The 230686-nt window shown below is 44.0% G+C and carries 217 protein-coding genes, 1 tRNA gene, 2 pseudogenes and 1 riboswitch (1 of these 221 cut by a window edge); of the genes and pseudogenes, 56 read left to right on the top strand and 164 right to left on the bottom strand.

Annotated features, from left to right (window positions below):
* Positions 1 to 1232, bottom strand: the 5' portion of a protein-coding gene (cls, locus tag DWZ93_RS06935; protein WP_118452412.1) for a cardiolipin synthase. Its footprint begins 244 nt before the window's first position; the window shows 1232 of its 1476 coding nt (coding positions 1-1232); the start codon lies at positions 1230 to 1232; its stop codon lies off the left edge, out of view.
* A gap of 197 nt (positions 1233 to 1429) precedes the next feature.
* Here cls and DWZ93_RS06930 point away from each other — a divergent pair, with 197 nt between their 5' ends.
* Positions 1430 to 1870 carry a hypothetical protein gene (locus tag DWZ93_RS06930; protein WP_118382979.1) on the top strand — a complete coding sequence of 147 codons (441 nt, stop codon included), beginning with the start codon at positions 1430 to 1432 and terminating at the stop codon, positions 1868 to 1870.
* Between the two features lie 54 nt (positions 1871 to 1924).
* Here the strand turns inward: DWZ93_RS06930 and DWZ93_RS06925 are convergent, their stop codons facing one another.
* From DWZ93_RS06925 to DWZ93_RS06875, 11 genes are read right to left on the bottom strand one after another with little or no spacing between them, the layout of a single operon-like run.
* Positions 1925 to 3679 (bottom strand): zinc ribbon domain-containing protein, encoded by a 1755-nt coding sequence (locus tag DWZ93_RS06925; RefSeq protein WP_118452411.1) that lies wholly within the window; start codon positions 3677 to 3679, stop codon positions 1925 to 1927.
* 15 nt (positions 3680 to 3694) lie between these two features.
* Positions 3695 to 4135 carry a DUF1934 domain-containing protein gene (locus DWZ93_RS06920; protein ID WP_118382977.1) on the bottom strand — a complete coding sequence of 147 codons (441 nt, stop codon included), beginning with the start codon at positions 4133 to 4135 and terminating at the stop codon, positions 3695 to 3697.
* A gap of 22 nt (positions 4136 to 4157) precedes the next feature.
* Entirely contained in the window at positions 4158 to 4979 is an 822-nt protein-coding gene (gene murI, locus DWZ93_RS06915) for a glutamate racemase (protein ID WP_118382976.1), read from the bottom strand.
* Between the two features lie 8 nt (positions 4980 to 4987).
* Positions 4988 to 8458, bottom strand: coding sequence for a DNA polymerase III subunit alpha (locus DWZ93_RS06910; RefSeq protein WP_118452410.1), 3471 nt, complete (start codon positions 8456 to 8458; stop codon positions 4988 to 4990).
* A gap of 36 nt (positions 8459 to 8494) precedes the next feature.
* Complete coding sequence (locus DWZ93_RS06905; RefSeq protein WP_118452409.1) at positions 8495 to 9328, bottom strand: CvfB family protein; 834 nt, start codon at positions 9326 to 9328, stop codon at positions 8495 to 8497.
* 3 nt (positions 9329 to 9331) lie between these two features.
* On the bottom strand, positions 9332 to 10042 hold the full coding sequence (locus DWZ93_RS06900) for an acyl-[acyl-carrier-protein] thioesterase (RefSeq protein ID WP_118452408.1): 711 nt from the start codon (positions 10040 to 10042) through the stop codon (positions 9332 to 9334).
* Position 10043: 1 nt separating this feature from the next.
* Positions 10044 to 10730 carry a stage II sporulation protein R gene (gene spoIIR / locus DWZ93_RS06895; RefSeq protein ID WP_158574293.1) on the bottom strand — a complete coding sequence of 229 codons (687 nt, stop codon included), beginning with the start codon at positions 10728 to 10730 and terminating at the stop codon, positions 10044 to 10046.
* Between the two features lie 48 nt (positions 10731 to 10778).
* Complete coding sequence (locus DWZ93_RS06890; RefSeq protein ID WP_118382971.1) at positions 10779 to 11468, bottom strand: GntR family transcriptional regulator; 690 nt, start codon at positions 11466 to 11468, stop codon at positions 10779 to 10781.
* Positions 11465 to 12343, bottom strand: a complete 879-nt coding sequence (gene ispE / locus DWZ93_RS06885; RefSeq protein WP_118382970.1) for a 4-(cytidine 5'-diphospho)-2-C-methyl-D-erythritol kinase — start codon at positions 12341 to 12343, stop codon at positions 11465 to 11467. The genes DWZ93_RS06890 and ispE overlap by 4 nt, the downstream gene beginning before the upstream one ends.
* Before the next feature lie 36 nt (positions 12344 to 12379).
* Positions 12380 to 13939 carry a DUF3794 and LysM peptidoglycan-binding domain-containing protein gene (locus tag DWZ93_RS06880; RefSeq protein WP_118452406.1) on the bottom strand — a complete coding sequence of 520 codons (1560 nt, stop codon included), beginning with the start codon at positions 13937 to 13939 and terminating at the stop codon, positions 12380 to 12382.
* 49 nt (positions 13940 to 13988) lie between these two features.
* Positions 13989 to 14423: a protease complex subunit PrcB family protein gene (locus DWZ93_RS06875; RefSeq protein ID WP_147364661.1), complete on the bottom strand. Its 435-nt coding sequence runs from the start codon at positions 14421 to 14423 to the stop codon at positions 13989 to 13991.
* A 235-nt stretch (positions 14424 to 14658) separates the two neighbouring features.
* On the opposite strand from DWZ93_RS06875, the gene malQ reads away from it, so the two are divergent.
* From malQ to DWZ93_RS06850, 5 genes are all read left to right on the top strand, one after another.
* On the top strand, positions 14659 to 16167 hold the full coding sequence (malQ, locus tag DWZ93_RS06870) for a 4-alpha-glucanotransferase (protein WP_118452404.1): 1509 nt from the start codon (positions 14659 to 14661) through the stop codon (positions 16165 to 16167).
* An 11-nt stretch (positions 16168 to 16178) separates the two neighbouring features.
* Positions 16179 to 16913 (top strand): lysophospholipid acyltransferase family protein, encoded by a 735-nt coding sequence (locus DWZ93_RS06865; RefSeq protein WP_118452403.1) that lies wholly within the window; start codon positions 16179 to 16181, stop codon positions 16911 to 16913.
* A 125-nt stretch (positions 16914 to 17038) separates the two neighbouring features.
* Positions 17039 to 18490, top strand: coding sequence for a nicotinate phosphoribosyltransferase (locus DWZ93_RS06860; RefSeq protein WP_118452402.1), 1452 nt, complete (start codon positions 17039 to 17041; stop codon positions 18488 to 18490).
* A 21-nt stretch (positions 18491 to 18511) separates the two neighbouring features.
* Complete coding sequence (locus tag DWZ93_RS06855; protein ID WP_118382965.1) at positions 18512 to 19576, top strand: D-alanine--D-alanine ligase family protein; 1065 nt, start codon at positions 18512 to 18514, stop codon at positions 19574 to 19576.
* A 10-nt stretch (positions 19577 to 19586) separates the two neighbouring features.
* Positions 19587 to 20948 carry a UDP-N-acetylmuramoyl-tripeptide--D-alanyl-D-alanine ligase gene (locus DWZ93_RS06850; protein ID WP_118452401.1) on the top strand — a complete coding sequence of 454 codons (1362 nt, stop codon included), beginning with the start codon at positions 19587 to 19589 and terminating at the stop codon, positions 20946 to 20948.
* Between the two features lie 336 nt (positions 20949 to 21284).
* On the opposite strand, the gene DWZ93_RS06845 is transcribed toward DWZ93_RS06850, so the two are convergent.
* From DWZ93_RS06845 to DWZ93_RS06820, 6 genes and pseudogenes are all read right to left on the bottom strand, one after another.
* Positions 21285 to 22604: an MATE family efflux transporter gene (locus tag DWZ93_RS06845; protein ID WP_118452400.1), complete on the bottom strand. Its 1320-nt coding sequence runs from the start codon at positions 22602 to 22604 to the stop codon at positions 21285 to 21287.
* A 223-nt stretch (positions 22605 to 22827) separates the two neighbouring features.
* Positions 22828 to 23019: pseudogene (locus DWZ93_RS06840) on the bottom strand (MATE family efflux transporter); the annotation flags it as partial.
* Positions 23020 to 23180: 161 nt separating this feature from the next.
* Positions 23181 to 25679 (bottom strand): cation-translocating P-type ATPase, encoded by a 2499-nt coding sequence (locus DWZ93_RS06835; RefSeq protein ID WP_118452398.1) that lies wholly within the window; start codon positions 25677 to 25679, stop codon positions 23181 to 23183.
* Positions 25680 to 25803: 124 nt separating this feature from the next.
* Complete coding sequence (locus tag DWZ93_RS06830; RefSeq protein WP_118452397.1) at positions 25804 to 26583, bottom strand: ZIP family metal transporter; 780 nt, start codon at positions 26581 to 26583, stop codon at positions 25804 to 25806.
* A gap of 56 nt (positions 26584 to 26639) precedes the next feature.
* Positions 26640 to 27599 carry a TIGR03943 family putative permease subunit gene (locus tag DWZ93_RS06825; RefSeq protein ID WP_243061170.1) on the bottom strand — a complete coding sequence of 320 codons (960 nt, stop codon included), beginning with the start codon at positions 27597 to 27599 and terminating at the stop codon, positions 26640 to 26642.
* A gap of 10 nt (positions 27600 to 27609) precedes the next feature.
* Positions 27610 to 28917 (bottom strand): CobW family GTP-binding protein, encoded by a 1308-nt coding sequence (locus DWZ93_RS06820; RefSeq protein ID WP_118452396.1) that lies wholly within the window; start codon positions 28915 to 28917, stop codon positions 27610 to 27612.
* Positions 28918 to 29104: 187 nt separating this feature from the next.
* On the opposite strand from DWZ93_RS06820, the gene DWZ93_RS06815 reads away from it, so the two are divergent.
* Complete coding sequence (locus tag DWZ93_RS06815) at positions 29105 to 29947, top strand: putative manganese transporter (RefSeq protein WP_118452395.1); 843 nt, start codon at positions 29105 to 29107, stop codon at positions 29945 to 29947.
* Here the strand turns inward: DWZ93_RS06815 and DWZ93_RS06810 are convergent.
* From DWZ93_RS06810 to rpoN, 3 genes are all read right to left on the bottom strand, one after another.
* A complete protein-coding gene (locus DWZ93_RS06810) occupies positions 29937 to 30332 on the bottom strand; it encodes a DUF3783 domain-containing protein (RefSeq protein WP_118452394.1) in 396 nt (131 codons plus the stop codon). The two genes, DWZ93_RS06815 and DWZ93_RS06810, sit on opposite strands and share 11 nt — an antisense overlap.
* Complete coding sequence (gene deoD, locus DWZ93_RS06805; protein ID WP_118452393.1) at positions 30323 to 31030, bottom strand: purine-nucleoside phosphorylase; 708 nt, start codon at positions 31028 to 31030, stop codon at positions 30323 to 30325. The genes DWZ93_RS06810 and deoD overlap by 10 nt, the downstream gene beginning before the upstream one ends.
* Positions 31031 to 31116: 86 nt before the next feature.
* Entirely contained in the window at positions 31117 to 32463 is a 1347-nt protein-coding gene (gene rpoN / locus DWZ93_RS06800) for an RNA polymerase factor sigma-54 (RefSeq protein WP_158574292.1), read from the bottom strand.
* Positions 32464 to 32573: 110 nt separating this feature from the next.
* Here rpoN and DWZ93_RS06795 point away from each other — a divergent pair, with 110 nt between their 5' ends.
* The gene (locus DWZ93_RS06795; protein WP_118452391.1) at positions 32574 to 32774 is read left to right on the top strand and encodes a hypothetical protein; all 201 of its coding nucleotides are present in this window, start codon (positions 32574 to 32576) and stop codon (positions 32772 to 32774) included.
* A 67-nt stretch (positions 32775 to 32841) separates the two neighbouring features.
* Here the strand turns inward: DWZ93_RS06795 and DWZ93_RS06790 are convergent, their stop codons facing one another.
* From DWZ93_RS06790 to DWZ93_RS06755, 8 genes are all read right to left on the bottom strand, one after another.
* The gene (locus DWZ93_RS06790) at positions 32842 to 33669 is read right to left on the bottom strand and encodes a Cof-type HAD-IIB family hydrolase (protein WP_118452390.1); all 828 of its coding nucleotides are present in this window, start codon (positions 33667 to 33669) and stop codon (positions 32842 to 32844) included.
* Position 33670: 1 nt separating this feature from the next.
* Positions 33671 to 34708, bottom strand: a complete 1038-nt coding sequence (locus DWZ93_RS06785) for an alcohol dehydrogenase catalytic domain-containing protein (protein ID WP_243061169.1) — start codon at positions 34706 to 34708, stop codon at positions 33671 to 33673.
* Positions 34709 to 34734: 26 nt separating this feature from the next.
* Positions 34735 to 35382: a dihydroxyacetone kinase subunit DhaL gene (gene dhaL / locus DWZ93_RS06780; protein ID WP_118452388.1), complete on the bottom strand. Its 648-nt coding sequence runs from the start codon at positions 35380 to 35382 to the stop codon at positions 34735 to 34737.
* A 2-nt stretch (positions 35383 to 35384) separates the two neighbouring features.
* Positions 35385 to 36374, bottom strand: coding sequence for a dihydroxyacetone kinase subunit DhaK (gene dhaK / locus DWZ93_RS06775; RefSeq protein WP_118452387.1), 990 nt, complete (start codon positions 36372 to 36374; stop codon positions 35385 to 35387).
* A complete protein-coding gene (locus tag DWZ93_RS06770) occupies positions 36346 to 36588 on the bottom strand; it encodes a hypothetical protein (RefSeq protein ID WP_147364660.1) in 243 nt (80 codons plus the stop codon). The genes dhaK and DWZ93_RS06770 overlap by 29 nt, the downstream gene beginning before the upstream one ends.
* A gap of 88 nt (positions 36589 to 36676) precedes the next feature.
* Positions 36677 to 37324: a class II aldolase/adducin family protein gene (locus tag DWZ93_RS06765; protein WP_118452385.1), complete on the bottom strand. Its 648-nt coding sequence runs from the start codon at positions 37322 to 37324 to the stop codon at positions 36677 to 36679.
* 50 nt (positions 37325 to 37374) lie between these two features.
* The gene (locus DWZ93_RS06760) at positions 37375 to 38736 is read right to left on the bottom strand and encodes a PTS galactitol transporter subunit IIC (RefSeq protein ID WP_118452384.1); all 1362 of its coding nucleotides are present in this window, start codon (positions 38734 to 38736) and stop codon (positions 37375 to 37377) included.
* Between the two features lie 46 nt (positions 38737 to 38782).
* Positions 38783 to 39079, bottom strand: a complete 297-nt coding sequence (locus tag DWZ93_RS06755) for a PTS sugar transporter subunit IIB (protein ID WP_118452383.1) — start codon at positions 39077 to 39079, stop codon at positions 38783 to 38785.
* Between the two features lie 348 nt (positions 39080 to 39427).
* On the opposite strand from DWZ93_RS06755, the gene DWZ93_RS06750 reads away from it, so the two are divergent.
* Together DWZ93_RS06750 and DWZ93_RS06745 are read left to right on the top strand one after the other, a co-directional pair.
* Positions 39428 to 39907 carry a PTS sugar transporter subunit IIA gene (locus tag DWZ93_RS06750; protein ID WP_118452382.1) on the top strand — a complete coding sequence of 160 codons (480 nt, stop codon included), beginning with the start codon at positions 39428 to 39430 and terminating at the stop codon, positions 39905 to 39907.
* Between the two features lie 16 nt (positions 39908 to 39923).
* Complete coding sequence (locus tag DWZ93_RS06745; RefSeq protein ID WP_158574291.1) at positions 39924 to 42740, top strand: sigma-54-dependent transcriptional regulator; 2817 nt, start codon at positions 39924 to 39926, stop codon at positions 42738 to 42740.
* An 83-nt stretch (positions 42741 to 42823) separates the two neighbouring features.
* On the opposite strand, the gene DWZ93_RS06740 is transcribed toward DWZ93_RS06745, so the two are convergent.
* Complete coding sequence (locus DWZ93_RS06740; RefSeq protein ID WP_243061167.1) at positions 42824 to 43723, bottom strand: Rpn family recombination-promoting nuclease/putative transposase; 900 nt, start codon at positions 43721 to 43723, stop codon at positions 42824 to 42826.
* Between the two features lie 277 nt (positions 43724 to 44000).
* On the opposite strand from DWZ93_RS06740, the gene DWZ93_RS06735 reads away from it, so the two are divergent.
* From DWZ93_RS06735 to DWZ93_RS06725, 3 genes are read left to right on the top strand one after another with little or no spacing between them, the layout of a single operon-like run.
* Complete coding sequence (locus DWZ93_RS06735) at positions 44001 to 44507, top strand: GNAT family N-acetyltransferase (protein WP_118452380.1); 507 nt, start codon at positions 44001 to 44003, stop codon at positions 44505 to 44507.
* Positions 44508 to 44537: 30 nt separating this feature from the next.
* Entirely contained in the window at positions 44538 to 45389 is an 852-nt protein-coding gene (locus tag DWZ93_RS06730) for an LD-carboxypeptidase (protein WP_118452379.1), read from the top strand.
* Between the two features lie 46 nt (positions 45390 to 45435).
* Positions 45436 to 46236, top strand: coding sequence for an MBL fold metallo-hydrolase (locus DWZ93_RS06725; protein WP_118452378.1), 801 nt, complete (start codon positions 45436 to 45438; stop codon positions 46234 to 46236).
* A 150-nt stretch (positions 46237 to 46386) separates the two neighbouring features.
* On the opposite strand, the gene DWZ93_RS15145 is transcribed toward DWZ93_RS06725, so the two are convergent.
* On the bottom strand, positions 46387 to 46575 hold the full coding sequence (locus tag DWZ93_RS15145) for a hypothetical protein (RefSeq protein WP_330421736.1): 189 nt from the start codon (positions 46573 to 46575) through the stop codon (positions 46387 to 46389).
* A gap of 222 nt (positions 46576 to 46797) precedes the next feature.
* Between DWZ93_RS15145 and DWZ93_RS06715 the strand changes: the two genes are divergently transcribed.
* Positions 46798 to 47874 carry an iron-containing alcohol dehydrogenase family protein gene (locus DWZ93_RS06715; RefSeq protein WP_118452377.1) on the top strand — a complete coding sequence of 359 codons (1077 nt, stop codon included), beginning with the start codon at positions 46798 to 46800 and terminating at the stop codon, positions 47872 to 47874.
* A gap of 66 nt (positions 47875 to 47940) precedes the next feature.
* Here DWZ93_RS06715 and lepB (DWZ93_RS06710) read toward each other — a convergent pair whose 3' ends face one another.
* From lepB (DWZ93_RS06710) to DWZ93_RS06695, 4 genes are all read right to left on the bottom strand, one after another.
* The gene (gene lepB, locus DWZ93_RS06710) at positions 47941 to 48501 is read right to left on the bottom strand and encodes a signal peptidase I (protein WP_118452376.1); all 561 of its coding nucleotides are present in this window, start codon (positions 48499 to 48501) and stop codon (positions 47941 to 47943) included.
* Positions 48502 to 48691: 190 nt separating this feature from the next.
* A complete protein-coding gene (locus DWZ93_RS06705) occupies positions 48692 to 48883 on the bottom strand; it encodes a hypothetical protein (RefSeq protein ID WP_118382948.1) in 192 nt (63 codons plus the stop codon).
* Between the two features lie 18 nt (positions 48884 to 48901).
* Positions 48902 to 49105, bottom strand: coding sequence for a hypothetical protein (locus tag DWZ93_RS06700; protein WP_118382947.1), 204 nt, complete (start codon positions 49103 to 49105; stop codon positions 48902 to 48904).
* Between the two features lie 32 nt (positions 49106 to 49137).
* Positions 49138 to 59691 carry a DUF7507 domain-containing protein gene (locus DWZ93_RS06695; protein ID WP_158574290.1) on the bottom strand — a complete coding sequence of 3518 codons (10554 nt, stop codon included), beginning with the start codon at positions 59689 to 59691 and terminating at the stop codon, positions 49138 to 49140.
* A gap of 330 nt (positions 59692 to 60021) precedes the next feature.
* Between DWZ93_RS06695 and DWZ93_RS06690 the strand changes: the two genes are divergently transcribed.
* The 10 genes from DWZ93_RS06690 (at position 60022) to DWZ93_RS06645 (ending at position 67086) form a co-directional block, all read left to right on the top strand.
* Positions 60022 to 60723: a GGDEF domain-containing protein gene (locus DWZ93_RS06690; protein ID WP_118452374.1), complete on the top strand. Its 702-nt coding sequence runs from the start codon at positions 60022 to 60024 to the stop codon at positions 60721 to 60723.
* 4 nt (positions 60724 to 60727) lie between these two features.
* Positions 60728 to 61330, top strand: a complete 603-nt coding sequence (locus DWZ93_RS06685; protein WP_118452373.1) for an RNA polymerase sigma factor — start codon at positions 60728 to 60730, stop codon at positions 61328 to 61330.
* On the top strand, positions 61323 to 62057 hold the full coding sequence (locus DWZ93_RS06680) for a hypothetical protein (protein ID WP_118452372.1): 735 nt from the start codon (positions 61323 to 61325) through the stop codon (positions 62055 to 62057). The genes DWZ93_RS06685 and DWZ93_RS06680 overlap by 8 nt, the downstream gene beginning before the upstream one ends.
* A 33-nt stretch (positions 62058 to 62090) precedes the next feature.
* Positions 62091 to 63014 (top strand): transglutaminase-like domain-containing protein, encoded by a 924-nt coding sequence (locus tag DWZ93_RS06675; RefSeq protein ID WP_118452371.1) that lies wholly within the window; start codon positions 62091 to 62093, stop codon positions 63012 to 63014.
* 28 nt (positions 63015 to 63042) lie between these two features.
* Positions 63043 to 64092: a type II secretion system F family protein gene (locus tag DWZ93_RS06670; protein ID WP_118452370.1), complete on the top strand. Its 1050-nt coding sequence runs from the start codon at positions 63043 to 63045 to the stop codon at positions 64090 to 64092.
* Between the two features lie 172 nt (positions 64093 to 64264).
* On the top strand, positions 64265 to 64477 hold the full coding sequence (locus tag DWZ93_RS14965) for a hypothetical protein (RefSeq protein ID WP_243061165.1): 213 nt from the start codon (positions 64265 to 64267) through the stop codon (positions 64475 to 64477).
* A 3-nt stretch (positions 64478 to 64480) separates the two neighbouring features.
* Entirely contained in the window at positions 64481 to 64966 is a 486-nt protein-coding gene (locus DWZ93_RS06660) for a DUF4860 domain-containing protein (protein WP_118452368.1), read from the top strand.
* Positions 64963 to 65424 (top strand): type IV pilus modification PilV family protein, encoded by a 462-nt coding sequence (locus tag DWZ93_RS06655; protein WP_118452367.1) that lies wholly within the window; start codon positions 64963 to 64965, stop codon positions 65422 to 65424. The genes DWZ93_RS06660 and DWZ93_RS06655 overlap by 4 nt, the downstream gene beginning before the upstream one ends.
* Before the next feature lie 11 nt (positions 65425 to 65435).
* Positions 65436 to 65978, top strand: a complete 543-nt coding sequence (locus DWZ93_RS06650) for a hypothetical protein (RefSeq protein ID WP_118452366.1) — start codon at positions 65436 to 65438, stop codon at positions 65976 to 65978.
* Positions 65979 to 66021: 43 nt separating this feature from the next.
* On the top strand, positions 66022 to 67086 hold the full coding sequence (locus DWZ93_RS06645; protein WP_118452365.1) for a type IV pilus twitching motility protein PilT: 1065 nt from the start codon (positions 66022 to 66024) through the stop codon (positions 67084 to 67086).
* Between the two features lie 80 nt (positions 67087 to 67166).
* On the opposite strand, the gene DWZ93_RS06640 is transcribed toward DWZ93_RS06645, so the two are convergent.
* The 9 genes from DWZ93_RS06640 to DWZ93_RS06600 all read right to left on the bottom strand — a co-directional run bounded on the left by DWZ93_RS06640 (position 67167) and on the right by DWZ93_RS06600 (position 78505).
* A complete protein-coding gene (locus tag DWZ93_RS06640; protein WP_118452364.1) occupies positions 67167 to 69131 on the bottom strand; it encodes a hypothetical protein in 1965 nt (654 codons plus the stop codon).
* Positions 69132 to 69149: 18 nt separating this feature from the next.
* A complete protein-coding gene (locus DWZ93_RS06635) occupies positions 69150 to 71243 on the bottom strand; it encodes an efflux RND transporter permease subunit (RefSeq protein ID WP_118452363.1) in 2094 nt (697 codons plus the stop codon).
* A 282-nt stretch (positions 71244 to 71525) separates the two neighbouring features.
* A complete protein-coding gene (gene pckA, locus DWZ93_RS06630) occupies positions 71526 to 73130 on the bottom strand; it encodes a phosphoenolpyruvate carboxykinase (ATP) (protein WP_118452362.1) in 1605 nt (534 codons plus the stop codon).
* A gap of 213 nt (positions 73131 to 73343) precedes the next feature.
* Positions 73344 to 74216: a phosphatidylserine decarboxylase gene (locus DWZ93_RS06625; RefSeq protein WP_118452361.1), complete on the bottom strand. Its 873-nt coding sequence runs from the start codon at positions 74214 to 74216 to the stop codon at positions 73344 to 73346.
* 15 nt (positions 74217 to 74231) lie between these two features.
* Positions 74232 to 74849 (bottom strand): CDP-alcohol phosphatidyltransferase family protein, encoded by a 618-nt coding sequence (locus DWZ93_RS06620; protein ID WP_118382939.1) that lies wholly within the window; start codon positions 74847 to 74849, stop codon positions 74232 to 74234.
* A 1-nt stretch (position 74850) separates the two neighbouring features.
* On the bottom strand, positions 74851 to 75879 hold the full coding sequence (locus DWZ93_RS06615; RefSeq protein WP_118452360.1) for a lysylphosphatidylglycerol synthase transmembrane domain-containing protein: 1029 nt from the start codon (positions 75877 to 75879) through the stop codon (positions 74851 to 74853).
* Complete coding sequence (locus DWZ93_RS06610; protein WP_118452359.1) at positions 75869 to 76579, bottom strand: phosphatase PAP2 family protein; 711 nt, start codon at positions 76577 to 76579, stop codon at positions 75869 to 75871. Before DWZ93_RS06610 ends, DWZ93_RS06615 begins: the two co-directional genes overlap by 11 nt.
* A gap of 116 nt (positions 76580 to 76695) precedes the next feature.
* The gene (locus DWZ93_RS06605) at positions 76696 to 77826 is read right to left on the bottom strand and encodes a glycerate kinase family protein (RefSeq protein WP_118382936.1); all 1131 of its coding nucleotides are present in this window, start codon (positions 77824 to 77826) and stop codon (positions 76696 to 76698) included.
* A gap of 19 nt (positions 77827 to 77845) precedes the next feature.
* Positions 77846 to 78505, bottom strand: a complete 660-nt coding sequence (locus tag DWZ93_RS06600) for a YczE/YyaS/YitT family protein (protein WP_243061163.1) — start codon at positions 78503 to 78505, stop codon at positions 77846 to 77848.
* A gap of 328 nt (positions 78506 to 78833) precedes the next feature.
* On the opposite strand from DWZ93_RS06600, the gene DWZ93_RS06595 reads away from it, so the two are divergent.
* The 3 genes from DWZ93_RS06595 to DWZ93_RS06585 are packed head-to-tail and all read left to right on the top strand — an operon-like array spanning position 78834 to position 80704.
* The gene (locus DWZ93_RS06595; protein WP_118452358.1) at positions 78834 to 79205 is read left to right on the top strand and encodes a GntR family transcriptional regulator; all 372 of its coding nucleotides are present in this window, start codon (positions 78834 to 78836) and stop codon (positions 79203 to 79205) included.
* A gap of 15 nt (positions 79206 to 79220) precedes the next feature.
* Positions 79221 to 80084 (top strand): ABC transporter ATP-binding protein, encoded by an 864-nt coding sequence (locus tag DWZ93_RS06590; protein WP_118452357.1) that lies wholly within the window; start codon positions 79221 to 79223, stop codon positions 80082 to 80084.
* Positions 80072 to 80704, top strand: a complete 633-nt coding sequence (locus DWZ93_RS06585) for an ABC-2 transporter permease (RefSeq protein ID WP_118452356.1) — start codon at positions 80072 to 80074, stop codon at positions 80702 to 80704. Before DWZ93_RS06590 ends, DWZ93_RS06585 begins: the two co-directional genes overlap by 13 nt.
* Positions 80705 to 80772: 68 nt before the next feature.
* Here the strand turns inward: DWZ93_RS06585 and DWZ93_RS06580 are convergent, their stop codons facing one another.
* Genes DWZ93_RS06580 through DWZ93_RS06565 form a run of 4 tightly spaced genes read right to left on the bottom strand, consistent with a single transcriptional unit; the run spans position 80773 to position 84837 of the window.
* The gene (locus DWZ93_RS06580) at positions 80773 to 81090 is read right to left on the bottom strand and encodes a TnpV protein (protein ID WP_118452355.1); all 318 of its coding nucleotides are present in this window, start codon (positions 81088 to 81090) and stop codon (positions 80773 to 80775) included.
* 17 nt (positions 81091 to 81107) lie between these two features.
* Positions 81108 to 82499, bottom strand: coding sequence for a 23S rRNA (uracil(1939)-C(5))-methyltransferase RlmD (gene rlmD, locus DWZ93_RS06575; RefSeq protein WP_118452438.1), 1392 nt, complete (start codon positions 82497 to 82499; stop codon positions 81108 to 81110).
* Between the two features lie 31 nt (positions 82500 to 82530).
* Positions 82531 to 83487, bottom strand: coding sequence for a 3'-5' exoribonuclease YhaM family protein (locus tag DWZ93_RS06570; protein WP_118382931.1), 957 nt, complete (start codon positions 83485 to 83487; stop codon positions 82531 to 82533).
* A 57-nt stretch (positions 83488 to 83544) separates the two neighbouring features.
* On the bottom strand, positions 83545 to 84837 hold the full coding sequence (locus DWZ93_RS06565; RefSeq protein WP_118452354.1) for a S1C family serine protease: 1293 nt from the start codon (positions 84835 to 84837) through the stop codon (positions 83545 to 83547).
* A gap of 124 nt (positions 84838 to 84961) precedes the next feature.
* Here DWZ93_RS06565 and DWZ93_RS06560 point away from each other — a divergent pair, with 124 nt between their 5' ends.
* The 4 genes from DWZ93_RS06560 (at position 84962) to DWZ93_RS06545 (ending at position 90081) form a co-directional block, all read left to right on the top strand.
* A complete protein-coding gene (locus tag DWZ93_RS06560) occupies positions 84962 to 87337 on the top strand; it encodes an endonuclease MutS2 (protein WP_118452353.1) in 2376 nt (791 codons plus the stop codon).
* A gap of 53 nt (positions 87338 to 87390) precedes the next feature.
* Positions 87391 to 88092 (top strand): response regulator transcription factor, encoded by a 702-nt coding sequence (locus tag DWZ93_RS06555; protein WP_118452352.1) that lies wholly within the window; start codon positions 87391 to 87393, stop codon positions 88090 to 88092.
* Positions 88093 to 88103: 11 nt separating this feature from the next.
* A complete protein-coding gene (locus DWZ93_RS06550; RefSeq protein ID WP_118452351.1) occupies positions 88104 to 89552 on the top strand; it encodes a sensor histidine kinase in 1449 nt (482 codons plus the stop codon).
* 100 nt (positions 89553 to 89652) lie between these two features.
* Positions 89653 to 90081: a sugar transporter gene (locus DWZ93_RS06545; protein ID WP_118452350.1), complete on the top strand. Its 429-nt coding sequence runs from the start codon at positions 89653 to 89655 to the stop codon at positions 90079 to 90081.
* 112 nt (positions 90082 to 90193) lie between these two features.
* On the opposite strand, the gene DWZ93_RS06540 is transcribed toward DWZ93_RS06545, so the two are convergent.
* Positions 90194 to 91420: a substrate-binding domain-containing protein gene (locus tag DWZ93_RS06540; RefSeq protein ID WP_118452349.1), complete on the bottom strand. Its 1227-nt coding sequence runs from the start codon at positions 91418 to 91420 to the stop codon at positions 90194 to 90196.
* 272 nt (positions 91421 to 91692) lie between these two features.
* On the opposite strand from DWZ93_RS06540, the gene DWZ93_RS06535 reads away from it, so the two are divergent.
* Entirely contained in the window at positions 91693 to 91863 is a 171-nt protein-coding gene (locus DWZ93_RS06535) for a DUF362 domain-containing protein (RefSeq protein WP_118452348.1), read from the top strand.
* Between the two features lie 182 nt (positions 91864 to 92045).
* Positions 92046 to 92411 (top strand): hypothetical protein, encoded by a 366-nt coding sequence (locus tag DWZ93_RS06530; RefSeq protein WP_118382923.1) that lies wholly within the window; start codon positions 92046 to 92048, stop codon positions 92409 to 92411.
* A gap of 109 nt (positions 92412 to 92520) precedes the next feature.
* Here DWZ93_RS06530 and dnaB read toward each other — a convergent pair whose 3' ends face one another.
* The 7 genes from dnaB to DWZ93_RS06495 all read right to left on the bottom strand — a co-directional run bounded on the left by dnaB (position 92521) and on the right by DWZ93_RS06495 (position 102212).
* Positions 92521 to 93864 (bottom strand): replicative DNA helicase, encoded by a 1344-nt coding sequence (gene dnaB, locus DWZ93_RS06525; protein ID WP_118382922.1) that lies wholly within the window; start codon positions 93862 to 93864, stop codon positions 92521 to 92523.
* 10 nt (positions 93865 to 93874) lie between these two features.
* A complete protein-coding gene (rplI, locus tag DWZ93_RS06520) occupies positions 93875 to 94321 on the bottom strand; it encodes a 50S ribosomal protein L9 (protein ID WP_118452347.1) in 447 nt (148 codons plus the stop codon).
* A gap of 1 nt (position 94322) precedes the next feature.
* Complete coding sequence (locus tag DWZ93_RS06515; protein ID WP_118382920.1) at positions 94323 to 96377, bottom strand: DHH family phosphoesterase; 2055 nt, start codon at positions 96375 to 96377, stop codon at positions 94323 to 94325.
* Between the two features lie 240 nt (positions 96378 to 96617).
* Entirely contained in the window at positions 96618 to 98222 is a 1605-nt protein-coding gene (ptsP, locus tag DWZ93_RS06510; RefSeq protein WP_118452346.1) for a phosphoenolpyruvate--protein phosphotransferase, read from the bottom strand.
* A gap of 3 nt (positions 98223 to 98225) precedes the next feature.
* Positions 98226 to 98489: an HPr family phosphocarrier protein gene (locus DWZ93_RS06505; RefSeq protein ID WP_118382917.1), complete on the bottom strand. Its 264-nt coding sequence runs from the start codon at positions 98487 to 98489 to the stop codon at positions 98226 to 98228.
* A 131-nt stretch (positions 98490 to 98620) separates the two neighbouring features.
* Entirely contained in the window at positions 98621 to 100459 is a 1839-nt protein-coding gene (locus DWZ93_RS06500) for an ABC transporter ATP-binding protein (RefSeq protein WP_243061161.1), read from the bottom strand.
* Positions 100431 to 102212 carry an ABC transporter ATP-binding protein gene (locus tag DWZ93_RS06495; RefSeq protein WP_118452345.1) on the bottom strand — a complete coding sequence of 594 codons (1782 nt, stop codon included), beginning with the start codon at positions 102210 to 102212 and terminating at the stop codon, positions 100431 to 100433. Before DWZ93_RS06495 ends, DWZ93_RS06500 begins: the two co-directional genes overlap by 29 nt.
* A gap of 168 nt (positions 102213 to 102380) precedes the next feature.
* Between DWZ93_RS06495 and DWZ93_RS06490 the strand changes: the two genes are divergently transcribed.
* A complete protein-coding gene (locus tag DWZ93_RS06490) occupies positions 102381 to 103256 on the top strand; it encodes a damage-control phosphatase ARMT1 family protein (RefSeq protein ID WP_118452344.1) in 876 nt (291 codons plus the stop codon).
* Here DWZ93_RS06490 and DWZ93_RS06485 read toward each other — a convergent pair.
* The 3 genes from DWZ93_RS06485 to DWZ93_RS06475 form a co-directional block, all read right to left on the bottom strand.
* Entirely contained in the window at positions 103234 to 104589 is a 1356-nt protein-coding gene (locus DWZ93_RS06485; RefSeq protein ID WP_118452436.1) for an MATE family efflux transporter, read from the bottom strand. The genes DWZ93_RS06490 and DWZ93_RS06485 overlap by 23 nt on opposite strands.
* A gap of 143 nt (positions 104590 to 104732) precedes the next feature.
* Entirely contained in the window at positions 104733 to 105371 is a 639-nt protein-coding gene (locus tag DWZ93_RS06480) for an SGNH/GDSL hydrolase family protein (RefSeq protein WP_118452343.1), read from the bottom strand.
* Positions 105371 to 106024 carry a Crp/Fnr family transcriptional regulator gene (locus tag DWZ93_RS06475; RefSeq protein WP_118382912.1) on the bottom strand — a complete coding sequence of 218 codons (654 nt, stop codon included), beginning with the start codon at positions 106022 to 106024 and terminating at the stop codon, positions 105371 to 105373. Before DWZ93_RS06475 ends, DWZ93_RS06480 begins: the two co-directional genes overlap by 1 nt.
* A gap of 97 nt (positions 106025 to 106121) precedes the next feature.
* On the opposite strand from DWZ93_RS06475, the gene DWZ93_RS06470 reads away from it, so the two are divergent.
* Positions 106122 to 106892: an ATP-binding protein gene (locus DWZ93_RS06470; protein ID WP_118452342.1), complete on the top strand. Its 771-nt coding sequence runs from the start codon at positions 106122 to 106124 to the stop codon at positions 106890 to 106892.
* A gap of 247 nt (positions 106893 to 107139) precedes the next feature.
* Positions 107140 to 107304, top strand: a complete 165-nt coding sequence (rd, locus tag DWZ93_RS06465) for a rubredoxin (RefSeq protein ID WP_118382910.1) — start codon at positions 107140 to 107142, stop codon at positions 107302 to 107304.
* On the opposite strand, the gene DWZ93_RS06460 is transcribed toward rd, so the two are convergent.
* Entirely contained in the window at positions 107305 to 107976 is a 672-nt protein-coding gene (locus DWZ93_RS06460; protein ID WP_118382909.1) for a Crp/Fnr family transcriptional regulator, read from the bottom strand. It lies immediately after the preceding gene.
* An 83-nt stretch (positions 107977 to 108059) separates the two neighbouring features.
* Here DWZ93_RS06460 and DWZ93_RS06455 point away from each other — a divergent pair, with 83 nt between their 5' ends.
* Both DWZ93_RS06455 and DWZ93_RS06450 read left to right on the top strand, forming a co-directional pair.
* Positions 108060 to 108659, top strand: a complete 600-nt coding sequence (locus DWZ93_RS06455; protein WP_118452341.1) for a flavin reductase — start codon at positions 108060 to 108062, stop codon at positions 108657 to 108659.
* 36 nt (positions 108660 to 108695) lie between these two features.
* Positions 108696 to 109121, top strand: coding sequence for a bacteriohemerythrin (locus DWZ93_RS06450; RefSeq protein WP_118452340.1), 426 nt, complete (start codon positions 108696 to 108698; stop codon positions 109119 to 109121).
* Positions 109122 to 109200: 79 nt separating this feature from the next.
* Here the strand turns inward: DWZ93_RS06450 and DWZ93_RS06445 are convergent.
* From DWZ93_RS06445 to DWZ93_RS06420, 7 genes and pseudogenes are all read right to left on the bottom strand, one after another.
* Positions 109201 to 109593 (bottom strand): annotated as a pseudogene (locus DWZ93_RS06445) (alpha/beta hydrolase); the annotation flags it as partial.
* Positions 109594 to 110084: 491 nt separating this feature from the next.
* Complete coding sequence (locus DWZ93_RS06440; protein ID WP_118452339.1) at positions 110085 to 110672, bottom strand: GNAT family N-acetyltransferase; 588 nt, start codon at positions 110670 to 110672, stop codon at positions 110085 to 110087.
* Positions 110673 to 110951: 279 nt separating this feature from the next.
* Positions 110952 to 111650 carry an RNA polymerase sigma factor region1.1 domain-containing protein gene (locus DWZ93_RS06435; RefSeq protein WP_118452338.1) on the bottom strand — a complete coding sequence of 233 codons (699 nt, stop codon included), beginning with the start codon at positions 111648 to 111650 and terminating at the stop codon, positions 110952 to 110954.
* Positions 111651 to 111760: 110 nt separating this feature from the next.
* On the bottom strand, positions 111761 to 112387 hold the full coding sequence (locus tag DWZ93_RS06430) for a 4Fe-4S binding protein (protein ID WP_118452337.1): 627 nt from the start codon (positions 112385 to 112387) through the stop codon (positions 111761 to 111763).
* 4 nt (positions 112388 to 112391) lie between these two features.
* On the bottom strand, positions 112392 to 113033 hold the full coding sequence (locus DWZ93_RS06425; protein WP_118382904.1) for an ECF transporter S component: 642 nt from the start codon (positions 113031 to 113033) through the stop codon (positions 112392 to 112394).
* A complete protein-coding gene (locus DWZ93_RS14710) occupies positions 113026 to 113217 on the bottom strand; it encodes a hypothetical protein (protein WP_147590762.1) in 192 nt (63 codons plus the stop codon). Before DWZ93_RS14710 ends, DWZ93_RS06425 begins: the two co-directional genes overlap by 8 nt.
* A riboswitch (FMN riboswitch) is annotated at positions 113202 to 113326 on the bottom strand. (Overlaps the previous gene by 16 nt.)
* Positions 113327 to 113384: 58 nt before the next feature.
* Positions 113385 to 114617, bottom strand: a complete 1233-nt coding sequence (locus DWZ93_RS06420) for a threonine/serine ThrE exporter family protein (protein ID WP_118382903.1) — start codon at positions 114615 to 114617, stop codon at positions 113385 to 113387.
* A gap of 292 nt (positions 114618 to 114909) precedes the next feature.
* On the opposite strand from DWZ93_RS06420, the gene DWZ93_RS06415 reads away from it, so the two are divergent.
* A complete protein-coding gene (locus tag DWZ93_RS06415; protein ID WP_118452336.1) occupies positions 114910 to 115149 on the top strand; it encodes a hypothetical protein in 240 nt (79 codons plus the stop codon).
* Positions 115150 to 115225: 76 nt separating this feature from the next.
* Here the strand turns inward: DWZ93_RS06415 and DWZ93_RS06410 are convergent, their stop codons facing one another.
* Together DWZ93_RS06410 and moeB are read right to left on the bottom strand one after the other, a co-directional pair.
* A complete protein-coding gene (locus DWZ93_RS06410; RefSeq protein WP_118452435.1) occupies positions 115226 to 115753 on the bottom strand; it encodes a phosphatase PAP2 family protein in 528 nt (175 codons plus the stop codon).
* Positions 115754 to 115778: 25 nt separating this feature from the next.
* Entirely contained in the window at positions 115779 to 116906 is a 1128-nt protein-coding gene (gene moeB / locus DWZ93_RS06405; protein ID WP_330421732.1) for a molybdopterin-synthase adenylyltransferase MoeB, read from the bottom strand.
* 252 nt (positions 116907 to 117158) lie between these two features.
* On the opposite strand from moeB, the gene DWZ93_RS06400 reads away from it, so the two are divergent.
* Positions 117159 to 117683, top strand: a complete 525-nt coding sequence (locus tag DWZ93_RS06400; protein ID WP_118382900.1) for a nitroreductase family protein — start codon at positions 117159 to 117161, stop codon at positions 117681 to 117683.
* Between the two features lie 3 nt (positions 117684 to 117686).
* On the opposite strand, the gene DWZ93_RS06395 is transcribed toward DWZ93_RS06400, so the two are convergent.
* The 10 genes from DWZ93_RS06395 to DWZ93_RS06350 form a co-directional block, all read right to left on the bottom strand.
* The gene (locus DWZ93_RS06395) at positions 117687 to 118190 is read right to left on the bottom strand and encodes a cysteine hydrolase family protein (protein WP_118452334.1); all 504 of its coding nucleotides are present in this window, start codon (positions 118188 to 118190) and stop codon (positions 117687 to 117689) included.
* A gap of 13 nt (positions 118191 to 118203) precedes the next feature.
* Complete coding sequence (locus DWZ93_RS06390) at positions 118204 to 119319, bottom strand: uroporphyrinogen decarboxylase family protein (protein ID WP_118452333.1); 1116 nt, start codon at positions 119317 to 119319, stop codon at positions 118204 to 118206.
* Positions 119320 to 119365: 46 nt separating this feature from the next.
* Entirely contained in the window at positions 119366 to 121675 is a 2310-nt protein-coding gene (locus DWZ93_RS06385; protein WP_118452332.1) for a pyruvate formate lyase family protein, read from the bottom strand.
* A gap of 39 nt (positions 121676 to 121714) precedes the next feature.
* A complete protein-coding gene (locus DWZ93_RS06380) occupies positions 121715 to 122476 on the bottom strand; it encodes a pseudouridine-5'-phosphate glycosidase (RefSeq protein WP_118452331.1) in 762 nt (253 codons plus the stop codon).
* Positions 122458 to 123507: an ADP-ribosylglycohydrolase family protein gene (locus DWZ93_RS06375; protein WP_118452330.1), complete on the bottom strand. Its 1050-nt coding sequence runs from the start codon at positions 123505 to 123507 to the stop codon at positions 122458 to 122460. Before DWZ93_RS06375 ends, DWZ93_RS06380 begins: the two co-directional genes overlap by 19 nt.
* Entirely contained in the window at positions 123497 to 124552 is a 1056-nt protein-coding gene (locus DWZ93_RS06370; protein ID WP_118452329.1) for an ADP-ribosylglycohydrolase family protein, read from the bottom strand. The genes DWZ93_RS06375 and DWZ93_RS06370 overlap by 11 nt, the downstream gene beginning before the upstream one ends.
* Positions 124553 to 124678: 126 nt before the next feature.
* Positions 124679 to 125785 carry a sugar ABC transporter substrate-binding protein gene (locus tag DWZ93_RS06365; protein ID WP_118382890.1) on the bottom strand — a complete coding sequence of 369 codons (1107 nt, stop codon included), beginning with the start codon at positions 125783 to 125785 and terminating at the stop codon, positions 124679 to 124681.
* Positions 125786 to 125820: 35 nt separating this feature from the next.
* Entirely contained in the window at positions 125821 to 126765 is a 945-nt protein-coding gene (locus tag DWZ93_RS06360) for a carbohydrate kinase family protein (RefSeq protein ID WP_118452328.1), read from the bottom strand.
* Positions 126765 to 127712, bottom strand: a complete 948-nt coding sequence (locus tag DWZ93_RS06355; RefSeq protein ID WP_118452327.1) for an ABC transporter permease — start codon at positions 127710 to 127712, stop codon at positions 126765 to 126767. The genes DWZ93_RS06360 and DWZ93_RS06355 overlap by 1 nt, the downstream gene beginning before the upstream one ends.
* A 1-nt stretch (position 127713) precedes the next feature.
* On the bottom strand, positions 127714 to 128466 hold the full coding sequence (locus tag DWZ93_RS06350; protein ID WP_118382889.1) for an ATP-binding cassette domain-containing protein: 753 nt from the start codon (positions 128464 to 128466) through the stop codon (positions 127714 to 127716).
* A gap of 293 nt (positions 128467 to 128759) precedes the next feature.
* Here DWZ93_RS06350 and DWZ93_RS06345 point away from each other — a divergent pair, with 293 nt between their 5' ends.
* The gene (locus tag DWZ93_RS06345) at positions 128760 to 129431 is read left to right on the top strand and encodes an RluA family pseudouridine synthase (protein WP_118452326.1); all 672 of its coding nucleotides are present in this window, start codon (positions 128760 to 128762) and stop codon (positions 129429 to 129431) included.
* Positions 129432 to 129505: 74 nt separating this feature from the next.
* On the opposite strand, the gene DWZ93_RS06340 is transcribed toward DWZ93_RS06345, so the two are convergent.
* The 4 genes from DWZ93_RS06340 to murC form a co-directional block, all read right to left on the bottom strand.
* Entirely contained in the window at positions 129506 to 130696 is a 1191-nt protein-coding gene (locus tag DWZ93_RS06340; protein ID WP_118382888.1) for a ribose-phosphate pyrophosphokinase, read from the bottom strand.
* A gap of 19 nt (positions 130697 to 130715) precedes the next feature.
* Positions 130716 to 131705, bottom strand: coding sequence for an ATP-binding protein (locus DWZ93_RS06335; protein WP_118382887.1), 990 nt, complete (start codon positions 131703 to 131705; stop codon positions 130716 to 130718).
* A 45-nt stretch (positions 131706 to 131750) separates the two neighbouring features.
* A complete protein-coding gene (locus DWZ93_RS06330) occupies positions 131751 to 132797 on the bottom strand; it encodes a DnaD domain protein (protein ID WP_118452325.1) in 1047 nt (348 codons plus the stop codon).
* 126 nt (positions 132798 to 132923) lie between these two features.
* Positions 132924 to 134303, bottom strand: coding sequence for a UDP-N-acetylmuramate--L-alanine ligase (gene murC / locus DWZ93_RS06325; protein WP_118382885.1), 1380 nt, complete (start codon positions 134301 to 134303; stop codon positions 132924 to 132926).
* A 312-nt stretch (positions 134304 to 134615) separates the two neighbouring features.
* Here murC and spoVG point away from each other — a divergent pair, with 312 nt between their 5' ends.
* Positions 134616 to 134894: a septation regulator SpoVG gene (gene spoVG / locus DWZ93_RS06320; RefSeq protein ID WP_118382884.1), complete on the top strand. Its 279-nt coding sequence runs from the start codon at positions 134616 to 134618 to the stop codon at positions 134892 to 134894.
* Between the two features lie 102 nt (positions 134895 to 134996).
* Here spoVG and DWZ93_RS06315 read toward each other — a convergent pair whose 3' ends face one another.
* The 17 genes from DWZ93_RS06315 to DWZ93_RS14630 all read right to left on the bottom strand — a co-directional run bounded on the left by DWZ93_RS06315 (position 134997) and on the right by DWZ93_RS14630 (position 151184).
* Positions 134997 to 136523 (bottom strand): ATP-binding protein, encoded by a 1527-nt coding sequence (locus DWZ93_RS06315; protein WP_118452324.1) that lies wholly within the window; start codon positions 136521 to 136523, stop codon positions 134997 to 134999.
* A complete protein-coding gene (locus tag DWZ93_RS06310; protein ID WP_118452323.1) occupies positions 136520 to 137581 on the bottom strand; it encodes a metallophosphoesterase family protein in 1062 nt (353 codons plus the stop codon). Before DWZ93_RS06310 ends, DWZ93_RS06315 begins: the two co-directional genes overlap by 4 nt.
* Positions 137499 to 138725, bottom strand: a complete 1227-nt coding sequence (locus tag DWZ93_RS06305) for a sensor histidine kinase (RefSeq protein WP_118452322.1) — start codon at positions 138723 to 138725, stop codon at positions 137499 to 137501. The genes DWZ93_RS06310 and DWZ93_RS06305 overlap by 83 nt, the downstream gene beginning before the upstream one ends.
* Positions 138715 to 139404: a VanR-ABDEGLN family response regulator transcription factor gene (gene vanR, locus DWZ93_RS06300; RefSeq protein ID WP_118382880.1), complete on the bottom strand. Its 690-nt coding sequence runs from the start codon at positions 139402 to 139404 to the stop codon at positions 138715 to 138717. The genes DWZ93_RS06305 and vanR overlap by 11 nt, the downstream gene beginning before the upstream one ends.
* A gap of 43 nt (positions 139405 to 139447) precedes the next feature.
* Positions 139448 to 140839 (bottom strand): asparagine--tRNA ligase, encoded by a 1392-nt coding sequence (asnS, locus tag DWZ93_RS06295; protein ID WP_118452321.1) that lies wholly within the window; start codon positions 140837 to 140839, stop codon positions 139448 to 139450.
* A gap of 86 nt (positions 140840 to 140925) precedes the next feature.
* The gene (locus DWZ93_RS06290) at positions 140926 to 142260 is read right to left on the bottom strand and encodes an ATP-binding protein (RefSeq protein WP_118382878.1); all 1335 of its coding nucleotides are present in this window, start codon (positions 142258 to 142260) and stop codon (positions 140926 to 140928) included.
* 133 nt (positions 142261 to 142393) lie between these two features.
* Positions 142394 to 143449, bottom strand: coding sequence for a sulfate/molybdate ABC transporter ATP-binding protein (locus DWZ93_RS06285; protein ID WP_118452320.1), 1056 nt, complete (start codon positions 143447 to 143449; stop codon positions 142394 to 142396).
* The gene (gene moaC, locus DWZ93_RS06280) at positions 143446 to 143922 is read right to left on the bottom strand and encodes a cyclic pyranopterin monophosphate synthase MoaC (RefSeq protein ID WP_118452319.1); all 477 of its coding nucleotides are present in this window, start codon (positions 143920 to 143922) and stop codon (positions 143446 to 143448) included. Before moaC ends, DWZ93_RS06285 begins: the two co-directional genes overlap by 4 nt.
* A gap of 15 nt (positions 143923 to 143937) precedes the next feature.
* A complete protein-coding gene (modB, locus tag DWZ93_RS06275; protein ID WP_118382875.1) occupies positions 143938 to 144642 on the bottom strand; it encodes a molybdate ABC transporter permease subunit in 705 nt (234 codons plus the stop codon).
* Positions 144643 to 144675: 33 nt separating this feature from the next.
* On the bottom strand, positions 144676 to 145581 hold the full coding sequence (gene modA, locus DWZ93_RS06270) for a molybdate ABC transporter substrate-binding protein (protein ID WP_118452318.1): 906 nt from the start codon (positions 145579 to 145581) through the stop codon (positions 144676 to 144678).
* Positions 145582 to 145685: 104 nt separating this feature from the next.
* The gene (locus DWZ93_RS06265) at positions 145686 to 146618 is read right to left on the bottom strand and encodes an MOSC domain-containing protein (RefSeq protein WP_118452317.1); all 933 of its coding nucleotides are present in this window, start codon (positions 146616 to 146618) and stop codon (positions 145686 to 145688) included.
* 3 nt (positions 146619 to 146621) lie between these two features.
* On the bottom strand, positions 146622 to 147587 hold the full coding sequence (moaA, locus tag DWZ93_RS06260; RefSeq protein WP_118452316.1) for a GTP 3',8-cyclase MoaA: 966 nt from the start codon (positions 147585 to 147587) through the stop codon (positions 146622 to 146624).
* Positions 147588 to 147612: 25 nt separating this feature from the next.
* Entirely contained in the window at positions 147613 to 148644 is a 1032-nt protein-coding gene (locus DWZ93_RS06255) for an XdhC family protein (protein ID WP_118452315.1), read from the bottom strand.
* Positions 148645 to 148704: 60 nt separating this feature from the next.
* Positions 148705 to 149736: a molybdopterin-binding protein gene (locus DWZ93_RS06250; protein ID WP_118452314.1), complete on the bottom strand. Its 1032-nt coding sequence runs from the start codon at positions 149734 to 149736 to the stop codon at positions 148705 to 148707.
* Positions 149737 to 149756: 20 nt separating this feature from the next.
* Positions 149757 to 150104: a winged helix-turn-helix domain-containing protein gene (locus tag DWZ93_RS06245; RefSeq protein WP_118452313.1), complete on the bottom strand. Its 348-nt coding sequence runs from the start codon at positions 150102 to 150104 to the stop codon at positions 149757 to 149759.
* Between the two features lie 206 nt (positions 150105 to 150310).
* Positions 150311 to 150931, bottom strand: coding sequence for a DUF1847 domain-containing protein (locus tag DWZ93_RS06240; RefSeq protein ID WP_330421731.1), 621 nt, complete (start codon positions 150929 to 150931; stop codon positions 150311 to 150313).
* A gap of 61 nt (positions 150932 to 150992) precedes the next feature.
* Positions 150993 to 151184: a DUF6472 family protein gene (locus tag DWZ93_RS14630; RefSeq protein ID WP_147345571.1), complete on the bottom strand. Its 192-nt coding sequence runs from the start codon at positions 151182 to 151184 to the stop codon at positions 150993 to 150995.
* Between the two features lie 84 nt (positions 151185 to 151268).
* On the opposite strand from DWZ93_RS14630, the gene DWZ93_RS06235 reads away from it, so the two are divergent.
* Positions 151269 to 151949 (top strand): TIGR00266 family protein, encoded by a 681-nt coding sequence (locus DWZ93_RS06235; RefSeq protein WP_118382869.1) that lies wholly within the window; start codon positions 151269 to 151271, stop codon positions 151947 to 151949.
* A 72-nt stretch (positions 151950 to 152021) separates the two neighbouring features.
* On the opposite strand, the gene DWZ93_RS06230 is transcribed toward DWZ93_RS06235, so the two are convergent.
* The 4 genes from DWZ93_RS06230 to DWZ93_RS15235 all read right to left on the bottom strand — a co-directional run bounded on the left by DWZ93_RS06230 (position 152022) and on the right by DWZ93_RS15235 (position 154729).
* The gene (locus tag DWZ93_RS06230; RefSeq protein WP_118452312.1) at positions 152022 to 152744 is read right to left on the bottom strand and encodes a zinc ribbon domain-containing protein; all 723 of its coding nucleotides are present in this window, start codon (positions 152742 to 152744) and stop codon (positions 152022 to 152024) included.
* Between the two features lie 171 nt (positions 152745 to 152915).
* Positions 152916 to 153812, bottom strand: coding sequence for an RtcB family protein (locus tag DWZ93_RS06225; protein WP_118452311.1), 897 nt, complete (start codon positions 153810 to 153812; stop codon positions 152916 to 152918).
* A gap of 303 nt (positions 153813 to 154115) precedes the next feature.
* Positions 154116 to 154505, bottom strand: a complete 390-nt coding sequence (locus DWZ93_RS06220) for a thioesterase family protein (RefSeq protein ID WP_118452310.1) — start codon at positions 154503 to 154505, stop codon at positions 154116 to 154118.
* A 131-nt stretch (positions 154506 to 154636) separates the two neighbouring features.
* Positions 154637 to 154729: a putative holin-like toxin gene (locus tag DWZ93_RS15235; RefSeq protein WP_243061159.1), complete on the bottom strand. Its 93-nt coding sequence runs from the start codon at positions 154727 to 154729 to the stop codon at positions 154637 to 154639.
* Between the two features lie 641 nt (positions 154730 to 155370).
* On the opposite strand from DWZ93_RS15235, the gene DWZ93_RS06215 reads away from it, so the two are divergent.
* Complete coding sequence (locus DWZ93_RS06215; protein ID WP_118452309.1) at positions 155371 to 155862, top strand: QueT transporter family protein; 492 nt, start codon at positions 155371 to 155373, stop codon at positions 155860 to 155862.
* Between the two features lie 54 nt (positions 155863 to 155916).
* Here the strand turns inward: DWZ93_RS06215 and DWZ93_RS06210 are convergent, their stop codons facing one another.
* From DWZ93_RS06210 to DWZ93_RS06190, 5 genes are all read right to left on the bottom strand, one after another.
* Positions 155917 to 158364 carry a hypothetical protein gene (locus DWZ93_RS06210; RefSeq protein WP_118452308.1) on the bottom strand — a complete coding sequence of 816 codons (2448 nt, stop codon included), beginning with the start codon at positions 158362 to 158364 and terminating at the stop codon, positions 155917 to 155919.
* A 4-nt stretch (positions 158365 to 158368) separates the two neighbouring features.
* Positions 158369 to 159523, bottom strand: coding sequence for a class I SAM-dependent methyltransferase (locus tag DWZ93_RS06205; protein ID WP_118452433.1), 1155 nt, complete (start codon positions 159521 to 159523; stop codon positions 158369 to 158371).
* 81 nt (positions 159524 to 159604) lie between these two features.
* On the bottom strand, positions 159605 to 162169 hold the full coding sequence (locus DWZ93_RS06200) for a histidine kinase dimerization/phospho-acceptor domain-containing protein (RefSeq protein ID WP_118452307.1): 2565 nt from the start codon (positions 162167 to 162169) through the stop codon (positions 159605 to 159607).
* A 36-nt stretch (positions 162170 to 162205) separates the two neighbouring features.
* Positions 162206 to 162904, bottom strand: a complete 699-nt coding sequence (locus tag DWZ93_RS06195; RefSeq protein ID WP_118382861.1) for a response regulator transcription factor — start codon at positions 162902 to 162904, stop codon at positions 162206 to 162208.
* Between the two features lie 129 nt (positions 162905 to 163033).
* Positions 163034 to 163324 carry a hypothetical protein gene (locus DWZ93_RS06190; protein WP_118452306.1) on the bottom strand — a complete coding sequence of 97 codons (291 nt, stop codon included), beginning with the start codon at positions 163322 to 163324 and terminating at the stop codon, positions 163034 to 163036.
* Positions 163325 to 163528: 204 nt separating this feature from the next.
* Between DWZ93_RS06190 and DWZ93_RS15230 the strand changes: the two genes are divergently transcribed.
* Positions 163529 to 163861, top strand: coding sequence for a sporulation initiation factor Spo0A C-terminal domain-containing protein (locus DWZ93_RS15230; RefSeq protein ID WP_118382859.1), 333 nt, complete (start codon positions 163529 to 163531; stop codon positions 163859 to 163861).
* Between the two features lie 361 nt (positions 163862 to 164222).
* Here the strand turns inward: DWZ93_RS15230 and DWZ93_RS06180 are convergent, their stop codons facing one another.
* The 16 genes from DWZ93_RS06180 to DWZ93_RS06105 form a co-directional block, all read right to left on the bottom strand.
* Positions 164223 to 165956 carry a [FeFe] hydrogenase, group A gene (locus tag DWZ93_RS06180; RefSeq protein ID WP_118452305.1) on the bottom strand — a complete coding sequence of 578 codons (1734 nt, stop codon included), beginning with the start codon at positions 165954 to 165956 and terminating at the stop codon, positions 164223 to 164225.
* Complete coding sequence (locus tag DWZ93_RS06175) at positions 165950 to 167782, bottom strand: NAD(P)-binding protein (RefSeq protein WP_118452304.1); 1833 nt, start codon at positions 167780 to 167782, stop codon at positions 165950 to 165952. Before DWZ93_RS06175 ends, DWZ93_RS06180 begins: the two co-directional genes overlap by 7 nt.
* A gap of 372 nt (positions 167783 to 168154) precedes the next feature.
* Entirely contained in the window at positions 168155 to 168757 is a 603-nt protein-coding gene (locus DWZ93_RS06170) for a Spy0128 family protein (protein ID WP_118382856.1), read from the bottom strand.
* Entirely contained in the window at positions 168754 to 169488 is a 735-nt protein-coding gene (srtB, locus tag DWZ93_RS06165; RefSeq protein ID WP_199665900.1) for a class B sortase, read from the bottom strand. Before srtB ends, DWZ93_RS06170 begins: the two co-directional genes overlap by 4 nt.
* Positions 169489 to 169550: 62 nt before the next feature.
* Complete coding sequence (locus tag DWZ93_RS06160) at positions 169551 to 170618, bottom strand: Spy0128 family protein (protein ID WP_118382854.1); 1068 nt, start codon at positions 170616 to 170618, stop codon at positions 169551 to 169553.
* Between the two features lie 65 nt (positions 170619 to 170683).
* Positions 170684 to 171193, bottom strand: a complete 510-nt coding sequence (gene lepB, locus DWZ93_RS06155) for a signal peptidase I (protein ID WP_243061158.1) — start codon at positions 171191 to 171193, stop codon at positions 170684 to 170686.
* A gap of 1 nt (position 171194) precedes the next feature.
* Complete coding sequence (locus tag DWZ93_RS06150) at positions 171195 to 173456, bottom strand: DUF7604 domain-containing protein (protein ID WP_158574289.1); 2262 nt, start codon at positions 173454 to 173456, stop codon at positions 171195 to 171197.
* Positions 173457 to 173661: 205 nt separating this feature from the next.
* Positions 173662 to 174333 (bottom strand): hydrogenase nickel incorporation protein HypB, encoded by a 672-nt coding sequence (gene hypB, locus DWZ93_RS06145; RefSeq protein ID WP_118382851.1) that lies wholly within the window; start codon positions 174331 to 174333, stop codon positions 173662 to 173664.
* Positions 174330 to 174680 (bottom strand): hydrogenase maturation nickel metallochaperone HypA, encoded by a 351-nt coding sequence (locus DWZ93_RS06140; protein ID WP_118452300.1) that lies wholly within the window; start codon positions 174678 to 174680, stop codon positions 174330 to 174332. Before DWZ93_RS06140 ends, hypB begins: the two co-directional genes overlap by 4 nt.
* 11 nt (positions 174681 to 174691) lie before the next feature.
* The gene (locus DWZ93_RS06135; RefSeq protein WP_243061156.1) at positions 174692 to 177610 is read right to left on the bottom strand and encodes an FAD-dependent oxidoreductase; all 2919 of its coding nucleotides are present in this window, start codon (positions 177608 to 177610) and stop codon (positions 174692 to 174694) included.
* Positions 177611 to 177664: 54 nt separating this feature from the next.
* A complete protein-coding gene (locus tag DWZ93_RS06130) occupies positions 177665 to 178387 on the bottom strand; it encodes a carbon monoxide dehydrogenase (protein ID WP_243061154.1) in 723 nt (240 codons plus the stop codon).
* Positions 178387 to 178566: a hypothetical protein gene (locus tag DWZ93_RS06125; RefSeq protein WP_118452298.1), complete on the bottom strand. Its 180-nt coding sequence runs from the start codon at positions 178564 to 178566 to the stop codon at positions 178387 to 178389. The genes DWZ93_RS06130 and DWZ93_RS06125 overlap by 1 nt, the downstream gene beginning before the upstream one ends.
* Positions 178563 to 179357, bottom strand: coding sequence for an acyl-CoA dehydratase activase (locus DWZ93_RS06120; RefSeq protein ID WP_118452297.1), 795 nt, complete (start codon positions 179355 to 179357; stop codon positions 178563 to 178565). The genes DWZ93_RS06125 and DWZ93_RS06120 overlap by 4 nt, the downstream gene beginning before the upstream one ends.
* 12 nt (positions 179358 to 179369) lie before the next feature.
* Positions 179370 to 180923, bottom strand: coding sequence for a 2-hydroxyacyl-CoA dehydratase family protein (locus tag DWZ93_RS06115; RefSeq protein ID WP_118452296.1), 1554 nt, complete (start codon positions 180921 to 180923; stop codon positions 179370 to 179372).
* A complete protein-coding gene (locus tag DWZ93_RS06110) occupies positions 180923 to 182122 on the bottom strand; it encodes a 2-hydroxyacyl-CoA dehydratase family protein (RefSeq protein WP_118452295.1) in 1200 nt (399 codons plus the stop codon). Before DWZ93_RS06110 ends, DWZ93_RS06115 begins: the two co-directional genes overlap by 1 nt.
* A gap of 39 nt (positions 182123 to 182161) precedes the next feature.
* Positions 182162 to 182920, bottom strand: a complete 759-nt coding sequence (locus DWZ93_RS06105; protein WP_118382844.1) for an ATP-binding protein — start codon at positions 182918 to 182920, stop codon at positions 182162 to 182164.
* 251 nt (positions 182921 to 183171) lie between these two features.
* On the opposite strand from DWZ93_RS06105, the gene DWZ93_RS06100 reads away from it, so the two are divergent.
* Positions 183172 to 183921: a FadR/GntR family transcriptional regulator gene (locus DWZ93_RS06100; RefSeq protein WP_158574288.1), complete on the top strand. Its 750-nt coding sequence runs from the start codon at positions 183172 to 183174 to the stop codon at positions 183919 to 183921.
* Between the two features lie 135 nt (positions 183922 to 184056).
* On the opposite strand, the gene DWZ93_RS06095 is transcribed toward DWZ93_RS06100, so the two are convergent.
* Positions 184057 to 184980, bottom strand: a complete 924-nt coding sequence (locus DWZ93_RS06095; RefSeq protein ID WP_118452293.1) for a hypothetical protein — start codon at positions 184978 to 184980, stop codon at positions 184057 to 184059.
* A 234-nt stretch (positions 184981 to 185214) separates the two neighbouring features.
* Here DWZ93_RS06095 and DWZ93_RS14705 point away from each other — a divergent pair, with 234 nt between their 5' ends.
* Positions 185215 to 185364, top strand: a complete 150-nt coding sequence (locus DWZ93_RS14705; RefSeq protein ID WP_158574287.1) for a hypothetical protein — start codon at positions 185215 to 185217, stop codon at positions 185362 to 185364.
* Positions 185365 to 185459: 95 nt separating this feature from the next.
* Here the strand turns inward: DWZ93_RS14705 and DWZ93_RS06090 are convergent, their stop codons facing one another.
* Positions 185460 to 187142: a phospho-sugar mutase gene (locus DWZ93_RS06090; protein ID WP_118452292.1), complete on the bottom strand. Its 1683-nt coding sequence runs from the start codon at positions 187140 to 187142 to the stop codon at positions 185460 to 185462.
* Between the two features lie 206 nt (positions 187143 to 187348).
* Between DWZ93_RS06090 and DWZ93_RS06085 the strand changes: the two genes are divergently transcribed.
* The 6 genes from DWZ93_RS06085 (at position 187349) to DWZ93_RS06060 (ending at position 194547) form a co-directional block, all read left to right on the top strand.
* On the top strand, positions 187349 to 188068 hold the full coding sequence (locus DWZ93_RS06085) for an L-2-amino-thiazoline-4-carboxylic acid hydrolase (RefSeq protein ID WP_118452291.1): 720 nt from the start codon (positions 187349 to 187351) through the stop codon (positions 188066 to 188068).
* 51 nt (positions 188069 to 188119) lie between these two features.
* A complete protein-coding gene (locus DWZ93_RS06080) occupies positions 188120 to 189370 on the top strand; it encodes an amidohydrolase (protein WP_118452290.1) in 1251 nt (416 codons plus the stop codon).
* A 239-nt stretch (positions 189371 to 189609) separates the two neighbouring features.
* The gene (gene proC, locus DWZ93_RS06075) at positions 189610 to 190407 is read left to right on the top strand and encodes a pyrroline-5-carboxylate reductase (protein ID WP_118384254.1); all 798 of its coding nucleotides are present in this window, start codon (positions 189610 to 189612) and stop codon (positions 190405 to 190407) included.
* Positions 190408 to 190638: 231 nt separating this feature from the next.
* On the top strand, positions 190639 to 192189 hold the full coding sequence (locus DWZ93_RS06070) for a Na+/H+ antiporter NhaC family protein (RefSeq protein ID WP_243061152.1): 1551 nt from the start codon (positions 190639 to 190641) through the stop codon (positions 192187 to 192189).
* 81 nt (positions 192190 to 192270) lie between these two features.
* Positions 192271 to 193695 (top strand): amidohydrolase family protein, encoded by a 1425-nt coding sequence (locus DWZ93_RS06065; protein ID WP_118452288.1) that lies wholly within the window; start codon positions 192271 to 192273, stop codon positions 193693 to 193695.
* Between the two features lie 18 nt (positions 193696 to 193713).
* The gene (locus DWZ93_RS06060) at positions 193714 to 194547 is read left to right on the top strand and encodes a DMT family transporter (RefSeq protein ID WP_118452287.1); all 834 of its coding nucleotides are present in this window, start codon (positions 193714 to 193716) and stop codon (positions 194545 to 194547) included.
* Positions 194548 to 194559: 12 nt separating this feature from the next.
* On the opposite strand, the gene DWZ93_RS06055 is transcribed toward DWZ93_RS06060, so the two are convergent.
* A complete protein-coding gene (locus DWZ93_RS06055) occupies positions 194560 to 195312 on the bottom strand; it encodes a DeoR/GlpR family DNA-binding transcription regulator (protein ID WP_118452286.1) in 753 nt (250 codons plus the stop codon).
* 182 nt (positions 195313 to 195494) lie between these two features.
* Here DWZ93_RS06055 and DWZ93_RS06050 point away from each other — a divergent pair, with 182 nt between their 5' ends.
* Entirely contained in the window at positions 195495 to 196211 is a 717-nt protein-coding gene (locus DWZ93_RS06050) for a class II fructose-bisphosphate aldolase (RefSeq protein ID WP_118452285.1), read from the top strand.
* Positions 196212 to 196659: 448 nt separating this feature from the next.
* On the opposite strand, the gene DWZ93_RS06040 is transcribed toward DWZ93_RS06050, so the two are convergent.
* From DWZ93_RS06040 to DWZ93_RS06015, 6 genes are all read right to left on the bottom strand, one after another.
* Positions 196660 to 197586 carry an alpha/beta fold hydrolase gene (locus tag DWZ93_RS06040; RefSeq protein ID WP_118452283.1) on the bottom strand — a complete coding sequence of 309 codons (927 nt, stop codon included), beginning with the start codon at positions 197584 to 197586 and terminating at the stop codon, positions 196660 to 196662.
* Complete coding sequence (locus DWZ93_RS06035) at positions 197580 to 198965, bottom strand: citrate/2-methylcitrate synthase (protein WP_118452282.1); 1386 nt, start codon at positions 198963 to 198965, stop codon at positions 197580 to 197582. Before DWZ93_RS06035 ends, DWZ93_RS06040 begins: the two co-directional genes overlap by 7 nt.
* An 80-nt stretch (positions 198966 to 199045) precedes the next feature.
* Complete coding sequence (rsmA, locus tag DWZ93_RS06030) at positions 199046 to 199918, bottom strand: 16S rRNA (adenine(1518)-N(6)/adenine(1519)-N(6))-dimethyltransferase RsmA (RefSeq protein WP_118384261.1); 873 nt, start codon at positions 199916 to 199918, stop codon at positions 199046 to 199048.
* 238 nt (positions 199919 to 200156) lie between these two features.
* Positions 200157 to 200921: a TatD family hydrolase gene (locus DWZ93_RS06025; protein WP_118452281.1), complete on the bottom strand. Its 765-nt coding sequence runs from the start codon at positions 200919 to 200921 to the stop codon at positions 200157 to 200159.
* A gap of 20 nt (positions 200922 to 200941) precedes the next feature.
* Complete coding sequence (gene metG / locus DWZ93_RS06020; protein ID WP_118452280.1) at positions 200942 to 202861, bottom strand: methionine--tRNA ligase; 1920 nt, start codon at positions 202859 to 202861, stop codon at positions 200942 to 200944.
* A gap of 444 nt (positions 202862 to 203305) precedes the next feature.
* Positions 203306 to 204826, bottom strand: a complete 1521-nt coding sequence (locus DWZ93_RS06015) for an alanine/glycine:cation symporter family protein (protein WP_158574286.1) — start codon at positions 204824 to 204826, stop codon at positions 203306 to 203308.
* Positions 204827 to 205110: 284 nt separating this feature from the next.
* Here DWZ93_RS06015 and DWZ93_RS06010 point away from each other — a divergent pair, with 284 nt between their 5' ends.
* Together DWZ93_RS06010 and DWZ93_RS15080 are read left to right on the top strand one after the other, a co-directional pair.
* Positions 205111 to 206811: a DUF885 domain-containing protein gene (locus DWZ93_RS06010; protein WP_243061151.1), complete on the top strand. Its 1701-nt coding sequence runs from the start codon at positions 205111 to 205113 to the stop codon at positions 206809 to 206811.
* Positions 206812 to 206966: 155 nt separating this feature from the next.
* Positions 206967 to 207095: a hypothetical protein gene (locus DWZ93_RS15080; RefSeq protein ID WP_278337076.1), complete on the top strand. Its 129-nt coding sequence runs from the start codon at positions 206967 to 206969 to the stop codon at positions 207093 to 207095.
* A gap of 133 nt (positions 207096 to 207228) precedes the next feature.
* Here DWZ93_RS15080 and hydE read toward each other — a convergent pair whose 3' ends face one another.
* From hydE to DWZ93_RS05865, 30 genes are all read right to left on the bottom strand, one after another.
* On the bottom strand, positions 207229 to 208269 hold the full coding sequence (gene hydE / locus DWZ93_RS06005) for a [FeFe] hydrogenase H-cluster radical SAM maturase HydE (protein WP_118452431.1): 1041 nt from the start codon (positions 208267 to 208269) through the stop codon (positions 207229 to 207231).
* 448 nt (positions 208270 to 208717) lie between these two features.
* Complete coding sequence (locus tag DWZ93_RS06000; protein WP_118384266.1) at positions 208718 to 209953, bottom strand: MFS transporter; 1236 nt, start codon at positions 209951 to 209953, stop codon at positions 208718 to 208720.
* Positions 209950 to 210651 (bottom strand): HAD family hydrolase, encoded by a 702-nt coding sequence (locus DWZ93_RS05995; protein WP_118452277.1) that lies wholly within the window; start codon positions 210649 to 210651, stop codon positions 209950 to 209952. Before DWZ93_RS05995 ends, DWZ93_RS06000 begins: the two co-directional genes overlap by 4 nt.
* Positions 210632 to 210760, bottom strand: coding sequence for a YgjP-like metallopeptidase domain-containing protein (locus DWZ93_RS15225; protein ID WP_118384268.1), 129 nt, complete (start codon positions 210758 to 210760; stop codon positions 210632 to 210634). Before DWZ93_RS15225 ends, DWZ93_RS05995 begins: the two co-directional genes overlap by 20 nt.
* 19 nt (positions 210761 to 210779) lie before the next feature.
* Positions 210780 to 211562, bottom strand: coding sequence for a Uma2 family endonuclease (locus tag DWZ93_RS05985; RefSeq protein WP_118384269.1), 783 nt, complete (start codon positions 211560 to 211562; stop codon positions 210780 to 210782).
* Positions 211563 to 212156: 594 nt separating this feature from the next.
* A complete protein-coding gene (locus tag DWZ93_RS05980; protein WP_118452276.1) occupies positions 212157 to 213803 on the bottom strand; it encodes a SulP family inorganic anion transporter in 1647 nt (548 codons plus the stop codon).
* Between the two features lie 94 nt (positions 213804 to 213897).
* Positions 213898 to 214374 (bottom strand): HD domain-containing protein, encoded by a 477-nt coding sequence (locus DWZ93_RS05975; RefSeq protein ID WP_118452275.1) that lies wholly within the window; start codon positions 214372 to 214374, stop codon positions 213898 to 213900.
* A 52-nt stretch (positions 214375 to 214426) separates the two neighbouring features.
* Positions 214427 to 214702 (bottom strand): acylphosphatase, encoded by a 276-nt coding sequence (locus tag DWZ93_RS05970; protein WP_118384271.1) that lies wholly within the window; start codon positions 214700 to 214702, stop codon positions 214427 to 214429.
* 50 nt (positions 214703 to 214752) lie between these two features.
* Positions 214753 to 215775: a DUF2804 domain-containing protein gene (locus tag DWZ93_RS05965; protein WP_118452274.1), complete on the bottom strand. Its 1023-nt coding sequence runs from the start codon at positions 215773 to 215775 to the stop codon at positions 214753 to 214755.
* Positions 215776 to 215807: 32 nt separating this feature from the next.
* Positions 215808 to 216395, bottom strand: a complete 588-nt coding sequence (locus DWZ93_RS05960) for an HD domain-containing protein (RefSeq protein WP_118384274.1) — start codon at positions 216393 to 216395, stop codon at positions 215808 to 215810.
* Between the two features lie 142 nt (positions 216396 to 216537).
* Positions 216538 to 217062: a spore maturation protein gene (locus tag DWZ93_RS05955; protein WP_118452273.1), complete on the bottom strand. Its 525-nt coding sequence runs from the start codon at positions 217060 to 217062 to the stop codon at positions 216538 to 216540.
* Between the two features lies 1 nt (position 217063).
* The gene (locus tag DWZ93_RS05950) at positions 217064 to 217651 is read right to left on the bottom strand and encodes a nucleoside recognition domain-containing protein (RefSeq protein ID WP_118384281.1); all 588 of its coding nucleotides are present in this window, start codon (positions 217649 to 217651) and stop codon (positions 217064 to 217066) included.
* A 40-nt stretch (positions 217652 to 217691) separates the two neighbouring features.
* A complete protein-coding gene (ftsH, locus tag DWZ93_RS05945) occupies positions 217692 to 219530 on the bottom strand; it encodes an ATP-dependent zinc metalloprotease FtsH (RefSeq protein WP_118452272.1) in 1839 nt (612 codons plus the stop codon).
* A 6-nt stretch (positions 219531 to 219536) separates the two neighbouring features.
* Positions 219537 to 219959 (bottom strand): hypothetical protein, encoded by a 423-nt coding sequence (locus DWZ93_RS05940; RefSeq protein ID WP_118384276.1) that lies wholly within the window; start codon positions 219957 to 219959, stop codon positions 219537 to 219539.
* Positions 219960 to 220116: 157 nt separating this feature from the next.
* Positions 220117 to 220647, bottom strand: a complete 531-nt coding sequence (locus DWZ93_RS05935; RefSeq protein WP_118384277.1) for a TetR/AcrR family transcriptional regulator — start codon at positions 220645 to 220647, stop codon at positions 220117 to 220119.
* A gap of 80 nt (positions 220648 to 220727) precedes the next feature.
* Positions 220728 to 221873, bottom strand: coding sequence for an AI-2E family transporter (locus DWZ93_RS05930; RefSeq protein WP_118452271.1), 1146 nt, complete (start codon positions 221871 to 221873; stop codon positions 220728 to 220730).
* Positions 221874 to 221945: 72 nt separating this feature from the next.
* On the bottom strand, positions 221946 to 223889 hold the full coding sequence (locus DWZ93_RS05925; RefSeq protein WP_118452270.1) for an acyltransferase family protein: 1944 nt from the start codon (positions 223887 to 223889) through the stop codon (positions 221946 to 221948).
* A 133-nt stretch (positions 223890 to 224022) separates the two neighbouring features.
* A tRNA-Ser gene (locus DWZ93_RS05920) sits at positions 224023 to 224083 on the bottom strand.
* Between the two features lie 120 nt (positions 224084 to 224203).
* Positions 224204 to 224386, bottom strand: a complete 183-nt coding sequence (locus tag DWZ93_RS05915; protein ID WP_118452269.1) for an AbrB/MazE/SpoVT family DNA-binding domain-containing protein — start codon at positions 224384 to 224386, stop codon at positions 224204 to 224206.
* Positions 224373 to 224693, bottom strand: a complete 321-nt coding sequence (locus tag DWZ93_RS05910) for a hypothetical protein (protein WP_118452268.1) — start codon at positions 224691 to 224693, stop codon at positions 224373 to 224375. Before DWZ93_RS05910 ends, DWZ93_RS05915 begins: the two co-directional genes overlap by 14 nt.
* Positions 224675 to 225169: a hypothetical protein gene (locus tag DWZ93_RS05905; RefSeq protein ID WP_118452267.1), complete on the bottom strand. Its 495-nt coding sequence runs from the start codon at positions 225167 to 225169 to the stop codon at positions 224675 to 224677. The genes DWZ93_RS05910 and DWZ93_RS05905 overlap by 19 nt, the downstream gene beginning before the upstream one ends.
* Before the next feature lies 1 nt (position 225170).
* Positions 225171 to 225383: a hypothetical protein gene (locus DWZ93_RS05900; RefSeq protein WP_118452266.1), complete on the bottom strand. Its 213-nt coding sequence runs from the start codon at positions 225381 to 225383 to the stop codon at positions 225171 to 225173.
* A gap of 10 nt (positions 225384 to 225393) precedes the next feature.
* Complete coding sequence (locus DWZ93_RS05895) at positions 225394 to 225870, bottom strand: hypothetical protein (RefSeq protein WP_118452265.1); 477 nt, start codon at positions 225868 to 225870, stop codon at positions 225394 to 225396.
* A 147-nt stretch (positions 225871 to 226017) separates the two neighbouring features.
* Positions 226018 to 226830, bottom strand: a complete 813-nt coding sequence (locus DWZ93_RS05890; RefSeq protein ID WP_147364657.1) for a peptidoglycan-binding domain-containing protein — start codon at positions 226828 to 226830, stop codon at positions 226018 to 226020.
* A 70-nt stretch (positions 226831 to 226900) separates the two neighbouring features.
* Positions 226901 to 227107, bottom strand: a complete 207-nt coding sequence (locus DWZ93_RS05885; protein ID WP_118452263.1) for a holin — start codon at positions 227105 to 227107, stop codon at positions 226901 to 226903.
* Positions 227107 to 227334 (bottom strand): hypothetical protein, encoded by a 228-nt coding sequence (locus tag DWZ93_RS05880; RefSeq protein WP_118452262.1) that lies wholly within the window; start codon positions 227332 to 227334, stop codon positions 227107 to 227109. Before DWZ93_RS05880 ends, DWZ93_RS05885 begins: the two co-directional genes overlap by 1 nt.
* A gap of 98 nt (positions 227335 to 227432) precedes the next feature.
* The gene (locus tag DWZ93_RS14840) at positions 227433 to 227582 is read right to left on the bottom strand and encodes a hypothetical protein (protein WP_199665902.1); all 150 of its coding nucleotides are present in this window, start codon (positions 227580 to 227582) and stop codon (positions 227433 to 227435) included.
* Between the two features lie 2 nt (positions 227583 to 227584).
* The gene (locus tag DWZ93_RS05875) at positions 227585 to 229942 is read right to left on the bottom strand and encodes a hypothetical protein (RefSeq protein WP_158574285.1); all 2358 of its coding nucleotides are present in this window, start codon (positions 229940 to 229942) and stop codon (positions 227585 to 227587) included.
* A gap of 115 nt (positions 229943 to 230057) precedes the next feature.
* On the bottom strand, positions 230058 to 230195 hold the full coding sequence (locus DWZ93_RS05870; protein WP_243061149.1) for a CD1375 family protein: 138 nt from the start codon (positions 230193 to 230195) through the stop codon (positions 230058 to 230060).
* A 56-nt stretch (positions 230196 to 230251) separates the two neighbouring features.
* Complete coding sequence (locus DWZ93_RS05865; protein ID WP_118452259.1) at positions 230252 to 230623, bottom strand: hypothetical protein; 372 nt, start codon at positions 230621 to 230623, stop codon at positions 230252 to 230254.
* Positions 230624 to 230686: the final 63 nt, after the last annotated feature.

The following is a 230686-nucleotide window of genomic DNA, read 5'->3' as shown; positions in this document are numbered from 1 at the left end:
TTGGCGTGCAGGAATCCATTATCATAAGTATAGCATTTGGCACCTGCTTCTATCATCTCCCCAAGATAAGAGTACGTTGCCCAGTATACAAATGGATGATCCGGCTTGCATGGTATCATGATTCTCACATCTACACCTGACTTGGCCGCGATCTTAAGTGCATCCAGAATATCGGTATCCGGTATAAAATATGGTGTCTGAATACAGATGCTTTTCTTTGCCAGGTGGATCAGATGCAGGTAATTATCGCGGATCTCCTGGCTGTGAGAGTCCGGTCCACTGGATATGATCTGCACCGGCTCCCTGCCGTTGCGTTCAAAGTGCGGTGTCTCAAACAGGCGGTCATCCAGGAAAAGGTTCTCTGATGCCGCATAGTTCCAGTCCAGAATAAAACGAATGGCAAGCGACAGTACTGCGGAGCCTTCCAGGCAGATATGTGTATCTCTCCAATAACCGAATTTCGGATCTCTGCCCAGATATTCCCTGCCGATATTGAATCCTCCAACAAAACCAATCCGCCCATCAATCACTGCAATTTTACGATGATTACGATAATTTACACGGAGCTGCAATTTACCAAGTACTGCCGGAAAGAACTCTGCCACATGGATGCCTTCTGCTTCCAGCCGTTCCCAGTCCTTATTATGCATGGTGCGACACCCCATACTGTCAAACAGCACACGTACCTCTACGCCCTGTCTCGCCTTACGGATCAGCACTTCCTCAATCTGCTTCCACAATTCATCCCTCTTGATAATATAATATTGCAGATGAATATAACTTCTGGCGTGTTCCATTTCCCAGAGAAGTGCTTTGAACTTCTCCTTACCATCTGTGTAAATACGAATGTCATTATTATCTGTAAGCACCGCCTCACAGGCATTCAAGTTGTATAGCATCAACTGCCTGTACCTGTCAAGCTCGGGATCTCTGAACCTGAGTTCCCGCCGATAGATGGATTCTCCCTGCTTGCGGACGGCATATTTAACCTGACCTTCAATCTCCTTCATTCGAAACATTCGATCTTTATGAAAATTCTGTCCCAACACCAGGTACAGGATAAATCCGAGACCCGGAATAAAATAAAGCACCAGAAGCCACGTCCATACAGTCGTCGGATTGCGCCTCTGGAAGAAAATAATCAATATAGACAGTATAATATTAATAATCAGCAGATGATCCATAATCCACCAGAATGACAGGTGGATTCCATCCATCAAAAGCTCTATCATATCTTCACCTCTGCACTCTCAGAACTTATTCCTCTGATAATGCTTCATTATACAATGGTTCTTTTATAAAAGTAACCCCCTAATCATGTAAATTGCTTGCGTTAAGAGAAAAACGATGTTAGAATATGTATTGATTCAGTCGAGACAGGTATATTCTGTTTCACCACAGATCAGAATACATATTTAGGAGGGTTCCCGTGAGTAAAGGTACAATCATTTTATTAATCATATTAGCAATCGTTCTCGTTGCATTGGGTCTTCTGTACTACTTCGGCAATCGTATGCAGAAAAAGCAAGAAGCACAACAGGAGCAGTTAGCCGCAGCAGCACAGCAGGTCAGTCTTCTGGTCATTGATAAGAAGAAGATGAAGCTGAAAGATGCCGGTTTCCCACAGATCATCGTTGACAACACACCAAAGTACCTGAGACGTTCCAAGGTGCCGGTTGTTAAGGCTAAGATCGGTCCGAGAATCATGACCATGATGTGCGACACACAGATCTATGATCTGATCCCGGTTAAGAAGGAAGTCAAAGCTACTGTAAGCGGTATCTATATCACAGGCGTAAGAGGTATCCGTGGTTCACTTGAGACGCCACAGAAGAAAAAAGGCTTCTTCGCAAGACTTCGTAACAAATAATTTCATAATGACATTTAAAAAGAGAAGGTTTTTGCGAACCTTCTCTTTTATATTTTAATTCAGATATGACTTATCCGTCACACTGGATCCCGGAAGCGGAAAACCATTGTCGAAATACTCATCATTTTCGCCCAGTTCTCTCTCAGATAACAGTTCCGTAGATACCTTACCATTATTTAATGTGATACGGCTGATCATCTCATATCCCATATGACCCTGAAGCTGCAGAATGGAATTGCCACTTCCTCCTTTCGCATCTTCATAGAACATGGTGTGTCCACCTGGTATCGTATCCAGATACACGGCAGCTCCGTTCTCGATTGTATAGATATAATACTGATAATCTGCCTCACAGGTTCCTTCCTGCAGCAGAAGTTCTTTTACACCGTCATTGTCAATATCATAGATATAATAATAATTGTATTCTCCATATGCGGCATTCACCTCATCCAGCAGTCCGCCATACAACGTATAGTAATCCGGCGCACTGTTCTGTGACGGTGTCTGCGCTGTAGATGAATCATCCTCTAACGTGTCATCAGATATGTACTGTGGCTGCATATCACCGTATTTAATCTCCAGCTTTACCTTGCCAAGAGCTGACACATCTCCGGTGTCAAAATATGCATAAGGATCTCCACCTTCATTTTCTCCGTGAATACGGAGTAATGTATGGTCTGCCTGATCCATAAAGCGAAACACCGGCATATTATCGCTTCGTATCCAGTCTGCATCCTTAGGAAGTCCGATCTGTTCCAACAGATCTGCCATCTGATTTGCCACATCCGCTTCACCGGACCACTCTGAGCCTGCAATCGGATTCTCCTGTCCGGCCTGTACCTGGAACGCTCCATCTGTATAGGTAAGTACAAACGACTTGATCAGCGTTCCATTTGCATACATATAGACATCATTGACACAACTGCCACAGATATAGATCGTGTCGTTACTCTTCTTCAGGAAAATGCCATCATCCTCCTTGTCTCCATACCCAAGCACCGGAATAAGTCCTTCATAGGTTGCCTGAAGCTTCAGTTCCCCATCTTCCATCTCGTACATCTGCAGGTCAACTTCATTGCGCACAATGCTGTCATCATAGTCCTGAGAGAACTCCTTTGCATTATCCAGCGTTAATACCAGCAGTTCTTCCTCGCCGTCATTATCATAGTCTGCTATATACCAGTTCAGTACACCCTTCAGATCATGCAGTGATTCTACCCAGATCACACCAGCTGCATTCTTCTTATACTCACAGGTAAGATCATCCGAAGCATCGCAGCTGCCTTCCTCTTTCTTCAACGTCTTTTCCGGATATGTATAGATCTGGTAACGGGTCTCTACCGCCTTAATCTCACTTTTCTCCACATATTTGACCGCTTTTTCCAGTACCTTCTGTGCCTCTTCCGGCTTATCCTGTATAATATACAGATCAGCAAGTCCCAGATACGGCTTACTCTTCTCCGGTTTCAGCTTGATCGCATCCAGATATTCCTTTTTTGCCTTGGAATAATCAAGATCCTTCATGCTTTTTTCAGCCTTAACAAGCTTACCTTCGTACTCTTTCTTATCGGACTGTTTTTTCACCACTACAATCGCCACAACAGCAATGATAAATAAAATCAGAATAATTAACACAATCCATGGCCATTTTTTCTTTTTCTTCTTCGGGGGATGCTTCACATCCGATGGCTTCTTTTCTTTTCCTGATGGTGGTGTCACCGGAATCTCATCCTCCACCACCGATGTACCGCATTTGGGGCAGAACTTTCCGTCATCCGGAATCTGCTCCCCACATTTCGTACAAAACATAGCTTCACCTTCTTTCTATCCCACACTTCGGATATTCACCTTTAACTGACATTCCGATACCGCTTCTTCATTTACATCCAGTCCATAGGAAATCTCGACATCTATGTTCTCTTCTTCCACATGAACCTGAATATCTCTCGTATGGATACCTACCAGCACCTCACCGTATGGTGTCTGGTAATTCGTCATATTCATCTTGTCCTTCTCGAATACCATCCTGCTTCCGCTGCGACCGTTTTTTGTAACCTCAAACATGCTGTCACCGGTAATCTTTACCGTATTACGGATAGACCCCGGCATCCCCTCTACGATCTCATCATAAATCACATAATGTTTGCCATTCTTCAGATAATACGTAGCCGGAGTGATGACTTCGATCGGTTCTGCTTCTTCTCCATCGGCATTCCAGTCTCCATAGTGCAGACCTGTAATACTGATCAGTACATCCTTTTTCATACCTGTTCACCTGATACTTTCTCTAATAGTCCTCGATATTAATCTGCCGGATCGTTCCCACATCATATGGTAATACGGAATTGGCAAATTGCTTGAATTTCTCTGCCGCATCACTGACATAGAACTCGTACTTGTTAAATTCGTTTACGCCGCGACTGATACCGCATTCTTCCAGAATCTTCTTCAGATCCATAGCTGTCTCATACGCCGGATTCACAATGTGTACCCGATCTCCCATATAACGCATGATTGCAGAACGCAGTAACGGGTAATGGGTACATCCAAGAATCATGGTATCCACTTCCGAATCGCGGATCTCACGCAGATAAATATCAATTACTTCTTCAGTAACATGATGCTTGGCAAATCCTTCTTCCACTAATGGCACGAATAGCGGACATGCTTTACCGACTACTTCTGCCTCCGGATCCATTTCCTTAATAATTCTTGTGTACATATTACTGCGGATCGTGCCCTCTGTTCCGATTACACCGATCTTTTTATTTCTCGTCTCTTTGACCGCTGCCCGTGCTCCCGGCTCGATCACGCCAATGATCGGGGTATCGCATTCCTTCTGCACGGCTTCCAATGCCTGTGCTGTCGCCGTATTACATGCGATGACGATTGCTTTTACTTTTTTCGTCTGCAGGAAACGAATGATCTGCTTTGCAAAACGGATGATCGACTCCTTTGACTTACTTCCATAAGGCAGCCTTGCCGTATCTCCAAAATACACGATATTCTCATCCGGAAGCTGACGCATGATCTCCCTCGCTACCGTCAGTCCTCCGACGCCGGAATCAAAGACTCCGATCGGTGCTTTTCTTAATTCTTCTGTATTCACAGTACCCCCTACCTTTCAATAGACTTTTCCACAACTCTGATCCGGTCTTCTCCATAATAGTTCTTCAGCTTCACGATCAGTGCCGGTTCCGCGCACACATTACGTCCTGCCGAAAGCCGCTTGATCGCACGCTCTTTCTTACAGTAAATAACCACTGTATCATTGCCCTCACTCTCTCCAAGCATATCAAAGAGATGTGGTTCATCTTCCCCATATTCCAACTTGTCTCCGTACTGGATCCACAACTCTCTCTTTGTCTGTTCAAACGGAATGATCGTCTCGCAGATCAATTTGCTCGGCGCATCATCTTCTTCTGACACACGACCTTTTACAAAGACCTTGCTGTCCTCGTTCAGATAATTCTGATTGCGCTCATAGTCTCTCGGAAATACCACAACTTCTACCGTTCCCATCAGATCTTCGATGGTCAGGAACGCCATGGTCTTGTTATTCCTTGTATATTTGATCGTCTTATTGGTAATCATACCACCAACGATTTCCTTCGCTCCGTCACGAACCCTTGACCTTCCGGTCTCGTCATCAATCTGGAAGTCCAGCGTTGTTCTGGAAATGCTCTTTTTCCACTTCTCTTCGTAATCCTCTAACGGATGTCCGGTCAGATAAACTCCAAGTACTTCTTTCTCGAACGCAAGCTTATTCTCTTTCTCGTACTCTCCCACTTTCGGAAGCGGAATCTCGAATTCTTTCTTCTGCTCATCATCCACCAGATCAAACAGTGACATCTGCCCGGTCATGGAATATTTCCGCTCCTGATTGACCTGATCCATGATCTGAATGTAGATCATCATGAACTGCTTACGGGTGCCACCCAGGCTGTCAAATACGCCCGCCTTGATAAAGTTCTCAATCGTACGCTTATTGACTTCCCTGCCACCCATGCGCTCGATAAAGTCCTTCAGGTGCTTAAACTCACCGCGCTCTTTCCGCTCTTCAATGATTGCCTGGATCACCGGTCGTCCCACGCTCTTAATTGCAGTCAGACCAAAACGGATATTGCCGTTCTCTACCGAAAATGTTCCCACACTTTTATTAATATCCGGCGGCAGGATCTGGATGCCCATCTGGCGGCAGCTGTAGATATACTCAGCCACCTTACCGGAATTATCAATGACTGAAGTCAGCAGTGCTGCCATAAATTCTACCGGATAGTAGTATTTCAGATATGCAGTCTGATAAGATACCACTGCATACGCCGCTGCATGTGACTTGTTAAATGCGTACTTTGCAAAGTCGATCATCTCATCATAGATTTTATTCGCTGTTGCTTCATCGATACCATTCTTAATGCAGCCCGGTACGCCTTCTTCCTCATTGCCGTATACAAAGTTCTGACGCTCCCGCTGCATAACCTCGCCCTTTTTCTTGGACATAGCACGGCGCAGCAGATCGCTTCGTCCCAGTGTATAGCCCGCCAGATCACGCACGATCTGCATAACCTGTTCCTGGTAGACGATACATCCGTAAGTCGGTTCCAGGATCGGTTCCAGCTGCGGGCAATCGTAGATGATATCATCTCTGTTATTCTTACCTTTAATATACTGCGGGATAAAGTCCATCGGTCCCGGACGATACAACGCGATACCCGCGATAATATCCTCCAGGCTGTAAGGCTTCAGTTCCTTCATGAAACTCTTCATGCCCGCACTTTCAAGCTGGAAGATACCGTCTGTCTTACCTGTTCCGATATAATCCAGTACCTTTTTATCATCATAATCGATCTGGTTCAGATCCAGTGCCTTTCCTGTATCCTTCCCGATCATCTCCACTGCATCACGGATCACCGTCAGGTTGCGGAGTCCCAGAAAGTCCATTTTCAGAAGTCCCAGTTCCTCCAGTGTCGTCATGGTAAACTGCGTTACCACTGCACCGTCTGATCCCAAAGACAACGGCACGTATTCATCCACCGACTTCTGACTGATCACGACGCCCGCCGCATGCATGGACGTATGTCTCGGAAGACCTTCCAGACGTTTGGACATATCCACAAGTTCCTGGACCTGCTCGTCTTCCTGATACAGCTTGCGGAACTCCCCATTGGCCGCAAGTGCCTTATCCAGTGTGATATTTAACTCCTGTGGCACCATTTTCGCAATACTGTCCACGAACGCATATGGAAGATCCATCACACGTCCCACATCACGGATCACGCCACGTGCTGCCAGCGTACCAAAGGTTACGATCTGCACCACACAGTCGGCACCGTATTTGCGGCTGACATACTCGATCATTGCCTGTCTGCCCTCTGGTTCAAAGTCCACGTCAATATCAGGCATGGATACACGCTCCGGATTCAGGAACCGCTCAAAGAGCAACTGATACCGGATCGGATCGATGGTCGTGATCCCCAGACAGTAAGAGACAAGACTTCCGGCAGCGGAGCCACGCCCCGGTCCTACCATGATGCCATGATCCTTTGCATATTTGATAAAATCCCACACGATCAGGAAATAATCCACATATCCCATGGTCTTAATAACCGATAATTCATAATCCAGCCTTGTCGTCAGTTCTTCTGACACCGGCTGATAGCGCTCCGCCAGTCCTTCATGGCAGAGCTTATTCAGGTACTCCCAGGATGTCCAGCCGTCCGGCACGTCATATTTCGGAAGCTTTGTCACACCGAATTCAATCTCCACCTGACAACGGTCTGCGATCTTCTGAGTATTTTCGAGTGCTTCCAGCGCATATGGAAACAGCGCCTTCATCTCTTCTTCGGACTTAATGTAATACTGTCCGCCCTCGTAACGCATACGGTCTTCGTCTGCCAGTTTCTTACCGGTCTGCAGACACAGCAGAATGTCGTGCGGCTTCACATCATCCGCATACGTATAATGCACGTCATTCGTTGCAACCAGCGGAATCCCTGTCTCCCTGCTCATGCGCAGCAAACCCTGATTCACCAGTTGCTGCTCCGCAATTCCATGATCCTGAAGCTCCAGAAAGAAATTCCCCTTTCCGAAAATGTGCTCGTATCTCAGTGCTGCTTCTTTACCCTCTTCGTAGAGTCCGCGCGCCACGTATCTCTGCACTTCTCCTGCCAGACACGCACTCAGCGCAATAATGCCCTCGTGAAACTCTTCCAGCACCTCCAGGTCTACTCTTGGCTTGTAATAATAGCCCTCGGTAAATCCCCGGGACACGATTTTCATCAGATTGTGATAGCCTGTGTCATTCTCTGCCAGCAGCACCAGGTGATAATAGCGATCTTCATTGCCCTGTCCCGGCTCTTTGCTGAATCTGGAGCCCGGTGCCACATAGACCTCGCTTCCAAGAACCGGATGAATCCCTGCTGCCTTCGCCGCACGGTAGAAATCAATCACTCCATACATCACCCCATGGTCTGTGATCGCCACACTGTTCATGCCAAGTTCTTTTACTCGTGCTACACATTCTTTAATTTTATTGGAACCGTCCAGCAGACTGTACTCTGTATGGACATGTAAATGTGCAAATGCCATTCCATTTTCCTGCTTTCTTCTGTGTCGGCTTGTGCCTTATTTTGCCCGGATGCCATCCGGTGTAATCTCGATCTTACCTGCCTTCAGCAGTCTTCCTACTGCGCGCTTAAACGCATTTCTGCTGAGTCCGGTCTCACGCTTGATCGTCTCCGCATCCGCCTTATCCGTAAATGGATATCCACCTCCACGGCTGTTCATATCCTTCAGGATCTTCTCCGCATCAACATCCATCTGGATAAATGCTTTCTCACGGACACTGAGATCCAGCTTACCATCTGCCTTCACACCTGCCACTCTCGCTTCTACACGCTCACCCACATGGAATTTACCATAAGCTTCACGCTTCGGGATCAGTGCGCAATACTGGTCATCTACTGCTACAAACCATCCGAAATTATCACTATGTTCGTAAATGATGCCCTGCACCTTGTCATCTTTCTTATAAGGAGAGTCCTTGCGCAGCATCTCATATACCTTCATAGTTGCACAGAGTCTGCCGGACTTGTCCACATAGAGTCCGACCAGACACTCCTCTCCCTTTTTCAGCTTTGCCGTCTGCTCGCGGAATGGGAGCAGCAGGTCCTTCTCCAGTCCCCAGTCTAAGAACGCACCGATGCGTCCGGTATCTGCTACCGTAAGTGCTTTCACTTCACCTAATGTGATCTTCGGCTCTGCTGTCGTCGCGATCAGTCTGTCCTGTGAATCCTTATAGATAAATACTTCTATCGGATCACCGATCTCGATGCCTTCCGGCACCTGTTTGCCCGGAAGCAACACCTTATCATCATCGGTTCCCAGATATACACCAAATTCTACTTTTTTTACTACCATTAAGGTAACTCGTTTTCCAAGATTCTGTTCTATCGTCATTCTTTATTCTCCTGTAAATTCTACTACGGCATAGATGTGTCCTTCCGGATCACACAGTTCTACTACTGTACGGTTATCTTCTTCTGCCACCCTCGGCAGGATACTGTCATTATACACTGCTGAGTGCTTATACTCCACACGAACCTGATGAACGTTCAGTTCTTTCTCTACAGCTTCCAGCGCCATCTGTACATACTGACAGTTATTCACATGTTCATTCGTATCAATGTGATACTTGCGCACTTTGAATGTCTCTCCGTCTGTCATCTTTTCCGGCAGACGAATCTTGCGTGGCTCATAATGCATCTCAAGCGGCGCTTCCATCCCATATGCATCAATCTCATCCTGTCCCGGCTTAACCGGGCGACCTTTCTGCATATCCATAAATGTCCATACCGAATTGGCATAGGCCACAGCCTGACCAGACTCATCCACCATCTGGAAATTACGCTCTGCCAGAATTCCTTTGAAACTGGTGGCCCATGTGCTCACCTTTACCCGTTCTCCGATCTTTGGGTAACGCTCGACTACGACCTGCCAGTAAGACAGTACCCATGCCTTTCCTTCTGTCTGAAAACGTTCTACTCCATAACCGATGTCTTCTGACTGAAAGGTACTGCAATCCTGAAAATAATTGATAATTCCCGGCAGTGTGATCGTCCGGTGATGATCGATCTCGCTGTATCTGATCCTGCTGTCAAATGTATAATACACGTTATCTGTCTCCTTCGTATCCTCCGAAAAAGAACCATTTGATCCGAAAGTCGGATGTACAGGTTACCATCTCATAGGCATCCTCATCAACCAGTATCCTGAGTTCCTGCATGTCCTTCTTATCCGCTTCCACATGCACCGCATCCGTAAAGCAGAGCCCCGGATACAGGCAACACCACCAGTTGTGACCTTCCCCGCTACCAATCCGTATGCGCAGTGCTTCGTATTCACCTTCCGGAAATGTAAGTATTCCGTAGGTTTTCTCCGGGAATTCATCTCTCGTAAGCTCTGCCGTAACCGTATCTGAACTTCCTGCCCGTCGTACTGTCTCCTGTGCCAGCTTCTTAATCTCCGTAAGATGCTCCCTGATAAATACTTCCATTTCTTTCCTGTCTGCATCCTCCGGCCGGTTCTCATGCAGCCATGCCACAACTTCTTCCTTTACCTGCATCTTGATCTGCTGGTCTCGCAGACTGTCGCTGTCTGCCAGTACATGAAGTCTCAGAACCTGTCCCGCCAGGCTTTCTGTGGCGGCTTCTGTCCTCGCTTCCACCAGCATACCGCGCTGCCACACAAGCCATGCAGTCAGCATCATAGCCATGAAAACTGCAAAGATCAGACAACCTCTCTGCATGATTCTTTCTCGCTCTTTCTGTTGTTTTCTATAATTGTTATAATAGTGTTCCATTATGTACACACTCCCTTCTGTCAGGAGTATATACATATTGTTCCGTCTTTAATCGCGCCCGCTCTTTTTATTGCGGATAAATTCTGCAATCGCCTTTTCCTGATTATCAATGTGCCTGCAAATAATGTCCTTTGCCTGTGCCTTGTCATGTTTTATTACTGCCTGGATCAGGAACTCATGCTCTTCAAGGAGCTGCTCGTACACTTCGTTATTCTTCAGATATTCTACCCGGTAACGGTACATCTGCTCCCGCAGATTATTCAGAATCTGGATCAGTTTCTGATTATCTGTCGCCATATTAATCGCATCATGAAATGCCACATCTGCCTCTGCAATTCTTGTTACATCATCTCCGCTCAGACTCTCTTTAAATACCTGTGCCGCCTGTTTCATCTCCTCAATCTGCGCCTGTGTAGCATGTTCACATGCAAGCTTCACAGACAGTTCTTCCAGTGCCTCTCTCACTTCCAGCACATCCCGCAGATTCTGTTCTGTAATCTCTGCCACCTCAGCTCCCCTTCTCGGGATCATCAGCACCAGACCTTCCAGCTCAAGCTTACGGATTGCCTCCCGGATCGGTGTCCGGCTGACTCCAAGCTTATTCGCAAGCTGGATCTCCATCAGCCTCTCGCCGGGCTTCAGTTCGCCTCTTAAAATCGCCTGCCGCAGTGTATTAAACACTACGTCGCGAAGTGGCAGATATTCGTTCATAGTCACTTCAAAATTGGGTTCTTTCATGGCTTCCTCCTTACATTGTGAACATTGGTCACATACACCTGTCTTGCCAGACCTCTGCTCTTTATCTTGCGGGCACCTTCCTTAGCTGCACCTCTTGTCTTATAAATGCCAAATACCGTCGGACCACTGCCGCTCATCATAGCTCCGAGTGCTCCCGTCTCCAGCATCATTTCCTTAATCTCTCCGATCACCGGATACTCCGGTATCATAACCTGCTCCAGTACATTACCCATACCTGCTGCCACTTCTCTGATATCGCTCTGCTCCAGTCCGCGGATCACACGTTCGAGATCCGGATGATCGACATGCTCCAGCGCATCATACCTGGCATATACTTTTTCTGTGGACGCAGACAGCGGTGGCTTTGCAATCAGGATATAGCATCTCGGGCATGGCGGAAGTGGTGTCAGCACTTCTCCGATCCCCTCTGCCAGTACGCTTCCACGCATAATGCAGTATGGCACATCAGCTCCCAGCTTCACGCCCCGCTCCTTTAACGCTTCTTCCGACAGGCGTAAGTGATACATCCGATTCATACCAAAGAGCACCGCTGCCGCATCAGCACTTCCGCCGGCCATACCTGCTGCCACCGGAATATGCTTCTCCAGCGTAATGCGGATACCTCCTTTGATATGAAATTCTTCCTTTAAAATTGCTGCTGCCTTATATGCAATGTTATTTTCATTATTCGGAAGATAAGCCAGATTACTCCGAATCTGAATCTCATCCCCCTCCGTCTTTTCCAAGAGCACCCGATCATAGAGATACACGGTCTGCATCACCATCCGCACCTCGTGATATCCATTCTCCATCTGTCCCAGAATATCCAGACCGAGATTTAGCTTTCCCAGTGCTTTCAACTCTAATTTATCCATTGTATTCTCCTTGTATCTTGTATACAAAATTCCTTCCTACAGTATACCCAGATTTTCCTTGAAAATCAATATTTTTTCGCCTGTTTTCGGCTCTCCCTCGCCAATTTCATTTACCTCTCGGATACGCTTCTCCGTCGTATGATATTTTCTGGCAAGATCCCACAATTTATCCCCATTTTTCATTACATAACCAACAATCCCCGGCGCCTCCGAAAGTGCTTTTTTATCCAACGGTTCTGTGTGGATCTCACAGATGTTCGACACCATTTCTCTGCGTTTCAAAAAAATCTGAAACTCCAGCACGGCTTTGATCTCAGCCTCACCATTTCCCAGCAGACTGACCACCGGCTGTCCGCAAGTGCTCTGGAGCTCATATTCCATTCCCGCCTCTGCACTTCTGCATTCTGCCACATAGGTAAATGGCACCATACCCTGCCAGATTTCAAATGGCTCTGCATCATCTGCCCGAATGTACAGGAAACCGATCTGCAAAATCCCTTCGCACATAATCCCATCTGCCACGATCTCCGTGTGCTCGATTCTGACTTTTCCGGATGTATGACAGATCTGCAGCACCTGGTCATCAAGCTCCGGAACCTGGATCTGCTCTGTCATTGAATACTCACATGCTTTCTGCATCACAAGCTCTGACAGTTCTATCTCTTCTTTTTCCAGTGTGACCTGCTCTTTTAACGAATACATATCTTCCAACACATTCGCCTGTTCCTCGCCATACACAACCGCACATACTTCCATGACTGCTTCTATTTCAAAGATCCGCAGTTCTCCATCCTCATCCAGTTTCACATCCGCCATCGCATCCACGATTTTTGGTTCTGCCTGATAATACATTGTCTCATCCGCACCATAACAGTCGATTTTTCCTTCATAAGGCACCGCCTGTTCTGTCCAGCCAAGCTTTCCCTCCGTCGATTCATACAGTACAAAGATTGACAGTTCTCCACGCATCTGCAATGCATCGGATATCAGTCGAATCTCAGTCCGTTTCTGTGTAATATCGGTAAACAGCACCTTCCCCACAGGATCCGATTGTTTTGGAAGAGCACACTTTTCTTTAATCCGGAATGATTCACGGCAGCTCTTATGAAGCGTCAGGATTTCTACATTCTCCCAGCGTCTGCACAACCCTTCCTCTTCTTCTACATCCAGCGTCAGATACTGTTCTTCCTCTCCCTGGGAAATAATCTCAAGTTCTGCCATAGCACGAAGCCTGAGTTTTCTTGCGTGTACGATCGTTACTGTTAATTCTGCACTGCTCTCTTTCATCCACAGCATTCCGAGCACTTCTTCCTCTGCATACACCATTTCCTCAAATGGGAGTTTTCCCTGGAGCACACTGATGCTACCATCATCCCCACCGGCAAGATAAAGGATCTGGTATTGAATGCGCCCGGACACCCGCACATAACTGCCGGACTGTTTCATATCTTCCACCCGGAGCATCCCCTGACTGTACACGATTCGTCCCACGTCACCTTTGTCATCCGGCACATTTACATCACCGTCCACATAGAACTGATCCGATATCTTCCGCCCTGTTACACTTTTTCTGACTGCTTTTTTTAGCTGTTCCATCCGAATCCTCCTGTTTTGCTATTCTGCTTATTATATTTTTCTGATATTTCTACTTTGTTATGACATGTTTGGGATTATAATCTGTCTGAATCACCAGATATGGGCAAGTCGTTCCTTGCTCTGTATCGGTATCTGGTTCCGGCCCCAGAAGCGTAGTTGCAAACACCAGTACATTACTGCTCTCGTAAAATGCATCCACCTGAATCTGATAACCTGCCGTATCCTGCTTCCCATACCCCCGTGCAATATAAAGCCTGCCTTCATTTGCCCAGGTATATAGAAATGGTTCCTGCTCCTGATCTGCAATCGCCTGCCGCATTTCTTTCGGCACATCATATTCATCTACAACAGTATATGGCAGATCTCTTACTTTTCGGATATCTATACGTATTACGCTGCATCCGCACAACAGTGCTGCACAGATTGCACCCACAAAGAATATTTTCCTTATATTTTTATATGTTCGTCCTTTTCCCTCCCTCATTACACAATCCCCCAGACCTGCTCTCGACTGTTCAAGAATGCCTCCCAGCTGATATACATATCTACGCGGAATCACTAGGAAAAATGCGTAATTTATGATAAAATAATATGATACCAGAGTCCAAAAGTCTAAATCCACATGAGCTTGCTCATAAGTGGATGAAAAACCTTGGGACAATCTGCAGGCATCATCAGAATTTTATCATTCTATAACAAACTAAGGAGACAAGTAACACATGAATGGAACATCTTTGCCGCGTACATCCGGCATTCTATTACATCCCACTTCACTTCCTTCCCCATATGGGATCGGTGATCTGGGCCGCAGTGCTTATGAATTCATAGATTTTCTGGCACAGGCAGGTCAGCATCTCTGGCAGGTGCTTCCTCTGACACACACAGGATTCGGAGATTCCCCATATCAGAGTTTCTCCGCTTTTGCAGGACAGCCTCTGTTGATCAGTCCGGCTTATTTGCAGGAACTTCAACTGGTCAGCCAGGATGACCTGAATTCCTGTCCACAAGGCGATCCGACACAGGTAGATTACGGTGCAGTGATCCCTTGGAAAAATGGTCTTCTCCGCAAGGCCTTTCAGTCTTTTCAGGAGGGACGTGTTTCTCACCTGAACTGGGATTTTGAGAATTTCTGCCGGGAGCAGGATGCATGGCTCTCAGATTATTCGTTATTTATGGCCATGAAAGATTGTCACGAGGGACGCTGCTGGCTGGACTGGCCAGAGGACTGCCGGAGACCGGATCCAGACAAAAAGGCAGCCCTCCGAGCAGAACTTACGAATGAATCACGTTTCTATGCATTCGTTCAGTTCCTCTTCTTTCGTGAATGGATGGATCTGAAACGTTATGCTAATGAAAAGGGCGTACGTATCATCGGAGACATTCCGATCTTTGTATCCATGGACAGTGCCGATGTGTGGGGCAACCAGCATCTGTTCCAGCTAGACACCAAGGGGTTCCCAACTGCAGTTGCAGGAGTACCGCCGGACTATTTCTCTGCTACCGGCCAGCTCTGGGGCAATCCACTTTACGACTGGGATGCTCATGACTGCGAAGGCTACCAGTGGTGGATCTCTCGTGTAAAGAATCAATTACAGATCCTGGACATTCTCCGGATCGATCATTTCCGGGGATTTGAAGCATACTGGGCCGTCCCATATGGTGAGCCGACTGCAGTAAACGGTCAATGGCAGAAAGGTCCGGAAGGAAAATTATTCTCAGCTATCCAGAATGCACTGGGGGAGAATCTTCCGATCATCGCAGAGGATCTCGGTGTGATCACACCTGAAGTAGAAGCACTCCGTGACAGCTTCGCATTTCCGGGCATGAAAGTGCTGCAGTTTGCCTTTGAAGACACAGGAGAAAGCAGCTTCCTGCCACATCAGTTCACGACTCCGAACTGTGTCTGCTACACCGGAACTCACGATAATGACACCACACGCGGATGGTATGAGACGCTCCGCGATGACTGCAAGCACAAGCTCCGCCGTTACCTGCACGCAGTCGACACCGATACCATCAGCCTCCAGCTGATCCGTCTGTGTCTGTCAAGCACAGCTGCCTATGCGATCTTTCCATTGCAGGATGTACTGGACATCGGCAAAGAAGGACGCATGAACATGCCTGGCCGTGCTGCCGGTAACTGGAGCTGGCGTTTTCGTTCCGGCCTCCTCACCGAAGATCTGGCCAGAGAACTGCGCGATATGTCACAGCTCTACGGCAGATATTAAGGAGGGCAGTTATGATTCGATTTATATTTGTTGCATTATTTTTGTTTTTATATCTGATCCTGGGCATCCCGGTCTATCTGATCCTGCGTCTCATATGTAAGATCAACAAAAAAGCCGGGGACTATGCTTCCCTGCGATTGGTGCAGTGGGCATTCCGCGTAATCCTGAAGATCAGCGGCACCGAGATCACTGTGATCGGAGAGGAAAATGTACCTGACGAAGCGGTTCTCTTTGTAGGTAATCACAGAAGCTACTTTGACATTCTGCTGACCTATTCTCGCTGCAAACATCTGACCGGATACGTAGCAAAAAAAGAGATGTTAAAGTATCCTCTGCTCCGCGACTGGATGAAGGCACTCTACTGCCTGTTTCTGGATCGCGACAATGTACGTGAAGGGCTGAAGACGATTCTGCAGGCTATCGACTATGTCAAAGAAGGCATATCCATCTGCATTTTCCCAGAGGGAACCCGGAATACAGGCGAAGAATTAAGTCTGCTGCCATTCAAAGGCGGTGCGCTGAAGATTGCCGAGAAATCCGGCTGTGCCATTATTCCGCTTTCCCTGAATAATACCATCGAAATCTTTGAAGCACATCTCCCGCGGATCAAGAAGACACACGTAATCATTGAATACGGCACTCCAATCTATCCGAAAGATCTGGATCGTGAGACACGCAAGCATCTGGATACCTATGTGAGTGATATTATCCGGGAGACAATTCGCAAAAATGCCGCTCTGGTGTAAAGCAATCTTTTAATTTGCGATTCAGGATGATATAATAAGGTATTAAGATGTACAGTACGGAGCAATTCGTCGGCATCTGTTTAGATTTAAATGAAACAAAAAATATATAAAGGAGTTAAATCAAGATGAATCAAAGAGATTTAACCTTGCTGACTGATTTTTATGAATTAACCATGATGCAGGGCTATTATGAAAAGGGCCAGAATGAGATCGTTATTTTTGATGTATTTTATCGTCAGAATCCCTGCAATGGAGGTTACGCAATCTGCGCCGGACTGGAACAGGTCATTGAATACGTAAAAGGACTGAATTTCACATATGAGGATGTTGACTATCTCAGAAGCCTCGGCATCTTTGACGAGGAATTTCTGCACTACTTAAGTGGATTCCACTTCAGTGGTGACATCTATGCGATCCCGGAAGGAAGCGTCATTTTCCCAAAGGAACCACTACTTAAAGTTGTCGCTCCGATCATGGAAGCTCAGCTTGTAGAGACTGCGATCCTGAATATTATCAATCACCAGTCTCTAATCGCCACCAAGGCTTCCCGCGTTGTATTTGCAGCAGCCGGCGATGGAATTATGGAATTTGGGCTGCGCCGTGCCCAGGGACCGGATGCAGGTCTTTACGGTGCAAGAGCAGCTGTGATCGGCGGATGTGTAGGTACTTCCAATGTACTTGCAGGTAAGCTTTTTGATGTACCGGTACTCGGAACTCACGCACACAGCTGGATCATGAGCTTCCCGGATGAATACACTGCATTTAAGGCTTACGCTGATCTCTATCCGGATAACTGCACTCTGCTCGTTGATACATATGACACTCTGAAATCCGGTGTGCCGAACGCAATCCGCGTATTTCAGGAAATGCGTGACGCAGGTGTGAAGCTGACCCGCTACGGCATCCGTCTGGACAGCGGTGACTTGGCTTACCTGTCTAAAAAAGCACGTAAGATGCTGGATGAAGCCGGATTCGAAGATGCTACGATTGCAGCATCCAATGACCTGGATGAATATCTGCTTCATGACCTGAAGATCCAGGGCGCAGCAATCACTTCCTGGGGTGTAGGTACCAACCTGATCACCTCCAAGGATTGTCCTTCATTCGGAGGCGTATATAAACTTGCTGCTATCAAGACAGAGGATGGCGAATTCGTACCGAAGATTAAGCTGTCTGAGAATACAGAAAAGATTACCAATCCTGGTAACAAGACCATTTACCGAATCTATGATAAGGCAACCGGTAAGATCCGTGCTGATCTGATCTGCTTTGTAGGCGAAGCATTTAACCCGGATGAAGATCTTGTGATCTTCGATCCACTGGAGACATGGAAAAAAACCAAGCTCAAAGGCGGCTCTTACAGCATGCGAGAACTGATGGTGCCAGTCTTCCACAACGGCGAGTGCATTTACCAGTCACCATCTGTAAAAGAGATCGCAGCATACTGTACCCAGGAAAAAGCAACTCTGTGGGATGAGACCAAGCGTCTGTTCTATCCACACCGTGTATACGTAGACTTATCTGATAAGCTGTACGCAGTAAAGAAAGAGCTGCTGAATCAGCTTGGAAGAGAATAATTATAAGGGAGTATTAATATTATGAAGATTATTGTATTAGCAGGAGGCTACAGCAACGAACGCGACGTCTCCCTGAATTCCGGTGCCAGTGTCTGCAAGGCACTGCGTGAACGTGGACACCAGGCTTATCTGCTGGACGCATTCATGGGACTTGACTGGGATTCCGACAAATTAGAAGAAGTATTTAACCAGGAAGACGGCGGTCTTGGCATCGCTGCCGATATCCAGATCAAAGAGCCGGATCTGGATGCTCTGTGGGCATCCCGCCCGGGTGATTCTTTAAGTTATCTGGGACCAAATGTATTAGAGCTCTGCTCCATGGCAGATATTACATTTATGGCTCTGCATGGAAGTCTGGGAGAAAATGGCAAACTGCAGGCTGCCTTTGATATCCTCGGCATCCGTTACACCGGACCGAATTCTCTTGGATGTGCCCTGTCTATGGATAAGGGTGTTACCAAAGAAATCTTTCAGGCACAGGGCGTTCCAACACCAGCCGGTACACATCTGTTCCGCAAGGACAAAGACTGCACGCTGGATGAACTGGGATTCCATCTTCCGGTAGTTGTAAAACCTTGTTCCGGCGGATCCAGCATCGGCGTACACATCGTACATACAGATGCGGAATATCGTGATGCCATCGAAACATCATTTAAAAAAGAAGACGAAGTAGTCATCGAGCCATTTATCGACGGACGTGAGTACGCCTGCGGTATCGTAGACGGCAAAGCTCTTCCGTTGGTTGAGATCATTCCAAAGGACGGCGTATTTGACTACGTAAATAAATATCAGATTGGAGGAGCAAGCGAGATCTGTCCTGCACAGTCACTGAATGCTGAGCAGACTGCACAGATTCAGGCTGCCGGCGAAAAAGCATTCGAGGCACTGCGTCTGGATGTATATTCCCGTGCAGACTTTATCGTAGATAACCACACCGGAGAATTCTACTGTCTGGAAGTCAACTCTCTTCCTGGTATGACAGGCGCAAGTCTTCTCCCGAAAGCTGCAAAAGCTGCCGGATACGAATACGGAGAATTCTGCGAACTGATCATCCGCAAATCATTAGAAACCAGATACCAGAATTAGGAGCGAACACATGAAGAATCTTACTTTAAGAAACATCACCCGCGCCTGCCAGGGTACCTATCACGGTGACGAAAGTCTCTTAGACCGGGAAGTTGCCGGCGTTACCATTGACAGCCGCAAGGTAGAAAAGGACTTTCTCTTTGTAGCGATCAACGGAGAGCGTTTTAATGCACACCAATTCATCCCGGATACCATCGAGAAGGGCGCACTCTGCGTTGTATCCCACGAAGATCTGGGTGATACCGATTATCCTTACATACTGGTAGAGGCTACCGGACAGGCTCTGCTTGACATCGCCAAACTCTACCGTGACTCTTTCGACGTAAAGGTCGTAGGTATTACCGGAAGCGTCGGCAAGACCAGTACCAAGGAAATGATCGCATCCGTACTGGCTCAGAAATACAACGTTCACAAAACACAGGGAAACTTCAATAATGAATGTGGGCTTCCACTGACTATTTTCGAAATGAACGAAGAACATCAGGTATCCGTGCTGGAAATGGGTATCAATCACTTTGGAGAAATGCGCAAGCTTTCCACCGTTGCAAGTCCTGATATCTGCGTAATCACTAATATCGGCGTAGCACATCTGGAATTCCTGAAGACACGCGAAGGCATCATGCAGGAAAAGACACAGATGTTCCAGGATATGAAGCCGGGTGGTTCCGTTGTATTGAATGGAGACGATCCGCTCCTTTCCACTATCGGACCTGTAAAAGGTTCTGATCCGATCTTCTACGGACTGGATCAGGATAAGAACGCGGTATACGCTACAGATATAGAACCATTAGGACTGAAAGGAACTTCCTGCACCATTCATCTGCCGGAAGGAAGCTTCTCCTGCGTTGTACCAATTCCTGGTATCCATATGGTATCCAACGCACTGGCAGGATCCGCAGTCGGTTCCAAACTCGGACTTACTACCGAAGAGATTAAACGCGGCATCGAATCTCTGCCATCCATTCCGGGACGCAACCATATCATCCAGACTGATCGCCTGATCCTGCTGGATGACTGCTACAATGCCAACCCTGTATCCATGAAGGCCTCCCTGGATGTACTGAATATGGGTATCGGACGTAAGGTCGCTGTACTCGGCGATATGGGTGAGCTGGGACCGGATTATGCAGCACTTCATCGTTCTGTCGGTGAATATGCTGCAGAGATTGGTATTGATTTGGTATGTGCCATCGGTCCAATGTCAAAGGAGATTGCCGAAGGTGCTGCTTCAGATGGCACAAAGGCACTCTGGTTCGAGACAAAAGCAGACTTCCTTGCACAGACAAAAGATATTCTGAAAGATGGAGATAATGTGCTGATCAAGGCATCTCACGGAATGGAATTCCCGGAGATTGTAGAAGCATTGAGATGATTTTTAAATATGCCGATGAATATTTTCACAATGTCTGTATATACTTGATTTTAGCTTTCGCATATGTTATACTAGCGTCAGCTAAAGGATATCGTGCCACAGGTGCACAAAGCGAAAGCCCCAGAGACGTCACCTCTGAGGCTTTCTTTTTAGGCTAGTTGTCACTGTCATTTCCGTCTAACCATTTACAAATATAGTAGCTAACTATACCCGCCCCAACGGAAACCAAAAAGGATACCATGCTATTCACAAATGCACCCCCTTTCTGTTGCCAGATTGGGTGCGACAACATAGCTATTATATCACATTAACATAATTTTATCAATTATTATTCATTCATTTTAAATAAGTTCTTTTCATCTTCTTATATAATCCGCAAGCCACAACACATACCACCAACTCCGTCAGCGGAAATGTCATCCATACACCTGTAAGCCCTGCCACATTTGCCATGATAAATGCCAGCGGTACGATCACGATCAGCCCGCGAAGCAATGAGATCATCTGTGCCGGAGCCGCCTGATCTGTTGCCGCGAAGTATATCGCAAGCAGGATATTCGCTCCTACGAATGGACAGGCTGTAAAATAAATCTTAAGTCCTTCTACTGCTATTCTCTGCAGATCCATATCCCGACCGCTGTTAAAAATCATTGCAATCACATCTGCATTCCAGTAAATCCCCACGTAGATCACCATCGCAAGTATAACCGTAAGCATCATTGCCCAACCAAGGAATCTATGCACATTCTTTTCCTGGCTGCGCCCGTATTCACGGCTCAAAAGCGGCTGTACACCCTGTGCAATACCATTATAAATAGCAATTACGACAATGGATATATTAGCTACCACACCATATGCCGCCACGCCTACATTTCCCGCCAGACCAAGGATCAGCAGATTAAATACTGCAATTACCAGTCCGGATGACACTTCTGTTACCAGGGATGGCACACCGAGCCCTGCTGCCGATGCCACGAGTCTCACATCAGGTCGGACACGTATCAATCGGAACTGATTCTTCTTTTTCACAAAATGCTGCAACAATATTAATATACTGATGATCGGAGCAACTGCCGTTGCAAGTACTGCACCGAAGAGTCCCAGTCCCATCGGGAATACAAAGATATAGTCAAATACAATATTAAACAGACATCCACTCAGCATCGCAGTCATTGCCAGAGACGTGTTGCCGTCATTCCGGATCATAGCACCAAGCAGATTGTTAATCATAAACATTGGAGAAAATAATAAAATCACCTGCAGATACGTTCTTGTCATATCATATACTTCTGCATTGGCTCCCACAAGCGCCGTGATTGGATCTGCTGCCAGCAGACCGATCAACATAAAGATTACAGCCAGCACCGTCACCACACACAAACTGCTGGTAAACAGCACATCGCCACGTTTTTCATTTCCCGTGCCCTTCATAATGCCGTATTTTGTTCCGCTTCCGATACCCAGCATAAAGCCACAGCCGTTCATCACGCTGAATACCGGTATTGCCAGATTCAGCGCCGTCAGGCCATCTGCCCCAACACCTTTCGATATAAAATACGTATCAGCCAGAATATAGCAGGATACACCAAGCTGACTGAGCACGCTCTGTGACACGTATTTTCCAAATTCCTGCAAAGTATTCTCTTTTCCTGCCATGCCTCATCCCCCTGTATTCAGCTAAGTAAAGCGGACATTCGCAATCCGCTTCGCTACTTGCTCATGAACGCAGTCGCTTCGCGATCTGTCAGTGGGAGCTTTCAACTCCCACTGACATAAGCATCCCCCCTCACCCGCCGCTTAGTACTCCGCGCCTTGAAGCGGGGGAATGCTTATCTGCGTTCATTTTCACTGATTTGTGGTAAATTCTCCATGCAATCAATGCCGTGATCGTCTCGCTATTCGTCGTAAAGAATCCAATCAGCTGACCAGATGCCAGCAGACAGAGTATCGTACCAAGAATCATAATACTTCCTGTCATATAGAGTGTCAATCGATAAATCTTCTTTACACGCTCTTTCTCGCCCGCTCCGTAATTATAACCGATTACAGGGCGCATTCCCTGAATGATTCCATAAAAGTATCGTTCATCATATCCTCCCTCATAACTTTTAATATCTCGTCACAATACAAAAAACGCCATACAACCACTATCATAGTGATCGTATGGCGAAAAATGGTTACACCAGAAAAATCCATACAGGTTTTAGCTTCCCTAACATAACAGAATCTGTCTTATCTGTCAAGTTCCTCCCCTTCCAGCTTATGGATCAGTTCCTCTTTGGAAATATCACCGCGTATCCTTTTAACCAGAAGCCTTACGTCTTCTACCAGAATACCCAGGTAACGGAAGAAGGATTCTGCTGCAAACGAGAACATGACAAACAGCAAAATACAAATTGTGGACATACCACTCATAGCAAACAGCTGATTCAGGAATACTCCACAGAAAATCATCCCCACAATACATCCGATGAATACCGCCAGGCGGACACTGTTCATCGGCTGACAGATCTTATACAGGATCATGAATCCAACAATCGCCAGAAGCATCGTAGCTGCCGTTGCGATATCCTCTGACGGGAGTCCGAATACATGTCCGCATACAACCAGTGCTCCCACTGCAAACACATCCGTAAGTCCCGCCGGAAGTGCTTTCAGAAGGACATTGGTCATAAAATGTCCCTTGATACGAGTCTTATTTGGTTCCAACGCCAGGAAGAATCCCGGAATACCAATCGTAAACATGCTGATCAGAGATACCTGCGACGGTTCCAGTGGATAGCTGATCATAAATACCGCAGACAGGATTGACAGCAGTAACGAGAATATATTCTTAACCAGGAACAAACTCGCTGACCGCTGGATATTATTAACTACACGTCGTCCTTCTAATACTACGGAAGGCATACAGGAGAAATCCGACTCCAACAGCACTACCTGCGCAGCCTGGGTAGCTGCCTCGCTTCCGGATGCCATCGCGATACTACAATCCGCATCCTTTAGCGCAAGCACGTCATTGACACCATCACCGGTCATGGCAACCGTGTTGCCTGCTTTCTGCAGTGCATGTACAAACTGTCTCTTCTGATTCGGCGTTACACGGCCGAATACGGTGTATTTCTCCATAGCTCTTGCCACCTGTTCATCCGTCTTCAGAGTAGACGCATCTACATAGTGCTCAGCTCCGGCAATCCCCGCCTGAGCTGCGACCTCAGATACGGTCATCGGATTATCACCGGAAATGACCTTGATCTGCACATCCTGCTCCGCAAAATATTCAAACGTCTCTTTTGCCTTGTCACGGATTGGATTGGCAAGCGTGACATATCCTAACGGCACTACTTTTTCAGTCAGTTTCTTACCGTCAATCTCACCTTCATATTTACCAAATACCAGCACACGATATCCTTTTTTCGCATACTGTTCTATCTCTGCTTCATAGAGAATGTAGTCATCCCGAAGCACCATCTCCGGAGCACCGAGTACATAGGCCCCATCCTCAAATGTAACACTGCTATACTTCACCGCTGAAGAGAATGAAGTCATGCTCACTGCTTTCTTCCCTGTATTCTCTGTGAAGAAAGCTTTTAACGCTTCCATAGTGATATTATCAGCCGTCATCGCTGCCGCAAAATCACCAATCATCTGATCCAGAGGTGGGTACTTCTCCTTTTCCTTCCCGCTGGAATAATCTAACGTCTCGACTGCTTCATGGACCGCCATGGTGTTCTCGGTAATCGTTCCCGTCTTATCCACACACAGCACATTGACTCTGGCAAGTGTTTCGATGCTCTTCATATCGTGAAGCAGTACCTGCTGCTTGGCAAGACGCATGGCACTGACCGCCAATGCAACAGTTGCCAGCAGATACAGTCCCTCCGGGATCATACCGATCACTGCCGCTACCATCGAAGTCACACTGCTCTGGAACGGATCGTGGTTAAAGAAAAAGCTCTGCACTACCAGAATAATACCAATCGGAATGATCGCAATACCGACCCATTTGACCAGCTTATCCAGTGCACGGATCATCTCTGACTGCTCGCCCTCGCCCATCTTCTTCGCTTCCAGTGTCAGCTTGGAAATATAGGAATCCTCTCCAACCTTGTCAAGTCTGGCATGACACTTGCCGGATATTACAAAGCTTCCAGACATGAGCTGATCTCCTCTGCGCTTCGTGATCTCATCTGATTCACCGGTCAGCAGTGATTCATTCACCTGCACCTCTCCGGCAGACACGATTGCATCTGCACAGATCTGATTGCCTGCACTGAAAATCACGATATCATCCAGCACCAGATCCTCCGAAGCCACCTGCTGCACCTTACCGTCTCGCACTACCTTGGCATGAGGCGCATTCAACATACTCATCTTATCCAATATGTTCTTCGCCCGAATCTCCTGATAAATACCGATTAACGTATTACCAATAATAACCGGCAGAAATGTCAGGTTACGAAATGATCCTACAATGATCAGCAACACCGCCAGCACGAAAAAGATCAGGTTGAAGTAAGTAAATGTATTCTCCCTGACAATATCTTTGGTCGTCTTAGACGGAGCCTCCACAGACAGATTCCGCCACCCCTGCAGCCGATGCTCCATAACCTGATTCGTCGTCAGTCCTTCATGATAATCCGGATCATACCTCTCCGGCGTAATCCGTTCTCTGCGTCTCGGCTGCTCCTCCGCAGTTCGTCTTTTTACTGGTTTCTTACCTTTATGTGCCATAATTATCTATCTTCACTTCCTGTACTTTATCCGACGTTATTTCTCAACATCTTTTTCCATTATACGCCAATTTTCTTTCATGTCTATGAAGAAAGTATGAAACTTTCCTTAATGAATTGTTCAATCATCCTAACGCTACGTCAAGTACCATCATAACCACAAAGCCAAGTGCAAATCCCACCGTTCCTATATTGCTGTGTTCTCCTTCGCTTGTCTCCGGTATCAGTTCCTCCACAACTACGTAGATCATGGCACCTGCTGCAAATGCAAGCAGATAGGGAAGTACCTGTATCAACACATCTTTCAATAATATCGTAATTCCAGCTGCAATCGGTTCTACGATCCCTGATCCCGCTCCGTACAGAAATGCTTTGCCTTTGTTCATGTTCTCTTCACTTCGAAGCGGCATGGATACGATGGCTCCCTCCGGAAAATTCTGGATCGCAATTCCGACTGCCAATGCAAATGCTCCCGCCAGCGTGATATCTGTATGCTCAGCCGCGATTCCTGCAAATACAACTCCCACAGCCATTCCTTCCGGGATATTATGGATTGTCACAGCCATGACCATCTTCATGCTCCGGCTCCAGTTCTTCTTTACGCCTTCCGCTTCTTCCTGTCCGAGGTGCTGATGTGGCACATAACTGTCCATCAGCAGAAGTGTAAGTATTCCAACCATAAATCCGAGTGCCGCCGGGATAAAGCGAAGCTTACCCATGGGCTCAGACATTTCCATAGCAGGAATTAAAAGTGACCACACAGAGGCGGCCACCATAATGCCGGACGCGAAACCCAGAAGTGCTTTCTGGACTCCCGCCCGAATATCATTTTTTAATAAGAACACACATGCAGCACCCAGTGCTGTACCGGCAAACGGTATCATAATACCTAAAAATATATTCATATACTCTCCTGTATTCTCATCTTACATTGTCATCTTATGCCAGATAACAATATCGGTTAATTAAAATATACCAGCTCGTCTTCCGGCTCCTGAATCGGTTCCAAGGATTCCAGTGTGATCACCGGTCCTCTGCCACGGTAAGCACGCTTAAATTCAAAGCCTACTTTACCTCTGGCTCTTACCCAGGTATTGGCTTTCATATCTTCGATTGCCATATGCTTGCAGATAAAGCCAAGGAATGTAATATCATCTGCGCAGCAGGTCATAGCACTTCTTCCAAGTACAAATTCACCCTTCGGAAATCCTTTGGCCTTTCTTGCTCTTCCCTGAATCTCCACAACCTTGCCTTTATACTTTTCCGGGTTGTCCATCATATCTACATACCAGATACCGTAATCCATATCCTCAATCTTAATAACCGGTGCATCCAGATCATAAGGCATCTGATCGCTGAAGATATCTTCAATCTCGCCTTCTGCACCCTCAAAGATAATCTGTGCTCCCTGATTCACTACTTTTACACTTCTGCGGTAACCGGCTAACGGCATATCCTCCGTACAACGGTTAAACAGTACCATATCTGCATTACGCACCATTTCTACAAAAAGCGACTTCATATTGGCAATATACACATCAAATGTACTTGCATCTACGGTTGTGATCTCCTGGATCAGCCCCCAGCCATCCGGCACATCCAGCGCCTCCATCTTGCTGACCGGATACATACCATTGCATTCAAAGATCACACGCTCCGGATGGTACTTATCTTCTACTTCCTGAAGAAATTCCTTTGTCAGTTCTTCCGGATCTTCTACGGTAACAATCTTCGCTTTTGCACGTGCAAGAAGGTCTTCTTCATATTCCTCTTCGCCTTCCTCACACAGAATAATAACCGTCGTTCCGTCTATTTTAAAATACTGTTTATCAATCGTCTGTTTCAGGAAAGAAGTCTTACCACTCTCCAAAAATCCAGTCATCAGATAAACTACTACTCTTGCGTCATCTACCATCTGCATAATCAGTCACCTATACCTCAAATAATTCTGCCAGTGCGTCCTCTTTCAGTTCAGAACCGATTACACAGATGCGTCCTGTGAATTCAGGCTCTCCTGTTCTGACTTCCTGCTCACCCGGAACCATGTCAAAGTAAATCCATTGTCCGTCATCACCTGCAACCATACCTTTTGCTCTCAATACTACACCATAAGTATCGGCTGCATCCAGTGCTGCAAGTTTCACTTTTAATTCTTCTTTATTGAATTTCTTCACAGTCTCTTTGCCCCAGCTTGAGAATACATCGTCTGCATGATGATGTCCATGGTGGTGATGATCATGTTCATGGTCATGGCAGCCACAGGTACAGTTTTCATCATGTTCATGGTGGTGCTCATGGTCATGATGATGTTCGTGTTCATCGTGATCATGGTGGTGCTCATGGTCGTGATGATGTTCGTGTTCATCGTGATCATGGTGGTGCTCATGGTCGTGATGATGTTCGTGTTCATCGTGATCATGGTGGTGCTCATGGTCGTGATGATGTTCGTGTTCATCGTGATCATGGTGGTGCTCATGGTCGTGATGATGTTCGTGTTCTTCATGGTCATGATGGTGTTCGTGCTCGTCGTGGTCATGATCATGGCAGCCACAGGTGCAGTCCTCGCCATGCTCGTGATGATGTTCATGCTCATGGTCATGCTGATGGCGCAGTTCCTCTTCTAACATCTGCTTTTCCAGAGAATCCACATGTTCCATCGTCTCCAGAATCTTAGCACCATCCAACTGTTCGATCGGAGTTGTGATAATTGCCGCATTTGCATTCATCTCACGAAGCATCTTAACAGCCTCTTCAGCCTTGCCTTCCTTAGCCACATCCGTACGGCTCAGGATAATAGCTCCTGCTGTTTCTACCTGATTGCTGTAGAACTCACCGAAGTTCTTCAGATACAGTTTGCACTTATTCACATCTACAACTGTTGTGTAGCTGTTCAATACGATATCTACACTGTCTTTTACATTCTCTACTGCTTTGATCACATCAGACAGCTTGCCAACTCCGGATGGCTCGATCAGAATACGATCCGGATGGTATGTCTCAATTACTTCCTTTAAAGAAGTACCGAAATCACCTACCAATGAACAGCAGATACATCCGGAATTCATCTCTCGGATCTCTACTCCGGCTTCCTTCAGAAACCCTCCATCAATACCGATCTCACCGAATTCGTTCTCGATCAGTACTACCTGCTCGTTCTGAAATGCTTCTTTCAAAAGCTTTTTAATCAACGTAGTCTTGCCGGCTCCAAGAAAGCCGCTGATAATATCTATCTTTGTCATCTTAATACACTCTCCTTTTTTAGTCCTAAACTTTGTTTTAGCACAAATATCACAAAAAGTAAAGCCGCCATCCGTATTCTTTCCTATTATAGAGAAATCGTATCATTCATTTGACATTTCCTCTGAAACTTGGTAGTATAAAAAAGATATTCCTAAACCAGTTTAATAATAAGAAAGAAGGTTACTTATGAATATATTTCTGGATGTTCTCCAGGATACCGTATCAGACAGCCTGCATATGCTGCCTTTTTTATTTGCGGCATTTCTGCTGATCGAGACTCTGGAACATTACTCAACAACATTTATCAATCAGACACTGATAAAGATTAATAAAGCGGGTCCGTTAGTCGGTGCTATCCTTGGCTGTATCCCACAGTGCGGATTCTCCGTTATGTCTGCGAATCTGTATTCCAGCGGTGTCGTATCCCTGGGTACGATGCTTGCTGTCTTTCTGGCGACTTCCGATGAAGCGATCCTGCTTCTGCTCGGTCACCCGGAAAGCGCAGAAAGTATCTGGACACTGTTGACAGCTAAACTGCTCATTGCTGTAATTGCCGGTTATATCACAGATTTATTTCTGGCGAAGCGAATCTCCACACCAAAGCACTTCGGTGATCTCTGCGACCACTGTGGCTGCCATGAACATCACGGCATTGTACTTCCGGCATTCAAGCATACACTGAAGCTTTTTGCATACATTTTTGTATTCTCAGGCTTATTGAATCTGATCATTGCTTATGCAGATCTGCATACACTTTCAACCATTCTGTTAAGCGGGAGCCTGTTGCAGCCATTTCTGGCCGCACTGATCGGATTTATTCCAAACTGTGCAGCATCCGTAGTACTGACAGAATTATACCTTAGTGGAACACTGTCTTTTGCTTCTGTCGTTGCTGGTCTCTGCACCAATGCAGGTGTCGGACTCGTTGTCCTGTTCGAAGTCGATAAAAATCGTAAAGAAGACCTTAAAATCGTAGGTCTCCTTTACTTCTTTGCAGTAGCAGCCGGACTGATCCTCTCTATTTTTTAAGAGGCTGTCCGGTCATCTGCTCATGTTCACTTTTAATCTCATGATATAATCTTACAGAATCCCATTCCTGATTCACCGGTGTCAGCACCGCTTTTAACGGTATATGCACTCTTTCTTTGCGCAGATAATTAAGCAGCAGATCCATCTGCCTGCCAAGCTGGCACATCACCAGCATCTCATCGTCAAAACTTTCCAGAACTTCCTGTTTACAATCGCCATCCGGTACTTCCAACGATGCCTCAAAAAGAGTACGGATTGCTCTTCCGTAGTCTTCTTTAGCAACCATCTTTACTCTTATCCCATGCATTCCGCAAAATGCCTGGATCTTATTCTTTCTCTTTCTATCCGTAAAATTATAAATCAATATCGTAGGTTTTACTGACATACCGCTGTCTCCAATGCAATCTCCATCATCTGTCTGAATCCATTCTGTCGTTCTTCGGCGCTGAGCGATTCTCCATTTACGATCGAATCCGATACGGTAAATATTCCCAGTGCTTTCACCCCAGCCCGTGCTGCCTCACAGTATAATGCATAGCTCTCCATCTCTATGCCAAGCACGCCAAGCTCTGCCCAACGTTTCCATTCCGGAGTCTCTGTATAAAACAGATCTGAAGACAATACATTGCCCACATGACTGACTGCATGCAATCGGTCAGCAGCTTCTTTTGCTGTACTTAAAAGACTGAAATCCGCGATCGCACTGAATGTGCCCGGCAGCTGATACTGATGTGCATAATTACTGTCTGTGCAGGATGCCTGCGCCATAATAATATCTCCCAACAGAATATCTCCCCGTATTGCTCCACAGGAACCAATCCGAATCAGATTCTTCACTCCATATACGTGGATCAACTCATGACTGTATATTCCCATTGAAGGCATTCCCATGCCCGTCCCCATAACAGAAATGCGCTTTCCTTTATATGTTCCGGTATATCCAAACATATTCCGTACTGAATTAAACTGAACCAAGTCTTCCAGATAGGTTTCTGCAATGAACTTCGCCCGGAGCGGATCTCCCGGAAGCAGAATTGTCTCCGCAATATCGCCTGGATTTGCTGTATTATGTGGTGTAGCCATAATTATACCTCCCTGTGTTCAAATTAACTATAGTATACCACAGAGGGATTAATCCAGTCCTGCTCTTTTCGATAGTTTTATCCCCACTAATCTTCTTTTCGCTCACTCGTCCCCAGAATACCCAATTCCGACCGGTATTTGGCAACCGTTCTTCTGGATATCTGAAATCCTTTTTCCACCAGCATATTTGCAATTTTCTGATCACTGAGCGGCTTCTTTTTATTTTCCTGCTCAATGATTTTCCTTAAATTTTCTTTGACATCATCGGGCGTGTCCTCCCCCTCTCCAATTGTTTTGGAGAAAAAATAACTTAGCGGAAACAGACCATAATCACACTGTACATATTTGTTCTTTATCGCCCGGCTCACCGTAGACACATGCATATCTACTTTAGGCGCAATATCAGCCAGACGCATTGGAACCACCCGGCCACTGCCAAATCGGAAGAATAATTCCTGCCATTCCACGATTGCACTGGCAACCTGCTGAAGTGTACTGTTTCTCTGATCCACGCATTTAACCGCCCATTTCACCTGTTCCACTTTATTTTTAATATAGCTGATGGTTTCTTTCGATATCTTTTCCGTTTCGAGTATCTTCAGATAATAAGGATTGATCGTCATTCTCGCAGATGCAGATTCATTCACCATAATTTCCGGCTTGTCATCATGCCAGACCACAAATACATCCGGATGTACATATTGCAGATTTTCCATTTCCGCAAATCCATTTGCCGGCTTAGGATTCAGGCTGTATATGATATCGGCTGCAGACTGTACTTCCTCTACCGTACATCCAAGCATATTTGCGATAGAGCTGAAACGCCGTTTGGCAAACAACTCGATACATTCTTTAATAATCCGTATAGCAATTGTCTCTTCAGGACACATTCTAATGATTTGTATAATCAGACACTCTTCTATATTTCTTGCCGCTATTCCTGCCGGTTCACATGCCTGCAATATCTCTATATATTCTTTCAGTTCATCTGTTGTCAGCTTTAATTCTCCGGCTAAATCGCTCAAGTCAACATCAAGATATCCCTTGCGGTTTAATGATTTAACCAGATAGTAAAATACATCTTTTTTATACTTTCCTTTACACAATGGTACCAGTTGCATCATAAGATAATCTTCCAGCGTATCTTCTGTTATCAGATACGGTGCTTCGTCTTTCTCATCCTGCTGATCCTCGCCCGCATATGTTCCTGCGATCTGATAATTATGTTCTCTTTCCCACTGCCATTGTTCTTTTAGTTCTTTTTGCCGGCTCAGATAATCTTCATCCAAATCAACCATCGGATTATTTTCAATAATCTCTTTCAAAAAATCTTCTGTTTCCTCCATGCTCATTTCTAATACATGAACTGATTGGAGCATTTTTTTGGATAAATTCTGTTTCTGTTGTAAGCCATGTTGCATCTCCAGTTCCATATCACACCTCATATTTTTTCATATCTCTTCCAAACTAATCATAGTAATTTCAAATAGTTTATGATATAATACTTTACAGTAAAACATATAGACAGAAAGGAGTAACTCTTATGAGCAATAAAAACTCTAAATTACTTATTGTTATGTGGTTTCTCTTGATTCTGATCTTTCTCGCAAGGAAGTTCCACCTCGCATCATTTGCCGCCTTGTTTTCGATTGCATTCTTCATTACTTTACTTCTTGCGATCAACAACCGCAACAAAACTTCCATGGATCAGGACAACAAGAAGTCTGACAAAGATCATAAATAAAATGTAGAAAAGAGATTTACAGTCACGCTCTGCAAATCTCTTTTCCGGAAAGTATGTGTTAACAAGTTTAGGATTGTAATAGATACTTTTCAATTGCTTCTGCAATACCATCCTCTGTATTCTTTTTAGCAATATGTTTAGCGCTTTCTAAAGCTGCTTGCTCTCCATTCTCCATAGCATATGATTCTCCTGCGTATTTTAACATACTCACATCATTTTCGCTATCACCAAAAGCCATTACTTCGAATGATTCAACTCCTAATAAGGTACACAGTCCTTTTAGCGCTTCGCCCTTTGTTGCCAATCGATTATTGATTTCCATATTGTCATAACACTCAATGTATTGAATTGCCAGTTCATCGCGGATCGGCTGCAACTGCTCCATGATCTCATCAAACATAACTCTTGGCATTCCATCCACATTAAACTTTTCTACTGTTTTCCCTGATACTTCCTTGTACAAATCATTGCAATGACGATTATACTCGTTTCTCATCTGTAAAAACTGTTGTGGCATTTTTTCAAATCTTTCTACTGTCCAGTTATGATCAACCCACGCTCTGCCTTCACAATACACTTCTAACGCAATCGGATATTTAAGCACTACACTTAATATCTTCTCAGCGATATCCGGCGATATTTCCCGACTTACAATTCGTTCATGGCTGTGCCTGTCCCATACTGCACTTCCATTTGCAGATATGGCATATTTCACATATCCTAATTCTTTCGCCACTGGTTCGATCAGTGCCATTGGGCGTCCGCTCGCCAGTACAATTTCAATTCCCTGCTCTGCGCATCTACGCAGAGCAAGTTTATTACGTTCAGATATGTATATATGACTGCTGTCAACTAGTGTACCATCAACATCTAACGCGATTAATTTAATATTCATCCTAGTCCTCTGGATATACAATTGCGTTCTTGATTACTGCACCTGAAGCATGCTCCAGAATTGCTTTCTCAATATCCTCAATCTGATATTCATTCTGTACAAAATCATCAGCAGAAATTGCATTCATCTTCAGCATCTCAAATGCTGCATTAACATGAACTGGTGTTGTATGGAATACACCCTTAATCGTAATCTGTTCATAGTGAAGTTTTGTTGTATCAACCGGTACTGTAAGGCCTTTCTTTGTTCCGCCGAAGCAAAGTACGAATCCACCAGGTCTTGCCATATTCATTGCGATTGACCAAACTTCCGGAATACCAGCAGCTTCGATTGCCGCATCTACGCCTCTTCCATCTTCTGTCAGATCTTTAACTGCCTGTGCCTGATCTTCCACATCTTTGATATTGATAACTTCCTGTGCTCCCAGTTTTTTAGCCAGGTTCAGACGCACATCAGAAAGGTCACATGCGATTACTCTTGCTCCTCTGAGGTAGCACATACGGATAAACATCAATCCGATCGGTCCACATCCGTTAACACAAACTGTATCTCCCAGTTCGATCGGCACGTTTGCTGTTCCATACAGTGCACATGACAATGGCTCAAGAAGTGCTGCCTGTTTGTAGCTCATTGAATCAGGCATATGGAACATGTTCTGTTCAACGATCGGCTTCGGAATCAGCTGATACTGCGCATATGCACCATTCTTAAACTGATTCTGGATCAGATCTGGACACATAGACTGAAGACCTTTCTTACAGTAGTAACATTTTCCACAAGGAGCACTATTATGTGCAACTACTCTGTCACCTTTTTTAAATTTTGTTACTCCTTCACCAACTGCCTCTACGATACCTGATGCTTCATGTCCCATTGAGAATGGTGGCTCATAGCGGTATCCTCTTTTATATGTTTTTACGTCAGTTCCACAAGTCAGTGTTACTTTGTTCTTAACAACAACTTCGCCCGGTCCCGGTACTGGTACTGGTGCCTCTTCAACACGAATGTCCTCTGGTGCATAAAAACTTACTTTTTTCATGATTTTTCTCCTTTTCTGTGATGCTTTTATAATGCTTTATTAATAACGTAATCACTCAGGCATTCCAGCTGAATGCACATAGTCACTGCTCCCGGATCAAGTTCTCCAACCCCCTTATTGGTCTGATAACTTGCACGTCCCTTTACAGCTTCCATCTCTTTTGTATGATCTCTTCCCTGCTGAGCACCCAACTTTAACGCTTCCATTACGCCCTTTTCATCCTCGCCTTCATCAACTGCTTTCTTATAGCTTTCCAATCCTTCGTATAAGCTGTCGATCATTGTCTTCCAACCCGGCTGTGCTTTGCCGCGATCCATGATCGCATCAAGTTCTGCCTTCAGCATCGTATACAAGCTTTCAATATCCAACACATCTACATCCTTCAATGCTTTCGATGCAGCAATATAGCCGCTTCCATACAGCACTCCTGAAGATCCGCCGATTCCGGACATTAAAGTCATTCCAATCTTACGCAACATCGATGATAATTCCATTGTCTTCAATTCCTCTTTGATAGACATCACTTTTTGGAATCCTGAATTAAGATTAACCCAATGATCGCCGTCACCAGTCTTTGCATCCAATGCAGTTACGTAGTCACCGCTTTTTTCGATTTCTACCGCAGTTATCTCAAGATATTCCACGTAATCTGCAGCAGTCAGTTTAAATGCCATTTCTACACACCTTCCTTCCAGGCTGCTGTATCACACGGTGCCAGAAGATATTCTTTCAATTCATCATCTAATCGAAGCATTGACACTGATGCACCAGCCATTTCTAACGCTGTCATATAGTTACCTACCATATATTTTACAGGCGTAATTCCTTTCGCCCGAACTCTCTTATCTATTTCACCAGCAAGAATATACAGTTCCATGAGTGGTGTTCCACCCAGACCGTTTACCATGATCGCTGCTTCTTTTCCTGTGTAATCCAGATCAGAAGTGATCTTTTCAACCATGATATCTGCAATTTCTGCTGCACTCTTCATTGTTATCTTTTCAATTCCAGGTTCTCCATGGATACCCATACCAAGTTCCATCATACCTTCTTCGATTACGAAGCCCGGAGCTCCTACTCCCGGTAAGATACAACTGGATAATGACACTCCAAAGGATCTCACATTATCTGCTACTCTCTGCGCAATCTCAGCTACTTCGTCTAACGAACCGCCAGCCTCTGCCGTTGCACCTGCGATCTTATGTACAAAAACAGTTCCTGAGATTCCTCTTCTACCAGTTGAAAATGTACTTTCCTGAACAGCTACATCATCTCTGACAATGACTTTCTTTACTTCTACATCAAAATCCGCTGCCAGATCAGCAGCCATCTCAAAGTTCATAATATCACCGGAATAATTCTTTATAATTAACAGTACGCCTTTTCCACTATTCGCATGTTCAATTCCATTTAATATTCTCGCCGGATCCGGTGATGCAAATACATTGCCTGCTACCGCCGCATCAAGCATTCCTTTACCAACATATCCGGCATGTGCTGGTTCATGACCACTTCCACCGCCTGATACAAGTCCTACTTTTTCTGTTTTATTTTTTCTATAAATTACTTCCCCTTCGCTGTCATATGCAACATTCGGATTAACAGCTGCAATTCCGGTAAGCATATCACTGACAACATTATCTGCCTGATTCATTATTTTTTTCATAACTCTGCCTTGCCTTTCCCTCAAAAACCTCATTATCAATCCCCATCTCCCTGTAAATTTTAGGAAGCGGTACGTACTTATTTGTCGTCTTTAACAGTAACGCAACAGCAAATCCGGCCAGACTAAGCAACCAGCTTTTTGAAAAAATTCCAAATCCCAGCATCACTGCTGCTATAATAATTCCCAAATACCATATAGTATATTTTGCTTTCATCGTCTGCCCCTTTCTGCTCTGGTGGATGCTTGCGGTCAGCATATTAATGAGCCCTTACTGACCGCAATATCCTGTATTGTATTTTCGATTAAGCCTTTAATCCTAATACGTCTCTGAAATATACGATCTGTTCATCACTGAGGCAATCCAGATTTTCATATCCCACAACGGAAGCAGCCCGGATATTTACATCGCATACATCTTCTACATATACTGTCTTCAAATAAGCATCATAGATACTCTCTCCTATTGAGATCAATCCATGTTTTCCAAGGATCGTAGCATATGTTCCTTTCAGTCCTTCAACTGCTGACTGTCCAAGCTCAATGCTTCCCGGCTCCTCAAACGGAACAACTTTACAATATCCACCATACATCATAGATTCAAAGATAACTGGTTTTACCGGTACTCCCAGGCAAGCAAATGCTGCTGCATTGTGTGCATGAGTATGGCAAATTGCTGTTGCATCTTCTCTCTCTTTGTAAATAAGTAAGTGCATTGGAGTCTCACTACTTGGAGTAAAATTCTTTCTGTTTTCAATAATATTTCCGTCCAAGTCTACTACAAGCATATCTTCTGCATTAAAGTTATATCTTGACTCTGCATGTGGTGTGATTACTACCAGTCCGCTCTCTCTGTCAATCTGGCTGAAATTTCCACCACCATGATGACAAAGCCCTGTCTCTTCTGCTAACCGAGATACGCGGAGCACCTCTTTTTTTAATTCTTCCAGCATAGTGCATTCTCCTTAATTCTTAATACTTAATCTATTTACCTTTACTATGATTACTCTTCAATCCATCCCATACGAACTGCTGCTACATGCTCTTCTTTCTTCTGAGCCTTGAAGTAATATACAGCCAGTGCGATGAAGATTGCCAGTACACCAAATCCCACAATATTTCCTCTGAGAACTTCAACAATCATCCAACGGATCTCTGCGATATCCATTCCCCACCAAGCAAGCTGCTGTCCATCTACCAGAATGTTTGATGATCCTGTTGAAATAGCAAGATCAGTCAACATTGGTGCGAAGTCAGAAGCTGACCAGCAAAGGATCGGAACCATTACATATGAAGTCGCGAGCATCTTTAACAGGTTACCTTTGCATGCTACGAATGCTGCTGCACATACACATACGTTCATCAAGTTACCAAATGGAAGAACTGTATTGCCTGGCAGAACCATAGCAACGATCAATGCTACTGGAATTGTAAAGATAATTGCAACCCAGATCTCCGGGTTGCCTGCAAGGATAGGCCAGTCCAAACCGATTGCCATTTCTCTTCCAGGGAATTTCTTTTTAATAAACTCATTCGCTGCATCAGAAATAGGTGTCAATGCTGTCATAAATAATTTAGATACCATCGGGAACAGCGTCAGTGCTGTACCAGCTTGAACACCTGTAAGCAGAGCGCCTACTCCCTGTCCACCAATCAGACCTACGATAGTCCCTACGATAAATCCTAATACATGGTTCTCTCCGAAGATACCAATTTTCTGTTTTAATGTCTGAGCATTCAGTTCATAACGGAAAAATGGAATCTTATCCAGCAGTTTTGCAAATGGATAAAAGAAAATATTACTCAAAAACATCGGGTGCGGCATTGAAACGCCCGGAACACCTGTAAGTTCTGTAATCTGATTCTTTGTTGCATCACCATTCTTCAGTTCGAGAATAATCTGTGCAATAGCTACTACGAAACCAGCAGCTGCACTTCCCGTTACAGAAGACACGATAAATGCTGTAAAGATCTTATTCGCTACGTTCCACATATCTACATTCAATGTCTTAGTCCAGCCAAGAATCAACATAATTACATTAATACCGATCTGCACCGGGAACATTACGAATGCGTATTTCCACGACCAGCAAAGTCCGAGTGCCGGTGCCCAGCCCATATCAAGTGCTGTCAACTGTACGCCTGTATTTTCCACAAAACTCTGAGCAGCCACACCAACTGTATCGCTCATGTAACTAATTACGAGGTTAATACCTGTAAGTGCAACACCAAGTGTCAGACCCGCTGAAATAGCTTTTCCCGGTTTCAAACCTACGATTAAACCGATGATAAAAATAATGATTGGTAAAAATACCGCTGCACCCATATCCAGGATGCTCTGAAATACTACTTGTAAAGTTTGCATGATTCCCTCTTCCTTTCTTTTCCTTTGTTCTTCGCTGTTCTCATCACTACTTAAGTTTTAACAACTCAACAATCTGCTGCATCGCCTGATCCGCTCCAATACCAGTCAGAAATGGAATTCCGCTCACTGTCGGAATCGGGTATTCTTGCTGCCCTCTTGCCATTGGTGTAACAGATACATACAGATCAGCTGTGTTCATAAACATATCCAGTGATTTGATATCAACCGCTTCTGCTTTTGCTTTTCCAGATAACCCCATGTCATCCAATCGTCCATTAATCTTGGTAGCTGTTGTCGCTGACGTTGCAATCCCTCCACCACATGCTACAATAATAGTTTTCATACAACATTCTCCTTTCTACTATAATCTTGACTGATTCGCATTTGCGTTCCCGTCCATCTGCCCTTATTAATAGCAAAATGCGTGCCAACTTTTCCAACACCCCGAAAACCCTTTAATTTCCACCCATTTCAGATCACTTATACACTATAGTCAATTTATTCAACGCATTTCGTCTTACTGTTTAATTAGTGTATAAACAAGACTTTATTTTTATTAAATTCGTGCTATAATATAGGAAATTTTGTGTTTTTCGACACTTCTCACTTTTTGGCACGTTTTTTGCTGTATATTTGTTATGAAAATACATGTCAAAGGCGCATTACAATCAACCAAATAAAGGAGTGTATTATGGACGAATTTAGAATTGAAGACCTATTGGATGAAAACCTGATTTTTATGAATGAAGAAGCTCCAGATTACGAAACGCTTCTTCATAACTTATCAGACAAACTCGAAGAGAAGGGCTATGTAAAAGAGGGATATGCTGATGCTGTCATTAGAAGAGAACAGATATATCCGACCGGACTTCCTACTAATATTATGAAAGTAGCTGTACCGCATGCAATCGAAAGAGACTATGTATTAGAACCACGTGTACTTGTTGCTACATTAAAAGAGCCTGTTGCGTTCAAAGAAATGGGTGATGGTGTAAGAGACGTTATGGTAGATATTGTGTTCCTTCTTGCTGTCTGCGGTTCCAACGACCAGCTTACTATTCTGCAGAAGATCGTAGGACTGTTCTCAGAAAGCGATGCAATGGCTGAACTCAAGCAAGCCTCAACAACATCCGAGCTTTATAAAGTACTTACACATTATTTATCAAACTGAAAGATTGGTGATTCTTATGAATGAAACCAAAATATTTGAATATGTTCTTCAAACAGTTAATAAAGAAAAATTAGCTGAAATACTAACCCACCACACTCTTGGCGGCGTGACTGCATCAGATATCGAGGAACATTTTCACATTAGCCGTGCTAATGCCAGTGCCTATCTGAATAAATTGGTGACACAAAAGCTGCTTATAAAGGTTGACAGCCGACCGGTTCACTTTTTTCCTGCCGACCTGATCAATCTGTATGTATCGGACAATTCATTACAATATACATATACCGTAGATGAGTTTTTCAAAAATGTGACCAGCAAACAGGATGTCTCTGCTCATTCCAGTGCTTTCGATGCACTGATCGGACACGATGGTAGTCTGGCTACCCAGATTGAAACAGCCAAAGCTGCTATTGTGTATCCTCCGAACGGGCTTCACTCCCTGCTAATTGGAGAAAGCGGAACAGGTAAAACTCTGTTCGCGCGAACGATGTACAATTATGGGCGGGAAGTGTTGAATAAGAGTAAAAAAGATTTTCCATTTGTTGAGTTCAACTGTTCGGATTACTATCATAATCCACAGCTCCTTATGTCCCATCTGTTTGGTCATATCAAAGGAGCATTCACGGGCGCAGTATCAGAAAGTCCCGGATTGGTTGAACAGGCAGATGGCGGAATCCTGTTTCTTGACGAAATACACCGGCTACCTCCGGAAGGACAGGAATTGCTTTTTTACCTGATAGATACCGGCTGTTATCGGAAGCTTGGAGAAACTTCGAGTATGCGCAAAGCTTCTTTGCGTATTATCGGTGCCACTACAGAGGATCCAAAAAATGTTCTGTTAAAAACATTTACCCGAAGAATCCCTCTTACGATTCAGCTACCTTCCTATCGTGAAAAAAGTATTTCTGAAAAGCTGGAAATCATAGAGCATATTTTTGTACGCGAATCAAATATCACGTTAAAATCATATGTAGTCAATACCAATATCATAAAGGCACTCTGTGCTTATCCGTTCACAGAGAATATTGGTCAGCTTTCTTCTGAAATTAAAGTATTATGCGCAAGATCCTATCTGAACAATACAAGCAATCAGGAAGAATTGATGGTTTCGTTCGATTTGCTGTCTCCAGCCATCAGAGATTATTACAATCAGGCAGATACGGAATCTCTATCTTTCCCAAGTCGATATGAGACACAATATACTGTATTTTCTGCTAACAAAGAACCACGACAATACAATAAGCTTTATGACGAAAAAGCTTATTATACTCTGATGAAACGCATTGATCAATGTACTTCTGAAGGATATACTACGCAGCAGATTAATAACGAATTATCTTCTGATATTCAGAATTACTGCGACTCTATTTTAAAACAGTTTTATAACCAGAATCTTCACAAAGAAGAATTGTACAAAATTGTTGGACAAGAACTAGTAGATTTTACATCTGATCTGGCTCAAAACACTTTTTCTGAGCTCAATCTGGAGATTAACCAGAAAAATATTCTGGTTCTGTCATTTCATTTTAGATTTTTATTGGAACGAATGGCATCCAGGAAAGAAATCTCAGAAAAAGAGATTTCTGTATTAAAGAAAACGGCTTCCAAAGAAATCGAAATTGCCCAGAAGTTTGTCACAAACTTCGAACAGCATTTTCAGATTCAGATTCCGAAAAACGAAGAATATCTTGTTGCTTTAATTTTCGCTAATATGAGAGATACTTCCTACGAAGACAGACCAGGACTTATCATTATTGCGCATGGTTCCAGTACTGCATCGAGCATTGCAAATGTATGCAATCGTTTGATGGAATGTTCCTTTGTAAAAGCAATTGATGTTCCTTTAGAACAAAAACTACCTGATACTTACCAAAATGTTCTTCGGGAAGTTCGTAGTGTCAATCCTACAAAAGGTGCTTTATTATTAGTTGATATGGGATCCCTGACAACCTTCGATGAAAAACTGACGTTGGAAACCGGAATTCCTGTACGTGCAATTCCAAATGTAACTACACTGATGGCGTTGGATATCACGCGAACTCTTTTAGGATGTGACGCTAATATCAACACCATTTACAACAATTATATGGTAAATAAGCCAACGGAACCTCCTAGAAACAAACATGTTGCAAAAGAACCCGCAATCATCACCATGTGTGCATCCGGTCTAGGAACCAGTGTTGCCTTTCAAGCTATGATTGAACAGGAATTAAATCATTATAACCTTAACAACATACAAGTTTTAGCGGTGTCACTCTCTGATATACAAACAAACTCCACACAATATCAGGGGATTTGCTCAGAATTCAATCTATTAGCATGTGTAAGTAATCTGGAAATTCCAATGGATATACCGTTTTTCCATATATCCAGTTTGATTTCTGCGACGGGGAAAGAATATTTTATTGATTTTTTGCGTTCTGCGCTTACCGAAATCCAAGCACCTGTTACTCAGAAAAAACAAGTTGAAACAGTTCAGGAAGAATGTGAAAAATTTCTGACCAAAAGTGTAATGTATTTAAATCCTTCTGCTGCGGTTCAGTATTCCGAAGAATTTTTGAACACTTTAGAACTACCGCAGATAAAAAACAACAGATCCTGCCATCTTGCATTATTACTCCATCTTGGATTTATGCTGGAACGCTGTATCTGCAAACAGGCAATTGTCTTCGACAATGAAACCAAATATATTCAGCAAAACAAATCTCTCTTTGATCTTCTCAAAAAGAACATTTCTTTGCTGAGCACCCCTTTTGATATATCAGTCAATGACGCTGAATTATGCTATATAATAGTAACCCTTATTCAATACTCAGATTCCGGTAATTCATAATTCCTACATAATTCAGCTATCCTGATATAGTGTCTCCATAACATGAGCCGATCGTATATTCTACGGTCGGCTCATGTTGTTCATCAAAGAAGTCCTGCTCTTTCCCGAAATTCTTCGATTGAAGATGCTTTTGCAGCGATTAAAAGCCATTTTTTCAGCACTTCTATATCCTCTTCTGTCTTTACCCGATTCCATATTTCATCTGGAATTTCTCCAAGTTCTAAAAGAATCATAACTATATCTTCTTTTCTTCCTGCCGCTTTCGCATCTGCTATTTTCTCCCTCTCTCTCGTAATCCCTTTCATATACTGTGCCTCCATTTCCGCATTTGATCGTATTGATTCGATAATCTCATGGAGTCTTTTAAGACGCGGATCACTGTTTTCTTCCAATACTTCTTCAGAGCTGTTCTCTACGTAATGCAAAAAATTAATCAGCGTCGAGTCTTCTTCCTCATCATTCATGCCTTTTGTATTTAATATAATCTTAGAAGTCTCATCACCTAATTCCAGATCATCAACTTCCAGACAACGATTGCTGAAAGAATATCGATATTGACCATAGCCATACAGATCAAAGCCACATATAACAACTATCACCGATGGTTTTAACTTATCAAAACTCTCTTCCCCACTTTTCAACATCGGTGCATCAATCAAGCTCTGATAAAATCTGGTACGTTTCGGAATATTGCCGCGTTTTCTCTTTTGCATTTCCACATCATAAACGGTACCCTCTTCAGTCTCCACATAGAAATCCAGTCTGGCGCCACGCTTTCCCGGCAGGTTATGTATTACTTTCTGGTTCTCCCGCCATCTTATCTCCTTAATGTGAATCCCCATTGCCAGTTCCAGAATAAGCTTACAGCTTTCCAAATCTTCCGTTACTACATCAAACATATAATCATCCACAAGATCTAACTCTCCGAATGATTTTTCCTGCTCATAATTCTCCATCAGATTATCATTCATTCTTTTGTCCATTCATTTCCTCCTCATTATATAATAGTTTCATTTATATTGCAATATCCATGGATTATCCAATGCAAAAATGTTTCAAATACGATTTTACCGTTTCTCGGTAATTTCATATTTTCTATGTATTTTTAATGGTTTTCGCCTTTTCTATTAGATTACATATATACTACATGTACATATTCTATTCGTCAACTATTATTTTCAACTTTTTCTTGTTTTTCGATTGAATCCATGTCGGCTACATGCTAAAATCTATTCAGAACATTTTGGAGGTCACAACATTATGAATGCAAATCATTTTATAATAAAGCATGCTTCCCAGGAAGATATCCCAGCTCTTGCAGCCGTTGAAAGGGAATGCTTCCCGGCTGCAGAAGCAGCATCCGAAGAAGAGATCGCCGCCAGAGTACATGCATATGGAAAGCATTTCTGGCTTCTCTTCGAAAGCGAAAAGCTGATTGCTTTTGTGGACGGTATGACGACGGATCAGGCTGATCTGACCGATGACATGTACGAGAACGCGAGCCTGCATGACGAGAACGGCGCTTGGCAGATGATCTTCGGTGTGAATACGATCCCTTCCTATCGCAGACAGGGACACGCAGGTCTTCTGATCCGCCAGGCAATCGAAGATGCCAGAACCCAGAGACGTAAAGGTCTCGTTCTCACATGCAAAGAAGCATTGATTCATTATTACGCCAGCTTTGGATTTGAAAATGAAGGTATCTCTGAATCAGTACACGGTAATGTCACCTGGTATCAGATGCGTCTGACATTTCCTGAAAAATAACCGCTATCAGTTTTCACACGGAGGTCTCTCATGAAAGAAAAAATCGGCATCACAGCCTGCTCTGATCCCATGAAGCCTGAATTTCAGTCCAATATGGATCGGCTGTGCGCTATTTTAAGTGATGTTGGATATGAACCAGTCATCAGTAATTGTATATATCCTAAAATATATCCCGAAGCATATGGTCTTCATGGCACAGGAGCAGAACGCGCTGCGGAATTAATGAAACTATATACAGATCCTGCGATCACATCGATCTTCGACATATCCGGCGGAGATATGTCCAATGAACTGCTGCCTTATCTGGACTTTGAAGTAATCCGAAGCTCTGAAAAAAAGTTTTACGGATACAGTGATCTGACTACGATTTTAAATGCTATTTATACAAAAGCAGGCAAAGAAGCAGTTCTTTATCAAATCCGCAACCTTCTTTATCGACACAGTGAGGTGCAGCGCCGCGATTTTATCAACACACTGCAAAAGAATGGTAATGATCTCTATAATCTGGATTATCATTTCATCCAGGGTACTGCTATGGAAGGTGTTATGATCGGCGGTAATATCCGCTGCTTTCTGAAGCTTGCCGGAACCGAATATATGCCGGATCTTCACAATAAGATTCTTCTTCTGGAAGCACTGAATACGAGCGTCCAACAGCTCATCACCTTCTTAAGCCAACTAAAGCAGCTTCATGCATTTGATCAGGTGAACGGCATTCTGCTCGGTACATTCACTAAGATAGAAAAAGAGCAGGTACAGCCGGATGCAGTCACGCTGGTCAAAGAATTTGCCGGATCAGAGCTTCCGATTGCTAAGACTGCTTACATTGGGCACGGTTCAGATTCCAAAGGAGCCGTCATTGGCAGATACTATTGCTTTTAAAAATCTGTAAAACTAAAAAATACTTATACCACAAGGAGACTACACTATGAAGATTACCATGTTAGGAACAGGCAATGCCCTGGTAACAGAGTGTTACAACACCTGTTTTGTATTAGAAGATGAAGGAAAATATTTTATGATAGACGGAGGCGGCGGCAACGAAGTGCTCAAGCAGTTGAAGCGTGCCGGGCTAAACTGGATGGATATGCGTGATATCTTTGTCACGCACAAGCATATCGACCACATTCTCGGCATCGTCTGGATGATGCGCCTGATCTGCCAGAATATGAATAAAGGAACGTACGAAGGTGATGCATTTATTTATGGGCACGATGAAGTGATCGCACTTCTAAAAGATATGGCAGAGAAATTATTACAGCCAAAGCAGATAAAAATGATTGGGGATCGTCTGCATCTGATCACAGTTCATGACGGTGAGACCAGAAAAATCATGGACAGAGATGTTACATTTTTCGATATTCATTCTACCAAAGCGAAGCAATATGGCTTCACCCTTAATATGGGCAACGGAGACAAATTCACCTGCTGCGGTGATGAGCCTTATAATAATGCGGAGCGCCCATACGCTGAGAACAGCAAGTGGCTGCTGCACGAAGCATTCTGTCTCTACAGTCAGGCAGACCGTTTTTCGCCTTATGAGAAACACCATTCTACGGTAAAGGATGCCTGTGAGCTTGCCGAAGAATTACATGTACCAAACCTCCTCCTTTACCATACAGAGGATAAAAATATTACCCGTAGAAAAGAATTATATACCGCGGAAGGAACCGAGTATTACCACGGTAATCTCTACATTCCGGAAGATCTGGAAACAATAGAATTATAAGAAATTATAAGATCTGATGAAATCCCCTGATATACCAAATCTACTTCTATGTATACCAGGGCAGGATCACACTCCTGCCCCGGTACGGGATGGTATATCAAGCTATGCGAAACGTCACTTTATAATGCCAGGGTCAAAAGGTCTAAATCCTTATGCAGTTGCCGGAAGTACACGTGACAGGAATGTCTGTGTTCTTCTCTCTTTTGGTGCAGTGAAGATCAGTTCCGGCTTTCCTTCTTCTACCACACAACCATCTCCCATGGCCGCCAATTCCTTTTTCTTCGGAATGATCTTCTCCACAACTTGTTCAATGCGGCGGCTGCACACAACACATTTCATACCTATCTATCCTCTTTACCTTTTTGCTCTTAGTATATCCAGCCTGATTCTTCCTATCTATCTTCCTCTCGTTAAACAAGGTCAAATCCATGTAAAGTGCAAGCACGATTGCTGCCCGACGTTCGACATGAATTTATCTTGTACTCTGCCTTTTCGCAGCCAAATGTGATAGAATAATAGAAATAAATTCATCATCCCACAAAGGAAAGGAGCATAATATACATGAAATTTCATATGCCAGTAAAAGTATATTGCGAACACGACTGCGTGAAAACTTACAGCGACGAATGGACCTCTCTCGGACGCAAAGCCCTGATCGTAACCGGACGCAGTTCCGCGAAAAATGGAGCTCTTGCTGATGTGACTGATTCATTAAATGCACATCAGATCTCCTACTGTATCTTCGACCATACCGAGGAGAATCCTTCAATAGAAATGGTTATGCAGGTACGCGACATGGGTATCCGCGAAAATGTCGACTTCGTCATCGGTATCGGCGGAGGGTCTCCAATGGATGCAGCCAAAGCAATTGCCCTTATGATCTATCACAAAGATAAGGATGCCGACTATCTCTATCAGCAGGGAGACAGCACCGCGCTTCCAATCGTAGAAGTTCCTACAACCTGCGGAACCGGTTCTGAGGTGACACCGATTTCCGTGCTAACAATCCACGCCAAACGCACCAAGTCCAGCATCCCACACCGTATCTTTCCACAGTATGCATTAGTGGATGGCAAATATCTGGCAAGCGCGCCTAAGAAGATCCTGGTAAATACATCTGTAGATTCACTTGGTCATCTTATCGAAAGCTATATCAATCTTGGTGCAAGCCCGTTCAGCCGTATGATCTCAGAATATGGTATGGCACTCTGGAAAGATGTAAAACCTGCCCTTCTGAGCGATCATGTAACAGATGAAGACCGTGACCGCATGATGCTCACCTCCACACTTGCAGGTATGGCAATCACCCATGCCGGCACAACCCTGCCACATGGTTTAAGCTATTTTCTCACTTACGAGATGCATATTCCACACGGACAGGCTGTGGGATATTTCCAGCCGGGCTATGTAGCCGCTGCCGCTCCTGAGACACAGGCAAAAGTTCTGGAATTGATTGGCTGCAAAGATATCGCTGAATTCACCACTCTGATCCACACTCTGCTCGGACCACTCGAAATAGCACCGGATATGGTCGATACCGCCATTAAAGGTATCATGGCAAACGAACGCAAATTAAAACCAGTACCATACGAAGTAACCGAAGAAACGCTTCGCAAATTCTTCGAGATGGCAATGTAACACAACAACAGGGCAGATCAAAAGATCTGCCCTGCCATAATATCTATATACCTTATAGACTCACCATTATTTTACCTTACCCATATACCAGACAATCCGGCCTTTGATATCATCGATCTTCACCGTACCTATCTCACGCGAATCTCTGGATATCTCCCGGTTATCACCAAGCACAAAGACCTGCTTATCATCTACCACCAATGGATAGGTAATATCATCTGACTTTGCATTAGTCTCACCGATTGCCTGTTCTGTCACCAGTTCTTCTCCATTGACGTAGATCTTGCCATTCTGGATATTCACTGTATCACCGGCCACTGCCACAATACGTTTCACATATTCTTCGCCATTCGGTCGTTTGATCGCGACAACATCTCCCACACGATATTCGGTATTCTTCCTTTTATATATCACCACATCCTGGTCATGCAATGTCGGATACATTGAATTCCCCTGTACGGTCGATATGCCCATCAACATATAAAATATCAGAAGAACTACAATAATTACTGCAATTGACTGCAGTGCAATAACGAAACGTTGAACCCGCCTCTCGTGCGCTCTTTTCCGCTTCGTCTCCGGATCCACATCTTCCAGAATCTTCTTCTTGATATCATCTATGTCCATTCCAACGCCTTCTTTCTAACGCACGAGTTTCCCCATTGCTTATCATAACGGTAAACGACCGCAGCAGAAACACCTGCCACGGTCATTTATAACTCCGGATCTCTCAGCTTTCACTGAACATGCAGTCAAGCTTGCTCCGCCGTCTGATCCCACCTAACAATAATATACTCTTCCTGATGTACCCACATCATTAAAGTTCCTTATCTGCCTCAACTGAATCTTCCGCATACAGTTCAGATAACTGATCTTCCAGTTCATCCTGTTCGTCTTTTAACTTGCTGCGCTTTACCGCAAATGCAACAACCACGATTACCAGAATAACCAATGCAAGAAGGTCCCACCAGCAAAAGCCGAGTCTTGTATGTTCAAAAATATATGACATATATGTTCCCTCCTTTTATTATACTTCCTGTGCAGGTTTTTTGTCCAGTTCTTCTCGGAGGTCCTGGATCTTTTGATCCAGTTCCTCCTCAAAATCTTTTTCACGTTTCTTCTGATTATGGCGATGAACCAATATCATAACAACCAGAATCACTGCAACAATCAATGCCGGTATATCCCAGGAATGTATTCCCAAATTATGCACGAATTCAAAATAACGCATATGCTTACCTCCTTTTCATCATTTGCTGTTCCTTAGCTATTCTTCTGCTCCTTTGAAGTTGGAAGTCCTCTCTTTACCAGTTCGGTATCCAGTTCTTCGCGAAGTTCGAAATTCTTCTTCTGTCTCTTCTTCATGTTGTGTGTGAAGAATCCGTAAAGAATTGCTGTCAGCAACATGATCAGGAAATGAAGGATACAGCACTTATGCTCATCCAAATTCTGGTTAGCCAACGGCACATCTCCATCATCTGAGCTGAATACTTCCTGTACGTCTGCTGCTACATCTTTGATTGTATCTACAACCCTATCCAGTACGCCCGGGTTATCTGACGGTGTTGCCGGCGGATTCGGTGTAGCCGGTGGGGTTGGTGTGTTTGGCGTATTTGGAACTGCCGGTGTTGCCGTAAATGTTGCTGTAAATGTCATTTCATCGGTAATATCGTATGATGACGTCGGTGTAGCCGGTGACCAGCTTAAGCTTGACTGATCGTATCCGGTATTAGCTGTTGCTGCTGCAATCTGCTCTGCTGACAGATGTCCAACACCATTCTTCGCCGGTTTGCCATCTTCGCCATATAATGTTACAACTGCATGATCGATAGATACGGTACCATTCACTGCTGCGAATCTTACAACTCTCTGGAACTCATCCGGTACTCCATCCGGCTGATCCGGATTCTTTGGATCTGTTCCGATTTCATCCTTATAGTATAAGAATGTAACGGTAATATCTCCATCAATAATAGTCGCATTCTGTGTGCCCGGATATGCTACATATCCTGTTACAGCTTCTGCGATCAGATCTTTCGTTGTTCCAGGCTTCAGATTCTCAATAGTGTAATCTGCCGGTAATGTCACATCACCTTCGTTACCCGACGCAAATGCATGTACTACATGGATATCGTATACATCTTCAACATCTACAGGTACATCCGGTGTCTTCGGAATTTCCCCTTCGCCCTTAGCAACGGCTGCATTCGTGATTGTATTTCCGCGATCTGCTTTCACAACTGTGTACTCTGCAGTAATTGTTGCTGCCTTGCCAGGTGCCAGTGTATCCAATGTTACCTTTGCTCCATCAATCGTTCCGTTCGCTCCGTCAACCTTCGTGATCACTGCCTGTCCGGCTGCGCTCATCTGGTCTTCTACCAGAATGTTGTTCTGAGTTGTGTTACCAGTATTCGTCACTGTGATCTCGTATTTGACAGTATCACCGATTTCATATTTCTCTTTCTGATCGATGACTTTCTTCTCAATGCTCATCGCCGGTTTCTTCTGATCTGTAGGATCCTCTGTCTTGCCAGGATCTACGCCCGGTTTCGGTTTATTTGAATCAGGTGTCTTTCCTGTTGCTGTTGCCACATTGACAACTGTCTTTCCAAGATCTGCTTCTGTTACTGTGTAGCTTGTCTCAAACGTCTCTTCATCACCCGGTTTGAACTCGCCCTTGATTGTCTTTTCAAGACCTGTCAGCTCATCGATGACTTTCACATCTTTTAATGTAAGGTTACCTGTGTTCTTAGCCGTAATCTTATAAGTGATTTCTTCGCCAAGTGCGTATGTCTCACCGTTCTTCGGTCTACTTGTAGTTTCTTTTGTTACTGTAATGTGTGGATTACTTTCTTCTGTAGTAACTGTCTTTTCACCTTTGCCTGTCACATCATTACCGCTTGGATCTTTACCTGTTGCTGTTGCATGGTTCACGATCTGTCCTTCGATAATATCTGCTTCGGTTACGGTGTATGTTGCTTTCTTAGTTACTGTCTCGCCCGGTTTGATGTTGCCAAGTGTCCAGTTATCTCCTGTTAAGGAATCATTAAGTTTTACTCCGCTGATTGTTACATTTCCATTATTTGTTACGGTAATGGTGTATGTAATCTCATCGCCAAGTTTCACTTGACCAGTCTTATCAGATGTTTTAACGACTGTTAAGCTTGGATTCGGTGTTTCAACCGAATCTTCTTTTTCACCAGGTGTTACCGGTGTCTTAGGCTCATCTGGATTTGTAGGATCTTTTGCTGTACCAGTTACGTTATTGATAACTTTTCCAGCCAGCACATCTTCTTCTGTTACTACATAACTTGTTTCAAATGTCTGTGTCGCGCCAGGTGCAAATGTATCAATTGTCCATGCATTCTGTCCGGCGTTGCCTGTCAGTGCATCTTCAACCTTAACATTTGTAAGTGTGAGGTTTCCGTCATTTGTAACTGTAATTACATATTTGATTGTCTCACCGAGCTTGTAAATGTGATTCTCCTCCACATCCTTCGTTGTCTTTGTGATTGTCATATGTGGATTTGGATTTTCAAACTCATCTACAGTATCTGTTCCTGTATATTCCTTATCTACTCCACTAAATCTTGCAGTTACATTATTTGTAAATGTTCGATTTACGATGTCAGCTTCGGTTACTGTATAAGTAGCTGTCGCTGTAATCTCTTTTCCTGGTTCTACATTTTCAAATACTTCTGAATCAAGTGTTACACCTTCCTGCTCTGCAAGAGTAATCGTCTTCACTTCATCATAGATATTCTTAACTGTAATTGTAAATGTGATAACGTCTCCTGCCTTGTATGTCTGGTTCTCATCATGTGTCTTATTAACAACTACGGATGGATCAACTGGAGTCTCCGGTGCTCCGTCTGTAATTGTAAGCAGACCAGGTTCAAGCTTAATGTTGTAGTTATTTGTTACATCCTTTTCCTGACCATCTTTGTCAGCCTTAATTGTTACTGAAGTAATGATATTATCACTGGAACCTACCAGCGTCTGGCTTCCTGCGATTGTTGCAGTATAGTTGTCTCCTGTCGCAAGTTTTCCTGCTGTGATCTGAGATGTATTACATATCAATGCTGTGCCTGTATAAATAGCCTGTGCACTTCCTGCTGTAATTGTAATATCTCTCTTGGCAATCTTCAGCAAGCCGCTGACTGTCTTCACCTCAAACTGTGATGTCACATCATTTCCGGATGTATCTTTTACAACCGGTGTTCCGGTGATTGTTGTCTGATAGTTGCCCTGATCAGTTCCTTTTGCTTCAGCACTTATTCCACTGACTGTGTATGTATTGCCATCCACCACAAATGTTGTCTGCTCAAATCCGACAACTGTCTGTTCAGTTCCATCATAAGTTGTATCTTTGCTGTTCGCTCTTACTGTGATATCGTATTTCGTTTCTCTGTCTGTAATCGTTAAAGTTCCTGTATTCTTTGTAATATTGTAGTTCTTTGCATTTGTATTACTGTTCAGAGTATACTCATATGTATTATCACTCTTTCCTGCAAGAGTACGGCTTCCAGTTACGTTAAAGCTTGCACCTTCTCCTTCTGCGAAACCATCGCCTGTAACTGTAACTTCGTGGTTTGTAAGTGGTTTACCATCATATGGTTTGCTATCTGTTGCAGATGTGAAAATTACAGTTCTCTTGGTAATTGTAAGTTTTCCGTTCTTTGTATGAACTTCAAACTGAGCTGTTACATCATTACCTGCCACATCTTTTACAACTGCTGTTCCTGTTACAGTATTTGCATATTCATCTGCATCAGTTGCAGTCACTTCTGCTGCCAGTCCGCTGACGGTATAGGTTTCTCCGTTTACAACAAATGTGTCCGTCTTAAGTCCTGTTGCACTGTGTGGCTGACCATCATATGGTGCTGTTGCACTGTTTGCCTCTACCGTAATCTCGTATTTTGCATCACGGTTAGTAACTGTTAAGGTTCCCTTATGAGTTGTAATGTTGTAGTTCTTCGCTTTTGTATTAGCATTCAGTGTATAAGTAAACTCATTATCACTACTTCCTACAATCGTCTGGCTTCCGGTCACATCATAAGATGCACCTTCACCCGTCGCAAAACCATCTCCACCAACTGTAATTTCACCGTTGGTAAGTGGCTTGCCATCGTATTTCTTTTCATCTGATGCAGAGGTCAGTGTTACTTTTCTCTGATTGATGATAAGCTTGCCATCTGTCTTGTGTACGATGAACTGTTTTGTTACATCATTGCCAGCCTCGTCTGTCACAACAGCTGTTCCCTTGATTTCGCTCGTATACTCATCAACATCTGTTCCAGTTGCCTTTGCTGTCAGTCCACTGACTGTATATTTCACGCCATCCAGTGTAAATGTGTTTTCCTTAAGTCCTTCTACAGTATGCTCGTTACCATCATATAGTACTGTATCACTGTTTGCTGCTACCGTGATCTCATATTTCACTGCACGGTCATTAACCGTTAAGGTTCCCAGTTCTTCCTTTATCTCGTAGTTATCAGCCTTTGTATTATCATTTAATTTATAACTGAATGTATTCTTGCTGCTTCCTACGGCTGTCTGTGATCCGGTTACATTGTATGTAGCACCTTCTCCTGTTGCAAAGCCATCACCGGTAACTGTAACTTCTTTTTTCGTAAGCGGTGTTCCATCATACTGCTTACTGTCTGTTGCAGATGTTAATGTAACTTTACGTTTTGCAATCTCAAGCTTTCCATTCTGTGTTGCTACTGCAAACTGATCTGTTACATCATTTCCTTCCGGATCCATAACCTTGTAAGTTCCGGTAATCACATTGTCATATGTTCCGGCATCTGTTGCTGTAGGATCAGATGTCTGATATCCGCTGACTTTATATTTTACTCCGTCAATCTCGAATTCATCTGTCTGGATACCCGTTGCGCTCTTCTCGCTGCCATCGTAAATATTACCAGTATTGCTGTTGGCAACAAGTGTTACATTATACTTCGCATCACGATTGGTAACTGTTAAGGTTCCCTCATGCGTTGTAATGTTGTAGTTATCGGCATTTGTATTTTTGTTTAACACATAGATAAATGTATTATTGCTGCTTCCTACTTTTGTCTGACTTCCGGTCACATCATAGGTTGCACCTTCCATACCTGCAAATCCATCACCACCAACTGTTACCTCTTTTTTAGCCAACGGCTTTCCATCATACTGCTTACTGTCTGTTGCAGATGTTAATGTAACATTACGTTTGTCGATTGCAACTTTACCATCAATGACTACGAATTTGACATTCGTGAAGTTCTTGCTGGCATTAGCAAAGTTACTCTCCTTCAGTCCCATCATTGTAGTTCCGGCATTGGTTCTCTTTGCTATCGCTTCACCATCGAAACTGAAATCTTGTTTCGTATACAGTTCATTGTCAATAGATACTTCATAACCTTTAGCTGTCTTCTCTGTTCCATCGTATGTATCTGTTTTTATATTACCCGTAATTGTTACTGTAACTTCTGTAGTAACTGATGTAATCTCCAACTTACCTGTGTTCTTGGTGATTTCGTAGTTGTCTTTGTTTGTCCCTTCATTCAGATTGTAAGTAAATGTATTATCAACCTTACCTACATTTGTGATTGTTCCGGTTACATCATATTTTGCACCTTCGCCGTTTGCAAAGCCTTCGCCGCTAACTGTTACTGTATTGTTCGTAAGTGCTTTGCCATTGTATGGTCTGCTTGCAGATGCACTCGTCAGTGTCACTGATCTCTTGGAAATATTCAGCTTACCATCAACAATTACAAATTTTACATTGCTGAACTGCTCATTCTTATTCTGGAAATCAGATGCCTTTAAATTCATATCATATGTTCCGGCATTGGTTCCTTTCACTTCCTTCGCTGTATCAGCTCCAACGAATTCGAAATCATTTTCTGTATACAGTGTGCTGCTGATGTTTGTTACCGTATAGCCTGTAACTGTATGCTCTTCTCCGTCATATGTTACGGTTTCACTATTCTCTTTAATAGTTACAACAACCTGATCTGCATTCGGTGTAATTACAAGTTTGCCAAACACAGTTGTAATCTCGTAGTTGTCCTTGTTTGTGCCTTCATTCAATGTATAAGTGAATTCATTAACCTTTTCACCTACATCTGTGATAGTTCCGGTCACATTATATGTTGCGCCGTCATTTCCCACAAAACCTTCTGCGGTAACTTTATCATTTGTAAGTGCATTGCCATCATATGGTTTTGAATCGCTTGCAGAGGTCAGGGTTACAGTTTTCTTCGCAATTACAAGTGTTCCATCTTCAATCACAAATTCTACGTTTGTAAAATTAGCACTCTTATTTGTGAAGTCTTCCGGTTTCAGTTCCATGTTATAAGTTCCGGCATCTGTACCTTTGACTGTTGCCTCACCGCTAAATGTAAAATCATTTTCGGTATATAATGGATTACTGATGCTTACAATGTCATAACCTGCAACTGTCTTTTCAGTTCCATCATAAGTACCGCTTCCACTGTGCTCTTTGACTGTTACGGTTACTTTATCTGTAACCGGTGTAACCTTCAGCTTTCCGGCTGCAGTTGTGATCGTATAATTATCTGCAAGTGTGTTTTCATTCAAAGTATATCCTTCAAATGTATTATCGCTCTCGCCTGCAACAGTCTGACTTCCAGTTACATTATAAGATGCTGCGCCTTCACCAGTTGCAAATCCATCTCCGCCAACTGTTACTTTGTGATTCTCAAGCGGCTGTCCGTCATATGGCTTCTCAGCGGTTGCAGATGTCAGGGTTACAGCTCTCTTCGCAATTACAAGTGTTCCATCTTCAATCACGAACTTAACATTCGTAAAGTTGTCACTGGTGTTAGCAAAATCGCCAGCTACCAGATTCATATCATATGTTCCGGCATTGGTTCCGCTTACAGTCTTATGTGCTTCGTCACCTGTAAACGCAAAATCACTTTCGGTATACGCCGGATTGCTGATGCTTGTCACCTTATAACCTGTAACATTCTTTTCAGTTCCATCATATTTTGCTGTGTCACTATTTTCAGTGATGGTTACTGTCACTTCATCATTAACTGGTGTAACTTTCAGCTTTCCATACTCAGTTGTGATCCTGTAGTTTTTAGCCTTTGTGCCATCCTTTAACTTATAGGTAAATGTATTCTCACTCTCACCAACATTAGTCTGACTTCCGGTTACTTCATAAGTTGCTCCATCATTTCCTACAAATCCGTTGTCGCTTTCAGCCACATTCTTATTTGTAAGTGCAGTTCCGTTATATACTCTCTCACTTCTTCCAGATGTTAAAGTCACTTCTTTAGGATCAATCGTAAGTTCTCCATCCGTAACTTCAAACTCTACATTTTTAAAGTTCTTGTTCGTGTTCTTAAAGTCAGAAGCCTTTAATCCCATCTTATACGTTCCGGCATCTGTACCCTTTGCGATAGCTTTTCCAGTGAATTCAAAGTCTTTTTCTTTATACTTTGCATTGGAAATAGATACCTCGTAGTCTTTTACATTCTGCTCTTTTCCATTGTATGTCGTACGGTCTTTCTTACCTGTGATAGTTACTACGACTTTATCGATCGGAGCTACTGTTAATGTACCCTCTTCCTTAGTAATGGCATAGTTTTCTTTCACTACACCCTCAGCAAATGTATAGGTAAATGTATTGTCTACTGTTCCGGCATCTGTAATCGTTCCAGTTACATTGTAAGTTGGCTCCTCACCCTTTACAAAGCCATCACCACTTACTGCGACTCCATCTTTTGTAAGCGGTTTGCCGTCATAAGTCTTACTGTCTGTTCCAGATGTCAGTGTCACTTTTCTCTGTGCGATATCAAGCTTTCCATCAACAATCTTGAATTCCACATTAGCGAAATTATCATTATTGTTCGTGAAATCGGTAGATACCAGTCCCATATCATATGAACCTGCATTCGTTCCACTTACTGTCTTGTGTGCTTCAACACCGGTAAAGGAGAAATCACTCTCTTTGTATAACTTATTGCTGATACTTGTTACAGTATAACCTGTAACTGTCTTTTCTGTTCCGTCATACTTCTCGCTGCCACTGTTTTCTGTAATTGTTACAGTGATCTTTGTTGTACACGGTGTGATCTTGAGTTTTCCAGGAACTGTTGTAATTTCATAGTTACTTCCTTTTGTTCCCGTTTTCAGCTTATAAGTAAATGTATTATCTTTCTCACCTACATTTGTGATGGTTCCGGTCACAGCATATGTTGCTCCGTCATCTCTTACGAATCCATCGCCACCTACTGTAACTCCATCTTTTGTAAGTGCTGTTCCATCGTATTCCTTCTTGTCACTTCCAGATGTCAGAGTAACGTTTCTTGGAGTAATCGTTAATTTACCATCTGTTGTATTCGTAACAATATACTTTCCTGTAGCATCAATTGTTCCAACTACATTTTTTGCAAATTTCGCATCATATTCTCCGGCATCTGTTCCTTTTGCACTTACTGTAATATTGCTAAAGTCTGCATCTTCCGGTGCTCCGCTATAACCTGATACCTGATACTCTGTTCCATTATATTTCTGAGATGCATTATTCGCTGTCAGCTCTACATTCTTATAATAGTAGAAAATGATTTCATTTGTTCCGTTTTCCTGAACTCTAATACTCTTTGAATCTGTAGACACTGCTGTATATCCAGCAATACTAATTGGATTCTCAGTTACTGTTGCACCATCTCGTTTTGCTGTTCCAGTCTTATCTGTTGCAACCGGTGTCTCAGTTCCATTCAGGTAATATTTTACAGTGTATCCAAGATTTGCGCGAACATATTTTGCATAATAATTTATATTTTCACTTACCGTATCTGGATAATTGATTTTTTCACCTGAACCATAGCTTCCTGCATACCAACCATCAAATACATAATCTTTTCCATCTACGGTCTTAGTATCCGGGCAATTCGTTGTCGGTGCCGCAACAGCTATTTCACCATTTTCAAGTCGATACTGCTTTGCTTCCAACCATGTAAATCCGGTAGCATCATTACCAGCATCATAGAGATAATATGTAGCTGTGATAATTCCTTTTACTTTTACTTCTACCGTACAGTCCACATGCATACCATCATTATTATTTGATATCTTATATGGGTGAATAATAATAGCTTCTACATCATCTTCAGTAATATTTCTTCCCACTTCAGCACTTGTGGCTGCCTTAAATGCATTGAAAATCGCATTCCAATGTGTACCACCGTCATATGACTTCGTAATTTCCCAACTACTGCCGGTTGAACCATCTGGCCACTTCAATACTCGGCTCGCCACATTATCAAAACTGTTCTTACCTGCTGAGTCCCATGCAAGGCCATTCGTAGAAATCTCACATGTTCCTGCCTGTGATCCCCACTGATCTGTATCATTAGATTTAGGATCAGATGTCGGTGTCTTCAGATAGTAAAGAAGTGCCGTGTGCGTCTTTTTTGCTTCTGTAACAGTTACTTTCTTTGTCGCACTGAGTTTTTTGCCATCTACATCAGTTGTTGCTGTAATTGTTACCTCGCCTGCTGTAACGCCCTTTACTGTACCATCATCGACTTCTGCAATCTCTTCATTAGAAGACGTCCAAATAATATCAGCATTGGCACCAGCTGGTTCTAATGTTGCTTTGAGGTCAATAGATTTGAATCGTTCAACGCTACTATTTCCACTAATTGAAATTCCAGTTGGCTTTGGAGCTGCTACAACCGTAACTTCATATTTTTCTGTTTCGGTATCATGTTTTCGATTATATACATGACTAGCTGTGCAATATTTATGACTAATTGTAACTTTTCCCGCACTTACGCCCGTTACTGTACCGTCATTACTTACAGTTGCAATGTTCGTATCTTTTGACTTCCACTCTTGGCTGTAATTGCAATACCATGAACTATTACTTGTACCATTAAGTTTAATCGTCTGTCCAACTGTTACAGTGTTTTGTTCGCTAACAGTCTTTGTAGATTCACCTGCAAACCAGCCTTTGAACTTATCCAATAAGCTGCTATCTTCTTTCGTATCCTCTACCGGCTCTGCTTCAACAACATTCTCATCTGACTTCTTTTCAGCTTCTTCTTTAACGGATGTTGATTCATTGTTGTCTTCACCAGTTTTCTCTTCTGGAACAACTGTAACTTCTGCATCCTTAGAAGCTGACGAATCGTCACCATTTTTCTCACCATTCTTCTCTTCTGTCTGAGTTTCTACCTTATTATAAGTAACAGAAAAAACTTTTTCAGACCGGATATCTGTTACATTATATGTAGAAACATTTCCGTTTACAGATGCAGGCTGAATTGCTGCTCCATTCTGATCTGTTACCTGCTCTACCTGATATCCATCTTTGGCAGTAACTTCGAAGCCAAAGCTTTCTCCTTCTGTTACTTCTTTTGCATACTGATTATTACCATCATAGGTTACATCAGTTTTACTGCCATCTGCATTCACTACCTTGACAGTACCGCCGTCCACATCACTTTTCTGGATTTTCACGGCTATTGTCTTTGCGACATCTGCCTGTGCTTTCTCTGTCTGCTGCGGATCAGTTGCCTGCTGTGCATCAGGTGCCTGCTGTGTGGTAGCTGTCGCGCTCTGCTCAGGAGTTACCTCTTGAACAGATGCCTGCCCGCTATCCGTGTGCTCTGTAGTGTCCTGCGTCTGGCTGTCCACAGCCTGCTCTTCCTGCTGTGGTTGTTCTTCAGACACGCTGGTATCCTGGCTGCTCTCGCTGGCACTCATATGTGTGCCTAACTGATATATCGCATTGGTGCTTACTAATGCGATTGCAAGAACTAACGCCAGCCACCGTTTCATCTTTTTCATATGCGTTTCCCCCTTCTTTTCTTGTTTGTACATTCTATCTATAGTCGAATTTTTCCTTTCATAATATAAAGACGCTTTTTTCTACTAAAAAGGTTCATTTTTTCCATTTTTTTCCATTTTTTTTTACATTTTTTCTCCTTTTTTTATTTTTGTGATATACTTGCATTATAAAATGCCAAAGGTAAAAGGTCTGAATCCATATGAACTTGCTCATAAGTGGATGAAAGATATTTGGCCCGCCCTAATATGAGCATAAAAGTGGGATGGCAATCCTACAATATGCGAATAATTGGGTGGTTATACCTTTAGATACATTTAAGGAGAGGTTCTATGAAGAAATTTAACACATTCAAAATCGTCCAATTAATCTTGCTGATCATATTGACTGCTGTCAGTCTGTATATGCTGATGCAGCCGGAAGTGAAGCAGTATATTTTTGACTCTACCCCTGCCACCGTACTTTTTATCATTGTATGGGCAGTGTTATTAGTCACTTTTGTATTTCTTTTAATCGATTTTAGTTTAATATCTTCCATGAAAATGAATTACCACAATCTTTACGATGTGGCGTACTCCGATCCACTGTCCGGCATTCCGAACCGTTTCAGCTGTGACACGATTATTGAAAAGTATTATGACAAGAAGCTTCCGGATGACATCGCCTGTGTCATGATCGACCTGTCGAATCTTCCGGAGATCAATACATTATACGATCACCGAACCGGTAATAAAGTTTTAAAAGATTTTTCCGGCATTTTATCAACAGCAGCTGTTTCACTCTGTTTTGTAGGTCGTAATGGCGGCAATAAGTTTCTTGCCATTTTTGAGAATTGTACTGACGAAAAGCTGAATACATTTCTCGATCGCGTAACCGACCGGGTAGATCAGTATAATCAGGCTTCTGACTCCATTTCCATGGAATATAGGATTGGTAAAGCTATGAACCGTGACGAGCATCTGGAACAGATCACCAAACTGATTTCCCTTGCTAATTCCCGCATTCCGAAGTCAGCCACCGTTGAAAGGAGCTGATTCTATGGCTATGGAATTAGATTATGACTATCTGGCTAAACTTGTAGAACGTACGCAGATGGGCGACAGTGACGCATTTGCAGAATTGTATACTGCCACCTATCAGAAGCAGTATCGTTTTGCCTATCAGTATACCAAGGATTCCTATCTGGCTCAGGATATTCTTCAGGATGTTTACATTCTGGTACTGAAAAATATTCATACACTGAAGAATCCACGACTTTTCGTGTCATGGCTCCACCAGATTACATTCCGCATCTGTTTCGACACCACTCAGAAGATGAAGCGGCAGGAACAGGATATTCAGTTCGATACATCTGATGAAAAAATTCCCTATCATCGTTGTGTCGATTACAGCACAGAGTCCAATCCGGAAAAATACGCACTTACCAAAGACACACAACAGCAATTGATCAACTCTATTTACTCGCTGCCACAGCAGTTTGCACAACCAATCATCATGCGCTATTACAACAACATGGCGATTGATGAGATCGCAGATGCCATGGACTGCAGCCGCAGCACGATCAAGCGAAGACTCCACAAAGGACAGAAACTCCTGGAAGCCAAGCTCGGCAAGGAGAAAGGAGGGATTAGTTTTGTCTAAAGATAACATACCAACATTTCAGTCAGAAGAATTATCTTTGAATAACGCAGAGATCCCTACACTGGATACTCAGACTGCCAATCAGTTATTGAACAATGTATTCAATGCCTGTGACATGGATCCGAGTTCCATTCCCGTCGAAGTGCTGGAATCGTGGGGCAATTACAAGAAGCCTTCCTTCAGTCTGGGACGTTTTTTGGCGTATATATTTACGATACTTCTGGTACTTTTACCACTGATGTTTATACATCCGACCATTATTGCAGAACGCAAGAACGTTAAATCTGCCACCAATGCAGTCTACGATATTGAATTAAAGACTCTGCTTCCGATCCGCGATGCCAGCGCTGATCTGGACGGGCGTCCGATCGCGCTTACCAAAACCGGCTCTCACAGTTATTCTGCCGAAATCACGCAGAATGGCACGCTGACAATCACCGCCGCATCTGTAAATGGGCAGACTGTCACCAGAACCTATCAGGTAAGCCATCTGGATACAGACAAGCCGGAACTGGTTAATTCTTACTCGCAGGACGGTATCGTGTATCTGGAAATACTGGATACGTTTTCAGGAATCGATTACGATCACATCACCGGTATCACTCCGGAATCAGTTAACACCGACACTGGCGTAATCGCATTCCGCATTCCGGACAATCCGACTACTGTGACTATTCCGGACAATGCCGGCAATGAGCTTACTTTGCTCTTATCTCCGGTCAACTAAATCATTTACAACAACTAAAGGGAGGATCTTGACATGAAGAAAATGACCAGCTTAGCATGTATCATTGTCATTCTGTCAGGCATCCTCCTTTCAGGATGTGGTGGTTCCGGCTCCTCTGAAGCGGATCATTCCGGTCCTAAGCGGGACTCCACACCGCAGGTACTGACACCCGCCGCAGACGGTGCTGTAGTGTACCAGAATGACGTTGCAGCCGTTGATGCCAGCAATACTTCTCAGGGCTATGTGATGGTCAATTACAACGGTTCCTGCGAAAAGGTCAAGCTGCAGATTACAGGACCTGATCAGAACTGTTATACCTACCTGATCACAGAACACGGGAATTATACTGCATTTCCACTTACTGCAGGCAATGGCAGCTATTCCATACAGGTGATGGAAAATATCGGCGGCGATTCGTACGTATTATCGTTAGAGCAAACCGTTGATGTCCAGATTGAAAATGAATTCCTGCCATTTCTTTACCCGAACCAATACGTAGACTTCAAGGCTGATTCTAATGCCGTAAAAAAAGGAAGCGAGCTCGCAGAAGACACCTGGACAGACCTGGAAGTAGTGCAAAATATTTATAACTTTGTAATCAAAAATATTTCTTATGATGAAGAAAAAGCGCAAAATGTATCTTACGGATATCTGCCAAATGTGGATGACACACTGGCTTCCGGAACTGGTATCTGCTTTGATTATGCTGCGTTAATGACTGCCATGCTTCGGTCACAGAACATTCCGACCAAGCTGGAAGTCGGTTATTCCGGAGACACCTATCACGCCTGGATCAGCACCTATGTGGATGACAAGGGCTGGGTAGATAATATTATAGAATTTGACGGGGATTCCTGGCAGATTATGGATCCCACTTTAGGCGCTAATAACGACAGCAAGTCCGTCAAGAAATATGTTGGTGACGGAAGCCACTATGTCGTAAAATATACTTACTGATACTCACTGATATTGGAAAGGAGCAGTTATGTCAGACAAATACATAAAACCACTGTCTAATACAGAAACAGCCGCTTTCTGTTCCCAGATGGCGATGATCTTAAAATCCGGAATTTCTTCCGTAGAAGGTATTTCCATTCTCCTGGAAGATGTCGATGATCCTGACGAGAAGAATCTTCTCACAGCATTGAACGATACATTGATTCAGACAGGTGACTTTTCTCAGTCACTGAAAAGCACAGGTGCATTTCCGGACTATATGGTACATATGGTGACACTTGGCGAACAGGCCGGACGTCTGGACGAAGTCATGGCTTCTCTTTCCGATTACTATGATAAGGAAGCTGCTTTAAATCAGACGATCCGCAGTGCTGTCACTTATCCGCTGATCATGATCCTGATGATGCTTTTAGTTATCCTCGTTCTGATCACCAAAATCATGCCAATCTTTAATCAGGTATTTAAACAGCTTGGCAGTGAAATGAGCGGATTATCCCTCGCTATCTTACAGGCGGGCGAATTTCTTAATTCTCATGCGATCGCCTGTGCCATTGTATGTGCGGTATTGATCATTCTGTTCTTTTACCTGTTCCGCACGGAACGCGGACATCGTACACTTCGTACCTGGGCAAGACATCTGCCGGGCATGCGCACCTTATCAGAACGCATTTCTTCCAGTCGTTTTGCCAATGGCATGGCGCTGACACTTAGCAGCGGACTCACTCCTCAAGAATGTCTGCAGCTCACCTATGATCTGATTGAAGATGATAATTTTCATCAGCGTCTGAAACTCTGTACCGAAGACGTAGCTGATGGCGAAGACCTCTGTGAAGTACTTCAAAAGCGCGGTGTTTTCTCCGGATTGTATGCAAAAATGGCATCACTCGGCTCACGGACCGGTATGCTGGACGAAGTGATGCGCAAGATTGCCGATCAGTACGAGGAAGAAATCAACACCAGACTTTCCGGCGTTATCGCAGCTATCGAGCCTACGTTGGTAATCATCCTGTCGCTGATCGTAGGTCTGATCCTGCTCTCTGTAATGCTTCCACTGATCAGTATTATGGCAGGATTATAAAATCAGAAACGGATAACCCTATATTTCTGAAAGAAAGGATGCGCATACTATGTCTCATCGTTTTACGACAAAATCGCAAACTTCATACATTAGAAATATAATCATTTCTTTAGTTGTTTTTCTCGTTATTTTTCTGTTTTTTTGGATGGGGCTCACATCCATACAGAAAAAAGTGGACGCAGAAGGCATCCAGACTCTGCAGACAGCCGTTACCAGAAGCGTAACCCGCTGCTATGCGGAAGAAGGTTCTTACCCGGAGAGTCTGGATTACCTGAAAGAACACTACGGTCTCCACTACGACGAGAGCAAATATTTTGTAGATTATCAGCCAATCGGCTCCAATATCATGCCTGATATCACCATCATGCGGAAAGGAGGCAACTAGGTCATGAGATTTCATCGTAACAGATCCCATGTGATCGACCTGATCTTCCCTCTGGCTGTACTCTTTGTATTCGCCGCCTCCTCGCTGGTTGTACTGATCCTGTCCGTACACATTTACACCGGACAGACGGAGCAGGCAGAAGCCCATTACCGCACCGATACACCTCTTTCCTACGTTGAAGAAAAGATACGTCAGAACGATGTAGCGGGCAACATCGCTGTCATGACCTTAGACGGTACCGAGTGCCTGGCTTTGAAAAATTCATCCGACGGCATCAATTCTACCACTTACATCTATGTATCCGATGGATGGCTCAAAGAGCTCTTCGTACGTGATGATACCGATGTATCCCTGAATGCGGGCAAGAATATTATCGAAGCTTCGGATTTCAAAGTCGCTGAGCTTAATAACGGCTTATATCGCATTACTATTACCGACACTGAAGGCGTTACAAACAGCCGTATCCTGTCAGAAAGGAGTCACTCATGAATCGAACATCCAATAATCGTTCCGGACTCTTTCTGTTGGAGATTATGATTGCCATCCTGTTCTTCGCTATGGTAAGTGCCGTATGTTTACGCTCCTTTGCCAAGGCGCACACATTAAGCCAGGAGGCTTCGGATATGAACCAGGCTATGTCACATATAGAAAACGTAGCAGAACTCCTGAAATCGGCTGATAGCGCTGTTCTCGACGATTCCGAGCAGACGGTCAATCTCTTAAACACAGAGTATGCTCTGGTATCAGTGGATCAAAAACAGTACACGCTCTACTTCAACAATGACTGGGAGAACTGTTCCGAACAAGAAGCTGCCTATACACTTCTGATTCAAGGCAGTGACCTGAACAGCAAAAATATTCGAACTTACACAATTACCACATCCCGGACAAAGGATGATACTACAATTGATCAGCTTACTTTAGAACTTTATACAAAGAAAGGATAAAAGAAGATCGTATGGACGCTTCGAACCGACGCAAATTTCCAATCACAAATATTGGCTCCGTCACATTGATGATGATTCTGATCGTGCTATGCATGGTTACATTTGCCGCGCTTTCATTATCAACTGCCGTATCCGATCATCAGGCTGCGAAAAAATCCGCCACTCATGTCCACGATTATTATGAAGCATCGAATCAAGCCGAGGAGCAGCTTGCTTCCATTGACGAAGTCCTACAGACTGCATGGCGAGACGCGCCCGACCAGGCATCTTATTATGATATAATCCGTGCTCATTATGCAGATGCTACAGGAGTCTCTTTATCAGAAACAGACTCCGGAATGACTTTGTCCTGGAAAAATGATCTCAGTGACTCACAGGCATTACAGGTCAGTCTCGATGTGCTCTATCCGGCTAATGCGACCGGAGATGCAGCAGATACATCACAAGATACATCTGAAATTTCACAGCCGGTGCTGTACCAGATCTCATCCTGGCAGGTCATTGCAACCCGCGAATGGAACGGTGATAATTCCCTTAATCTCATGAACAAATAGCAAATGCTTATATCTTATAATACACACATATAAGGAGGACTTTATGGATCTCACTACTCAGCAATTACTGAAAAAAGCAGTTGCCCTGCATGCATCCGATATCTTTATCGTAGCCGGACGCCCGGCTTCGATCCGACTGAACGGAAGTATCATCATGGAAAATACCGAACGCCTGATGCCAGACGATACACACCTTCTTCTGAAGCAGATTTATCAGCTGGCCGATGATCGTGATATGGACACTCTGATCCGCACCGGAGACGATGACTTTTCATTCTCTGTTCAGAATCTGTCTCGCTTCCGTGTCAGTGCTTTCAAACAGCGCGGATCACTTTCTGCCGTTATCCGTGTCATTTCTTTTGAACTTCCGGATCGCCGCGAAAGACACATTCCAGAACGCATCATTAATCTTGCCAATTATTCCAAGGGACTTGTTCTGGTAACCGGACCGGCCGGCAATGGTAAATCCACTACACTGGCGTGTATTATTGACCATATTAATCACACACAGGAAAAACATATCATTACATTGGAAGATCCGTTGGAATACCTGCACCGGCATGATAAGAGCATCGTCAGCCAGCGAGAGATTAATGCCGACACTGAGAGTTACGTTACTGCTCTTCGCGCATCTCTGCGACAGAGCCCAGATGTCATTCTCCTCGGAGAAATGCGTGACTATGAGACTACACAGGTAGCCATGACTGCTGCCGAGACCGGTCACCTGATCTTCTCTACACTGCATACCATCGGTGCGGCCAATACCATTGACCGAATCATTGACGTATTCCCACCGAACCAGCAGCGTCAGATCGCAGTCCAGTTATCCATGGTACTTCAGGCAGTCGTTTCTCAGCAATTAGTACCTTCCACCGATGGCAGACAGGTACCTGCATTTGAAATCATGACCGTTACCCCGGCAATTCGCAATATGATCCGCGATAACAAAATCCCACAGATTGACGGATTGATCTATTCCTCTGCGAATAATGACCTGATTTCTATGGACACAAGTCTTCTTGGATTATATAAAGACGGTAAAATTACCGAAGAAACAGCTCTGACCTATGCAACCAATCCAGAGATGTTAAAACGAAGATTACGATAAATCATCAGTAATGCAGAAAGGAGAAGCCGTGCACGAATCACTTCATGCACGACTTCTCCTTTTATTATTGTAATTAGCAATTATTTACTTACAGCTTCTGTTTCGATGATAAACTTCGTACTACCATTCATTCCGTCTTTGATTCCGGCATATGATTTGTAGTTTTCACTGAGCTCTTTCATTGCATCAATTCTTGATGTCACCTTACTGATATCGCCACCAAAAGCATCTGCCAGTTTGTCAATTGCCTCTGACTTATACTCTGCAATTCCACTTGCCAATGTATCTGCTCCGGATGCCAACACACCAACACCGCTCACAAGCTGTTCACCGCCATTCTTCAATGTAGACATACCGGAATTCAGTGTACTGCTCTTCTGATTTAATTCATTAGCTCCGTCTGCAAGCTGACTCACTCCAGATGCTAATGCTTCAACTCCCGTTGTAAGTCCCGGCTGGTCTGCTGTTCCGGTTCCAAGCTTTGTCTGTAATTCATCAATACCTGCACTAACTGCTGCAACTCCACCAGCAACTGTAGCTGTCGGATTAGCCGGATCTACCATTGTCAAAGCTGAAGATGCGGCACTTAACTGAGATGCGGCACCTGACATTCCTTCACTGTACTTGTTTGCTGCATATGCCACTTTTTTGTTCGTCTTATCTGAAGCCGCATTTACCGCACTAGCTATCGCGGTATTTACAGCATCTTTCTGCTCCTCACTCAGTCCAGCCTGGTCAAGACCGGCAGATACCTTACTCTCACTGACAATCTGTTGTTTTTCTTCATTCGTTAATGCTGTCTGATTTGCCAGTCCCTTAATATTTTCACTGGACTTATTCAAGTTGTCTATAGCCGTATTAATGCCTGATGCCACTGTATTAAGTCCACTCTGCACACCAGAAACACCTGTTGCCAACTTGCCAGTTCCTTCTACCGCTGCACTTACGCCATTCTTAACCAGTGCCATATTAGAATTTATAGCATTTGCTCCATCCGCTACGCCTGCGACTCCATCCGTATATGCTGTCACTCCATCTGCCAGCTTATCCACACCGCTGATCAATTCTCCACTCTTGCCGTTCAGTGTGTTTGTACCCTCTGCCAGTTCTTTTGATCCATCTACCAGCTGATTGGTTGCATCTTCCAGTTTATTAATGGAATCATCCAGATCATCGAAGCTGTCTACATCGTCCAGACCGATGCTGTCTAACAAGTTCGCAGATGCCATGGTATAAGTTGCTCCTACACTCACATCCGTTACATCAGCAGTGATCGTTACACTACTTGGAATATCAACATCCAGATTTGAACTATCTAATCCAAGATCCTCACTTAATCCCGGAAATGCAACACCTACAACGATATTTTTATCTCCGTCAGATACGATTTTCCCATTATCGATTGTGACATTCGTATACTCATCTGTCGGAAGCATCATTGCTGTTGCTAAGGTAAATGGAGTATACATCTCTGTCTGTTGTCCATCTACATCTACATTCTGTTTGGATTTGTTCTCATAGTTGATTGTCATCTCCAGTTTTCCGCTCTTGCCGGCCAGATCCTTCGGAGAGATTTCTTTGCCGTCCAGTTTGTAGGTGATGCTCATATTTACCGGAAGCTCTTCGTCTGTAGTTCCCTGATAATAAATGTCTTTTCCTTTTGATTCCCAGACAATCGAATCATCTGATCCTTCTTTATATTTTTCATTACCTTTTACATTCTCTACATCTTCCAGGACTGTTTCGTCATCTACAGAACCTTTTTCGGTATTTTTCAACCACTCTGTAACCGTTGTTTTTTTCACCTTACCGGATGCATCTGCATTTACATACACAGATTCATCTTTGTAAGTTTCTCCGTTACTTTCTGTTGTTGTATCGCCAAGGACAGTTTCCGCTGCCTCTTTCAAAGTCTCTGTATCTTCCTCTTCTGCCTTCACTTCTGACATGGACTTCTGTTCAAATCCATAAGTTCCTGCTCCAACCGCAGCAAGCACTGCTGCCATTGATCCTGCCATGACACGTTTACTCAATTTATTTTTCATGATGACTATCCCCTTTCTTTATGATGCACTCGGTGTACTTTCTAATTGTTCTTGCTTAAATCCCTTCGTTGTCTTGATGATCACTTTATCAAATATCATGAACATTGCCGGCAATATAAGCAGAACGACAACCGTACTGATGACTGCTCCTCGTGCTAACAATGTACAGATAGATCCGATCATCTCTACCTTTGAGTAGCAGGCCACACCAAATGTTGCTGCGAAGAAACTCAGCCCACTGCTGATGATAGACGGCATACTTGTTCTATGTGCAATGCCAATTGCTTCCATCTTATCTTTTCCTTTCATACGCTCTTTCTGATAACGTGTGGTCATCAGAATCGCATAGTCTACGGTAGCTCCCAACTGGATCGCTCCGATAACAATGCTTGCTACGAACGGAAGACTGATCCCCTGATAATACGGGATTGCCATATTTACAAATATCGCAAACTCAATAACTGCTACCAATATGATCGGTAAGGATATTGATTTGAATACCAGTAAGATAATGATAAATATTGCTATGATTGATATCGCATTGACTCTTACCAGGTCTACATTAGTTACATCCTCCAGGTCTTTCATCAATGGTGCTTCACCGATGACCATTCCGGTATCATCGTATTTCTTTACAATCTTATCAATCTGTGCAATCTGTGCATTCACTTCGTCTGTCGCTGACTCATACTTGGAGCATACAAATGCCAGTTCATGATCATCACTCTCGAGCATGCTCTTGACATCATCCGGGATCATAGAATCAGGAACTCCGGCACCTACCAGAGAGTTCATTCCCAATGTCCATTTCACACCATCGACATCGTCAATCTTCTTGAACATTTCCTCTTTATCTTTTACACTCATACCTTTATCCAGCATGATGATATGCATATTGCTGAGGTTAAAATCTTTTTTCAATTCATCATTTGCAATGTTACAATCCAATGTACTCGGAAGCGACTGTGCAATATTATAATAAATCTTTGTATGGTTATTACCGTAAATTGCCGGGAACAACAATACCAGGAAAATAACGATCCAGGCTTTATAATGTTTTGTAATAAATGCAGATGGCTTATCGAGATTGCTAAGTAACAACTTATGTCTGGTCTTTTCAATCGGTCCATCAAATACCAGTACCAGTGCCGGAAGAATTGTTACGCAACAGATAACTCCGACTAATACACCTTTTGCCATTACGATACCGAGATCTCGTCCCAGTGCAAATGTCATAACACACAGTGCCAGGAATCCTGCGACGGTTGTTACAGAACTTCCTGCAACAGACTTGAACGTGTTGGATATCGCATGTCCCATGGCTCTTTCTTTATCACCCGGGAATCTTAGTTTATTTTCCTCATAACTGTTCAGCAGGAAAATGGAATAATCCATTGTAACACCAAGCTGTAATACCGCGGTCAACGCTTTTGTAATGTATGATGTCTCGCCAAGAAAAATATTACTTCCTAAGTTATACAAAATTGCGAGACCGATACTTAATAAGAACAGAAACGGAACTATGAAAGATCCAGATGTAAGTTCCAATATGATCAGACTTAATACCGCTGCAATCACGACATATATAGGCAACTCCTGCATTGCTACGTTCTTAATATCGGTTACAACACCGGTCATACCGGCGATAAAACACTGCTTACTTGCAATCGATCTGAGTTCTGTGACTGCATTCATTGCATCATCGGAAGATGTTGTATTATCGAATAACACCAACATCATCGTAGCGTCTCCCTCGAAGAATGATTCTCTCAAATCCTTTGGAATCATTTCTACCGGAAGGCTGATGTCTGCTACATCGTCGTACCAGAGAACATCTTTGACATGATCGACTTTTTCAAATTTCTCTTCCAGTTTCTGTACATCTTTCAGATCCGTATCTTCTACTACGACCATGGAGAATGCTCCCATGCCATATTCATCTACCAGAATATCCTGTCCCTTAACCGTCTCAAGATGCTCCGGCAGATAGCTTAACAGATCATAATTTACTCTTGTCTTAGCCATTCCGATGATTGATGGGATTATTAACAGGAATCCGATAAGCAGAATTAAGACCCTCTGCTTGGCTATCCATTTACCTACCTTAACCATGATGTCCACTCCTTTATTTATGACCGGTAGTCATTTTTATTACACTGGAACTATACTCCCACAAAAAGCAATAGTCAACACTATTTTTGACCTTTTTTGACTTTTGGTCATTTTTTAAACATTCGCCGTTCTGAAGTGCTCTTAATTGTTCAATTTTTCATCTGGGACAACTAATATATCATTTGATTTTATACGCAACAAAGCTGCCGCACTAATCGAATAGTGCGACAGCCTTGTTACTAATTTATCACATTTTTATAAAAGGGTATCTGATATCTTTGATTATGCTTCCGGTCCTGCTGATACCAGTGCCTTACCAGCTTCATTACCTTCATATTTTGCGAAATTCTTTACGAATCTTGAAGCAAGATCCTTTGCCTTTGCTTCCCACTCAGAAGCATCTGCATAAGTATCTCTTGGATCCAGAATTGCAGGATCTACACCTGAAAGTTCTGTCGGTACTTCGAAGTTGAAGTATGGGATCTTCTTAGTCGGTGCATTCTTAATGTCTCCGTTCAGGATTGCATCGATGATTCCACGGGTATCCTTGATAGAGATACGTTTACCTGTTCCATTCCATCCTGTATTAACAAGGTAAGCCTTTGCTCCACTCTTCTCCATCTTCTTAACAAGCTCTTCTGCGTACTTGGTTGGATGCAGTTCCAGGAATGCCTGACCGAAGCAAGCTGAGAATGTAGGTGTAGGCTCTGTGATTCCACGCTCCGTACCTGCAAGCTTAGCTGTGAATCCTGACAGGAAGTAGTACTGAGTCTGCTCCGGTGTCAGTACAGATACCGGCGGAAGTACACCAAATGCATCTGCTGACAGGAAGATTACGTTCTTAGCTGCCGGTGCAGAAGAAATCGGACGTACGATATTCTGAATATGGTCGATTGGGTAAGATACACGAGTATTCTCTGTCACACTCTTATCAGCAAAGTCAATCTTACCATTCTCGTCCAGAGTTACATTTTCAAGCAATGCATTTCTCTTGATCGCATTGTAGATATCCGGCTCAGATTCCTTATCGAGGTTGATAACTTTCGCGTAGCATCCACCCTCGAAGTTGAATACACCGTTGTCATCCCAGCCGTGCTCATCATCACCGATCAGCAGACGCTTAGGATCTGTAGACAATGTCGTCTTACCTGTTCCTGACAGACCAAAGAAGATAGCTGTGTTCTCACCGTTCAGGTCTGTGTTAGCTGAGCAGTGCATTGCAGCCATGCCCTTCAGCGGCAGGAAATAGTTCATCATAGAGAACATACCTTTCTTCATCTCTCCGCCGTACCATGTGTTCACGATTACCTGCTCACGGCTTGTAATATTGAACATAACAGCTGTCTCAGAGTTCAGTCCGAGTTCTTTATAATTCGTTACTTTTGCTTTAGAAGCATTGTATACAACGAAGTCTGGTTCAAAGTCCTTCAGTTCTTCTTCCGTCGGCTTAATGAACATATTAGTTACGAAATGAGCCTGCCATGCTACTTCTACGATAAAGCGGATTGCCATACGAGTGTCCTTATTTGCTCCACAGAATGCATCTACAACATAGAGTTTCTTATTAGAAAGCTCCTTCACTGCTAACTCTTTTACAGAATTCCATGCTTCCTGTGTAGCCGGATGGTTATCGTTCTTGTATTCCTCAGATGTCCACCATACGGTGTCCTTAGAATTCTCATCCATTACGATAAATTTATCTTTTGGAGAACGACCTGTGTAAATACCAGTCATAACATCGACTGCACCAAGTTCACTGACCTGTCCTTTCTCATATCCTGTAAGTTCCGGTTTCGTTTCTTCCTCAAACAGAGTCTCGTAGGAAGGATTATACACGATCTCGGTTGTTCCTGTAATGCCATATTTGCTCAAATCAATCTTCGCCATGTCCAATACCCCTTTTCTTTCGATATTATTAGTGTCATACCAATGTGGAAAATGTTTCCTGCTTTTCCCTTATCCTAATTATATGGATATTTTTTATAAAATCAAGTCAAAAATGAATTTTCAGACATCTTTTCTTGCGTTTTTTGCTATTTCAATAGATATTTAATGATATTCCGGTCTGTTTTTGAAAGTTTTCACATGCATCCATAGCAATTATTGTTCTATTTGTGCCCCAATATGTTCTCCCATCTTCACCAGAGTCTCTGCATGTTCTCTGGTATTGGTGCGCAGATCCTGATCTGGTATCACCTTCCCAGGCTCCGTCATTACGATGATCGTTGAACCGCCGAATTCAAATCTTCCTTTTTCTTCACCTCTGTGCACATCACATGGCTGTTTCACATAATTGCAGATCTTCCCCACCATCAGTGCACCGACTTCCATCGTAAGTACCGTTCCGAGTTTTCTCGTCTTCAGCAGACAGTATTCTCTGGTATTCATCTTATAGATCGGATAGCAGTCATTTGCCACCGGATTCACCGTATGAAGCACTCCCTCAATCCTTCTCCCGGAAGATCTGTAGCCATCTGACACATAACAATAACGGTGATAATCATCCACTGTCAGACGGATCACATAGATCCAGCCGCCCATATACCGGTCAGCCAACTTGTCATCCTGGAGAAGCTGACGCACCGTATAAGGCGTATGTTTAATCCGAAATATGCCATTTTCCTCAATCGGATACACACTCACTTTACCGTCACTCGGACTAATCAGCACATTCTCCCGCATATCAGCCGGACGCTCTGCTGCCCGTATTCTTCTGGTAAAGAATTCATTATAAGACGCAAATTCCTGCTTCTCATAGATGGACAGGTCGATTCCATTACTTTTCACAAATGGACGAATCCCCAGCTTCGATATCCGGGTATTCAAAAATGCCCCGCCTATGCGGGACACTATTGGTGACAGAAGCGGACGGATCAACAGTCTGGTCACAGCATGTCCATAGACAAATGCAAGCAGTCTGTCCTGTCCATTCTCTCCATTATATTCATTTCCTTTACGATCTCTGTATCTCATACTGACCCCCATCATTTACCAGACATGTAGTCCACGAAGCACTGCCAGTGCCACAATGATAACCATGATAGTCTGTCCCAGCTTTTTCGGCTTACGGAGTCTGAAATTCGTAATAAATAAAAGTCCAATAACCAATACCAGTGCATGCAGCGCAATAATAAATTCTCGCTCCAACAGCGGACGGAATACAACCAAAATCGGGAGTGCAATTGCCATAGAAGTGATTGGCAGGCCCTGATAACATTCTCTGTTTTCCTCTGTTTCATTCTGGCGGATCTCTTCGGACACGTTAAACCATGCCAGACGGATCAGTCCTGCCAACACATAGAACATAAGAATCGCTATGCCTACAATGTGATTCATTCCCATGCGATATGCGATCAACGACGGAGCCACACCAAAGCAGATGATGTCTGCCAGCGAATCAATCTGAATACCAAAACGTTTCTCCACTTCTGTGCGGTTCTTTTTTGTCCGGGCAATCTTGCCATCAAACATATCACAGAATCCAGATACTGCCAGACAGACGACTGCCATTTTCGGACAGCCATTCAAGGAGAACAGCATTCCTCCCATAGATATCAACACACTCACATAAGTCAACACTACTGTGTAATCATAAACTCCTAACATATTAATCCTCTTCTCTTCTTCCTATTGTAAAGTTTGCCACGATCGTAAATATCGCACTGATAAACAACTCCGTGTAATAGCCAAGTCCCCGGCTTAAGATCATACCCGGAAGTAATAACTGGCTTCCGAATATCGGTAAGAATATTCGAAGGAACAACTGCTCGCTGATTCCCATGCCTCCCGGAAGCGGCAGCATATCCACTGCTACTGCGATCGTTCCCTGCAAGATCACAATAACCACCGCTGACGTTCCCGACAAACCAAATGCACGATATACAAACCATGTTGCTGCAAATAACGCAAATCTCTGGAATACTGTAATTCCAAATACTTCTATCAATACTTTTACATGTTCTTTCAGATATACCGCTGTTGCCCGGTACTGGTCCATCGATGCCTCCAGCTTCTCAAGTCTTGATCTGCGCGGCTTCATCAAATGCATTTTCTCTATAAGGGCAAGTCCCTTTACCACAATGTCTCTTGCAAGCACTGGATGAAATACCAGAATCAGCATCGCCGTCACACAGAATACGTTCAATGCCGTGCCCAGATAAAATACATGACGTACATTCCACAGATATGCGTGAATAAATCCCTGCCCGAATATCGTCAGCGCCACACCAATCACAACGAGTACCAACTTATATGTAATCGTCACGATCATCAGCACCAGTGTAGACACCGGAATGGGGATCTTCTCTTTCTTCATATAATAAATCTGCGCCGGCTGTCCCCCCGAAGCAGACGGTGTGATGCAGCTAAAGAAAAATCCCACCGATGAAAACAAAAAACAGGTTCTCTTTTTCAGACGTATCCCAAGTGTATGCATCATATAATAAATGATAATGGATTCTCCCCAGATAAATACCACAACGCAGACAACGCCCGGTATCAGCCACAGGGGATTGACCGTTTTTATAATCTGTGCAATCTCTCCCAGGTCTTCTCCATGGAATACTCCATAGATTGTTCCAACAAAAACCACAAGCAGAAATACCACATTAAATATTGTTTTCTTTTTATTTTCCATTCTTCTTCCCACTCAATCTTCCGGCAATCCAACCGGCTACGGTCTCCGTAACTTTCTGCAGGAGCTTATATCCGTCCCTCCGGTTGCTGATATAGCAGACAAGTTCTGCCAGCAGGATTCCGCCGGCTACATCGATCAGCACATGCTGTCTGAGCGCCAGCGTCGATACAAATACCAATACAGCGATAAACTTCGATATCCATTTATACCACTTCGGAATGCGGTCACATCCACGCAGACCAATGCAGCACATCCAGCTCACCAGACAATGGATCGACGGGAACAGATTCTGCGGTGCATCCCATTGATATAGCGCTCTTACAGCCTGCGTCCAGATATCATGACCGATCAGTTCCGGTCTGGTATTGGTCGTCGGAAATACCACAAATATCACCAGACAGACCAGTCTGGAACAGATATCCGCTGTAAAGAAACGATACCTGTGCTCGTCTCCCTGTGCCGAAATAAGCAGATAATTAATCACCCAAAAAATATAACACCCTAAATACACAACAATAAACGGTGGTAAAAATGGCACCAGATCATCCAGATTTCCCGAAAGATTATATGCCGTTCTTCCCACCGTAAATAACGGTGCTCCCCAGTATACCATACAATTTACTGTAAATGCCATAACTGGTGGCAGCAACGTACAGAATATTCTTTTTGTATCGATCTCTTTTATATTTATTTTTTTCATATCTGCTATTGTAACAGGTATGAAAGAAATAACAATGCTTTTTTGAATATCTTAATAAAACTTGAGAGATTCCTTAAGAATTTTCATCTATTTTGTTATCCGCAATCAAAAATTGATTATAAGATGCGAAAAACCTGTTCCACTGTATCTGAAAGATTTCTTCTCGCATTCTGTGTATTCATTGCCTCTTTTTTAGTAGTGATGTTTCTGATAATCGGAAAAAAAGCATCAATTCCTTTGTCATTACACTCTCGGGCACCATCAGATACTACGCCCGCGAACGCTAATACTTTTAACTCCTGATATTTATGTGCAAATCGCGCAACTCCGATCGGAGCTTTTCCCATTGCTGTTTGAGAATCAAGACAACCTTCCCCTGTGATTAATACATCCGCATCTTTCAGATCTTCTTTAAATTTTATGATATCCAGAATCAATTCAATTCCCGGTATAAGCTCAGCATGCAGAAAACTCAAAACTGCAAATCCTAATCCTCCAGCTGCTCCCGCACCCCTGAACTTTGAAAAATCTTCACCGATATGCCTTGACGTGATTTGTGCATAATGCTCCATATCACGATCAATTTTATTCATAAGTTCATCAGGGATTCCTTTTTGTGCCCCATATACATAAGTAGCACCCGTTAATCCACACAACGGATTTTCCACATCACAAGCCACCCGAAACCTGCACGATTTTAATATTTGGAGAATTTTGTCATCAGAAATTGAAGCGATAGCTCCTAATCCCTCTGCACCTCTGCTTACTTCGCAACCTTTTGAATCTCTAAATTCCCATCCCAGAGCCTGAAGCATTCCTACTCCTCCATCATTTGTGGCACTTCCTCCCAGCCCTAATATAAAATCACGGCAGCCACGAGTAACTGCATCTTTTATCATTTCACCCAGGCCATACGTAGTTGCTGTTAAAGGATTCCTGTTATCTGGCTCAACAAGAACCAGCCCGGCTACGGCAGCCGTTTCTATTACAGCCATATTTTTTTCTTTTATATACCCATAATATGATTCTATCTTTTCATTATTCGGTCCTGTCACGGTTATATTAACTTTTTCTCCTCCCAGCCCCTCCATGAGTGCCTCAACAGTGCCTTCTCCTCCGTCCGCCAAAGCTCTTACCACAACTTCCGCATCCGGATACACTCTCAATACCCCTTCTTTGACCGCATTCCCAGCTTCTCGTGAGCTCATACTACCTTTAAACGAATCAACAGCAACGACCACTTTCATATCGATTACCTCCACTTTATCAAATCATTGTAAATTGCTGTAAGTACGCCTTCGCCGCTTTGTTAAAAAAATATATCACACGTCCTACACCCAGCATCGAGAGAACCGTACCCAGACCGATTCCCATCAGTGGATTACCAAACGCCAACCCAATTGCCAACGAACAAACCACACAAAAGGCATCAAAGCAATTCTTACAGAATCCCAGTTCCCTGTTAAATCGTTCTGCCAGACTGCTTACGATACCATCGCCAGGATTGGGAATCAGATTCATATCCACAGTCATAGCTGCACCGATACCTGTAAACAGAATCCCCAACAGCAACACTACCAGATCTTTTATAAAAACTCCGCTTTCATAACCGATCACATATTGGAATAACGCCATAAAACGAGTGAACACAATGCTTACCACTACCTGAAGCGCATCAATCCATCTCCGGTTTTTCCCCTTGATAAAAAACTGTGCCACAACCAGCACACAATAAGCAATCAGTGTCAGGTTCGCAAAATTCATCCCGGTTCCCTGACTGATCGTGTATGGCACAGACACGATTGCTGATGCTCCAAGACCTGCCTGCGTATTCAATGTAATCCCTAATGCTAACAACACCATTCCGAATAAATATATTACAACACGCATACTCATCTGTTTCTTTTTCGTTGAATCCAAATTCAAATTAATCATCTCCCAGTATTAAAGTTTTCTGAATAATCATAGCTTTATATCTGATCATTTGTCAACTTTGCATTTCTTTTATGCTTTGCCGCATGATTCTCTCTAAAATGCTTACCCTTTGCAATATTGAGCAATTCCGGTAGCAGTTAAAGGTCTTTGATAAGAACAGCGTGTAGGCATTTTGTTTGATTAACAACGATTTAATTAAAATATTTTCCAACCTCTAAAACATCAAAAAATCCTATTGACATTACTACATAAAACGCCTACACTGTACTTATCGAATAAGTACACTTATTACGATAAGTACACGCAGTGAGGTGAGCAAGTGGAGATTATCATAAGTAATAGCAGTGATAAGCCTATCTACGAACAAATCTGTATGCAAGTAAAAAGTTTTATTATGGACGGCACATTATCCGCTGGCGAAGCGCTACCTTCTATGAGAGCTTTAGCAAAAGATTTGCATATAAGTGTTATTACCGTTCAGAGAGCATACGAGGATTTAACAAGAGATGGATTTATAGAAACTGTATCTGGAAAAGGCAGTTTTGTAGCATCACAGAATAGGGAATTTATTCAAGAGGAACAGTTACGAATTGCTGAAGAACTTTTACAAAAAGTCGCAGAAATTGGTCGATCACATGGCATTAGTCTTGAGCAAATGACGAATATCCTAAAACTATTTTACGAGGAATAACGAGAGGTGACAGGTATGGATAACAACATTTGGGTGCAGAATTTATGCAAGCAATTCGAAGATTTTTCTTTGGACAATGTTTCGTTCAAAGTCCCTAAAGGCAGAATTGTAGGCTTTATTGGCGAGAATGGTGCAGGAAAAAGCACTACTATCAATCTGATATTAAATGAACTAAACAAAGATAGCGGACAGATACAAGTCTTTGGAATAGACCATACAATTCCAACTATCAAAGAAAATATTGGCGTTGTTTTTGATGAATGTAATTTTCATGATGTGTTTACAACCGCAGATATTGAAAAAATCTTGAAAGGAGTTTATAAGACATGGGATAGTGACCTTTTTTCACAATACTTGAAAAAATTCAAAATCCCGACCAAGAAAACGATTGGCACATTTTCTAAAGGCATGAAAATGAAGTTGTCTATCATTTGTGCTATGGCACATAGACCTAAACTGTTGATTTTGGACGAAGCAACAACAGGTCTTGACCCCGTTGTGCGTGATGAAATATTAGACCTATTTTTGGAATTTATCCAAGATGAAGATTGCTCTATCTTCTTTTCGTCGCATATTACTTCGGACATACAAAAAATTGCAGACTATGTGATTTTAATTCATCAGGGAAAAATCATTTTCGAGGAACAGAAAGATAATCTTGTTTATAATTATGGCGTGGCAAAGTGCGGAAAAGAAAAATTTGCACAGCTTTCCTCTGATGATTATATCATACACCGAACTACAAATATGAGCGTGGAGTGTCTTGTTCATGACAAGGAAGCATTCAAACGAAAATACAAAAACATCATTGTAGATAATGCCACATTAGAAGATATTATGCTTTTCTATGTGAAAGGAGGTACATCATGCGAGGATTGATTTATAAAGATACATCCATTTTCTTCAAAAGCATTGACAAGAAACTTATTCTGATTGCAGTAGCGGCTATTGTTCTGCTTATCTTCAACACAGGAATTTATGCTGGCTTATTTGCTTCTGTTATGTTTGCAATGACAATCGGTATGCAAAATATTATGGGTTTCGCAAGTGATGAAAAGGCGGGCTGGAAAAAATATCAATTAACTATGCCGATAAGCAGTTTTACTGTTGTTGCGAGTAAATATGTTTCCGTACTATATACTGTTGCAATCAGCATTTTAGGCAGTATTACGTTCAACGGTTTATCCAGTGTGATTTTTCAAAACTTTGATATGCTTATCTGGCTATTTTCGATTGTTGCAGCAGTTATTATCCCATTGATATGGACAGGAATTTGCTTGCCATTAACTTATTGGTTTGGTTTTCGTTCTGCACAAACTATGGGATTGATTGTGGTAATCCCCATGTTTTACTTTGTAAAATATTTTGAAGATGGACCGGGAATATCTGCAATGTTGAACTCTACTTACTCATATATGATAGTTGCCGCTATTGTTTCAGTAATAATTTTCGGAATTTCATTAGTAGTAAGTACCATTGGATATAGCCAAAAGAATTGAAGAGAATTAGAAAAGAAATATCCATAAATAACCAAAGGGCGACAGTCAAAATGCTGCCGCCCTCTTTTTTAAGTATAAATCAATTCTTTTAACACAATCTCTTCTGCTGCATTTTGGATATTATTTACAGCTCCAACCCACACCATCTGATCACGAGCTTTCAATTCTTCCGTAACGCCTTGCTTCTCCATCATCTGACGCACCAGAATACCCATCCTCTCCTGTGCTTCATCGTCCACAGCATTCAGATGTTCTGTTAATCTGTCTTCCAACATATACAGTGAATACATTGCCGGACGATGCTCTTTCAGATACGTTTTCCGCATCATTCCATATTTCCCATAATGCGGTTCTTCATCTGTACTGACAAGATTCGGATAGTAAATTCCGTGTCATCTGGTTTTTATTGGGACAAAAGAACTACCGTCTCCACATGGACCGACATCGGAAACATATCTGTCGCCTTCACTTTCCTGATCTCATACCCGTTCTCCCGCAGATACTTCACATCTCGTGCCAGTGTTGCAGAATCGCAGCTCACATATACAATCCTCTCCGGCTCCATCTGAACCATGGTATCAAGTACACTCTGTTCGCATCCTTTTCGCGGCGGATCGACTACGATCACATCTGCGTGCGCATGTTCTCCCGGATGCTCTTTGGTATAATCCGCATAGTATCCCGGCAGCACTTCTTCTGCCTTACCCACGAAAAATTCAGCATTAGTCAGCGCATTGATCTCTGCATTCTTTTTCGCATCGTCAATTGCCTGCGGAACGATCTCTACACCATAGACCTGTTCCGCTTTCTGTGCAAGGAAGAGAGAAATGGTTCCGATTCCACAGTACAAATCCCACACAGTCTCGTGACCGGTAAGTCCTGCATATTCTAACGCAGTTCCATACAGCACCTCGGTCTGCACCGGATTCACCTGATAAAAAGAAAGCGGTGATATCTGGAACTTTACTTCTCCGATATAATCTGTAATATACATCTGTCCCCACAGAAGCTGGATCTTCGTTCCCATGATGACATTCGTCTTCTCGCGGTTGATGCTGCAGGTAATACTCGTCATCCCCGGTATTTTTGTAAGTCTCTCCACCAGCTTCTCGCTATGTGGAAGTGTCTTTCCATTGATAACGAGGCAGACCATGATCTCGCCTGTACGGAATCCATAACGGATCAGTACATGGCGCACCAGTCCACTGTGATTTTCTTCATTATATGGTTCGATATGTTCCACCTGCATAAATTCCAGAATTGCGTCCAGGATTTCTTTATTCTCTTTTACCCCCAGTACGCAGTCACGCTCCGGCACCGGAATGATCTGGTGTGTCCTGCCTGCATAGAATCCGGCAGTCAGCTTTCCATCACGGTCTCTGCCAATCGGAAACTGTGCTTTATTGCGATAACGGAACGGCTCTTTCATTCCTGCTGCCGGTTCCATAATCTCATCCAAAAGTTCCTCTGGAATACCGCCCAGTCGGATCAGATTGTTGCGCACCTTGTTATGCTTAAATTCCAGCTGTTTCTCATAGTTCAATGCCTGTATCTGACAGCCTCCACATTGTCTCGCCACCGGACAGACAGGCTCTACTCTGTCTTTTGATGGCTGCAGTATCTTCATCAGGCGTGCATAACCATAATGCTTCTTCGCCTTCATGACCTTCACTTCTGCCACATCACCAATAACCGCATCCTTCACAAACAGCGTATAGCCGTCTACCTTACCGATGCCTTCGCCGCCGACACCCATATCTTCAATTGTAACTGTTGTCAGATCATTTTTCTTCATACTCATCGTCTATTTATATACTCTTATCCGTCTACTTTTCCAGACTGCTCTTTCTGAGATTTGTCTCAAACAGTCGGTTATATCCAGTCCATTCTTTATCTTTCATATTCTTGCTGTCTTTGAAGATCTCAGTCAGCGTCTCCATCTTGGCATCTGCACAGTCTGCAAAGTTTAGGGCAAATGCTTCCGGCAATGCCGGTTTCTTCGGCGAGCCATACTCCAATTCTCCATGATGTGAGATGATGCAGTGCTTCAGTTCATTGGCCAGCTTCTCCGGAAAATCCGGGATCTCACGAATCGCATCATTTACCATCTCCACGCCAATCACAATATGTCCTAATAACTGTCCTTCATCCGTATAATCATTCTTTGGAAATGCGGACAGCTCTTTCACTTTGCCGATATCATGACACATTGCTGCGGTATACAGCAGATCACGATTCAGGATTGGATATGCGCCAACCATGTATTCACACATCTTCACAACACTTAATGTATGTTCCAGAAGTCCTCCTGCGAATCCGTGATGCACACTCTTCGCTGCGGAATGTCCCTTAAACACCTTTACAAATTCCTGATTATTTACGAAATAATACTCCACCACCTGTTTCAGATAAGTGTTGCCGATCTGTTTCCCGTAATTCAGAAGTTCCTGGTACATGGTGTCTTCATTCTTCTCAGTCGTCGGCATGTAATCTGCCGGATTATATTCATCCTCATATGCCTTGCGGATCTGACGGATATTCAACTGAAGGGCATTATTATAGCTGGTCACTTCACCGAACACCTCGATAAAGTCCAGCTCATCATAATCTGCAATCCCACTTGAATTCGGATCCCACACCTTACCATCCAGCGTGCCGGTCTTATCCTGCAAGATCAGATTGTCATATGGCTTGCCATTTCTCGTCTCCGCCGAACGCTTCCCTTTACACAAATACACATTACGAATTGTCTCGCCCTCACAGAGGGTATTGATATATCTCATGATAAATTCTCTCTTTCTATTATGTTCTTCTGATTTTATAAATGCTCATAACAGGTCTCATCTGAAGCTTCCTACAGTCACATTATACTGCACATCCACATAACCATCGGTTCCCTTCCGCATTCCCTTCACACGAATGCTGTCACCGGTCTTCTGCTTCATCAGCACTGTATGATATGCCGACAATGTTGTCACCGCTGTCTTAGCAACTTCCGTGATCACATCGCCGCTCTGGATACCTGCTTCCATAGCCGGTGAATCTGCTTCCACTTTCTGCACATACACACCTCGTGGTATTCCCTGGTCACTGGCAATTTCCTCCGTAACAGACACGCCGGTAATTCCAAGATACGGTACCGTCTCACCATTTGACAGACATTCGATCATCGCTTTCAGATCCGAAATCCCATACGCTGTTACCGTTGCCATATCTTCATCTCTGGCTGCTGCATCGATCATGCCAACGACCTCGCCGTTTACGTTAAATAATGCACCTGTTCCATCCGATGTACCGGAAATGTCAGTGCCGATTACCTGGTATTCCCCATCGGTACGGTTCTTTTCTGTACCGGATGACGCAATAACTCCATAACCGATAGAATCTCCATAACCAAACGGATCACCCATAGCAATAACCGTATTCCCCTGTTCCGCAGTTCCTGTACGTCCAAGAGTAGCCACCTGTATCTTCTCCGCCGTAGACGCCGCAAGACTGCTCTTATGCACTGCATACACAGCATATCCAAGTGTTCCGTCGCTCTGCTTCACACCTGCCTCATAACTTCTGCCGTCTGCAAATGTCACTTCTACAGCTTCTTCCCCCTGACATACTCTGTTGCTTCCAAAGACCAGGTATTCCTGACCATTATCCGCTATGATCACGCCAGTTACGCTATCCGTACCCGCCGCATCTGTCTCATCTGCTCCTGTTATATTCTCCGCATCAACGGTGTCATCTGCAGCTACCGATATTCTGGCCATACTGTATTTTGCCTTGTCAGCGATCTCTGTCAGGGCTGCACTCATCTCCCGGTAATGATCCATGCTCACTACAAGTGACTGTTCCTCCTCAGTTGTGGCTGTATTCCCTTCATCTTCCTCTTCTTCCGGAATTGTTATCTCATTAGGATCTCCAAGCATCAGATCTTCTGCCCATGGTTTTAGCGCAAAAAAACCAAGACTGGCCGCCATACCAAATACCAGTCCCAGAGCTGCACACTTTATGATCGTACTTTTTCCGATTCTGCCCCGCTTCTTCTCGTCCTTCAAGGTCTCCTGCAGAAACTCATATTCTTCATGTTCTGTCCCGGATTCACCCTCTCTGTCTCGCGGATCACCGTGGTTCTCCATGCTGTTCGTCTCCTTTAACAATTCTGCTATCAGTATACAATATTGCAGAATAATGTTCAATATTTATCCTTTTCTTTAAACCTCAAATACGTTAGAATAAAAAGGAATTAACAGGAGATGTAATATGAATAAGAAAACACTTACCAAACTGGAATTTTATAAAATCACAGAGCTTCTCATGAATGAAGCCACCACACCGGGTGGGCAGCGCAAATGCCGCAATCTCAAGCCTTCTACAGATCTGACGAAGATTGAGTCCATGCAGGAAGAGACCGCCGCTGCATTTACCCGTATTGTTAAAAAAGGACATCTGTCTTTCAGTGGATGCTATCCGATCGAAGAATCTATGAAACGCCTGGAAGTCGGGGCTGCATTAAATGCTGCCGAGCTTCTACGTATCGCCAAGGTGCTTACCGCAGCCGGAAGAGCCAAAGCCTATGGACGTCATGAGACCATCGAAGAACTTGCCGACTGCCTGGACAGTTATTTTGATATGCTGGAACCGGTATCTCTTCTTTCTACCGAGATTGACCGTTGTATCATCAGCGAAGACGAGATCAGTGACGATGCCAGCAGCACACTGAAGCAGATCCGCCGTCAGATCAGCGCAATGAATGACCGCGTACACTCTACATTGACCGGTATGGTCAATGGTCCACTCCGCACTTATCTGCAGGACGCTATTATTACCATGCGTGGTGACCGTTACTGTATCCCGGTCAAGGCCGAATACAGATCTAAGGTGTCCGGCATGATTCATGATCAGTCTGCTACCGGTTCTACACTTTTTATCGAACCTATGGCAGTTGTAAAGCTGAATAATGATCTGAAAGAATTATATGGCAAAGAACAGGAAGAGATCCAGGTGATACTTGCCCGGCTTAGTTCTGATGCCGCTGATTATATGGAAGAGATCCGCACCGACTATAAGGTCATGACCGAACTGGATTTCATTTTTGCAAGAGGAAGCCTGGCACTTTCCATGAATGCCAGCCGACCGGTCTTTAATAACGAACGACGCATTCTGATCCGGGAAGGTCGCCATCCATTGATCGACCGCAAAAAGGTTGTGCCGATCACCATTTCTCTGGGTGACACATTCGACCTGCTGATCGTAACAGGACCAAACACAGGTGGTAAAACGGTTTCGCTGAAAACGGTCGGACTTTTTACCCTGATGGGACAGGCTGGACTCCACATTCCGGCACTTGATCGCTCAGAACTCGGTATCTTTGAAGATGTCTACGCAGACATCGGTGACGAGCAGAGTATTGAACAGAGCCTCAGTACCTTCTCTTCTCACATGACGAATATTGTTTCATTTTTAAAGAAGATTAAAGACGATTCTCTGGTACTCTTCGACGAACTTGGTGCCGGAACCGATCCTACCGAAGGCGCTGCTCTTGCCATCGCGATTCTGAGTCATTTGCATGCTCAGGGCATCCGCACCATGGCGACCACTCACTACAGTGAACTGAAGATTTTTGCGCTCGAGACACCGGGCGTAGAAAATGCGAGCTGCGAGTTCGACGTTGCAACGCTCCGGCCAACTTACCGTCTGCTGATCGGTATTCCGGGAAAGAGTAATGCATTTGCCATTTCCAAAAAGCTGGGACTTCCGGACTATATTATCGAAGATGCCAGAGCGCATCTGTCCAGCGAAGCAGAATCCTTTGAGGATGTCTTGACAGACCTCGAAGCCAACCGCCGATTAATCGAAAAAGAAAAAGAAGAAATTGCATCTTACAAGCGGGAGCTGGAACGCCTGAAGAACGAGACCGCATCCCGCCAGAAGAAATTAGATGACCAGCGTGACCGCATCATCCGCGAGGCCAACGAAAAGGCCCACGCTATCCTGTTGGATGCCAAAGAGACTGCCGACGAAACCATGAAGAATTTCCGCAAATTCGGCAAGGAGAACATCTCTGCTGCTGAGATGGAAAAAGAACGGGAACGTCTCCGCAAAAAGCTGAAATCTACCAGCAGCAAGGTAACATTGGAAACTGCCAAACCAAGAAAGAAGCATAAACCTTCTGATTTCAAGCTTGGCGAATCTGTACGGGTTCTCAGCATGAACCTGAACGGTATTATCACTTCTCTTCCGGATGCAAGAGGCAATCTTCATGTTCAGATGGGTATCCTGAATTCGCAGGTACACATGTCCGATCTGGAGATCATCGAAGAACAGCCTTCTTACTCTGCCAAGGGTCTGCAGCGCACTTCCAAGGGCAAGATGAAAATGAGCAAATCCTTCTCCGTCAGTCCTGAGATCAACCTGTTAGGCAAGACAGTGGATGAAGCAGTCGCAGAGCTTGACAAATACCTGGACGATGCCTATATTGCGCACCTAAACCCGGTACGCATCGTACATGGCAAAGGTACCGGCGCACTCCGCAACGGTATCCATGCTTATCTCCGCCGCCAGAAGCATATCAAAGAATTCCATCTGGCTGCATTTGGTGAGGGTGACGCAGGTGTAACAATTGTCGAGTTCAAATAGCGAAGCACTCTGACAACATTTATCATAAACTCAAATAGTGGGGAGAAATAATTATGGTTAGCAAACAGAAAATACTGATCGTTGACGACGATGAAAATATCGCAGAACTGATCTCACTTTATTTAGCGAAAGAATGTTTCGACACCAAGATCGTTCACGACGGAGAAAGTGCTCTGCTCGCATTTGATGCGTGGAATCCGGATCTGATACTTCTGGATCTGATGCTTCCGGGCATTGACGGTTATCAGGTATGCCGTGAGATCCGTGCCCATTCGCAAACACCGATCATCATGCTTTCCGCCAAGGGCGAGGTCTTTGACAAAGTGCTCGGTCTGGAACTGGGAGCCGATGACTATATCATGAAACCATTTGATTCGAAAGAAATGGTCGCCAGAGTCAAGGCCGTACTCCGCAGATATCATCCTGTAAAGCCGGAAATTCCTGCTGACAGCAACAGCAAATGTGTGGAATATCCGGGACTTGTGATTAACCTGACCAACTATTCGGTCCAGGTAGACGGAGAGACCGTAGACATGCCTCCAAAAGAACTGGAGCTTCTCTACTTCCTGGCTTCCTCACCAAATCAGGTATTTACCAGAGAACAGCTCCTGGACCACATCTGGGGTTATGAATATGTCGGTGACACTCGTACCGTAGACGTACATATCAAACGTCTCCGCAAAAAGATCAGTGATCACCCATCCTGGAATCTGGGAACCGTATGGGGCATTGGATATAAGTTTGAAGTCAAATAAGGACGCGCGTTATGAATAAAACACCTTCACACACCGGCAGTACGCTACGATTAAAAATATTGGCAATTTATATCATATTTGGATTTCTGGCAATATTCACTACATCCATTCTGGTATCCGGTTATGCCCTTGATAAGCTCACGGACTATACCGCATCCCGGTTATATAAAAGTGCTAATGTTACCGCATCACAGTATCTGCCCAAATATTTTAATGAAACAATTTCCTTATCGGAAGTCCGCACACAGCTCAGTGGTATCGAATCCTACACGGATGCTGCCGTCTGGCTGGTAGACGCAGAAGGGGATCTGATCTGCAGCAAATCTCCGGATGACTACCCGGATGCGCCAACCGTCATTCCTGACTTTGACCCCACGGAAAATGTCGGAAGTATCTGGCAAAAGGGTGATTATCACGGTTGTTTTACCGAAGATGTTATTACAGTTATTGCTCCTGTCACTCAGGACTTTACAACCAAAGGCTATCTTCTGATCCATCAGAATCTGGACGAGATCAACGCTCTGCAGAATGCGCTGCTCCAGCGTGTATATATTGCCCTGATCATCATCTATCTGTTGTCATTTATGATCTTCCTGGCATTTGAACTGCTGGTACACCGACCACTGGTTGAGATCACCCAGGCGGCTACACAGTATGCATCCGGCAATCTGAACTACGAGATTCCGATCCGCACCAGTGATGAAATGGGATATCTGTCGGCATCACTCAACTATATGTCTTCACAGCTTCGGGATATGGAGAACTATCAGAAGAAGTTCGTGGCCAATGTCTCCCACGATTTCCGTTCCCCTCTCACCTCGATCAAGGGCTACATAGAAGCCATGGCTGATGGTACGATTCCTCTGGAAATGCAGAGCAAGTACCTGAATATTATTTTATTTGAAACAGAACGACTGACAGATCTGACGAGAGATCTTCTGGAGTTAAATGCATTTGACACACAGGAACTTCTGTTGAACCGGGAATCTTTCGACATTCATGATGTGATCCGTTCCACTGCTGCCTCTTTTGAAGGCACATGCACACAGAAGAAGATATCGATCGAACTGGTTCTTGCCACCAGACATTTGTCCGTATTTGCTGACAAACACAAAATCCAGCAGGTGCTCTACAATTTGATCGACAATGCGATTAAATTCAGCGATCCGGACTCTATTATTACAGTTGAAACCACCGAACGCGGCGAGAAAGTCTTCGTATCTGTCAAGGATAACGGAGTCGGTATTCCGCGTGATTCGCTGAATAAGATATGGGAACGTTTTTACAAGACAGATTCTTCCCGTGGCAAAGATAAAAAAGGAACCGGACTTGGTCTTTCCATCGTAAAGGAATCCATTCAGGCTCACGGTGAGAATATTAATGTAATCAGTACGGAAGGTGTCGGAAGTGAATTTACTTTCACCCTTCCAAAGAGTAAAGATAGCGCACACTGGTCATAGAAATTATCAATAATTAAGCTTTTAGTATGATAAAAATCAATTGGCTTTTATCCCTCCTAAGAACTATACTAATAATAGTATGAATAAGGAGGTATGTAATATGTCTATTACAGCTGAAACCGCGCAGGCTCATGCAAAGGATCCTGCCGTATTATGTTGCCGTGCAGAGGCTGGTATTACAATCGAGCCAGCCAACCTCGAAGATCCGGCTATTTTTGATGAACTGGTTGATTCAGGTCTTCTGAACCTTGATGGAGTACTTACAATCGGACAGGTACTCGGAGCAACTCTGACTAAGACAAGTGATTCTCTTAGTGCTCTGACTCCTGATAATGTAAAAGGCTACAAAGAAGCCGGCGCAGTAGAAGAAGCTACTGAAGAAGCACCGGCTGAAGAGTCTGCTCCTGCTGAAGCAGATACTCCTTCCGTAAGTGGAAGCGTTCAGGGAATGGTTACTACCATCAAAGGTGGAAAAGTAGTCATCTCTATCAAAGAAGGAAAAGATATCTATCTGGAACTTCCTATTTAGTATTATATTAGCTCATTTTAGTTTATTTCACATGTGTAGCAAAAAAGGTGCGGGCAAATGCCGCACCTTTTTCATATCACGCTCTATCTTCATTCTGACCGGTTATATCCGGCTATTTCTCTGCATACAGAATATCTTGTACTGTCCTATCTTCTATATTATCCGGCGTTACCCAGGTATACCCCGTGTTAACATTCGCTTCATTTCCCATATTCAGAACACATCTTGCTTCTGCCACAACCGTTGCATACCCCATACCATATGGATTCTGAACGATCATCCCTGCGATTCTGCCATCTTTCATCGCATCGATCTCTTCCTGATCCGCATCATATCCCATGATTACAACATCCTTCATGTCTTTTCCTTCACATGCTGTCAAAGCCTGCATGGTAGTGTCTCCATTGGTTGCAAAGATACCTTTCACATCCGGATTCATCTCCAGAATATAATTATAAATGTCTTCATCCGTAATCTGTGCGATTGCATCATCGAGTGCCGTCTGCTGTTCCTCATCTAATTCCTGACCTTCCACTGGCACAATATCAAGCTGCTGTTCTGCGATCGTCTTCTTTATATCATCGATCTGATCCATGTAATATGGACCTGCCACCGACATATTCGGATGATTATTCTGAATCTCTGCAATAAAATTATTTACTCTTTCCTGCGAAGTCAGGGACTTGCTGTCATGAGCGATCACAACAACCTGTCCGGCATCTCCAAGGCTCTCCACCATATGTGTCGCTACTTCTGTGGATGCTTTCGCATTATCCGTCATTACACTGGCCATGATTCCCTGATAATTACCCACAGAGTCAAATGTTATCAGCGGGATTCCGTTCATAGTCGCCAGATCAAACTGCACTTCACAGGACTTGGAATCTACTATTGCGATTGCCAGTGCCGCCGGATATCTGTCCAACTCTTCATCCAGAATACTGACCTGCTCATCCACATCGTCTGACTTACCAGGTCCACTGTATACTACCTTGATCTTATCCGAACCTTCATACCCAAGTTCTTTATTCAGATCAGCAACTGCGTCCTCGGCACCTGCTTTGATCGTTTTCCAATAGGTCTCAGAACTGCCTTTACCAATGATCGACAAATATGTACCTTTTTCCAGCTCTAATCCATCCACATTACCATATGCTGTCGGATCGATCAGATCCAGTTTCGCCTGCTTTGCCTTTTCAGCCTTCTCTTCAGCAGTCTCTTTCTTCTCTCCATTCTGCTGGGTCGAAGATGTATCCGCTTTCTCTGTCTGCGTACTGCATGCACATGTAAGCATTGCCATGCATATACCAAGCGCCGCTACTCTCCATCTCTTTTTCATGCTATCTCTCCCAATAACTGTTTCTTCTTAATCTGCCGATGTCGTATAGGTAACTCCTTATTACGTGTATCCTCTGACATCACATAATATGTTATACACCAAAACTGTGAAAAAGTCTTGAAAAATTTCTTAAAAAATTTATTAACATTGACTTTGTATCTGTTTTTAAGCAGGATTTAGCTTGTATATTTCCCTCATTTGTATTATGATTAACTAAAGCTGAGGTATTCAGCCATAATGATTATCACATATTATATAAGGAGGTACTTATCATGGCATACGTAATTAGTGACGAATGTGTTTCTTGTGGTGCTTGTGCAGCTCAGTGTCCTGCAGAAGCTATCAGCGAAGGAGATTCTCATTTCGAAATCAACCCAGATGCATGTCTTGACTGTGGTGCTTGTGCAGATACATGCCCAATGTCAGCTATCTCTGCTGAGTAATTTCGCAAGAATAATAAAGAGTAAAAGCAGCCTGTTCGCAATTGGACAGGCTGTTCTTTTTTGCCGCAAACCTTCCATTGTCACTTCCTGTCAGCCAAATCTATTATCTTCCCGACTCTCTTTGACAAATGCTTCCGTTTGGACATGTTATACTCTGTCTACATGAACTAAGGGGGGATTATATGGGCAACGTATTAAATACATTAAGCAGCGCAACGAAAGAAGATGCAAAGCTTTATAACTGCATCAAAGAACTATATGACCAGGGTGTGCCGTTTGAAGAGCTGAAAGCTCTGATTCCGGATATGAAGCGCACCCGAGAACAACTCCGCATCAAGCGTATGCTGGAAAACAATAATGAAATGCTGGTGTCTATGATTACCAAAGAAATGTCTTTTCTTCTGGATGCCAAAGAACGCCAGCAGGAAGAAGAATTCCGTAAGCTTGACCAATTGATCCGCCAGCAGCAGAATTACCGCAAAAATGCTGCTCACAGCAGTGCTGTAACAAGACTTCGCAGGCTTCTGCTTCCCGGTACATCAATATAGATCATCATTCTTTTACTCGATACAGTACGCAAACGGGGCCATGATTAATCAAACAGTTTTGATTACTAATAAAATCTGTTTGATTAATCATGGCCCGAAAACATATCTGTTAATTCTTTTCCCAGGTAAGATTGGCAAATTTTGTGTAATCCGGCAGCCATGCCAGATTCACTGTACCAATCGGACCATTTCTCTGTTTAGCGATGATGATCTCCGCCTGATTCGGTGTCTCTGTATCCTTATTATAATAATCATCACGATAAATAAACATTACCACATCGGCATCCTGCTCGATGGCTCCTGACTCTCTAAGGTCAGAAAGCATCGGCCGGTGATCCGGTCTCTGCTCCACTGCCCGGCTCAACTGCGACAATGCAATGACCGGCACATTCAACTCTCTCGCCACTGCTTTCAGTGAACGAGAAATATCCGAGATCTCCTGCTGTCTGGAATCACTTCTACCGCCAATACTGCCACTCATCAACTGCAAGTAGTCGATAATGATCAGGTCAAGGCCGTGCTCCAGCTTGAACTTACGACATTTGGAACGAAGTTCTGTAACTGAAATACTTGGTGTGTCATCGATGATCAGATGCGACTTACCGATGATTCCGGCACTCTCGATCAATTTCTCCCAATCGGCATCTTTCAGATTACCCGTTCTGAGACTCTGAGAATCCACCTGTGATTCCAATGAAAACAGACGGTTCACCAACTGTTCCTTTGACATCTCAAGACTGAATACAGCTACATATCTATCGCTCTTGAATGCCACATGCTGGGCGATATTCAGAACGAACGCAGTCTTACCCATAGATGGACGCGCCGCCACAAGAATCAGGTCTGACGGCTGCAATCCGGATAATTTGTAATCCAGATCCAGGAAACCTGTTGGAATACCCGTTACTGTTCCTTTATTTTTAGATGCTTTTTCAATCTTCTCTAATGCATTAAGTACAACGTCCTTAATCGGGACAAAATCGCCTGCATTACGATTCTGCAACAGTTCAAACACCTTTTTCTCAGTCATTTCCAAAATCTCTTCCATCGGCTGAGAAGACACATAACAAGTATTAGCTATCTCTTCATTTAACTTGATCAGCTTACGCAGGACCGATTTCTCATATACGATCTGCGCATAGTATCTTACATTGGCAGAAGTCGGCACAGCTGCCACCAGCTCGCGGACAAATTCCAGACTGGATATCTCTTCCGGTACATCCTTTTCTTTCAGGCGTTCCTGAAGTGTGATCAGATCTGCCGGCTTGCCTTCATTAAAAAGTTCTACCATGGATTCAAAGATCACACCATATGAAGTTTGATAAAAATCCTGCCCTGTAATGATCTCTGACGCTGTCAGAATAGCCTCTTTGTCCATCAGCATGGCTCCGACTACTGACTGCTCTGCCTCAATACTGTGAGGCAGCACCCGCTTAATCAGCGCTTCCTCCATGGCAACCTCCCTACTCTTCTACAACGTGTACTTTCAGTTCTGTAGTTACCTTTGGATGAAGCTTAATCGGTACATTGTGTACGCCAAGGCTCTTGATCTGTTCTTTTAACTGAATCTTCTTCTTATCGATCTTCAGACCGAGCTGCTCCTCAGCCGCCTGCGCAATCTCTTTGGAAGACACGGAACCAAATACCTTACCGCCCTCACCGGTCTTAATAGACACTTCAATCTTGCCTTTAGCAATCTGTTCTCCCAGTTCTTTTGCTGCTTCCAGATTCTCCTGTGCCACTTTATCTGCATTAGCCTTCTGAAGCTTCAGATCATTCATATTCTTGCCATTAGCTTCAATGCCTTTCTTCGTTTTCAGAAGAAAATTCCTCGCATATCCATCATTTACATTTACTACATCTCCCTTTTTGCCAAGAGACTTTACATCCTCTAATAAGATTACTTTCATTTTATATATCTCCTTCCTCGATCATTCTGTCAATCTGCGCTTTCACACAGTTCACCGCCTCTTCCATATTCGTGTGGTCAAACTGTGTACCGGAGGCATTCATGTGACCTCCACCGCCCAGACGTTCCATAATGATCTGTACATTTACTTCATCAATGGAACGTGCACTCACATAGATACGTCCCTGGTATACCGTCAATACAAATGAAGCGCGGATACCTTCAATATCCAGCAGTTCATTAGCCGCCTGTGCCCCAATAATCGTCGGGCTGTCCACCCGCAGATTCTGACCCCTGGCGATTGCAAACTGCTGACGATATACTTCTGCATTACTGATAATCGATGCCTTAGCCCGATAAGAATCCATATCATCCCGGAATATCTTACGGACATATGGAATATCTGCCCCACATCTTCTCAAAAATGCTGCCGCCTCAAAGGTTCGTACACCGGTACGGTTCGTGAAATTATTCGTATCGATCATCATACCCGCATACATACTACTTGCTTCCAGCGGCGGGATCTTTACATCCTCATCGATATACTGCAGGATCTCAGATACCATCTCACATGCAGATGATGCATATGGCTCAATATATGACAGCATGGCATTATCAATATTATCACTGCTCTGTCTGTGATGATCCAGCACTACAATGGTCTTCGTCATCTGCAGCAGTTCCGGGCACTCCGTCATCTGCGGACGATTCGTATCTACGACGATGACCATCGAATTATTATTCATCAGATCCTTTGCTTCCGATGAACTGATAAACATATCTTCCGGATAATCCGGGTTGTTAATATAGTCTTCATACACGGAACGAATTGAATTCGTCGGCTTATTCAATACGATATGTGCTTTCTTACCGATTGCCTCTGCTGCACGATAAATACCAATCGCTGCTCCCAGCGAATCTACATCTGTCATCGTATGTCCCATAACCAGAACATTTCCACTGGTCATCATATACTCACGAAGAGCTTCCGCCTTAACACGCGCCTTAACACGCGTGTTCTTATAGCTCATTTCCCGCTTGCCACCATAATAGGTAATACCGTTACAATCCTTGATAACTGCCTGATCGCCACCTCTGGCAAGTGCCTGATCGATAGCCACACGGGCGTAGTTATAACTCTGTGAATAAGAGTCGCTGCTGAGTCCCAGACCCATACTGAGTGTAGCCGGAATCTTGTTGCCCACACTGACCGACTTCACATCTTCCAGCAATGAGAAACGATCTTCTTCCAGTTTCTTGAAATCTTTCTTCTTCACTACAACAAAATACTTATCTGTCTCGACCTTTTTGACAATACCATTAACCTTCATGAAATACTGGTTAATCTTTCGATCGATCAGTGCCAGCAACAGACTCTGACGAACCTCTTCCACACTCTCGATCACTTCGTCATAATTGTCAATATAAAGCATACCGGCAACCAGTCTCTGTTCTTCATTGGCACGGATATATTCATTACGTTCCGTTACATCCTGCATATGCACTGCAATAAAGTACTCCTGCTCTTTCGGCATCTCCATCAACTGCTCAGAATCGCTAAATCCTTTTACAGATATCTTTCTTAGCTCTGCAAGATATTCTCTGTCCTCATAGCGCACCTCGCGCTGTACTTTCTGGTCTTCTTTTTTTGGAAACAGACTGCGGTTGATCTCTGGAATATACTTTGCAAGGCTTCCAGACACTTTACCTTCTCCCTCAAAGATCGCATTAAACTCATCATTCACCCACAGGATCCTGCCATCTTCCATCAGCAGCGCATATGGTACTGACAATTCCTTCAGCAACGTATTCTGTACAACACCATACTGTGCCGAGAACTCTACCAGATCTCGAAGGATCACCGCCCGGTTAAAAAAATACAATGCTCCTACGATCAACATATAAATCAGAACAAAGATCAGCATGATAAATCCCGCTCTGTGATCAATCTTATAGATCCATACATTCATTGCCAGAAGAAGTACCGACATGATTGCCGGCCACTGCATATATAACTTCAACTGTCCTTTCAGCTGTATGTCCCGTTTGTCCTTCATGATGACTCCTCCATCGGCACACAATCGCATACGCGCGCCCTTTCTGGGCATGTGACTCCACTATGCGTACATTATACTACCTTTTTCAGGGAATGGAAACTATATATTTACGCAAAAAAGTCATTTATACAATATTGTCAACACATCTCGTAAGCCTTGAATAATCCTGGTGATGCAAGAAAGCCCTCAGGCTCAACCGTACCTGAAGGCTTTCCATAATCCTTTTAAACTTACTCTTTCTTACTCTCTGTTAAGTATCTGCTCTCTTACGTAATCGATACTTCCAGCGGACATACTAAACTCATCCAGACCAAGATCCAGAAGGAGTTCGACTGCTTTCTGATCACCAGCCATCTCACCACACATACCGACTTTGATGCCTTCTTTGTGTCCTGCCTCAATTACCTGCTTAATTGCACGTACAACAGCCGGATTGAAGTAATCGTACATCTTGGCAATCTTCTTATTACCGCGGTCAACAACCAGAATGTACTGTGTCAGATCGTTCGTTCCGATACTGAAGAAATCAGCCTCTTTTGCGAATTCATCTGCAAGCATTACACTGGCAGGTGTCTCGATCATCATACCCATCTCGATATTCTTATCGTAAGCCTGTCCTCTTTCGTCAAGCTCTTTCATACATTCTTTCACAAGTGCCTTAGCATTCTTAAGCTCTTCCATAGCAATGATCATTGGGAACATGATTCTCACATGACCAAATGCACTTGCGCGCAGGATAGCTCTCAGCTGTTCTTTGAACATATCCTTCATGTCCAGAGAAATACGGATTGCTCTCCATCCAAGGAATGGATTCTCCTCTTTTTCAAATTCATAATAAGACAGTTCTTTGTCTCCACCGATATCCAGTGTACGGATTGTCAGTTCCTGAGACGCAAGCTCTGCTGCCTCTTTGTATACCACAAACTGCTCTTCCTCTGTCGGGAAGTGTGTATTCTGCATGTAAAGGAACTCACTACGGAACAGACCTACACCATCAATATTCATCGGAAGTGCATTTCTGATATCCTGTACATTACCAACGTTAGCACACAGATAGATTCTCTTGCCGTCCTTGGTAACTGCCGGAGTACTTCTCAGGCCTTCCAGACGTGCTCTTTCCTGCTCATAAGCAGCTTTCTTGTCCAGATATTCCTTCTCTGTATCCTCGTCAGGTTTCACAACAATAATACCCTCTCCGGCATCCATACAGATGTACTCTCCATCGTCTACCTTAGAAAGGATACCCTTTACACCTACCAGTGTCGGGATTCCAAGACTCTTGGCAATGATAGATACGTGGCTTGTAACACCGCCTTCTTCTGTGACGATACCTTTAACCAGCGCCGGATTGATCTTAACTGTATCAGACGGATACATATCTTTCGCCATAACGACTACAGGCTCAGTCAAAACTCCCAGATCCGGAAGCTTAACGCCCTTAACTACTGCCATCATACGCTTACCAATATCACGTACGTCTGCAGCTCTTTCTTTCATGTACTCGTCATCCATAGATGCAAAAATCATAGCAAACTCATCAATTGTGTTGCTGATCGCCTGCTCTACATTAGACTTGCTGTCCTTGATCTTGCTCTCAACGCCATCCTGAAGCATGAAGTCATTCGCAATTTCCAGATGTGCCGCAAAGATCTCATTCTTTTCAGCAAGCTGACCAAGTTCTTCTACAACAGCATTCTTAGCTGCCTCGAACTTCTCAATCTCAGCCTGAACCTGATCATCGGCGATCGTACCGGTTGCCGGAGTCAGATCTGGCTCAAGATACATATATACTTTTTCAACAACGATGCCTCTGGACGCTGTCTTCTCAACACGAATCTGTTCCATATATTACTCTCCCAGTCCACTTTCAATAGCTTCTACTACAGTCTTAAGTGCTTCTGCTTCATCTTCACCATCACACTCAACTGTGATTTCTGTTCCACATTTGATAGCTGCAGACATAAGGTTCAGAACGCTCTTAGCCTGAAGTCTCTTCTCACCTGCCACAAGAATAATGCTACTCTTGAACGGAGCTGCTGTCTTTGCTAATGTTGCTGCTGGTCTAGCGTGGATTCCTGTTGGATTTGAAACTGTTACTTTCTGAGATACCATAATATCTTCCTCCCTTATTGCTTGTTATATTTAATAAATAATAGTGTATACTTCCAGTCATAACTATACACATTGCTAATTGTTAGTATAACCTTTTCACGAATACTTGTCAAATTATTCTAGGCAAAATATTAGTCAAATATCTCCATCATACACTCTTCCTCAAACTGTCTGGAATAAAGGTTATAATAATGTCCTTTTCTGCCAATTAATTCCCGATGTTTTCCCTGTTCTATGATCTTTCCATCCTTCATCACCAGAATCAGGTCTGCATTGCGCACCGTTGACAGTCTGTGTGCGATCATAAATGATGTATGCCCTGCCAGCAGTTCATCCGTTGCCTTCTGAATCAGCTGTTCTGTCCAGGTATCAATCGAAGACGTCGCCTCGTCCAGGACAAAGATCGCAGGCTTTGCAAGAATCGCTCTGGCAAATGAGATCAGCTGCTTTTCTCCGGTAGAAAGACGGTCGCCACCTTCGCCAACATCCGTATCATAGCCCTGCTCCATACGGTCAATCACCTGATCTGCTGATACCCGTCTTGCGGCTTCTTCGACTTCCGCATCCGTAGCATCCAGTCTCCCATATCGTATATTTTCCCGTATCGTGCCAGAGAACAGGTGCGGATTCTGCAACACATATCCGATCTGACTGTGCAGCCAGAGCTGGGAACGTTTCCGATAATCCACGCCATCAATTAAAATCTCTCCGGATGTAGGCTCAAAGAATCTGCCTGCCAGGTTCACAATTGTCGACTTACCAGCTCCCGTATCCCCTACGATTGCCACCGTTGTTCCGACCGGTATCTTCAGATTCAGATGTTCCAGTACATATTCTTTACCATCCGGATACCGGAAACTCACATCCCGGAACTCGATATCCCCGCGGATCGGTTCCCAGTTTTCCCGCTTCGGCTCTGCCGAATCACCATACCTTTCCAGCACCTCCGGTGTATCGGTAATATTCGGTTCCTGCTCCAGCAGATCCGCCACTCGTTCTATATTGGCCTGGCAAGAAATCATATCCGACAGGAGTCTTGCCAGCTGCTGGATCGGTTCAAAGATTCCCACTGCGTAAGACAGAAATACCGACAACGTACCCAGTGCAATGATCTGATGCTCCACAAAATATCCGCCACGCGCCAGCACGAATGCTGTCACCACGGAACTAAAGAACAAAATCATCGGCATATAGATTGCCGTAAGTCTGGCGAGTGTCATGGAGTGCGACTTCATCCGTCCGGTCACATTACAAAATGTATGATCATTTAACTCCTCCATCGCCAGCGTCTTACTGGTTTCCACTCCGGTGATCCCTTCATTAAACGCTCCTGTTATTTCTGAATTGACCTCCCGGATATCCCGGTTCCAGAACAACATCTTTTTCTGAAAAACAAAAGTCAATCCTGCAATAAACGGAACTACCAGCATAATGATCGCTGCCAGCTTCCAGTTCAATGCAAACATGATGGCAAATACACCAAGCACATACCCGAACGCCCAGAACATATCTACCAGCCCCCAGGCAATCACCGATGCGATCTTTGAAGTGTCACTCATCACCCTCGCGTGGATATATCCCACCGGAGTTGTATTATAATAAGAAAACGAAAGCTTCTGCAAATGTACAAACTGGGCTCTCTTCATATCTCTTCCCACGTTCATTTCAATCGTAATTGCCGCCCGGACACTGAAAAACACACAGACCATCTGCATAATGATAATCCCCGCATATGCGATTACAAACAACTGGATTCCGTGCAGTGTATCCGGCACGATAAAATGATCGATCGCATAGCTCTGGAATAGCGGAACTGCCACATCCACAAGAATCAGCAATATATTCAGACTAAATGTGGTCGCAAATTCCTTACGATATGGACGGAAGAACGGAAACATCTGTTTCCAGATTCCGATACTGAGGCTCTTCGGTTCTTTTTTATTACTCTGCATCAGAATCACCTCCCTCATTCAGAAGTCTCCTGTCATCCTGATTCAACTGGATCTCATAGATTTTCTGATAAATACCTCCGTGGTGGATCAGTTGTTGATGTGTGCCACACTCCTCAATCACGCCATGATTCAGCACCAGAATCTGATCTGCTTCCATCAATGTCGTAATCCGGTGTGAGATCAGAATTACGGTAGCATCTTTCATTTTCGACCGGAGTGCACGTCGGATCCGCACATCCGTATCCGCATCCACTGCGGAAAGTGAATCATCAAAGATCATGATCGGTGCCTTTGCGATCAGCATCCGCGCGATTGCAACTCGCTGCCGCTGTCCGCCGGACAAGGTCACACCGCGCTCACCCACGATCGTATCATATCCATCTGGGAATGCCATGATCGTATCATCCACGCAGGCAATCCTTGCAGCCTCACGGATTTCATTCATCGTCGCATCAGGATTAGCAGCTGCGATATTGTCCCGAATGGTTCTGGAAAATAAAAAAGGCTCCTGCAACACCATTCCTACATGACTGCGTATCCAGCTTCTCGGAATATCACGGATATCCACACCCCCGATCTGTACCGTTCCCTTCTTCAACTCATAAAGGCGATCCAGCAAATGTACGATCGTTGTCTTACCGCTTCCCGTTCCACCAAGAACACCGCAGGTTGTCCCTTCTTTTATATGAAAGCTCACATCTTCCAGTACAGACTGATTCTCTTCATAGCCAAAGCTTACGTGATCAAACACAATGTCCGTACGCTCCGGAACCACGCCACTCTCAGCCATTTCTTCTTCTGCCGAATCCAGAATGTAATTCACCCGGTCAAATGACACGCCCGTCTTACTCATTTCCGACAGGATCCTTCCCAGACTTCGCACAGGCCATACCAACGTCGTATTATAAGATGCAAATGCAATAAATTCTCCGGCTGTAATAGATCCATGCACCGCTTCGATCGCACCAAGCGTCACGATCACAAGCACCTGTAATCCGGTAATCAGATCACCCACTGCCCAGTACAATCCCGACAATGTACCAAGCCGGATCCAGAGTCTGGCAAATATCTCATTTTTCTCATCAAACTGATCAATTTCAAACCTTTCTCTTCCAAATGCCCGCACTACTCGCACACCCGTCGCATTCTCCTGCACCACCGTTGACAGATCTCCTTCTGCCTCATCCGCTGCCGTATAATTCTTCGCGATCAGATGATAAAATATGCCGGAATACAGTACAACAACCGGTGTAAAGGCAAGTGCCACCACTGTCAGCTTCATATTCATTGTAAGCATCATTGCCAGCGACACCACCAACAGGAACACCGTACGAAACACTTCCAACACCTGGGTAACTACAAAGTTTCTTATTGTCTCTACATCTGCAGTGCAACGCTGTATAATATCGCCTGTCTGCACACCATCATGCCACTTCATCGGCAGTCTCTGCACATGTGTAAACAGAATATCACGCATATTCTTTGCAAAGGTCTCTCCCGCCTTTGCCGTCTGACTTCGATACAGATAGATCATAATTCCATTCACAAGAGCAATGCCGATCACCTCTAGCGAAATCAGCCAGATATGCTCTTTCAGGTACGGAATTCCATCTTCCACAAGCACACGGTCAATAGTAAATCCAAAAATTCTCGGAATCAGCGAATTCAGAAGCGTAGACGCAAGTGATGCCAGCAGAATAATGATAAAACACCCTCTGGTGCCCTTTGAAAATCTGAGGATCAGTTGTATTTTTCCATTCTTGTCTCCCATACACACTCCCTGTAACTTCCTGTATAGTCTTATACGATTTTTGTTATTGAGTTTATTATACATGAAGCAGTATACTATGTATATAACGTAACGCCGATTGTAAAAGTACACCTTACAAAATACTTTACAGGCATTTTCACACAATCAAATGAAAGGATTTTATCAATTATGAAATCAAGATGGAATTCACACTGTACTCAGTGTCTGCTGAAAAAGCACCTGACAAATTACCCGGATACAGCCACGGAAGAAGAACGGCTCACCTACATCCGCCGACTGTTCTCCATTCTGACAGACATAGCTCCCGGTGAAAGCTCCCCGGTCATCGTCAACCGCATCCTTACCCTTCAGAAAGAAATGTTTGATCAGTTCGTCGATTATACCGATATCAAGAAACATTTCAATCAGCTTATGCTGGAACAGGAAGACTGGATCTATGCCGATATCTCTTCTGCCGCTGATCCGATCCGCCGTGCTTTACAATATGTCATGAAGGGAAATTATATTGACTTTGGTGTGCTGTCTGATGTAAACAGCGAAAAATTAATGGAACTCTTGTCGCAGGCGAAAGACCAGACAATCGATGAGCAGATATTTGATGAACTGATGCAAGATCTTACATCAGCGAAAAATATGGTACTACTGACCGACAACTGTGGCGAGATCGTATTAGACAAGCTTCTCATCCGCACGATCAAGTCTCAGTTTCCGGATCTGCAGGTCCACGTCATCGTCCGCGGCGGTCATGCACTGAACGATGCCACCATGGAAGATGCCTGTCAGGTCGGGCTCCCGGATCTGGTTAAGGTCATCGGCAATGGTACCTGCCTGCAGGGAACTTATCTCCCGGACATATCAAAAGAAGCCCGTGACCTTCTGGAACAGGCGGATGTAATCCTTTCCAAAGGCCAGGGCAACTTTGAAAGTCTGCAATACTGCGGACTGAATATTTATTATCTTTTCCTGTGTAAATGCGATTTATTTACCAAACGCTTCCACACACATTTATACAACGGCATTCTTACGAACGACCGTTATGTGTAATCCTGTGAAATACTATCGTAAAGATGATGCCTTTGACCACTGAAGTCAGAGACATTGCCCACCAGATTCCATCCAATCCCAGCGGTGTGATCGCAAGTGCCATTGCAAATGGGATTCTGGATCCAGTAAACACGATACTGATGATGCTGCACAGTCTGGTTCTTCCAAGACCGGACAGTGCACCTATCGTCATCAGTTCCACGCTCATAAATGCTTCACTGATTCCAATGATCAGAAAATAACTCACTGAGATCTGTATCGCTTCCGCTTCATGGAAGAATATCTCTGACAACGGTTCCGGAAAGATGAAAAAGAGTGCCATGATCAGGCATCCCCATGCTGCGATTGTGCGGAATGCGATCCAATATCCATTACGGATTCTGTCCATCTTCCCTGCCCCGTAATTCTGCGCAGAAAATGCATTGATCGACGCCGCGAATCCATCTGCCGTATTCCAGGACAATGCTTCTACCTGTCCCCCTACCCTCTGGACAGCCACCGCCGCCGGGCCAAAATCTGCCACCATACGGGTGAGTACCATGGAAATCGCACAGTATGCAGTACTTTGAAGTGCCGTAGGCACACCAATCCGAAAGATCCCCTGATAATATTTCTTTTCCGAAGGGCGAAACAGATAACATTCTGACAATACATTTTTCTTGCCGTCTCTGATCACACCAAGTACCAACACCGTCATTACAATAAACTGTGCCAATACCGTTGCGATCGCCGCACCGACTACTTCCAGTCTTGGAAATGGACCAACCCCCAGTATCAACAGCGGATCCAATACTACATTTACAAAAAGTCCCAGAAAATTCGCCACGAGCGGTGTCTTCGAATCTCCCTGTGCCGTATAAATCCCCGTAAGCACGAACGTCAGATAGGAAAATATCACCAGTCCGCAGGTAATCCGTGTATATACCACCGCATATCGTACCGTCTCAGCATCTCCCACATGAAAAAGTGCGATCAGTTCATCCGTAAAAAGGGTACAGACTGCCGCAAATATAACAGCAAATAGAACCGTAAGCTGGACAGCTGAACAGGCATACTGTCCTGCTTCATCACGCCTTCCACGTCCCAGCGCCTGGGCTACATTCACCTGTCCTCCCATTTTCGCCAGAGCAGACAATCCCTGCGACAGCCACACGTACATACCGCCTACACCGACACCGGCCACTGCGCGTGAACCAAGCATTCCAATCCACGCCATGTCCGTAATGCTGTAAAATGTATTTAAAAAGGACGTTGCCATGATCGGCAGCGCCAAAGCAATCAATGCTTTCAAAATCGGTCCTTCCGTCAGAACCACCTGTCTGTTTTTACTCATATTCTTCTCCAATCTATGCTCTACCATAGACATGATAGCATAATCATCCCTTGTCGTAAATCGGATATCCGGCTTTAAAAGACTTCCGATATCATAAACCGGTTCCTGCCTTTCACGAAGCACAAACCGGTCATCATCGAACTTTAAATCTGATTCTTCTTAATGCAGGCATAAACTGATTCTGCTAAGCTTTTATGTTCTTCCGGCATCAGATGCAGCGCATCCTCTTCGGATGGCTTGGCTGCCTGTGCCGCATCCAGGAAAATACATCCATTCCGGTCAGCTACTGCCTTGTAGCAGGCCGGAAATTCTTTAGATCTTGTTATCGCGCTGTCATCAAAATGATCTCCGAATGTCAGCTTGCTGATATTTTCCCCAATCTCCGGCGGTGACATCAATATGATCTTCGGGCAGAACTTCTGCTTCTCTGCTGCAAAATCACAGATCTCCTTCACCAGTCTCTCCGCACCTGCTGCGATCTCTTCCGTACAAAGTCCAAAGTCCATCTTCAGGTCATTGGTTCCAAGCATCATCACCACTGCATCGACCGGCTTGTGGGAATTCAGGCATGGCTTGAGATATTCCAGGCCGCTCTTCCATCCCTCTCCCGGCGCCTTATACATCGTAGTTCTTCCGTTACATCCTTCTTCGATTACTTTATACTCGTCTCCCAAAAGTTGCTGTAACCGTCCTGTCCAGCGAATGTCCTCCGGCCATCTGCCGCCAGTCACAGGATTATAACCATACGTATTAGAATCACCATAACAAAGAATTGTTTTCATCACTCCACCGATCCTTTCTTCAAAATCCGGAACATATTCTTATGAAAATCCAAGATACCTTCCTGTTTCATTTTTCCAAGTTCTTTTGACAGGGCGCTTCGATCCAGATTCAGATATTCTGCCATCTGCTGCCTGTTAAACGGAATCTCGAAAATCTCACCGTCCGCTTTCAATGACTGCGCCGTCAGATACGTAAGCACACGCTCTCTGATCGTCTTCGGCGTCGTACAGAAAATGCGCTGGGATAAGATCAGATTCTTCCGCAGCGAAATCTGCAGCATATTCTTCTGAATCTTCTCCTGCCAACCGCTTCCTGTATTTGTTAGAATCCAGCGGACATCCAGCCAGAGTACATTCGTATCATCAGCCGCAGACACTTCCACCATCATCGGTTCCTCACAGAACGCATACGTCTCCGCAAACACTTCGCCTTCTCCCACTTCACTCAGGATACTTTTATTCCCCCATGGATCTACGGTCTCAATATGGACACGACCTTTCGTCACGACCCCCAGTTCGTGTATCACATTTCCCATCTGACAGATTCGCTCATTCTTCCGATACTCTGTCTCCCACAGACAATTCATCTCTTCCATTTCTTTCCATTCTGCATCGCTCACGCCCCGGAATAACGGATTCGCAATATCATTCATATTCCGTCCCCTTTCGTGGTTATAACCACCGATTTTTCATTTTCATTATAATAAACTAAGTCCAGTAACACAAGATTAATATTAGGAGGAATCACTTATGATCAGAAGAATTATTCATATAGACGAAGAGAAATGCAATGGATGCGGAGCCTGCGCAGATGCCTGTCACGAAAGCGCTATTGGCATGGTTGATGGAAAGGCAAAACTCCTGCGAGATGATTACTGCGACGGGCTGGGCGACTGTCTGCCGACCTGTCCGACCGGCGCCATCACATTTGTAGAACGAGAAGCCGCGGCATATGATGAAGCTGCCGTGCTCGCCAACCAGAAAGCAAAGCAGGAAAAGGCTACCGTCCAGACAAACACGCAGTCAGCACCTGCTACCAAGCCTGTATTCTCCGGATGTCCCGGCTCCAGAATGCGTACCCTGCACACGGAAGTCTCTGCCAGTGAGACATCCACAGAAACTGACAATGGGACATCCACACCGGCTGCTCCGCTGACCTCTCAGCTTGGCCAGTGGCCATGCCAGATCAAACTGGTCCCGACACACGCACCTTACTTCGACGGAGCTAAACTCCTGATCGCGGCAGACTGCACCGCATACGCTTACGCCAATGTGCATCAGGAATTCATGAAGGGCAAGATCACGATCATCGGATGTCCGAAGCTGGATGCCGTTGATTACAGCGAAAAACTGACAGAGATCATTGCCGGAAATGATATTAAGAGTGTCACCGTGCTCCGCATGGAAGTGCCATGCTGCGGCGGACTGGAGCAGGCTGCTATCACCGCATTGAAGAATAGTGGCAAATTCATCCCGTGGCAGGTTGTGACATTCTCAATCGATGGAAAGATATTAGAATAAATCCATAAAAAATCACTCAAGCGACCAGAGCCTGAGTGATTTTCCTTTTTTATCGCCATAAGATTACCCACTTCACGGTCAGAATCCTGTGGAAGCTGCACGCATACCTAAACGTATATTTTTTCTAATTCAAATTATTTTTAAATATTTTTAGATTCGTAACATTTGTTACATACTTTATCCACATTTCCGGTTATCCTATAGACACAACAAAGAAAACAAATCAAACAACAAAGGAGTGTCAGTTATGAAAAAATATATTTGTGAACCATGTGGCTATGAATACGATCCGGCAATCGGTGACCCAGACGGCGGTATTGCACCGGGCACGGCATTTGAAGATATCCCGGACGACTGGGTATGTCCAGTCTGCGGATTAGGAAAAGACGTATTCGTTCCTGCCGAAGATTAATTACCCATTTTCGCCAGACACCTTATCGTAGTCCAGAATCTGTATTTTATTTCTGGAAGACAGACGAATCAATCCCTCGTCCTGGAGCGCAACCAACATCCGGGACAGGGATGGTCTCGTCGCATTCAGATACGAAGCCAGTTCTTCCCGATTCATATGCAGCGTCACGTTGTAATCGGAATTACAGTTTTCCAGCAGAAATGCACAGATTCTCTGACGGAGATTACCGCTTGTAAGCACTTCAATCTGATGATTATTCTTATCCACTTTTTCAGCGAAAAGCTGAAGCATATTAAAGATCACCTTACTGTGATGCACACAGTTACGCTCGCATCTTCCTCCAAAGAAGTTCTGTGAGACTTCCAACAGTGTCGCTTTCTTCCTTGCTCTGGCATAACAGGAATATCCCGGCTGACGTAAGAACAGTTCAACCTCACCAAAATATTCCCCTTCAGCCAGCATGGACATCCGCGTGATCTTTCCATTCAGATTAATACTTCCAACTTCCACTTCTCCCTCAAGAATAAAATACAGCTTCTGCGGACGATCTTCCTGTCTGAAAATGTATTCATTTTTCTGATATGTACGAGTCACTGCCTGAGAGCAGACCAGACTTTTCTGCATCTCTTCTTCAGTCAGATCTCGAAATATCTGTAGCTTTTGTAACGTCATAATACCAGCCAACCTTTTCTCTGATGATATGGTTTCATTATAGATCAGTGAAAAAAGTGATTCAATAACGCGAGGTGATTTTCATGAACAACAAGGCAATGTACAACTTATCTTACGGACTCTTTGTATTAACCGCACGGGAAAATGAGAAAGACAACGGCTGTATCGTAAATACAGTGGCACAGGTCACCACTTCTCCTAACCGCATTCTCGTTGCAGTCAATAAAAATAATTATACCCATGGCATGATTCTTCGGACGGGTGAATTTAATGTTTCCATCCTGACGGAACGTGCTGCATTCAACACATTTAAGCACTGGGGATTCCAGAGTGGTTCCGATGTAGATAAAGCTGTCGGCATTACCTTTCGGCGTGCAGACAATCAGCTTATTTATCTCGCTGAAGAAACCAATGCCTATATCAGCGCCAAAGTCATCTCCACCACGGATCTCGGAACACATACCTTATTCCTTGCCGATGTAACAGACGCAGAAGTATTGTCCGATGATCCATCCGTAACCTACAGCTATTACCAGCAGCATATCAAGCCGGCACCGGCGAAGACTGCAAAAAAAGGCTATATCTGTACCGTATGTGGTTATATCTACGAAGGAGAGCCATTACCGGAGGATTTCATTTGCCCGATCTGCAAACATCCGGCATCCGATTTCAAACCGTTGTAAAAATAAAACGATTGTATTCATAAAGGAGAACCGCTTATGACAAACATTACATTTGACGATAATTTAATCACTGGAAACGATACCATTGATACCCAACACGAAGAACTGATCAACCGCATTCAACAATTCGTAGCAGTCTGCGAATCCGGCGATGGCAAAGTCAAAGCCATTAAAATGCTGGATTATCTGGACGAATACACCAACTTCCATTTCCAGGCCGAAGAAGAATTGCAGAAAAAAGTATCCTACCCAGAGCTTGCAAATCATCAGGAAAAGCATGATGAATTTAAGAAATCTATCCAGGAATTATATGATTTTCTGAATGAGAACGAAGGTCCGAACGAGCAATTTATAGAACAGGTGAAAATCAACGTCGTAGACTGGCTCTTCAAACACATCAAAACTTTCGACCGGTCAGTTGCAGAATATATACACCTTAATAACAATGCGGAAAGATTATAAACACTTAAAGAAGAGGAGCCAATCAATTTGATATGCTCCTCTTCTTGCCATGACGCACTAATCTACTCCATTTTCCTTTAAGAATTGCTACATTAAGTGCCATTCCACCCCAACTATAGATACCGATGATACTGATTTTTTCAGCATCTACATTGTTCTTTACACTTAAGAAATCAACTGCTGCCATAAAATCTTCTGTATTAATATTCGGAGATGCCATATATCTCGGCTGTCCACCGCTTTCTCCCGTATAAGATGGATCAAATGCAATCGCAAAATATCCCCTCTCTGCCATTGTCTGTGCATACAATCCGAAACACTGCTCCTTTACTGCTCCAAATGGTCCGCTTACAGCTATTGCCGGAAGTTTCTCTTTCGCATCCTTCGGACTATACATATCAGCCGCAAGAGTAATACCATATCGGTTCACAAATGTAACCTTCTTATGTTCTACATAATCACTCTTTAGAATTGCAAAACTGCTTTATATAATATATGATAAGCTCATCTTATATCCTAAACCTAACTTTAGGTCAAGATTTTTCAACCCAGATTCGTAAAATTTACGAAAGAAGATATTCAGAAATTGTACGATGCCGGTCATAAGTAAACTTCTTGAACATATATATTCTTCATGTTATACTTTAATTGTGTAATCCATTTGAAAGCAGGATGCGATTTTCTGATTACGATATACCCTCTAGTTTACAAAGGAGGGATGCCCCATGAACACAATGGAAGTTCTTACTTTATTGCTAGTAATTTTCGCGGCACTATCTTACATAGATAATCATAGTAAAAAGAAATAGCATCCCTCGCCCAAGGTAGATGCTATTTCAAAAATATAACTCACTGAGGGCATATCGGATTCGCATCCGATTACCTTTCTAAGTAGATTATACACTGGGGTACTTGAAGTTTCAAGTACCCCTTTTCATAAAATTCAAATCCGTATCATTTTGATTATTTCCCACCAAACACTCCCGCTATCTTATCCGTGTATTTTTTCACATATATTACAAATGTCCAGATTCCAAAATAATGCTTCATCAGTTCATCGCATTCTTTCCTGGTAATCTCCGGCTCTCTGTCTGCCACACACATGGCATCATACATAACGATGCCTTCCTTCACCTGGAACGGCAGCATCTTGAATCCGTTACTTTCATAGAATGCCTTACGTCTCACACGCTGCTCATAATTCTCTGCATTCGAATCCATCTCTTCGATACACAGGAAAATACGACTGTCACTGTACTTTTTCTGAATGGTCTGTAAAATTCTGCCTCCGTATCCGGCTCCACGCTTCGTATCATCTATCGCGAGATAGGATATATAGATGATATCTTTATAATACACATTATATACCAGCCCTATCAGCTCCTCATGATCATATACTCCGTAGAATTCTCCTCTGCCGTCACGCGTCAGCATCTTGAGCATCCAGAATGGTATCTTTTCTTCTCTTGGAAAGGCCTCTTTATATATATCCTTCAGTCCTTTCCGATTCAATTTGTTATTCCTGTATCCGACAAATCTAAGTCCTGACATTCTTTAACACCTCTCGCTTATCATTAGTTTCCAAACATCATAGCACACTTAGAATTGCTTTTCAATCTCTATACACATTCTATATAATCTCGGTAATCTGCCTCGCTGGCAAATAACATATATTCGTCTTCCACGTATCCCATATAACCTTCTGCCGTTGCATATCCTTTCATATTTACACCTCCGCCATTGCCTTGTTTTCAGGCTTTTTTCTCATTTATGGCTTCAGTATAATAAATAAGGTGTCCATTAATACGGACACCTCAAATCTTTTTTCATTTATTCTTCGTCTTTGATTTCTTCTCCGGCAAGCTTCATAATATCTGCCACATCATCCTCGGATATCTGCATCCGGTCTGCAACTTCATCTACAGATACTTTCCTTCCGTACTCTTCTTTCATATTGCGAATGGTCTCGTCAAGATCAGATACCTTTTGCACCATCTTGTCTTCCTGACGCTTCGTCTCACTCTGCGACTCCAGTGTCATCTGCATATCCATACGGACTTTCTCAAGAATCTCTTCTTCCACGGGCTCGCCTTCTGCTTCACTCATTACCATCATCAGACTCAGGCTTCCCTCCTGGATCAGATCTCCAATAAATGCACCTGTTGTATGCACCTTGATTGCTTCCTCTACAACTTTCGGAAGATAATAATCCAGCATTGCCTCCTGCTCATTCGTCACATCCATGTTACTGATGTCCTGCAAGTACTCTGCCACATACGCCTTTTCCTGCTCGGTAAGGCTGGCTCTCGGATCTTCCTCCCCAGCTTTCTCGCTGGCATGACCTGTATATCCTGCCACCTCGATCTTCTGTGCCATCAGGAATTCTACCACCAGCTCCATCTGTTCTTCCGTAAGATTCTCGTCACGGAAAAATGCTGCCAGCTCTTCCTGTGTCATACGGTTACCCTGCGCTGCTGCTTTCGCAAGAAGCTCCGCTAATTTTTTCTGAAATTCTTCTCTGTCCGCCATATCTATAACCTCTCGTATTTGTCCATGTAAATATAATTACCTCAGAACCATATGCTCAATCATGCTCTGAGCGCTAAACCTATTGTAATATGACGCAGACAAACTTTCAACTACATTTCCCCGGCAGTAATTGCTCCGACCGGACAGACCTTTTTGCAATTGCCGCAACAGATACAGGTCACAGGATCGATCACCGCATGCCCGCCATCCATCCGGATGCAGGCGCGCGGACAGGCATTCTGGCAGGCTCCGCAGCCGATACAGCCTTCCTCTACTTTATACGTTTCGCCCTTTACCTGTTCTCCGCCAAATGCGAAATTCTTCTTCTCAATCCGCTCTGTCTGCAACGAGAACCATTCGCCCTGACCACGGAAGATCTGAAATACCGTCAGCACGCCTCGGGATTCTTCCGTCGGGTAAATATCATACATGTACGGATTCTTTTCAAAAAGTTTCGGCAGTAACTCCGGTCCAAGTTCTCTCACCTCCCCGGCAACAGATACCGCCACACTGTGCATGGTATCCGTTCCCTTCAGAGCTGTCAGCGCAATGTGTGGCGAACGGCTCAGTCTTTTATAAAATCCCTTTCCCGTGGCAGTCAGAAAATATATACTGTCATCTTCACAATCCATCAGGTCAATGGCGCAGGTCACAGGATGCCCATCCTCGTCTGTTGTCGCCATGATAGATGTATGTATTTCTTCTACCACATATCGGAAAATATCTTTAACTTCCATTGAATTACCTCATTCCTTTCATTGCCGGAGATACACGCTTATACACCAGCATCGTAATCACTGATACGATCAGACCTTTAAGAATATTGCCCGGCAGCGCACTGTACAACACTACATCCAGTTTGGTATGGATAAATGGAATCACCTCAGCAAATGATGCAATTACCTGATCAATCGGCATGAAGATCTGATACATCGGAAGCAGCACAAAGTAATTCATAATTGCCGCCATAATACCCATTGCCACACTTCCTGCCACACCGGATACTACTGCCATCTTTCTGGTCTTTTTCTGCTTATAGATCAGTCCTGCGGTAAATACCAGGCTTGCACCCATCAGGAAATTCGCCAGCTCACCGATTCCACCGGTTGAAGTAGACAGTGCCTGCAGTACATTCTTAATCAGTTCTACAACGGTGCCTGCCACCGGTCCTAATGCAAATGTAGTCAACAATGCAGGTACATCCGATGCATCCATTCTGGCAAATGACGGTGCTAACGGCATCGGCACTTCCAGAAATGCAAGAATATAGGAAATTGCCGCCATCAACGCAATTACCGTAAGATAACGTGCCTTTCCTGTGGTCTGTGTACCGACTTGTATTGCCGCTGTTTTTGATGTGTTCTTTTCTGTTGTGTTACTCATGATGTTCTTCCTCCCATTCTTTCAGGGGAGCTCTGTACATAGTTGTGTAATCAATGTCATCTCGTTTGTTGCACAAATAAAGGCAGTCCCATTCGGGGACTGCCTGATCTACATCTTTATACGGATATCGGAATCTCCTGATTCCTTCATCGATATCTGCTCTTCTATGTACATCCTCTTTCATCCGGACTATAACCGTCGGTACTGGAATCTCACCAGTTCGGCTCTGACTGTGTTCAGAGTTCGCAGACTTTACTGCCGGTGGGGAATTGCGCCCCGCCCCGAAGATATTGTTATTTTCAAGAAAAGGTTAGCACTTTCTAATCCATGTGTCAACCCTGGATTCTCCCATTACATCCTCCTGAGATGATATTCCCTCTTCATTCCATACATAATGCTTCTGGATACTACATCTACAATAATAAATCCAAACGCGATTGCCAGACAGGTTGCAAATAAAACCACGGTCTCGCCAAATGCCTGTGAAATGTCTCCTGCCACACATGCATACATCAGATAATACAGGTTCGGTCCTGGGATCAGCGGAAACACCGATGCTGTCAGGAATATGGTCGATGGCGCCTTATTAACACGCGACATGACAAATGCATAAAATGCCACAAAAATCGCCCCCATCAACGTCGCCAGGAAATTACTTGGTTTTATCGCATATACCACCACATAAATCCCCCATGTAAAAAATGCCCCAATACCACTATACACTACCTGTATTCCTCGTATCTTAAACCACCATGCAAATCCGGTACATGCAATCGTACAGGAAATAAGCTGGATCAGTATACTGTGATTCAGGATGAATGTATCTGTTGTGCCCTCATGGAACATCAGCAGTGCTATCGCGATTCCAAATGCGATACCCGCAGCGCCAAGCATCGAACTCATAATATGTAAAAATCCTGATATAAAGTCACTCTGAAGGATATCCCGGATACCATTTGTCGTACTGAGTCCACTGATCAACAGCATGACGATACCGATCATAATCCGATCCGGATGATCCGCAAGTCCAACCCTGCTTGCCAGAATAATGATGAGTTCCCCCATAAATGCCATCAGCGTATTGTATACCATCAGGTTATCTTCTCTCTTCGACAGCAAGTCACCCACATATACGATCAGAATTGACACAACCGCTGCTACCAGCGCATCCTTCGTATTACTTCCAAAGAATACTGCGAATCCTGTACCACCCATAATGCCCGCCAGATAACGGGTGATCCGCTTCTGCTTCGGTCGGTTCATAACTTCCAGATACTTCTCATGCAGCTCCTTTTCATCCGGTGTATTCTGACAGACATACCGGCAAAGATTGTTCAGATAATCCAGTCTGTCAAAATTCGGTTCTCCTCCATTGACATGACGGATCTGTGTGATAATCTCACCTTCCGGAGTCTCTACCGTCACCTGTATATTACTCGGAATAACAAATACATCCGATTTTACAAACCCATAGCTTCTGCACATCCGATAAAAGCTGTCTTCCAGACGGAAGTTCTCTGCTCCGCTCCTGAGCATCCCCTCTCCAATGTCCAGAATTCCCTGTACGATCTTATAATAATTCATTCCAATTCATCCTTTTCCCAAGTTCTATAACAATTCCATTCAGCCCCTCCATACAAGAAAAACTGTTACTTGCATGCAAGCATGCTATAACAGCCTTTCTTGTGCGAAGGAGCTGAACAGTAACCTTTTATTCCAGATTGTATCATGATTTTTTCAATGCGTAAAATGTATTTATTGGTTTTTTCTATAACTATTTTAAATAACATTATTATTTTTTCTAATATTACTTTCTTTTCCTGTACAGTTATAATGGAAATAGGTATAATAACGCGTTCTGAAAGGAGTTCGACATATGAGAGCATTGATCGTAATTAAAAAAATTGGAAAAAGCTTTACCGAGTTTCTCTGCCGAGACTGGACACCAGCCGAGAAGATTCTCGTAGCCACCTGTTGTGTACTGTACGGAATGATCCACGGCTTTCTGATCTCACCGATAAAAAAAGGTGTATCGATTGGCTGTAATAACGGCAATAACAGTGATAACTGTTACGGCGGTCTGGATGATGATTTCATGTTTGACGACGAGGATTAATCCATTATATCCCCTTATGAATCAGGAGACTGTTCTGCTTATATTACAGACAGTCTCCTGATTTAGGTTCTTATCTTCACCGCTTCCATTTCAAACGTGGGAGCACGCCTTCTTCCAATCGATATCCGATATAGGCCGCAATGCATCCAGTTATAATTCCTCCCAAAATGTCTGTCGGATAATGTACGTACAGGTATAATCTGGAAAATGCGATCAGCACGGCAAGTACCAGTGCCGGTTTCCACATCTTGTTCTCTCCAGCAAGGTAGAGTGCCATCGCTGCCGTAAAGGACGCCGCTGTGTGTCCGGATGGAAACGAATAATCATGTGGTCTTGCAACCAGAAGCTGTATCGATGTATTCACATCAAACGGTCTGATTCGACCAACCAGATTCTTCAGGATTCCATTGCAAAGCACGACATCCACGCACAGCGCCAGCATCAGGATCACTCCGGTCCGTCTGGTCTTCGGAATAATCAGCAAGATTACCGTCAACAGGATCCATATCATCCCTGCATTCCCCAGTTTTGTAATCACGCACATGATTGTATCCAGGATTGGTGTACGCATATGTTGTATTGCATTTAAGATACTAATTTCCACATCGTTCACTTCTTTCTTTGATAAACTACATCGACTGGATTGCACATCCTTTTCTCCGGTATTCTGCCGCATTGCCCTTCACGCTCTTGATGTCCGCGTCCTTTCCACACACACGGCATCTTTCATTACGATTCGGGAATCTGACAATACGGTTCTCCATCGTCAGTCCGTCAAATACATACATTTTATTGGTCAGCAATTCACCTGCACCGGTAAAATATTTCACCGCCTCCAATGCCTGCACGCTTCCGATGATTCCCGCCATCGCACCGATCACGCCCGCCTGCGAACAGTTCTGGACACTGGACGGCTCCGGTATCTCTTCAAAGATGCATCTGTAGCAGGTACACTTGCCATCCGGCACATAGGTCATTACCTGCCCCTGAAATCTCAGGATACCCGCATGGCAGAACGGCTTGCCCGCCAATACACACGCATCATTGATCAGGAACTTTGCTTCAAAATTATCCACTGCATCGATAACAAAATCATACTCCGATATGATCTCTTCAGCATTCTGCGGCGTGATGAATTCCTTATATGCTTTCACCTGAATTCCGCTGTTGAGATGTTCCAACACCTGTTTTGCAGATTCTGCCTTATTCTGATCCACCATCGATTCACTGAAGATGATCTGTCTCTGCAGGTTCGACATACTCACGGCATCCGCATCCATCAGCCCGATCGTGCCAACTCCTGCACCCGCAAGATACAATGCTGCCGGTGCACCTAATCCACCTGCACCTATGATCAGCACTTTCGCATTCTTTAATTTCAATTGTCCATCCATTCCGATCTGCGGCAGAATGATCTGACGGTCATAACGGAGTAATTCTTCTCTGCTATATCCAGAGGTATGTTTCAGAAGCCATGAACGATATCCACCCTTCAAGTTATAAGCATCATATCCCATTTCCCGGAGTTCCTGCGCAATCTCGTAACTGGTCTCACCATATGTACAGTATACAATATACTTCTTGTCCTTCTGTAACGGTATCTGTTCTTTCACTACATCCATATTTTCAAACACTTGCGCATTTTCTATATGACCATGCTGATACGCAATCGCTCCGCGTGTATCTATGTAGACAACATTTTCCTTTTTCCAATCTGTGATCTGCTCCAGCGTCACTTCTATCTCTTTTGTATTCAAAATATTTGGCTCCTTTTCGTTCATTTTTAGCTATTTATTGCCCCAAATGGATTGGCAAGATACGATACTCGATTGTCCCATTCAATGATGAACACACGGGTTATCTCTCAACCGGCTCATGCACTCATATCAACAATTATAGGCGAATTTTTCTCGTATTTCAACAGATATGGTACTATGTCAACAGCCCACTTGTTTCACAACTTTCTCTGTGCTACTATGAGCTTATCAAATCGTAAAGGAGATTGTATTATGAGTTTATTAGAAATGCTTCAGAAAAGACACAGCATCCGCAAATACACAGACGCCAACATCAGCGATCAGGATCTGCAAACCATCCTTCAGGCAGGACTTCTGTCTGCATCCGGCCGTGCTGCACGCCCTTGGGAATTTATCGTAGTACGTAACAAAGAAACTCTTCAGAAAATGTCAGAAAGCCGTGTCGGTGCTGCCAAAATGCTTGCCAATGCTAACGCCGCGATCGTCGTTATTGCTGACGAAAGTAAGACTGATGTATGGGTAGAGGATTGTTCCATTGCCATGTCTAACATGCACCTCGCTGCCTCTACACTCGGCATCGGAAGCTGTTGGATCCAGGGACGTCTCCGCATGACACCAAATGACACCACAACCGAAGATTATCTGCGTGACCTGCTCGGCTACCCGGCTGACTACCGCCTGGAGGCAACACTTTCTCTGGGTATGCCTGCAGAAGAAAAAGCGCAGACCGAACTGTCCGCGCTTTCTGCCGATAAGATTCATTATGAAAAATACTAAAGATTATTCATGTATCACATCAATCTGACACATTTTCATAGTTAAAAGAGCCGCCTCATGGCTCTCAGGCGTAACACCTGCACAGCAGGATGCATCTACGGTGATCTTCACTTCCGGGAACTCGGCTTTCAGGATCAATGCGTTCGATACCACACAGATGTCAGTACATAGACCAACCATCTCAATCTCATCAAATGTCCACTCATTCCAATGTGACCATCCAAAATTCGGTTTGTCTATGTACTCTGCGCCGTCCACTTCCAGACCATCCGCGATCATCCATCCCTTCGTTCCCTTGATGCAATGCTCCACCGGAAGCTTCTTGCCCTCCGGCGTCTCGAGATAATCCTCACCATGCGTATCCCTCGTGAAAATGATCTGATCTCCTGCTTCCTGATATTCTCTGATCTTGGCTGCTACTTTCGGCACAATGTCCTGCGCTTCCTTTGTGCCAAGCGAACCGTCAATAAAATCATTCTGCATATCAACTACGATTAATGTTTTCATGTTATAACTCCTCCTACTTTAAAATTCCTTTCGGCATCTGTCCGATCTGTGCCCCGGCACCGTATTTCCGTGCTGCATAGAAAAACGCATCCATATTCTCAAGAGGTACTCCCATCGATACCTGACACCCTGTGTTCAGCATGAACCCTTTTGGGTTCTCTGCTCCGGTACGTAAGGACCCTTTCACAGCCTCGATCACATCATCAATGGTTCCGTTCCGCATCACGTCCACCGGCGGTACATTGCCGGTCAGGAACATCCGATTACCGACAATTCGCTGAAAATCCAACATATTTTCACAGTTATCCACGCTTAGCATTGTAAATCCACAATCTGCAAGATCTTCCCAGATTAGCCTACTGTGTCCGCAGATATGAATCGTAGGTTCCGATCCTGTAATATAAACAATGCCATCGTGAAGCTTCTTCAGATATGGACTGGAAAATTCTCTGAAATACCGCACGCCCAGAATATCTGTAGTAGTAACAGGATCTGAAATCGACCAGGATGTAATTCCCAGCTTTTCATACCCAGCCCGTACATATTTTAGATTACACACAACAATTAATTCTAACAGCCGATGTAACTCCTTCGGTGCCTTCCGCATGTCCCGCAACACATATTCAATCGGTCGCATAGCAATCGCTGTCGTAATCGGTCCTGCCATACCACCACTGTATTTCAACTCTGGAAGTCTCTGTTTCATTTCCTGCACAGTCTCAATCTTCTTCTGCATCCATGGATTGCTTTCCACCTCAAATTCTTCCAAAATGTATAATTTATCATATGTATCTAAAAAACGTCTGCCAATATCATTTTCTCCGCGATCTGATACAATTTCCTCTGAGCCAAGGGCGATTCCCATTCCACGAAGTCCCAATTTGAACGGAATCGATGCATCACCGTATAATTCCTGCTTCTTCCTGAGCTGCGCTGCACGAACATCCAGGTTGTTATACAGATCATGCTTGGAATATCCCCATGCCACACCCAGGGCATCATCCGCTGACAATAACCTGTGCGGAATGCAGTCCACTTCTTCTCCTGCCATGTATGCTTTCATCCGTTCGCCAGGTGTCATTTCCATTTTCTGCTTCACCAATTCTCGGTAAAGTTCTTCCTTTGTCATCCCATAGCCTCTTTCCAAACCTGTAATATCTTTCAACCAAATGCACTTACATCACATGTTCTGTCCGCTTGATGATCTCATCCTGCGTTGCCTTTCTGAGCGAGCAGAAATATGCACTGAATCCCGACACCCGCACGATCAGATCCGCGTAATTCTCCGGGTGCTCCTGTGCTGCCCTAAGTGTCTCCACTGACACTATACTGATCTGTATTTCCATGCCACCCTTATGAAAATACGTCTCAATCAAACTCCGCAATGCCCGTTTCCCGGTCTCTTCTTCTAATAAAGATGGCGTAAATTTCACATCTAATACCATGCCATTGCCAGCTTCTTCCATCGGAAAATTCGTAACCGAATTAATCAGTGCAGTTGGTCCATGGGTATCCTTTCCCTGGGATGCTCCAGACGAGTTAGACAAGGATTCTCCACTCTTTCTTCCGTCTGCTGTTGCGCCTGTGTGCATGCCCATAATAGCATGATCTTCTACTGTATATAATCCCAACCGGTATGGACCACCCCAGTAATTCCGGTATTCCTTCAAAATGTCTGATACCATTCTTTCCATCTTGACCGCGATCCGATCGGCATCCTGTTTTCTACACTGATCGTTACCGTATTTCGGTGCACGCGCTGACATATACTGCAGCATATAACCGGCATTTTCAAAATCATGATCTGTAATCTCCACACATTCCTCCAACGTAAGCATGTTCTTATCATAGATCACATCCTGGATTGCCGCCAATGCATCTACTGCTGTCCCAATGCCTCCCAGATTAAATCCCACGCCGGTATATCTCGCACCGCCTGCCATAACATCCTTTCTGCTGCCTATACAATCTTCCGTCAGCACAGACAGATACGGAAGGGGATATTTCTCTGCATACAGATGCTCGATGCGGTTCAGATTGCGGATAATCTTTCGTACCCAGTATTCCAATTCGTTCAGATACGCTTGTTCAAGTTCTTCATAAGTTTCAAATTCAACTAGGCTTTTCTGATTCTTCATCCGGAATGTTTTGTCACTACAGGTATCTTTCCCCTGATGTAGAAGCAGGTTCAGAAGCTTTGGCAGATTCAGCCTTGCCAGCTCCGTCATCGCATTTTCCTTCCCCGGAATCGCCATTTCCACGCAGCCTACAAATCCATAATTCCACACATCTTCTTTCAACACACCATTTTTCATCTGCGCTTTCATGCAGCACGGATCATAAAAGAGCGCCGGAAATCCCATGCCCGTTCGGATCAATGCAAGCACTGCCTGCCATGCCTCTTCCGGCATATCATCTGTCCACCGGAAATTCACCGACGGCTGATCCACACGAAGATTTGCTGCAGACTCCAGACACAGGTAAGTCAGATCATTCACCGCGCATCTGCCATCCGCATCACATCCACCAAGAGTCATATTCTGATAAGCTTTTTTCTGACAGCTGCATTTGAGCCAGAAAGCCTCTATCAATTCACCCGTTTCTTCATAATTAAGTCTTCCTGCATCCACATCCTTTTGGTAAAACGGATACAGATAATAATCAATCCTGCCAAGAGAAATGCCCGATGGAATATTCTCGCAGTACATCATCTCATTGGCAAGCGTCAGTAACTGCAACGCCTCATAAAATGTCTCCGGTGCCTTTGTCTCTATATTCATCAATGCGTCCCTCATTCGTTCCAAACATTCCCTCCTGGTTCCGAATCCGTCGTCATAATCATTATTGTCAATTTTATTATTTCTTTTTAACTTATTTAATTGCCTTTCTGTTTCTTCCAGATAGCGGTGCATGTAACTCATACATGCTTTTAATACAATACAGAACGCATGTGCCGTCTGCTTTTCTTTTTCACTCTGCGCTTTTCCAAGCTGTTCTTCCACCCGCGAGAGCAATGCTCCCCATCCAGTGTTAAGAAGCATCTCATATCCGGCAAGCGTATGTCCCGAATGCCAGTGTTTCACAAGCCAGGTCTCCACAGCATCCGCAAATTCATCCAGCTCATCTGATGCAGATTCTGATTGCAATTCTTTTGTTTCTTCTATTTCTCGCTCCATGTCCATCTGGAACTTCGCACGCTCTGCCGGATCAAAGTCTTCTGATACCTTCATTGGGAAATTCACATTATATGCATACTGAAACAAATACCCTGCCAAAAGATCATCCTCTGGTATAAGAATCTCCTTTTTCGCCAGTGTATTTGCAAATCCATATGCATACTGTTCTTCCACAGATGCCTCCGGGTGTTCCCGGACCGCCTCCCGGTATGCATCATCACGCACCGGAATCTCGGATGTTCTGGCATATTTCTTTCGATTTTCTTTTAATACCTGTATCCGTCTGGTGACGGTCCGTTTTGTTCTCATGTCTTTATCCTTCCTACTATCAATTTACATCCATTATACTCATATATCTTCTGCAAAGTGCGCATTGGCAATCAATGACTCCAGTTGGATCTCTGACGATCTTCCACCTGTCAATTCATCAATCTTTGCATTCACCGCCGGATGAAAATAGCACCCTTGCTTTTCCTGTTTTTTTCCGTAAATAACTGCTTCTTCCAATATACCGCGATCCTGAATCCGTTTCTCTGCCGGGATAGGGTTCAGGCACAGCATATGAGGTGTGGCAGTCTTTCCCTCAGCCAGTCTTGTCCCGGACGCTTCCTGAGGCAGAAACACATATCCTCCCGGCAATGTTTCATCAGACACACATACCCGGACACCTGATTTTTCTGCCTGTTCAACCGAATATAAAAAATCAAACATATCTTTAAATGACGTTGCCAGCATCGACACTTTCGACTGCATCAACGCCCGCAGATCATTGCATTTCTCTGCACATTGATCTGGCACTAATCCTCCGATTCCACAAGTCACCACAAGCGGAATCTTTCTGTCTTCACACACCCGCATGGCTCCCGATGCGGTCAATGCGCCTGATCTCCCTGCACGAACTGCCTGATCGTAATTAAAATAATTCACGCGCCCATAGTCTGCTGCCCGCTCCCGAAACTCACAGAACTCGTCCACATTTCCTACAATCGTCTGCCCGTGATCCAGCCATGCAATCTTCCATTTTTTATCCAATTCTTGTTTCAAACGCTCACTGCCGATACTTTTCAGACCATGTGTCAGCAGTGCCGACTCTATGATAAATTCTCGCATGCTGATAACACTGCTCCTGCCTGCAGTTCCAGATCAAATCCATTCTGCTCATTTAAGAAATCCAGATAGTCTTCCGGAAAACTCCTGCTTCCGCGGAACGTACCGCACAGCGCTCCCACAATACTTGCGATCGCACTGGTCTCATCTCCGATATTTACTCCATCGCAGATGCATTTCATGCTATCACCGCGCTCCGCGATAAAAATACCGATTGCTGTCGGTACCGTCTCTGCGATCGCCGGTCCGCTTCCGATGCGGTCACGCAGCTCATCAACCGGATTCTTATCGTCCGAAGTATGGAGTGCAATGTCAATTGCCATATCCAATCGTTTTGCAACCGATGGTCCCGGATACACATGAATATCTGTCCGTTTTCTGGCAAGTGCTTCGCCCTCTCTGCATCCATATTTTGCTGCCTGCACAATGTTGTATACAGTTGCATCATACTTCATAGCCTCGCAGATTGCTGCCGCGATCGCGCATGCTCCTGACACTGACCATGGATCATCGTGGGAAGATATCGCAATCTCCACTGCATTTTCAATTGCTTTATCCACATTTCCATTGCTGAACAAGCCCGCCGGATACGCTTTTACCGCAGCTCCATTAGAGGACAGTGCATAATAATGTCCCTTAAACAGCTTATTGCCCAAATGTCCGATATAATCCCAGGTATTCATTTTCTTCTGCCGGTTCATCTCAATAATTGCTTTTCTGGTGGTCATGCCCGCAAATGGTTCAAAATACTCGGTATCTCCCCACTCCAACAGGGATTCCATTGCGATCTCTCTGGTAATCTTACCATCTGCCTGCACGATTGCATTTGTCAACATATACGGTATACTGAATGCATCCGTCACCTGACCCGGCTTTCGTCCTCTCGCCTGTACGTCTCTTGGCGGTTCCTGAAAAGATTCCACACGTCCGCCAAAGATCTCCTTGATCTGTCCGGTAGACTTGGCCTCTGTAGCTGCTCCCATCGCATCTCCCGTCGCTGCGCCCAGCAGGCACCCCAATATCTTATCGTACATTCTGCTCACCCCGTTTCTGTCTGATACCTGCAATCCGCTCTACATCGTCTGCCATTTTACGGATCTCAAATCCATTGATTTTTTCCATTGTCGGTAAGAAATGCTCCGGAAATGCTGCTGATCCCGACAGTGCTCCTGCAATTGCTCCCGCCATGGTCGCTACTGTGTCTGTATCGTATCCCGCATTTACCGCACCGATAATTGCATCCATCGGATTCCCGCTGCCTGCAGCGAAGAAGCCAAATGCACTCGGAATTGCCTCTGCTACATGAAGTCCCATGCCGATCCGCTCTGCAATCTCGACCATTTTCTCTTCCTGTGTCCCCTTGCCAAGTCCGATATCTACCGCCATCTCAATTCGTTTTACTACCGATGGGCCAGCTACATCTCTGCCCATTTCTCTGCCGATGCGTGCTCCCTCTTTCGCACCGTAGATCCCTGCCTGAATAATACTGTACACATCTGCATCCGGTGTTACCGCTTCCGCAACCGCTGCTGCCACTGCACTTCCGCCGGAAATCGCCAGATAATTATCATGCGTTACCATGGTTACTACCGCTGCATCATAGATCGCCTGATCTACATTACCAGGATTAAACAGACCGATTGGTGCAATCTTCATGGCCGCACCGTTGGTTGCCTGTCTCGGAAGCAGTTGGATCGTATCAGATTCCGGTATCTCCTCTCCCTTATAACGGCGGATTGCCATACGAGTTGTCGGTCCCGCAAAACGGTCAAAAAATATCGGGTGTTCTGACCAGTCAATTAATGCCTCTTTTACCACTTCGGACGTGATCTCACCATCGTGGTCGATAATATGTCTGGTAATAAAATACGCCGAACTAAAATCATCTGTTGCCTGCCCCGGTTGGTTGCCTTTGGCAAATGTATCCATTGGCGTCACTTCAAAATCTGTCACCTTGTGTCCGAAATACTGAAGGATCTGTTCGGTCGTCCGGCTCTCAGTTGCTGCTCCCATGGCATCGCCGGCTCCTGCTCCGATCAGACATCCCAGGATTCTGTCATTTAAGCTATACACATTCATCACCTCGCCTCTATTATAGCACGCGGGCAGCCACTGTTCCTGCCCATATGCACGAAAGGGGAGATGTATTACACATCTCCCCCTTATGATCAAGCGGATATTTCCGCCTCATTACTTTCCTAACGCTTAGTGCCAGTCAGACATCTCAGCTACGTTGTCAGCATTAACCAGTGCCATTGGTGTGCTGTCGCCAATGCTTGTTACTTCCTGTCCTTCCAGGGCTTTCAGCATCATGATAACAGCTTCTCTACCCATAAGGTATGGAGACATAGCTACTGTTGCATCATATGTTCCGTCTTCGATTGCTGCTTTAGCTTCTTCTGTGAAGTCAACACCAACTACCATAACCTGATCTTTCATGTCTTTTTCCTGAAGAGCCTTTACAACACCAAGTGCCATATCATCGTTACCACAAGCGATACCTGCAAGATCCGGGTTAGCTTCGATAATAGCTGTAGCTGCATCATATGCTTTCTGTACGTCGAAATCACACTGCTCAACTGCTACTACATCATAACCGGCTGCCTCAAATGTCTCTTTTGCTCCATCTCTACGAGCGTCTGCCTGTGTACCACCTTCGTTACCAGCGATAACAGCTACCTTCTTGCTGTCGCTCTTGTTATTATCAATGATGTACTGAGCTCCCATTTCTCCCTGAGACTTGAAGTCTACCGTGATCATACCTGTCAGAGATCCGCCGGCTTCTTTCAATGCATCAGCATCCACTTCGTTACCTGTTGTGATGATCGGTACTTCATCCTGATTAGCTTTTACAATACCGGAAATCAGGCAGTCACCTGTCAGTGGAGATACAGCGATTGCTGCGTAATCTTTAACGAGCATATTTTCCAGAATATTCAGCTGTCCAGCTGTATCTGTATCAGAATCCGTTGCCTGCACGTCAATATCTACGCCATACTCTTTGGCTGTGTCTTCGTAACCTTCCTGCATAGTTACCCAGAAAGAATTAGCCAGTGTACTTTCGATAGCTGCAAGCTTCACTCCGCTGTCTTTCTTCGGCAGTGGTGCAAAGTCTTCGTCTACCTGTGCCATCGCCTGAGTAAACAATGTGTCTTCTCCTGACGCAGCATCTTCCTTTGCGTCATCTTTCTTTTCTGTGTCTTCTGTCTTAGTATCCTCTTTCTTCTCGTCTGAAGAACTGCTTCCGCATCCTGCTACCATTGCGGATACCATTGATACACACAATAAAATGCTTACTAATTTCTTTTTCATTTTGCTCCTCCTTGTTTAACTCTTAGTAAGATTTATTATTCAATGAGGTTCTCCCCCATTAAATGCAATACATCCTGTACGGTTGCACGGCTTCTTGGTCCCGCGATCGTACATTTGACAGCTGCCGTTGCATTAGCGAACTTCAATGCATAAGCTTCGTCTTTTTCTTCTCCAAAATATGAATACAGCAATCCACCGATAAAGCAGTCTCCTGCACCTGTCGTATCTACCGGTTCTACTTCATATGCCGGAGCATGATACTCGTGTTCTCCATCATACCAGTAAGCGCCCTCGCCTCCTGCTGTCAGGATTACTCCTTTTTCTACATGATATTTATCCTGAATCATGCGCATCGCTTTGTAAGGATCTGTCTCTCCGGTCATCTCCTCGTATCCGGCACGTCCACTGATAAATACAGTACACAATTCCATCATCTTCTCAATCTCTTCACGGCTTGTCCCACAAGTTTCCATGAAACTTGGCACACACTGCATATTGTAAATGACAGGCTTACCCTGCTCCAGTGCTTTCTCTGCCAGCCAGATGGCTGCTTTCGGCGAGAACATATCATTGTAGAAAATATCCATGCCATCCATAATATCAGCCGGAAGCTCCTCCGGAGTCAGTGTGCATACCGCATCTCCCGCATTTGCAAAAATACAGTGTTTACCGCCCGGTGCCGTAATAATATAAGTATGCAAGGTAGTTCCTTTTTCTTTTGTTACCACATATCGGTCATCCACATGATCTGCTACCAGTGTCTTACGAAACTGGCTTCCTACCTCGTCATCACCGATCTTACCGGTCTGATATGCTTCCATGCCAAGGCTCGCACACGCTACTGATACATTGGATGCGCTGCCGCCCGGAAGCATTTCTTCATGATGAATCAAGGCAAATCCGTCATCCTTTGGAAGCTCATAGCTGTTCAGCACTACATCCATGGCGATCGCGCCCAGTGATAATACTTTTTTGTCCATTATACTTCACTCCTTTTTCTGCGATTGCTCTCCGAAATGAGTACCGCTATTACTAATATCACACCAGTCAGCACTTCCTGATAATGAGAAGATACTGAGAGAAGTACAAGTCCGTTCTTCAGAATATTCAGGATCAGGCAGGCAACCACGGTACCTGCTACATTGCCCTTGCCGCCCTGCATACTGGTTCCTCCGAGAACCGCTGCCGCAATGGCATCCATCTCATATCCCTGCCCAGCCAGCGGCTCTGCCGAATTCAGTCTGGCTGTTACAATCATGCCTGCGATACCTGCGCACAGTCCACAGATCGCATAAATCACTATTTTTAACTTCTTAACATCTACGCCGGAACGATTCAATGCCAGTGCACTGGTTCCACAGAACAGACAATAATTACCAAGCACTGTCTTATGCAGGATCACTGCTCCGATCACTGCGATCAGCAATGACAATACGATCGGCACATTGATCGGCCCGATCTTACCTGAACCCAGGAATGTAAAAATATCCGAAAATCCGTAAATCGGCTTGGAATTGGTCCATACCAGAATCACTCCCCGAAGCACTGTCATACTTGCAAGCGTCACAATAAATGAACTGATCTTACCATACGCTACCAGCGCGCCATTGACCACACCGATCAGGGCTGATACTGCAAGTCCTAAAAGTGCAGCCGCCAGTGACGGCACGCCTGCCACACATAGCATACCCATGATCATACCGGAGAATCCAATGATCGCACCTACCGACAGATCAATCTCTCCCATACAGATCACGAATGTCATTCCCACAGACAGCACCAGATAAATAGCTGACTGATTCAGAATATTCCTGCAATTCTTCCAGGAAAGGAAAAATGGCGATGCAATAGATAATACCATGATCAATACGACCAGTATTGTGATCAGAAAAATCATATATGAATGTCCCTGTAATTTCTTTTTCACGCTAAGCACCTGCCTGTCCCTGTTTTTCTTTTGCGCCTGTAATCATAGACACCACCTCGTCCATGGTCGTCTCACAGGTCTTCATCTCGCCGATCACCCTGCCCTGCCGCATAATACAGATCCGATCCGAAATATCAAATACCTGCGGCATATTGTGGCTGATCACAATTACCACATATCCATCCGATGCCAGTCTGCGGATCAGCTTCAGTACTGCATTCGTCTCATTCAGTCCCATCGCTGCTGTCGGTTCATCAAAGATAAACACCTTACCACCGCGATTCACCAGACGCGCTACTGCTACGCCCTGTCTCTGACCACCACTCAGATTCCCAACCGGAATCGTCACATCCGGAATTCTGATATCCAGATTCCGAAGCAGTTCTTCTGCTTTCTTATTCATTGCCTTCTTTTTCAAAAATCCGAATCTGGAATGCTCATTTCCCAGGAACAGGTTCGATGTCACATCCATCGTATTACCCAGTGCCAGATCCTGATATACGGTGGACACACCTGCCTCGATTGCCCCTCTGGTAGTCAGACCTGTGTATTCCTGATCACCTACTTTGATCTTGCCCTGATCTGGTCTCAATACTCCGGACAGGATTTTGATCAGCGTGGACTTACCTGCGCCGTTATCACCAACGATTGCAAGTACCTCTCCTTCATACGCTGCTACAGACACCCCTCGGAGTGCCTGTACATGTCCGAAATCCTTATGCAATTCGATTGCTTTTAAATATGCCTCACTCATAAAAACCTCGTATATATTGATATTTTCTATAACCCATCTTTTTAATTGGTTTATAACTTTTATATTTTAAAATACAAATCCCTTTGTATTTCTTTTTACTTCGCACAACTATTATATCACTCGTTTTATAGTCTGACAAATCGGCTTTATCTATAAGTGAGTCGTATTTATTTGTGTTATCTATAAATTTATAGGATTTTTTTATAACCACTCTATCACTTGCACATTTTTTGCTACTGTGTTTAAATTAGGTTGGGGCAAAAACACTATCATCATAATAAGGGGAGATATTTATGAGACAGGAATTACAGATATTATATGAAGATCCAGACATTATCGTCTGTTTCAAGCCGCATGGTCTTGCCACCCAAAGCCATCGTATCAGCACTCCTGATCTGGAGCACATGATCCTGAACCATCTGGCTGAGACAGAACACCGTTCTTCTTCACACAAACATAGATCTGCACCGTATCTGGCCGTAGTCCACAGACTGGATCAGCCCGTATCCGGTATTCTGGTATTTGCCAAGAATCCAAAGGCTGCCCGGAATCTGAACCATCAGTTAACAAATGAAGGCTTCGGCAAACACTATATGGCGCTGGTCGACGGCTGTCCGTCCAAAGAGACCGATACACTCGTCAATTACCTTGTCAAAGACAGCAAGAGCAATACTTCCAGAGTATGTGACCACCACACCCATGGTGCCAAAGAGGCACGCTTAAGTTATCGCATTCATTCCAGAGAAGCCGAACAGACTCTCCTGGAAGTCACCCTGGACACCGGACGCCACCATCAGATCCGTGTACAATTAGCCCATATGGGCTGTCCAATCGTCGGCGACACCAAATACAATCCAAATGCGCAAAAAAAAGGATGGCAGGAAATCAAACTCTGTGCATACAAACTCGCGTTCCACCATCCGATCACCGGAACTCCGCTGGAATTTCAGGTGCCATTTTCATAAACTATTAACTTAAAATCGGCGATTCCGTAATGGAACCGCCGATTTATATTTTCACTTTATTAACCTGCTTTCATTTATGGAAGCACTTCCTCACCATTGTTATACATGTTTACTACATGCTGGATACGATCTGCCGGATCCAGAATGCTTCCGATAGAGCTGTCATGGTTCAGTGTATCGATCAGAAGCGCAAGATACTTGCTCATATCACAGTTAATGTAGTACGGCTTAGACAGAAGCTCCGGTGTCTGATAGATCAGGTTCGTTGTCAGCACACCATTCAGAATGCCTTCTTCATATGCTTCATCAAATTTGTCCAGTCCGCTTGTGAACAGACCGAATGTAGCTGCTGCATAGATTCTCTTAGCCTTGCGCTGCTTTAACTGTTTTGCCACATCCAGGATGCTGTCTCCTGATGAAATCATATCATCCAGAATTATCACATCCTTGCCTTCTACAGAAGATCCCAGGAACTCGTGTGCAATAATCGGATTACGTCCATTTACTACACGACTGCAGTCTCTTCTCTTATAGAACATACCCATATCCAGGTTCAGCACATTTGCAAGGTATACGGCTCTCTCTGTAGCTCCCTCGTCCGGGCTGATTGACATCATATGCTGACTGTCAATCTTCAGATCTTTAACTGTTCCCAGAAGTCCTTTTACAAACTGATAAGTCGGACGTACCGTCTCGAATCCGCTGAGCGGGATTGCATTCTGTACACGCGGATCGTGCGCATCGAATGTAATGATATTGTCTACGCCCATGCGTACCAGCTCCTGCAGTGCCAGTGCACAGTCCAGAGACTCTCTTCCGCCTCTCTTGTGCTGACGGCTCTCGTACAGGAATGGCATAATGACATTGATACGTCTTGCCTTACCACCAATGGCAGCAATAATTCTCTTCAGGTTCTGATAATGGTCATCCGGTGACATGTGGTTCACGTGACCACTCATAGAATAAGTGCAACTGTAATTACATACATCTACCAGAATATAGATGTCTTTGCCTCGTACAGACTCATTGATAATACCCTTCGCTTCTCCGGAACCGAATCTAGGCACCTTTGCGCTGAGCAGATATGAGTCCTTCTCATATCCGGAAAATGCGATATTATCCTTATACTCAGATCCATCCTCATGACGCCATTTGGCAAGGTATTCATCCACCCTGTTTCCCATCTCCTGACATCCGTCAAGTGCGATAATTCCCAAAGCTCCTACCGGGATATTGTCCAAGTTACGTTCGTTACGGCGCATCATCTGTAAGTACCTCCTAAAATTATTTTCTGCCCATAAGTTTCTTTTGAATTCGTATATCGTCTCCGGTAATCCGAAGAACAGTGTATGCACTGGTAATACGGGAAAACACCCTTTCCGAGTACATATTATTAAGATCATCCAGTGAAAGATTCGTGGATATCATCGTAGACTTGCCACGCAGTAATCTTTCATTCAGACAGACAAACATCTGTGAGATAGTAAATCCATTTGCAAATTCTGTCCCCAGATCATCTATGAGCAGCAGATCACAGTCATATATATGTTCATAATCCCGCGCTGCATCCTCATCCTTTTCAAACTGCTTCTTTGCAAAGATATCAAATAACTGGCTTGCTGTAAAGTATATTACGGAAAATGTCTGATCTAAAAGCTCCTTCGCCACACAGTGCGTCAAAAATGTCTTGCCCACACCAGTGTCTCCGTAAAGCAGTAGATTGCCTCCATCCTTTGCAAAGTTCTGCGTAAATTCCTGACATGCCCTGACCGCCGTCTGGATCGCTTCTCTGGAAGATCTGCCTGTCAGCGGGTCGATATGGCTGTCCGAATAGTAGTCCATAGAAAATGTATTGAAATTCTCTTTTTGTAATATTTCCTGCAGATTGGACTGTGTATACATGTAATCTATAATTGCCTTTTTAAAACAATGGCACTTTTCTTTTCCTATATAACCGGTGTCCTTGCAATCCGGACAGGTATAGGATAATTCAAGATAATCGGCGCGATATCCAGCCTGGGTCAACAGCAGTTTCTTTTCTTCAAAAAGAAGATGGAGATCTTCTTTTAATGCAGTAAGCGCACTCTCATCTCCATCCAGCATCCGGCGTGCCTGTCGAACACTAAGCTCCGAAATAGACTGATCCAGCTCACGAAGTCTCGGGATCCGATCATATACCTCTTCATAGCGTCCCCGCAGTCGGTTTTCATTATCCAATTGTCTCTTTTCATATATACGCATGAAATGATCATACTGCGAATTGGTAAGTGCCACTGCTCTCTCCTTGTCAATGTAAGAATTAATATATGAATCAATATGCTACCGGGTCTCGATCAGCTTTCTGGTAAGCTCATCCATATCCTGATACTTGCGTCCTTCAAAATTATTAAACTTGCTCTTCGCGGTACGGCTTGATGTTCTCGGTACTGCTGTCTTCTTGGCTTCTTTTTCTTTCATATGTACCAGATCCAGTGCCTTCACATCAGTAATGTCTCTGACTCCCTTATCCATCCAGCTCTTCAGGATCGATTCCGTATAATCAAAACTCGGCTGATGGATCGTATTCATAGTACGATTACACGCTTCCACGATCAGTTCCGGCGAAAATCCATACTCATCATTCCATCTGGAAATATATGCCATCTCAGGCTCTGCCGGTGCCCGGCCTTTGATGCCGTATGCGTTCAACACCGCATAGCTGTTCTTATTATACTTACCGGATGCATCCTTAGCTTCCTTTACAGTCGTCACATGCTGGTCATTCCAGGACAGTGCAACTTTCTTAATATAATGTATGCTCTTATGCCCATTCTCTACGCAATATTCAATCAGATACTCGATCAGATCCGCTGACATTCCAAGTACATCGTAAAAATACACCAGTTCTTCTACTTCTGTCTTGGTCAGTGTCTTACCCAGATACAACTCTGTCACATGCGTAATCTCGCGGAATTCCTTGCGGTTCTTCTCACTCGGTGTCTGTGCAGACTTAGGTTCCGGTGTCGCCGGACTCTCTGGCTTCTTCACCATAGAAATCATTGTCTGCGCTGCCTTCTTCGCCGGTGTCGCAGCCGCTTCTCTCTCCTGCGCCTGCGGTGCAGACTGAGCTCCGCTCTTGGCAACATCAAGCAGACCTTTCTTCGTCCAGTAATCCAGTGCACGATTGACATCCTTCTCTGTACAGTCCAGAATATCGGCAATTTCCGACACACCAAGGTTCACAGATGGATCGCACTTATAGCGCAATAATAAAAGGTATACCTTTACATACTCGCCATTCGCTTCTGCCATGTATTTATCTATAAATTCATTCTCAACCAGGGTTGCATAACCCTGTACGCAATTTGTCAAAGTTAATTTCGTCATCTCGATCTTCCTCGTCTCTCATCTCATAGCATACACATTATAGCATCGAGGAATAAACCGAAAAAGTTTTTTTTCACGCAAAATCTGTCTTTTTTGTTGATAAATTCATGTGGATAATGTGGATAACTAGTCCTGAAGGAGCTTTTCTCCTATATTTACAACATCTCCGGCTCCCATAGTTATCAACACATCCCCCTTCTGACATCTTTCCAGAACGAATTCTTCGATCTTCTCAAAAGACGGCAGATAATATGCGTCACAGCCTTTTTTCTTCAATGCTTCTGCGATCTGTTCTGAGGATACCCCCAGTGTATCCGTCTCTCTTGCAGCATAGATATCTGCCAGAATCACATGGTCTGTTGTAGAAAGTGCATCAACAAACTCATCAAATAATGCCTTGGTTCTGGTGTAGGTATGTGGCTGGAAAATACACCACACTTCTTTATGCGGGTAATTCTCTGCTGCTGTCAGTGTTGCCCGGATCTCGGTCGGATGATGTGCATAATCATCTATGATCGTGAATCCATTTTTTGTACCTTTATATTCAAATCTACGATTCGTTCCACGGAACTCCTTCAGACCTTTCTGCATAGACACAAATGGAATACCCAGAATATCTGCTGCCGCAATGGCTGACAATGCATTCAGCACATTGTGCTCACCTGTCACAGAAAGTGCCATGCGTCCCATCTTCTGTCCGTCATGCATCACATTGAAGGAAGAATCTCCCACTTCGTCATGTGCAATGTCTGCTGCGCTGTAATCTGCGGACGGATCCGTGCCAAAGGTTACCACCTTACATGCCAGACCATCTGTAATCTCTTCCACATTCGGAATCTGCTGATTGATTACCAGCACACCATCTTCCGGAAGTAATTCAGCAAACTTGCGGAACGAATTACGGATATCCTGAAGGTCCTTAAAGAAGTCCAGATGATCCGCATCAATATTCAGGATAATCGCAAGCTTCGGAAACAGATGCAGGAAACTGTTGGTATACTCACATGCCTCCGCCACAAAGAGTTCTGAATCTCCAACACGGATATTACCGCCAATTGCCTTCAGGATACCTCCTACCGATAATGTCGGATCCTGATCATCTGCCAACAGAATCTGTGACAGCATAGATGTCGTAGTTGTCTTACCATGGGTACCTGATACTGCGATCGGCATATCATAATTACGCATCAACTGACCCAGAAGTTCTGCACGACTGAGCATTGGAAGCTTCTGTCTCTTTGCCTCCATAAATTCTTCGTTATCTTCATGGATTGCAGCTGTATATACTACTACATCAATTCCGTCTATAATATTGGACGCTTTCTGTCCATAAAACACTTTTGCTCCCATCTGTTCAAGATGGTCTGTCAGAGCTGACTCTTTGGCATCAGATCCCGATACTGCAAATCCCTCTTTTAACAATACCTCTGCAAGTCCGCTCATGCTTATTCCGCCAATGCCAATAAAATGCACATGGATTGGCTCTCCAAAATTAATCTTATACATTAATCAAAGCCTCCTAGCCTATTCTATCTATCTTATTATAAACATATATTTAAAAAAATCCAAGCTGTAAACGTCATAAAACATCATGTTTCTCTTTGCAAAAATAAACTGCACTTACTCTTGTAAATTTTAAACAATTTTCTTTGCTATTTTATATTTTTTTTGTAATATTTGTTCACACGCAGAGCAATCTATGCTATACTTGACATATATCATTATTAACAGTCATTGATGTGCTGTAACAATAGTGGGATAAAAAGAATAGAGGAATGCCGGCTAGAACTATTGCCGGAGAAAGGAGCTGAATACGCCATGCAGATTACAGATGTACGTGTGCGCAAAGTTGCAAAGGAGGGAAAGCTCAAAGCTGTGGTATCTATTACTATGGATGAAGAGTTCGTAGTACATGATATCAAAGTGATTGAGGGGGAAAAGGGGCTTTTCATTGCAATGCCTAGCAAGAAGACAGCGGACGGTGAATATCGGGATGTTGCGCATCCAATCAACTCTGGCACAAGAGAGCGGATTCAGAGCATAATTCTCAGAAAATACGAAGAAGCTATGCAGGAAGATTCCCAGGAGACAGCATAGGTTTTGATATCAGAGAGAGGCACAATACTCGGGGTCAGCCAACCAAAGAAAGAGAGTCACTACTTCATGAACATCGTTTCAAGAAGTGATGACTCCCTTTCTTTATAGTCTTATATCTGTATAAGCAATATTCATTTTTTTCAACAGTTCTCCTTCTCTGTGATGACAGGTAAATAAAAGCACCTGTCTTCCCGATTCTGCAAGCCACGCCATTGCCCGTTCCAGTCTGGTATCATCATAATATGCAAAGGTATCGTCCAGAATAATCGGATAATCTTCCGCATACAGAAGATCTGCTACTGCCATCCGCAACGCAAAATAAATCTGTTCCAACGTTCCCTGGCTGAGCTGTTCTACCGCGATCTGCTGATTCTCATGCCATACATGCATGTGCAGAGAATCATTAATCACCAGACGGCTGTATCTTCCATCCGTCAGCTTCTCCATGACCGCAGATGCTTTACGGTTCAGCACCTGTTCCATCTGCTTCTGCATTTCCGAAGTCAGCATGTCAAGACGACTGATTGCCAGCATAAGTGCTTCTCTCTTACGGTCCACTTCCCTGTAATCCATACTCATATGATCCAGTTCCCGGAGACTTTCCTGAAGATTCTCATATTCAATCTGCTTTTCCTTACGCATATTGGTCAGTTGTTCTTTCTTCCACCGAAGCTTCTCTGTCGATATCAGCTCTTCCCCGACATCCAGTTCTTCTGCCACTTCTTCTGTCTTCGCTTTCCGCTTGCCGACCTTCATCCTGTTCCAGATATAGATGATTCCAAGCACGATAACTACAGTCGTGACCAGCGAATTCCACGGACCAGGCAACACACACAAAAGCAGGATACAGGCACCTATAATTGCCACAATTTCCAGTGGATGCACTCTCCACCTGGATGTCGGCACTTCTTCTGCCGGTTCTTCTTCCACTTCATCCACATCCCGGTACTGTAATTCCAGTTCTACTTCCTTTAACTCGCTGTCCATATAATGAATGTCTCTCCATATATGTGCCGCTTCCTGTTCTAACGCCTCCCTCTTACGCTCTTTGCGCTGCAGCATCTCCCTTGCTTCCCGGTCAGCTTCCTTCTTCTTCTCAAATAATTCCGCTCGCGCTGCTGACACATCAATATCACTGTCTCCGGTCATATAATAACCAGTCGCATAATTCTTAAGTTCCGCAGCCAGTGCCTGGTTCGTCGCTGCATGGAGCTGCCCGATACACAGTGTGTTCTCATAAGACGACGCTGTCAGTCCATCCAACACCATCTCCAGGTCTCCATCCTCGGGAGATAATTCTTCGCCATCCGTTTCACAATATAACTTAACGCTCTTGGAATATTTATCAAAATTTCTTTGCAAACAAAAATCTTTCTCATTGCTTTGAAACTTCAGTTCCCCCGAATAATAATTACCGTATTCCCAGGGTTCATATCTGGAAAATGTATCCTTCGCCGACGCCCGTCCGCGTCCGCGCTCCAGTCCAAACAACATTGCCTTAATAAAAGTATGCATTGTAGTCTTGCCGGATTCATTCTCCCCACAGATTACATTGATCCCATCCTGAAGCTGAATGCTCTTATCATGAAATTTGCCGAAATTCTTCAGTTTCAGTTCCCTAAGCTTCATGTCTGTTCTCTCCTTGTATCAAGCAGCGCCTGCACTCCCTCGCATAAAGCTGCGTATTCCGTGCTGTCGGCTTCTGCGCCTTCAAAGCTTGCGATATAGCGCCCCAACAGATTCTCCTGATTGCGTCCCAGAAGTTTCTCATAGTCATATGCCGGTCTGGTATGATCCATGATCTCCAGCACATTTCCAAAAGTATCCATCTGACTCAGATCAAATGCCACATCCGGATCACGCCTGCCTTCCAGGCTCAGACAATACATATTCTGTACACCCCTCTGACCAATCAGTTCGTCAATCCTGGTATGCAGATCATAGCCAGTCATCTTTTCATCCACCGGTACATCCAGATGTACATATTCGCGTTCCGCATGTTCCACGAAAGAAATGCGGCATCCACTCGGATCCAGAATTCCCCGCACAAATCCATGCGCGCCGATATCATTGCGATCGATCGGCTCCAACGCGCCAGCATATGCCATACGGTTTGGAATCAGCACTTCTGGCTTGTGGATATGTCCCAACGCCACATAGTCGAATCCAATCTCATCTACAACCGTTTTGCGGAATGGCAAATGAGATGCATCCCCGCCATGTGCCAGCAGAATATGATATCTGCAGATATCCTTTAACTCTATCTGCTCATATAACGACTCCTGATTCTCTTTTTCATAATAGCTGCATCCATACACAGCCAGATTCATGGTCGGTAACTGAATACACGACACTTCATCCGATAAGATCATGTGCACATTCTGATTCCACGCATAATTACGGTAATATGACTGCTTTTTAATATAGTCATGATTGCCCGCCACAAGCACCACCTGTGTATGCGGAATGCTTCCAAACATGGCATCCACTTCCTTCAGTTCCCGAAGCAGCGGCTGTCTGTGAAAAAGATCTCCTGCAATCAGCAGCAGATCTGTCTCCTCTCTGCGGCACACCTCGATCACTTTGCGAAAGCTGTCCCAGATCTCATTTTTTCTTTTTTCGCTGTACTTTTTTCCTGCGTCCGGACTTGCGCCTAGATGCACGTCCGCTATGTGTATGAACCTCATCGCTGTCTCCTTCTTCCTGCTTGCTCTTCGATGGCAGCGTTACTATAAATTGCGTCTTATTATCATCACTCTTGGCTATGATACGACCTCCGTGAAGCTCTACGATCTCACGGGCAATGGCAAGTCCCAGTCCCGCACCGCCCGTCTCAGTAGAACGGGAATCATCCAGGCGATAGAATTTTTCAAAAATCGTCTGCAGCTTGGCGCCGGGAATCTTCTTACCCTCATTCTGAAATATAATCTCTACATCGCCACGCTTTCTATGCGCATCAATGCGAATCGTTGTGTTCTCATAACAGTATGCCACAGCATTCCTGAGAATATTGTCAAATACACGAGCCAGCTTGTCAGGATCTCCCTCCACTTCCAGATCATCCTCTGCTTCCACCTCACAAGTCAGATGCTTCTTCTGAAGCACTCCATATAACTCGTCGGCAATCTGCTCCAGCATCATAGACAGATTCAGATCTACCGGCTCCAGTTCAAATTCCTGCAAACTGAACTTGGTAATATCAAAAAACTCGTTGATCAGATCACCCAGACGAATCGCTTTTTCCAGAGAAATGTGTGTGTACTTGGCACGTTCCTCTACCGACATATCCGGATGGCTGTCAAGCATGGTCAGATACGCCACCACCGATGTCAGCGGCGTCTTCAGATCATGCGCCAGAAAGAGCACCATATCATTCTTACGCTTTTCGCTCTCCACTGCTTCCAGCTCCTGCCGTTTCAGCGTTGCCTTGATCTCATTCAGACGGATCTCGATCGGCTTCAGCTCTGTGATCAGATGAATCGGCTCAGACGATTCCGACAGAATATTCTCTATGCCATCTCCTACCTGATCCAGATATCTCGTCATCTGCGTCAGTGCAATGTAGAAAAACAGCGCAAAAAGCAGAAGGAATCCCATGATCAAAAAGAAGATCTTGTTATTCCCAATCAGTCTCCAATATAAATGAATGGCGGTCTGTTCTTCCATATGAAAGGTTTCCATGAACTTGACAAACCCCTTTGCAAAGGAGTCGTTGTAAATTCCGTCCACCACATAATTAAGAAGAAAGCCGCCAACCAATACAGTCAGTGCCGTGATCAGCACCGTCTCCAGCAGAATACTGAACTTTAACTTACGATAATTATTCTTCAACTTTGTATCCTACTCCCCATACGGTCTTAATGAAATCCGAGTTACCGGTCGGCGCACTCAGCTTCTCACGGAGATGCCGGATATGCACCATTACCGTATTATTACTGTTCTTATAGTACTTTTCATTCCATACTTTTTCAAATAATTCTTCCGAACTGATCACCTTGCCCCGGTTCTCACAGAGCAGCCACAGAATATCAAATTCAATCGGTGTCAGTGTCAGCGGTACCTCATTGTAAATACACTCGTGCGAGGTACGGTTCAAGGACAGACCACCCACATCGAGCACATCCCCGGCATCCTTACCCACTTCATTGTACTGCGTATACCGGCGGAGCTGCGCCTTGACTCTCGCAGCCAGCTCCAATGGGTTAAATGGCTTCGGCATATAATCATCCGCTCCCAACGTAAGTCCCGTGATCTTATCCATATATTCGGTCTTCGCCGTCAGCATGATAACCGGAAATGTATACTTCTCACGGATCTTCTTCAGAATCTGGAAGCCATCAATATCCGGAAGCATCACATCCAGAATCGCCAGATCAATCTTCTTATCCCGGATGCAGTCCAATGCGTCCTGTCCCGTATAAAACTTAAATACCGAATACTGATCATTCTGAAGATACAGTTCGATAACATCTGCTATTTCTCTTTCGTCATCTACTACTAATATATTCATACTATCCCTCCTGTCAGTCTGCGGCATCATCATCTGTAATTGCTTATAACTCGCAATTGTTTACTGTTCTTGGGAATGGGATTACGTCACGGATATTGCTCATACCGGTCAGGTACATGATGCATCTTTCAAATCCCAGTCCGAATCCGGCATGGCGGGTAGAACCGTATTTACGAAGATCCATGTAGAACTGATAATCCTCTGTCTTCATACCCAGTTCTTCCATACGCGCTGCCAGCTTCTCGTAATCGTCTTCTCTCTGGCTTCCTCCGATGATCTCACCGATGCCAGGTACCAGACAGTCTACTGCTGCCACAGTCTTATTATCATCATTCATCTTCATATAGAATGCTTTGATATCCTTCGGATAATCTGTTACAAATACCGGACGCTTAAATACCTGCTCTGTCAGATAACGCTCATGCTCTGTCTGCAGGTCAACGCCCCAGGATACCTTGTAATCGAATTTGTCATTGTGCTTCTCCAGCATCTCAACAGCTTCTGTATAAGTCACTCTTGCGAAGTCAGAAGATACCACATTCTCCAGACGGTCGATCAGTCCCTTGTCTACAAATGAATTAAAGAACTTCATCTCTTCCGGTGCATTCTCCATTACGTAAGTAATGACATATTTCAGCATAGCTTCTGCTAATTCCATATCGTCTTCCAGATCTGCAAATGCGATCTCCGGCTCAATCATCCAGAACTCTGCCGCATGACGTGTCGTATTAGAATTCTCTGCACGGAATGTCGGTCCAAATGTATAAATGTTACGGAATGCCTGTGCATAAGTCTCGCCATTCAGCTGTCCACTTACGGTAAGGCTTGTCTGCTTGCCGAAGAAATCCTGTGCGTAATCTACTTTGCCGTCATCTGTCTTAGGCACATTATCCATATCCAGTGTAGTTACCTGGAACATCTCACCTGCGCCCTCACAGTCACTTGCAGTGATCAGTGGTGTGTGAACATATACAAATCCTCTCTCCTGGAAGAACTTGTGAATTGCATATGCTGTCAGTGAACGTACGCGGAACACTGCCTGGAATGTATTTGTACGTGGTCTCAGGTGGCTGATGGTACGCAGATACTCAAAGCTGTGACGCTTCTTCTGCAACGGATAATCCGGTGCGGATGCTCCCTCGATCTGTACTTCTTCTGCCTGGATCTCAAATGGCTGCTTTGCCTGTGGAGTTGCTACCAGTGTACCCTTCACAATGATTGCTGCTCCGACATTCATCTTAGAGATCTCAGCAAAGTTGTCCAGCTTGTCGCTGTACACTACCTGTAACGGCTGAAAATATGTTCCGTCATTTACTACGATAAATCCAAAAGTCTTGGAATCACGGATACTTCTTACCCATCCCCCAATGGTAATCTCCTGATTCAGATACTTCTCCTGGTCTTTATATAATTCTCTGATTGTTAACAAATCCATACCAAATAACTCCTTCTAAAATAGTATCATTATAAATGCTTTCTTATTATAGCACATAACGCAGGGTTTATGAACCGGAATTTCTGTCATTTATGTATTTCCCAATATCCATACTTTTTCCCGCCCACACGCTCTACAAGACCTTCTTCTCGCAATTTCTTCAATGCTCGTTGAATCGTTCTTACAGGAGTATTAAGTTTTTCTGACATTTTTTTCTGAGTAATTCCAGGTTCTTCCGTTAGCGTCTGTATAATTTCATTTTCTAAACCGCCATTTAAACCGCCATGTTGACGGATTAAAACTTTTTTTATTTCTTCTTGAGAAATCGCAGATAATTTCACCATGATATCTTCAGTATGAATAAAATATTCCGGCTGTGCCGTTCCATGATTCCTACAGCTTTCACATATCTTTTGAATTCCTCGTCCCCAGCTTTCTACATAACCTGCTCTGAAAAAGGCGTTTGCAATACTCGGATTATATGGTTTTGACCTATGTCTGTGCATCAATGTTTCCGCAGTCCAGCCTAATGGGAACACACAATCATTACTAATATACATTGCCTCTTCTTCTATTCTAATCTGAATTGGAGTTCCGCTAAACCAACAGGAATGAATCAGTGCATTATAATAAGCTTCTCTTACCGCATCTTTAGGATATGGATATGTTTCTATTCTGGTCATATTATCGTATGTAATCGGTGCCTTTAAATACTTTAAATATATCAGTTCAATCACTCGATCTGCCTGCAAAAACAACGAACCATGTACTTCATCTTGATATTGCAGATCCGAAGCACTTCTAAACTTTCCTATTTTGGTATAACATCCAGGAATCCATTTTTCGGGATTTCTGTGAAACATCATAATTGCTGCTCGCTTCATTCCAATTTCTGTTTGTAAACCCAAACTGTCTATCAACTCCTCATTACTTATCCGTAGGTCTGCTTGTGTCATCCTTTTACTCCGAAGTGCTTCTCTTCTAAAAATGTCAAAACTATCCTTATCTAAATCTTCAACTTCAATTCCGGGAACTGGAACATCTTCCCATCTAACTCCTGTTTTTTCTACCAAGAAATCCGCAAGCGCAATTCCTTTTAACTGCTGTTTAGTACTGCCAGATCTATAATGATATTCCCCTTTATAATTAACAGGAAAATTACTAGGTTTCACTATAATTTCAATATACTCTTTATCATTTGACGACAACAAATTTACATCTGCCACAATTCCAAGCATTGTTTGTATTTTATTAGGAATATCTTCCAGCAATACTTTACTATTTTGCACACCAACAATTGTCCCATCGTCTGCTGTTCCTATGTAGATTTTCCCACCCTGTGCATTTGCAAACCCACATATCCATTTTAAATATTCATCGCGCCACTTCGTTTTCCATTCAACATTTTGATTCTCTTCCATATTTGTCTTCCTTGTTCGTTTACATATTTCTATATTTTTAGTTATAGTATCATATATTTTTATATTTGTCACCGTTTTTAGCAAAAAAAGACTTCGAAACATATTATTCTCAAAGTCTTCTCTACTTAACACCTTATTTTAATAACAGTAATTTTTCTTCCGGTATCTTAAGCCACCCCGGCATGCCTTTCTCTTCCAGCACTTCCCACAGCTCTCTCTGCACAAACCAGCAGACATCTTCCTGTTTCTCTAATTCTTTCAGAAAATACTTATGTTCAAACGGCAGCTTTGCAACGCTGTCCACTTTTACTTTTATCCATCCTTCCTCTGGCTGCTCTCCGTCAGCAAGCCAGATTGGTTCAAAATCATGCGCACGGATTCCCACATAACGGATCTCCTCATCGATCTGCTGTTCCAGGGTAAACCGGATACCCCAGCCCGGCACCTGCAGATGATGCTCGTCTTCTCTGATGGCTTCCGTGATATTCTTACATCCGGTCAGCCTTGCTGCTTCTTTCCATCCCGGGCAGTCAAACGTCTCTTCCGTGTTTCCGTGACACACCACTTTCCCCTGATCCATAACGATCAGTTCATCGCTGAAACGGTAGATCTCATCCCGACTATGCGACACCAGAATAACGGTTCCCGGATAGTCCTCCAGCATCTGAATCAGTTCCTGCTGCAGTCTGTCTTTTAGAAATTCATCCAGTGCGGAAAATGGCTCATCCAGCAGGATCACCTCTGGTTCATAAGCCATGATCCTTGCCAGTGCTGCTCTCTGTTGCTGCCCGCCGGAAAGCTCTCCCGGCAGCCGGTCTCCCAGTCCGTCCAGCTGGAACTTGGTAATCATCTTATCTGCGATCTGCTCCTGCTCTGCCTTGCCGCATTTCAGCCCCGCCATAATATTCTTACGCACAGACATGGTCGGGAATAATGCATAATTCTGGAACAGATAGCCGATCTTCCTCTTCTGTGGCTTCACATTGATCTTCTGATCTCTGTCATACAGCGTGCGTCCTTCCAGCACGATCCGCCCCCGATCCGGTGACTCAATTCCGGCAATGCATCCTAGCGTCATGCTCTTGCCACAGCCACTTGCCCCCAGGATGCCGATCCGCCTGCTGTCACTCTTCACTTCCATATTCAGATGGAATCTTCCCAGTGTCCTGCTGATATTTATCTCAATCATACTCTCTCCCACAGTCCGCTCTTGCCGCCGGATTTCCGGAGCAGATGGACTTCATTGATTTCCATACCTTTATCTACTGCCTTGCACATATCATAAATGGTAAGCAGTGTTACATTTACACCAGTCAATGCTTCCATTTCTACGCCCGTCTTACCTGTCGTTTTTGCCGTACATCTGACCTCAATCTCACAGGTCTCATCGTGACAGATAAATTCCACTTCTACTTTACTGAGATTCAGGATATGGCACAGCGGAATCAGCTCTGAGGTCTTCTTGGTTCCCATGATGCCTGCGATCCGCGCCACGCCCAGCACATCCCCCTTCTTCATGTCACCGGCTTTCACCTTTGCATAGCATTCCTCCGACATACGGATACGCCCAGACGCTGTTGCTTCTCTTACCGTATCCTGCTTCTCACTGACATCCACCATAATCGCTTCGCCCTGTCCATTAAAATGTGTAAACTCACCCATAACCTGTCCTCTTTCTTACCAACGTTTAATATTTTTCATTTTCCTGCCGGAGATCAGATTCATCAATACAATCACACCAAATGCAATCAGCATGACGATGATGACCCACACACCCGCCGTCATATAGTCGCCATCCTGCACGACCATGGCTATCCTCTGGGAAATGGTTGCCGTCTTTTTTGGAATATTGCCTGCAAGCATGGACGTTGCCCCATACTCACCCAGCGCTCTTGCAAATGTCAGGATCGTTCCGGATATGATTCCCGGTCCTGCCGTTGGCACCACCACTTTCCAGAAAATGGCCATTTCACTCATACCAAGTGTTCTTCCTGCATAGATCAGATTCACGTCCACCTGCTCAAATGCCGCTCTGGCATTCCGGTACATTAATGGAAATGCAATTACCGTTGCTGCGATAATACAGCCAAGCCAGGTCTGTACGACCTTAATGTCAAATGTCTCATACAAAAAGATTCCCACCGGTCTTCTTCTGCTGAATAACAGCAGCAGGAAAAATCCGGCTACCGTAGGCGGCAGCACCATAGGAAGTGTCAGGATTCCGTCTGCCACTGCCTTTACCCATGGTTTTGCCTTGATCACCTTACGTGCCGCATAGATGCCGAGAAAGAAAGAGATGATGGTCGCCACGATACCCGTCTTGATTGATATAAACAGCGGACTCCAGTCCAAGTTATTCAAAATCTCCATAATCTCTTTCATCTCGATCGTCTCCTTACTTTAATCATTCGTTTATTACTCTACATCTGTATCGAATAAATATTTCTCATATACTTCTTTTGCCTTATCTGATGTCAGGAAATGCAGGAAATCCAGTGCTGCTTCACTTTCCAGATCATCGGCTTCGTCATTCTTGATCTGAGCGACCGGATAGATAACGTCTCCTGTCAGGTCATAGCCTACTATCTGCAAAATCTCAAGCTTGTCTTCCAGTCCGTATGTGTCTGATTTATATACGGTCCCCACTTCGTTAGATCCTTCTGATACAGCTGCTGTTACCGCACCAACATTGGCACACTCATTGATCTCGATTCCGCCGAGTGCATCCGATACTTCCCGTGTTGTGATCGCAGATACATCATCAACCTTATCCAGCATACCTGCATTTACCATAGCCTGGCGTGTGTATTTACCAACCGGAACACTTCCATCAGCCAGCGCAAAGCTTTCAGCCTTGTCAATGTCTTCCAGTCCGGTTACCTTCGTGTCGTTTCCTTTGTATGTTACCACACATACCTGATTGTTGACTACATTTGCACGGGTTCCGTCTACTACAAGCTCATCTCCTTCGAGCTGATCCATCTGCTTCTGTGCTGCTGAGAAAAACAGGTCACACGCTGCACCCTGCTCAATCTGCTCCATCAGAGTTCCTGAACTGTCATAGCTTGCTACAACCTCTACATTCGGCTGCTCCTCATTATACATAGCAATCAGCTCATCGACTACGCCGTTCAGACTCTTTGCTGCAAAGATCGTAATCGTGGTGTCTTCAAACTGCTCTCCGTCACTTTCCTTGTCTTCGTCCTTTGCTGTGTCCTCTGTCTTAGCGTCTTCTTTCTTATCATCGGAACTTCCGCCACATCCGGCAAGTCCCAATACCATCACGCCTGCTAACATTGCTGCTAATACTCGTTTCTTCATGATTGTCCTCTTTATTATGGTTTTCTATTCTTAAATCGTTCCATTTTCAAAAAGCTAACGTTCGTAAGCCAATGTATTATTTATCTTTCTCGAGAAAGAGGTGCCTATCTGGCACACTCCCCTTCACTGCCTCTTAATATTCCAATCCCGTGATCCAGATGCGGAAGCAGAAATTCCAATGCCTCCTGCACTGCCTTCGGACTTCCCGGCAGATTAATGATTAATGTCCTTTTCCGGATACCCGATACTGCTCTGCTGAACATTGCTCTCGGCGTAATCGTCATCGAATAATTGCGGATCGCATCGGCAATGCCATTTGCCATCCGGTCACAGACCGCAATGGTTGCTTCCGGTGTCATGTCGCGCTCAGCAAATCCCGTACCGCCCGTGGTAAATATCACATTGATCTGGCGCTGGTCTGCAAGCTGGATTAACTGTTTCTCCAGTGCAGTCCGTCCGTCAGGAAGAAGTAATGTCTCCTTCACATCATAACCTGCCTCTTTAATCATCTCTACGATCTTCGGTCCACTCTTGTCTTCTCTCTCTCCGGCAGCACCTTTATCGCTCAGCGTGATGACTGCTGCGGTAAATGGACGATCTTTCTTCGGTGGAATCATGGTAATCTCATCTCCAATTTTGATATGTCCAGGCTTGACTACTTCGGTAAATACGCCTTCTCTCGGCATAATGCAGTCACCCATCCGCTTGTAGATCTGACAGTGGCTGTGGCATTCCTTTCCGATCTGCGTCAGCTCCAGCACCGCATCTCCGATCTGGAATCTGGTTCCCACCGGAAGCGCCCGAAGATCGTATCCTTCTACGATCAGATTCTCGCCAAATGCGCCAAAATCTACCTCTGCACCTTTTGCTCGGAAATCCTCAATCTTCTCAAACGACAGCAGACTCACCTGTCTGTGCCATTTGCCACCATGAGCGTCTCCTTCGATTCCCCAATCCTTAACCAGATTAGCCTCTGGTATCTCGTGCTTCTCTGTACCGCGCTTTTCGCTGATACAGATGCCTAATATCTTTCCCATCTGTTATCCTCCTATCTGAACCATCTTGTGCTGTTCGGTAATATCCTCTTTCATATCAAAACAATGCTGCTTCGGCTTCATCTCTACGGCTTCCTGCAATTTCTCCCGAATCTCCGAATCCGTTCCATACCTGGCTGCATCTCTCACAGATACGGTATCTCGATAGCAAAGGCACGGCTTCAGATCACCGGTTGCTGTCATGCGGATCCGATTGCAACTGCTACAGAATACTCCATGGATTGCACTGATGAATCCCACACTTCCAACGAATCCGGGAATGTGATAATATACCGCCGGTCCATTGCCATGCACACGATCGTCCTTACAGACTCCAGGATACTGTTCCTGAATTTTCTTTAACAATTCATCATTGGAAACGCCTGTACACTCTCTGCCTCTTCCGATTGGCATCATCTCGATAAATCGCACATCAATCGGCCGCCTCTCTGCGATCTCCAGAATCTTCTGCCATTCATCTGCATTTTTATCCTGTTGCAGCACTACGTTTACTTTCACTCTGAGTCCGCTATCAACCGCTGCATCTATCGACTTCAATACCTCCGGTAACTGATCAAATCCTGTGATCTCCTCAAACCGTCCGCGATTCATCGTATCCAGACTGATATTCACCGCATCCAGTCCTGCATCCAGAAGTTCGTCCAGATATTCGGAAAGCAGTATTCCGTTCGTCGTCATAGTCACCCGCTCTACTCCCGGCAGTTTCTTAATCTTGCGGATCAGGTCTGCACATCCGCGTCTTACTAACGGTTCTCCGCCTGTAATCTTAAATCTGGTAATCCCAAATCCCACCGCCTGTTCGCACACCCGCAGGATTTCTTCAAATGTAAGAATCTCATTCATCGGAAGTAATTCAATGCCATCTGGCATACAGTATTTACACCGCAGATTACAGCGGTCGGTAATAGATATTCTCATGTAATTAATATCTCGTCCCTGCAAATCCTTCATAATCTTCCTCTTCCCAACGCCATTGTTACTCAATCACTTCCAACAACACATCTACCATGCCACCACATACCATGCCTTCGTCTTCTGCATCATTACCGGTCAAATCTGCCTGACAGATTCTTGCCTGTGTATCATCACTTCTCAGCAGAAGCAATGCTTTCTGCAGTACCGCTGACTCCATACAGCCACCGCCAATGGTTCCGATACAGTTGCCATCTGCGAGCACCAGCATCTTCACACCGATTCCCTGCGGTGCCGATCCCTTTCTCGTAATAATCGTTGTCATGACCTTTCTGCCCGGATATTTTTCGGTATCCATAATGGCTCTAACCATTTCTTTAGAATATCCAAAGGTACGTTTTTTCTTATTTTTCACTTCAATAATCTCTGCCATGATCGCGACGCCAATCTCTTCCGGTGTCTCAGCGCCGATATCCAGACCGATTGGTGTATAGACTGCATCTAATACTGCCTTATCCGTACCTTGTTCTTCCAGAAGCTTTTTGACCAGTGTTGTTCTTCTCCGACTTCCGATCATACCGATATAGGCATGTTCTTTCTCTGCGATCTTCTCCAGGCACACCTGATCATACCGGTGTCCACGAGTCACAATTACAAAATATGTATCGGAACTTCCCGACACTTTGTCAAGTCCCTCTTCAAAAGGTTCACAGATTACATGACTTGCCCCGGCTCTTCTGGCATTGTCTGCAAATTTGGGTCTGTCTTCCAGTACGGTTACTTCCCAGCCCATCATTATACCAATTTTGATCACGGGCATTGACACATGACCGCCTCCACAGATGACCAGCTGTTTTTCCTGTCCCAATGTGTCACAAAACACCCGGCTGTCTCCTATTGTAACCACGCCGCTGTCCTGCATCTGACAGACTGCTTCTTCATACTTTGAAAAGAAGCCTTCTTCATTACTCTCCCAAATCAGCTTTCCGTCTGATACCAGTGCCTTCTCTCCCAGATATTCTCCATCCAGCACAGTCAGCACCATATTCACACTGCCGGCTTCGCAGTTATCTATTGCTTCAAATAATTCTCTCATTGATTCATTCCTCAACTTTTGCTGAACATTTATTGATACCCGTTCCAGTTTCCGCTATATCTATCTGCTGCCACATTTGCCAAATCCACAATTCGGGAATGTACATGTCGGACAATTCAAACACAAACCACCTTCGCCCAACAGATCCAGATCTTCCTTTGTCAGAATCTCTCCTGCCATAATTCTCGGCAGCACTAAGTCAAACACGGTTCTCTTGGCATACATGACACAACCAGGCAATCCCATCACAGGCAGATCTCCTCCGTAATATGCCAGCAAGAACATCGCTCCCGGAAGCACCGGTGCGCCATAGCTTACCACATTGCCGGTTACATTCTTAATTGCAAGCGGCGTTCTGTCATCAGGATCTACGCTCATACCGCCGGTACAAAGTATCATGTTGCATCCCCTTCGCAACAGATCATGAATCGCATCCTCGATCATCTCCGGATTATCATCACAGATCTCATGCCCCTCGATCTCTGCTCCATATTCAGTAACCTTATCAACGATCACCGGCGTAAATGTATCCTGAATCCGTCCGTGATACACCTCGCTTCCGGTCGTCACGATTCCGACTTTCTTATGTTCATAAGGAAGGATCTGAAAAATAGGCTCCTTACCTGCCACTTCCTTTGCACGGTTCATCTTCTCCTCTTCAATGACCAGCGGAATGACTCTGGTTCCGGCGATCTTATCTCCCTTCTTTACCGGGAAATTACCATGTCGGCTGGCAATCATCATCTCACCCAGCGCATTCACTGCGCGAAGTTTCTCGCCATTGATCTTCAATACACCATCACAATCCGCGATCAGTTCAATCTTACCTTCCTTAACATCAGACGGATGCATATGCTCGCCCTGACAGATCTCCCGCAAAATCTCCGCCGCCTCATTTTCATGAAGCATACCTTCCTGCTTTTCCCATACATAGAGGTTCTCTTTACCCACAGACAAGAGTAGCGGAATATCTTCTTCCGTCACGATATGACCTTTGCGAAATACCGCATCCTTCGTCACGCCTTTGATAATCTGTGTAATATCGTGGCACAATACATGTCCCACTGCATCTTCTGTCCTGATCAATTTCATTATCGAATCCTCCCGTACTGCTATTCTCTGTTCAACCAGTCTCCGCCAAAATATTTATCAAATGCTGTTTCCGTATATTTCTCAATCTCAGCTGTCATATGACGGTAATTCTCTATCAAAAGTTTACCTTCTCTCGTCAATTCAGCCCCGCCGCCACCGGCTCCACCGGTCCATCTGTGCACTGCCGACACTCCAAGCTGCCGCTCAATGCCTCTCAGCATCCTGCTGCCCTTACTATATGAAAGTCCCATCTCCGTGCACGCCGATTGCAGGGAACCTGTCTGCTCGATCAATTCCAGCAATTCACACACGCCGGGGCCAAAAAATTTGTCTTCTGCCCGTAATTCTACCTTAATATGTGGAAACATTTGCTCTCCTTATCCGTTCGTCATTTAAAAACCGAACGCTTTTCTAAGCATTTATTATGCTATATTTTCTTTTCAGTTGCAAGAAGGAAATTAAGCAGCTTAAATTAAACTATACTAACACAGGCTATGATTAATCAAACAACTTTTATTAGTAATCAAAACGTTTGATTAATCACAGCCTGCGATTCTTACATTATTTTTTCAATTTATTTTTTCAATTTATCTTTGTAATACGTCTCTGCGGTATACAATGCCGCTACCGGATTATGACCTAACACACGATCCTTTGTCACTGCTGTCGTACACAGCGCATCCGAATATTTGTAGAACAGACTATCATGTCCAACGCACAATCCCACGACCACATTCAATTCCGTGCCAGCTTCATTCAGCATCTTCGCCTGCAGAATCGGATTGCACATATTCGCTCCCACTGCATTACATTCCTCCGGGATTCCCACCGACGTCTTCTTCTGTGCACCTGCCTTACAGGCAATGCCATACACTTCGAATCCATTGTCCCGAAAAATACGTGCCAGCGTCCGACTCTCATTCAACAGACCTACGCATGTTGCAATACCAAGCTTCTTCATATGCATATTTTCCGCAAATGCCATGATCTCCTGCACTCTGGTGTACTGACAATAATGCTCGTACTCCACTCTCGCTGCCGCAACGGACACTTCCCGGTTCTCTTTCTCTTCATAACAGGCCATTGCATCCGCAAGTACCTCATCCGGCATATGCTCTGTTGCACAGAACTCCGGATACTTTCCTTTTCCTGTGTTACATTTCTTTATAGCACAGTCCACACATGAATGTTCCATCCTGATCCCCATCCTCTCTCATTTCACATTCTTACATCTGCCCGCATCTGCAATCATCGGATCACATCTGGTGTCTCACGATCTTATAGTCATCATTTGACCGATAATACGGACATTCTTTATAATTACTGTTCACGAACCGGTAATACTCATCCTCGTCCAGATTCACATCACAGTAATATTCTTCCTCGTCGTCATCATATACATAATTTGAACAAAACTCACAGCTTGCCGCCATATTATACTCCTCCATTTACTGATCTTCTTTTCTCGATATTGGTAGACCATATGCCTTAACTATACTATAATAAAAGAAAAAGCGAAAGAGGTGGCTACTATGAAATATGAAATCCAAGGTGAAACATTACCGGTTGTTATCTGTCAGCTGGCTGATGGAGAACGCATGATTACAGAGGGCGGTGCCATGTCATGGATGTCTCCGAATATGAAAATGGAAACAACCAGCAACGGCGGCATCGGCAAAGCATTCGGGCGCGCAGTCAGCGGTGAGAAGCTGTTCCAGAATGTCTACACTGCAACGAACGGTAACGGCATGATCGCATTTGCATCCTGCTTCCCGGGATCTATCCGCGCATTCCAGATTACACCAGGTAATGAGATGATCTTCCAGAAGAAATCATTCCTCGCCAGCGAAGCAGGCGTTACACTCTCCATGCATTTCCGTAAGAAGATCGGATCCGGTCTCTTCGGCGGTGAAGGCTTCATCATGCAGAAGGTCAGCGGTCAGGGCATTGTATTTGCCGAATTCGACGGACACGTAGTGGAATACAATCTTCAGCCTGGTCAGCAGATCATCGTCGACACCGGACACCTTGCAGCCATGGATGCCACCTGTAATATGGATGTACAGGCTGTGCCTGGCATGAAAAATATGCTTTTCGGCGGTGAAGGCATCTTTAACACTGTCATAACCGGACCGGGACGCATATGGCTCCAGACCATGCCGATCAGCAATGTAGCCGGAGCAATCCGTCCATACATTCCAACCGGCAAATAATATATAACATTAAAAATGACTTCTTTCCTGTTCTCTCAGGTAAAGAAGTCATTTTCATAACATTATTATTTTCTATAACATTCCCAGCGATTCTACATCCAGATACCAGGAGCCTCTTATCTTAATCAGCGGTATGTTCTCTACCGTATCCTGGCTGAATCCAAGTGCAGTGATGGTAAATTTAACACTAACGTTCTTGGCAGCCGATACTCTGACACCAGCCTCCTTGTACTCTTCTTTCAGACTCTTTAACTCATCACCTTTGACATCTTGTGCATCCTGAATCTCATAGTCTACATCTACTGCCGTACTGATCAGATTACTTCCCAATGAATCGTTCCATTCATTCTGCAACAATTCATGTGCCTGCTCCAGAAGTTCCTTCTTAGATCCGGTATATCCTTCCTGCTCCAATGCATATACGACTACTTCCTTTGGAATCAGATCAAAGAATTCTTCGATATCAGCATCATTCATTGCATCCACCATATCTTCGATCGTGTCTTCGTAACTTCTGCCACCAATTCCAATTACCCGGGTAAAGAATACTGCTGAAGCAATCAATGCTACCACAACCACTGCTACAATCGCAATCATCGCACCGTTGCGTTTGCCCTTAGGCTTACGCGGCATCGCTCCCGGCTGTCCCATCGGCGGCGGTGTCGGATTCCCATTCTGTCCACCATTCACGGAACCACCAACGTTCACAGATGGTCCACTGCTCATCGGTGTGCCGCAGTTACGACAGAATCTCGCATCATCTGGATTTTTCGTACCACACTTTCTACAAAACACTCTCTCGTCCTCCTCTTCTCACGTACTTCAACTCTCATCCTGTCATGAATACCATTTGTTCAAATGATATTGCATGTATTATTCTATAATTACATAATACGTGGTTAAGAAGGATTTTTCAAGGTTTTTCCCATCCTACATACGGATTTCACTTTATCCAATTTACGTTCTTTATCTCTTTCGCTTAAATCCCTCGCCTTCATATACTCTGACCGGATTTCCCTTTCCGATTCCCAGCAAAATGCCATCCCTCATATTGATTGGGATTACCACTTTTTCACCTTCTCTGGCTGAAATTGCACCTTTTCTCAAGATACCCTCTTTATCGATATAGTTATGACACACGGATATGCTCTCCTGCATTTTCCACTTCATGCCTTTTGCCAGCTCTTCCAAGATCACCTGGCGGTTGAGTTCCGCATATTCCTGCACAACCTGAAGATCATGCAGATAATCTTCCTTCAACTTGCCAGTAAGCCATGTGAGTTCATAAGGAACCTCTACGCCCTGCTCTTTCAGTTCCCTTTGACCGCATTTCAGATAATATTCCGTCACTTCTTTTCCAAGATGTCTGCTCCCACTGTGAACCGCGACATACATCGATCCATCGTCATCCTGATCTAACTCAATGAAATGATTGCCGCCGCCCAGTGTGCCGAGACTTCTTCCTGCCCGATCCGCATGGATATTCCGAAAACACAGTAAGGCTTCACAGTTAAATTCTGCACTCCGGCGGTGTGCTTTTCCGCGGATATTACCGCCTAACGGTACATTTTCCCGGATTACTGTATCCAATTTCTGGAACTCTGTTTTCTTCTGTTTTAATTTCGTTAATGTGATTCCGCATCCAATATCAATTCCCACAAGGTTTGGTAATACGCGTTCTCCCACCGTCATCGTAAGTCCGATAGTTCCAACTTTACCCGGGTGCACATCCGGCATCACCCGGATTACACTCCCCTCCGAAGCTTTGTTATCACAGATCATCTGGATCTGCGCCACTGCGTATTCTTCTACCTGTTCTGAAAATATTTCTGCTGATGCATAGACTCCGTTTATTATTCCCATATGTCCTCTTCCTCTGAGGTGCTTAATATACAAATCATCAGATGTGCCATAAGGCACATTCTGAGATTGTATGCAGTCGTCAAGGTTCCTGGCAAGCTCGGACTTTGACTCGTCGCAATACAAAAAAAGCACCTCTGAAACACAGAGATACAGACATGAAATCCTAACCGGATATAGATATATTAGGAATAGAAAAACCCCCGGAGTCCGAGGGTTTTTCGTTGCTGTTCACTATGGAATAGCACTATCTTTTTGCCTATTGGCATTATAGCATATGTGCTTCCGCAATACAATATGCAATGTCTATGAATCTTTTTTCATATTCGCTTTTTTCTGGAACTTCTCATTCTGGATAATAAAACGCTCATGAGTTCCCTCCCCGATAACGCCTTTTTCATCATACGCCTTTACATAAAAAGTAAGTTTCCTTCCGTCTATTCCCGTAAGTTCACTCTCACATGTTACTTTCATACCAAGCGGAGTCGGTGCGCTATGTGCTACATTCAAGCTGATTCCTACTGTACCGCAGCCTTCATCCAGTTCGTCAGAAACGCTCGTCCATGCAGTCTTTTCCATCAATGCGATCATTGCCGGAGTCGCAAATACATCCAGCGTACCACTTCCCATTGTCTTGGCAGAATTTGTTTCATCTGCTATTACTTCCTGTTTCCCTTTCATTCCAATCTCTAACATTATTTTTCTCCTTGAACTCTGTTATCAAATATGCTATATTGTAACTACGAAGAGGGAAACCACTAGCGGTTACCCGATTATAAGTTAAAGCTATTTATTGCAACAGCCGTCATTATTCGCAGTAATGGCGGCTATTTACGTTTACCCTTGAGCATCTCATAACAGAGACCTACAAGGGCAACAATGAATATACAAAACTGAATTAAGTCAGAATATGTAATCATCGTATCGCCCTCCTTTCTTTCGTCTGGAGGGTGTCTTATCCCTCCGCAAAGAAGGGTAGCCGCCTGGCTTTGATTTCCCTGCAGATATTCTATCACACTTCTAATCTGCGTTCAATATTTTGTAATCTAATTGTATTTTTTTTATTTCTCTTCATCTTTTATATCCCTATTGCATCCCGCTGCCGGATATGCTATATTTGAGATACAAAAAGAGCAACCGCCCACAAGGTGGGTTGACCTCGAAGTATATGGAATATAGAAACTCCACCCTTTCGCTCGCCAAAGTTCCGGGGTGGTTTTCTATGCCTTAATACATTATCTGATAAACGTAAATACGAATGTCAGCAATGCAAGAATGAACATACCAAAAGCCATAAGGTCTTTGAAATCAAAATGATTATTGTTCTCGTGTCCCGTCTACTAGCATTCCGCAACAACTCCCCTGACTGCTGCCATCACTTTTCCCATTTTGGACAAAATTTGAACAACCCTTGAATTTCTCTATCACCCATGTTATACTATCACCCGTTACAAAGCCCTAAAAAACAAGGTCTAATAAGGGTTTCGCCGATTCCCGGCGTAAAATGAATCGTGTGTTCGTGACCTTCCACACGTAAAACAAAACTAAAGGAGAACTGAATATGAAGAACAAGAATGTAACATTTCTGACCCAGGCAGCGATGATCGCTGCAATCTACGTGGTGCTCACTTATGTATTTGCACCATTTTCATTTGGAGAAGTACAGATCCGTATTTCTGAGGCACTGACTATCCTGCCATTATTTACACCGGCTGCAATTCCGGGATTATTTGTAGGATGTCTGGTTGGTAATATCCTTGGCGGAGCAATCCTTCCTGATATTATCTTTGGAAGTATTGCGACTCTGATTGGTGCGATCGGCACTTATATGCTGAGACAGCAGAAACCGGTATTCGGTACATTACCGCCGATCATTGCTAATATCGTGATCGTGCCATTTGTACTGCGTTACGGATATGGCGTGGCTCTTCCGATTCCATTTATGATGCTGACCGTCGGCATTGGTGAAGTAGCTTCCTGCCTTGTACTGGGTCTGGTATTATACACTGCTTTAAGCCGTTATCGGAATACATTATTCCATCCGGCAGTTTAACTCGGAACAAAAAATCTCCCCAGCGAACACTTTATCGCTGAGGAGATTTTTATTTTACTCTTCTGCCTTCTTCAGATATCCCACATATGCATTGCCGCTGCTCTGCATGATCTGATCCATCTCTTCCTGCGTCACGGTCTTGCTCTCGCCGTTCTCCGAATCCACATAAGTCACATGACTTTCATCGTATCCTGTCAGAATGATTGCAGAAGCTCCGTTACGCACACCGATGACCGGTGTATCCTTGTTGATCAGATACAACATTTCTTCAACTGTGCATCCTGTGAGTTCCAGCACTTTCTGATCTGACATATTACCAGCTGCCTCCAGCGCCGATGTACCGGATGCAAGTGCATTCTGCAGTTCACTGACCGCTGACGCCTGACTGGTGGACAGATCATAGACCAGATAACGGTTGCCACGCTCCCATACGTACTGTCCTTTTGCGTCAATGACGACTCCGCTGACACTGTCCGCTTTGCGGATGGCTTCTCCAGCTGTTTTGTAGATACCCTGGAGCTGTCCGGTTCCATATACATAATAACCGTTTTCTTTTACTTCTTTACCAAAAGACGGTAATGCTGGATCGTCCTGTACAACCTGTTTCGGCTTCAATACTTTCGCAGATTTGTCCTTGATGCCATCCGCATAAGTCAGACGCATCTGTGTCTCCTTCAGATCTGTCACATAAGATTCCAGCATGATATTGCTTTCTTTCTTTTCCTGATTGCTGGAAATATAATCTGCTGCCGCCGATGTATAGGTATCGCCATTCTTCTGGACACGGTTCAGCGTGATCATTCCGTCGTCAATCTCCGTGCTTAAAATGTAATAACCATCACTGCTATAAGTCTTAATGACCTTGTCTGCATCACTGCGGATCTCGATCTGATACATTACAATAGCCTGTTCACCGCTGATGGTCTTACCGATATCATCAAGTTTCGCCAGACCTGACACGAAATCATTGCCCACAAATCCAAGTGGAATCATACACTCATCGTCTGCACTCTTTACCTGATATTCACTGCCATCCGACAGATTCATGACCGTCACTTCTGTCGAAGATGTCACATCATCACCTGTCTGATATGCCAGCCATTTTCCATTATCTGACACCACATACTGACCATCTTTCAATCCATCAAGCAACACTTCATCATAATCCTTCTTAATACTGATCTCATGAAGTGCCCCGTCTGCCAGCATGTATAGCTTATTCGTCTTGGTATTGTAATATTTCAACGTATCCAGTTCACTTCCCGCGATTGCAGCTGACTTGTTGCTGGATACGAATGCCTTTTCTTCAATACTGTTGGTCTCGATATTATAGTAATAAACGGCAACTCCCACATATCCTTCGTGTTCGCCGCGGTTCATATATCCGGATACCGAAAATGTTGTATTGCCTTTTTTGTCCATATTCAGAATCTGGATCTTATGATCCGATACCTTATTACGGACATCCGCATTTTCCGCATCACGAAAACTGAACAACAGCGAAAGCTGATCCTGCTCTTTGTCATAATTCCACAGCTCATCCGCCTGCACAAATGCTACAATCTTGCCGTCAGAACTAACCACATACGGAACATCCGGATCAGTAATTCCAAGCAGGATTCCTTTTTCACTCAATACATTCTTACTTCCGTCAAAGATCTGTTCCATTGTACGGTCATAATTCAACAGATACATCTGTCCGTTATTCTTGCGCACGCGGAAAAATTCTCTGACCGTATACATATCCGTCTCATTCTCTTCTCCGGTACAGCTTACATCGTATTCCAGAAGCACGGATGTATAAGAACTGTTGGTCTCTGTAATCTTCCAGCGTTCACCGCCTGTCACCTGTGGTGCAAGATTCCCCCAGGTCACCTGATCGTATGATGAATGAATGGTCACATGGGAAAATGTAGAATTGGCATCCTCATCATCCTGCTCCAGTGCTGCTCCTACGCCTGCATTCTCCACCTTTTTCAAGGCATTCTCATGAAAATTATATACGTAATCCAGGCAATCCGTCAGATTAAAGTCCGTCGGATTCACAATTCTTGTATAGTAATAAACAGACTTGCCGTCTGCATGCAGGGTAAGCACCAGCATCCGCTCTTCTGACAGCAGATTCTGATCAAAGCTCAGATCCATCTGATCTTTTACCTTACTGATCTTATCCTCGCTCAGCTTCTTTTTACCGTCCAATGTATAAACCGCATAATCAACAGCGGTTACTTTTGTCTCGTCCGCTTCCAGATTCATCGTCAGCTTCTTACCACTGATCGGCGTGACAGAATCCCGCATTGTGGTAATATCCATCTCTTCCGAATAAGCATTTAACGCATTGACTCCATATCCATCTACGGTAAAATACACCCGAGGTAGTACGGCATTGCCGAGATCTTCCATCATATCATCGTTACCACGAGTGGTCATATATTCAAATACGACGACTGCGATGATAAATATCGCCGCCAGTACGCCGACGTGTATCGCTTTTTTCTTCATTTATCTATTCAGCTCCTCTAAGTTCATCCAGCAACTGCCCCAGTGTCGGTGTAATGTGAAGCGCATTCTCACAGGATTCGATTGCTTCCTGGTTATCCTTTCTCTTACCGGTCTTGACCGCCCGGATCAGGATATTCTTCGGAGTATGTTCCATATCAATAAATTCCAGGATCTGGGTACGGTATCCTTCCCGCTCCAAATACTGCGCCCGTATGGCATCCGTGATCAACGCTGCCATACGCTCTTTGATCAGTCCATATTCAAAAACCGGTGCCAGCACATCATTCTTTATCTGGCGGTTCAGCTCATGCTGACAGCATGGCACAGACAGGATCACTTTTGCATTCCATCCTACTGCTTTCGCCAGCGCAAAGTCTGTCGCCGTATCACACGCATTCAGTGTCACTACCATATCTACCGCATCTACTCCTGTATAGTCTGCGATATTTCCTTCCAGAAAATGCAATTTTTTATAACCATATTTTTCACTTAATTCATTACAGTGACGGATCACATCCTTCTTCAGATCCAGACCGATAATGCGGATATCATATCCTTTTAATTCATGCAAATAGTAATACATGGCAAATGTAAGATATGACTTGCCACATCCAAAGTCAAGAATCGTAACCTCCCGATCCTTTGGAAGTTCCGGAAGAATGTCCTCAACGAATTCCAGAAATCGGTTGATCTGGCGGAACTTGTCGAATCTGGCATGCACCACTTTTCCTTCCTGCGTCATCACGCCAAGATCTGTGAGAAATGGCACTGCAGTTCCCTCTTCCAACACATACTGCTTCTTGCGGTTATGGGACATGCTCACCATCTTCACCGGTTCCTTGCGCATTTTCTTCTTAATTGTTACTTTTCCTTTCTTGCTGACAAGTACGGTGTAAGACGCTGCTCTGGTGTCCATCTGCATCTGACGCATCTCCTGCATGAACCGAAGCACTTCTTCTGCTGCCGCCTCCGGTTCCAGATTCTTGTGAAATGCCTGATTACCACGGAAAATCTCTAACTGAAAGAAAAGTGTGTCCTTCTTCATAAGTGGACGCACTTTCACTTTTGCTGTTCCGTCTTTGGTACGGGGTCCGCTCAATACTGCAGACATAAAATCTATATTCATCTGTTCTTTTAATAATGTTCTTAAATTCTCCATGCTGACATTATATCTGATTTTCACCTTTCCGTAAACACAAAAGATTGCGGGCATCTGCTCCTGCAGACACCCACAATCATTCTAATCATTTATCCTTGCAAATGTAATGGTTACACGGAACAGATCTCCGTCCAGATACAGTTCAAATTTGGCGTTCATGAGTTTCGCAAGATCTCTTGCAATGGAAAGTCCCAGTCCGCTTCCTTCGGTGCTTCTGGATACATCGCCCCGGATAAAACGCTCCGTCAGCTCATCTGCACTGATATTTAACGGCTGCTCGGATACATTTTTCAGTGAGAATACTACTTCTGTCTCAGTCAGTTTCAGATCTGCATAGATCCGGCTTCCTTCCAACGCATATTTGGCCGCATTGTTATAAATATTTTCCAAAATACGCCAGGTCCTTCTTCCATCTGCCCAGACATATGCCGGCTCTTCCGGCAGATTCAGAATTTCTTTCAGATCACGCTTCTCAAATTTCTCTACAAATTCGCCGCTGGTCTGCTGAATCATTTCCGTCAGGTTCAGCTTCATACAGTTCAGCACTACGTTACCGCTGCTGACCTTGGATGCCTCCACCACATCTTCTGTCAGCGTCTTAAGTCGCTGTGCTTTTGCCTCCAGCACTTCGAGATAACTCTGGATCTTCGGATCCTGAATATTTTCCCGCTTCATCAGATCAATGTAATTGATGATTGACGTGAGCGGCGTCTTGATATCATGAGACACATTCGTGATCAGATCCGTCTTCAACCGTTCATTCTTCATGCCGGCCTCTACCGCTGCATCCAAACCATCACCGATACGATTAATACTCTCTGCTATATCCTTCTGCTCACCTTTCAGCCCTTTCAGCGGAATCTTATAATCCACCTGACCTTCTGCAATCCTGTGAATGCCTTTAACGATCTGTTTTCTTCCTGCCACCTGCGACACCACATAGATAAATGCCGCCACATCTGCTGCAATAGCAATCAGCAAAAATATTCCATCTCCGCTTGCCCATAAAAACTGCGTTATGATAAATGCGATCATGATAAGGCACTGTCGTCCTACCGCCGGTATCATGCAGAAGAATGCATATGCATGAATACCCAACCACCGGAGAACGCTCCTCTTCCATAGGCTTCTGGCTTTGATCCTGCGAATCAGACTCAGGTATCCGAACATAAAAAACGCACAGGTTCCAAATCCAAGGATTCCTATTCCAATCAGCATCGGCACACTTGCCCCCGGCGACCATCCCAGATAATAGATCTCATCTGACCATACAATACTGCTCAGATAATTCGCTACATTCAACATGATCGCTGCGAAGATTCCCCACAGTCCCACTACAATGATTGCTCCAACCTCAGTCGGCAGCTTATCAAAGCCTATCAAATATAATTCTGTATCTTCCGGCTTTCTTCCCACCACGATCGTCAGCCAGATTATACATACCATCAACAATATACCTGATAATATTGCTCCTGCTAATGCAACTCCGATACCGGACTGATAATAACTATAGCTGTGGCTTTCATAATAGAATGCATCCTGTACCGGATACTTCGTATCCACCCCCATCACAAATACAAAATCCTGAGGTTCTGTCACCAGACGATTATGATAATTGCAATCGCTGTATAGTACACCCGTCACATTACAGTTAAACTGCGACGCCCTCGCGCCAACCAGCACATATTTATCCAGCATTTCGATTTTCTTCACACTGTCATCCAGATTATCAAAATCCGCATACTCTTTCCGGTTTGTATAAATCGTCTTTTTATCCCGATCCGCATACAAATACGTTACATTACTGCTATTCTCTTCATATCCGGAAAGCATACTGTCATATGCCTGTTTTTCCACATTAATAATACTAAGTACATTCCAGATCTGGGTAAATGCCTGATCGAGATTACCATTCCACTCCGGATTATGATTCACAATGTCCAGTACATTCTCTGCATCGATTGGCGAACAGGTCTCTTCTACCCATGTACCATCATAATCCCAGCAATCCACATATCGTACTGCATTGTCCTGATCTACTACCGTCAGCTTAGAATCTCTATTTTCTTCATAGTATTCTCCGTCCTGCAGTTCCTGCAGAATACTGGAGGAACTATTGTCTTCCGTTTCGTTAATAAATTTCAATTCGCCGCTGTCGATCTTAGACTGAAAATCACTAAAATAATAATACTCATACGTAGAATCCGGCTTCTTACATACTAAAATCTCATTCTCTCCCGAACTTCCATATTGATCCGAATTGATATCTCCATCATATATTTTTTCTTCCCAATCAATCAGATCGGATAATCTATATGCAAGACCATGTTCATTTTTACCATCAATCGGTTGGCTGTTACTGACATTCTGGATATCTACGATTTTGTCACCATCAAATTCACCATCCGTCTCGAACTGTTCTTTTGCCTCCAATCCTGCGAGGATGTCTGCATACTGATTCATAAATGTCTCTGCAAACCCCTGTGTATCTTCGTATTGTACATTGTCCCCTTTTAATACATTTGCCGCAGCCCTGGGACATGAAATAATCCAAACCATGCTGATGATCAGAATAACTGCTATCACCTGTGTAAAGCCTATAAGGATCCCTTTTATCCAGCTGCTCTTATACCATTCTTTCTTCATATTGACTCCGTTCTGCTGACAAACGTCAGCTTATAATCAGAGCTTTTCCACCTTATAGCCTACTCCCCAGACTACTTTCAGATATCTTGGATCCTTTGGATTAATCTCAATCTTTTCACGGATATGACGGATATGTACCGCGACCGTATTATCCGCACCCAAAGCCTCCTCATTCCAGATACTTTCATATATCTGTTCGATTGAAAAAACTCGTCCCTGATTCTTCACTAATAGTAATAATATGTTATATTCTATCGGCGTTAGTTTTATCGGTTCGCCGTCTACTGTGACCATTTTCTGATCATCATTGATCACTAGCCCACCGGTGCTGTATACCGCTTCGTTCTCTTTGACTCCGGCTGTACTGCCAAGTTTCGTGAATCTGCGAATCTGTGACTTCACTCTCGCAACCAGTTCCAGTGGGTTAAATGGTTTCGTCACATAATCATCAGCCCCGATATTCAGTCCCAGAATCTTATCTGCATCCTCTGATTTTGCGGAAAGGATAATAATCGGCATATTATTCTTCTCGCGGATCTTCAATGTTGCCCGGATTCCATCAAGTTTCGGCATCATCACATCCATAATAAGCAGATCAAACTGTTCCTTTTCCAGCATCTGGATTGCCTCCGCTCCATCATAAGCCTTTTTGATCTCATATCCCTCCTGGGACAGATATATCTCAATCGCATCTACGATTGCTTTATCATCATCACATACTAATATTTTAGACATTTTTATCACCTCACTCTCACTATAAAGCATCCTCTTAAGAAGTTCAATCAGGAAGAACTGTCAAGAAGTTGTATTCGCCTTACAACGACAGCATAACAATAATTTTTTAATATCCATAAATGGAATTTCTTAAGGATTTTTAAAAATTCTTACAGGTCCTTCGATGTGATATCCTTCGATCATACCTTTAAGCTCTCTCTTCTCTGCCTCAGCATCTCTTCCCGTTACGGCATAAGATGTCCAATATACACCAAACGGAATCCCCAATTTCTCACAGCAGTCCGCATTTGCCCGAAAGAGCCGGTCCACTTCACCACCATGACCTGCACATAACATAACGCCATGTATGTCTGCTTTTTTCACCATTTCCCAGCTAACCTCTCCCATGTTTTCGTTAACAAACACCGTATATTTTCCCATAATTTAACTCCATTTTTCTGCTTACTGTTATTATATGAACTATTTTTGGTAATGTGATACAAATTTCATTCAATAATATGTGCTTTTTTGACTCATATGCACGAAAATTATTTACAAATGGCGATAAAATGAATTATCATATAGTTACGGTACTTGTATTACGGCTACGAATATTCAGATGGCTCGGTGAAATGAGTCGATGATATGAGAGATATACAAAAACTGGTTCGTTCCTTGGGTATTGGTGGAAATTATCAGGGATACCGGTATTTATTGTATGCCCTCTCCCTCTGCCTCCAGAATGAAGATTACCTGTTAAGCGTGAGCAAGCTGTTATATCCGGAGATTGCTCATACTTACCAGACCTCTGCAAGCAGTGTAGAGCGAAATCTACGTACCGTTGTATCCGTCTGTTGGGAACGTGGAAACCGTCCCCTATTGGAATCCATCTCTCTTTGTCCCCTCTCCTCGAAACCAACTATCGGCGAATTTCTGGACATACTCACTGAATACCTAAAGGATTCTGCAAAAAATTAATCGCTTCCAACTCTATGTATCTTTTTTTTGTGGCACTAACAGACTGTATTTATGCCATATTTTTTATTTTGTTAAGAGGTTTTTAAGACTTTTTCGATTTCTTTTAGAGAATCAACATATTTCTGACATATTTGGCTATTATAATAAATGTCAGATAGTTGATAAAACATCAGCTATCTCCCCCTCATAAAGTACTAACCAATGATTTTGGTGACGCACTTTACTCTCATTCCTTTAGATAACTATAACAACGACGAAGGGCGTGAATTTTACAATTCACGCCCTTTCGCTGTAGATCAGGAAATCATTCGTTTTGATTACTAATAAAATCTGTTTGATTAATCACAGCTCTGTGTATTACTTATTTATTCTTCATATGCTCTGTATGCAACAGCATATGTGACTTGTGCGAATTCGGCTTCTCAAAATATTCTTCGTACAGCTTCTGCACATCCGGATTCTCATGAGAATATCGGATATCTGCATTCATATCCAGATAATACAGATTCTTGCCACGCTCAAACGCCAGCTCTTCGCCTTCATGGATCGGCTGTCCGCCACCTCCTACGCATCCGCCCGGACACGCCATGACTTCTACAAAATCATACTGCGCCTCGCCACGCTCAATCTTATCGATCAGTGCACGCGCATTGCCAAGTCCGCTGACTGCCGCTGTACGAACTGTCACATCATCCACCTGGAAGACGGCTTCCTGTACACCCCGATGCTCGTTAAATCCGGTGCTTCTGACTGCTTGAAATGCGTCTGCCGGTGGATTCTCGCCCTTCAGCAGATAATATGCCGTACGAAGTGCTGCCTCCATTACACCGCCGGTTGCTCCGAAGATCACGCCTGCTCCGGTGCCTTCCTGCATCGGGCGGTCGCTTTCCTGATCCACCAATGTAGACGGCTCAATGTGTGCCGCACGGATCATACGTAACAGCTCTCTGGTCGTCACTACCGCGTCCACATCATGTCCCGCATATTCTCCATAGTACAGATCCATCTCACGCTCGCTCTTTTTCGCTACACATGGCATCACGGATACCGTATAGATCTTCTCCGGCGATACGCCAAGCTTCTCTGCAAAATATGTCTTCATTACCGCGCCAAACATCTGCTGTGGTGACTTCGCTGATGACAGATATTTGACCAGATGCGGATACTGTGATTTGATGAAACGGATCCATCCCGGACAGCATGATGTAAACATCGGTCTGTCTTTCAGCTCACCGGATGTAAATCTCTGCAGAAATTCCGTTCCCTCTTCCATAATGGTCAGATCCGCTGAAAATGAGGTATCGAATACATAGTCCGCACCCAGTCTCCTCCATACATCGATGATCTTGCCAACCGTTGCTTCTTCTCTTGACAGTCCCAGCTCTTCGCCCCAGGCTGCACGTACAGCCGGTGCGATCTGAACAACTACGATCTTCTCCGGATCTGCAATTGCATTCCATACCTTCTCGGTCTCGTCGCGTTCTGTCAGTGCTCCTGTCGGGCAGTGTGTAATACACTGTCCGCACAGAGAACAGGCTGCTTCTTCAATCTTCTTATAGCCGGCCACATTGATCGTGGTTCGTGATCCGGTTCCTTCTACATCCCAGATACTCAGGCTCTGTACCTTATCACATACCTGGATACAGCGCATACACTTAATACACTTGGATGAATCACGGATCAATGGGAACTCTTTGCTCCACGGCTGCTTCTCAATCTCCATCTTAAATGGAATATGTATAATGTTCAGATCATTCGCCACTCTCTGCAGACTGCAGTTGCCGCTTCGGATACAGGTTACGCATTCGCAGTTGTGCTGCGACAGGATCAGTTCCACTGTGGTACGTCTGTTTCGGCGCACCTTCGGACTGTTGGTGTAAATGACCATGCCCTCCTCTACCATATTATTGCAGGAAGTGATCAGCTTATCTTTTCCTTCGATCTCTACCACACAGACACGACAGGCTGCGATCTCATTGATCCCTTTCAGATAACACAGCTTCGGAATCGGAATCCCATTCTGTCTGGCAGCTTCCATGATGGTCGTATTTTCCGATGCGGAAATCTGTTTTCCGTCTATTGTAAGATTTACCATAATGTCTCTCTGCCTCCTTTAAATATTCCGTATCCGAAATGGTCACATCGCAGACATCTGCCTGCCTCCTGCCTTGCCTCATTCTCGGTCATACAGTTCTCCACTGCGTCAAAATCACAGACTCTCTCACAGGCCTCACGCTCTGTAAGATCGATGCGTCCGCATGGGATCTTATCTTCCAGCTTCGCCTCAGGAATCTCCACATCGCAGGAAATCTCGTGACGGAAGCCCAGATATTCATCAATATTGGCTGCCACGACTTTGGCTGCCGCGATAGCTTTGATAACTGTCGCCGGTCCGCTGGAACAGTCTCCTCCGGCGTATACATCCGGCATATCTTCTACCGCACCCGTGCTGGTAGTCAGAATCTTACCTCTGGATACCGGAATACCTGCTGCTTCAAAATGCGCCGTCTCGATATTCTGTCCGATAGCTACAACCAGTACATCACAAGGAATATAAATATCATCCTCACCGGTCGGACGTACACTTGCACGACCATTCTTAATCGTGCTTACCATTTGTGGTGTCACATAGATACCCTTTACATGGTTATTCTCATCCACATCGATTGTTGCCGGTGCTTTCAATGTCTGCAGTTCGATTCCCTCAGCCACTGCCCCGTTGATCTCGCCCGGAAGTGCTGTCATATCCGCCATTCTTCTTCTATATACAATGCTGACCTTCTTTGCACCCAGACGTTTTGCCGTACGTACCGCATCCATGGACACGTTACCGCCGCCAATCACTGCTACTTCCTTACCAGTCAGATCCGTAATGATATTTTTCCCGATATTTCTCAAGAACTGTACAGCTGACATTACGCCTTCGGAGTCCTCACCTTCCAGTCCAAGCTTCTTATCTGTACTTGCGCCAATCGTAATCAACACCGCATCATACTGCTCACGCAGGTCCTGAATAGTGATGTCCTGACCAATCTTCTTACCATATTCTACCTGTACACCTGTCTTCAGGATCGCATTCACATCGTCCTCCAGACGTTCCTTCGGCAGACGGTAATTCGGAATACCATAACGCAGCATACCGCCAAGCTTCGGCAGCATCTCGTATACAGTAGTCTGGTGTCCCATCAGTTGCAGATAATAAGCTGCACTTAATCCTCCCGGACCTCCACCAAGTACCGCGATTTTCTTACCTGTTGACGGCGCACATTTCGGCGGTTTCACTTCTCCTGCGAAATCAGCAGCAACACGCTTCAGTCCTCTGATATTGACCGAATCGTCCACCATATTTCTCCGGCACCGTAACTCACATGGATGCTCACAGATAAATCCACATGTCGTTGGGAATGGATTGTCCTTACGGATCAGACGAACTGCATCTGCATACCGTCCTTCTCCCACTAATGCAATATATCCCGGTATATCTACATGCGCCGGGCAGAGTGCCACACAAGGTACCGGCTGGCTATAAGTACAGGTACATCTTCCGTGGCGGATGTGCTCGATATAGTCATCCCTGTATCCCACCAGTCCTTTGTACACCATATGTGCTGCTTCATATCCGATAGCACAGTCCGCTGATTCCATAATAGAAAGGGCCGTTGCCTCCATAGTATCCAGCGTCTCCATCGTAGCATTTCCATCCAGTACATCCTTGATAAAATGGTTCAGCTGTCCAAGACCAATACGGCATGGTACACATTTGCCACAGGTCTGTGCATGACACAGCTCCAGAAATGCTCTGGACATATCTACCGGACATAATCCCGGCGGGCTTGATTCTATTCTCCGTTCCAAATCCTTGTACAGTTCTTCCATTACAATGTGTGTACGATTCGGAGTCCTAAGTTCCAGTCTGCTCATTAAGACCAGCTCCTCTCTGATATACGTAATTACACATATTTTATCAAAAGATCCTGTAAAAAAGAATAGTATCTATATAAGTAGTTTATTTAACGGGTATGACATTTTTTCCACAAAACAGAGTGCACTCTAATTAAATTCTACATATTTTCCTAACAGTTTCTTAAGGAACTTCACACTTATTTTCCAGATCTTACATATTTTGGTCACATTCCTTCGATATACTATAATCATCAACAGGAAAACCAAACACCTAATGATAGAAGACGGCGGTTGTGTAGAATCGCTTCACACAACCGCCGGACTTCGCCTAAAAGCTAAGATGCTTTGACATCTCTTATATAGATTTTTTCTTCTTCTCCGATCGGCTTATCAAGCCGGTCGTTTCTTATGCACTGCTTTTCCAGCAACCACACCGGACACTGCCAGCAATATAATCCACAAACCGATATCTGACACGTCTCCTGTCCGCGCTACGTTTCCTGTCTTCTCTCCGGTATAACCGCTTTTGAACCGTATCTCGTCCACTTTATTACCCTCTTTATTGACCACGATCATCTGTACCCCCAGACCGCCGTCTGTCAGATTCTCTACATACACTGAGATTTCATAGGTCTGTTTATCATAATCATAACCCTTTTCTTCCTTCTGAACAGACTGTTTCAGCGTATAATGCCATATTCCAGCACGCGTATATGTGATCGGTCCGACCTCGTTTTTTTCGCTTCCTTTCATGTCAAATACATACCGGTCTCCGTCACTTTCATCCGGCATCGGGGCATCCTGTTCTTCCCGGAGCAATTCATACCGGAATGTCTGATTCATCTTATCTGGCAGCTTATTCCTGGTCTCAAATTGCTGCACAACAGGAATCATGACAGATACCATCTGTTCCGCTCCCAGTACTTCTTCTGCCGGAAGCAGAATCAAGCTGACGGCGGCACATAATATTAACTTTTTTATTTCTATTTTCACGTTTCCACTTCCTTTTTTATGATTCTCCCAACCAGTACATACCTTCCATTTGTCCTGCCAGAATCACAGGTCGACAGGGTCAGAAAATGTTCCTTCGCAGACAGTTCCGTTTCCCGATAATACATTGCTTTTTCACGCAGACAGGACAGATATTTCTCCTGCTCATCTTCTGTCAGTGTCACGTTGTAGATCATATCATCGTATGCGTCTGTTTCCAGAAATGCGATAAATTCCAGTCCATGATCCCGACCATTATAATACAGCCTGCCATACCGATGTTCTTCAAAAAATGGTCGTTCTGCAAAACACTCCAGCTCACCAAGCATGGCCTTTTTTTCCATATGATGACCATAGATCACATGATTCAGATCAGTAAAATCTGCTGCATTCCGGCAATCCAGGAACAGACTTCCTGACAGAGCGAATTCTCCGGTAATATCCGTATTCACGTATTTGGTGTTATTGTTTGCCTGTGCAAATGGATAATCAATCTTCGTTCCATATACCGTAAGCCATCCGATCACTTCCGGATTGATTGCCTGCAGTTCCCGGAACGAAAGATCATCATCCTCTTCCGGTCGCCAGGTCTCATAATTTTCCATATCTGCACTCTGATATATCTGCCTGTCATCCCATAAAGTGTACATGCCGTACCCTCCCAGGATCAGAACAATCACCAGCACAATCAGATTCACCAGTTCATCCAATACCCTGATAACACTTCTCTTCATCGTATCCATCTCCTGGCCGTATTTCTGCCCCCTGTCACATCAGCTTTCTATCGTATCGATTGCTACCGCATCTGTCTGCGTTTTGTAAGGAACAGAACTGCCATAGCACTCACTGCTGCCAAAATCAATACGATAGCCATCATATGGTTCATGATCACACCTGTGATTGGCACATTTTTATAGGTATTGGTAAAATCAACAGTATTCTCTTTTTCACCGATCAGATTGGTTGCATTTCCATCTGCTGTAGCAAGCGACTCTGGTTCAGAAGATGCTGTTTTATTTACTGTCGCAGTTCCATTTTCCACAACTTTTACGTCAGGTGTATAATCATCTGCTGCCCCTGTTTCTACCACTTTGTAACGTGTACCTGCTGCCAGTCCTGTAAACACAAGGTTCTCGCCATCATGCAGTTTAAATGATGCTGTTGCAGTTGTTCCGGTTCCAAAGTTCAGTGTAACAGTCTCATTGCCAATCTTACCGGTATAAGATGTATTGTCATCTGTTGCTGCCCGGTACATGGTAATTGTAAAATCAAAGTCCTTCGTCTTATCAGCCAGATCATGGTCACCGGAACCGCTCGTATGCTTTGTTACCGTCAGCGATGCATCCTGTCTGCGATACGTGTTCAGGAAACTTAAAGCCGGTGTTTTATTCTCTCCATCTCTTGCCACAGTATTGGCAATCTGAAGTCCATTCTCGGTATTCTCTACATACACATCCATATAATAAGTGTTCTGATCATAGGTTATATTCGTATTTGTCACACTCTCATTAACCTCTGTCACCTTATAAGTGTATTTTCCTGCATGGGGAAATTCCCCAAAATTGATCTGCTGATTTTTCCGCATCAGATAGACTCCATTGGTCAGATTACCTTTATCTGTGTTGCTGTTATAATTAATCGGTGACACCTGAGCCGTTGGTGCATCCGCCGTTACTTTCTCTAATGTGAATTTAAAAGAAACAGATGGCACATCCATTCCTTCTGACATCTGGAATATCTTCTGAATCTCCGGTGAATTTCCCATCGGAGCTGCTTCCTCTGCCATTGCTGTTGTACCGGTACACACTGCCATAGTCAGTGCTCCCACCATTGCCAGTGCTCGAAATCTTTTAGACTGCATCATAATATCTTCTCCTCCTCAAATTCTTATTTATAAAAAGCCCACCGCTTTTTACCCAATGCATTCACTTATATATTTCTTCTTCTGATCACTGTCATCACTACGCCCTGGACATCCTTCAGATCGGTCGTTCCATAGATTCTTCCGTCTTCTGCCGATATCCGGTTATCTCCCAGTACAAATACCTGCCCGTCCCCGACCGTTAACGGATAATCTATTCCATCCTTATACGGTAATGTCTCTGTATAGATATCTGCTTCCCGCTGCTGATAACCATTGACGCTTAGTCCTTCCTCTGTCACATCCACTACATCGCCAGATACTGCTGCCACTCTTCGTATCTGCCTGCTGCCATCCTGCTTGATCACCACTACATCTCCTGTGTGATACTCCTGCGTGATCCGGTCATAAATTACCAGATCGCCTGCCCGGATTGCAGGATTCATCGATTCATCGCCGTTCCGGCAGATTCCAAGCAGAAAGATCCATACCACTGCAAAAATGATTCCCAGTAACAATATTTTCAGTAGCAACCACTTCACATCCGCAAAAAGTGAATTATTTTGTTTCTTTTCCATTTCAATCATTTCTCCGTCGTCTGATCAATGCGATGCATAACATGCCTGCGCCCGCCATTAATACCAGTGCACTGCCCACCGCAAAGCTGCCAACGTCATGGATACCGGAATCCGGAATTTCTTCCATATATCGGTTAATAACCGTTGCCGTTCGATCCGCAGACAGGGTTCCTTCACATGTTTCATAAGATGTCTGATATCCTTCCTTATCTGCCAGAACTTCTGTCACCTGATAGCCGGTTCCCACCGGCAGTTTCTCGATGCATACCTGTTCACCGTCACAAAGCGAAACTACCGCTTCGCCATGGCTGTCAAATTCCACTCCTCCGTAGCTTCCGGTTACCGGATTACCATCCTTGTCTGCCAGACGGATCTTTATTTCAAACTGCTTCGTCTTATCGCCAAGCTTTCCTTCCACTTTTTTCTGAACAGTCAGTGACGGCGTCCGTGTATTGGTTACCGCATATCCTTGTTCGGCATCACCGGTAATCTCTGATTCATATCCATCCACAGCGTCTTCTGCGATTCGATAAGTATGTCCCTTTGCCACATGGATAAATGTTCCCGCCCACTGATTCTCCGCATTAAGCGTTAATGTCCGATATTCGGTCTGCTCGTTATCCTGATATAACCGAATTACAACCTGATCCGGAAGGTTTGTATTCTGGTTCGTATTTTCCCATCTCTTAGTTACTGCAATCTGCGTATCTGATACCTGCACAACCGGTTTTTCCTGATATGCATCCGTATCTGGTGCCGCGCCGTCTGTACCATAGGTATAGGTAAGAGACACTTTTTCATTAACATTGGAGTAGAATCCATTCTTTTCTGCGCTTGTCGCATTACCCGGTGCATCACTTCCTGCACTTCCTGTATGCGGATAGACACCATTCTGATCAGCATATTCGTCATATGCTTTCTGCGTCGGTTTCACTTCGAAATTCACTGCATACACGGTATCCTTATCTAATACAAAACCACTTTTAAATGTTGCTGTAACAGTCTTAGTATCCGCATGATACTGCACCTGAACGGTTCCCTCCCGGGTAATATTCGTTGTTACCCCTCCTTTTGTTGCTGTCACAGTATAATTCATTCTATTATCCGGTAATTCCACATAATCACTGAGTACATCTGTGATTGTCACATCCCGGCAGGTATACTCGATACTCTCTGCAATTTCTTTAAATGCATCCGCTAACTGATCACTGTCTGCTGCTTTGTAATATTTTGTAGCCGATGCACTGGAGCTCTTCAATAGATCTGACATTCTGGTATTACCGCTTCCCCACACTGAACCGAATCCAATGGTATAAAATGCATTTAATCCGGTAATCTGTCTGAGCTGGCTCTGTGCATGATTGTAAGCATCAGAATCATAACTGCTACCATTACCAGCGGTATCACCCCGACTGTTATAATAAAATGTTGGTTCTCCATCTGACAGGAACACTACGATTTTCTGTGCATCTGACCTGCATTTTCCAAGCAACTCTGCCCCTGTCCGAAGACCTGCTTCCCAATTCGTACCGCCATAAGCGCTTATGCTCTTCACACTGTTATCAATCGTTGCTTTGCTGTCCGTCCATACCTGCTCTGCCCAGGCATCGTTGTATGTTCCGTCACTCTTATTTCCGCTGTAACTCACAACAGCCATCCTCGCATCCAGTGTGGATCTGGTTCCGAGAATTGCTTCTGTAAGACCATTTGTCCCAGACACTACATTTTTCAATACAGCCATCTTAGACTGTCGCTTATACCCATTTCTGATTTCTTCGTTCATACTCCCGGACTTATCTATGATAAGCAGGACATCTACTTTTGGTCTGATACTTTCGGAAGCATAGGCTCCTTTAACATCCAATGTCAGCGTATAGCTGTCATTGCCGTTATATCGGATATATTTATGATGCTCCGGCACTACTTTCCTGACAGTGCTTTGCTGGAGATTCATCATGAGGGGAGATGCCGTCACATCCTCTGTCTGGCTCTCTTCTGTCTGTTCTGTTTCAGGCTGATCATCCTCAGACGGTTCCATCTCTTCCTGTACCTTGTCCGTTTTCTCCTGGGCAGTACTTTCGGTCGTATCCTTCTGCGTCCCTGCTTCCCCCACATCTACATCCACCTGTTCCATAGATATATCCCCTGTCAGCTCACCTGCATAGACCGATATAGTACTCATTCCAAGAAGCATTGCCATAACAAGCATCACCGCCAGCAGCCGGCTCTTCCTGGACTGTCCATGATATCTTCTCTTCTTCACATCCGCCCCTCCCTTTCTCTGTGCACTTTTCAAGGCTGTAGTAAGAATATATGCAATTTTTGTGACAGGCATACCAACATTTGCCAGTTAATTTTCGACAAAAAGAAGGCAGATATATAACTCTTCTGGGGGGGGTATCGCCCGTGAGTCATATATCTGCCTTACGATAATGTCATATTTAATAGATACCAGGGTCAAAAATTCATTACTTCTGCCACTCTTTTACTTCTTTTCTAAGCCATTCAGCCCAGGATTCAAATCCTTCTCCGGTCTTTGCTGATACAAAAATCACTTCTGCTTTTGGATTCAGCTTATGGATCCGTTCTTCTACGGCCTCCTTGCTGAAATCATCAAACACACACAGAGTATCGCATTTATTAATGAGTACCACATCACAGATAGAGAACATCAGTGGGTACTTTAACGGCTTATCATCACCTTCCGGCACCGAAAGGATCATTGCATTCTTTGCACTTCCGGTATCAAATTCTGCCGGACATACCAGATTACCGACATTTTCCAGCACTACCAGATCCAGATCTTCGGTGCCAAATTCATGAACCCCTTGTCTCGTCATATCCGCATCCAGATGGCACATACCACCGGTATGGATCTGAATAGCCCTGACACCTGTCTCTGAGATTGCCTGTGCATCTACGTCCGAGTCAATATCTGCTTCCATGACTCCGATCTTCATCTCGTCCTTCAGCATCGCGATTGTGCGTTTCAGTGTTGTTGTCTTGCCTGCTCCAGGAGATGACATCAGGTTCAGGAGAAATGTCCCCTCTCCTTTCATTTCCTGACGGAGTCTTTCTGCATCTGCGTCATTGTCTTCGAAGATGCTTCTTTTTACTTCGATAATCTTGTAGTCTTTCATTCTTCGCTTACCTCGATTTCTTTAATCTGATGTTCATTGCCCTGTACCAGATAAGTATGTTCACTGCCACAATATGGACATATCTTCCCGTGCTGAACCGTCGGATAAGTCTCCTCGCAGTCCTCACAGAATGTAATCGCAGGAATCGTCTCAATCTCCAACTCACATCCATCCATCAGTTCGCTCTTGGAACATTTCCATTTCCAGCAGTCCTTCAGATAATATGGGATGATCGTTGACACTTCGCCGATCTGCAGTACTACTTTTCTTACCTTCTTTGCCTGATTCTCCAGCGCAATATTCTCTACTGTCTTCACTATATGAAAGACAATTCCCAGTTCGTGCATAGTGCTTCCTCTTATTTCTTCCTGTCCTTAAGCTTTCTTCCCGCAGTCTGTGCCTGCTTTTTTGCAAGCTTCGCTGCAGCTCCAGCCTGTTTTGCAGCAGATCCTGCATATTTCTTAATCACAGGAATCTTAGACGCTGCCGTCTTCACGCCCTGACCGGCCATATACTTGCCAATTTCCTTAAATTTATCCTCAGAACGTGTCATCTTAGAACATTCCGGATGATCTCTATGCAAATGAATTGCATCAAATTCACACTTGGTTGTACAGATGCCACAGCCGATACATTTATTCTCATCCACTACAGAAGCACCGCAGCCTAAACATCTGCCGGCTTCCAGATGTACCTGTTCCTCAGTCAGCATACCGCGCAGGTCACGGAATGAATGCTTTTTATCTTCCTTCTCAGTTTCCGCTGCTTCCTGACGTCCGATGGTGTCATATCCATTTACCATAATATCATCCTTATTCAGTTCATGGAAGTCTCTGCGGTTACGCCCAATGGTCATGCTGGCACCTGTATGTACATAACGGTGCAATGATTCTGCTGCACATTTACCAGCCTCGATCGCATCAATTACAAACTTCGGTCCTGTGTATACATCTCCGCCTACGAAGATATCCGGCTCTGTGGTCTGATAGGTCAATGGATCTGCCACCGGATAATTGCCGTGCCAAAATTCTACCTTGGTGCCTTCCAGCAAATCTCCCCACTTGATTCCCTGCCCAACTGCAAAGATCAGGTGATCGCACGCTACCGTAATCGTATCATTCTCATCATACTGCGGATTGAACTTGCCGGATGCATCCTTTACGGAAATGCATTTCTGGAATACAACTGCTTTTACTTTGCCATCGACATCCTTCTGGATCTCCTTCGGTCCCCAGCTGTTCTCGATCGCGATTTCTTCTTCCAGCGTCTCACGGATCTCGTCTGCAGATGCAGGCATCGTCTCACGATCCTCCAGACAGTACATAGCCACATGTTCACCGCCAAATCTTGCTGCTGTTCTTGCACAGTCTACCGCTACATTACCGCCACCGATAACAACTACATTGCCAGACATCTTCTGTGTCTGATCTTCAGTTGCCCGATGGAGAAAATCAACTGCGATTTCAATATCTTCTGCGTCACTTCCCGGAATCGGCGGTACTTTACCATCCTGACATCCAATTGCTACATAGAATGCCTGATATCCATCTTCGCGGAGTTCCTTAATCGTAATATCCTTACCGATCTCTACGCCACATTTGATCTCTACGCCAAGATCTCTCAGAACATCAATCTCAGCCTCGATGACGTCTTTTTCCAGTTTGTAAGATGGGATACCGTATGTCATCATACCTCCAGGTCTCGCATTCTTTTCAAATACGGTCGGCTTATATCCCTTGGTTGCCAGATAGAATGCACAGGAAAGTCCTGCCGGACCTGCTCCGATAACCGCGATCTTTTGATCCCATTCTGTCAGACGGTTCGAAGCGATCACTACCGGCGGTACATATCTTGTCTCTTTATGCAAATCCTGTTCTGCGATAAACTTTTTAATATCATCAATGGCTACTGCCTGATCGATGGTTCCTCTGGTACATGCTGCCTCACAGCGCTTATTGCAGACACGTCCGCAGATTGCCGGGAAAGGATTATCTTTCTTAATCAACGCCAATGCTTCCTGATACTTACCTTCTTTTGCTTTGCGGATATATCCCTGTACCGCTACGTGCGCCGGACAGGCTGCCTTACATGGCGAAGTACCTGTCTCATAACAGTTGATACGGTTATTATCACGGTAATTCTCGTCGTATTTATCCTTTCCCCATAACATCTTATCCGGTAATTCATGCTTCGGATAAGCCACCTCTGTTCCGTCCTTCTTACACAGCTTCTGACCAAGCTTGACTGCTCCTGCCGGACAGTATTCCACACACTTACCACAGGCAACACATTTATCCCTTTCTACCTTTGCCGTATAAGCACTGCGGCTCATATTCGGTGTATTAAATAACTGCGAAGTACGAAGCGCATTACAGATATTTACATTACAATTACAGATACCAAAGATCTTATTCTCACCATCGATATTTGTAATTTGATGTACGAAGCCATTATCTTCTGCTTTGCGAAAGATTTCCATTGCTTCTTCGTATGTAATGTCGTGACCTTTTCCTGTCTCACGGCAGTAATCTGCAAAGTCACCCACACCGATACACCAATTCATCTCATCATCCGCACAGCCTTCATCCAATGCTTTCCGGCTGGCACGGCAGGAACACTGTCCTACACCGATGTGCCCTTCATATTTCTTTAACCAGTAGGAAATATGCTCCAGATCGATGGTTCCATTCTCCATAGAGATTGCTTTTTCAACCGGTATTACATGCATACCGATACCGGCTCCTCCCGGCGGTACCATATGCGTAATACCATCCAGCGGAACAAATGTCATGCGCTCAAAGAAGCTTGCCAGTGCCGGATGCTCACGCAGACGCTTATTGCCCTCCGGTCCCTCTTCCATGTTAAATAACTCTGCGGATCCCGGTACAAACATCGGCAGACAATATCTTCTGTCAGATGGTCCGGGAATCGCTCCGTTGTGATCATAATTATTGCCATAGTCATATTCCAGCAGACCGATGTAACTCATCTCATCCAGCAGTTCCTGGAAATGTGCTTTATCCTTTTCTTCTACTTTATTCAGTTTCCACAGTTCTTCAATCTTATAGTGGTGGCGCAGCTTCATCTTCAATGCCACATCTGCCATCTCATCTGTCACGATCTCTGCCAGTCCCCAGTACTCTGCATCATCAACGGTAACTCCTTTGATCTTATGCGCTGCTACATCTGTAATCTTTCTTCCAAGCTTTAAGATTTTCTCACTTGGTCTTTTGTCTCCCATATGCGGCGGGATAACTGATTTACTTAATTCCGGCATTACAATACCTCCTTTTTTTCTTGTACCCATTTCATCCCATTCAATATCTCATCATTATTGTGCCTGAACTGCTCCGAAATGCAGTTCCCGCATACCTTCTACCTCATCACAGATCTGTTTCAGGCTACAGGACTGGCAGTTCATGGCAATATCTTTTAATATATGATCGATCGCTCTGGTAATCTGCTCTGCTTTCCTCACCTGCCGTTCCAGCTCCCGGTATGGAAAATCCTCCATCGTCAGGAAGATCAGCTTAACAGCTTCTACCGCCGGGTTCTTGTGGTAAGCTCTGAGGAACATATTTCCGATCTTTTCAAAATCCAGCCCTTTCCGCAGGGCATCCTTCCCGATTCTTACCATCTCCCGCTCACTGGCTGCAGAGATCCGCATCATATACCCTTCCGGATACATATGATATTTGGTATATTCCAATCTCCGGATCTGATTATATAAGGCATCTCCTTCGCCCATGATATCTTCCTTCACCCGCACCAGTGCAAGTCTGGCAAATGCAGTATTTTTTCGGATCTGTGGCAGATCTTTTCCGTACAGCCAGATCTCATCTCCGGATACCAATGCCGCATCTGCTGTCAGCATCTGGCTTCCGATCGCAGGAAGATTATCTCCGCCCAGCTCATATGCCATCTCGCTGCGCAGGATCATGCTTTCTTTTCCGATATCTTTCCAGGAACCTGCCGCTTCTGTCCGAAGCTTCTTACCAGACTGCGTTTCCAGAAGATGCAGGCTCTCATGGATTACTTCGTCATATAATCTCATTATAACTTTCGCTCCCTTGGCACACGGTCATGCCATTTCTCCAAATACGGCTCCAGAACTGCTGCCGCTTTCATATCCAGATTGAAAAAATATACGATAAACGTCACAACAAAAAACAGCGCTGAAGCAATTCCCAGTATTCCTAAGATCTTTTTTAATTTCTTTCCTGCCTCTTTCATGCTGCGCCTCCCTTTTGTCTTGCAAATTCAGCTGCTCCGATTGCTCCGATCAGCTGTGGATCTACCGGAAGATCGATAACTTTCAGTTTCAATACCTTCTCAATCGCAGCCTTTAATCCTTCATTCTTCGCACAGCCACCGGTCAATGTGATCCGGTCTACGGCTCCTGCTTTCTTGGACATTACGAAACATCTCTTTGCCACCGATAACTCAATACCCGCTGCGATCTCATCCATCGGCTTTCCTTCACCCACCAGTGAAATGACCTCGCTCTCAGCAAAGACGGTACACTGTGCCGTGATCGGAATCACATTCTTTGCCCGAAGTGCCAGCTTCGAAAACTCTGTCAGATCCATCTCAAATGCCTTTGCCATCGCCTCAAAGAAACGTCCGGTTCCGGCTGCGCATTTGTCATTCATAGCAAAGTTTAATACCGTTCCATCGGTATCTACTGCGATTCCCTTGACATCCTGACCGCCGATATCAATGATCGAACGGACACTTGGATCTGCCACATGCACGCCCATTGCGTGGCAGCTGATCTCGGATATATTTTCATCTGCAAACGGTACTTTATTTCTTCCATAACCGGTTCCTACCAGATAAGCAAGATTCTTCGCACTCTTAAGGTCCGGCACCTGTGCCACTGCCTCATCCAGTGCAGCCTGTGCACTGAGTACGGAATTAATTCGGCTTCTTAACGTAACGTCTGCTACCATTTTACCAGTCTCATCCAGAATCACACATTTCGTATAGGTACTTCCGGAATCACATCCTCCATAATATTTCATACTCTCATCCTCCTACCATGAACTTCCGTCGTCGATCTCTTCCAGACTCGGATCTAGCGGCTCTTCTCTGAGCACGCTTCTCATGTAACGGTTTACATCCTGTCTGAGACTTGCTCTCGGCACAACTCGTGGATCCATCAGATCGTGTGTTGCCCAGATTAATTTGATTCCATGTATTCTCGCCTGCTCCTCAAACATGCCATGCATGCCATCAAGCGCCTTACAGCTCATATGCTCCCACAGAATGACCATATCTGCATTGAACTGCTCGCAGAATCTCCAGAGGTCATCCAGCAGTACCTTGTAACCGCCATGCGTACGGTTGCGCATAATCATATTTTCATACAAATGAGCCATATCGTAGATTGCCTGTTCCGGATCGTCCTCCGAGATCATCCTGGTAGATACCAGACTCAACATATCCACCAGTGGCAGAATGCCCCAACAGTTCTGCAGCCACGGCAGGAAATCTGTATAATACTGTGCCTGTACGCCCCAGATAATTGCGCGGTGGCGGTACTCCGGCACGATCATTTCTTTCTTCTTATAGGAATCCATGGCAAGCTTCGTGATCTTCTTATCCGCATCTAAAAATGCAGGAACCTTTCCACCGATTGCCATGTACACGGTCTCTGTATACAACGCCAGATTCGCTCCAATTACCTGCGGATACTCGGTCGTGCTCATATCCAGCCATTCCAGACGTTCTCTGGTCTCCGCATTGAATCGCTTTGCACATTCAAAATACGCATCCCAGTCCCATTTCTCTCCGGTACAGTCTTCAATGAACTTGATCGCATTGCGGATCTCCTGAGCCGCATACTCCTGCACGCCATCTTCCGTATGACGCATCGGCGCTGCTAACTGGAAGCACGGGATGCCATGCTCACCTTCCAGACGTCTCGCCATAATGCCATTTCCCATCATGCTGCCGTCGCAGGTGGTATTACACTGGATTGCGCATGCTCCAAATATCGGGAAGTCATCCGCGATCGATACGCCGGCTTCTGCTTCCGGCATCGGACAGACATCACCGGACAGGCCGTATTCCTGTGCCACATCGATGTACGGACACACAGCATCCTGCTGAAGCAGTACGCTGACATAGACTGCCGGAATCTCACGTCCCAGACCGATCAGATTCGGGAATCCGCATAACAGATGGGACATTTCATTTTCATCCAGGATAACGATCTTCTTCGATAATTCCTCATCCTTGCCAATGTTCTTATCTGCCTGAAACATATTCTGCATCAGCTTCGCAATATCTTCCACAACCAGATCATATTCCGTATGTGCGATCCGCAGATGATTGCCTCTCAGTCCGGCTGTATGGCGGTCAACCATCATCGGTACCGCCAGATAATTAACCATCCATCGATAACGGAAAAATGCTTTTACATTATTTTTATTCATCATGAATTTGCCGAGCACGCCCATGTTATGCAGCCATCTGCTGTAATCATAGAACGTATCTTTCACACCACGCCACTCTCTGCGCTTCCGCACCTTTTTCCCTGGCTGATACAGGTCTCCGAGGCGCTCACTTCCGATCTTCTTTCCCATTACTTCGCACCTCCCTGCTTCTTATGAATCTTCTTGATCTCGATACTTTCCACAAATGCCTGTACTCTCGTCCGAAGCTGTCCGGAAGATCCGATTGCATATGGTCTGTCAACCGACAGCACCGGATATCCATATTCTTCTCGCAGTACATGCGAACCAACCATCCGCTCATATGCCCAATAATCACAGAACTTCATCTGTTCGTAAATAATACCGTCTGCGTGGTATTCTTTTGCGATCTGATCCACGTAAGCCCGTCTGCCATTGATCTTCTCCGAATTCATATAACGTGCACACTGGCTGGCATACATATAATGTCTGCATACCTGCGTCACTACGTCTTCCGTGTCATTCAATTCGATGACTTCTCTGCCAGGCATTGCTCCGAAACAGAACCGGTCAGCCACCACGAGTGCTCCCGACTCTTCTACCAGGCGGATCATATCCACATCGTCAATTTCAGATCCGACCATAACGACCTTCGCCCGCCAGTTCTTCTTCGCATCCGGCTCTCTGGTCTTCAGCTCTTCCAGCGTCTCTTCCAGCTTATCAACCAGCATATCCTTTGGACAGACATACGATGCCAGTGTGATCATATGATACTCATATCCGGTAATTCTCGGATTCTCTTCCTTCCGAAATTCGCCAATCTTGCTGATCAGTTCACAGACCTTATTATGGTTCTCTACCGCCTTCCTGAGTGCTTCTTCGGAAATGTCGATGCCGTACACTTCATGCAATGGTGCCAGAATCTTTCTCTTACATTCTGATACATAGATGGATAAGCCATTGTCATCCGCTTTCATCGGAACCTCCATATGCTGATAGAAAAATTTCTCGCTGGTCATTGTCTCAAGCAGTTCCATATTTTCTACTGCACGGTTGATCATCGCACACGCATCCGGCGCGATCAGACAGTCCAGAAACTGATATCCACCCTCAATTGCCCGCTCCAGCAGTGCTCTGCTGTACTCGCACAGGAAACTCGTCAGATAATAGGTTCCCATTTCCATCGAGCCGGTTCGCGGTGCACGCAGACGCACCGTAAATGTTCCAGGCAGCTCTAACAGAACTTCCGGCACCAGACTACAGACACTTCCCACGCACACTCTTCCTTCGTCCTTTGCCGCCCGCACCAGTTCGTTATTGGCATCATCCAGTAACTTCTCAAAAAAATACAAATGCTTTAAATCTTTCATCCCGTTCCCTCTTCGCTTTTAATCTCCAGAACTTAACAGCTACAGTATCTCCAGCTTCTTCAATGCTTCTCTTGCTCCCCTGACAATTGCTGCATCGTCTGACAGATAGAACACATTTTCTCCCTTCAGATCAAACTCTGCCAGCGATGAATCCGATGGTATTACGGACAGTACCGGCAAATCTCCCAGATCCATATATTGGACAATAGATTCGTCCGGAACTCGATTAATAATCACACCTGCCTGCTCATACATTACCAGTTCATCAGCCACTTTACGGATTGTCTGCACAACCTGCGTACCCTTGCGACTGGTATCGGTGATCAGCACCAGATGTGTTACCTTCTCCATAACTCTCCGATTAATCTGCTCGATTCCCGCCTCTCCATCAATCACGATATAATCAAAATTTGATGACAGGATACGAATAACCTCTTTTAGGTACGTATTGATCTTACAGTAACATCCTGCTGCCTCCGGTCTGCCGATCGCGATAAATGAATACCCATCCTGTTCCACCAGCGCATCCATGATCCGGTATCTAGCTTCCCCTAAAAGCTCTACCGCTGTCTTGGTATCGCCATCTTCTGCTGTTGCTACAACTTCCTTTCGGATGTCATCAATGGTGATCTCCACATCTACACCCAGCGCTGTCGATAATCCCACCGCCGGATCCGCATCAATCGCCAGAATCTTCTTGTCCGGAAATGCTGATACCAATACCTTCACCATCGATGCCGCCAGTGAGGTCTTGCCTACGCCTCCCTTTCCAGCCATTGCAATAATCTTTGATTCCATATGCTGCTCTCCCTTCCTCTGTATCTGAATCATTTGCTGTATTAAATGATTAATTACACCGCACTCTAATGTCGCAATTTTCGACACTATCTTATATTGTCTATTTTCTAACAAACCAGGGTCTTTGTAAATTGACAGACCATACAAAGTTTTGTCTGATTTTTTTCTGGTCGTGGTCAGACCACTTTTTATTGACTTTTCCTTATCCCTCTGCTACCGTGAACTTATCAACAAAAAAGGTCGTGACTATCATGAAATTTAAAGCAATCAACACCTTATCCATTAAGGAATTATTCATTTCCCAGATTGAAGAGATGATTCTCTCGGGCGAACTGAAGCCTGGGGACAAGCTTCCTACTGAGCGGGAGCTTGCAGATGAGATGAATATCAGCAAGACCATCGTCCACGATGGTATCCGGGAACTTGCGCGGATCGGCTTTCTGGACGTAATATCGAGAAAAGGCATCTACGTAGCAGATTATACGTTTACCGGTAATCTGGAAACACTTCTTGCCGTCATCCGCTATCGCGGTGATACATTGGATCCGAAAATGATTACCAGTCTTCTGGATGTGCGTATTTATTTGGAATGTCCGGCTCTGGAGATTCTCTGTGCCTCTCGCACGGAAGATGACATTGCCCGGCTGGAAATCTTGCAAGGTGACATGAAAAAAGCCCTCGATACAGATATCGAAAGCTTTGCTAACACGCTGTTTCTCTACCGGAGAGCTATCGTCTCACTTAGTGGCAATTGCATTTCACCCATGATTATGAATGCATTCTTTACCGCTTCCATTACCGCCTGGACAGATTACTGTGAATTTATCGGCAGAGAACGCACCTATCAGTCTCTGCTCCAGACAACGGAATACATCCGTAACCGGGATGCTACAGCTGCTATTCATTTGTTCAAAGAACAGATTGATCAGTACCGCTCTCATTTTGAACACCCTCATGTGACGGATGACCCTGTAGCAAAAATGAAAGGAAGGAATAACTAATAAAGCAAAAACAAATCACACGAATCGGTCTGCTGTTTGCCCATAAGTTGATCGGCATTGGTCTTGGAACAGCACTGGCTGTACTGGGAGTCGGCCGGGTGATTGCCTTATCCAATCATATGTGCATGGATAAGCTTACTGCCGCCGCAGGCATTTCTTAAAATCACCGGCTGCTCCATAGGCATCCCCCAGATCCAATTCTGTCTTAAGATCACTGTTCAGGTATACGGTCTGATTTGTCTTCTTGTTATGCACACATAGCCACCCATTGTCACCGCCATATGAAATGCTTTCATAATCATTAGAACGCTTCACATTGCCCTCCAGATCAAATAGCACATTACCACCGATCGGCAGTTCGTCTTCATCATATAACATGCTGCCGGTATCTGCGATCACATACTTCCCGTCCCTGGTAAAATACATACTTATAATGTCAGACACTCCCATGCCGCTCACATCTTCATCTGATATCAATACCTTTCCACTCTGATCCACCAGCTCATAATCGCCATCGTCCGTTGTAACAATCTCGACATCTGTCGGAGCAGAATCAGCCTCTGCTGTCTCTTCTTCTGCTTCTTCAGAAACAGCATCTTCCACCTCTACCGGCGTATAATTATCCATCTCTTCCAGCAGTGCCTCTCCGTCATAATAGCCGCCGCCCTCTTCTTCGATTCCTTCTCCATGCTCCTCCAGTATCTGACCTCTCTCATCCAGCACATAATACCTATATGCTTCTGATTCACCCTGCTTATCCGTATAAACAGACTTGTACGCAAGGATCCGGAATCCATCATCCGTCATCCCCATGGTAATCTCATCAAACATACATGCAACTACACATTCTCCATATTCATTGATCAGTCCTGTTGCAACCCCGTCGCCCTCATTGACCTCCGCCAGATACTGATACTCCTCATGCAGTTCTTCCTGATCCGGTTCCTGATAGCTTAACTCCTGCTGAATCTGCTTTTTGGAAGGTCCGCACCCTGTCACCAGAGCCGGTACCATCAGCATAGTCAGTGTCATTGCTATCCGTGTTATCCTGTTCTTCATAGATGATATCCTCACTTTTTCCTCATTCTTTGCCTGAATCATAACTTTGTGAAGATTATACCATGAGCTGGGCGTTGATATCAATTCAGCTTTTTAGGGAGACTTTCTTCTTTACGCAATCTAATCTATACATGATGCTGTTTCTGCTTGCTATACATTATCTCTTTCTCACTGTATACTATTATGTTTAACGAAGTTCCTGATGAAATTACTTCTTATGAGGAATATAGCAGGATGATCAAAGATACCCTGCTGGATGAAGGCAAATTCGGAGAAGTGCCAGAATACACCGGTCGGATCCTTGCAGTCGGTATTGCTTACAACAAAAATGATCCACAGAAGTCTCATGAATGTAAGGTAGATGTATTACGCGAAAAATTATAAAAAAGAATATGTCTGTTACGCAAAAACACCCTGACAACGCAATGCAATATGCTCTGTGTCGTCAGGGTGTTTTCTAATGTTACTATTATCTATCTTTATGCAAGAATCGGTTTCAGTCCTTCTGCCAACTGATCTTTCTTTGCCTGAGCTTCTGCCAGATCTTTACCAAGTGTGGTGAAGTATGTCTTGATCTTTGGCTCTGTACCGGACGGACGCACGATTACGGTTGCTCCGTCTTCCATGCTGTAGATCAGTACATTAGCTGCCGGAAGTCCGGTCTCTTCCGTCTTCTTGTAATCGGTAGCTTTGACTACCTTCACGCCTCCGATCTCTGTCGGCGGATTGTCGCGGAGTCCCTGCATGATAGATGCCATCTTATCCATACCGGTAAGTCCCGGGAACTCAAAGCTGTCTACCTTGTTCAGGTAACGTCCGTACTCATTGTAGATCTCTTCCATCCTCTGCTTCAGAGAACTTCCGATACTTCTATAATATGCTGCCATCTCGCAGATCAACATAGATCCGATTACGGCATCCTTATCTCGTACATATGGTCCTGCCAGATATCCGTAGCTTTCCTCAAATCCGAAGATAAAACGGTCTACTTCTCCGTCAGCTTCCAGCTTGGCGATCTGATCACCGATCCATTTGAATCCTGTCAATACATTACGGAGTTCTACGCCGTAATGTTTCGCTACTGCATCAGCCAGTGGTGTGGATACGATAGACTTCACTGCTACTGGGTTCTCCGGCATCGTACCCTTCTCAATACGTCCTGCACAGATGTAATCCAGAAGCAGTACACCTACTTCATTGCCACTTACCAGCTCATAAGATCCATCCGGGCACTTCATCGCGATACCTACACGGTCTGCATCCGGGTCTGTAGCGAGCATCAGATCTGCGCCCTTTTCCTTTGCAAGATTCAGTCCCAGTTCCAGAGCCTCAAAGATCTCCGGGTTAGGGTAGCTGCATGTGGTGAAGTATCCATTTGGATATTCCTGTTCCGGCACGATAGTAATATCTGTCACGCCGATATCCTTTAATACCTGTGTTACCGGCACTAATCCCGAACCATTCAACGGGCTGTATACAAGCTTCAGTCCGGCTGTCTTGCACAGACCCGGACGAACCTGTCTGGACTCGATTGCATCATAAAGTGCTTTCTTACAGTCATCTCCTACGAAATGAATCAGACCTTTTTCTACACCTTCTGCAAATGACATGTATTTGGCACCTGTCAGCACGTCCGTCTTCTGGATCTCTTCATATACTACTGCTGCCGCATCATCAGTCAGCTGGCATCCGTCCGGTCCGTAAGCCTTATATCCGTTATACTTGGCAGGATTGTGGGACGCTGTCACCATAACACCTGCATTACACTTATAATAACGTGTTGCAAATGACAGAGCCGGTACCGGCATCAGTGCGTCGTAGATTCTTACCTGAATGTCATTGGCTGCCAGCACTCCTGCTGCAGTCTTGGCAAATACATCACTCTTCAGACGACTGTCGTAGCTGATTGCTACCGTCTGGCTTCCACCCTGTGTCTTTACCCAGTTAGCCAGTCCCTGTGTTGCCTGACGTACTACATAAATATTCATACGGTTCGTTCCTGCTCCCAACACACCACGAAGTCCGGCTGTTCCGAACTTCAATGCCAGTGCAAAACGCTCCTTGATCTCATCATCATTACCTTCAATTCCCGCTAATTCCGGTCTCAGATCCGCGTCTTCCAGATCTGTATTCAGCCAGCGTTCATATTCTTTCTGATACATTTTCACCACTCCCAGCTTTTTATTTCTATGATTTTTTGTTCAATATGACAAAAATCTAATTATAATATACCATGTTTACAAGTGTCAGGCAATCAAAAAGCACGTAATAACATGATGTCACACTCTCTTATGTGTGCTATACTACTGTTATTGAATCATGCTAATGGGCAGAAGCCCCGACTATGATACTTATGGAGGTAATTATTATGAATATATCTCATACAGTCTGTCAGATTGAACACCATGCGATGATGTTTGCCTTTCTATCCAAACATGCAATCCGCCTCTGCGGCAATCGCGGAAAGGACGCCATTCTGGATGCCATGACCGAATATGGTAAAGAACGGGGACGGCGCATGGCTCTTAATGCACAGACACACGGAGATCCGCTGAATACCATGACGAATCAGGCTTACGGCGAGTGGAAGCCTGACTACCCGGGACAGATGGAATTTGGACAGCTCTGTACGGAGCCGACACTGCAGACCTACATTTCCAAATGCGCCTGGTGTGAAGCCTGGCAGAAGCACCACATTACCGAATACGGCAAATACTACTGTGTCAATGTTGACAATGCTGTCTATCAGGGATTCCGACCGGATTTTACATGTACACCGATCAGCACTTCTATGAGCTGGGGCGGTGACTGCTGTAAATTCGACTGGGGGCATCCGTTATCTGCTGAGGACAATGAAGCTCTTGCCGCTAAGAAAAAGGAACTTGGCACATCCTGCATGAAAGATTTCAATTTCCATACAGCACATCTGATGCACACCATTACCCGCGTCCTGATCAAACAGCTAGGCGCTGCCGGAGAGAAAGCCGTCACACTGGCTCTTGCCGAGTATGTGGATACCTTCGGTCAGGAATATCTGGATGTGTTGGATACCATCTCATTGGATGAGATCTATCCATTTGAAGTGTAGCTTGTCCATGGAAACTGACATTATTATATCTATGCGAAAGGAATTATTTTTATGAATCTTATTGAAAACTGGCTTACTACTAATAAGAAAGAACTGATCCACATTGCCAGTGATATTTTCTGTCATCCGGAGACCGCTTATCAGGAGACGTATTCATCCAAACGGTTGGCGAACTTTCTGGAAACGCAGGGATTCCGGGTAACCTGGAAAACAGCTGGCATCGACACTGCATTTACCGCTGTCTGGGGTTCCGGCAAGCCAATGCTTGGATTTCTGGCAGAATACGATGCACTGCCGGAGATCGGTCACGCCTGCGGACATAACCTTCTCGGAACTGCGGTCTGCGCTGCTGCCTGCGCTCTCAAAGAAGATATGACTGCTTCCGGCGCACAGGGAACAATCATTGTGTACGGCTGTCCTGCCGAAGAGATCATGTCCGGTAAGATTGTCATGAATGCCGCCGGTGTCTTCGATGAGCTGGATGTGGGCGTCATGTGGCATCCATTTGACCGCAACCGCATCAGCAATGACATCTGGCAGTCCCAGGACATTAAGAATTACACCTTCCACGGCATCAGTGCCCATGCTTCCAAGTCACCGGAAAATGGACGGAGCGCACTGGATGCTGCGGAACTGATGAATATCGGAGTCAATTATCTGCGCGAGCATGTCTCTGACGATGTGCGCATGCATTATGCATATCTGGACAATGGCATTCCGGCAAATGTAGTCCCGGACATTGCTAAGACGAATTACTTTATCCGCTCTGCCAAGCGTTCCCGCACCGAGGACGCCAGTCGCCGGGTAGACGACTGTGCAAGAGGTGCTGCGCTGATGACCGGCACGACCGTAGACATTGAGCTGGTCAAGAGCTGCAAGGAAATGAAAGTAAACCGCGTGCTGGCAGAACTCTACTACGATGCTATGACACGCATTCCGGTGCCTGAATACACCGATGAAGAACTTAAATTTGCGGCAGATCTCAGCAAAGAAGCCGGTTTCGAGAACCACGGCATATACTTTACCGGACTGGAACCGTTAGAAAATGCTCCGGTGCCGATTTCTATCGGTACGGACGCTTCGCAGGTCAGCCATACAATTCCACTGATCACAATCAGTGCTGCGACCATGTGCAAGGGCACGCCGCTCCATCACTGGGCTGCTGCCAAACAGGCCGGCATGAGCATTGGCCACAAAGGCATGCTTTATGCTGCCAGATGTATGGCAGAAGGTACAAAGCTCCTGATGGAGACCCCGGGTGCCATCGAAAAAGCCTGGGAATGGCATAATACACACGAATAAATTTAATATATAGATGCCAGGGTCAAAAGGTCTAAATCCACATGAGCTCGCTCATAAGTGGATGAAAGACCTTGGGACCCGCCCCAATATGAGCCTAAAAGTGGGATGTTAATCCCACGATATGCGAATAATTGGGAGGATTGTGGGAGTGCATAGCACGGAACAATCCGCAGGCATCATAGTTGGCGCTTTTGACCCCAACATCATATATATAAGATAAGAAAGGACAGGTGATCGAAATGATTACAAAGAAACTTGGAATTATCGGATGTGGCAATATGGGCGGTGCAATCCTTTATGGTGCACTCGAAAGCGGCGTTATCGCCAAGGAAAATGTCTATGTATACGACATCAACCCGAAGATGCGTGAAAAGGCTGCCGGATGGGGTGTTACCGTTGCTGCCAATGACGCTGAGGTATGTGACAAATCAGAACTTATCCTGCTTGCTGTAAAGCCTCAGAACGCAGCAGAAGCACTGGCTATGTGCGAGAAATCTCTGGACGGTAAGGCTCTCATGTCTATCGTTGCAGGAACATCTGTCGAGAAGCTGCAGAGTATGACTGACGGAACCCCTCGTATCCTGCGTATCATGCCAAACACTCCGGCTATGGTATACGAAGGAGCATTTGCACTGTGCTCAGACAATGACCTGAAAGAGGATGAACTTACAGCAGCTAAGACATTATATGAAACAATCGGTATCGTAGAAATGGTTCCTGAACATCTGATCAATGCTGTATGCGCACTCAGCGGCGGCGGTCCGGCTTATGCAGCTATGTTTATCGAAGCACTGGCTGATGGCGGTGTAAAACAGGGACTTCCTCGTGCAACAGCTTACAGGCTGGCTGCACAGACCTGTCTCGGAACTTCCAAAATGATCCTTGAAAAAGGACTTCACCCTGGACAGATCAAGGACATGGTAACTTCTCCGGCAGGAACCACCATCGAAGGATGCGAGAAGCTGGAAACAGGCGGTATGCGTGGTGCTGTTATGGAATGCATCAAGGCTGCAGCTGACAGAGGTAATAATTTTTAAAAAACTCTTGAACTTTTATAACAAAGTTATTATAATGAATTCTAACGATGGCGTTTCAATTTATATTGAAACGCCATTATGCATTTACGCAGGCTATTAATGCATATTTATGCATAAAATTGTATTTTTTGCATAAAACTATTGACTTTCTGTATAATGAAGTGCATAATTACCGACATAGTTTATTATTGATGGTTGTTATTCATTATCTAAGGATTTGGAGGAATTATTATGGAATACGGAATTATCTGCCTTCTGCCGCCAATCATCGCGATTGTACTGGCGCTGAAGACCAAACAGACACTGCCATCCCTGTTTATTGCTGTATGGCTTGGTGCGACAATTATCAAAGGATGGAATCCGATTGCAGGATTCACCGCTATTATCAGCGAATATATGATTCCATCTATTGCAAGCGAATACAACGCCGGACTTCTGGTTCTGGTTACCATGGCTGGTGGATTTGCTTACATGCTGAAGATTACCGGAGCCGCTGAAGCATTTGCAAAGCTGGTTACTAAATCTATCAACACACAGAAAAAAGGTCAGGTTATCACCGCTCTCAGCGCATTTATCTTCTGCTACACTGAGCCTTGCCTGATCCTCGGAACGATCATGCGTCCGATCACAGACCGTGTACGTGTATCCAGAGCAAAACTTTCTTACATGCTTGACTCTCTTGGATGCAACCTGGCTTCCTTCTCACCGATCAGCAGTTACGGACCTTTTATCTCAGGTCTGATCGCTACTGAACTTGCAGCTGCAGGGCTAAAGGGAAATGAATGGGGCTTGTACATTAAGATGTTCCCGTTCAATATGTACAGTCTCTTCGCTATGATCGCTGTATTCTTAGTAGCCATCTTCGGACTGAATATCGGACCGATGTATGAAGAAGAAAAACGTTGTGCCGAGACAGGCGAGCCTCTTCCGGAAGGACTGACTCCACTGGTTCCTGAAAAAGACGTGGAACTGCCGGAAGATTACAATCTTCGTCTGATCAACTTCCTGCTTCCAATGCTCGGACTGTTCATCACCATTTTCGCTACCATCTTTATCACTGGAGATATCGGGGCAAATGGTCTCAGAGGCGCATTTATGAATGCAAGCATTACCCTTGCTATTACCATGGGATTCATGGTCGGCTCTATCGTAGCCGGTATCGTAGGCGTTGCAACAGGACTGTTTAATGTTAATGCAGGATTTAATGGATTCATCCAGGGTATGACCAATCTGATCAGCGTACCATTTATCCTGATCATGGCATGGTCTATGGGATCCGTTACAAGCACGATGGGCGTTGGTGCTTACCTCGCCGGTATTGTTGAGGCTCATCTGACTGCTGGTCTGGTACCTGCCATCGTATTTGCATTCGGAGCGTTGATCTCATTTGCAACCGGTTCTTCATGGGGTGTATGGTCTATCATGATGCCAATCGCATTCCCAATGGCTGTTGCATTTAACATTCCGCTCCCATACGTAATCGGAGCTGTTATCAGTGGTGGTCTGTTCGGAGATCAGTGTTCACCGATTTCTGATACAACCGTCCTGTCATCTACAGGAGCATCCTGTAACCACATCCTGCATGTATCTACACAGCTTCCTTACGGACTGACAATCGGTGTATCCGCATTCATCTCTTACCTGTTTGGTGGGCTGACACATTTGTACTATCCAAGCATTGCACTGATGGCTGTTCTTGTAGTAGTATTACTTATAGCAGAGACAAAACTGACAAAGAGTAAATACGAGAAAAAAGTTGCCGTAACATCTACTGCAGCCTAACTTATTCAAACATGTATATTTACGCGCGGGCGGTATCTGTTGATCCGCTTCGCGCGATTTTTATTAAGGAGGACATGACACATGAAAAAAGTAGATCTGATCGTAACCGCGCCTTACATTTACACCATGAAAGGTGAAGGTGTCGGCTATGAAGAAAAGAAAGCACTCGTCGTAGACGGAAGCAAGATCATCGACATCGTAGACATTGACAAACTCTCTGACCAGTACGAAGCGGAAGAACAGCTTGATATGAGCCATCATATTCTGCTGCCTGGATTTATCGATGCTCATATGCACACCAGCTGCAATATCATGCGTGGACTGGCTCAGGATACTAACAACTGGATGATGTACGGACTGCAGCCATTTGACAATGCTGCCACACAGGCTGAAAAAGACATCGGTTGTCCTGTTGCCCTCATCGAAGCTGCCAAAGCAGGAACTACTACCATGGGTGATTATGAAGCCAATATGGATGCATCCTGCAATTTTATTGCCAAGCTCGGTACCCGCGGAAACGTCACACTGATGATTCGCTCTGCAAAAAGAAAAGTCTACAAGCCTGGCGAACTCTATGAATTTGATGATACTATGGGCGAAGCAAGCCTGAATGCCAACATTGCCCTCTATGATAAATGGCATGGCTATGACGGTGGACGTATGAAAGTACTTTTCGGGCCACAGGGTGCTGACTTTGTAAGTCCGGAACTGCTGTTAAAAATCCAGAAGATTGCTAAAGAACGTCATACTAAGATCCATATGCATACCCAGCAGGGTGACCGTGAAACATACCAGATTGAGCAGCGTTACGGCAAACGTCCGACCCAGTTCCTGCAGGATCTGAACTTTCTCGACAGCACACTGATCGCTGTGCATCTGACTGACTGTACCGACGAAGAAGCCCAGATCATCGCCAGAAGCGGTGCCGGCATGATCGTATGCCCGGGTTCCATCGGCATTATTGACGGTATCGTACCTCCGTCAACAGCATTCCAGGAAGCAGGCGGAAAGGTTGCCCTTGGTTCTGACCAGGCACCGGGCAATAACTGCCACAACATTATCAGCGAAATGAAATCTGTTGCTCTGTTCAACAAGATTAAATACACCAATCCGGAGGTACTTCCTGCATGGCGAGCACTCCGTATGGCTACCATCGAAGGTGCACAGGCGCTGGGACTGGATGACACCATCGGTTCTCTGGAAGTCGGCAAATGCGCAGACTTTATTGCCATCGATTATATGCATCCGTCTATGCTGCCGATCTATACGTATCCAATGCGTAATATGGTGCCAAACATCGTATACAGCGCAAGAGGTGAAGAGGTTGTTCTGTCTGTTGTAAATGGTAAGATCGTGATGAAAGACAGGAAGCTGGTCAATGTAGATGAAATGGAATATATGTCTAAGATGAATGACTGCCCGGATGATATCGGCAAACGTGCAGCTGATGAGTTCTTTGCGATCAATGGAACCAACGCTCAGTTCATGCGTGAAGAAAAGCTTTAATTCGGGGAGACTGTATATATGATTTATCTGATTGCTGCCATTTGTGCAAATCTGTGCATGACATTCCTGATGCGCTATTCGGAGCACCATAACGGCAACTGTTATGCACTGAACATCTGGAATTATCTGGCTGGAAGCCTGATAAGCCTCTTGCTGTTACAGGACAAATCCCTGATCTGGAGTGGCAATGCAGTGACCTGGGGCGCCGGTATCGTAAATGGTATCGGCTTCCTTGCCGCACTGGTACTGCTCCAGATCAGTATCCGGAGAAACGGTGCACCGTTAACAACCACATTTAACAGACTGGGCATCCTGATTCCTACGATCCTGTCGATTTTTCTCTTTGATGAGATTCCGCAGATCATACAGATAGCCGGACTCCTGCTCTGTATCTTCGCCATCATCTTCATGAACAGCGGAGATAGCTCCGAGCGTCCGGACTTCAACATCGGACTGATCCTGGTCTTCTTACTGGGCGGCACACTGGACACTATCTCCAAAATATTCAGCCGCTATAATAACGCAGACAGCCAGACCTGCTTTGTGCTGTATACATTTCTTGCTGCCTTTGTGATCAGCATCCTGCTCTTCTTTAAAAAGAAACCTCGTATGAGCCTGCAGGATGCACTGATCGGTATCGGCGTTGGAATCCCGAATCAGCTCTGCACGCTGTTCCTGTTGCGAGCCGCATCAAGACTTCCGGCATACATCGTCTATCCGACCTACAGTGCCAGCCTGATCCTGTTAGTAAATATCATTAACTACCTGGTGTTCCGGGAGACACTGAACAAACGCCAGTACATCGCCACCGGCATCATCGGTCTGGGCGTCGTACTGATCAATCTCGTCTGATACGAACGATAATTACCACAACATTTCTACATTTTTATTTCTACAGACCTCCTGAATGTCCTCTGGAAATGGTGCATCCGAAATAATCGCATCAATTACATCATACCCCAGACTGACATTCAGGAACGTTTTATTGAATTTACTGCTGTCTGCAAACAATACTACTTTCGTAGAATTCTCCGCAAATGCCCGTTTCACAGCAGTCTCATCATCATTTGGATCAAAACTTCCTCTGGCTGTAATCCCTCTGCAGGAGATAAATGCAATGTCACTGTGATGCATTCCTATCTGTGACATCGTGTCTGTTCCCTTTGTATCCAGCAATATCTTGTTCAGATTCCCTCCCAGCAGATGGACATTTACCGAATCGATCTTCATCAGTTCCAATGCCGTATAGAGACCATTGGTCAATACATTCAGGTTATTATACCGCTCAAAATACGGACACAACTGAAGCACCGTTGATCCTGCATCCAGGGAGATCCTCTGGTCATCCCTCAGATACCGGGAAGCCAGTCTGGCAATATGCTTTTTCTTCCGCACATTTTCTTCGACCATGTATTCCACCGGTCGGTCCTTTGGCTCCTCGATTACTCTTGCCCCGCCGCTGACACGCTGCAGAAAACCATTCTTTTCCATCTCCGCAAGATCCCGCCGGATTGTCGCCACACTGACATAGAGTGCTTTGCTAAGCTGTTCTGTCCGGACATACTTTTTTTCACGTAACAGATTCATAATTGCTTCATGCCGTTCATAAGGTATCATTCTTATCTCTCCTGTTTATAATTGATCGTTTTTGCACGTTTTTCGTCCTATTTTCGATTTAATATCAATATTATAAACCATTATTGCATTTTCACGCAATTATAAATATAGTATATGTGTCCAAAGACCGTACATCATCGATATACAAATGATAAAAGTATTCACAGGAAAGAGACCGGAACATGTTAGTTACACTGAAAGAAATCTTGAATTATGCAGAAGCCAATAAATGCGCCATCGGAGCCTTCCACATCCTGAGCGAAGATAACCTTACTGCTGTTCTCGATGCTGCCCAGGAACTTCGTTTTCCGGTCATCATCATGCACTCACAGGAAAATGAAAAAAAGCTTCCACTTGCCAACATCGGTCCACTTATGGTAGATATGGCAGAGAAAGCTTCTGTTCCGGTCTGTGTCCATCTGGATCACGGCATGACCATTAATTATATCCGTCAGGCACTGATCATCGGTTTCAGCTCTGTTACCTATGATGGTTCTTCCCTTCCTTATGAAGAAAACATAGAAAATACCAAGACGGTCGTGCACATGGCATCCCGCCGTTTTGCTTCCGTCGAAGGTGTTGCCCCTGTCGGCATCCCTCAACAGGATGTCACAGAAGCCGTGCGTGGCTTTATCGACGCCACAGGCATCAGCGCACTGGCATGTTCCTACGGCGCATTACAACACGTAAATAACACTGGCTCCGAATTTTCTGTTCCATTAGTTATGAACGGAGAACCGGATATCAGCAAAGACGATTACACACAGGTCATCCAGCACGGTGTGCGCAAGATCAACTGCGACAGTGAGATCTATTACCGGGATATCGCAATGCTCGGTATGCAGGCTGTGACCGAGAATGCCAAAAAAGCCATCTCATTGTTCGGAGGAATTAACTGATTTTATCTTTTTAAAACTATTGACTTTTTACCAGAAATTCGGTAAAGATAAGCATAGAGCTATCGAATCGAAGGTGAATATTATGTTATATAGAAGCAAGATATTATTACTGGATCTGATTCATATTTTATTTATATTATTCATATTAAAAACAACGGGCGCATGGAATTACAAAGAGGGCTCTATAATCATACTATTGTGGATGATTTTACTTGTTATCTCTGTAGTCATGTTATGGAAATATCACTGTAGCCAAAATGGATTATTAAATAACGTTATCATTGTAATTTCAGTAATCATCATATTTTTTAGTATTTTAAATGTGCTTCCATTTTGTTTTCCTGTTTGTTTAGATTATGAATTAGAACATGGATTGTTTCATATGCAATAATCCATCTTAAAAGAAGTCAGAGGTTGTGGAATCCACAACCTCTGATTATATTTATCTTCATATTCTCTTCTCCATCCATCGATACAGATCTTCGTACACTTCTTCCCGGTCTGTCTCATTCAGGATTTCATGCCGATCTCCGGCATATAACTTCATCTCCACATCGGTCATGCCGTGTGCTTCGTATTTTCGGAATACTCTGGTCACGCCCACGCCATTACTTCCCACCGGATCCTCTGCACCGGATACAAAGATTACCGGAAGCTCCACAGGAATCTTATCCATTGCATGGCGTCTTGTCAGTACTTTCATACCTTCAAACATCTGATAATATCCATTTACAGTAAATACGAAATTGCAAAGCGGGTCTGCTTCGTATTCCTTCCGCTTAGAGTCATCTGAAGTAATCCAGTCTTTGGTGCTGTCACTTGGCTCAAATTGACGGTTATAACCGCCCATTCCAAGCTGGTTCACCAGATGGCTTCTGTGATGCCAGCCCTTCGTCAGTGAGATGCTCTTGCAGACTGCCTGTCCGGCTTTCAGCAACACATACGGCATATCTCCCGTACCCATGACAATAGCTCCTGCCAGTCCTTCTGCACGCATGGTCAGATACTGTCTGAGTAGGAATGATCCCATGCTGTGTCCCATCATAAAATACGGTACACCCGGATACTCTTTTTCGGTCATTTTCCGTAGTCTGTGTATATCCGAGATCACATACTGATTCCCTTTTTCTTCATGAAAATATCCAAGATATTCCTGTGACTGTACCGACTTTCCATGTCCCAGATGGTCGTGTCCAACTACACAGAATCCACGCTCTGCCAGATATCTTGCAAATTCATCATAACGGTCAATATACTCTACCATTCCATGTGAAATCTGCAGCACCGCTTTCACTCCTGCTTCCGGGAACCACTGAATTACATGGATCTGTGTCTGTCCATCGCTGGACGGAAAATAAAATTCCTTCTTTAACATACCTCATCCCCCCGGTCATCCATCTCGATATAGTCTCTGTGCGGTGCCAGTGCTTTATACGCCGGACGGATGATCTTATCCACATTCTTCAGCTCTTCCAGACGGTGTGCGCTCCATCCTACGATTCTCGCTGCTGCAAATATCGGTGTATATAATGCCTGTGGCAGATTCAGCATCTGATATACCAGACCACTGTAGAAGTCAACATTGGCATTAACACCTTTGTACATTCTGCGTCGTTCTCCAATCACTTCCGGTGCCAGTCTTTCTACCTTCGAATACAACGCATATTCTTTCTCGTAACCTTTTTCCACTGCTAACTGTTCCACAAAGCCTTTGAATATCTCTGCTCTTGGATCTGAGATAGAATATACCGCATGTCCCATTCCATAGATCAGTCCTTTCTGATCGAAGGCTTTCTTATCCAACAGGTCATACAGATACTGGCGGATCTCATCTTCATCCTCCCAGTCCTTTACAACTCCCTTCATGTCCTCAAACATCTGTGTTACCTTGATATTCGCACCACCGTGCTTCGGCCCTTTGAGTGATGCCATTGCCGCAGTCATCGTCGAATAGGTATCCGTGCCGGAAGAAGTAACCACATGAGTCGTAAATGTCGAATTATTACCACCGCCGTGATCCATATGAAGCACCATCGCCATATCCAGGATCTTCGCCTCCAGCTTCGTGTACTGTCTGTCCTCACGAAGCATCATCAGGATATTCTCAGCCATGGACAGCTCCGGTCTCGGTGCATAGATAAAGAGATCCTGACCTCTGCGGAAATTATATGCATGATAACCGTACACCATCAGCATCGGAAACTGGCTGATCAGATTCAGGCACTGACGCAGTACATTCGGAATCGACGTATCATCTGCCTTTGCATCATAGCGGTAAAGACTCAGGATTGAACGAGACAGACTGTTCATCATATCACGGCTCGGTGCCTTCATGATCACATCCCGCACAAAGTTTGGCGGAAGCGTCCGTCTGTCAGACAGCATCACCTGAAAGTCTGCCAGCTCCTGTCTGGTCGGCAGTTCCCCAAACAGAAGCAGATATGCGATCTCTTCAAATCCATAATGGTCTTCCTTCAGGAATCCATTGACCAGATCCTTAATGTTATAACCTCGGTAATACAGATTGCCGGGACAAGGAACTTCCTCGCCATCCACGATCTTCTTCGCGCGCACGTCCGATACATTTGTCAGTCCTGCAAGCACGCCCTTACCGTTCATATCACGGAGGCCTCTTTTTACATCGTATTTCCCATACAGTTCCCTGTCAATGGCATTACTTTCCTCGCACAATGCAGCCAAATGCGCAATTTCCGGTGTAATCTCAAACAAATCTTTTGTCACAAACTTGCTCATAAGTCCCTTCCTTTCCCAATTTACTCTATTCTCCTGTTACCAAATATCTGCCTCAACTCTATTGCAAATATCTCCTAAGCCTAAAGTCCTCTGCTGATGTAATTGCTTAGTGCCGCAAATTCTTCCAACGTGAGTGCCTCACCTCGTACTGATGGTCCGTGTCCCAATGACTCAATACTCTCTGCGATCAGTTCCTTTGGAATATCCAGGTCCGCCGCATTCTTAAGTCCATTCGCCAGTGTCTTGCGGCGCTGATTAAAGGATGCACGTATAATGCGAAACATCAGCTTCTCATCGTCCACTTCCACCGGCGGTTTGTCATACGTTGTCAGACGGATTACTGCAGATCCCACCTTCGGTCTCGGCATAAAACAGTTCGGCGGAACATTTGCCACGATATATGGACTCGCATAATACTGCACCGCCAGCGACAATGCGCCGTAGTCCTTCGTGCCCGGTCCTACCTGCATGCGATCTGCCACTTCCTTCTGTACCATAACGGTAATACTCTCGATCGGCACATGCTTCTCGAATAATCCCATGATAATTGGTGTAGTGATGTAATACGGAAGATTCGCCACCACTTTTACCGGTCGACCACCATTTTCCTCTTCTACCAGCTTCTGAATGTCCACTTTCAGCACATCCTCATTAATGATCATAACATTATCATATGCAGACAATGTGTCACCCAGAATCGGAATCAATGCTTTATCAATCTCCACTGCTGCCACCTTGCCTGCTGCCTGCGCCAGATACTGCGTCATCGTACCGATACCGGGACCGATCTCCAGTACAAAATCATCCTTCGTAATCTCTGCCGCCGCGATAATCTTGTCCAGCACATGCGTATCAATCAGAAAGTTCTGTCCGAACTTCTTCTGAAATGTAAAATTATACTTCTTCAGAATCTCAATCGTATTCTGCGGGTTGCCAAGTGTAGGTTCCGTCATGTTATCCTCCTTAGTTTACTGATTATTATACATGAAAATATCTTCAATAGAAACAAATAAAAAATGAAATATCAATGAATTTTTTGTAACCTGATTTTCAGTTTATCCAGACTTAAAGTATAACATATGTAAATAGTTATTTCAATTTTGGATTCATGTTTTCACAATGTAACATATAAAAGATTACACAAAAGGGAGATACCACTCATGTAATATCTCCCTTTCTTTATCTACATTCTTATTCATTTAATAACAGCTTTTTCGCATTCTCTTCCGTCTGACGGATCACTTCTTCTGCCGTAATCCCTTTCAGTCTGCTGATCTCCTCTGCCACATATCGAATGTAAGAAGAGTTGTTCCGCTTACCGCGGAATGGTTCCGGAGCCATATACGGACAGTCCGTTTCCAGCACAATGGATTCCAGCGGAATCGCCTCAGCAACTTCTTTCAGCTTCTTGCCATTCTTGAATGTCACCACACCACCGATGCCGATGTGATAGTCCATTTTCACATACTCTTTTGCCATTTCCAGCGAATACGAATAACAGTGGATAATCCCCCGCAGTCCCTGGCCATGTTCTTTCATAATCTCCATGGTATCTGCTGCCGCCGAACGGCTGTGGATCATCACCGGAAGATCCAGTTCCCTTGCCAGATCAAGCTGACGGATGAACCATTTCTTCTGTATCTCGTGTGGCTCATTGTCCCAGTAGTAATCCAGACCGATTTCACCGACAGCCACTACCTTATCCAACTTGAACTGTTCTTTCATACGGGCAAATGTTTCTTCATTCAGGTCGCCCACTTCATCCGGATGCACGCCGACTGCCGCATACATAAATGGATACTTCTCCGCAAGTTTCGGCACTTCGAAGCAGGATTCATAGGATGCTGCCACATTGACGATTGTACCCACGCCTGCTTCTTTCATAGAAGCAAGCAGGGTCTCGCGGTCTTCATCAAACTGTTCACTGTCATAATGCGCATGCGTGTCAAATATCATAATTCCTCCAGATATTCCTATTAGCAGATTTCTGCTCCTGCAGGCATATTTTTCTCAGGTGTCATCAATGACAGGTTACCGTCTGCGTCCTCTGCACACAGCAACATACCCTCAGACAGTACTCCGGCAAGCTTCGCTGGCTTCAGGTTCACAAGAACCATAACCTTCTTACCTACCATCTCTTCTGCACTGTACTGTTTCTTAATACCAGATACGATCTGTTTTACCTGGCTTCCGATCTTCACCTGTGAACACAGCAGTTTCTTAGACTTCTTCACTTCCTCGCAGGCAATGATCTCGCCTACCTGGAACTGCATTTTGCCAAAGTCGTCAAATGTGATCTCCGGTTTTGCTTCGATATCGATCACATCTTCCTCTTCCTTCTGCTCCGGCTTTTCCTGTACCGGCGGATGAAGCTCTTCGACTTTCTTCATAACCTCTTCAAGATCCAGTCTCTGGAACAGAATCTCAGGCTTCTCGGTTACTTTACCGTCGCCAAGCTGTGCCAGGATCTTCTCTGATGTCTCAGGCATATATGGCTCCAGCTCTCTTGCGCCGGCCTTAATGCTCTCAATCAGGTTGTACAGTACTGTCTCCAGACGATCCTTTGCAGCCTCATCTTTTGCCAGTGCCCATGGCATCGTCTCATCAATATATTTGTTGCATCGTTTGAACAGTGCAAAGATCTCTGTAATCGCATCTGCCACACGCAGATCATTCATCTTAGACTCAACAACCTTCGGTGTATTCTCTACAACAGCCTTCAGATCGGCATCTACAGCTTCAGCCACACCCTTATCTGTTACACTTCCGCCAAAGTATTTGTTCGTCATGGAAATGGTACGATTTACCAGGTTACCCAGTGTATTGGCAAGGTCTGAATTCAGACGCTCTACCATCAGCTCCCATGAAATCACACCATCATTTTCGAACGGCATCTCATGCAATACGAAGTAACGTACCGCATCTACTCCAAAGAAATCTACCAGTTCATCTGCATACAGCACATTTCCTTTCGATTTACTCATCTTGCCATCACCCTGCAGCAGCCATGGATGTCCAAATACCTGTTTCGGTAATGGCTCACCCAGTGCCATCAGGAAGATTGGCCAGTAAATGGTATGGAAACGGATAATATCTTTACCGATCAGATGCAGGTCTGCCGGCCAGTTCTTCTTATACATTTCGCTGCTGTTGCCATCTGCATCATATCCAATTCCGGTAATGTAGTTGGTCAGCGCATCCAGCCATACGTATACGACATGCTTGTCATCAAAGTCTACCGGGATTCCCCATTTAAAGGAGGTTCTGGATACACACAGATCCTGCAGTCCCGGAAGCAGGAAGTTGTTCATCATCTCATTCTTTCTGGATACCGGCTGAATAAATTCCGGATGTGTATTGATATGCTCGATCAGACGATCTGCATACTTACTCATTTTGAAGAAATATGCCTCTTCCTGTGCAGGCTGAACCTCACGTCCGCAGTCCGGGCATTTACCGTCTACTAACTGAGACTCTGTCCAGAAAGACTCACATGGAGTACAATACATACCTTCATAAGATCCTTTGTAAATGTCTCCCTGATCATACAGTTTCTTAAAGATCTTCTGTACCTGTTTCTCATGATCCGGATCTGTCGTACGGATAAATTTGTCATAAGATGTATTCATCAGATCCCAGATTTCTTTAATCTGACCAGACACGTCATCTACAAATTCCTTAGGTGTTACACCGGCTTCTTCTGCCTTCAGTTCAATCTTCTGACCATGTTCGTCAGTACCTGTCTGGAAAAACACATCATATCCCTGTTTTCTCTTATATCGTGCAATTGCATCAGCCAGCACGATCTCGTAAGTATTACCGATATGCGGCTTTCCTGAAGTATACGCAATCGCTGTAGTCATATAAAACTTTGGTTTACTACATTTTTCACACATAATTCTCTCTCCTAACCCATTTTAAAATGTTTGAACAAACGTAATGTTACAAAAGAAAAACGCCTTCTCTGATCCTTTCAGATCAAAGAAGACGATATCTATCGTGTTACCACTTCTCTTCACTCACAGCCTCACAGCAGGAGTCTCAACTGGTGCATCACACCATGACGCTGTAACGGGCGCACCCATTGCAGATTTACTGTATTATCTGGCATCATCTCTCCAATAGATGCCATTCCAGTTCATCTACACCACTCAGAAGCCATCTTCCGCAGTCTTCCATCCATCCCTCTCAGCCTTATGGGACTTCTCTGTAGAACTTCCTTCTGCGTACTCTCTTCGTCATTGCGTTTGTCTAATCTGACAAAAATCGTAACACATATGTTTCTGAAAGTCAAGACGCGCGATTTCGTATAACGGCTTATTTTCAGCCGGAAACACACTCTAGTTTTTCTTCTCATATCCGAGCGCCGGATTCTCATAATCTCCACGCTTCTTCTTTTCTTCTACATACTGATTCCATACACCGGCTTCATCCTCAATTCCGACCGTTGCCGGGTCAAACAGCGGATTCAAACCCTGTGCTCTCTGCTTCTCATAATCCTTCACGATACGCATCAGTACTGGTGTCAGAAGCAGGATACTGAATGTATTTACCCACAGCATACATCCTACACCGATATCACCCATCGGCCAGATCGTATCTCCATCAATCAGAATACCAAACATACAGAATATCAGGAACAGAATACGTACAAATGTAACAACCCATTTATTTTCACCAAATAAGTACTTACATGTTGACTCTAACTGATAAGAATATGACAGCATTGTTGTGAAAATAAAGATAAACAAGATTACCGCAAGCAGCATAGCTCCTGCCTGTCCGATCGTCGTTGCCATTGCTTCCTGCATAAATGCGATACCATACTGAATACCTTTCGCATGCTCTACTAACAGCACATCACCAACACCATCCGCAGCTACATTATAAGTACCCGCAAGAAGTACCGACAATCCTGTACAGGTACATACCAGAAGTGTATCTACATATACGGAAAATCCCTGAACCAATCCCTGTTTTACAGGATGGGATGTATCTGTCGTCGCAGAAATCAGCGGGCTCATACCATTACCGGCATCGTTAGAGAAGAATCCTCTCTTAATTCCCCATGAGAGCGCCGATCCTACGATTCCGCCAAATACCGCATCTTTACCAAATGCACTTGCAAAAATAGAACCAAATACGGATGGAATTCTTTCCGCATTCACGATCATAATAATGACCATAACTAACAGATAAATGCCGCACATGATCGGTGCAAGGAACTCTGCTACCTGTCCGATTCGCTTGATACCACCCATGGTTACGACACCAACGATAATTACCATTCCGATTCCTACTACTACAAATGGAATTCCAAATGCTCCCTTTACGGCAGTGGCTGCTGTCTGTGTCTGCATAGCCGGAAGCAGGAAGCCAGGTCCGATAAATACAGCGATACAGAATAACACGGCAAGAATCTTACCAAGTGTCTTATTCTTAATTCCCTTAGACATATAAAACGCCGGTCCTCCGGTCAGCTCTCCTAAGTTTCTCGTCTTGTATGCCTGACCAAGGATACACTCTACCATACCAGTAGATGCACCAAGAATCGCTGTGATCCACATCCAGAAAACGGCTCCCGGACCCCCCATAAAAATAGCAGTTGCTGTACCCGCAATATTACCGGTTCCGATACGTCCTCCTACAGTTGTTGCAAATGCCTGGAATGGTGACAGTGCTTTATCTTGTTTATTATCACCTTTCTCGAGCAGACATTTTGCCATATCCTTTACTCTGCGAACCTGCATTCCCTTCAACCGGACGGTAAACCATACCGCAGCGATCATCAGGAATACACACATAACCGGATGCCATACAATGTCATTCACGGTATTCATTACTTTTACAAATAATTCCATATTTTCTACCCCATTCATTCCTTTTCTATCATTTGCATTATCATACACCCAAATACCGAGTGCGCTCTTTTTTTATTATAGCAGTAATCTATACTTGATGCAATTCAGATTTGAAACAAATTTATTGCTCATCCGTATAAAAACGCTGAATTTCTGTATTTTCTCCATATGCATGAGACCTGCTGTCTCCTGCATATCTATAGACAAAAACGATCAGGATACTCTTTATGTCTAAAAAACGTTCTCTCATTGCTCTTCTGATTCTGGCTGTCTCTGCATTGACTGTGTGCTGTCTGTTAAGCTGCCGGATATATGCCGATGCGGATACAACATTCGACGACTTTACCGATGCTCTCTTTCAGGAAGAGGTAAACAGCAACAGCATTACCCTTCACTATACACTGCAGAACCCAGACAACTACGGAATAAGCAATCCCATCATTTCTTTCGGAAATTATTCCGTTTCTTCCTCTAATATCAGTACTGCTGCCGAAAATAATCTTGCCCAACTGAAAGACATCCCTTATGCCGAACTCTCTCCTTCCAATCAGACCATCTGGAAACTTTTAGAGGATTCCTTCTCCAACACTCTGTCCGGAATTCCATATCTGTTATACGAAGAACCCATCAGCCCTCTTACAGGGATTCAGACACAGCTTCCTATTTTATTATCTGAATATCAATTTGTTGATACCACAGATGTGGATACATATCTTGCCCTGCTGAAAACACTCCCGGAACACTTCGATTCTCTAACCGGTTTTGAAACGTCCAAAGCGGATGCCGGTCTGTTCATGGCATCCTCCACAGCCGATTCCGTGATCAAAGAATGTAATACCTTTCTTAATATGGGAAGCAGTAATTATCTTTACTCTTCCTTTGAAGATCGCATCAATAATCTCTCTGGCTGTTCTGCTGATACAAAAAAAGCTTATATTGCACAAAATGAATCCGCACTCAAAGAATATGTATTTCCCGCTTATCAGAATCTGATTACTGCATTGGAAACATTAAAATCCAAAAGTGGCAGTTCCGGTGGGCTATGCCGCCTTCCGGACGGTAAAAATTATTACCAGCATCTGGTCAAATGTGAAACCGGCTCTGATCGTTCCATAGATGAATTGAAAGAACTGACCATGACACAGATCCAGTCGGATCTCATCGCCATGCAGACCGTTCTCACTTCGCCTGAATACGCTTCCAGAACAGATTCATCCAATTTAAGCGATACCACATTAGATGCATTCACCTTACAGGACTCAAACCCTGCTGCCATCCTAAACGATCTCCAACAGAAAACCGAACGATTCTTCCCATCTATCGAAGCTGTGAATACGCAGGTAAAATACGTTCAAGCTGACGTAGCTGAATATGTGAGTCCAGCATTCTACATGGTTCCCGCTATCGATAACACCGAAGGGCAGACCATTTACATCAACTCGCTCCATCTGCCGGACGATCTGACTCTATTTACGACACTGGCACACGAAGGATTTCCCGGTCATCTGTATCAGCATGTCTATTATGCATCCACAGATCCCGAACCGATACGCAGTCTCTTAGACTGTGGCGGCTATACCGAAGGTTGGGCAACTTACACAGAAATGATAAGTTATTACTTTTCCGGTTTGCCAAAAGACGAAGCATCCCTGCGCCAGCACAATGCTTCCGTTCTGCTCGGTCTCTATGCTCTTGCAGATATCGGCATTCATTACGACGGTTGGAATCTCAAAGATACCATCTCATTCTTCCGTGATTACAGTATTCAGGATGCGGCGACCATCTCAAAGATCTACGACCTGATCACCGCAGATCCGGCAAACTATCTCAAGTATTATATTGGTTACGTTGAATTTATGGAACTGAAAAAAGAAGCAATGAAAAAATGGGGAGATGATTTCTCACAGATTCGCTTCCATAAAGCGGTATTAGATGCTGGTCCGATGCCATTTTATCTCCTCAGAACAAATGTATTTGATAATTAAAATATATTTTTTATCTTTTTATGGTAAGTTTTCGTAATGTGTGCTATATTAATTATATATGATACTTTATTGTTGCACCATATGTAAATCTATTATATAATATCATTAGCTTACATAAAGGCTAATATTCGAGGCAGGCGAAGAAAGGAGTTATTATGGAAGAAATGACAGTACTTGAAATGCAAAGATTTTTAAATCAACAATATACCGAAGGTAAATCTGAACTAGAAGCTTATCAGAATTTAATGAAGATTCTTGGACTAACTTATCCGCAATCAGAATAAGGCTGATCGCTCAGCCTTGGGACATCAAGGGGAGGGTGGACCTGCCGCCACTCCCCCGACATTTTTAATATAACATATCTTACCGTATATTGGAACTATACTTCTTCTTTACTCTATCCAATATTTCCACGCATTACATCCGTGAATCTCCGCGGTCGCTGACCAGCTGATAACCGACACTTGCTACTCTTCTGGACAGACATCCTCTGCATTCCGCAGCCTCTTCACCCGTACAGATCTTATTGTCATACAGTTCATACTGCTTTCGGTTCTTCACCGGAGACAGATTCGGCATTACAACATTTGCTCCCGCCTGCAATCCTTTTTCACGTCCCAGCGGATCCATTGTTCCCAGTGCCGTTGTCGCAGGAAGCAATACTCCCGGAAGCAATATCCGGATAATGGATAATAATAGTAACGTCCGCTCTACACTTCCGGCTTTTTCTTCTGCATATCTGGTGTCGTGATGCGGAATAAATGGTCCGATTCCTACCATATGAGGCTCCAGTTCTTTTAAGAAAACCAGATCCTCTGCCAGATCTGGAATCTGTTGCCCCGGTGCACCTACCATAAATCCGGCGCCCACCTGATATCCAAGTTCTTTCAGATCATAAAGACATTGTTTGCGTTCCGATAATTTCATTTCCGTCGGATGTAACTTCTGATATAATTCATCACTGGCTGTCTCATGTCGGAGCAGGTATCTGTCCGCTCCCGCTTCTTTCCACAATCGGTATGTTTCTTTCGAATGTTCTCCTACAGACAATGTGATCGCACACTCCGGATACAACACCCGTATCTCCCGGACAATCTCCGCCAGTTTTTCATCTGTATAATACGGATCCTCGCCGCCCTGCAGCACAAATGTCCGAAATCCCAGTTCATATCCATTGGCACAGCAGTCAAGTATCTCCTCTTTCGTCAAACGATAGCGCTGTGCATTTCTGTTACCATTTCTAATTCCGCAATAATAGCAGTTATTCCTGCAATAATTGGTAAATTCAATCAATCCACGGGTATAAACATCTGTGCCATAATATTTTTTTTGAAGCCGAACTGCTTCCTCCTTTAGCTGCTCTCGGACCTGCACATCTGACTCTGCCAGCCGGATCAATTCTACATATTCTTCCTTTGTCAATTCATGTGTGTTGATAAATTTTTCTGCAATATTCATATTATCTATTCTATACATCATTCAGAAAATGGTCAAACATCAATCACATTCTCATCACATTTTTGGGATAGACTAAACACATGTCCGATAATGATCAGAATGACTGTACCTGGAATATGATCCTGTACCAGAGTATGTCCGGATTCAGTAATTAGATGATTTCCGAACCGAAACAGTATTGAAATATGATAAAACAAGGTTTTATTTATGTTTTCGCAAGAACTTCTTAAGAAATTTTCTTTTTCTTTTAGATAAAGAACATATTTCTGTCATATTTCATCTATATACTATAAGACAGATAGTTGAAAGACCAACAACTATCTCCCTCATAAAGTTAACACTGTAGACCGATTACAGTGCACACTTTACTCTCATTCCTTTTAGATAACTATAACGACAAGAAACCCCTTCACAGCCAGCCACTGTGAAGGGGTTTTACGTTATATAATTAGACTCGATACAAATTCTTATATCTTCTCTTATCCTTTACCGCCAGAATCCCTGTTAATCCCAGGAACAATGCGCCTGTCATAAGCACTATGATCCAGGTAAATGTCGGCGTAGAATTCTTATAGATCACTCCGATCAACATCTGATATCCACTCATTACACCAATCCTTGTCACTTCCATCAGACCATGCACACGCCCTCTGTGGCTGGCTGGCATACGTCTGGTCAGATACGGACTCTCTGCCAGCATATTAGATACCTCGCCCCATGTCATCACGATCATTGCCACATAATAAAACGATATATGACCGGCAAATACAAGAAAAATTCCATATCCAAACAGCATCATCAAATATCCATACATCGTCTTAACAGGCTCTGAAAATCTATGTAATAACTTGGTAAATATCGGTGTAAATATAACCACGATAATGCAGTTCACACTGGTAACTGTTCCATAGATCACTGCTCCGGTATCTCCATGCAGCCGCACCAGATCCATTGGCACCAGATAATTATACATCTGATACATTGCGCCGTAACCGCTGGCTGTCAGGATATACAACAGAATCAGCCTGTTTTCCCGCAGGATCGTCCACAGACTCTCTCCATGGCGATCTGCCTGATAGACCGCCTTCTGGCTAATGTCTTTTACTGGTGTAATATTCTGCACAAATAGAAAAATCAAAACTGATGAAATCCCAATGGATATTCCACTGAGTAGAAACGCCAGCCACAGATAATTACGGAACATAAATCCTGCAACTGCCGAAGCCATAACGCCTCCCAGGTTGCCCATCAAATACTGCAACGAATATCCTCTCTCTCGATCCTCCGTCAGCGTAATGTCTGCCGTCAGCGAATTATATGAAGGATTTTCCATATTCTGACAGGTAGATGCGATAAACATCAGCACAATGGATTTACCGCTAAGCGGTATCAAGCCGCAGATAATATAACAGACCACCGATACAATATCCAGATAGACGATATTCATTTTCTTACTGAAACGGTCTGCCATTTTACCTCCGATCAAATTCGCCGGAATCGATAAAATACCCATAAGCGCTGTTACCCATGCGACCTGCACCGCATTCATACCAAGCTTCTGACTCAGTATCATCGTCAGCATCGGCCGGACCATCGCGCCCATCGCCGTAACCAAACGGCCAAAACATAATATGTAATTCTCTCTTCTCAGACCTTTGTATTGTGATATGATATTGATATTCATGACATTTTCCTGATTAATTGAAATAAATCTTCTTCACTTCTGGCAATCGACGTGTGTTCTGGAATATCCTCTGGCACTTCACGTCCTCTCCGCTCTAACCAGATAGCATTCCAGCCTGCGCCGGTTGCTCCCAAAATATCCTTTTCATAAGAATCCCCTACATATACAATATCCTCCGGATTCTGCATCCTCATCTTTTTCATTGCATGTTCAAAGATTCCGCGTTCTGGTTTGTTGACGCCCACATCACCGGATACAAATATATACTCTGGATTCACCCATCGTTCCAGATTCAGCGTCTTTATCTTTCTCCACTGATGCGCCGACGGTCCATTGGTAATAATGCCAAGCTTCATCCGCTCACCACAGTATTCCAATATCTGCCGCATCTGATCCGATACCGTAATCTGGGTACCATAGTATACATAGCGTTCCTGATATCTTACCGCCTGCTCATCCGTAATCGGTAAATGAAACTCCTCCATGGCACGCTTAATGCGGTAAATGTACATTTCTTCTTTTGTCATTTCACCCCGCCCCATGGCGTCAAAACTCTCATCACTATAATAACGGTTCGCCTTAAATAAATCTACCAGCGACACACCTTTTAATTCTCCAAATACATCCCTGCAAGCCTGGTCAAATACCACCTGTTGGTCATATATTGTGTCATCCACATCAAATACTATTGCTTTCATTATCCTTTTCTCCTCTTACCAGCTGATACATCTGTAATGCTTTCCTGCATTTCTTATACTCCGGATAATACTTCTCCACCTCCTGCCAAAATACAGTCGAATGGTTCATATGTCTCTATAATCTGTCATCAAAATGTCTCTTCTATCTCAGCCATCCGCACGTGGAATCCATCTAGACACCAAGCCTCCACCTTCTTATCGTAACTATAATAGCCATTTTTCTCCGAGCAATCCCGAAGCCACATCAATACAGTGCGACGAAATGGATCTATGATCCAGCACTCTCTTACTCCTGCTTTCTGATACTGTTCAAGTTTCGTGTTATAATCATAACTTGAATTGCTCACAGATACAACCTCTATTACCCAATCCGGTGCGCCTTCACATCCTTTATCCGTCAAAATATCTTCTCTGCATATCATAGAAATATCTGGTTCCACAATTACAGAATCATCCTGAAATAACCGCACACCAAAAGGTGCACTATATACCTTACATTTTCCTTTATGCTTTCTGATATAATCTTTTATCAAATACATAAGTTCTGAAACAATCCACTGATGCATGCGACTAGGCTGTCCCATCATATATAATCTACCATGAATCAGTTCCGCTCTGGTATGCTCCGATATACGTTTCCAATCTTCCTCCGTATATTCTCTTGCATAATATCGATAAGGCTCCTCCCGGATCATCACAGGTCTGTGTTCAATTGCATTATAAGCAAACGGCATTCGATCTCCTGATAAAATAGCCTGTTCCATTGCCAGTAATCCCTCGTAGGAATACTCTTTCGTTTGTTCCAATAATATTGCCTTCACATCCTCTTGTTTTATACCGGTAAATTCTGCAATATCTTCATAAGACATCTTCTTTAATAATCTCTTTTCATTCAGTTCCTTAATATCCATACCGTTCCCTCCTTGTATCTATTTTATTTCTGTAAATTAATTATGTCAATAGTTATTGTTTATTATTTTATCTACGGTAGATATTTCGATATATCTATTAAATCACCTTTTTATTTTCGCAAGAACTTCTTAAGAAATTTTCCGATTCTTTTAGAGAAATAACATACTCCTGTCATATTTCTTCTCTATACTGTAAAACAGATAGTTAAAGAACAGTTAACTATCACCCTCATAGAAGTTGAACACTGTACCAGACCATACAGTGTTGCACTTTACTCTCATTCCTTTTAGATAACTATAGTAACCGAAAATCCCTCGCAGCCAGCCACTGCGAGGGATTTTTCATTTTCAAAATTTGAACTATTTGAATAGAAAGTTTCTATTTCTTTCACAAACTGAACACACTTCTGTCACATTTTCTCATTATACTTAATGTCAGATAGTTGAGGACAGACAACTATCTAACCTCACAAAGTAGTACACTGTAATCAGTATTTAACAGTGTTATGCTTTACTCTCATTCCTTTAGTAACTTTTTAAAAAACGAAACCCGTTAGCCCTATGGTTAGCGGGTTTTCGCTGTTTTAATGTATCCTAATTTTCTATAATCTCTTCCGCTCGTTTCAGTGCCGCCGATATATTCGGACAGAAATTCTCTTCACCCACGAGTTCTACAAAGCCTGTTTTCTGCATTACTTTCATTGGCTGCTCATTTACATGTGAGAACACCACTGTAATTCCCTTCGATTCACATACGCAGATCAGATCCTGCAACGCATTCATTGCCGTACTGTCAATTGCCGGAACACTTCTCATACGAAGTACCAAACAAGTAGTAAAATCTTTTACCACAATATGCTCAATTGCATCAGCCGCACCGAAGAATAATGGTCCCGTAATCTCATAAACACGGATCTGTAACGGAAGTTTTCGAAGCTGTTCATCCACATCCTGCGTGTCATCATCTACGTATGTCCAGCTTTCAGCATGCGTTTCCTCGCTCATCCGTTTGATAAACAGCAGACAGGCAAGCACCATACCAATCTCAATCGCAACTACCAGATCAAAAATCACAGTCAATACAAACGTACTGATCAATACGATAATATCACTCTTCGGAGCTGTCTTGATCAGATGGACAAATGTTCGCCACTGACACATATTATAGGCAACAATAAAAAGAATTGCTGCAATCGTCGGCATCGGAATCATTCCCGCAAATGGCATCAGCACCACCAGTACAATGACCAGTGTAATTGAATGTACCATTCCGGCAATCGGTGTTCGCCCACCGTTTTTGATATTCGCTGCTGTTCTTGCAATTGCTCCCGTAGCCGGAATTCCGCCAAATAATGCAGATGCGATATTACCGGCTCCCTGTGCCACAAGCTCCATATCAGAACGATGCTTTCCATTAATCATTCCATCCGCTACTACACAGGACAAAAGCGATTCAATCGCCGCAAGAACCGCTATCGTAAATGCATTTGGCAGCGCATTCTGTACAATCTGCAGGTTTACTGCCGGTAGATGGAATGATGGCAGTGCATTACTGATCGTATAAAGATTACCGATTGTCGCCACCTGAAGCGGCAGACATTTTACCATTAAGATTCCTGCAATAACCGCTAAAAGCGATCCCGGAATTTTCTGAAATATCATCGGTGAAATGATTAGAATGACCAGACTCACTACTCCTACAATTACCGCATCTGTATTAATTGTTGCGATATTTTCTACAAATGCTTTCAGCTTCTCGGTAGTCTCAATCGGCTTTACGCCATCCGGATAAACAACACCAAAGAAATCTTTCAGCTGACCAATAACAATCGTAACAGCAATTCCCGAAGTAAACCCTGTCGTGATTGTATATGGAATAAATTTAATCAAGCTTCCAAAATGACAGATTCCCATCAGAATCAGAAAGACACCTGCCAGAATGGTTGATATCACAAGTCCGTCTAATCCATCTTTCGCTACAATACCTGCAACAATCGTTGCGAATGCAGCCGTCGGTCCTGCAATCTGCACACTGCTTCCGCCAAGTACGGAAATAACAAATCCCGCTACGATAGCAGTGAAAATTCCGGCCTCCGGTCCTACTCCGGATGCAAGTGCCAACGCAATAGACAACGGAAGTGCAATGATTGCAACGATGATTCCCGCCGTCACATCTTTTACAAACTGACCCCGGTCATATGTTTTCAGCGAAGTCAGCAACATTGGTTTCAATGAATTCATTTGTAAGTGTTTCCTCTCTTTTTCTCATACTTTTAAAATACAACAACTTTCAAAGTATAACATAGGATGAAACTAAAATGAATCATGTTCTCCTTTATATACAATTTTTCTTATTTTTCTTTCTCCGATCCAACGTTTCTAACAAGCCACTGTACTTATCCGTCAGTACGATCATCCACCCTTCTCTTGTTCTTGGCACACTCCTGAGTGTCACCGGCCACATATGATTTCGGATCACATCTCGCTCCACACGGTTCAGACGGAATATCTTTCCTGCATTCTTATATGCCTTCTCAGCATGGGTAAATCCATGCAATCGCTCACCGGTCTCTCTGGCATGCGTATGCCAGTCATATAAGAACAGATCATGCAGCATCCCGGCTCTTGCCGCCGATTTTGCATCCAGATGCAATTTCTTGCAGATAATATAATTAAAATATGCTACCCGCATACAATGCTTATAGCAAGAGGTATCGCCATGATGCGGATACTTCTTCATCCGAAGTACAACCGGATGCTCTGCCACATCCTGGATTGTTCGATAGAACTCTCTAAACTCTTTTTGATCCATCTTTATCCACTCCCCCTGGATCATTTAATCAGTATTATCTCTAATACTTTTTCTAATATTTGATCTGAAATCCTTTTTCATCTTCCCGAATCGGTATCTCCTCACTGTCCATCCATTCGATCCGGATAAAATGATCAGTATTTAGCCTCACAAGCAGTTTGTTGATCATTCCCTCGCTTCCCTGCACTTCCATAGTAACTGTGCCATCATACTCATTCTTCGCCCATCCGGTAAGACCAAGAGATCCTGCTGCCAGCCTGGCCGTATAGCGGAACCCTACGCCCTGTACCCTTCCGTGAAATGTGATTCTTTTTCGTATTTCTCCCATCAGTACCCCTTTTCTTTTTTACTGTATACTTATCATCATTTGCAGTCGATTTAATAACGGTTATGCACATCTTCTGCAAAACACATCATGTCTTTGACTTCGATCACAGTACCATCATCCAACACTGCTTTACCATTCATGCGTCCAAATACCTGATGCTGATCCGATTCTATAATCAGTGCATTTGTCCTCGCCGCACGGTCAAGAACCGGTTCAAAATTCATCTCGAATCTACCATCACTCGATGTAAACTTCCACGGTTTCATATAATCTCCATCCGGAATATGGAATGTTACATCGTCCAGTTTGTGACATTTTCCATCATAAAAAAGCATATTTTCCGATGCTGCTGTAGTGTCTCCAAATCCATATCCTATATTAAAACCAAATGGCTTTCCATCTATCATCTGATTGCCGGAACCCCAGTACCAGCGATTATCATAAGTCCATACACCGCGTCCCCAATCCAAAGTTCCAAAATCAGTACTCGGATCAAATCGATATATTTTTCCATCATATTCCATCTTACCTTTTGCCGGCATACAATTGATCTTCTGATTATAATAAAATGCTGTTTTCTTTTCCTTCCATGGTGTCGCAATTACCATTGTATCCATCTTAGGCTGAACTAGCGTAATATCACAACGGAAGGTCTTACCCTGATAGAAATTATCGAATTTACATCGGATACGTCTCTGTCCTTCTTCCAGCGTATATTCCATATGCAAACGCTTATCCCGATAGACTATGTCGCCCTGCCTGGAATCCGAAGGCATCTGCATTTTCCCCATTGGAAATGCATTGAGAATCGTCTCTGTATGTTCCCATCCTTCTTTAAAATTCAGCAAAGACACGGACTGCAGACCAATATATCCGTCATCTGACAAGGTAAATGCACCCGCAAAGTCTTCATTTAGTACCAGATAATAATCCCATTCCTTGATCCTCATACGGGGAGCTTTGATCTGTTTACGGTCATATGTCTGCACCAGACTTTTTGACCAGCCAGGCTCTCTAAGCGATCCATCTTCCTTAAGTAACGGCTGCTTTGTAACCACTTCATGGTTTCTCATCTAACTCACCCTTTCCAATTTATATCATCATATTATTCATCAATAACATGTCCCAGCGCAATATGTTCTTCCACAATTTGCTTCATCCATTCCCAGACTTCTGGAGACGTCTCTTTAATTTTTTCGTTTCTTTTATAAATCTGAGATTTCTTTACATGATGCTCTGTCCAACTCTTCCCATTGCTCTCATGATTCAAAAGCAGAGGCTGGAAATTATCAAGCAAATGCGCAAACTTGGCATCATCACTTTCATATGCTTCAAACTCATCCCACAGTTCTCTGAAATAACCACCCTGATCTTCCGGAAGCATACCAAAGATCCGGTCCGCTGCTGCCACTTCTCTCGCACGTTTAGTCTTTGCGCCCTCTGCATCGTATGCATACGTATCACCCGCATCGATTTCTACCAGATCATGGATCAGTACCATGATCATAACTTTCATCACATCCACATCCTCTGCCACATATTCTTTCAGAAGAAATGCAGCAATTGCCAAATGCCAGGAATGCTCTGCATCATTCTCCTTTCTCTTTCCATCTGCAAGATATGTCTGTCGGAAGATATTTTTCACTTTATCAATCTCCATTAAAAAAGCAATCTGTTGTTTCATTCTGTCCATTTTGGACACCCTCTTTCTGCATTTTCCCGTATTTTATACAGGTTCTTATACTGCAGATTGTACCCTTTTCAGACGGTTGGTGCAACCCATTCTGCCGGATAAAATTACGATGCGATCTGCGAACTTTTCTTCTTCATTTCTCTTAAAACATCCCGGCAAGCACCACACTGGCTGCAATTCCGGCAAATGTAGCAATCAATGCTCCCGGTAGTGTATACCTGCTTTTTCTTACTTTTGCAGTCATAAAATACACGCTCATCGTATAAAATATTGTCTCCGTACACGCCATACTGATGGATGCAATAAGTCCAATTCTTGAATCTGTTCCATACTCTTTATACAAATCCAGTAACAGACCTGTTGCCGCTGATGATGAGAACATCTTCACCACCGTAAGCGGTACTAATTCCCCAGGAAATCCAATATGATCCGTCATACTTCCAATCCGCATACCTATCGCTTCCAGAAGTCCTGACGCCCTCAGAATGCCTACCGCTATCATCAGAGCCAGCATTGTCGGCATGATTTTTATTACGGTCTGAAATCCGCTGTTTGCACCCTTAATAAAGCTTTCATATACATCCACATGTTGGGTCACTCCATAGCACACAATTCCCAGAATAATAACCGGAATAATCATATCTGAACAAAATAAAAAAAGTCTCATATTACCGCTTCCTGTCCATAATTTTAAAATAAACAATCCCCGCCAAAGTACTGATACTGGTAGCAATAATCCCCGCCCCTACAATCGATGCCGGATTCACACTTCCATACTGGCTTCTATATGCAATTACATTTACCGGTATCAACTGAAGTGATGAAATATTTAAGATCAGGAAGTTACACATTTCATTACTTGCAATGCCTTTCAGGCTCCTTCTGCTCTCTTCGAGCTTCGCCAGTTCCTCCATTGCCTGAAGTCCCGCCGGTGTAGCTGCCCATCCAAGTCCCAGTATATTGGCAATAATATTAGTCGTAATATGTTTATTGGCCGGATGATTTTTCGGTAACTGCGGAAACAGAAAATGTATCACCGGTTGCATTTTCCCGGACATTTTTTCTACCAGTCCGGCGTCTTCTGCAATCTGCATCAGTCCACACCAAAAGGCCATTACTCCAAGCATCGTAATGCATAGAGTAACAGCCTCCTTTGATGAATCAAGTGCAGCATTGGAAATATCAGATACATTTCCGGTAACCACACTGTACAATATTCCGGCTATAATCATGCTCGACCATAATATATTCAGCATCTCATCACCAGTTTTGTTCATTGCTTCATATATATGTCCGTCAAAGCAGATTATAACTATTCTCTTCAACTTTATTCAAAATAGTCATAAATTCATCACCGGTTATGGTCTCTTTTTCATACAGAAACTGTGCAAGTTCATCCAGTTTTTTCCGATTCTCTGTTAGAATATCCTTTGCCTTTTCATGCTCTTTTTTAACCAATTCTACAACCATCCGGTCAATCTCTTTCTGGGTATCGGCAGAACATGCAAGAGACGCATCTCCGCCCAGATATTGGTTGTTAACAGTCTCCATAGCAACCATATCAAAGTCTTCACTCATTCCGTATCTCGTAATCATCGCCCTGGCAAGTTTGGTTGCCTGCTCTATATCATTGGATGCTCCTGTGGTAATCTGTCCGAAAATAATTTCTTCAGCTGCACGTCCTCCGGTAAATGTAGCAATCTTATTCTCAATCTCTTCTTTTGTCATCAGATATTTATCGCCCTGTTCCACCTGCATCGTATATCCAAGTGCACCGGATGTCCTTGGAATAATTGTAATCTTCTGCACCGGAGCAGAATTTGTCTGCTTTGCTGCTACCAATGCATGACCAATTTCATGATAAGCAACTACCAGCTTTTCTTTGGTAGAAAGTACCGCATTCTTTTTCTGATATCCGGCAATAACTACTTCTATACTTTCTTCCAGATCTGCTTCTGTTACAAATTTTCGATTATTTCTTACTGCACGCAGAGCAGCCTCATTTACAATATTTGCAAGCTCTGCGCCGGAAGCTCCAGCTGCCATTCTGGCAATTGTATGAAAATCCACATCCTCCGCAATCTTAATTTTCTTGGCATGTACTTTAAGAATTTCTTCTCTTCCCTTCAGATCCGGCAGTTCTACCGGCACTCTCCGGTCAAATCTTCCTGGCCTTGTAAGTGCCGGGTCAAGAGATTCCGGACGGTTCGTTGCTGCGAGGATAATGACTCCGTTATTTCCTTCAAAGCCATCCATCTCTGTAAGAAGCTGATTCAATGTCTGCTCCCTCTCATCATTGCCGCCAATCTGTCCATCTCTCTTTTTACCAATCGCATCAATCTCATCGATAAATACGATACAAGGAGCCTTTTCTTTTGCCTGGCTGAACAAGTCTCTCACTTTAGATGCACCCATTCCGACAAACATCTCTACAAATTCGGATCCTGACATAGAAAAAAATGGTACATTCGCTTCACCGGCAACAGCTTTTGCTAACATTGTTTTACCGGTTCCCGGAGGACCTACAAGGAGAACTCCTTTTGGCATAGATGCTCCAACTTCTGAATATTTCTTCGGATCATGCAGATAATCGACGATCTCAGCCAGACTTTCCTTCGCCTCATCTTCACCTGCTACATCACTGAAATGAATGCCTTCCGTAGACGGTACATAAATCTTTGCATTACTTTTACCCATACCAAATGCCATAGCATTTTTACCGCCCATCTGTTTTTGAATCTTTCTGCTAAAATACTGTCCCAATGCGATAAATATTACTAACGGTAATAATCCTGTTACCAGAAAATTAGTCATTGGTGACATTGTCTGCTCAATATTCTTCTCAAATTTTGCTCCTGATTTGTATAACCTTTCGGTAAGTCCCGGATCGTTCATCGTACCCGTCTTATATATTTTTTTCGTATCCTTGTCCGTAAATATAATCTGGGAATCTTCTACCTCTACCGCTTCGATACTCTTATCCTCGATCATAGCCATGAATTTGCCATAATCGACTTCTGTCACCTGATGTTTCTGTATGATTGGTGTCACAAACAGATTAAACAACACTATGACTATTAATACAATTCCATAATAATATATCAACGGCTTCTTTGGTGATTTTACTTCTTTCATATTATTCTATGCCTCCTTTTCTTCCAAACGCAACTGCGCATCATTTGCTTTCATCACGGAAAGTAACGCATAATCTGACGTCTGCATTGCAAAATCCATCATATATTCTGCCAGAAGTGCTGCTTTCTCAGCATCAAATTCATCCAATGAGCTGGCTTCTGACATTCTCTTCAAGTCCTTCTTAAGATCTCTGATAATGTTCTCTACTTCCTCATATGCCATTCCTATACGAAATGCTACTTCTGATTTACTGTAATGAAGTTTCTGCTTTAACTGTTGATCTTCTTCTAATATAACTTTATTCAGAGAATCTAACTGCTCCTTCAACTCGTTCTGATCAGCATTTTTATAGCAAACCATATAATGATGAAATTGATCTACTTTATCTTCTAATTCTTTTAGCTTTACCGGATTGATAACATCATTCATACATTTCTCCCCTTCTTTCTATTACACATCTTAATAATTTCTCTTTTCCATTTCAATTACCACTATTTTTCCCTTGTATAGACAAAACCGCCAAAGTGTAAAACACTCTGGCGGTCTCTGATAAATATCAATTCATTATTTTATATTAAATATACGATTATGGAATAATTTTACCTCCCATAAGCAGATTAATTTCATGTACAATATGATCAAGATTCTCTGAATCCTCGTCTGTCCAGTTTCTCAATATTCCGGTTATAGCTTCACAGTGATATCTTACTACAAGCTTCAGATCCCGATAAGAACAGTCTTGATACAGGTTCTTTTTTTCCACAATTCTCATAGACAGATGATAAATATGATCCCGGAGCATTTTTTCTAATTCCTGTCCATAATTCGTTTGCATAGTCTTATCCATATACGGCTTGCTTTCGAGAGCTATAAGGAAACACCTCTTTAATACTTTTTCTTCATCCTCCTGTTCAAATATCTCCTTTTCTAACTGAGAGGATGCCTGATCCAGTATCCATTTAAGTAAATCCGGGATATCCTCAAAATGGTAATAAAATGCCTGTCTGGTAATCTTACATTTATCCACAATTGCTTTAACCGTCAGTTTCTTTACTTGATCTTCAAATAACAGTTCTCTAGACGCTTCCGCAATCTGCTTCTTCATATCCTTTTCCATGGCATCCTCTGTCCTTTCTTTTCCGTCAATTATTATATTAGGATAGCATATAGGATACCGTTTTCGCAACTTTAACACTTTTATATTTTTTCTACATCTACATCTCTCTTTTTAAGTAATAAATATATCACCTCCCGAAAAAGTGCATAACTCACAGAAGCAATCGGAATAAATATTAACATTCCAATTATACCCATTAATCGTCCTCCAGTCGTTACAGCAACCAGTACCCATATAGAAGGTAATCCGACCGAATTACCTACTACCTTCGGATAAATCAAGTTTCCTTCAATCTGCTGTAAAACCAGAAAAATGATTAAAAACAAAAGCACTTTTGACGGACTCTCAATAAATATCAATATCATCCCTATTGCACATCCTGCAAATGCACCAAATACCGGAACTAATGCTGTGACTGCTATTACTGCACTGATCAATAACGCATACGGCATTTGAAATACTAACAGTGCGACTCCAAACATGCAGCCAAGTATCAATGCCTCCATACATTGTCCGGTAAGGAATCCTGCAAATGTATGCCCACTCAGCTCCAGAACTTCAATCACAGCATCTGCTTTTCCTTCTGGAATCAATGCATACAGTACCTTTTTTCCTTGTATAGACAGTCTTTCTCTCTGCCATAAGATATAACATCCGAACACAAATGCAATAAAAAATGTTGTAATGCCTTGAGCAATTCTATGAATCACCTCTGCCGCTGATCCAATTATCTGACCTGTTCTATCGCCAAGCATCTCGATTCCAATCTTAGTCAGTCTATTCCAATCAAATTCCATTTTGTCAATATAACGTAATATTTCCTCATTTCCATCAAAAAAAGCTTTGCTCTTCTTCTCCACTCCACTCAAGAAAAACCGCATACTATCTTCCAAATGCAATATTGCACTTCCCAGTTCCGGTAACAGAAAAAGTAAAAATATATTAATAGCAACCAACACACATGTAATCACAATCACTATACTAATGAATCTTGCAGATTTTTCTATCCATTTTCTTTTCTTCTTTAATAATTTTTTCTCTATGTAACTTACAGGAATGCCTATTATAAATGCAATCGCTCCCCCTATAAGAAATGGCGTGATCACATCAAGTATCCAATGAATACTCTGAAATACAACTTCATATTTCCATATACATAAGAATATTATCGCTGTAAATACAATTAACTTTTTAATTTCCCGGACAATATCCTTTTCCAAATTCATAAAATCCTCCAAAAAATATCGGCAAGAGTAACTATTACATAACAGTTATATTCTTGCCGATATCATTCTTAATTATTCTTCATTATCTTCAGATTTCATAGATTTTTTGCTGGAGCTGGATTTTTCATCTGTTGAGTTGTCGTCAGATTTCTTTTTATTTGAACTTTCTTCTCTTTCTCTAAATACACTCAGTACCGATTCTTTAATACAGTTAGCATATGCTTCTGCTCCTGTCGGAACTAAATGCATATCATCTAAATCAAAATATTCAGGATGATCAAGACTTGCTGTATACCAGTCTATCAAATATGTATTATCATTATTTTCTACAAAATCTCTTATTTCTTGATTGTTTTCACTCTCGTAATCTTCAGTAGGGGCATGAATCGTAATCAGAAAAAGTGGTTTATCGCCTGCTTTTTCTCTCATTGTCGCGAGCGTATCATACATTGGTCCATTTGTACCTAATGCAAAGATTACTCCATCTCCATCCCATCTATTACTATCAATATAATTCTGATATATATCACAGCCTGTTAACGTAGATCGTCCGATTTCAGTATCACTGATACTATTAGGAAGTACTTTGTAGAAGTAGTCCGTAACATCTAAAGTAATAGAATCGCCAATTAACAGAATATTCAAACTATCCAATAATTCTTCATCTGTCATTTCGCTCTTCGAATCTTCTCTATTTTTATCCTTCGATGCTTTCTTTTGTTCTTCAAGCTTTTTCTGCGTTAACTCACTCGTTTCATTTGCCTTTTTCTCTCTTTTAGCTACCGCGTCTAGAGTCGACTTCTTTGGTACAAATATCATACACAAAATTAAAGTCGCTCCAACTATTATTGCAAATGACATTACTTTCATACTTCTTCTTGCGACCTGGATCTGTCTTTTGCGTTCTCTTTTATTAGTCGGCTCACTATTGATAATATCAATATATTCACCGATAATTCCATGACGAATAGGTGTCTCAATAAATCGATAAGATAATTCTGCCAAAACAACACTCAGCACAATCTCAATCAGCATAATCCACCAGGCAGACTTCTTACCGCCGCTGATCAAAATAATAATTGGATAATGCCACAAGTATATACTATAAGAACGATCTCCTATCCATTTCAATGCATTATGACCAAGAATCTTGTTTAGCATACTTTTGCTCACAGTTACTGCATACACAACAAATGCTACAAGTAAAGATACAATTGCCTGACCTCCATAATATAAGAAGCTGCTGTAGGAACTAATAAATATCATCATACATGTAAGAATAACCAATGATATGCTTCCTATTAATGCCCATATCTTTCTTGGTAATCTTACTTTAATAATACGATATTCCAGCTGAATAGCAGCTAATGCTCCAATCAGAAGTGCAAATGCCCTTGTATCTGTTCCATAGTAGACTCGGCTAGGATCTCCATTCGGATTATACAATACAGCCATCAAAATCATTGACACAACCGCTAATAGCGCTGATAAACTAGCAAATACTTTACCTCTTTTTTTTCTTTTTCTAAACACTCTGGAGAGTAGCAAAAGTAATATAGGATAAATCAAATAAAACTGTGTCTCTATTGCGAGTGACCAACAATGCGTAAATGGAGACGGTGCTCCTGCTGCTTCAAAATAAGATACCTTATTAAATATCTGCCACCAGTTATTGAATCCTAGAACAGAAGCAACAAAATCTTTACATCCTTTTGTAAAAACGACTCTGTTAACTACTGCACTTACGAATATAATTACTACTGCCATTGACAAGACTGCCGGAATTAATCTACGGATTCTTCTAACCCAGAAATTCTTCAGATCAATTGTATGTGTTTCCTCAATCTCTGTAATTAATATTCTTGTTATTAAAAAACCTGACAGTACAAAAAAAACAGTCACTCCTAATAAACCGCTCTTGGCAATTGGAAGTTTTAAATGATATGCCAACACCATAACTACAGCTAATGCACGTAATCCATCTAACCCTTTGATATATTTAGTTTTATTTCCCATTCCTTGTTCCTCTTTAGTATTTTATAATGCTTTTAACTCTCATTTTTTATTATAACACACTTCATATCCTGTAACATATAGAAAAGGCGTAAACCCTATCGAATATAGCAGTCTACGCCTCTCTCATCCCTCATGAGCGTGCGGGGATTCGAACCCCGGACAACTTGATTAAAAGTCAAATTATCCAAACGCCCTCTATTTATTGAATTCGCACCGTTTCTAAGGTCCCATCTGAGACACAAATGAGACATGTTGAATCTTACCATATTTCTGGTGTCGTTGTCAACTGCTGCCATTTCTTCTTTTTTTGCAGTCTATGCTTTCTTTTTAATAAGCACAGCCCCATCCAGAATCTCCAACGTGACAGTTCTGTCTTCCGGTGTTACTCCTAATGTTTTAATAGCGTCTGCTGGAAGGGATATCCGGCAAGTATATGCGTTCTTGCTTGCGTTTCCACCAGCTTTCCCAAACATGATATTCCTTTCAATCTCTCTCATTGGCTTTCCTCTTTTCCAGGTGTTTATTTCTTCCGATTTCGTAATATAATATCATGCTCTGTTGGATCGGTTTTTCCATCAGATCTTTAATGTCGTCTGGAGATATAAGATTCATCAGCTCTCCCATTTTTTCATCCAGTGTTTTAGTTGCTCCGATTTTTATAGCTCTTGGATAGAGCAACATCAAGCACCGGAACGGAAATCTGTAAGACGCATCTGAATAAACATCTCCCTTAGCTCCGTTAAGGATTTTAAGTACTTCGTAGTAAGCCTCTCCGCATAATTGTGCTATTTCTTTTGTGTACATTTCTTTTCCTCCTCTTCACATGGTAGACACTTCCATCCTTTGTACGTTGTACTTCCGTAAGTTCCGCCCTTCATCGCTCTCTTGGCTCCAGATAATCCAGATCTAACATTGTTAAATTCCCGGCTGTCTGGTTCGCATCCAAACAAATCACGGCAATTTTCTCTGAGCCAAAAATTCAGCGAATGGAATTTATATTCTGCTCCTTCTGGAGAAATCAAATGCCAATCTATTGCATTGACATTCGTTTCAAACCTTCCACTTTTTAGGCTTTTCTTTGCAGCCTTCGTTCCAAGCTTAAGGTTTTCTGTTTTTCCTCGTTCCGCAATCCTTCTTTTGCTCTCTTCGCTCCATAAATTCTTCTTCCCTTCGTGAGTTTCTTTCTTTCGGATTCTGCTACATTCTTTTGAGCATGTCACTTTTTTGGCACTTGGAGGACATTTAAATTCCGTTCCGCACACCACGCATTTTTTTATCATATTAATAACATGGGGACTTCTTTGTAAGTTCCCATTCCTCCCCGAATCTTTTTTTGTGTTCTTCCGCGTAAACATCAAAGAACTCTTGATCTGACGACAAACTAAGCTGATAAGCCACATACTCTCTCAATTCATCATCCATCAGCGACATTGCTATGTCCATATCAATTTTAACTCCATGGCTATTTTCTACATAATATTTCTTGTCTTCCATCGCGCCCTCCTTATGACCAGTGCTCTTTTCTTTCAATAATATCGTTCCTTATATTATCTGGCATATCTTTCAATCTCCGGATATCATACCCTTTTTCTACAAGCTCATCGTAAACGTCTGCAGGTGTTACTTCTTCAGCTGTTTTATTTTTGCTTTTTACAATTGCTTCTAACGCTTTCTGGCAAATCTCTTTTGCGTCTTCTTCTTTTTCTTCTTTTTTTGGCACGTATACAACGATCGTTTTCTCTGTCTTGTCGTAGCTTCCTGCCTTTGTTTTGCAGCCTGCGTAATTCTCTTTATACTCTCTGTAACTCATTACGACTTCTTCGCAGTTCTCTGCGTTTTCTTCATTCATTTTCTTTTTATAGCATTCATGGCAAAGCCCACTTTTTCCAAAGTATCTAATCTTTCTTTCTCGCTCCTCTGCTTTTCCGTAAATCTGTACTTCTTCTGTATGTCCACAGCTAAACTCTACACTATATTTCATTGCTTTGTCCTCCTGCTTTCCTTTGATGATTTTATTATATGCTATTGGTGTCCAATAGTCAACAGTTTTTTAGTTTTTTGCAATAAAAAAGGGGCGATTTCTCGCCCCTTGCAAAATTATATATATTCCATTCGCTCTCAATGGTTTTTAGAATGTTTTCTTCGCTGTGAGAATTTCCAGTCCAGCTTTCCACGCTGCCGGTCCTACTTGATTCGGATCTTTCGTGATTCCTTTTGCTTTTTCTAATTTTTCTGTCTTTTCTTCTGTATCATCTCCAAATGAACTATCTACTGCGGTGTTATATCCGGCGGCGCACAGGATCTGCTGCCATACTCGCACTGCTGATCCAGTCATTCCTTTCTTTAATATAGGCATACTTGCATTCACGGTTATTTTCCCTCCTGTTCCGCTTGATGTGCCAGTTAATTCTCCTGCGTACTTTCCATCTTCTACGTTAGTTGCTGTGTGCTTCGCATCATTCAGCAGAATGTCACCACGTTTCAGATAGTCTGGGCTCTTTAGATACTTTGATGCTGTTAGAATTTCAAATCCAGCATTCTTCAGAGTATCTCTCATGTACCAGGTGCTTGTGATTGGTACATTCTTCAGCGCTTCAATACCTAAGAGATATCCTACTGCCTTGACATTCGCCATCACTCCAGCTGAGCAGTCTTCCTCACATGGTACGGTTATCTTAGATGGATCATATCCGACCTTCTGGAGCTGCGACCAGTATGTAACTCTTTCATCTTGGTCATACCCGATTTTGTCATTCTTCGCCGCTTTCACGGCAAGCTCTGCAATCAGTTCTCTGACCTTCGAATTCGGATGTCTGATCACGCAATTCCACGGTCTGTCATACCAGGATCTCAGATACCATTCTGTGCCGATCTGATCCCCAGCTTTTCCCCCGCGATAACCGCCATTCTCATCATGACCACTATTTGATATTAGACTCATATTTTCTCCTTTCCATACAAAAAGAGCCCGGATCTCTCCAGGCTCAATCATTTTCATTATAAGCAAGCGATTACTCGCCCTCACTACACTCCGGCAATCCAGTAGCTACACTGGTCAGCAGTGACAGGATTCCTGCCAGCACTGACGCTGATACCACAAGCTTCGCATCCACCTGGTTAAGCACTGTCGCTGTGCCAATCGTTGCAACTGCTGTCTGCGCTACTGTCTTCACGGCTCTGATACCGGCGCATTTTGCCCATTTCTTCCAATCTTTCATTAATGTCCCTCTCTTTCTTCAAACAATTCGTCCAGCCTATGATGCGCTGATTTCGTAGACTGTTCTACTACTACCATACGTTCCACAAGGTTGTTATGTTTCTTTACTTTTTCCTCTAACTGCTCAATCCGGTATGTGGTCAGTTTGTTGGCCGTCATGATTCCGGCCAGGCTGCCGACCAATGTTCCGATGAGTGAGCAGATAGCAACTGCTACTTCTGGTGCCATATATTTGTTCCTTTCCTAATTTTCTGTATAAAAATAAGACCCGAAGGTCTTGCTCGTATCTCCATGTATTCACCTCTGCTAGTTCACTAAAGCCCCGTTTAGCGAATTTCTTTATTGCCAATATCCATCAACTCATTGTACTGCTCCTCAGTAATCCTGCCCGTGGCGAAGAAAATGTCAATCTTATTCTTCAGATCTTCTGTCAGACCGTTTCTTTCCTTTAATTTTTTCAGTGTCTTGTATAACATAATCATACCTCCAATTCTGTAAGTGCTACTGCGTACTCACTGTTCACATAGGCTTCTGCTGATTGTATATCCATGTCGTAGATGTAGTCTCTAGTGTCTCCTAACTGCTGTTTTACATAATTCCATCCATTAGCCATGCTAATCGGGTAGTTAAATACTGTATATCCGTCTAACTGGTCGGATGTGACGGAGATGTTGGTTACTGGGTAGTTGGTGACAAGGGTTCGCAATTTAGCTTGTATATCCCCCGGAAGAGGCTCAAATATAGCATCTTGCAATCTGATATACATATCTACATCTATGGCTTTAGCAATTAATTCAGATTGTGAATAACCAATAATATGCTTTATATAGTACAAGATATTATTTGTTCCTTTATTATTTTGCAAAAAAGTAGCCCGTGTAAAATTAGATATCAAAGTAAGTTTTCTGGAGTCTCCTACGGGATCCACATTGTAATATGTAACATCAGATATGCCTTCTACATTTTTCCATCCAGGATACTCCTCGCTGTTATTCATAGTTTTTGTATTCGTATGGATTTCTCGAATATTTCTTTCGATGCCAAATACACCGTCTTTTTCCACAACTCTATCCGCAATATACTGCTGACCGTTAATCGTTACATTGCCGCCAGATGCTACTGGGATGGCGTTGAGAGTGTAGGGGAGCTGGACGGATTGCTCGGTGTATGGTTCATAATATGTAGCTTCTGAACCCATTTCCAACTGGACATCATATACTTTATCTCCTGCAACGCTTTCATATAAAATAAAGCCTACCTTTTCTACATCTCTTTTGGGAACAAAATTAACAAAATTCTTGTTTGTAAAAATAATGTTATTGCTTTCACCATTCGTGTATCTTAAGCATACAAATTTAGGACTTGAAATACTAACTGTGGTTTTTAATGAAAATGTATAAGCATTATTCGCTTTTAAAAGCAACGGTCTAGCGCCAACAGATTTCATTGTTATGTCTACTTGCATATTATCTGCTGTTGCTATATATGTTCCATTTTTTTGTTCGACGTTTCCTAATGATAATGTTTTAAAATTATCCCATAAATTTTTTCCACACACCTTCATAGTCGGATTCACCACTCTTTTTATTTCCTGCGGATAATCTGGGTTCGGGGATGGCTTTCCACCAGTATAAGGCTCGTAAGATTCATCTATACTAGATGCTAATTGAATCATAGGATAGATTGTTTCATCTACTGTTAAACCTTCCTGTATTGCAATATAACAATAGATTTCATTGTGCCCTTCTGTGATCGTGAATGTTCCTTCGTTTTTTGCAGAAGTTACACCATTGTTCACAACTACATCACACCCTCTTCTCCCTTTTGTAACTAGCTTATACGTTCCACTTGCAAGTGTTAAACGTTTGCCGTCACGATTCGAATATAAATTGTAATAAGCCATCCCTGTGGCAGATCCACTAACATTAATGCTTCCATCCTTATTATCCGTGAACATTATGCCTTGAGACGTTTTAGTTGTTTCTATATACGGATATTTCAATAAATTCTTACCAGTAGTTGTAAATTGGCTTGACCTCCCATATATTATCATATCTTGAATCTTGCCATTGTCAGAATCGGCAAGATGAGTTTCGCCCTGATTCGATGCGTAAAATTTGGTGATTTTCTTGTCCTTGACTTCCTCTAAATCTTCATTTAGCAAACTAATGTCATCTTTATTCTTTCTAATCTGCTCAATATTTTCTTGTATCTGCTCAGCACTACCTATCTGATCTTTCAACGATGCATCTATGGTGTTCGCCTGTTCTATTGTAGTGTCTAGTGTTGACTTCTGTTCTCCGTCCGAACTGATAGAATTGTCTAACTGTGTCTTTGCTTCTCCGGCTTTTCCAATTGATGATTCCAGCTCTTTCTTCTCGATCCCTGCACTGTTGATCATATCAGAGAGCTCAGACTTCATTGTGTTGGCATTCTCGATATTTTCCGAAATACCATCTGTCACACGCTTGATCTCTATAAGCGTCTCTTCTGCCGATGCTGCGCTTTCCGTCGCAGAGCTTGCAGCATTCTCAGCTCGTTCGGCCGATGCATTGACCGCTACGACTGTCTCCCGGAAAAGGTCTGGATCCGTCTCTGGATCTTCCGCTGGAGAGGTTGGTTTACTTCGCACTCTAACCGGGATTGTGATCTCATACTTTGTATTTCCAGAAGTCTCATCTGTCAGATAGATATAAGCATAGATCCGGTAATTACTTGTCGCACTGTGTGTCAGTAATTCGTCCGGGATCTTTGCCTCTGTAACTCCATCCACCGTCGTGCCGACTCTGGATAATGTCTCTCCTGATTTCTCATCCAGCGAAAACTGCACTTCCACTGCCGGTGGAAGCTCCGGACCTGTGATCCGGAGCACCTGACCGTAATCATACTGCCATACCCCCAGCGTGGATGCGTATCTGGAATCTAATTTTACAGATACGATATTGTCCATACTACTGCTCCTCTGTTACAAGTTCTTCCATTCCCGAATCAATCAGAACCTCTTTTACCTTATCCTTTAAGAGTCTCGGTACCTGTGCGTAGGTCTTCTTTTCTAATATAATCTGCTGTGCCCATAACATTGCAATCATTTCTTTACCTCCTGAATTTTGTAATAATATGAATAAATTTGTTAATAAAGTTACCATTACTGATATACCAGCTCGGACATTTCAAGAATGCATCCCTGAAGCATGTCAACAGTCTTTTTCAGCTCAGCATTCTCTGCCGTAAGGGCTTCTATCTTTTCTGCCGGTGTCTCACCAACCTTATAAAGAATCACGCCAGTAATGCCGGCTGTGTACTTCACAATGGCATCCATGTTGGTGTAATTCTCATACTCTCCCAGTGTGGACTCACGCTCTTTCACAACCATCTTTTTTGTCTTGGTCTGATCAGAAAACATGGTTTTCAAATTTTCCTCTGATGCTGAGATAGTCTTGATCAGAAGCCCTCCATCTGACTGAATGTCCGCAGACTGGATAACCAGTTCTGTGGCATCATTAAATACGAGTTTCATATCACTCCTTTCCGGAGTGGTTCTTAATTAAATGGCAAGATTGCAGATAAAATGTACCGCGCA

The sequence above is a fragment of the Dorea sp. AF36-15AT genome (genome assembly GCF_003477705.1).
Lineage (GTDB): Bacteria > Bacillota > Clostridia > Lachnospirales > Lachnospiraceae > Claveliimonas > Claveliimonas ammoniilytica.
This window is presented reverse-complemented; position numbering and strand designations above follow the sequence as displayed.

Bases quoted from the DNA above. Each gene is read 5' to 3' on its own strand.
- DWZ93_RS06095 (WP_118452293.1), bottom strand. From the start codon at position 184,980: ATGAAGAACAGGATAACACGGATAGCAATGACACTGACTATGCTGATG.
- DWZ93_RS06385 (WP_118452332.1), bottom strand. From the start codon at position 121,675: ATGAGAACAAAACGGACCGTCACCAGACGGATACAGGTATTAAAAGAA.
- DWZ93_RS06690 (WP_118452374.1), top strand. From the start codon at position 60,022: ATGAAGAAATTTAACACATTCAAAATCGTCCAATTAATCTTGCTGATC.
- DWZ93_RS05980 (WP_118452276.1), bottom strand. From the start codon at position 213,803: ATGAATTCATTGAAACCAATGTTGCTGACTTCGCTGAAAACATATGAC.
- malQ (WP_118452404.1), top strand. From the start codon at position 14,659: ATGAATGGAACATCTTTGCCGCGTACATCCGGCATTCTATTACATCCC.
- dnaB (WP_118382922.1), bottom strand. From the start codon at position 93,864: ATGGAGGAAGCGCTGATTAAGCGGGTGCTGCCTCACAGTATTGAGGCA.
- rlmD (WP_118452438.1), bottom strand. From the start codon at position 82,499: ATGAAGAAAAATGATCTGACAACAGTTACAATTGAAGATATGGGTGTC.
- DWZ93_RS05965 (WP_118452274.1), bottom strand. From the start codon at position 215,775: ATGAGAAACCATGAAGTGGTTACAAAGCAGCCGTTACTTAAGGAAGAT.
- DWZ93_RS06195 (WP_118382861.1), bottom strand. From the start codon at position 162,904: ATGTCTAAAATATTAGTATGTGATGATGATAAAGCAATCGTAGATGCG.
- DWZ93_RS06065 (WP_118452288.1), top strand. From the start codon at position 192,271: ATGAAAAAAGTAGATCTGATCGTAACCGCGCCTTACATTTACACCATG.
- DWZ93_RS06730 (WP_118452379.1), top strand. From the start codon at position 44,538: ATGAAAGAAAAAATCGGCATCACAGCCTGCTCTGATCCCATGAAGCCT.
- DWZ93_RS05865 (WP_118452259.1), bottom strand. From the start codon at position 230,623: ATGAAACTCGTATTTAATGATGCCACAGAACTGGTTATCCAGTCTGCG.
- DWZ93_RS06110 (WP_118452295.1), bottom strand. From the start codon at position 182,122: ATGAAAGATTTAAAGCATTTGTATTTTTTTGAGAAGTTACTGGATGAT.
- DWZ93_RS06760 (WP_118452384.1), bottom strand. From the start codon at position 38,736: ATGCAAACTTTACAAGTAGTATTTCAGAGCATCCTGGATATGGGTGCA.
- DWZ93_RS14840 (WP_199665902.1), bottom strand. From the start codon at position 227,582: ATGTTATACAAGACACTGAAAAAATTAAAGGAAAGAAACGGTCTGACA.
- DWZ93_RS06220 (WP_118452310.1), bottom strand. From the start codon at position 154,505: ATGTTAGAGATTGGAATGAAAGGGAAACAGGAAGTAATAGCAGATGAA.
- DWZ93_RS06880 (WP_118452406.1), bottom strand. From the start codon at position 13,939: ATGGAACAGCTAAAAAAAGCAGTCAGAAAAAGTGTAACAGGGCGGAAG.
- DWZ93_RS06855 (WP_118382965.1), top strand. From the start codon at position 18,512: ATGAAGATTATTGTATTAGCAGGAGGCTACAGCAACGAACGCGACGTC.
- DWZ93_RS06130 (WP_243061154.1), bottom strand. From the start codon at position 178,387: ATGAGATTATATGACGAAGTAATCCATGAGAGCCTGCATCTTCTGGAA.
- DWZ93_RS06500 (WP_243061161.1), bottom strand. From the start codon at position 100,459: ATGAGGGAGGTGATTCTGATGCAGAGTAATAAAAAAGAACCGAAGAGC.
- DWZ93_RS06205 (WP_118452433.1), bottom strand. From the start codon at position 159,523: ATGGAGAATTTAAGAACATTATTAAAAGAACAGATGAATATAGATTTT.
- DWZ93_RS06450 (WP_118452340.1), top strand. From the start codon at position 108,696: ATGACAAACATTACATTTGACGATAATTTAATCACTGGAAACGATACC.
- DWZ93_RS06845 (WP_118452400.1), bottom strand. From the start codon at position 22,604: ATGGCAGGAAAAGAGAATACTTTGCAGGAATTTGGAAAATACGTGTCA.
- DWZ93_RS06085 (WP_118452291.1), top strand. From the start codon at position 187,349: ATGAATATATCTCATACAGTCTGTCAGATTGAACACCATGCGATGATG.
- DWZ93_RS06480 (WP_118452343.1), bottom strand. From the start codon at position 105,371: ATGAAAACAATTCTTTGTTATGGTGATTCTAATACGTATGGTTATAAT.
- DWZ93_RS06545 (WP_118452350.1), top strand. From the start codon at position 89,653: ATGTCTATTACAGCTGAAACCGCGCAGGCTCATGCAAAGGATCCTGCC.
- spoVG (WP_118382884.1), top strand. From the start codon at position 134,616: ATGCAGATTACAGATGTACGTGTGCGCAAAGTTGCAAAGGAGGGAAAG.
- DWZ93_RS06830 (WP_118452397.1), bottom strand. From the start codon at position 26,583: ATGAATATATTTTTAGGTATTATGATACCGTTTGCCGGTACAGCACTG.
- DWZ93_RS06160 (WP_118382854.1), bottom strand. From the start codon at position 170,618: ATGATGCAGTCTAAAAGATTTCGAGCACTGGCAATGGTGGGAGCACTG.
- hypB (WP_118382851.1), bottom strand. From the start codon at position 174,333: ATGAAAGACTACAAGATTATCGAAGTAAAAAGAAGCATCTTCGAAGAC.
- DWZ93_RS05890 (WP_147364657.1), bottom strand. From the start codon at position 226,830: ATGAGTCTAATATCAAATAGTGGTCATGATGAGAATGGCGGTTATCGC.
- DWZ93_RS05930 (WP_118452271.1), bottom strand. From the start codon at position 221,873: ATGAATTTGGAAAAGGATATTGTCCGGGAAATTAAAAAGTTAATTGTA.
- DWZ93_RS06025 (WP_118452281.1), bottom strand. From the start codon at position 200,921: ATGATATTTGACACGCATGCGCATTATGACAGTGAACAGTTTGATGAA.
- DWZ93_RS06815 (WP_118452395.1), top strand. From the start codon at position 29,105: ATGAATATATTTCTGGATGTTCTCCAGGATACCGTATCAGACAGCCTG.
- DWZ93_RS06485 (WP_118452436.1), bottom strand. From the start codon at position 104,589: ATGAGTAAAAACAGACAGGTGGTTCTGACGGAAGGACCGATTTTGAAA.
- ptsP (WP_118452346.1), bottom strand. From the start codon at position 98,222: ATGGAACAGATTCGTGTTGAGAAGACAGCGTCCAGAGGCATCGTTGTT.
- ftsH (WP_118452272.1), bottom strand. From the start codon at position 219,530: ATGAAAGAAGTAAAATCACCAAAGAAGCCGTTGATATATTATTATGGA.
- DWZ93_RS06610 (WP_118452359.1), bottom strand. From the start codon at position 76,579: ATGAAAAAAATAAATATAAAAGAGATCGATACAAAAAGAATATTCTGT.
- spoIIR (WP_158574293.1), bottom strand. From the start codon at position 10,730: ATGGAACACTATTATAACAATTATAGAAAACAACAGAAAGAGCGAGAA.
- dhaK (WP_118452387.1), bottom strand. From the start codon at position 36,374: ATGAAAAAAATAATGAATCAGGCAGATAATGTTGTCAGTGATATGCTT.
- DWZ93_RS06925 (WP_118452411.1), bottom strand. From the start codon at position 3,679: ATGTTTTGTACGAAATGTGGGGAGCAGATTCCGGATGACGGAAAGTTC.
- DWZ93_RS06670 (WP_118452370.1), top strand. From the start codon at position 63,043: ATGTCAGACAAATACATAAAACCACTGTCTAATACAGAAACAGCCGCT.
- DWZ93_RS06125 (WP_118452298.1), bottom strand. From the start codon at position 178,566: ATGAAAGAGGCAGGAAAGAAATTAAAAAAGATCTTAGGAATACTGGGA.
- DWZ93_RS06920 (WP_118382977.1), bottom strand. From the start codon at position 4,135: ATGAAAAAGGATGTACTGATCAGTATTACAGGTCTGCACTATGGAGAC.
- DWZ93_RS06240 (WP_330421731.1), bottom strand. From the start codon at position 150,931: ATGGAACATTCATGTGTGGACTGTGCTATAAAGAAATGTAACACAGGA.
- DWZ93_RS06135 (WP_243061156.1), bottom strand. From the start codon at position 177,610: ATGCCGGAATTAAGTAAATCAGTTATCCCGCCGCATATGGGAGACAAA.
- DWZ93_RS06265 (WP_118452317.1), bottom strand. From the start codon at position 146,618: ATGGGAAAGATATTAGGCATCTGTATCAGCGAAAAGCGCGGTACAGAG.
- DWZ93_RS06695 (WP_158574290.1), bottom strand. From the start codon at position 59,691: ATGAAAAAGATGAAACGGTGGCTGGCGTTAGTTCTTGCAATCGCATTA.
- DWZ93_RS06360 (WP_118452328.1), bottom strand. From the start codon at position 126,765: ATGGACAAAAAAGTATTATCACTGGGCGCGATCGCCATGGATGTAGTG.
- DWZ93_RS06215 (WP_118452309.1), top strand. From the start codon at position 155,371: ATGAAGAACAAGAATGTAACATTTCTGACCCAGGCAGCGATGATCGCT.
- DWZ93_RS06400 (WP_118382900.1), top strand. From the start codon at position 117,159: ATGAGTTTATTAGAAATGCTTCAGAAAAGACACAGCATCCGCAAATAC.
- DWZ93_RS06530 (WP_118382923.1), top strand. From the start codon at position 92,046: ATGGGCAACGTATTAAATACATTAAGCAGCGCAACGAAAGAAGATGCA.
- DWZ93_RS06115 (WP_118452296.1), bottom strand. From the start codon at position 180,923: ATGGGAAAGAAGATCGGAAGTGAGCGCCTCGGAGACCTGTATCAGCCA.
- DWZ93_RS06875 (WP_147364661.1), bottom strand. From the start codon at position 14,423: ATGAGGGAGGGAAAAGGACGAACATATAAAAATATAAGGAAAATATTC.
- DWZ93_RS06745 (WP_158574291.1), top strand. From the start codon at position 39,924: ATGAATGAAACCAAAATATTTGAATATGTTCTTCAAACAGTTAATAAA.
- DWZ93_RS06860 (WP_118452402.1), top strand. From the start codon at position 17,039: ATGAATCAAAGAGATTTAACCTTGCTGACTGATTTTTATGAATTAACC.
- DWZ93_RS06380 (WP_118452331.1), bottom strand. From the start codon at position 122,476: ATGCGAGAATTTATCATAGAGTCGGCACTGCTGACACATGGTCTGAAA.
- DWZ93_RS06725 (WP_118452378.1), top strand. From the start codon at position 45,436: ATGAAGATTACCATGTTAGGAACAGGCAATGCCCTGGTAACAGAGTGT.
- DWZ93_RS06440 (WP_118452339.1), bottom strand. From the start codon at position 110,672: ATGTCAGGACTTAGATTTGTCGGATACAGGAATAACAAATTGAATCGG.
- asnS (WP_118452321.1), bottom strand. From the start codon at position 140,839: ATGGATTTGTTAACAATCAGAGAATTATATAAAGACCAGGAGAAGTAT.
- DWZ93_RS06055 (WP_118452286.1), bottom strand. From the start codon at position 195,312: ATGATACCTTATGAACGGCATGAAGCAATTATGAATCTGTTACGTGAA.
- DWZ93_RS06675 (WP_118452371.1), top strand. From the start codon at position 62,091: ATGAAGAAAATGACCAGCTTAGCATGTATCATTGTCATTCTGTCAGGC.
- DWZ93_RS14710 (WP_147590762.1), bottom strand. From the start codon at position 113,217: ATGAAAGAGGATGTACATAGAAGAGCAGATATCGATGAAGGAATCAGG.
- DWZ93_RS06040 (WP_118452283.1), bottom strand. From the start codon at position 197,586: ATGTTAAAGAAGGAATTTTATTTTCCGTCCAGCGATGGACAGACACAG.
- DWZ93_RS06470 (WP_118452342.1), top strand. From the start codon at position 106,122: ATGATCAGAAGAATTATTCATATAGACGAAGAGAAATGCAATGGATGC.
- DWZ93_RS06620 (WP_118382939.1), bottom strand. From the start codon at position 74,849: ATGTTAGGAGTTTATGATTACACAGTAGTGTTGACTTATGTGAGTGTG.
- DWZ93_RS06340 (WP_118382888.1), bottom strand. From the start codon at position 130,696: ATGATGCGCCGTAACGAACGTAACTTGGACAATATCCCGGTAGGAGCT.
- DWZ93_RS06660 (WP_118452368.1), top strand. From the start codon at position 64,481: ATGAGATTTCATCGTAACAGATCCCATGTGATCGACCTGATCTTCCCT.
- DWZ93_RS06635 (WP_118452363.1), bottom strand. From the start codon at position 71,243: ATGGTTAAGGTAGGTAAATGGATAGCCAAGCAGAGGGTCTTAATTCTG.
- DWZ93_RS06080 (WP_118452290.1), top strand. From the start codon at position 188,120: ATGAATCTTATTGAAAACTGGCTTACTACTAATAAGAAAGAACTGATC.
- DWZ93_RS06685 (WP_118452373.1), top strand. From the start codon at position 60,728: ATGGCTATGGAATTAGATTATGACTATCTGGCTAAACTTGTAGAACGT.
- DWZ93_RS06310 (WP_118452323.1), bottom strand. From the start codon at position 137,581: ATGAGGTTCATACACATAGCGGACGTGCATCTAGGCGCAAGTCCGGAC.
- DWZ93_RS06705 (WP_118382948.1), bottom strand. From the start codon at position 48,883: ATGTCATATATTTTTGAACATACAAGACTCGGCTTTTGCTGGTGGGAC.
- DWZ93_RS15230 (WP_118382859.1), top strand. From the start codon at position 163,529: ATGAGAGATATACAAAAACTGGTTCGTTCCTTGGGTATTGGTGGAAAT.
- DWZ93_RS05885 (WP_118452263.1), bottom strand. From the start codon at position 227,107: ATGAAAGATTGGAAGAAATGGGCAAAATGCGCCGGTATCAGAGCCGTG.
- DWZ93_RS06650 (WP_118452366.1), top strand. From the start codon at position 65,436: ATGGACGCTTCGAACCGACGCAAATTTCCAATCACAAATATTGGCTCC.
- DWZ93_RS06430 (WP_118452337.1), bottom strand. From the start codon at position 112,387: ATGGAAGTTAAAGATATTTTCCGATATGTGGTAGAAGAAATACATACA.
- DWZ93_RS05970 (WP_118384271.1), bottom strand. From the start codon at position 214,702: ATGGGAGAAATACGAAAAAGAATCACATTTCACGGAAGGGTACAGGGC.
- DWZ93_RS14705 (WP_158574287.1), top strand. From the start codon at position 185,215: ATGATCAAAGATACCCTGCTGGATGAAGGCAAATTCGGAGAAGTGCCA.
- modB (WP_118382875.1), bottom strand. From the start codon at position 144,642: ATGAAAGAGATTATGGAGATTTTGAATAACTTGGACTGGAGTCCGCTG.
- DWZ93_RS06495 (WP_118452345.1), bottom strand. From the start codon at position 102,212: ATGGGAGACAAGAATGGAAAAATACAACTGATCCTCAGATTTTCAAAG.
- DWZ93_RS15080 (WP_278337076.1), top strand. From the start codon at position 206,967: ATGGAAGAAATGACAGTACTTGAAATGCAAAGATTTTTAAATCAACAA.
- moaC (WP_118452319.1), bottom strand. From the start codon at position 143,922: ATGGGTGAGTTTACACATTTTAATGGACAGGGCGAAGCGATTATGGTG.
- DWZ93_RS06425 (WP_118382904.1), bottom strand. From the start codon at position 113,033: ATGAGTAACACAACAGAAAAGAACACATCAAAAACAGCGGCAATACAA.
- DWZ93_RS06395 (WP_118452334.1), bottom strand. From the start codon at position 118,190: ATGAAAACATTAATCGTAGTTGATATGCAGAATGATTTTATTGACGGT.
- DWZ93_RS06835 (WP_118452398.1), bottom strand. From the start codon at position 25,679: ATGGCACATAAAGGTAAGAAACCAGTAAAAAGACGAACTGCGGAGGAG.
- DWZ93_RS06640 (WP_118452364.1), bottom strand. From the start codon at position 69,131: ATGAAAAATAAATTGAGTAAACGTGTCATGGCAGGATCAATGGCAGCA.
- DWZ93_RS05960 (WP_118384274.1), bottom strand. From the start codon at position 216,395: ATGGACAGAATGAAACAACAGATTGCTTTTTTAATGGAGATTGATAAA.
- DWZ93_RS06060 (WP_118452287.1), top strand. From the start codon at position 193,714: ATGATTTATCTGATTGCTGCCATTTGTGCAAATCTGTGCATGACATTC.
- DWZ93_RS06735 (WP_118452380.1), top strand. From the start codon at position 44,001: ATGAATGCAAATCATTTTATAATAAAGCATGCTTCCCAGGAAGATATC.
- DWZ93_RS06850 (WP_118452401.1), top strand. From the start codon at position 19,587: ATGAAGAATCTTACTTTAAGAAACATCACCCGCGCCTGCCAGGGTACC.
- DWZ93_RS06190 (WP_118452306.1), bottom strand. From the start codon at position 163,324: ATGGGAAAATATACGGTGTTTGTTAACGAAAACATGGGAGAGGTTAGC.
- DWZ93_RS05910 (WP_118452268.1), bottom strand. From the start codon at position 224,693: ATGTACACAAAAGAAATAGCACAATTATGCGGAGAGGCTTACTACGAA.
- DWZ93_RS06785 (WP_243061169.1), bottom strand. From the start codon at position 34,708: ATGAAAAAAGTAAGTTTTTATGCACCAGAGGACATTCGTGTTGAAGAG.
- DWZ93_RS06540 (WP_118452349.1), bottom strand. From the start codon at position 91,420: ATGAAAAAGAGATGGAGAGTAGCGGCGCTTGGTATATGCATGGCAATG.
- DWZ93_RS06455 (WP_118452341.1), top strand. From the start codon at position 108,060: ATGAACAACAAGGCAATGTACAACTTATCTTACGGACTCTTTGTATTA.
- DWZ93_RS06200 (WP_118452307.1), bottom strand. From the start codon at position 162,169: ATGAAGAAAGAATGGTATAAGAGCAGCTGGATAAAAGGGATCCTTATA.
- DWZ93_RS06765 (WP_118452385.1), bottom strand. From the start codon at position 37,324: ATGCTGGAAGAATTAAAAAAAGAGGTGCTCCGCGTATCTCGGTTAGCA.
- DWZ93_RS06350 (WP_118382889.1), bottom strand. From the start codon at position 128,466: ATGAGTGAGGCATATTTAAAAGCAATCGAATTGCATAAGGATTTCGGA.
- DWZ93_RS05950 (WP_118384281.1), bottom strand. From the start codon at position 217,651: ATGCTGAATATATTATGGTCGAGCATGATTATAGCCGGAATATTGTAC.
- DWZ93_RS05935 (WP_118384277.1), bottom strand. From the start codon at position 220,647: ATGGAAAAGGATATGAAGAAGCAGATTGCGGAAGCGTCTAGAGAACTG.
- srtB (WP_199665900.1), bottom strand. From the start codon at position 169,488: ATGAAGAGAAGTGTTATCAGGGTATTGGATGAACTGGTGAATCTGATT.
- DWZ93_RS06505 (WP_118382917.1), bottom strand. From the start codon at position 98,489: ATGGTATCTCAGAAAGTAACAGTTTCAAATCCAACAGGAATCCACGCT.
- DWZ93_RS06090 (WP_118452292.1), bottom strand. From the start codon at position 187,142: ATGTATCAGAAAGAATATGAACGCTGGCTGAATACAGATCTGGAAGAC.
- DWZ93_RS06415 (WP_118452336.1), top strand. From the start codon at position 114,910: ATGAGAGCATTGATCGTAATTAAAAAAATTGGAAAAAGCTTTACCGAG.
- DWZ93_RS06535 (WP_118452348.1), top strand. From the start codon at position 91,693: ATGGCATACGTAATTAGTGACGAATGTGTTTCTTGTGGTGCTTGTGCA.
- DWZ93_RS06375 (WP_118452330.1), bottom strand. From the start codon at position 123,507: ATGTACGATAAGATATTGGGGTGCCTGCTGGGCGCAGCGACGGGAGAT.
- DWZ93_RS06000 (WP_118384266.1), bottom strand. From the start codon at position 209,953: ATGAATATCAATATCATATCACAATACAAAGGTCTGAGAAGAGAGAAT.
- dhaL (WP_118452388.1), bottom strand. From the start codon at position 35,382: ATGGCATTTAAACTGACTGCTGCAGATTACGTGGAATATCTTGAGATA.
- DWZ93_RS06910 (WP_118452410.1), bottom strand. From the start codon at position 8,458: ATGGCATTTGCACATTTACATGTCCATACAGAGTACAGTCTGCTGGAC.
- DWZ93_RS06625 (WP_118452361.1), bottom strand. From the start codon at position 74,216: ATGAGATACAGAGATCGTAAAGGAAATGAATATAATGGAGAGAATGGA.
- DWZ93_RS06645 (WP_118452365.1), top strand. From the start codon at position 66,022: ATGGATCTCACTACTCAGCAATTACTGAAAAAAGCAGTTGCCCTGCAT.
- DWZ93_RS15225 (WP_118384268.1), bottom strand. From the start codon at position 210,760: ATGAACCATTCGACTGTATTTTGGCAGGAGGTGGAGAAGTATTATCCG.
- DWZ93_RS06655 (WP_118452367.1), top strand. From the start codon at position 64,963: ATGAATCGAACATCCAATAATCGTTCCGGACTCTTTCTGTTGGAGATT.
- rsmA (WP_118384261.1), bottom strand. From the start codon at position 199,918: ATGACGGAACCTACACTTGGCAACCCGCAGAATACGATTGAGATTCTG.
- DWZ93_RS06740 (WP_243061167.1), bottom strand. From the start codon at position 43,723: ATGGACAAAAGAATGAATGATAATCTGATGGAGAATTATGAGCAGGAA.
- DWZ93_RS05900 (WP_118452266.1), bottom strand. From the start codon at position 225,383: ATGGAAGACAAGAAATATTATGTAGAAAATAGCCATGGAGTTAAAATT.
- DWZ93_RS06015 (WP_158574286.1), bottom strand. From the start codon at position 204,826: ATGGAATTATTTGTAAAAGTAATGAATACCGTGAATGACATTGTATGG.
- DWZ93_RS06050 (WP_118452285.1), top strand. From the start codon at position 195,495: ATGTTAGTTACACTGAAAGAAATCTTGAATTATGCAGAAGCCAATAAA.
- moaA (WP_118452316.1), bottom strand. From the start codon at position 147,587: ATGAAGGATTTGCAGGGACGAGATATTAATTACATGAGAATATCTATT.
- lepB (WP_243061158.1), bottom strand. From the start codon at position 171,193: ATGGAAAAGAAACAAAATAATTCACTTTTTGCGGATGTGAAGTGGTTG.
- DWZ93_RS06210 (WP_118452308.1), bottom strand. From the start codon at position 158,364: ATGAAGAAAAAAGCGATACACGTCGGCGTACTGGCGGCGATATTTATC.
- ispE (WP_118382970.1), bottom strand. From the start codon at position 12,343: ATGGATAAATTAGAGTTGAAAGCACTGGGAAAGCTAAATCTCGGTCTG.
- DWZ93_RS14630 (WP_147345571.1), bottom strand. From the start codon at position 151,184: ATGGAGGAGTATAATATGGCGGCAAGCTGTGAGTTTTGTTCAAATTAT.
- DWZ93_RS06290 (WP_118382878.1), bottom strand. From the start codon at position 142,260: ATGGAAGAGAATCAAAATGTTGAATGGAAAACGAAGTGGCGCGATGAA.
- DWZ93_RS06515 (WP_118382920.1), bottom strand. From the start codon at position 96,377: ATGAAGGACAAACGGGACATACAGCTGAAAGGACAGTTGAAGTTATAT.
- rd (WP_118382910.1), top strand. From the start codon at position 107,140: ATGAAAAAATATATTTGTGAACCATGTGGCTATGAATACGATCCGGCA.
- DWZ93_RS06550 (WP_118452351.1), top strand. From the start codon at position 88,104: ATGAATAAAACACCTTCACACACCGGCAGTACGCTACGATTAAAAATA.
- DWZ93_RS06225 (WP_118452311.1), bottom strand. From the start codon at position 153,812: ATGGGAATAATAAACGGAGTCTATGCATCAGCAGAAATATTTTCAGAA.
- DWZ93_RS06770 (WP_147364660.1), bottom strand. From the start codon at position 36,588: ATGAAAGCAAAATATACTATATGGTATTTGGGAATTATTATAGCAGCA.
- DWZ93_RS06285 (WP_118452320.1), bottom strand. From the start codon at position 143,449: ATGATTGAGATAAATATCAGCAGGACACTGGGAAGATTCCATCTGAAT.
- DWZ93_RS06490 (WP_118452344.1), top strand. From the start codon at position 102,381: ATGAAATCAAGATGGAATTCACACTGTACTCAGTGTCTGCTGAAAAAG.
- DWZ93_RS06100 (WP_158574288.1), top strand. From the start codon at position 183,172: ATGAAATTTAAAGCAATCAACACCTTATCCATTAAGGAATTATTCATT.
- DWZ93_RS06810 (WP_118452394.1), bottom strand. From the start codon at position 30,332: ATGTCAGTAAAACCTACGATATTGATTTATAATTTTACGGATAGAAAG.
- DWZ93_RS06905 (WP_118452409.1), bottom strand. From the start codon at position 9,328: ATGACGATAGAACAGAATCTTGGAAAACGAGTTACCTTAATGGTAGTA.
- DWZ93_RS06420 (WP_118382903.1), bottom strand. From the start codon at position 114,617: ATGAATTATTATAAGATCGTACAGGGAATTCTGGACATTGGAGAGGGG.
- rplI (WP_118452347.1), bottom strand. From the start codon at position 94,321: ATGAAAGTAATCTTATTAGAGGATGTAAAGTCTCTTGGCAAAAAGGGA.
- rpoN (WP_158574292.1), bottom strand. From the start codon at position 32,463: ATGGAACTGGAGATGCAACATGGCTTACAACAGAAACAGAATTTATCC.
- DWZ93_RS05940 (WP_118384276.1), bottom strand. From the start codon at position 219,959: ATGAATGATGTTATCAATCCGGTAAAGCTAAAAGAATTAGAAGATAAA.
- DWZ93_RS06460 (WP_118382909.1), bottom strand. From the start codon at position 107,976: ATGACGTTACAAAAGCTACAGATATTTCGAGATCTGACTGAAGAAGAG.
- DWZ93_RS15145 (WP_330421736.1), bottom strand. From the start codon at position 46,575: ATGAAATGTGTTGTGTGCAGCCGCCGCATTGAACAAGTTGTGGAGAAG.
- DWZ93_RS06250 (WP_118452314.1), bottom strand. From the start codon at position 149,736: ATGAAATTGATCAGGACAGAAGATGCAGTGGGACATGTATTGTGCCAC.
- DWZ93_RS05955 (WP_118452273.1), bottom strand. From the start codon at position 217,062: ATGAGACTTTTTTTATTTTGTTCAGATATGATTATTCCGGTTATTATT.
- pckA (WP_118452362.1), bottom strand. From the start codon at position 73,130: ATGGCGAAGATTGATTTGAGCAAATATGGCATTACAGGAACAACCGAG.
- DWZ93_RS06235 (WP_118382869.1), top strand. From the start codon at position 151,269: ATGAAATATGAAATCCAAGGTGAAACATTACCGGTTGTTATCTGTCAG.
- DWZ93_RS06790 (WP_118452390.1), bottom strand. From the start codon at position 33,669: ATGAATATTAAATTAATCGCGTTAGATGTTGATGGTACACTAGTTGAC.
- DWZ93_RS06715 (WP_118452377.1), top strand. From the start codon at position 46,798: ATGAAATTTCATATGCCAGTAAAAGTATATTGCGAACACGACTGCGTG.
- DWZ93_RS06120 (WP_118452297.1), bottom strand. From the start codon at position 179,357: ATGAAATATTATGGAGGATGTGATTCCGGAAGTACCTATACGAAATGT.
- modA (WP_118452318.1), bottom strand. From the start codon at position 145,581: ATGAAGAAACGAGTATTAGCAGCAATGTTAGCAGGCGTGATGGTATTG.
- murC (WP_118382885.1), bottom strand. From the start codon at position 134,303: ATGTATAAGATTAATTTTGGAGAGCCAATCCATGTGCATTTTATTGGC.
- DWZ93_RS05880 (WP_118452262.1), bottom strand. From the start codon at position 227,334: ATGGCACCAGAAGTAGCAGTTGCTATCTGCTCACTCATCGGAACATTG.
- DWZ93_RS05895 (WP_118452265.1), bottom strand. From the start codon at position 225,870: ATGAAATATAGTGTAGAGTTTAGCTGTGGACATACAGAAGAAGTACAG.
- DWZ93_RS05915 (WP_118452269.1), bottom strand. From the start codon at position 224,386: ATGAGAGAGATTGAAAGGAATATCATGTTTGGGAAAGCTGGTGGAAAC.
- DWZ93_RS06555 (WP_118452352.1), top strand. From the start codon at position 87,391: ATGGTTAGCAAACAGAAAATACTGATCGTTGACGACGATGAAAATATC.
- DWZ93_RS05985 (WP_118384269.1), bottom strand. From the start codon at position 211,562: ATGGATATTAAGGAACTGAATGAAAAGAGATTATTAAAGAAGATGTCT.
- DWZ93_RS06755 (WP_118452383.1), bottom strand. From the start codon at position 39,079: ATGAAAACTATTATTGTAGCATGTGGTGGAGGGATTGCAACGTCAGCG.
- lepB (WP_118452376.1), bottom strand. From the start codon at position 48,501: ATGGACATAGATGATATCAAGAAGAAGATTCTGGAAGATGTGGATCCG.
- DWZ93_RS06035 (WP_118452282.1), bottom strand. From the start codon at position 198,965: ATGAGCAAGTTTGTGACAAAAGATTTGTTTGAGATTACACCGGAAATT.
- DWZ93_RS06245 (WP_118452313.1), bottom strand. From the start codon at position 150,104: ATGTTTCCACATATTAAGGTAGAATTACGGGCAGAAGACAAATTTTTT.
- DWZ93_RS05995 (WP_118452277.1), bottom strand. From the start codon at position 210,651: ATGAAAGCAATAGTATTTGATGTGGATGACACAATATATGACCAACAG.
- DWZ93_RS06390 (WP_118452333.1), bottom strand. From the start codon at position 119,319: ATGACAAAGGAAGAACTTTACCGAGAATTGGTGAAGCAGAAAATGGAA.
- DWZ93_RS06140 (WP_118452300.1), bottom strand. From the start codon at position 174,680: ATGCACGAACTGGGAATTGTCTTTCATATAGTGAAGACAGTAGAGAAT.
- DWZ93_RS06105 (WP_118382844.1), bottom strand. From the start codon at position 182,920: ATGGAATCAAAGATTATTGCAATGGCTGGAAAGGGAGGCGTAGGCAAG.
- deoD (WP_118452393.1), bottom strand. From the start codon at position 31,030: ATGGCTACACCACATAATACAGCAAATCCAGGCGATATTGCGGAGACA.
- hydE (WP_118452431.1), bottom strand. From the start codon at position 208,269: ATGAATATTGCAGAAAAATTTATCAACACACATGAATTGACAAAGGAA.
- DWZ93_RS06865 (WP_118452403.1), top strand. From the start codon at position 16,179: ATGATTCGATTTATATTTGTTGCATTATTTTTGTTTTTATATCTGATC.
- metG (WP_118452280.1), bottom strand. From the start codon at position 202,861: ATGTGTGAAAAATGTAGTAAACCAAAGTTTTATATGACTACAGCGATT.
- DWZ93_RS06890 (WP_118382971.1), bottom strand. From the start codon at position 11,468: ATGAAAGAACCCAATTTTGAAGTGACTATGAACGAATATCTGCCACTT.
- DWZ93_RS06330 (WP_118452325.1), bottom strand. From the start codon at position 132,797: ATGACGAAATTAACTTTGACAAATTGCGTACAGGGTTATGCAACCCTG.
- DWZ93_RS06435 (WP_118452338.1), bottom strand. From the start codon at position 111,650: ATGGCGGACAGAGAAGAATTTCAGAAAAAATTAGCGGAGCTTCTTGCG.
- DWZ93_RS06795 (WP_118452391.1), top strand. From the start codon at position 32,574: ATGAGCAATAAAAACTCTAAATTACTTATTGTTATGTGGTTTCTCTTG.
- DWZ93_RS06370 (WP_118452329.1), bottom strand. From the start codon at position 124,552: ATGAATGTGTATAGCTTAAATGACAGAATCCTGGGATGTCTGATCGGA.
- DWZ93_RS06345 (WP_118452326.1), top strand. From the start codon at position 128,760: ATGAGACAGGAATTACAGATATTATATGAAGATCCAGACATTATCGTC.
- DWZ93_RS06825 (WP_243061170.1), bottom strand. From the start codon at position 27,599: ATGCAGATGGTAGATGACGCAAGAGTAGTAGTTTATCTGATGACTGGA.
- DWZ93_RS06475 (WP_118382912.1), bottom strand. From the start codon at position 106,024: ATGAATGATATTGCGAATCCGTTATTCCGGGGCGTGAGCGATGCAGAA.
- DWZ93_RS06590 (WP_118452357.1), top strand. From the start codon at position 79,221: ATGGATAACAACATTTGGGTGCAGAATTTATGCAAGCAATTCGAAGAT.
- DWZ93_RS06585 (WP_118452356.1), top strand. From the start codon at position 80,072: ATGCGAGGATTGATTTATAAAGATACATCCATTTTCTTCAAAAGCATT.
- DWZ93_RS05870 (WP_243061149.1), bottom strand. From the start codon at position 230,195: ATGATTGCAATGTTATGGGCACAGCAGATTATATTAGAAAAGAAGACC.
- DWZ93_RS06315 (WP_118452324.1), bottom strand. From the start codon at position 136,523: ATGAAGCTTAGGGAACTGAAACTGAAGAATTTCGGCAAATTTCATGAT.
- proC (WP_118384254.1), top strand. From the start codon at position 189,610: ATGATTACAAAGAAACTTGGAATTATCGGATGTGGCAATATGGGCGGT.
- DWZ93_RS05975 (WP_118452275.1), bottom strand. From the start codon at position 214,374: ATGGATCAAAAAGAGTTTAGAGAGTTCTATCGAACAATCCAGGATGTG.
- DWZ93_RS06750 (WP_118452382.1), top strand. From the start codon at position 39,428: ATGGACGAATTTAGAATTGAAGACCTATTGGATGAAAACCTGATTTTT.
- DWZ93_RS06255 (WP_118452315.1), bottom strand. From the start codon at position 148,644: ATGAGAGAATTATTTGAAGCAATAGATAACTGCGAAGCCGGCAGTGTG.
- DWZ93_RS06820 (WP_118452396.1), bottom strand. From the start codon at position 28,917: ATGACAAAGATAGATATTATCAGCGGCTTTCTTGGAGCCGGCAAGACT.
- DWZ93_RS06560 (WP_118452353.1), top strand. From the start codon at position 84,962: ATGAATAAGAAAACACTTACCAAACTGGAATTTTATAAAATCACAGAG.
- DWZ93_RS06570 (WP_118382931.1), bottom strand. From the start codon at position 83,487: ATGAGATATATCAATACCCTCTGTGAGGGCGAGACAATTCGTAATGTG.
- DWZ93_RS15235 (WP_243061159.1), bottom strand. From the start codon at position 154,729: ATGATTACATATTCTGACTTAATTCAGTTTTGTATATTCATTGTTGCC.
- DWZ93_RS06365 (WP_118382890.1), bottom strand. From the start codon at position 125,785: ATGAAAAAGAAATTAGTAAGCATTTTATTGTGTGTATCAATGGTATCC.
- DWZ93_RS06615 (WP_118452360.1), bottom strand. From the start codon at position 75,879: ATGGAAAATAAAAAGAAAACAATATTTAATGTGGTATTTCTGCTTGTG.
- DWZ93_RS06180 (WP_118452305.1), bottom strand. From the start codon at position 165,956: ATGGTAAATCTTACAATAGACGGAAAACAGATTTCCGCATCGGAAAAT.
- DWZ93_RS05905 (WP_118452267.1), bottom strand. From the start codon at position 225,169: ATGATAAAAAAATGCGTGGTGTGCGGAACGGAATTTAAATGTCCTCCA.
- DWZ93_RS06700 (WP_118382947.1), bottom strand. From the start codon at position 49,105: ATGCGTTATTTTGAATTCGTGCATAATTTGGGAATACATTCCTGGGAT.
- DWZ93_RS06605 (WP_118382936.1), bottom strand. From the start codon at position 77,826: ATGAAAGTGGTCGTTGCTGTTGATTCGTTTAAAGGTAGTATGAGCTCA.
- DWZ93_RS06175 (WP_118452304.1), bottom strand. From the start codon at position 167,782: ATGAGCAGACTGGAACTTAGGACTCCGAATCGTACACACATTGTAATG.
- DWZ93_RS06070 (WP_243061152.1), top strand. From the start codon at position 190,639: ATGGAATACGGAATTATCTGCCTTCTGCCGCCAATCATCGCGATTGTA.
- DWZ93_RS05925 (WP_118452270.1), bottom strand. From the start codon at position 223,889: ATGGGAAATAAAACTAAATATATCAAAGGGTTAGATGGATTACGTGCA.
- DWZ93_RS06565 (WP_118452354.1), bottom strand. From the start codon at position 84,837: ATGGAGAACCACGGTGATCCGCGAGACAGAGAGGGTGAATCCGGGACA.
- vanR (WP_118382880.1), bottom strand. From the start codon at position 139,404: ATGAATATATTAGTAGTAGATGACGAAAGAGAAATAGCAGATGTTATC.